At 60.4% G+C, this 230,686-nt stretch carries 193 protein-coding genes, 1 tRNA gene and 10 pseudogenes (2 of these 204 running past the window's edge); 103 read left to right on the top strand and 101 right to left on the bottom strand.

From position 1 onward, the window contains the following. From ftsW to lpxC, 8 genes are all read left to right on the top strand, one after another. Positions 1–781 carry the 3' portion of a putative lipid II flippase FtsW gene (gene ftsW / locus E3Z29_RS26235; protein WP_003228018.1) on the top strand. 437 nt of this gene lie to the left of the window's left edge, so 781 of the gene's 1,218 nt are visible here — the last part of the coding sequence; the start codon falls outside the window, past its left edge; it ends in the stop codon at positions 779–781. Beyond that, positions 771–1,841: an undecaprenyldiphospho-muramoylpentapeptide beta-N-acetylglucosaminyltransferase gene (gene murG, locus E3Z29_RS26230; protein WP_134787302.1), complete on the top strand. Its 1,071-nt coding sequence runs from the start codon at positions 771–773 to the stop codon at positions 1,839–1,841. Before ftsW ends, murG begins: the two co-directional genes overlap by 11 nt. After that, positions 1,834–3,294 carry a UDP-N-acetylmuramate--L-alanine ligase gene (gene murC / locus E3Z29_RS26225; protein WP_025109285.1) on the top strand — a complete coding sequence of 487 codons (1,461 nt, stop codon included), beginning with the start codon at positions 1,834–1,836 and terminating at the stop codon, positions 3,292–3,294. The genes murG and murC overlap by 8 nt, the downstream gene beginning before the upstream one ends. After that, complete coding sequence (locus tag E3Z29_RS26220; RefSeq protein WP_027612179.1) at positions 3,291–4,265, top strand: D-alanine--D-alanine ligase; 975 nt, start codon at positions 3,291–3,293, stop codon at positions 4,263–4,265. Before murC ends, E3Z29_RS26220 begins: the two co-directional genes overlap by 4 nt. 4 nt (positions 4,266–4,269) lie before the next feature. Beyond that, positions 4,270–5,136, top strand: a complete 867-nt coding sequence (locus tag E3Z29_RS26215) for a cell division protein FtsQ/DivIB (RefSeq protein ID WP_007961636.1) — start codon at positions 4,270–4,272, stop codon at positions 5,134–5,136. A gap of 15 nt (positions 5,137–5,151) precedes the next feature. Beyond that, on the top strand, positions 5,152–6,411 hold the full coding sequence (ftsA, locus tag E3Z29_RS26210; RefSeq protein WP_003228014.1) for a cell division protein FtsA: 1,260 nt from the start codon (positions 5,152–5,154) through the stop codon (positions 6,409–6,411). Positions 6,412–6,479: 68 nt separating this feature from the next. Further along, complete coding sequence (gene ftsZ, locus E3Z29_RS26205) at positions 6,480–7,676, top strand: cell division protein FtsZ (protein ID WP_007961637.1); 1,197 nt, start codon at positions 6,480–6,482, stop codon at positions 7,674–7,676. A gap of 112 nt (positions 7,677–7,788) precedes the next feature. Further along, a complete protein-coding gene (lpxC, locus tag E3Z29_RS26200; protein ID WP_007961638.1) occupies positions 7,789–8,700 on the top strand; it encodes a UDP-3-O-acyl-N-acetylglucosamine deacetylase in 912 nt (303 codons plus the stop codon). Positions 8,701–8,876: 176 nt separating this feature from the next. Here the strand turns inward: lpxC and E3Z29_RS26195 are convergent, their stop codons facing one another. From E3Z29_RS26195 to E3Z29_RS26165, 7 genes are all read right to left on the bottom strand, one after another. Next, positions 8,877–10,385: a sensor domain-containing diguanylate cyclase gene (locus E3Z29_RS26195; RefSeq protein ID WP_134787301.1), complete on the bottom strand. Its 1,509-nt coding sequence runs from the start codon at positions 10,383–10,385 to the stop codon at positions 8,877–8,879. Positions 10,386–10,582: 197 nt separating this feature from the next. After that, a complete protein-coding gene (locus E3Z29_RS26190) occupies positions 10,583–11,899 on the bottom strand; it encodes an OprD family porin (protein WP_098965538.1) in 1,317 nt (438 codons plus the stop codon). A 66-nt stretch (positions 11,900–11,965) separates the two neighbouring features. Beyond that, positions 11,966–12,319, bottom strand: coding sequence for a hypothetical protein (locus tag E3Z29_RS30060; RefSeq protein WP_256662048.1), 354 nt, complete (start codon positions 12,317–12,319; stop codon positions 11,966–11,968). A gap of 288 nt (positions 12,320–12,607) precedes the next feature. Then, the gene (locus E3Z29_RS26180; RefSeq protein WP_134787300.1) at positions 12,608–13,975 is read right to left on the bottom strand and encodes a heavy metal sensor histidine kinase; all 1,368 of its coding nucleotides are present in this window, start codon (positions 13,973–13,975) and stop codon (positions 12,608–12,610) included. Beyond that, complete coding sequence (locus tag E3Z29_RS26175) at positions 13,965–14,642, bottom strand: heavy metal response regulator transcription factor (protein ID WP_007916978.1); 678 nt, start codon at positions 14,640–14,642, stop codon at positions 13,965–13,967. Before E3Z29_RS26175 ends, E3Z29_RS26180 begins: the two co-directional genes overlap by 11 nt. Positions 14,643–14,651: 9 nt before the next feature. Then, positions 14,652–17,753: a multidrug efflux RND transporter permease subunit gene (locus tag E3Z29_RS26170; protein WP_134787299.1), complete on the bottom strand. Its 3,102-nt coding sequence runs from the start codon at positions 17,751–17,753 to the stop codon at positions 14,652–14,654. Then, a complete protein-coding gene (locus tag E3Z29_RS26165; protein ID WP_134787298.1) occupies positions 17,750–18,910 on the bottom strand; it encodes an efflux RND transporter periplasmic adaptor subunit in 1,161 nt (386 codons plus the stop codon). The genes E3Z29_RS26170 and E3Z29_RS26165 overlap by 4 nt, the downstream gene beginning before the upstream one ends. A 1,047-nt stretch (positions 18,911–19,957) precedes the next feature. Between E3Z29_RS26165 and E3Z29_RS26160 the strand changes: the two genes are divergently transcribed. The 4 genes and pseudogenes from E3Z29_RS26160 to E3Z29_RS26150 all read left to right on the top strand — a co-directional run bounded on the left by E3Z29_RS26160 (position 19,958) and on the right by E3Z29_RS26150 (position 22,597). Then, positions 19,958–20,320 (top strand): DUF6124 family protein, encoded by a 363-nt coding sequence (locus tag E3Z29_RS26160; RefSeq protein WP_095136865.1) that lies wholly within the window; start codon positions 19,958–19,960, stop codon positions 20,318–20,320. 298 nt (positions 20,321–20,618) lie between these two features. Then, on the top strand, positions 20,619–20,858 hold the full coding sequence (locus E3Z29_RS26155) for a hypothetical protein (protein WP_003228000.1): 240 nt from the start codon (positions 20,619–20,621) through the stop codon (positions 20,856–20,858). Positions 20,859–21,007: 149 nt separating this feature from the next. Then, positions 21,008–21,289 (top strand): annotated as a pseudogene (locus E3Z29_RS30055) (PAS domain-containing protein); the annotation flags it as partial. A gap of 204 nt (positions 21,290–21,493) precedes the next feature. Continuing rightward, positions 21,494–22,597: a methyl-accepting chemotaxis protein gene (locus E3Z29_RS26150; RefSeq protein WP_372241229.1), complete on the top strand. Its 1,104-nt coding sequence runs from the start codon at positions 21,494–21,496 to the stop codon at positions 22,595–22,597. Positions 22,598–22,737: 140 nt separating this feature from the next. Here the strand turns inward: E3Z29_RS26150 and E3Z29_RS26145 are convergent, their stop codons facing one another. From E3Z29_RS26145 to norR, 5 genes are all read right to left on the bottom strand, one after another. After that, positions 22,738–23,487, bottom strand: coding sequence for a YkgJ family cysteine cluster protein (locus tag E3Z29_RS26145; RefSeq protein ID WP_134787296.1), 750 nt, complete (start codon positions 23,485–23,487; stop codon positions 22,738–22,740). 86 nt (positions 23,488–23,573) lie between these two features. Then, positions 23,574–23,897: a hypothetical protein gene (locus E3Z29_RS26140; RefSeq protein ID WP_134787295.1), complete on the bottom strand. Its 324-nt coding sequence runs from the start codon at positions 23,895–23,897 to the stop codon at positions 23,574–23,576. A gap of 145 nt (positions 23,898–24,042) precedes the next feature. After that, positions 24,043–24,501 (bottom strand): GNAT family N-acetyltransferase, encoded by a 459-nt coding sequence (locus E3Z29_RS26130; protein WP_134787294.1) that lies wholly within the window; start codon positions 24,499–24,501, stop codon positions 24,043–24,045. Positions 24,502–24,528: 27 nt separating this feature from the next. Continuing rightward, the gene (locus E3Z29_RS26125) at positions 24,529–25,431 is read right to left on the bottom strand and encodes a chemotaxis protein CheV (protein ID WP_007968390.1); all 903 of its coding nucleotides are present in this window, start codon (positions 25,429–25,431) and stop codon (positions 24,529–24,531) included. A gap of 307 nt (positions 25,432–25,738) precedes the next feature. After that, complete coding sequence (gene norR, locus E3Z29_RS26120; RefSeq protein ID WP_134787293.1) at positions 25,739–27,298, bottom strand: nitric oxide reductase transcriptional regulator NorR; 1,560 nt, start codon at positions 27,296–27,298, stop codon at positions 25,739–25,741. A gap of 162 nt (positions 27,299–27,460) precedes the next feature. Between norR and hmpA the strand changes: the two genes are divergently transcribed. From hmpA to E3Z29_RS26065, 9 genes and pseudogenes are all read left to right on the top strand, one after another. Further along, positions 27,461–28,642, top strand: coding sequence for an NO-inducible flavohemoprotein (hmpA, locus tag E3Z29_RS26115; protein ID WP_134787292.1), 1,182 nt, complete (start codon positions 27,461–27,463; stop codon positions 28,640–28,642). 237 nt (positions 28,643–28,879) lie between these two features. Then, positions 28,880–29,440: an ester cyclase gene (locus E3Z29_RS26110; RefSeq protein ID WP_134787291.1), complete on the top strand. Its 561-nt coding sequence runs from the start codon at positions 28,880–28,882 to the stop codon at positions 29,438–29,440. Between the two features lie 25 nt (positions 29,441–29,465). Then, positions 29,466–29,976 (top strand): annotated as a pseudogene (locus tag E3Z29_RS26105) (disulfide bond formation protein B). Positions 29,977–30,801: 825 nt separating this feature from the next. Then, positions 30,802–31,743, top strand: a complete 942-nt coding sequence (cyoA, locus tag E3Z29_RS26095) for a ubiquinol oxidase subunit II (RefSeq protein WP_027612162.1) — start codon at positions 30,802–30,804, stop codon at positions 31,741–31,743. A 3-nt stretch (positions 31,744–31,746) separates the two neighbouring features. Continuing rightward, a complete protein-coding gene (gene cyoB, locus E3Z29_RS26090) occupies positions 31,747–33,774 on the top strand; it encodes a cytochrome o ubiquinol oxidase subunit I (RefSeq protein WP_007968380.1) in 2,028 nt (675 codons plus the stop codon). A 3-nt stretch (positions 33,775–33,777) separates the two neighbouring features. Further along, entirely contained in the window at positions 33,778–34,401 is a 624-nt protein-coding gene (gene cyoC / locus E3Z29_RS26085; RefSeq protein ID WP_003227982.1) for a cytochrome o ubiquinol oxidase subunit III, read from the top strand. Next, positions 34,401–34,736, top strand: coding sequence for a cytochrome o ubiquinol oxidase subunit IV (cyoD, locus tag E3Z29_RS26080; protein WP_003227981.1), 336 nt, complete (start codon positions 34,401–34,403; stop codon positions 34,734–34,736). Before cyoC ends, cyoD begins: the two co-directional genes overlap by 1 nt. Before the next feature lie 10 nt (positions 34,737–34,746). Further along, positions 34,747–35,641: pseudogene (gene cyoE / locus E3Z29_RS26075) on the top strand (heme o synthase). 311 nt (positions 35,642–35,952) lie between these two features. Then, positions 35,953–36,444: a RidA family protein gene (locus E3Z29_RS26065; protein ID WP_134787290.1), complete on the top strand. Its 492-nt coding sequence runs from the start codon at positions 35,953–35,955 to the stop codon at positions 36,442–36,444. 67 nt (positions 36,445–36,511) lie between these two features. Here E3Z29_RS26065 and E3Z29_RS26060 read toward each other — a convergent pair whose 3' ends face one another. The 3 genes from E3Z29_RS26060 to E3Z29_RS26050 form a co-directional block, all read right to left on the bottom strand. After that, positions 36,512–37,213, bottom strand: coding sequence for a hypothetical protein (locus E3Z29_RS26060; RefSeq protein WP_134787289.1), 702 nt, complete (start codon positions 37,211–37,213; stop codon positions 36,512–36,514). Between the two features lie 119 nt (positions 37,214–37,332). Then, positions 37,333–38,853, bottom strand: coding sequence for a HAMP domain-containing sensor histidine kinase (locus E3Z29_RS26055; protein WP_134787288.1), 1,521 nt, complete (start codon positions 38,851–38,853; stop codon positions 37,333–37,335). Further along, the gene (locus tag E3Z29_RS26050) at positions 38,850–39,560 is read right to left on the bottom strand and encodes a response regulator transcription factor (RefSeq protein ID WP_134787287.1); all 711 of its coding nucleotides are present in this window, start codon (positions 39,558–39,560) and stop codon (positions 38,850–38,852) included. Before E3Z29_RS26050 ends, E3Z29_RS26055 begins: the two co-directional genes overlap by 4 nt. A gap of 151 nt (positions 39,561–39,711) precedes the next feature. Here E3Z29_RS26050 and msrB point away from each other — a divergent pair, with 151 nt between their 5' ends. The 3 genes from msrB to msrA are packed head-to-tail and all read left to right on the top strand — an operon-like array spanning position 39,712 to position 42,769. Next, complete coding sequence (msrB, locus tag E3Z29_RS26045; RefSeq protein ID WP_134787286.1) at positions 39,712–40,230, top strand: peptide-methionine (R)-S-oxide reductase MsrB; 519 nt, start codon at positions 39,712–39,714, stop codon at positions 40,228–40,230. Positions 40,231–40,273: 43 nt separating this feature from the next. After that, positions 40,274–42,049, top strand: coding sequence for a cytochrome c biogenesis protein DipZ (locus E3Z29_RS26040; protein ID WP_134787285.1), 1,776 nt, complete (start codon positions 40,274–40,276; stop codon positions 42,047–42,049). Between the two features lie 15 nt (positions 42,050–42,064). After that, positions 42,065–42,769, top strand: coding sequence for a peptide-methionine (S)-S-oxide reductase MsrA (gene msrA / locus E3Z29_RS26035; protein WP_134787284.1), 705 nt, complete (start codon positions 42,065–42,067; stop codon positions 42,767–42,769). Between the two features lies 1 nt (position 42,770). Here the strand turns inward: msrA and E3Z29_RS26030 are convergent, their stop codons facing one another. The 3 genes from E3Z29_RS26030 to E3Z29_RS26020 form a co-directional block, all read right to left on the bottom strand. Beyond that, complete coding sequence (locus tag E3Z29_RS26030; RefSeq protein WP_098965502.1) at positions 42,771–43,286, bottom strand: hypothetical protein; 516 nt, start codon at positions 43,284–43,286, stop codon at positions 42,771–42,773. 61 nt (positions 43,287–43,347) lie between these two features. Continuing rightward, positions 43,348–43,752, bottom strand: a complete 405-nt coding sequence (locus E3Z29_RS26025; RefSeq protein ID WP_134787283.1) for a GNAT family N-acetyltransferase — start codon at positions 43,750–43,752, stop codon at positions 43,348–43,350. 53 nt (positions 43,753–43,805) lie between these two features. After that, a complete protein-coding gene (locus E3Z29_RS26020) occupies positions 43,806–44,711 on the bottom strand; it encodes a LysR family transcriptional regulator (protein WP_134787282.1) in 906 nt (301 codons plus the stop codon). 102 nt (positions 44,712–44,813) lie between these two features. Here E3Z29_RS26020 and E3Z29_RS26015 point away from each other — a divergent pair, with 102 nt between their 5' ends. Further along, on the top strand, positions 44,814–45,986 hold the full coding sequence (locus E3Z29_RS26015; protein WP_134787281.1) for an aspartate aminotransferase family protein: 1,173 nt from the start codon (positions 44,814–44,816) through the stop codon (positions 45,984–45,986). 123 nt (positions 45,987–46,109) lie between these two features. Here E3Z29_RS26015 and E3Z29_RS26010 read toward each other — a convergent pair whose 3' ends face one another. The 3 genes from E3Z29_RS26010 to E3Z29_RS26000 form a co-directional block, all read right to left on the bottom strand. Further along, positions 46,110–48,029 carry an alkaline phosphatase D family protein gene (locus E3Z29_RS26010; protein ID WP_134787280.1) on the bottom strand — a complete coding sequence of 640 codons (1,920 nt, stop codon included), beginning with the start codon at positions 48,027–48,029 and terminating at the stop codon, positions 46,110–46,112. Between the two features lie 72 nt (positions 48,030–48,101). After that, positions 48,102–48,833 carry a hypothetical protein gene (locus tag E3Z29_RS26005; protein ID WP_134787279.1) on the bottom strand — a complete coding sequence of 244 codons (732 nt, stop codon included), beginning with the start codon at positions 48,831–48,833 and terminating at the stop codon, positions 48,102–48,104. 110 nt (positions 48,834–48,943) lie between these two features. Continuing rightward, entirely contained in the window at positions 48,944–49,327 is a 384-nt protein-coding gene (locus tag E3Z29_RS26000; protein WP_256662047.1) for a hypothetical protein, read from the bottom strand. Positions 49,328–49,437: 110 nt separating this feature from the next. Between E3Z29_RS26000 and E3Z29_RS25995 the strand changes: the two genes are divergently transcribed. Continuing rightward, a complete protein-coding gene (locus tag E3Z29_RS25995; protein WP_134787278.1) occupies positions 49,438–50,187 on the top strand; it encodes a hypothetical protein in 750 nt (249 codons plus the stop codon). A 24-nt stretch (positions 50,188–50,211) separates the two neighbouring features. Here E3Z29_RS25995 and E3Z29_RS25990 read toward each other — a convergent pair whose 3' ends face one another. Beyond that, positions 50,212–50,541: a hypothetical protein gene (locus tag E3Z29_RS25990; RefSeq protein WP_103369541.1), complete on the bottom strand. Its 330-nt coding sequence runs from the start codon at positions 50,539–50,541 to the stop codon at positions 50,212–50,214. Between the two features lie 264 nt (positions 50,542–50,805). On the opposite strand from E3Z29_RS25990, the gene E3Z29_RS25985 reads away from it, so the two are divergent. Together E3Z29_RS25985 and E3Z29_RS25980 are read left to right on the top strand one after the other, a co-directional pair. Beyond that, on the top strand, positions 50,806–51,066 hold the full coding sequence (locus E3Z29_RS25985) for a DUF6429 family protein (RefSeq protein WP_027612145.1): 261 nt from the start codon (positions 50,806–50,808) through the stop codon (positions 51,064–51,066). A 67-nt stretch (positions 51,067–51,133) separates the two neighbouring features. Next, positions 51,134–51,490, top strand: coding sequence for a hypothetical protein (locus E3Z29_RS25980; RefSeq protein WP_027612144.1), 357 nt, complete (start codon positions 51,134–51,136; stop codon positions 51,488–51,490). A 166-nt stretch (positions 51,491–51,656) separates the two neighbouring features. On the opposite strand, the gene E3Z29_RS25975 is transcribed toward E3Z29_RS25980, so the two are convergent. After that, positions 51,657–51,741 (bottom strand) — tRNA-Leu (locus E3Z29_RS25975). Positions 51,742–51,849: 108 nt separating this feature from the next. Between E3Z29_RS25975 and queA the strand changes: the two genes are divergently transcribed. The 6 genes from queA to E3Z29_RS25945 all read left to right on the top strand — a co-directional run bounded on the left by queA (position 51,850) and on the right by E3Z29_RS25945 (position 57,953). Beyond that, positions 51,850–52,914, top strand: a complete 1,065-nt coding sequence (gene queA, locus E3Z29_RS25970; protein ID WP_134787277.1) for a tRNA preQ1(34) S-adenosylmethionine ribosyltransferase-isomerase QueA — start codon at positions 51,850–51,852, stop codon at positions 52,912–52,914. Positions 52,915–52,928: 14 nt separating this feature from the next. Beyond that, the gene (gene tgt / locus E3Z29_RS25965) at positions 52,929–54,044 is read left to right on the top strand and encodes a tRNA guanosine(34) transglycosylase Tgt (protein WP_161794909.1); all 1,116 of its coding nucleotides are present in this window, start codon (positions 52,929–52,931) and stop codon (positions 54,042–54,044) included. Between the two features lie 43 nt (positions 54,045–54,087). Further along, the gene (gene yajC, locus E3Z29_RS25960) at positions 54,088–54,426 is read left to right on the top strand and encodes a preprotein translocase subunit YajC (RefSeq protein ID WP_003227923.1); all 339 of its coding nucleotides are present in this window, start codon (positions 54,088–54,090) and stop codon (positions 54,424–54,426) included. 64 nt (positions 54,427–54,490) lie between these two features. Beyond that, positions 54,491–56,359 (top strand): protein translocase subunit SecD, encoded by a 1,869-nt coding sequence (secD, locus tag E3Z29_RS25955; protein WP_003227922.1) that lies wholly within the window; start codon positions 54,491–54,493, stop codon positions 56,357–56,359. Positions 56,360–56,368: 9 nt separating this feature from the next. Beyond that, positions 56,369–57,283 (top strand): protein translocase subunit SecF, encoded by a 915-nt coding sequence (secF, locus tag E3Z29_RS25950; protein ID WP_003227920.1) that lies wholly within the window; start codon positions 56,369–56,371, stop codon positions 57,281–57,283. A 121-nt stretch (positions 57,284–57,404) separates the two neighbouring features. Continuing rightward, positions 57,405–57,953 (top strand): glycine zipper 2TM domain-containing protein, encoded by a 549-nt coding sequence (locus E3Z29_RS25945; RefSeq protein WP_027612139.1) that lies wholly within the window; start codon positions 57,405–57,407, stop codon positions 57,951–57,953. A 244-nt stretch (positions 57,954–58,197) separates the two neighbouring features. On the opposite strand, the gene suhB is transcribed toward E3Z29_RS25945, so the two are convergent. Further along, positions 58,198–59,016, bottom strand: coding sequence for an inositol-phosphate phosphatase (gene suhB / locus E3Z29_RS25940; RefSeq protein WP_003227916.1), 819 nt, complete (start codon positions 59,014–59,016; stop codon positions 58,198–58,200). Between the two features lie 145 nt (positions 59,017–59,161). On the opposite strand from suhB, the gene trmJ reads away from it, so the two are divergent. The 19 genes and pseudogenes from trmJ (at position 59,162) to der (ending at position 75,986) form a co-directional block, all read left to right on the top strand. Beyond that, positions 59,162–59,932, top strand: coding sequence for a tRNA (cytosine(32)/uridine(32)-2'-O)-methyltransferase TrmJ (gene trmJ, locus E3Z29_RS25935; protein ID WP_027612138.1), 771 nt, complete (start codon positions 59,162–59,164; stop codon positions 59,930–59,932). A gap of 3 nt (positions 59,933–59,935) precedes the next feature. Further along, on the top strand, positions 59,936–60,712 hold the full coding sequence (cysE, locus tag E3Z29_RS25930) for a serine O-acetyltransferase (RefSeq protein WP_003227913.1): 777 nt from the start codon (positions 59,936–59,938) through the stop codon (positions 60,710–60,712). Between the two features lie 240 nt (positions 60,713–60,952). Continuing rightward, positions 60,953–61,444 carry a Fe-S cluster assembly transcriptional regulator IscR gene (gene iscR, locus E3Z29_RS25925; protein ID WP_007956690.1) on the top strand — a complete coding sequence of 164 codons (492 nt, stop codon included), beginning with the start codon at positions 60,953–60,955 and terminating at the stop codon, positions 61,442–61,444. Positions 61,445–61,494: 50 nt separating this feature from the next. Continuing rightward, a complete protein-coding gene (locus E3Z29_RS25920) occupies positions 61,495–62,709 on the top strand; it encodes an IscS subfamily cysteine desulfurase (protein ID WP_007964423.1) in 1,215 nt (404 codons plus the stop codon). Positions 62,710–62,792: 83 nt separating this feature from the next. Beyond that, the gene (iscU, locus tag E3Z29_RS25915; protein WP_003227907.1) at positions 62,793–63,179 is read left to right on the top strand and encodes a Fe-S cluster assembly scaffold IscU; all 387 of its coding nucleotides are present in this window, start codon (positions 62,793–62,795) and stop codon (positions 63,177–63,179) included. A gap of 28 nt (positions 63,180–63,207) precedes the next feature. Further along, positions 63,208–63,531: an iron-sulfur cluster assembly protein IscA gene (iscA, locus tag E3Z29_RS25910; protein WP_003227904.1), complete on the top strand. Its 324-nt coding sequence runs from the start codon at positions 63,208–63,210 to the stop codon at positions 63,529–63,531. 8 nt (positions 63,532–63,539) lie between these two features. Further along, a complete protein-coding gene (gene hscB / locus E3Z29_RS25905; RefSeq protein WP_003227901.1) occupies positions 63,540–64,061 on the top strand; it encodes a co-chaperone HscB in 522 nt (173 codons plus the stop codon). Positions 64,062–64,112: 51 nt separating this feature from the next. Then, entirely contained in the window at positions 64,113–65,978 is a 1,866-nt protein-coding gene (gene hscA / locus E3Z29_RS25900; protein ID WP_134787276.1) for a Fe-S protein assembly chaperone HscA, read from the top strand. Beyond that, positions 65,978–66,319: an ISC system 2Fe-2S type ferredoxin gene (gene fdx / locus E3Z29_RS25895; protein ID WP_007964424.1), complete on the top strand. Its 342-nt coding sequence runs from the start codon at positions 65,978–65,980 to the stop codon at positions 66,317–66,319. Before hscA ends, fdx begins: the two co-directional genes overlap by 1 nt. A gap of 14 nt (positions 66,320–66,333) precedes the next feature. Next, positions 66,334–66,534 (top strand): Fe-S cluster assembly protein IscX, encoded by a 201-nt coding sequence (gene iscX, locus E3Z29_RS25890; protein WP_008084655.1) that lies wholly within the window; start codon positions 66,334–66,336, stop codon positions 66,532–66,534. Between the two features lie 88 nt (positions 66,535–66,622). Continuing rightward, complete coding sequence (gene ndk / locus E3Z29_RS25885; RefSeq protein ID WP_007964426.1) at positions 66,623–67,048, top strand: nucleoside-diphosphate kinase; 426 nt, start codon at positions 66,623–66,625, stop codon at positions 67,046–67,048. A 28-nt stretch (positions 67,049–67,076) separates the two neighbouring features. Next, the gene (gene rlmN / locus E3Z29_RS25880) at positions 67,077–68,225 is read left to right on the top strand and encodes a 23S rRNA (adenine(2503)-C(2))-methyltransferase RlmN (protein WP_003227893.1); all 1,149 of its coding nucleotides are present in this window, start codon (positions 67,077–67,079) and stop codon (positions 68,223–68,225) included. Between the two features lie 12 nt (positions 68,226–68,237). After that, positions 68,238–68,996 carry a type IV pilus biogenesis/stability protein PilW gene (pilW, locus tag E3Z29_RS25875; protein ID WP_007964430.1) on the top strand — a complete coding sequence of 253 codons (759 nt, stop codon included), beginning with the start codon at positions 68,238–68,240 and terminating at the stop codon, positions 68,994–68,996. Then, entirely contained in the window at positions 68,996–70,033 is a 1,038-nt protein-coding gene (locus tag E3Z29_RS25870; protein ID WP_134787275.1) for a RodZ family helix-turn-helix domain-containing protein, read from the top strand. The genes pilW and E3Z29_RS25870 overlap by 1 nt, the downstream gene beginning before the upstream one ends. 3 nt (positions 70,034–70,036) lie before the next feature. Further along, on the top strand, positions 70,037–71,146 hold the full coding sequence (ispG, locus tag E3Z29_RS25865) for a flavodoxin-dependent (E)-4-hydroxy-3-methylbut-2-enyl-diphosphate synthase (RefSeq protein WP_007964434.1): 1,110 nt from the start codon (positions 70,037–70,039) through the stop codon (positions 71,144–71,146). Between the two features lie 36 nt (positions 71,147–71,182). Then, positions 71,183–72,473, top strand: a pseudogene (gene hisS, locus E3Z29_RS25860) (histidine--tRNA ligase). A gap of 41 nt (positions 72,474–72,514) precedes the next feature. Beyond that, positions 72,515–73,157: pseudogene (locus E3Z29_RS25855) on the top strand (tetratricopeptide repeat protein). Next, entirely contained in the window at positions 73,150–74,301 is a 1,152-nt protein-coding gene (bamB, locus tag E3Z29_RS25850; RefSeq protein WP_027612133.1) for an outer membrane protein assembly factor BamB, read from the top strand. The pseudogene E3Z29_RS25855 and the gene bamB overlap by 8 nt, the downstream one beginning before the upstream one ends. 212 nt (positions 74,302–74,513) lie before the next feature. Then, positions 74,514–75,986, top strand: coding sequence for a ribosome biogenesis GTPase Der (gene der, locus E3Z29_RS25845; RefSeq protein ID WP_027612132.1), 1,473 nt, complete (start codon positions 74,514–74,516; stop codon positions 75,984–75,986). 41 nt (positions 75,987–76,027) lie between these two features. Here the strand turns inward: der and E3Z29_RS25840 are convergent, their stop codons facing one another. Continuing rightward, positions 76,028–77,317: a hypothetical protein gene (locus tag E3Z29_RS25840; RefSeq protein WP_134787273.1), complete on the bottom strand. Its 1,290-nt coding sequence runs from the start codon at positions 77,315–77,317 to the stop codon at positions 76,028–76,030. A 270-nt stretch (positions 77,318–77,587) separates the two neighbouring features. On the opposite strand from E3Z29_RS25840, the gene E3Z29_RS25835 reads away from it, so the two are divergent. Further along, positions 77,588–78,736 (top strand): pyridoxal phosphate-dependent aminotransferase, encoded by a 1,149-nt coding sequence (locus E3Z29_RS25835; protein WP_096795523.1) that lies wholly within the window; start codon positions 77,588–77,590, stop codon positions 78,734–78,736. Next, positions 78,724–79,515: an amidohydrolase gene (locus E3Z29_RS25830; protein ID WP_098965474.1), complete on the top strand. Its 792-nt coding sequence runs from the start codon at positions 78,724–78,726 to the stop codon at positions 79,513–79,515. The genes E3Z29_RS25835 and E3Z29_RS25830 overlap by 13 nt, the downstream gene beginning before the upstream one ends. Before the next feature lie 167 nt (positions 79,516–79,682). Here the strand turns inward: E3Z29_RS25830 and leuA are convergent. The 4 genes and pseudogenes from leuA to E3Z29_RS25800 all read right to left on the bottom strand — a co-directional run bounded on the left by leuA (position 79,683) and on the right by E3Z29_RS25800 (position 85,066). Next, positions 79,683–81,364 (bottom strand): annotated as a pseudogene (gene leuA, locus E3Z29_RS25825) (2-isopropylmalate synthase). 464 nt (positions 81,365–81,828) lie between these two features. Continuing rightward, on the bottom strand, positions 81,829–82,653 hold the full coding sequence (locus E3Z29_RS25810) for a peptidoglycan DD-metalloendopeptidase family protein (RefSeq protein ID WP_027612128.1): 825 nt from the start codon (positions 82,651–82,653) through the stop codon (positions 81,829–81,831). A gap of 3 nt (positions 82,654–82,656) precedes the next feature. Next, positions 82,657–84,037 (bottom strand): annotated as a pseudogene (xseA, locus tag E3Z29_RS25805) (exodeoxyribonuclease VII large subunit). Positions 84,038–84,136: 99 nt separating this feature from the next. After that, positions 84,137–85,066, bottom strand: coding sequence for a LysR family transcriptional regulator (locus E3Z29_RS25800; protein WP_134787271.1), 930 nt, complete (start codon positions 85,064–85,066; stop codon positions 84,137–84,139). Between the two features lie 100 nt (positions 85,067–85,166). Here E3Z29_RS25800 and E3Z29_RS25795 point away from each other — a divergent pair. The 4 genes and pseudogenes from E3Z29_RS25795 (at position 85,167) to guaA (ending at position 89,897) form a co-directional block, all read left to right on the top strand. Beyond that, positions 85,167–85,941 (top strand): annotated as a pseudogene (locus E3Z29_RS25795) (sulfite exporter TauE/SafE family protein). A 144-nt stretch (positions 85,942–86,085) separates the two neighbouring features. Then, the gene (locus E3Z29_RS25785; RefSeq protein ID WP_027612124.1) at positions 86,086–86,634 is read left to right on the top strand and encodes a hypothetical protein; all 549 of its coding nucleotides are present in this window, start codon (positions 86,086–86,088) and stop codon (positions 86,632–86,634) included. Positions 86,635–86,750: 116 nt separating this feature from the next. After that, positions 86,751–88,220 (top strand): IMP dehydrogenase, encoded by a 1,470-nt coding sequence (guaB, locus tag E3Z29_RS25780; RefSeq protein ID WP_027612123.1) that lies wholly within the window; start codon positions 86,751–86,753, stop codon positions 88,218–88,220. Between the two features lie 99 nt (positions 88,221–88,319). After that, the gene (gene guaA, locus E3Z29_RS25775) at positions 88,320–89,897 is read left to right on the top strand and encodes a glutamine-hydrolyzing GMP synthase (protein ID WP_027612122.1); all 1,578 of its coding nucleotides are present in this window, start codon (positions 88,320–88,322) and stop codon (positions 89,895–89,897) included. A gap of 82 nt (positions 89,898–89,979) precedes the next feature. Here guaA and E3Z29_RS25770 read toward each other — a convergent pair whose 3' ends face one another. Further along, positions 89,980–92,919: a membrane-targeted effector domain-containing toxin gene (locus tag E3Z29_RS25770; RefSeq protein WP_134787269.1), complete on the bottom strand. Its 2,940-nt coding sequence runs from the start codon at positions 92,917–92,919 to the stop codon at positions 89,980–89,982. Positions 92,920–93,145: 226 nt separating this feature from the next. Between E3Z29_RS25770 and E3Z29_RS25765 the strand changes: the two genes are divergently transcribed. Both E3Z29_RS25765 and tadA read left to right on the top strand, forming a co-directional pair. Beyond that, positions 93,146–94,522: a multicopper oxidase family protein gene (locus E3Z29_RS25765; RefSeq protein WP_095136913.1), complete on the top strand. Its 1,377-nt coding sequence runs from the start codon at positions 93,146–93,148 to the stop codon at positions 94,520–94,522. Next, positions 94,522–95,022: a tRNA adenosine(34) deaminase TadA gene (gene tadA, locus E3Z29_RS25760; RefSeq protein WP_134787268.1), complete on the top strand. Its 501-nt coding sequence runs from the start codon at positions 94,522–94,524 to the stop codon at positions 95,020–95,022. The genes E3Z29_RS25765 and tadA overlap by 1 nt, the downstream gene beginning before the upstream one ends. A gap of 269 nt (positions 95,023–95,291) precedes the next feature. Here tadA and cmoB read toward each other — a convergent pair whose 3' ends face one another. From cmoB to E3Z29_RS25705, 10 genes and pseudogenes are all read right to left on the bottom strand, one after another. After that, positions 95,292–96,248, bottom strand: a complete 957-nt coding sequence (gene cmoB / locus E3Z29_RS25755; protein WP_134787267.1) for a tRNA 5-methoxyuridine(34)/uridine 5-oxyacetic acid(34) synthase CmoB — start codon at positions 96,246–96,248, stop codon at positions 95,292–95,294. Continuing rightward, positions 96,245–96,952 (bottom strand): carboxy-S-adenosyl-L-methionine synthase CmoA, encoded by a 708-nt coding sequence (gene cmoA, locus E3Z29_RS25750; protein ID WP_256662091.1) that lies wholly within the window; start codon positions 96,950–96,952, stop codon positions 96,245–96,247. Before cmoA ends, cmoB begins: the two co-directional genes overlap by 4 nt. Positions 96,953–97,197: 245 nt before the next feature. After that, entirely contained in the window at positions 97,198–97,833 is a 636-nt protein-coding gene (locus tag E3Z29_RS25745) for a lysoplasmalogenase (protein ID WP_177408920.1), read from the bottom strand. A 2-nt stretch (positions 97,834–97,835) separates the two neighbouring features. Beyond that, positions 97,836–98,228, bottom strand: coding sequence for a protease inhibitor I42 family protein (locus tag E3Z29_RS25740; RefSeq protein WP_098965453.1), 393 nt, complete (start codon positions 98,226–98,228; stop codon positions 97,836–97,838). Between the two features lie 218 nt (positions 98,229–98,446). Next, positions 98,447–98,527, bottom strand: a pseudogene (locus E3Z29_RS30050) (hypothetical protein); the annotation flags it as partial. Positions 98,528–98,570: 43 nt separating this feature from the next. Then, positions 98,571–98,999, bottom strand: a complete 429-nt coding sequence (locus E3Z29_RS25735; RefSeq protein ID WP_134787266.1) for a hypothetical protein — start codon at positions 98,997–98,999, stop codon at positions 98,571–98,573. Between the two features lie 179 nt (positions 99,000–99,178). Beyond that, positions 99,179–101,596: an endopeptidase La gene (lon, locus tag E3Z29_RS25730; RefSeq protein ID WP_027612113.1), complete on the bottom strand. Its 2,418-nt coding sequence runs from the start codon at positions 101,594–101,596 to the stop codon at positions 99,179–99,181. A 755-nt stretch (positions 101,597–102,351) separates the two neighbouring features. Beyond that, positions 102,352–102,717, bottom strand: coding sequence for a DUF6124 family protein (locus E3Z29_RS25720; RefSeq protein ID WP_134787265.1), 366 nt, complete (start codon positions 102,715–102,717; stop codon positions 102,352–102,354). A 507-nt stretch (positions 102,718–103,224) separates the two neighbouring features. Continuing rightward, positions 103,225–105,636, bottom strand: a complete 2,412-nt coding sequence (locus tag E3Z29_RS25710) for a glucose/quinate/shikimate family membrane-bound PQQ-dependent dehydrogenase (RefSeq protein ID WP_134787264.1) — start codon at positions 105,634–105,636, stop codon at positions 103,225–103,227. A 227-nt stretch (positions 105,637–105,863) separates the two neighbouring features. After that, on the bottom strand, positions 105,864–107,225 hold the full coding sequence (locus tag E3Z29_RS25705; protein ID WP_134787263.1) for a carbohydrate porin: 1,362 nt from the start codon (positions 107,223–107,225) through the stop codon (positions 105,864–105,866). 300 nt (positions 107,226–107,525) lie between these two features. On the opposite strand from E3Z29_RS25705, the gene E3Z29_RS25700 reads away from it, so the two are divergent. Together E3Z29_RS25700 and E3Z29_RS25695 are read left to right on the top strand one after the other, a co-directional pair. After that, a complete protein-coding gene (locus E3Z29_RS25700; RefSeq protein WP_003227831.1) occupies positions 107,526–107,756 on the top strand; it encodes a VF530 family DNA-binding protein in 231 nt (76 codons plus the stop codon). 1 nt (position 107,757) lies between these two features. Beyond that, positions 107,758–108,396, top strand: a complete 639-nt coding sequence (locus tag E3Z29_RS25695; RefSeq protein WP_134787262.1) for a Pr6Pr family membrane protein — start codon at positions 107,758–107,760, stop codon at positions 108,394–108,396. A gap of 106 nt (positions 108,397–108,502) precedes the next feature. Here E3Z29_RS25695 and E3Z29_RS25690 read toward each other — a convergent pair whose 3' ends face one another. Together E3Z29_RS25690 and E3Z29_RS25685 are read right to left on the bottom strand one after the other, a co-directional pair. Continuing rightward, positions 108,503–109,288, bottom strand: coding sequence for a siderophore-interacting protein (locus E3Z29_RS25690; protein WP_134787261.1), 786 nt, complete (start codon positions 109,286–109,288; stop codon positions 108,503–108,505). Next, positions 109,285–109,866, bottom strand: coding sequence for a PadR family transcriptional regulator (locus tag E3Z29_RS25685; RefSeq protein WP_134787260.1), 582 nt, complete (start codon positions 109,864–109,866; stop codon positions 109,285–109,287). Before E3Z29_RS25685 ends, E3Z29_RS25690 begins: the two co-directional genes overlap by 4 nt. A gap of 515 nt (positions 109,867–110,381) precedes the next feature. Between E3Z29_RS25685 and E3Z29_RS25680 the strand changes: the two genes are divergently transcribed. The 5 genes and pseudogenes from E3Z29_RS25680 (at position 110,382) to E3Z29_RS25660 (ending at position 116,084) form a co-directional block, all read left to right on the top strand. Next, complete coding sequence (locus E3Z29_RS25680; protein WP_177416203.1) at positions 110,382–110,858, top strand: CS1 type fimbrial major subunit; 477 nt, start codon at positions 110,382–110,384, stop codon at positions 110,856–110,858. 105 nt (positions 110,859–110,963) lie between these two features. Then, positions 110,964–113,486: a CS1-pili formation C-terminal domain-containing protein gene (locus E3Z29_RS25675; RefSeq protein ID WP_134787259.1), complete on the top strand. Its 2,523-nt coding sequence runs from the start codon at positions 110,964–110,966 to the stop codon at positions 113,484–113,486. A gap of 28 nt (positions 113,487–113,514) precedes the next feature. Continuing rightward, positions 113,515–114,771 carry a hypothetical protein gene (locus E3Z29_RS25670; RefSeq protein ID WP_134787258.1) on the top strand — a complete coding sequence of 419 codons (1,257 nt, stop codon included), beginning with the start codon at positions 113,515–113,517 and terminating at the stop codon, positions 114,769–114,771. Between the two features lie 60 nt (positions 114,772–114,831). Further along, positions 114,832–115,591, top strand: a pseudogene (locus tag E3Z29_RS25665) (molecular chaperone). Between the two features lies 1 nt (position 115,592). Beyond that, on the top strand, positions 115,593–116,084 hold the full coding sequence (locus E3Z29_RS25660) for a CS1 type fimbrial major subunit (protein ID WP_134787257.1): 492 nt from the start codon (positions 115,593–115,595) through the stop codon (positions 116,082–116,084). A 48-nt stretch (positions 116,085–116,132) separates the two neighbouring features. Here the strand turns inward: E3Z29_RS25660 and E3Z29_RS25655 are convergent, their stop codons facing one another. The 3 genes from E3Z29_RS25655 to E3Z29_RS25645 all read right to left on the bottom strand — a co-directional run bounded on the left by E3Z29_RS25655 (position 116,133) and on the right by E3Z29_RS25645 (position 124,894). Beyond that, complete coding sequence (locus E3Z29_RS25655; protein WP_134787256.1) at positions 116,133–120,815, bottom strand: NEL-type E3 ubiquitin ligase domain-containing protein; 4,683 nt, start codon at positions 120,813–120,815, stop codon at positions 116,133–116,135. Between the two features lie 165 nt (positions 120,816–120,980). Then, complete coding sequence (locus E3Z29_RS25650) at positions 120,981–124,094, bottom strand: transglycosylase domain-containing protein (RefSeq protein ID WP_134787255.1); 3,114 nt, start codon at positions 124,092–124,094, stop codon at positions 120,981–120,983. A 341-nt stretch (positions 124,095–124,435) separates the two neighbouring features. Further along, positions 124,436–124,894 carry a transposase gene (locus E3Z29_RS25645; protein WP_098965430.1) on the bottom strand — a complete coding sequence of 153 codons (459 nt, stop codon included), beginning with the start codon at positions 124,892–124,894 and terminating at the stop codon, positions 124,436–124,438. A 625-nt stretch (positions 124,895–125,519) separates the two neighbouring features. Here E3Z29_RS25645 and E3Z29_RS25640 point away from each other — a divergent pair. Together E3Z29_RS25640 and E3Z29_RS25635 are read left to right on the top strand one after the other, a co-directional pair. Beyond that, on the top strand, positions 125,520–126,938 hold the full coding sequence (locus E3Z29_RS25640) for an amino acid permease (RefSeq protein WP_027612097.1): 1,419 nt from the start codon (positions 125,520–125,522) through the stop codon (positions 126,936–126,938). Between the two features lie 166 nt (positions 126,939–127,104). After that, positions 127,105–128,592, top strand: coding sequence for a glucosyltransferase domain-containing protein (locus E3Z29_RS25635; protein ID WP_134787254.1), 1,488 nt, complete (start codon positions 127,105–127,107; stop codon positions 128,590–128,592). A gap of 6 nt (positions 128,593–128,598) precedes the next feature. On the opposite strand, the gene E3Z29_RS25630 is transcribed toward E3Z29_RS25635, so the two are convergent. Then, on the bottom strand, positions 128,599–130,218 hold the full coding sequence (locus E3Z29_RS25630) for an FMN-binding glutamate synthase family protein (RefSeq protein WP_027612095.1): 1,620 nt from the start codon (positions 130,216–130,218) through the stop codon (positions 128,599–128,601). Between the two features lie 241 nt (positions 130,219–130,459). Beyond that, positions 130,460–131,260 (bottom strand): LuxR C-terminal-related transcriptional regulator, encoded by an 801-nt coding sequence (locus tag E3Z29_RS25625; protein ID WP_098965425.1) that lies wholly within the window; start codon positions 131,258–131,260, stop codon positions 130,460–130,462. 125 nt (positions 131,261–131,385) lie between these two features. Between E3Z29_RS25625 and E3Z29_RS25620 the strand changes: the two genes are divergently transcribed. Both E3Z29_RS25620 and E3Z29_RS25615 read left to right on the top strand, forming a co-directional pair. After that, positions 131,386–132,207 (top strand): carbon-nitrogen hydrolase family protein, encoded by an 822-nt coding sequence (locus E3Z29_RS25620; protein WP_134787253.1) that lies wholly within the window; start codon positions 131,386–131,388, stop codon positions 132,205–132,207. Between the two features lie 207 nt (positions 132,208–132,414). After that, positions 132,415–133,740, top strand: coding sequence for an APC family permease (locus E3Z29_RS25615; RefSeq protein WP_134787252.1), 1,326 nt, complete (start codon positions 132,415–132,417; stop codon positions 133,738–133,740). 6 nt (positions 133,741–133,746) lie between these two features. Here E3Z29_RS25615 and E3Z29_RS25610 read toward each other — a convergent pair whose 3' ends face one another. Genes E3Z29_RS25610 through E3Z29_RS25590 form a run of 5 tightly spaced genes read right to left on the bottom strand, consistent with a single transcriptional unit; the run spans position 133,747 to position 142,087 of the window. After that, positions 133,747–135,150, bottom strand: coding sequence for an ATP-binding protein (locus E3Z29_RS25610; protein ID WP_097086081.1), 1,404 nt, complete (start codon positions 135,148–135,150; stop codon positions 133,747–133,749). Continuing rightward, complete coding sequence (locus E3Z29_RS25605; protein ID WP_134787251.1) at positions 135,147–136,961, bottom strand: DAHL domain-containing protein; 1,815 nt, start codon at positions 136,959–136,961, stop codon at positions 135,147–135,149. The genes E3Z29_RS25610 and E3Z29_RS25605 overlap by 4 nt, the downstream gene beginning before the upstream one ends. Then, the gene (locus E3Z29_RS25600; RefSeq protein WP_134787250.1) at positions 136,958–137,911 is read right to left on the bottom strand and encodes a cytochrome-c peroxidase; all 954 of its coding nucleotides are present in this window, start codon (positions 137,909–137,911) and stop codon (positions 136,958–136,960) included. The genes E3Z29_RS25605 and E3Z29_RS25600 overlap by 4 nt, the downstream gene beginning before the upstream one ends. A 40-nt stretch (positions 137,912–137,951) precedes the next feature. Next, positions 137,952–139,826, bottom strand: a complete 1,875-nt coding sequence (locus tag E3Z29_RS25595; protein ID WP_134787249.1) for a bifunctional diguanylate cyclase/phosphodiesterase — start codon at positions 139,824–139,826, stop codon at positions 137,952–137,954. Next, positions 139,823–142,087 (bottom strand): EAL domain-containing protein, encoded by a 2,265-nt coding sequence (locus tag E3Z29_RS25590; protein WP_134787248.1) that lies wholly within the window; start codon positions 142,085–142,087, stop codon positions 139,823–139,825. The genes E3Z29_RS25595 and E3Z29_RS25590 overlap by 4 nt, the downstream gene beginning before the upstream one ends. A gap of 241 nt (positions 142,088–142,328) precedes the next feature. Between E3Z29_RS25590 and E3Z29_RS25585 the strand changes: the two genes are divergently transcribed. From E3Z29_RS25585 to E3Z29_RS25570, 4 genes are all read left to right on the top strand, one after another. Then, positions 142,329–143,690, top strand: a complete 1,362-nt coding sequence (locus E3Z29_RS25585) for an HD domain-containing phosphohydrolase (protein WP_134787247.1) — start codon at positions 142,329–142,331, stop codon at positions 143,688–143,690. Between the two features lie 67 nt (positions 143,691–143,757). Next, positions 143,758–144,192 (top strand): NUDIX domain-containing protein, encoded by a 435-nt coding sequence (locus E3Z29_RS25580; RefSeq protein ID WP_134787246.1) that lies wholly within the window; start codon positions 143,758–143,760, stop codon positions 144,190–144,192. A gap of 23 nt (positions 144,193–144,215) precedes the next feature. Further along, positions 144,216–144,854, top strand: a complete 639-nt coding sequence (locus E3Z29_RS25575) for a LysE family translocator (protein ID WP_134787245.1) — start codon at positions 144,216–144,218, stop codon at positions 144,852–144,854. Positions 144,855–144,856: 2 nt separating this feature from the next. Further along, the gene (locus tag E3Z29_RS25570; protein ID WP_096795595.1) at positions 144,857–145,354 is read left to right on the top strand and encodes a GNAT family N-acetyltransferase; all 498 of its coding nucleotides are present in this window, start codon (positions 144,857–144,859) and stop codon (positions 145,352–145,354) included. A gap of 217 nt (positions 145,355–145,571) precedes the next feature. On the opposite strand, the gene metR is transcribed toward E3Z29_RS25570, so the two are convergent. Then, on the bottom strand, positions 145,572–146,489 hold the full coding sequence (metR, locus tag E3Z29_RS25565) for a transcriptional regulator MetR (protein WP_007968856.1): 918 nt from the start codon (positions 146,487–146,489) through the stop codon (positions 145,572–145,574). A 120-nt stretch (positions 146,490–146,609) separates the two neighbouring features. After that, on the bottom strand, positions 146,610–151,775 hold the full coding sequence (locus E3Z29_RS25560) for a dermonecrotic toxin domain-containing protein (protein WP_134787244.1): 5,166 nt from the start codon (positions 151,773–151,775) through the stop codon (positions 146,610–146,612). Positions 151,776–152,033: 258 nt separating this feature from the next. Here E3Z29_RS25560 and E3Z29_RS25555 point away from each other — a divergent pair, with 258 nt between their 5' ends. Beyond that, positions 152,034–153,068, top strand: coding sequence for an alpha/beta fold hydrolase (locus E3Z29_RS25555; protein ID WP_097086066.1), 1,035 nt, complete (start codon positions 152,034–152,036; stop codon positions 153,066–153,068). Positions 153,069–153,246: 178 nt separating this feature from the next. Beyond that, positions 153,247–153,912, top strand: a complete 666-nt coding sequence (locus E3Z29_RS25550; protein ID WP_134787243.1) for a DsbA family oxidoreductase — start codon at positions 153,247–153,249, stop codon at positions 153,910–153,912. A gap of 10 nt (positions 153,913–153,922) precedes the next feature. Here the strand turns inward: E3Z29_RS25550 and E3Z29_RS25545 are convergent, their stop codons facing one another. From E3Z29_RS25545 to E3Z29_RS25520, 6 genes are read right to left on the bottom strand one after another with little or no spacing between them, the layout of a single operon-like run. Beyond that, entirely contained in the window at positions 153,923–155,314 is a 1,392-nt protein-coding gene (locus tag E3Z29_RS25545) for a sigma-54 dependent transcriptional regulator (protein WP_098965400.1), read from the bottom strand. Further along, positions 155,304–157,076 (bottom strand): ATP-binding protein, encoded by a 1,773-nt coding sequence (locus E3Z29_RS25540; protein WP_134787242.1) that lies wholly within the window; start codon positions 157,074–157,076, stop codon positions 155,304–155,306. The genes E3Z29_RS25545 and E3Z29_RS25540 overlap by 11 nt, the downstream gene beginning before the upstream one ends. Continuing rightward, positions 157,073–158,200: a GNAT family N-acetyltransferase gene (locus tag E3Z29_RS25535; protein ID WP_134787241.1), complete on the bottom strand. Its 1,128-nt coding sequence runs from the start codon at positions 158,198–158,200 to the stop codon at positions 157,073–157,075. The genes E3Z29_RS25540 and E3Z29_RS25535 overlap by 4 nt, the downstream gene beginning before the upstream one ends. Before the next feature lie 37 nt (positions 158,201–158,237). After that, positions 158,238–159,116: a carboxylesterase gene (locus E3Z29_RS25530; protein WP_134787240.1), complete on the bottom strand. Its 879-nt coding sequence runs from the start codon at positions 159,114–159,116 to the stop codon at positions 158,238–158,240. Then, positions 159,113–160,507, bottom strand: a complete 1,395-nt coding sequence (locus E3Z29_RS25525; RefSeq protein WP_098965393.1) for an aspartate aminotransferase family protein — start codon at positions 160,505–160,507, stop codon at positions 159,113–159,115. Before E3Z29_RS25525 ends, E3Z29_RS25530 begins: the two co-directional genes overlap by 4 nt. Further along, positions 160,500–161,210 (bottom strand): HAD-IB family phosphatase, encoded by a 711-nt coding sequence (locus E3Z29_RS25520; protein ID WP_098965392.1) that lies wholly within the window; start codon positions 161,208–161,210, stop codon positions 160,500–160,502. Before E3Z29_RS25520 ends, E3Z29_RS25525 begins: the two co-directional genes overlap by 8 nt. A 230-nt stretch (positions 161,211–161,440) precedes the next feature. On the opposite strand from E3Z29_RS25520, the gene E3Z29_RS25515 reads away from it, so the two are divergent. Both E3Z29_RS25515 and E3Z29_RS25510 read left to right on the top strand, forming a co-directional pair. Continuing rightward, positions 161,441–162,202, top strand: coding sequence for a MipA/OmpV family protein (locus tag E3Z29_RS25515; protein ID WP_134787239.1), 762 nt, complete (start codon positions 161,441–161,443; stop codon positions 162,200–162,202). A gap of 72 nt (positions 162,203–162,274) precedes the next feature. After that, the gene (locus E3Z29_RS25510) at positions 162,275–163,147 is read left to right on the top strand and encodes a fatty acid desaturase (protein WP_134787238.1); all 873 of its coding nucleotides are present in this window, start codon (positions 162,275–162,277) and stop codon (positions 163,145–163,147) included. Between the two features lie 103 nt (positions 163,148–163,250). Here the strand turns inward: E3Z29_RS25510 and E3Z29_RS25505 are convergent, their stop codons facing one another. The 14 genes from E3Z29_RS25505 to E3Z29_RS25440 all read right to left on the bottom strand — a co-directional run bounded on the left by E3Z29_RS25505 (position 163,251) and on the right by E3Z29_RS25440 (position 177,890). Beyond that, positions 163,251–163,634 carry an EamA family transporter gene (locus tag E3Z29_RS25505; RefSeq protein ID WP_134787237.1) on the bottom strand — a complete coding sequence of 128 codons (384 nt, stop codon included), beginning with the start codon at positions 163,632–163,634 and terminating at the stop codon, positions 163,251–163,253. A 31-nt stretch (positions 163,635–163,665) separates the two neighbouring features. Further along, positions 163,666–164,040 (bottom strand): transporter, encoded by a 375-nt coding sequence (locus tag E3Z29_RS25500; RefSeq protein WP_098965385.1) that lies wholly within the window; start codon positions 164,038–164,040, stop codon positions 163,666–163,668. Beyond that, on the bottom strand, positions 164,037–164,957 hold the full coding sequence (locus tag E3Z29_RS25495; RefSeq protein WP_134787236.1) for an arginase: 921 nt from the start codon (positions 164,955–164,957) through the stop codon (positions 164,037–164,039). Before E3Z29_RS25495 ends, E3Z29_RS25500 begins: the two co-directional genes overlap by 4 nt. A gap of 110 nt (positions 164,958–165,067) precedes the next feature. Continuing rightward, positions 165,068–165,397, bottom strand: a complete 330-nt coding sequence (locus E3Z29_RS25490) for a GlpM family protein (protein ID WP_171061851.1) — start codon at positions 165,395–165,397, stop codon at positions 165,068–165,070. Between the two features lie 8 nt (positions 165,398–165,405). Then, positions 165,406–166,686, bottom strand: a complete 1,281-nt coding sequence (locus E3Z29_RS25485; RefSeq protein WP_246881771.1) for a sigma-54 dependent transcriptional regulator — start codon at positions 166,684–166,686, stop codon at positions 165,406–165,408. A gap of 44 nt (positions 166,687–166,730) precedes the next feature. Next, on the bottom strand, positions 166,731–168,632 hold the full coding sequence (locus E3Z29_RS25480; protein WP_134787234.1) for a sensor histidine kinase: 1,902 nt from the start codon (positions 168,630–168,632) through the stop codon (positions 166,731–166,733). Between the two features lie 214 nt (positions 168,633–168,846). Then, positions 168,847–169,581 carry an amino acid ABC transporter ATP-binding protein gene (locus E3Z29_RS25475; protein WP_007963947.1) on the bottom strand — a complete coding sequence of 245 codons (735 nt, stop codon included), beginning with the start codon at positions 169,579–169,581 and terminating at the stop codon, positions 168,847–168,849. Continuing rightward, entirely contained in the window at positions 169,578–170,249 is a 672-nt protein-coding gene (locus E3Z29_RS25470; protein ID WP_007963949.1) for an amino acid ABC transporter permease, read from the bottom strand. Before E3Z29_RS25470 ends, E3Z29_RS25475 begins: the two co-directional genes overlap by 4 nt. Then, complete coding sequence (locus E3Z29_RS25465; protein ID WP_027612077.1) at positions 170,249–170,995, bottom strand: amino acid ABC transporter permease; 747 nt, start codon at positions 170,993–170,995, stop codon at positions 170,249–170,251. Before E3Z29_RS25465 ends, E3Z29_RS25470 begins: the two co-directional genes overlap by 1 nt. A gap of 190 nt (positions 170,996–171,185) precedes the next feature. Beyond that, complete coding sequence (locus E3Z29_RS25460; protein ID WP_134787233.1) at positions 171,186–172,112, bottom strand: glutamate/aspartate ABC transporter substrate-binding protein; 927 nt, start codon at positions 172,110–172,112, stop codon at positions 171,186–171,188. Between the two features lie 493 nt (positions 172,113–172,605). Further along, positions 172,606–174,141 carry a glycerol-3-phosphate dehydrogenase gene (gene glpD, locus E3Z29_RS25455; protein WP_134787232.1) on the bottom strand — a complete coding sequence of 512 codons (1,536 nt, stop codon included), beginning with the start codon at positions 174,139–174,141 and terminating at the stop codon, positions 172,606–172,608. A gap of 322 nt (positions 174,142–174,463) precedes the next feature. After that, positions 174,464–175,219 carry a DeoR/GlpR family transcriptional regulator gene (locus tag E3Z29_RS25450; RefSeq protein WP_134787231.1) on the bottom strand — a complete coding sequence of 252 codons (756 nt, stop codon included), beginning with the start codon at positions 175,217–175,219 and terminating at the stop codon, positions 174,464–174,466. 238 nt (positions 175,220–175,457) lie between these two features. Beyond that, positions 175,458–176,960 carry a glycerol kinase GlpK gene (gene glpK / locus E3Z29_RS25445; protein WP_027612074.1) on the bottom strand — a complete coding sequence of 501 codons (1,503 nt, stop codon included), beginning with the start codon at positions 176,958–176,960 and terminating at the stop codon, positions 175,458–175,460. 78 nt (positions 176,961–177,038) lie between these two features. Beyond that, a complete protein-coding gene (locus E3Z29_RS25440) occupies positions 177,039–177,890 on the bottom strand; it encodes an MIP/aquaporin family protein (RefSeq protein WP_027612073.1) in 852 nt (283 codons plus the stop codon). A gap of 362 nt (positions 177,891–178,252) precedes the next feature. Here E3Z29_RS25440 and ybaK point away from each other — a divergent pair, with 362 nt between their 5' ends. Both ybaK and E3Z29_RS25430 read left to right on the top strand, forming a co-directional pair. After that, entirely contained in the window at positions 178,253–178,723 is a 471-nt protein-coding gene (gene ybaK, locus E3Z29_RS25435; protein ID WP_003227741.1) for a Cys-tRNA(Pro) deacylase, read from the top strand. 95 nt (positions 178,724–178,818) lie between these two features. Beyond that, positions 178,819–179,601, top strand: coding sequence for a PhzF family phenazine biosynthesis protein (locus tag E3Z29_RS25430; RefSeq protein WP_134787230.1), 783 nt, complete (start codon positions 178,819–178,821; stop codon positions 179,599–179,601). Between the two features lie 121 nt (positions 179,602–179,722). On the opposite strand, the gene E3Z29_RS25420 is transcribed toward E3Z29_RS25430, so the two are convergent. Both E3Z29_RS25420 and argF read right to left on the bottom strand, forming a co-directional pair. Then, positions 179,723–180,832, bottom strand: a complete 1,110-nt coding sequence (locus E3Z29_RS25420; protein WP_096795147.1) for an ABC transporter ATP-binding protein — start codon at positions 180,830–180,832, stop codon at positions 179,723–179,725. Next, entirely contained in the window at positions 180,829–181,749 is a 921-nt protein-coding gene (gene argF, locus E3Z29_RS25415) for an ornithine carbamoyltransferase (protein ID WP_047296204.1), read from the bottom strand. Before argF ends, E3Z29_RS25420 begins: the two co-directional genes overlap by 4 nt. 403 nt (positions 181,750–182,152) lie before the next feature. On the opposite strand from argF, the gene E3Z29_RS25410 reads away from it, so the two are divergent. The 3 genes from E3Z29_RS25410 to grxD all read left to right on the top strand — a co-directional run bounded on the left by E3Z29_RS25410 (position 182,153) and on the right by grxD (position 185,122). Next, positions 182,153–182,443 carry a hypothetical protein gene (locus E3Z29_RS25410; protein ID WP_027612069.1) on the top strand — a complete coding sequence of 97 codons (291 nt, stop codon included), beginning with the start codon at positions 182,153–182,155 and terminating at the stop codon, positions 182,441–182,443. 134 nt (positions 182,444–182,577) lie between these two features. After that, the gene (locus tag E3Z29_RS25405) at positions 182,578–184,683 is read left to right on the top strand and encodes a molybdopterin oxidoreductase family protein (RefSeq protein WP_134787229.1); all 2,106 of its coding nucleotides are present in this window, start codon (positions 182,578–182,580) and stop codon (positions 184,681–184,683) included. Positions 184,684–184,780: 97 nt separating this feature from the next. Next, a complete protein-coding gene (gene grxD, locus E3Z29_RS25400) occupies positions 184,781–185,122 on the top strand; it encodes a Grx4 family monothiol glutaredoxin (protein WP_003227729.1) in 342 nt (113 codons plus the stop codon). Between the two features lie 132 nt (positions 185,123–185,254). On the opposite strand, the gene bfr is transcribed toward grxD, so the two are convergent. Further along, positions 185,255–185,728 (bottom strand): bacterioferritin, encoded by a 474-nt coding sequence (gene bfr, locus E3Z29_RS25395; RefSeq protein ID WP_003227727.1) that lies wholly within the window; start codon positions 185,726–185,728, stop codon positions 185,255–185,257. Positions 185,729–185,930: 202 nt separating this feature from the next. Beyond that, positions 185,931–186,149: a bacterioferritin-associated ferredoxin gene (locus tag E3Z29_RS25390; protein ID WP_003227725.1), complete on the bottom strand. Its 219-nt coding sequence runs from the start codon at positions 186,147–186,149 to the stop codon at positions 185,931–185,933. A 313-nt stretch (positions 186,150–186,462) separates the two neighbouring features. Between E3Z29_RS25390 and E3Z29_RS25385 the strand changes: the two genes are divergently transcribed. After that, on the top strand, positions 186,463–187,065 hold the full coding sequence (locus tag E3Z29_RS25385) for a peroxiredoxin (RefSeq protein ID WP_007963972.1): 603 nt from the start codon (positions 186,463–186,465) through the stop codon (positions 187,063–187,065). 74 nt (positions 187,066–187,139) lie between these two features. Here the strand turns inward: E3Z29_RS25385 and rnt are convergent, their stop codons facing one another. Together rnt and pyrC are read right to left on the bottom strand one after the other, a co-directional pair. Then, positions 187,140–187,817, bottom strand: coding sequence for a ribonuclease T (gene rnt / locus E3Z29_RS25380; protein ID WP_007963973.1), 678 nt, complete (start codon positions 187,815–187,817; stop codon positions 187,140–187,142). Next, positions 187,814–188,860 carry a dihydroorotase gene (gene pyrC / locus E3Z29_RS25375; protein WP_095136952.1) on the bottom strand — a complete coding sequence of 349 codons (1,047 nt, stop codon included), beginning with the start codon at positions 188,858–188,860 and terminating at the stop codon, positions 187,814–187,816. Before pyrC ends, rnt begins: the two co-directional genes overlap by 4 nt. A gap of 160 nt (positions 188,861–189,020) precedes the next feature. On the opposite strand from pyrC, the gene E3Z29_RS25370 reads away from it, so the two are divergent. After that, a complete protein-coding gene (locus tag E3Z29_RS25370) occupies positions 189,021–189,929 on the top strand; it encodes an OmpA family protein (RefSeq protein WP_098965368.1) in 909 nt (302 codons plus the stop codon). A 129-nt stretch (positions 189,930–190,058) separates the two neighbouring features. After that, the gene (locus E3Z29_RS25365; RefSeq protein ID WP_027612065.1) at positions 190,059–191,276 is read left to right on the top strand and encodes an argininosuccinate synthase; all 1,218 of its coding nucleotides are present in this window, start codon (positions 190,059–190,061) and stop codon (positions 191,274–191,276) included. 150 nt (positions 191,277–191,426) lie between these two features. Here the strand turns inward: E3Z29_RS25365 and E3Z29_RS25360 are convergent, their stop codons facing one another. Then, positions 191,427–192,131, bottom strand: coding sequence for a hypothetical protein (locus E3Z29_RS25360; RefSeq protein ID WP_134787228.1), 705 nt, complete (start codon positions 192,129–192,131; stop codon positions 191,427–191,429). A gap of 505 nt (positions 192,132–192,636) precedes the next feature. Between E3Z29_RS25360 and E3Z29_RS25355 the strand changes: the two genes are divergently transcribed. Continuing rightward, positions 192,637–193,263: a response regulator transcription factor gene (locus E3Z29_RS25355; RefSeq protein WP_003227711.1), complete on the top strand. Its 627-nt coding sequence runs from the start codon at positions 192,637–192,639 to the stop codon at positions 193,261–193,263. Between the two features lie 87 nt (positions 193,264–193,350). Here E3Z29_RS25355 and E3Z29_RS25350 read toward each other — a convergent pair whose 3' ends face one another. From E3Z29_RS25350 to metG, 8 genes are all read right to left on the bottom strand, one after another. Continuing rightward, the gene (locus tag E3Z29_RS25350; protein WP_027612063.1) at positions 193,351–193,530 is read right to left on the bottom strand and encodes a PA3496 family putative envelope integrity protein; all 180 of its coding nucleotides are present in this window, start codon (positions 193,528–193,530) and stop codon (positions 193,351–193,353) included. 107 nt (positions 193,531–193,637) lie between these two features. After that, positions 193,638–194,276 (bottom strand): endonuclease III, encoded by a 639-nt coding sequence (gene nth, locus E3Z29_RS25345; protein WP_003227707.1) that lies wholly within the window; start codon positions 194,274–194,276, stop codon positions 193,638–193,640. Continuing rightward, positions 194,273–194,854 (bottom strand): Rnf-Nqr domain containing protein, encoded by a 582-nt coding sequence (locus tag E3Z29_RS25340; RefSeq protein ID WP_134787227.1) that lies wholly within the window; start codon positions 194,852–194,854, stop codon positions 194,273–194,275. Before E3Z29_RS25340 ends, nth begins: the two co-directional genes overlap by 4 nt. Continuing rightward, the gene (locus E3Z29_RS25335; RefSeq protein WP_098965363.1) at positions 194,851–195,456 is read right to left on the bottom strand and encodes an RnfABCDGE type electron transport complex subunit G; all 606 of its coding nucleotides are present in this window, start codon (positions 195,454–195,456) and stop codon (positions 194,851–194,853) included. The genes E3Z29_RS25340 and E3Z29_RS25335 overlap by 4 nt, the downstream gene beginning before the upstream one ends. Then, positions 195,453–196,436, bottom strand: a complete 984-nt coding sequence (locus E3Z29_RS25330) for an RnfABCDGE type electron transport complex subunit D (protein WP_134787226.1) — start codon at positions 196,434–196,436, stop codon at positions 195,453–195,455. The genes E3Z29_RS25335 and E3Z29_RS25330 overlap by 4 nt, the downstream gene beginning before the upstream one ends. After that, positions 196,423–197,637, bottom strand: coding sequence for an electron transport complex subunit RsxB (rsxB, locus tag E3Z29_RS25325; RefSeq protein ID WP_134787225.1), 1,215 nt, complete (start codon positions 197,635–197,637; stop codon positions 196,423–196,425). Before rsxB ends, E3Z29_RS25330 begins: the two co-directional genes overlap by 14 nt. Continuing rightward, positions 197,634–198,203, bottom strand: a complete 570-nt coding sequence (locus E3Z29_RS25320; protein WP_134787224.1) for an Rnf-Nqr domain containing protein — start codon at positions 198,201–198,203, stop codon at positions 197,634–197,636. The genes rsxB and E3Z29_RS25320 overlap by 4 nt, the downstream gene beginning before the upstream one ends. A gap of 132 nt (positions 198,204–198,335) precedes the next feature. Then, on the bottom strand, positions 198,336–200,387 hold the full coding sequence (metG, locus tag E3Z29_RS25315; RefSeq protein WP_134787223.1) for a methionine--tRNA ligase: 2,052 nt from the start codon (positions 200,385–200,387) through the stop codon (positions 198,336–198,338). A 321-nt stretch (positions 200,388–200,708) separates the two neighbouring features. Between metG and apbC the strand changes: the two genes are divergently transcribed. Then, positions 200,709–201,803, top strand: a complete 1,095-nt coding sequence (gene apbC, locus E3Z29_RS25310; RefSeq protein WP_098965355.1) for an iron-sulfur cluster carrier protein ApbC — start codon at positions 200,709–200,711, stop codon at positions 201,801–201,803. 143 nt (positions 201,804–201,946) lie between these two features. On the opposite strand, the gene E3Z29_RS25305 is transcribed toward apbC, so the two are convergent. Then, positions 201,947–202,705: an SDR family oxidoreductase gene (locus E3Z29_RS25305; protein WP_098965353.1), complete on the bottom strand. Its 759-nt coding sequence runs from the start codon at positions 202,703–202,705 to the stop codon at positions 201,947–201,949. A 164-nt stretch (positions 202,706–202,869) separates the two neighbouring features. Here E3Z29_RS25305 and E3Z29_RS25300 point away from each other — a divergent pair, with 164 nt between their 5' ends. The 4 genes from E3Z29_RS25300 to groL all read left to right on the top strand — a co-directional run bounded on the left by E3Z29_RS25300 (position 202,870) and on the right by groL (position 206,393). Beyond that, positions 202,870–203,601, top strand: a complete 732-nt coding sequence (locus E3Z29_RS25300; protein WP_134787222.1) for a HugZ family protein — start codon at positions 202,870–202,872, stop codon at positions 203,599–203,601. A gap of 65 nt (positions 203,602–203,666) precedes the next feature. Beyond that, a complete protein-coding gene (locus E3Z29_RS25295) occupies positions 203,667–204,143 on the top strand; it encodes an FxsA family protein (RefSeq protein WP_134787221.1) in 477 nt (158 codons plus the stop codon). A 258-nt stretch (positions 204,144–204,401) separates the two neighbouring features. Then, positions 204,402–204,695 carry a co-chaperone GroES gene (locus tag E3Z29_RS25290; protein WP_007916610.1) on the top strand — a complete coding sequence of 98 codons (294 nt, stop codon included), beginning with the start codon at positions 204,402–204,404 and terminating at the stop codon, positions 204,693–204,695. A gap of 51 nt (positions 204,696–204,746) precedes the next feature. Then, complete coding sequence (gene groL, locus E3Z29_RS25285; RefSeq protein WP_007964008.1) at positions 204,747–206,393, top strand: chaperonin GroEL; 1,647 nt, start codon at positions 204,747–204,749, stop codon at positions 206,391–206,393. Between the two features lie 217 nt (positions 206,394–206,610). Here groL and E3Z29_RS25280 read toward each other — a convergent pair whose 3' ends face one another. Then, positions 206,611–208,560, bottom strand: a complete 1,950-nt coding sequence (locus E3Z29_RS25280) for an LTA synthase family protein (RefSeq protein ID WP_134787220.1) — start codon at positions 208,558–208,560, stop codon at positions 206,611–206,613. A 203-nt stretch (positions 208,561–208,763) separates the two neighbouring features. On the opposite strand from E3Z29_RS25280, the gene colR reads away from it, so the two are divergent. The 5 genes from colR to E3Z29_RS25255 all read left to right on the top strand — a co-directional run bounded on the left by colR (position 208,764) and on the right by E3Z29_RS25255 (position 212,478). Continuing rightward, complete coding sequence (gene colR / locus E3Z29_RS25275) at positions 208,764–209,447, top strand: two-component system response regulator ColR (RefSeq protein WP_007964011.1); 684 nt, start codon at positions 208,764–208,766, stop codon at positions 209,445–209,447. Continuing rightward, the gene (locus tag E3Z29_RS25270; protein ID WP_098965347.1) at positions 209,437–210,720 is read left to right on the top strand and encodes a HAMP domain-containing sensor histidine kinase; all 1,284 of its coding nucleotides are present in this window, start codon (positions 209,437–209,439) and stop codon (positions 210,718–210,720) included. The genes colR and E3Z29_RS25270 overlap by 11 nt, the downstream gene beginning before the upstream one ends. A 141-nt stretch (positions 210,721–210,861) precedes the next feature. Next, positions 210,862–211,530 (top strand): class I SAM-dependent methyltransferase, encoded by a 669-nt coding sequence (locus E3Z29_RS25265; protein WP_098965345.1) that lies wholly within the window; start codon positions 210,862–210,864, stop codon positions 211,528–211,530. Positions 211,531–211,534: 4 nt separating this feature from the next. Then, positions 211,535–212,248 carry a lipopolysaccharide kinase InaA family protein gene (locus tag E3Z29_RS25260; protein WP_096795130.1) on the top strand — a complete coding sequence of 238 codons (714 nt, stop codon included), beginning with the start codon at positions 211,535–211,537 and terminating at the stop codon, positions 212,246–212,248. 2 nt (positions 212,249–212,250) lie between these two features. Then, positions 212,251–212,478, top strand: coding sequence for a hypothetical protein (locus E3Z29_RS25255; protein WP_025111684.1), 228 nt, complete (start codon positions 212,251–212,253; stop codon positions 212,476–212,478). A 638-nt stretch (positions 212,479–213,116) separates the two neighbouring features. Here E3Z29_RS25255 and E3Z29_RS25250 read toward each other — a convergent pair. The 10 genes from E3Z29_RS25250 to E3Z29_RS25205 form a co-directional block, all read right to left on the bottom strand. Next, a complete protein-coding gene (locus E3Z29_RS25250) occupies positions 213,117–216,143 on the bottom strand; it encodes a multidrug efflux RND transporter permease subunit (RefSeq protein WP_098965342.1) in 3,027 nt (1,008 codons plus the stop codon). Between the two features lie 13 nt (positions 216,144–216,156). Further along, a complete protein-coding gene (locus E3Z29_RS25245; RefSeq protein ID WP_096795128.1) occupies positions 216,157–217,305 on the bottom strand; it encodes an efflux RND transporter periplasmic adaptor subunit in 1,149 nt (382 codons plus the stop codon). 282 nt (positions 217,306–217,587) lie between these two features. Continuing rightward, complete coding sequence (locus E3Z29_RS25240; RefSeq protein WP_134787219.1) at positions 217,588–218,688, bottom strand: DUF1513 domain-containing protein; 1,101 nt, start codon at positions 218,686–218,688, stop codon at positions 217,588–217,590. Positions 218,689–218,702: 14 nt separating this feature from the next. Further along, positions 218,703–219,767 carry an imelysin family protein gene (locus E3Z29_RS25235; protein ID WP_134787218.1) on the bottom strand — a complete coding sequence of 355 codons (1,065 nt, stop codon included), beginning with the start codon at positions 219,765–219,767 and terminating at the stop codon, positions 218,703–218,705. A 26-nt stretch (positions 219,768–219,793) separates the two neighbouring features. Continuing rightward, entirely contained in the window at positions 219,794–221,221 is a 1,428-nt protein-coding gene (locus E3Z29_RS25230; protein ID WP_134787217.1) for a di-heme oxidoredictase family protein, read from the bottom strand. 276 nt (positions 221,222–221,497) lie between these two features. Beyond that, positions 221,498–222,841 carry an imelysin family protein gene (locus E3Z29_RS25225; RefSeq protein ID WP_134787216.1) on the bottom strand — a complete coding sequence of 448 codons (1,344 nt, stop codon included), beginning with the start codon at positions 222,839–222,841 and terminating at the stop codon, positions 221,498–221,500. Between the two features lie 139 nt (positions 222,842–222,980). Beyond that, positions 222,981–225,032 carry a bifunctional diguanylate cyclase/phosphodiesterase gene (locus E3Z29_RS25220; RefSeq protein ID WP_096795124.1) on the bottom strand — a complete coding sequence of 684 codons (2,052 nt, stop codon included), beginning with the start codon at positions 225,030–225,032 and terminating at the stop codon, positions 222,981–222,983. Between the two features lie 320 nt (positions 225,033–225,352). Continuing rightward, positions 225,353–225,949 carry a superoxide dismutase gene (locus E3Z29_RS25215; RefSeq protein WP_003227660.1) on the bottom strand — a complete coding sequence of 199 codons (597 nt, stop codon included), beginning with the start codon at positions 225,947–225,949 and terminating at the stop codon, positions 225,353–225,355. 176 nt (positions 225,950–226,125) lie between these two features. After that, entirely contained in the window at positions 226,126–226,728 is a 603-nt protein-coding gene (locus tag E3Z29_RS25210; protein ID WP_134787215.1) for a LysE/ArgO family amino acid transporter, read from the bottom strand. A gap of 5 nt (positions 226,729–226,733) precedes the next feature. Beyond that, positions 226,734–227,135 (bottom strand): ACT domain-containing protein, encoded by a 402-nt coding sequence (locus E3Z29_RS25205; protein ID WP_098965335.1) that lies wholly within the window; start codon positions 227,133–227,135, stop codon positions 226,734–226,736. 96 nt (positions 227,136–227,231) lie between these two features. Here E3Z29_RS25205 and E3Z29_RS25200 point away from each other — a divergent pair, with 96 nt between their 5' ends. The 4 genes from E3Z29_RS25200 to E3Z29_RS25185 form a co-directional block, all read left to right on the top strand. After that, entirely contained in the window at positions 227,232–228,125 is an 894-nt protein-coding gene (locus E3Z29_RS25200; protein WP_095136979.1) for a LysR family transcriptional regulator ArgP, read from the top strand. Positions 228,126–228,178: 53 nt separating this feature from the next. Continuing rightward, positions 228,179–229,171: an NAD(P)-dependent oxidoreductase gene (locus tag E3Z29_RS25195; RefSeq protein WP_134787214.1), complete on the top strand. Its 993-nt coding sequence runs from the start codon at positions 228,179–228,181 to the stop codon at positions 229,169–229,171. 116 nt (positions 229,172–229,287) lie between these two features. Beyond that, positions 229,288–230,142: an ATPase gene (locus E3Z29_RS25190; protein WP_097086018.1), complete on the top strand. Its 855-nt coding sequence runs from the start codon at positions 229,288–229,290 to the stop codon at positions 230,140–230,142. Between the two features lie 230 nt (positions 230,143–230,372). Further along, on the top strand, positions 230,373–230,686 hold the 5' portion of the coding sequence (locus tag E3Z29_RS25185) for a cache domain-containing protein (protein ID WP_096795121.1). It continues 535 nt past the right edge of the window; the window shows 314 of its 849 coding nt (coding positions 1–314); it begins with the start codon at positions 230,373–230,375; its stop codon lies beyond the right edge, outside the window.

Below are 230,686 nucleotides of genomic sequence, written 5' to 3'. Positions count from 1 at the left end.
TCGGCAGAAAGAAGTGCGCGAGAGCTGGATGGGCTTCTTCAAGCCGTTCATCGTGCTGCTGCCGATGGCGGGTCTGTTGCTGATGGAGCCGGACTTCGGTGCCACCGTGGTAATGATGGGGGCTGCGGCGGCGATGCTGTTCCTCGGCGGAGTCGGGCTGTTCCGCTTCTCGCTGATGGTGGTTCTCGCAGTCGGGGCCGTGGTCTTGCTGATTCAGATGCAGCCCTACCGGATGGCGCGTCTGACTAACTTCGCCGACCCGTGGGCCGACCAGTTCGGCGCGGGTTATCAGTTGTCGCAGGCGTTGATTGCCTTCGGTCGCGGTGAGTGGCTGGGCGTTGGCCTGGGCAACAGCGTGCAGAAACAGTTCTACCTGCCTGAAGCGCACACCGACTTCGTGTTCTCCGTACTTGCCGAAGAGCTGGGTGCGGTGGGTTCGCTGTGCACCGTGGCGCTGTTCGTCTTCGTCTGTATTCGCGGCATGTACATCGGTCTGTGGGCCGAGAAGGCCAAGCAGTTCTTCGCCGCTTATGTGGCTTACGGTCTGTCGTTCCTGTGGATCGGTCAGTTCCTGATCAACATCGGCGTGAATGTCGGCCTGTTGCCGACCAAGGGCCTGACCCTGCCGTTCCTCAGCTATGGCGGTAGTTCCCTGGTGATCTGCTGTGCCTGCCTCGGCTTGTTGCTGAGGATCGAGTGGGAGAGTCGAACCCACCTGGGCAGTGAGGAGATGGAATTCCATGAGAGCGACTTCGCCGAGGAGCCGAACCATGGGCGCTAACGTATTGATCATGGCCGGCGGCACCGGCGGCCATGTGTTCCCGGCGCTGTCCTGTGCCCGCGAATTCCAGGCGCGCGGCTACACCGTGCACTGGCTCGGCACGCCACGCGGAATCGAAAACGAACTGGTGCCGGCTGCAGGTCTGGAACTGCACCGCATCAATGCCACCGGGTTGCGTGGCAAGGGCAAGCTGTCGCTGCTCAAGGCACCGTTCATGTTGCTCAAGTCGGTGTGGCAGGCGCGGGCGGTGATTCGCAAGTTGCGTCCAGTCTGCGTGGTCGGCTTCGGTGGTTATGTGACCGGGCCTGGCGGGATTGCCGCGAAACTGGCCGGTGTGCCGGTGATCGTTCACGAGCAGAACGCCGTGGCCGGCACCGCCAATCGGTTGCTGGTGCCGTTCGCCGCCCGGGTGTGTGAAGCGTTCCCCGACACCTTTACTCTGTCGGACACCCGCCGTACCACCGGAAATCCGGTGCGCAGCGAGCTGTTCCTCGAAACATCGCGACCGGCTCTGGCTGGGCGCAAAGCGCGTTTGCTGATCCTCGGCGGAAGCCTGGGCGCAGAACCGTTGAACAAGTTGCTGCCTGAAGTCCTGGCGCAAGTCCCTGCCGATTTGCGTCCGGAAGTGTTTCATCAGGCCGGCAAAAACCACGATGAAGTGACTGCAGAGCGCTACCGCGCCGCCGGCGTCGATGCGCAGGTGCAGCCGTTCATCAAAGACATGGTCCAGGCCTATGGCTGGGCTGACCTGGTGGTGTGCCGCGCTGGCGCGCTGACCATCAGTGAGCTGGCTGCCGTTGGTCTGCCCTCGATGCTGGTGCCTTTGCCCCACGCGATCGACGATCACCAGACCCGCAACGCCGATTATTTGGCCCGTGAAGGCGCAGCCTTCGTGATGCCGCAAAGAACGACTGGTGCCGCGGACCTTGCCGCGCGCCTGACAGAGGTCTTGATGCAACCGCAACGACTCGAAGAAATGGCCCAAGCGGCCCGCCGTCTGGCCAAACCCGATGCCACCCGTAGCGTGGTCGATACCTGCCTGGAGGTGGCTCATGGTTGAGAATCAGAAAGCCATGCCACAACCGGAAATGCGCCGCATCCGTCGCATCCACTTCGTCGGTATCGGCGGCGTGGGCATGTGCGGCATCGCTGAAGTGTTGTTGAACCTGGGCTATGAAGTGTCCGGTTCCGACCTGAAGGCTTCGCCGGTGACCGAGCGTCTGGAATCGTTCGGTGCGCACATCTATATCGGTCACCGTGCCGAGAACGCCGCTACCGCTGACGTGTTGGTGGTGTCGAGTGCTGTCAACACTTCCAACCCGGAAGTGGCGACGGCTCTTGAGCGCCGCATTCCGGTGGTGCCACGTGCCGAAATGCTCGCCGAGCTGATGCGCTATCGCCACGGCATCGCCGTCGCCGGCACCCACGGCAAAACCACCACCACCAGCCTGATCGCTTCGGTGTTCGCCGCCGGAGGCCTGGACCCGACTTTCGTTATCGGTGGCCGTCTGAATGCCGCGGGCACCAATGCCCAGCTCGGCACCAGCCGCTACCTGATCGCCGAAGCCGATGAAAGCGATGCGAGCTTCCTGCACTTGCAACCGCTGGTGGCCGTGGTCACCAACATCGACGCCGACCACATGGCGACCTACGACGGTGACTTCAACAAACTGAAGAAAACCTTCGTCGAGTTCCTGCACAACCTGCCGTTCTACGGTTTGGCGGTGATGTGCCTGGACGATCCGGTGGTGCGTGAAATCCTGCCGCTGGTCAAGCGTCCGACCGTGACCTACGGCTTCAGCGAAGACGCCGACGTGCGTGCCATCAATGTGCGTCAGCAGGGCATGCAGACCTTCTTCACCGTGCTGCGCCCGGATCGCGAGCCGCTGGACGTGTCCGTGAACATGCCAGGCAACCACAACGTGCTCAACTCGCTGGCGACCATCTGCATCGCCAGCGACGAAGGGGTCAGCGACGAAGCCATCGTCCAGGGCCTTTCCGGGTTCCAGGGCGTTGGCCGACGCTTCCAGGTCTATGGCGAACTGCCGGTGGACGGCGGCAACGTGATGCTGGTCGACGACTACGGTCACCACCCGACCGAAGTCGCGGCCGTGATCAAAGCCGTGCGCGGTGGCTGGCCGGAGCGCCGTCTGGTGATGGTCTACCAGCCGCACCGTTACAGCCGCACCCGTGACCTGTACGACGATTTTGTCAATGTACTGGCCGATGCCAACGTGCTGCTGCTGATGGAAGTCTATCCGGCCGGCGAAGAGCCGATCCCGGGCGCGGACAGCCGCAAGCTGTGCAACAGCATCCGTCAGCGTGGTCAGCTCGACCCGATCTACATCGAGCGCGGTGTCGACCTCGCGCCGCTGGTCAAGCCGCTGCTGCGTGCCGGCGACATCCTGCTGTGCCAGGGTGCCGGGGATATCGGCGGTCTCGCGCCGAAGCTGTTGAAAAGTGAATTGTTCGCCGGCGCCGTGGCGGCGTCGGTCGAGGGGAAGTTGAAATGACTGCTGCCTACGCCAACCTGTTCTCCACCATCGCGCCGAAAGATTTCGGCCGTGTCGCCGTGCTGTTCGGTGGCATGAGTGCCGAGCGTGAGGTTTCGCTGAAATCCGGTAACGCCGTGCTCGACGCGCTGCAAAGCGCGGGCGTGGACGCGTTCGGGATCGACGTCGGCGAGGATTTTCTGCAGCGTCTGCTGAATGAAAAGATCGACCGCGCGTTCATCATTCTCCACGGTCGTGGCGGTGAAGACGGCTCGATGCAGGGCCTGCTCGAATGCGCCGGTATTCCGTACACCGGCAGCGGCATCCTCGCTTCGGCACTGGCGATGGACAAACTGCGCACCAAGCAGGTCTGGCACAGCCTCGGGATTCCGACGCCGCGTCACGCTGTGCTGTGCAGCGAAGCCGATTGTATTTCCGCGGCGACGGAACTGGGCTTCCCTTTGATCGTCAAACCGGCGCATGAAGGTTCAAGTATCGGGATGGCCAAAGTGAGTTCTGCGTCCGAGTTGATCGACGCATGGAAAGCGGCCAGTACCTACGATTCGCAAGTCTTGGTTGAACAATGGATTCAAGGTCCGGAGTTCACCATCGCCACCCTGCGTGACCAGGTGTTGCCTCCTATCGCCCTGGGTACACCGCACACGTTCTACGACTACGACGCCAAGTACATCGCCAACGATACCCAGTACCGCATTCCGTGCGGGCTGGATGCCGCCAAGGAGCAGGAACTCATGGATCTCACGGCCAAGGCCTGTGAGGCGCTGGGTATTGCCGGTTGGGGCAGGGCGGACGTGATGCAGGACGCCGACGGACAGTTCTGGTTCCTGGAAGTGAACACCGCACCGGGCATGACCGATCACAGTCTGGTGCCGATGGCGGCCCGTGCTGCCGGTCTGGACTTCCAGCAACTGGTTCTGGCCATTCTGGCCGCCAGTGTTGAAGGCTCCGGTAACACAGAGGCGCGAGGTTAAGACCATGCAAGGCGCTCATCTCAGACATCAGCCACCCGCACCCGGCCGCAAGCCGGTGCCGCGGGGTGCCAGCCGAATGGTGGCCAAAGAGCCGATGTCCGCGCGCCTGCCGAAAGCCAATTTCGGCTTTCTGAAAAGCCTGTTCTGGCCGGTGCTGCTGGTGGCGCTCGGGTTCGGTACCTACGAAGGCGCGCAGCGTTTGCTGCCTTACGCTGACAGGCCGATCACCAAGATCGCCGTGCAGGGCGACCTGAGCTACATCAGTCAGCAAGCGGTGCAGCAGCGAATCGCCCCGTACGTGGCGTCGAGCTTCTTCACCATTGATCTGGCCAGCATGCGGACCGAGCTTGAGCAGATGCCATGGATCGCCCACGCCGAAGTACGCCGGGTGTGGCCGGATCAGGTGGTGATCCGCCTCGAAGAGCAACTGCCGGTGGCCCGTTGGGGCGACGAGTCGCTGCTCAACAACCAGGGTCAGGCCTTCACGCCAAAGGAGTTGGCGAACTACGAACACCTGCCACAGCTGTTCGGCCCACAACGGGCCCAGCAGCAAGTGATGCAGCAGTATCAGGTGCTGAGCCAGATGCTCCGGCCGCTGGGCTTCTCGATCGCGCGCCTGGAACTGCGTGAACGTGGCAGCTGGTTCCTGACCACCGGTGCCGGCAGCTCCGGCCCCGGCATCGAGTTGCTGCTGGGACGCGGCAACCTGGTGGAAAAGATGCGCCGCTTCATTGCCATCTATGACAAGACGCTTAAAGACCAGATTACGAACATTGCGCGCATCGATCTGCGCTACGCCAACGGCCTCGCTGTTGGCTGGCGGGAACCAGTAGCGCCGACGACAGCCCAACCCGCTGTCGCAAAGAATTAAGAAGAGGCAGGACCCATGGCAAACGTGCAAAGCGGCAAAATGATCGTCGGTCTGGATATCGGCACCTCCAAGGTGGTGGCGCTGGTAGGCGAGGTCGCGGACGACGGCACGCTGGAAATCGTCGGTATCGGTACTCACCCGTCCCGCGGCCTGAAGAAGGGCGTGGTGGTGAACATCGAGTCCACCGTGCAATCGATCCAGCGCGCGATCGAAGAAGCCCAACTGATGGCGGGCTGCCGCATTCACTCGGCGTTCGTCGGCGTGGCCGGCAATCACATCCGCAGCCTGAACTCCCACGGCATCGTGGCGATTCGTGACCGCGAAGTGAGCTCGGCTGACCTGGAGCGCGTACTCGACGCCGCCCAGGCCGTGGCGATCCCGGCTGACCAGCGCGTGCTGCACACCCTGCCGCAGGATTACGTGATCGATAACCAGGAAGGCGTCCGCGAGCCTCTGGGCATGTCCGGCGTCCGTCTGGAAGCCAAGGTTCACGTGGTCACCTGCGCCGTCAATGCTGCCCAGAACATTGAAAAATGCGTGCGTCGCTGCGGTCTGGAAATCGACGACATCATTCTCGAGCAACTGGCCTCGGCCTACTCGGTACTGACCGACGACGAAAAAGAGCTGGGCGTGTGCCTGGTCGACATCGGCGGCGGCACCACCGACATCGCGATCTTCACCGAAGGCGCGATCCGCCACACCGCGGTGATCCCGATTGCCGGTGATCAGGTGACCAACGACATCGCCATGGCTTTGCGCACCCCGACCCAGTACGCCGAAGAGATCAAGATCCGCTACGCCTGCGCCCTGGCCAAACTGGCCGGTGCCGGCGAAACCATCAAGGTGCCGAGCGTTGGCGACCGTCCACCGCGCGAACTGTCGCGTCAGGCCCTGGCCGAAGTGGTCGAGCCGCGTTACGACGAACTGTTCACCCTGATCCAGGCCGAACTGCGTCGCAGCGGCTACGAAGACCTGATCCCGGCGGGCATCGTCCTGACCGGCGGTACGTCGAAGATGGAAGGTGCCACCGAACTGGCTGAAGAAATCTTCCACATGCCGGTGCGCCTGGGCGTGCCGCATGGCGTGAAGGGCCTGGATGACGTGGTGCGCAACCCGATTTATTCCACTGGCGTGGGCTTGTTGATGTACGGCCTGCAGAAGCAGTCCGACGGGATCTCGTTCTCGGGCATCGGCAGCCGCGACAGCTACAGCAACGATGAGCCACAGGCACCGTTGCTGGACCGATTGAAGAAGTGGGTTCAAGGCAACTTCTAACGCTTTACCGCAACACCGCTACAAAAATGCAGTAGGCGAAAAAACTAGAGAATGTAAGGAGAGGGAAAATGTTCGAACTCGTAGACAACATCCCCGCAAGCCCGGTAATCAAAGTTATCGGTGTTGGCGGTGGCGGCGGCAACGCTGTCAACCACATGGTCAAGAGCAACATCGAAGGCGTCGAATTCATCTGCGCCAACACTGATGCTCAAGCGCTGAAAAACATCGGCGCGCGCACCATCCTGCAACTGGGCACCGGCGTGACCAAAGGTCTCGGCGCTGGCGCCAACCCTGAAGTAGGTCGTCAGGCCGCTCTCGAAGACCGTGAGCGCATTGCCGAAGTCCTGCAGGGCACCAACATGGTGTTCATCACCACTGGCATGGGCGGCGGTACCGGTACCGGTGCTGCACCGATCATCGCCGAAGTGGCCAAGGAAATGGGGATCCTGACCGTTGCGGTCGTGACTCGTCCGTTCCCGTTCGAAGGCCGCAAGCGTATGCAGATCGCCGACGAAGGCATCCGCATGCTCTCCGAAAGCGTCGACTCGTTGATCACTATCCCCAACGAGAAGCTGCTGACCATCCTCGGTAAAGACGCAAGCCTCTTGTCGGCTTTCGCCAAGGCTGACGACGTACTGGCGGGTGCCGTTCGCGGTATCTCCGACATCATCAAGCGTCCGGGCATGATCAACGTCGACTTCGCCGACGTGCGTACCGTGATGAGCGAAATGGGCATGGCGATGATGGGCACTGGCTGCGCCAGCGGTCCGAACCGTGCGCGTGAAGCGACCGAAGCGGCCATCCGCAACCCGCTGCTGGAAGACGTGAACCTGCAAGGTGCACGCGGCATCCTGGTGAACATCACCGCCGGTCCTGACCTGTCCCTGGGTGAGTACTCCGACGTGGGTAGCATCATCGAAGCCTTCGCTTCCGAGCACGCAATGGTCAAGGTCGGTACCGTTATCGATCCGGACATGCGCGACGAACTGCACGTCACCGTGGTTGCCACCGGTCTGGGCGCGAAAATCGAGAAGCCTGTGAAGGTCATCGACAACACCGTTCACACCTCCATGGCTGCCGCTCAGGTTCAACAACCTGCTCCTGCGCGTCAGGAAGCTCCGGCGGTGAACTACCGTGACCTGGACCGTCCGACCGTCATGCGCAACCAGGCTCAGGCCGGTGCTGCGACTGCCGCGAAGATGAACCCGCAGGACGATCTGGATTACCTGGACATCCCGGCATTCCTGCGTCGTCAGGCCGATTGATGGAATGTATCAGGGCTATGACGGTGATTGGTGTTCAGCAAAGGCTCGGTCTGCTATTATCGCCAGCCTTTGTTGATACCAGTTCGCAATTTGCGCTGAAGCGGCCCAAGCCATGATTAAACAACGCACACTGAAAAATATTATCCGTGCCACAGGTGTAGGCCTGCATTCCGGGGAGAAGGTCTACCTGACCCTCAAGCCTGCGCCTGTCGACACTGGCATTGTGTTTTGTCGCGCTGACCTCGACCCTGTGGTGCAGATTCCTGCTCGCGCGGAAAACGTCGGTGAAACCACTATGTCGACGACGCTGATCAACGGCGACGTCAAAGTGGACACGGTAGAGCACTTGCTCTCGGCCATGGCTGGCCTGGGCATCGATAACGCCTACGTCGAGCTCTCCGCGTCCGAAGTCCCGATCATGGATGGTAGCGCTGGACCGTTCGTATTCCTGATTCAATCGGCTGGCCTGGAAGAGCAGGACGCCGCCAAGAAATTCATCCGCATCCTGCGTGAAGTGACAGTGGAAGACGGCGACAAGCGCGCCACTTTCGTCCCTTTCGAAGGGTTCAAGGTGAGCTTCGAGATCGATTTCGATCACCCGGTTTTCCGGGACCGCACCCAAAGTGCAAGCGTGGATTTTTCCAGCACTTCGTTCGTAAAAGAAGTCAGCCGCGCCCGTACTTTCGGTTTCATGAGTGATATCGAGTACCTGCGCAAGCACAACCTCGCACTCGGCGGCAGCGTTGAAAACGCGATCGTGGTTGATTCCGATGGTGTACTGAACGAAGACGGCCTTCGCTACGAAGACGAATTCGTGAAGCACAAGATCCTCGATGCGATTGGCGACCTGTACCTGCTGGGTAACAGCCTGATTGGTGAGTTCAAAGGCTTCAAGTCCGGTCATGCACTGAACAACCAGCTGCTGCGCAAGTTGATTGAGCAGACAGATGCGTGGGAAGTCGTGACGTTCGAAGACGCCAGCACTGCACCGATCTCTTACATGCGCCCGGTTGCGGCAGTGTAAGTAAAAAACCTCTCTAGTTTTTTGAAGGCCATCCTCGGATGGCCTTTTTTTATGCCTGCAATTTTTGTGTTGCCTGGGCTGGCCTCTTCGCGAGCAAGCTCGCTCCCACATTTGGAATGCGTTCCCCTGTAGGAGTGAGCCTGCTCGCGATAGGGCCGGTGAAGCCAATACACCTGTCAGCCAGCCACCACCACCCGATTGCGCCCACCTTCTTTGGCCTGATACAGCGCCTTGTCCGCCGCAAACAGCAGTTGTTCCAGCGACATCTCGACCACCGCCGTCCAGGTGCTGATACCGATACTGACGGTCATCGCCACGTCCGCGCCCTGGACCCTCGGCATCTGCTCGACCGCCTGGCGGATATGTTCGGCAATCTGTCGCGCGCCGCTGCTGTCGGTTTCAGCGAGGATCACCGAGAACTCTTCGCCGCCGTAACGGGCGACCAGATCCCCTGGTCGTCGCACGTTCGCCGTGATTACCCTGGCCAGTTCGCGCAGCGCCTGATCACCGGCCTGATGCCCATGCCGGTCGTTGAAGGCCTTGAAGTGGTCGGCATCGATCATCATCACCGACAGCGGCTTGCCCGAACGCTGGGCGCGGAACCATTCGTGGCGCAGCGACTGATCGAGCATCCGCCGGTTGGCCACGCCGGTCAGCGCATCGGTGGCGGCCAGTTGCGCCAGTTCACGTTCGGCGCGCTGGCGCAAACGCAGTTCGCGGGCAAGTAGCCAGGTCAGCCACAGCAGCCCGGCGCACAGCACGCCGGTGGCGCCGCTGATCAACAGCGCCGTGCGGCGCCAAGTGCCGAACACCTCATCACTGGACAGCGCGACCATCACCGTCAACGGCAGATTGCCGACCCGCGAGTAGGTGTAGAGCCGTTGCTGATGATCCATGCTCGAAGTGCTGGTGAAACTGCCACTGCCGTCCTTGTCGCCGAGAATCCGCACCACGTTGGGCCGGTTGCCGAAACTCTTGCCGATGGAGTCGCTTTGCAGATAAGGCTTCTGCGCCAGCAGCACGCCGTCGCTGTTGATGATGTTCAGCGTGCTGTCTTTGCCGATATCGAGGCTGTTGAACAGTTGATCGAAGTAGTCGAGTTTCATCGACGCCACCGCCACACCGGCGAATTCTCCAGTGTCCGAAGAAATCCGCCGACTGAAGCTGATGCGCCACTGATTGGCTTCGTCGCAATCGCAGCGGGTCTTGAACGGGCGGCTGATGAACATGCCCATGTCACGGTTGAAGGCATGGGCGAGGAAATAATCGCGGTCGGCGAAGTTGCCCGGTTTGGGTTCGATGCGTGATGAGTCGGCGACCACATCGCCATGCTTGTCGAGCAGCAGGATGTCGCCCTTGAAGCGCGCGGTAGTGGAGCGGTCGAACAGCGCCAGATGGCGGATCTGCGGGGTGACGTCGCGCAGATCATCACGCTGGGCGGCGGCGATCAGGCCTTGCAAGGTCAGGTCGTACAGCTCGACCGTGCGCAGGACGTCGGCGTCGATCAACTGGGCGATGGTGGTGGCACTGCGGGTGGCCGCTTCCTGAGCGTTGGCGTGCTCACGAATCAGCAGAAAAGTGACGATGCACAGAATCGCGATCACGGTCAGCGAACTGCCGCAGATCAGCAGCAATTCGGGGCGTCCGGTCTTGCCCGCCAGAGGTGGGGTACGGCTCGCGATCATGATGGGGGCTGTCGGTTGGGAGGATCTTATTAGCGTAGTTGCATCAAGTCAGTGACGGTATTCCATTGTGGGAGCGGGCTTGCTCGCGAATGCGCCGTGTCATTCAACATTGATGTCGACTGATGCAGCGCATTCGCGAGCAAGCCCGCTCCCACAGGGTACATCTCTAAATTCAAGACCGTGGTGCAGGGGGGATCTTAGAAGACGTTGATCGGGTAGTCGACAATCACCCGGTATTCATCGGTATCGGTATCAATCGCGCCGTAACCGTTGCCACCCCGGTTGGTCGCCCATTGCAGGCGTACCGCGAGGTCTTTCGCCTGACCGCTCTGCACCACGTATTTCAGATCAAGGTCGCGTTCCCAGTGCTTGGCGTTGCGACCGTCAGCGCTGTACCACGAGGCATAGCCTTTGCTGCCCGGATCGACCTTGGTCAGGTCCACGGTGCCGCGCGAATAGGAAACTGCCGAAGTCAGGCCCGGCACACCGAGACCGGCGAAGTCATAGGCGTACTTGAGCTTCCACGAGCGCTCGTTCGGGCCGTTGAAGTCCGAGTACTGTTGCGAGTTATCGAGGTAAACGCTGTCGCCCTGGCTGATGTAGTCGAACGGCGTGTTGCCGTTCACGCGCTGGTACGCAGCGGTGACGCTGTGGTTGCCGATGCCGACGGTGAAATGCAGGCTGTAGGTATTGTTGTCGATGTTACCCAGCAGCGCGTCGCCGGTGTCCTGCGTGTGATAGAAGTGCAGGCCCGGGTTGAGGCTGACCAGATCGGTCAACTGCCAGGTGTAATCCAGGTCGTAGTAGTACTGGTTCCAGATGTCCTTCAGCTCGGCGGCGTACAGGTTGCTGGTCAGCCCTTCGACGCCGCTCCAGGACACGCCGGCCCAGTTCAGGTGTCGGCTTTCGTCGCCCTCGGCGAGTTTGCCGTAGGACGTGCCGATGCGCTGGCGACCGCTCTGATTGTACGGCTTGGTAAAACTGGCCTGGCCACCTTCGAACATCCAGCCGTCGAAGCTGTGGTTGGTCAGGCTCACGCCACGAAAGGTCTGCGGCAGCATGCGCGAATCACCGCCGGCAATCACCGGGTTGGTGAGGAACAGGTCACCGGCCTTCAGCTCGGTATCGAACGCGCGCATCTTCAACGTGCCGCCCGCAGTCGAGAACGAGCCCGGCGCTTTGCCGTTGCCATCGCTGATCGGCAGGATGCTCGAACCATCGGTACCGCCACCGCCGTCGAGCTTCAGCCCGAGCATGGCGTGGGCGTCGATGCCGAAGCCGACCGTGCCTTCGGTGTAACCCGACTGGAAGATCCCGAGAAAACCCTGGCCCCACTCGATGTTGTCGTCCGTCTGCTGCAGACGGTTGCGATTCATGTAGTAGTTGCGGGCGTTGAGGTTGAGGCTCGAGCCTTCGATGAAGCCTTGTTTGGCGGCTTCGTCGGCTTGGGCTGTGGGGGCAATCGTTGCGGCAATTGCAATGAACAGCGGGGTGAAACTGACTGGGTAACGCACTTGCGACGGAGCTCCTTGGGTCAACTGACACTTCAATGTCTTGAGGTGCGGGATGTTTCTTGTTTTTTACAGACGAACCAAACGGCTTTCAGACCACAACGAAAAAAGGCCGCTGAAAGGCAGCGGCCTGGAAGGACGACGGTTGAACGGGAAGAGCCAAACAACCGCGTCGAGGGAAATGTTTCGCGGTGCGCGACTCAGCTGTCTTTCTCGGCCGCTTGAGCCCTGGGAAGTGGCGGCTTGAGGGGCTTGCGAGGCGTCCTGCGACTTGGCCATCACTTCTGCCTGATACTGTTCGAAGGCGTGAGCGCGAGCGGCATTCTGCGCTACGAACGACTGCGATTCTTCAGCCATCGCCATTGGCGACAGGATCAATGAGGACAAAACGAAAGCGCTGGCAATACCCATACTGTTGGACATCTGGAAAACCTTCTTGCTTGGCAAGTGCTGTTTGGTGCGGGCAAAGATAAGGTTGCCGGACGTTGGGAAACAGCGTGATTTTCATAAATGACTGTTACAGCAGAAGCAAAGATCAACCACGGGTGAACGCCATTCCTTGTGGCGAGGGGATTCATCCCCGATGGGCTGCGAAGCAGCCCTCAATCCTTTGTACTGGTTGTGTCAGGAAGATCGCGATCGCTGATTTTGGGGTCGCTTCGCAACCCATCGGGGATGAATCCCCTCGCCACAGGGGACTTTAATCAGCGATTAAACGGGAAGGTGGATGCCGAAGGTATTCATCCCCCGATCACTGCGCACAAACACATCGCCACCGTGCATCAGAGCAATTGCCTTGACGATCGCCAGCCCCAGCCCATGGTTGTTGCCGCTGTTGCTGCGCGAGGCATCGACCCGATAGAAGCGCTCGAACAAGCGCGGCAAGTGCTCGCTGGCAATCGGCGAGCCCGGATTGGCCACGCCGATGCTGACCTGATGCTCTTCAACTTCGATGTGCACCTCGATCACCTGGCCCGGCTCGGTGTGCTGCACGGCGTTGCTCAGCAGATTGATCAGTGCCCGGCGCAGATGCGCGATCTCGATCCGCACCTGCGCATCGCCACTGACGTGCACCTGCACTTGCGCGTCTTCGAGGATGAAATCCAGGTACTCGAGCGTGGTCGCGACTTCATCAGCCAGCGAAGTTTCGGTGAGCTTGGTCGCCTTGCTGCTGCCCTGGTCGGCGCTGGCCAGAAACAGCATGTCGTTGATGATCGAACGCAGGCGTTCCAGCTCTTCGAGGTTCGATTGCAGCACTTCGAAATAGTGTTCGGCGGAGCGCCCGCGGGTCAGCGCGACCTGGGTCTGGCCGATCAGGTTGGTCAGTGGCGAGCGCAGTTCATGGGCGACGTCGGCGTTGAACGATTCCAGGCGCGAATAGGCCTGTTCGACCCGCTCCAGGGTTGAGTTGAACGAGTCGACAAACTGCTCCAGCTCCGGCGGCAAGGGCGACATGCGCAGGCGTCCGGCCCGTAGTGGCGGTGCCAGGCGCTGGGCTTCGTGAGACAGTTTGATCAACGGCTTGAGGCCGATCCGCGCCACCCAGTAGCCCAGCGCCGAGGCCAGCAGCACGCCGACAATCGCCAGGCTGACCAAGGCGATCAGCAGGTTGTGCTGAGTCTCGTGGAAAGTCTCGGTATCGATGCCGATCATGAAGCGCAGCGGCGGGCGTTGATCCTTGGCGGGTAACTCGGTCAGCAGCACTTTCAGCGGATAAGGATGCTCGGGCAACTGCAGGTCATGCATGCCCAGCGGCCCTTTGGCGAAGGCGCGGATTTGCGCGTCCGGCGCGCCGTACTCGTAACCGGGATCACCGCTGACCACCCAGAAACGAATGCGCTTGTCTTCCTCGCCGAGCAGCTTGAGCTTGGCGTTGATCTTCACCCAATGCTCAGGCGTGCCATAACGATTGAGCGCCGACTCCAGCACGCTGTAACGCGCATCCAGCTCGGCTTCCGGCAGCAGACCCAGGCCTTTGTCGACCTGCTGATACAGCGCGCCGCCAATCAACAGAAACACCAGCAGCGCCACCAGCGTAAACATCCCGCTCAAACGCAGGGCAATCGAATTACTGGACACCACGGCTCTCCAGCACGTAACCCATGCCACGAATGGTGTGCAGCAGTTTCTCGTCGAACGGCCCGTCGAGCTTGGCCCGCAGACGCTTGATCGCGACTTCGACGACATTCGCGTCGCTGTCGAAATTGATGTCCCAGACCATCTCGGCAATCGCGGTTTTCGAGAGGATTTCACCTTGTCGGCGCGCCAGAACGCTGAGCAGCGAGAACTCTTTCGCCGTCAGATCCAGTCGGGTGCCGGCGCGGGTGGCCTTGCGGCTGATCAGATCGATCCACAGGTCGGCGATGCTTACCTGCACCGGTTCATGGCCACCGCTGCGCCGGGTCAGCGCCTGCAAGCGCGCTACCAGCTCCAGAAAGGAAAACGGCTTGCCGAGGTAATCGTCGGCGCCGTCACGCAGGCCCTTGATCCGGTCTTCGACGCGCTCGCGGGCGGTGAGCATGATCACCGGGGTCTGCTTGCGTGCACGCAATGCGCGCAGCACGCCGAAGCCATCCAGGCCCGGCAGCATGACGTCGAGGACGATCACCGCGTAGTCGCTTTCCAGCGCCAGATGCAGGCCTTCGACGCCGTCGCGGGCCAGGTCCACGGTGTAACCCTGTTCCGTCAGACCGCGGTGCAGATAATCCGCGGTTTTTTCCTCGTCTTCGATAATCAGAACGCGCATGACCCTGCCTCAGTCTGTGGTCGCCAGTGCCGTCGTGGGCATTGGTTTGGGCCTGTGGAATAGCCGCTCAAGCCACAAGTATATGACCGGCGTAGTAAACAGCGTCAGCATCTGGCTGACCAGCAAGCCGCCCACCACCGCGATCCCCAGCGGCTGGCGCAGTTCCGCGCCGGTGCCGTAACCGAGCATCAGCGGCAACGCGCCGAGCAGCGCGGCGAGGGTGGTCATGATGATCGGCCGGAACCGCGTCAGGCACGCTTCGAAAATCGCATCCTGCGGCGCCAGTCCGCGATTGCGCTGGGCTTCCAGGGCAAAGTCGATCATCAGGATGCCGTTCTTCTTGACGATACCGATCAGCAACACCAGCCCGATCAACGCCATGATCGAAAAATCCTGACCGCAGATCCACAGCATGATCACCGCCCCGAGACCGGCCGCCGGCAGCGTCGAGATGATTGTCAGCGGATGTACGAAGCTCTCATAGAGCACGCCGAGAATGATGTACACCGCCACCAGCGCCGCGAGAATCAGCCACGGCTGACTGGCCAGCGAACTCTGGAACGCCTGCGCCGCGCCCTGGAAATTGCCGCTGATCGCGATCGGCATGCCGATCTCGGCCTTGGCCTGATTGAGCAGGATCACCGCGTCGCCCAACGCCACGCCGGGCGCCAGGTTGAACGACAGGTTGGCGGCGGGGAACATGCCGTCATGGGCAATCGACAGCGGGCCGATGGTCGGCGCATCGAATTTGGCCAGCGCCGACAGCGGCACCATCTCGCCACTCAGCGGCGAGCGCAGGTAGAAATAGTTGAGGCTTTCGGCCTTGCCGCGTTGCTTGGTGTCCAGCTCCAGAATCACGTTGTACTGGTTGACCTGGGTCTGGAACTCGTTGATCTGACGCTGACCAAAGGCGTCGTACAGCGCCTCGTCGACATCACTCGCGGTCAGGCCGAAACGCGCGGCGGCGCTGCGGTCGATGCTGATGTGAGTGATGCTGCCGCCCAGTTGCAGGTCGTTGGAAATGTCGCGGAACGCCGGGTTGCTGCGCAGTTTTTCGGTCAGGCGTTGGGTCCAGGTGGCGAGGGTCGCGCCGTCATTGCTCTTGAGCACGTATTGGTACTGCGCACGGCTCGGCCCGGAGCTGAGGTTGATGTCCTGACCGGCGCGCAGGTACAGGACGATGCCCGGGACTTTCATCAGTTGCGGACGAATGCGGTCGATGAACTGGCTGGCCGAGACGTCGCGGTCACCGCGTTTTTTCAGGGCGATCCAGAAGCGCCCATTGGCGATGGTCTGGTTGCTGCCGGACACCCCCACCGAGTGCGAGAACGCCTGAACGGCCGGATCGGCGGCGACGATTTCGGCCATCGCCAAGTGTTTTTTCACCATGTCGCCGTAGGAAATATCCGCAGCGGCTTCGGTGGTGCCGAGGACGAATCCGGTGTCCTGAACCGGGAAGAATCCCTTGGGGATAAAGATGTAACCGGCGATGGCCAAAGCGAGGGACAAACCGAACACGCCGATCATCAGTTTCTGGTGGGCGAGGGCGCGGCGCAGACCTTTTTCGTACCAGCCGAGCAGGCGTTCGCTGAAGCCCGGTTTGTCGTGGGCGTGATGCACCGGTTTGCGCATGAATAGCGCTGCCAGCGTCGGCGCGAGGGTCAGCGACACCACCACCGAAATCAGAATGGTCGAGGTCGCCGTCAGGGCGAATTCCTTGAACAACCGCCCGACCACGCCGCCCATGAATAGCAGCGGAATAAACGCTGCCACCAGCGAGAAACTGATCGACACCACGGTGAAGCCGATCTCGCCGGCACCTTTGACCGCCGCTTCGCGCATGCTGTCGCCGGCCTCCAGATGCCGGTGGATGTTCTCCACCACCACAATCGCATCGTCCACGACAAACCCGACCGCGACGACGATCGCCACCAGCGTCAAGTTGTTCAGGCTGAAGCCCAACAGGTACATCAGGGCGAAACTGGCGGTCAGCGATACACCGAGCACCGCCGAGACGATCATGGTCGCCGACAACTGCCGCAGGAACAGCGCCATCACCGCCACCACCAGCAGGATCGCGATCAACAGGGTGATCTCGACTTCATGCAGCGAGGCGCGGATGGTCTGGGTGCGGTCGATCAGGGTTTTCACCTGCACCGAGGCCGGGAGCATGGCTTCGAGGCCGGGCAGGGCGGCTTGAATGCGGTCGACGGTTTCGACGATGTTCGCGCCGGGCTGGCGCGAGATCACCAGGTTCACCCCGGGTTGATCACCGGCCCAGGCTTGCACGTAGGCATCTTCCGAACCGTTGACGACTTTGGCGACATCCCGCAGGTGAACCGGGGCGCCGTCCTTGTAGGAAACGATGAGTTGGCTGTAGTCCTCGGGTTTGAACAACTGGTCGTTGGTCGACAGCGTCGAGATGCTCGATTCGCCGTACAACGCGCCTTTGGCAAGGTTGAGACTGGTCTGCTGGATCGCCAGACGAATGTCGGCCAGGGTCAGGCCGATGGCCGCCAGTTTGTCGGCCGAGGCTTGCACGCGAATCGCCGGACGTTGCTGACCGGTGATGTTGATCTGGCCTACACCGTCGATCTGACTGATCTGGCGCGAGAGCAGGGTTTCCACCAGGTCGCTGAGTTCGGTGCCGGGCATTTGCGTCGAGCTGACGCTTAAGATCAGCACCGGGCTGTCGGCCGGGTTGACCTTCTTCCAGGTCGGCAGGGTCGGCATGTCCTTGGGCAGCTTGCCGGCGGCGGTGTTGATCGCGGCCTGGACTTCCTGAGCGGCGGTGTCGATGCTCTTGTCGAGAGTGAATTGCAGGGTCAGCAGGCTGGAGCCGAGCGCACTGCTGGAGGTCATCTGGGTCATGCCGGGGATGGCGCTGAATTGCACCTCCAGCGGCGTGGCCACGGACGAGGCCATGGTGTCGGGGCTGGCGCCGGGCAACTGCGCCGAGACCTGAATTGTCGGAAATTCCGCTTCCGGCAGTGGGGCGATCGGCAGGCGCGGGAAGGCAATCACGCCGACCAGCACCAATGCGATGGTCAGCAGAATCGTCGCGACCGGGTGATTGATGCACCAGGTGGAGACGCCTTTGTGCGCCTTCATGGTTTCGGCTCCGCTTGCACCACCTGTGGCGGCTCGCTCATGACCTGCACGGTCGAGCCGGGTTTGAGCCGCGACTGGCCGTCGGTCACCAGTACGTCACCGGCCTTCACGCCTTTGATGATGTCCTGGCCGCTGCCCTGATAGACCATCTGCACTTGTACGGCTTCGACTTTGTCGCCACTCACCCGGTAAACGAAGTGTTGATCGAGACCGCGCTGTACGACAGTGGGCGGCACCACCAGCGCATTCTTATCCAGTGCCGTCTGAATTTTTACCGTCACCAGCAGGCCCGGCCAGAGCTTCTGGCTGGCATTGTCGAATTCGGCCTTGGCGCGGATGGTGCCGGTGTTGGCGTTGATCTGGTTGTCGATCAGGGTCAGGTGACCTTCGCCGAGCAGGTTGCCGGTTTCACCGTCGGTGTCGGCGCCGATGTAGGCCTTGACCTGTGCGTGCTGCGGATCGTTGATCAGGCCCTGCAGGGTCGGCAGCATTTGCTGCGGCAGCGAGAATTCCACGGCGATCGGGTCGATCTGGGTCACGGTGAACAGGCCGGCGGTGTCGGTCATGCGCAGGAAGTTGCCTTCATCGACTGTACGAATACCGACGCGGCCGGTGACCGGGGAGCGGATCTGCGTGTAGGAAAGTTGTACTTGCGCCGCGTCGATCGAGGCCTGGTTGCCTTGGGCGGTGGCTTTCAATTGGTTGACCAGTGCTTGTTGCTGGTCGTAGGTCTGTTTGGAGACGCCGTCGTCGACGCTGAGCAGTTTGTAGCGTTTGAGGTTGACCAGGGCGACTTGCAGTTGCGCCTGGCTTTCGCCCAGTTGCGCGCGGGCCTGGTCGAGGCTGGCGCGGATCGAGCGGTCGTCGATGGTGGCGAGCAGGTCGCCTGCTTTGACGAGTTGGCCTTCCTTGACGAGGATTTTGGTGAGGATGCCGTCGACTTGTGGGCGCACTACGACGCTGTGTAATGAGAGTACGGAGCCGATGCCGCTGGTGTAGCGGGGGACGTCTTTTTCGCTGACGGTGACGACGCGGACCGGGATGGCGGTTGGGGTGGCCAGTTTGGTCGGGGCGGGTTTCAGGGTGTACCACAGACCTGCGCCTGCGAGGACGATCAACAGGGTGGCGAGCAGGGCTTTGTTCTTTTGGATTCGCATGCGGGGTGGGCGCCGGACGGAGTTTGGGCAGGGTTGTTGTCTTTATAAACCTGTCTGCAGGTCAGTAGGGTGACGGCTAGCTGTCAGCGCTGTCAGTTTCGCCGGGGTGTATATCCGTTTCTGCGGGTGTGGCTGATTACGGTTCCGCCCTTACGGCGGGTCACTTTTTACAAACGCCTAAAAAGTAACCAAAAACGCTTGCTCCTGCGTTCGGCCCGCTCGCTGGGGCTCGGGGTCCCTTCGCTCCGGGATCGATCCGGGCGCAGCGCCTACGGTTTGCTTCGCTGCACCTCCTCTCGCTGTGTTTGGCTTCGCCAAACGGTCGCTGCGCTCCCACCCCCGGATCAATCCCTCCACTCAGCCTTCCGACGTCGCCCGTGGATCAAGATCAAGATCAAGAGCTGCAGCCGAGCTTGCGCTCATCCTGGAGTGGGGCGGCATGCGCCGCGTGCGGGTTGTACTTGTCTTCCCTGTAGGAGCTGCCGGAGGCTGCGATCTTTTGATCTTGCTTTTGCTCTTTCGTGGGAGCTGGCTTGCCAGCGATGGCGGCCTGATAGCCGACCAATCTCCAACTGACTCACCCAATCCCACTGTGGGAGCGGGCTTGCTCGCGAAGGCGGCCTGATAGCCGACCAATACTCAACTGAATGCACTCAATTCAACTGTGGGGAGCCAGCCTGCTGGCGATGAGGCCAGTCCATCCGCCCCATGGTCTGAGGCTGTTTAATTCTGTGCCAAATAACCAGAACCTTCCCACAAGGTTTTCAGGTTGTCCGTCGGAAGTGCGGTCTTTAGGCTTTGGTTGTCACCGCAAATCGGTGATCGGGTGTGAGAACCCGCTGAGAGGTTTTAATCAAGCGCCAGCCGCACCATAATCGCCGTCAGCTTATTTGCTGCCGACGATCTTCTATGGCGGCTGTGTGCGGGCGGACTTCGGTTCGGCCGGGTTGATCTCTTACCGGTTTCTCACTCCGCACATAGCTGCCACCTCTTCGTCGCGTGAGAACGACAGAGATGGCTTTAATCAGATGATTAGAGATCAATTCAATGTCGAAACCCGTACCCGATCCTCCCGTAGAAACCACAACCCCGCTCGCCGAAGCCATCCGCGCTGAAGACCTCGCCAAAAACCGCGAAGCCATAAAACGCGCGCTCGATTTCTACCTCAGTCCACAACCCGCCCAGCCGCGACAGCCAAGCACGATGTTTCTGGTCAACCCAGGCATCGACACCGAAACTCTGCTCGCCCACGCTTACGAATCGTTGGCCTCTGCCAGTGCCATGGCCAGCAATTTCGCCAATGAACTCGGCGGTCCGCAACGCAGCACGGCGTTGGCGATCCAGCAGATCGTCATGCTCGCCGAACTGGCGGTGAACCGGGCGCTGGATCGGGTTGATCCACGCACTTGATTCGTCCGAGCACCGCGTCATCCTTCATCGCGAGCAGGCTCACTCCCACTCACCTGTGGGAGCGAGCTTGCTCGCGAAGGCGTTTGTGCGGGCGATGCATCTCTGCCGGCTATTGGTGTCAGCCGGACCCATAAAGGGACCGATCAATCCCAATTCGGCAAACATTGCACCATCACCTACCTCTAAACCGTTCGGCGTGCGCTGCAAATCTTCAGGTGCTGTCGCAAGGCGCGCAGGTATACTGCGCGCCTTCGCGGCTCACTGTTCGGGCCCGACTTTTTTGCTTTGCGGAGCTTTTATGACTTCCCCGACCCAACCGCCGGTTGACGACGCTGTGAGCGATGTCCCGGCTGAACTGGCTGACGCCAGCGAGAGCAAACCCGAGATTGCGGCTTTCAAATTCCCGTTCAAACCGGGTGAACTGGCGGCCGCCAAGGGTTCGAATCAGCCGTGGTACAAGAACGGCGCCAAGAACGGCCACACCAAGACCCCGGGCATGGCGCCGCCGGGCACCCGTCGCTCGATGGGCAAGCGCTGAGTTTCATCCCGCCTTCAGCCATCGACTGCGATTTTCGGTCGCAGTGATGGCTAAGTGCTCAGATCCTGAGCCAGATCAATATTTGACCAATTGGTGCGCTTAGAGTCAGCAGCCCTGCCGACTCTTCCCATAAAACGAGCGCGCTTTCCATGAAGATCAATCTCCCGGTAACCGGCCGTAACGTCGATGTGGCGCCGGACGCGAACATTCTTTCGACCACTGATCTGACCAGCGCGATCACTTACGCCAACGACGATTTCATCAGGATCAGCGGCTACAGTCGCGACGAATTGCTCGGCACGCCACACAACCTGTTGCGCCATCCGGACATGCCGGCGCAGGCGTTTGCGCATATGTGGCAGACGCTGAAGGACGGACGCTCGTGGATGGGGCTGGTGAAGAATCGTTGCAAGAATGGCGATCATTATTGGGTCAGCGCGTATGTCACGCCGGTTACGCAGAGCGGCGTGGCGGTGGAGTATCAGTCGGTACGCACCCGGCCGGATGCACGGCAGGTGGCGGCGGCGGAGCGGGTGTACGCGCAGTTGCGTGGAGAGTTGAAGGGACGGCGGCCGCTGCCCACTTTAGGTCTGCGTGGCAGGATCACGGTGTTGGCCAGTGCGTTGCTGGGGCTGGTGTTGGGGATCGAGGCCTGGTTGCGTCCGGAGTCGGCATGGATCGATGGGCTGGCATTTGTTGTCGGCAGCAGTCTCTGCGCGTTGGGCGTGCGCTGGATCTTGCGGCCGCTGGAGCGGCTGAGCGAACGGGCGCGGCAGGTCGCGGACAATCCGTTGAGTCAGAGCATTTACACCGGGCGCCGCGATGAAATCGGCCAGATTGAATTCGCCCTGCAGATGCTCGAAGCCCAGGTCGGCGCGGTGGTCGGGCGCATCGGTGATGCATCGCAGCAGTTGGCCGGGCATGCGGCGCAACTGGTTGATCATTTGCAAAGCAGCCACAGCAGTTCGTTGGCGCAGCAAGCGGAAACCGATCAGGTGGCGGCGGCGATTCATCAGATGGCCGCCAGTGTCGCGCAGGTTGCCAGCCATGCGCAGCAGGCGTCGGTAGCGGCGGACATGGCCGGGACGGAAACCCGTGAAGGGCATTTGCTGGTCGGCGAGAGTCGCAGTGCGGTGTTGCGTCTGGCCGAGGAGTTGCGGCGGGCGACCGAGGTGATTCATCAGCTCGAAGGTCACAGCAGCGAGATTTCCGGGGTGATGGAGGTGATCCGCAGCATTGCCGAGCAGACCAATCTGCTGGCGCTCAACGCGGCGATCGAAGCGGCGCGCGCTGGTGATGCCGGGCGCGGTTTTGCAGTGGTGGCCGATGAGGTGCGCGGGTTGGCGCAACGCACGCAGCAATCGACCAACGAGATTCAGCGGATGATCAGCAGCCTGCAAAACGGTGCGCGCGATGCAGTGCTGGTAATGCAGCAGAGCAGCGAGCATGTGGATAACAGCGTCGAACAGGCACAGCGCGCGGCGCGGGCACTGGACGGGATCAGTGAGCGGGTTGAGCAGATCACCGAGATGAGCCTGCAGATTGCCGCGGCGGTGGAGCAGCAGAGTGCGGTGAGCGAGGACATCAATCGCAACATCGTCAGCATTCGCACGGCGTCGGAATTGACGGTGGATGAGGGGCGGCAGAGTCAGCGCAATTCGGAAGATGTGGCGGGGCTGGCGGGGGATTTGCGGTTGCTGGCGCGGGAGTTCTGGGGGCGGCGGCAGGTTCGGGATTGAGGTAGTCTGGGCCGACCTCTTCGGGAGCAAGCCCCCTCCCACAGGTTTGTGAGTTGATCATTTATTCTGTGTACAACTCAAAACCCTGTGGGAGGGGGCTTGCTCCCGAAGGGGCCATTGCAGGCAGTACAAAATCCGGATCAAGCCGCCCGCAGCGAAATGAATGCATACGTCTGCGCCGGCTCCGTCACCACCTTTGCTCCGGCGGCGAGCAACTGCCCAGCCACATCATCCCCGGACAAATGAAACAGCCATTCACTGGACGTTCCACTCAGCGGCTGTGCTGAAACCTGATCGATCACAGCCGCAAAAGCGTCCATCTGCGGCAAATACGCGGTAAACCCGTCGCCCTTGAGCGCCGTAGTGCGAATCCCCAGCGCCGCGCAGATCGCATCCTTGATGCGGATGTCATCGCGATCGGCCTGGCGCGAACGCTGGATCAACGCCAGCAGTTCCTGATCGACCAGCTCCCCGCCGACAATCAGCAGCGGCCCCTGTTGCCACGATTCTGGCGGGCAATCCTTGGCCGCCGGGTTGAGCGGGATGTGCGGATTGATTTCTGCCGGATAAATCCTGCACACCAACGGTCGACGCTCGTAGATACGGCACAGGTTTTCTTCGTCAAGATTCCGGCAGCGACCGACGTTGTAGGCGGCGAAGGTGATGGCCACGTGGGCATCCGTGTTGCCGCTGCGCACTGCCAGCGAACGCCGTTCGGCGTGTTCACGCTGCTGCGCCGGCAGGCCCAGGCCGTTGCCGAGAAAGGCCTCCACCAGCACGATCACCTGACCGCCATCCGCCGCCCACATGCGGGCTTCGGCGAGGGTCAGGGGCACATGGTGGTCGGTGCAGCATTTGCCGCAACCGACGCAGGAAAATGTCGTATTCATTGCACGATCAATCTTCAATCAGAGTGTGATACGGCGACGTAAAGTCGCCAGGCTGAGGCTGATCGAAGCAAGTTGTGCGCCAGCCCTCAGGGCTTGGCGGTCGGGCGGATCGAGTCCCATTCGGTGACGAACGCGGTTTTCGACTTTTTGCTGTACAGGCACAGCTCAGTGCCTTGCAGGCCTTTCATGTGTTTTTGCGGGTATTGGCCTTGCAACAGCACGGCGGTGTAGCCGACGCGGTCATCGAATTGCGCGGGTGTGCCGACGGGTTTGGCGTCTTTCAGGCCGCTGGCCTTGGTGCAACTGGCGAGCACGATTTTGTCGTAAGCGGCCCAGGCGTCGGGGCTGGAGGCGTGGGCCTGTGAGGCTAGGGCGGTGAGGCAGAGCAGGCTCAGGGAGAGGGTTTTCATGGTTGGGCATCCTTGGTTTGGCCAAGGTTTGAGTATGCCTGAGGGGGAGAAGTTGCCTGGGCCGGCCTCTTCGCGAGCAAGCCCGCTCCCACAATTTGGAATGCGTTCCCCCTGTGGGAGCGGGCTTGCTCGCGAAGACGGTCGATCAGTCCGGCACAAGTTCCCGGCGAACCACAATCATCCCGGCACTCTCATACAACCGCTGCGCCCGCAGATTGTCTTCCAGCACCTTCAGATCGACAAATCCTTCGCGCCTTTGCTGAAACACCTTGAATGCATTCAGCAGCAATGCCCGACCCAAACCTCGGCCCTGAGCACGTGGGTGCACCACCAGATTCTTGATGTACGAACTGGTCCAGCATTGCGCCACGCCGATCACGCCTTCGTTATCGCGGGCGATGAAGCACAATTCAGGATCGTATTCGGCATCGCTTTCAAACCGCTGCTGCCACTCCTCCAGTGCCGGCACCCGACCGCCGCCCTCACGGTAGCCGAGTTGCATCAGCTGATGCACCGCCGCCGCCAGTTCCGGGCGATAAGTGCTCAGCTCAATGCCTTCCGGCCAGTGGATCGGCGACACGCCTTGGCGAAGGTCGCGCCGCATCAAAAAGCAGTACGTCTGACCCAAAACTCAGTGACCGTTGGCGGCGACGTGTTTGGCCGCTTCGATCAGGCGCTGGGTCAGTTCCGGCGAGGAGAACTTGGTCAGCACCGCGTTGGCCCCGGCCAGACGCGCTTTCTCGCTGTTCATCGCGCTGTCGAGCGAGGTGTGCAGCAGCACGTAGAGGTGGGCGAAGTCCGGCGTCTCGCGCAGGGTGCGGGTGAAGGCGTAGCCGTCCATCTCGGACATTTCGATGTCGGAGACGATCAGGTTGATCTGTTGCGCGGTGCCTTGCAGATCCAGCAGGCAGTCGATGGCTTCCTTGGCACTGCGCGCGGTGTGACATTGCAGGCCTAGGTTGCGCAGGGTGTGCACCGATTGCTGCAACGCCACTTGGCTGTCGTCGACCACCAGAATCCGTGCGTTACCAAGGACTTCGGCGTCTTCCATGCTCAGGTCGGTCGGGGCCATTTCGATCTGCGCCGGGGCGATGCTGTGGATGACTTTCTCGATGTCCAGCACTTGTACCAGCGTGCCGTCGACTGAGGTCACGCCAGTGATGTAGGCGCGCGAACCACCGGAGCCGAACGGCGGCGGCTTGATGTCGGTGGTCAGGCAATGGACGATTTTGCTCACCGCCTGCACATGCAGGCCCTGCTTCGAACGGCTGACATCGGTGACGATCAGGCAGCCGCCGTTCGGGTCTTCCAGTGGTCGCTCGCCGATGGCGCGGCTGAGGTCGATCACCGACAGCGACGCGCCGCGCAGGGTGGCGATGCCTTTAATGTGCGGGTGCGACTCGGGCATTTTGGTCAGTGGCGGACAGGGGATGATTTCACTGACTTTCAGCAGGTTGATCGCCATCAGCTTGCCGCTGCGCAAGGTAAACAGCAGAAGCGAAAGTGAATCTGCGCGGGCTTTGGTGGAAGACATATAAACCTTCTGTGGAAAAAGGTGATGGGCGAGGGTGCAAATCGCCAGAAACTATTGATGCCGGGTTATCGGCGTTAACGGGGTGGGCTTTAGGTCGGTTATCGGCTGGCGGCAGATCCAAAGCCCCTCACCCCAGCCCTCTCCCGAAGGGAGAGGGGGCCGAACGAGGTGTCTGGCGCTGTACATCGACCTGAATGACCGAGTCGATTATGGATTCAGTACGGATCTCTCACGTCGGCGGAATTCTTGAATATCCCCCAATCAGTCCCCTCTCCCTCCGGGAGAGGGCCAGGGTGAGGGTGTGCTTTTAGCTCTTCATCCCCAACCGCTTGGCCATCCGCCCAAGATTCGCCCTATCCAGCCCCAGCTCCCGCGCCGCACTCGCCCAGTTATCCTGATTGCGTTCCAGCGCCGCACTGATCAAGCGGCGCTGATACTCCTCAGTGGCGCTGCGCAAGTCGCCATTGATCAACGGTGCCACGGTTAAAATATTGGCAGTAGGCGCGGGCGAGTTATCCACAACCTCACGCGGCAGATCCAGATCCGCCGCGCTCAAACTGAGGATCTTCGGCCGCACCTTGCAATTGCCCAGTGCCTTCAGCGCGCTACGCCCGATCAAGTGTTCCAGTTCGCGCACGTTGCCCGGCCAAGTGTAGGCGAGCAACGCGTCCTGGGCATCGCTACTCAAACGCAGGCTGTTGAGGCCCATGCGCGAGCGGTTCTGTTCCAGAAAGAAGCCGCTGAGCAGCAACACATCGCGGCCGCGATCGCGCAGCGCCGGGACGCGCAGCGGGTACACGCTCAAGCGGTGATAGAAGTCGGCGCGGTAGCGGCCGCTGCGCACTTCTTCGGCCAGATCGCGGTTGGTCGCGGCGATCAGGCGCACATCGACCTGATGTTCCTTGTCCGAGCCGAGCCGCTGCAACTGGCCGCTTTGCAGCACGCGCAGCAACTTGGCCTGTACGGTCAGCGACAGTTCGCCGACTTCATCGAGAAACAGCGTGCCGCCATTGGCCAGTTCGAACTTGCCGCGGCGGTCGCTGGTGGCGCCGGTAAAGGCGCCGCGCACATGGCCGAACAGTTCGCTCTCGACCAAGGTGTCGGGCAGGGCGGCGCAGTTGAGGCTGATGATCGGTTTGTCGGCGCGCGGCGAGGCGGCGTGGATCGCTTGCGCCACCAACTCCTTGCCGACCCCGGTTTCGCCGGTGATCAGCACGGTCAGGTCGCTGCCGCCGACCAGATTGATTTCCTCCACCAGCCGTTTGTGCGCCTTGCTCTGGCCGATCATTTCACGCTGCTGCTGACCGCTGGCCTGGCGGTAGACCTCGGCGCGATGGTGTTCGTCCTCGGCACGCAGCGCCAGGCGCTCAATGCGTTCGGCGGCGTTGACCGTGGCCGAGGCGAGACTGGCGAACGCTTGCAAGGCGTCGAGTTCGATCGGCTCGAAACGCTCCGGATCGAGCGCATCAAGGGTGATCAGGCCCCAGAGTTTTTCATCGACGAACAGCGGACAGCCGAGACAGTCATGTACCTCAAGGTGATCGCCCAGACCATCGACCAAGCCGTCGTAAGGATCGGGCAAGTCGCTGTCGGCGGCGAACCGCGTTGGCCCGGCGCCGTCCAGCAGGATCTCGAAACGGGGATGTTCGCTGACCTTGAAGCGCCGGCCGAGGGTGTCGGTACTCAAACCATCCACCGCCAGCGGCACCAGCCATTCGCCGTCCAGGCGCAGCAACGCGGCGGCATCGCACGGCAGCAGGGCGCGCATGGCTTCGAGCAGGCGCCGGTAGCGCTCGCCCTCGGGCAGTTCGCGGGACAGGTCGGAGACCAGTGGCAGTAGAGCGGTGAGCAGGGATTTGGCGGTCATGGTCTTGTAGTCAAAGAGACTCGATGTAGTCGCGATGACTATAAAACGCTTTGAGTCTAAATGACTACGTAAAAAATAAACCATTGATTTATAAAGATAATTTATCTGGCACGAAAACTGATAAGCCTAAGGCAATTCTCAAAAAGCTCAGGAGTCATTCTTATGCTTAGCGTCCAGGATCGTGCCATCGTCAAATCCACTGTGCCTCTGTTGGAAAGCGGCGGAGAAGCGCTGATCACCCACTTCTACCGCACGATGCTCTCCGAATACCCTGAGGTGCGCCCACTGTTCAACCAGGCGCATCAGGCCAGTGGCGATCAGCCGCGCGCGTTGGCCAATGGTGTGTTGATGTACGCCCGGCACATCGATCAGCTCGACCAGTTGGGCGATCTGGTGGCGAAGATCATCAACAAGCACGTCGCCCTGCAAATCCTTCCGGAGCACTACCCGATTGTCGGCACCTGCCTGCTGCGCGCCATTTCCGAAGTGCTCGGCGACGAGATCGCCACGCCGGAAGTGATGAGCGCGTGGGGCGCGGCGTACGGGCAATTGGCCGAGATTCTGATCGGCGCTGAAGCCGCAATCTACGACCAGAAAGAACAAGCGGTCGGCGGCTGGCGCGGCGCGCGGGAGTTCATCGTGGTGGACAAGGTCGAGGAGAGCGCGGAAATCATTTCGTTCTACTTCGAGCCGGCGGACAAAGGCCCGATCCTTGCCGCAGAACCGGGTCAGTACATTGGCATGAAGCTGATCCTTGATGGCGAAGAAATCCGCCGTAATTACTCACTGTCGGCACTGGCCAATAAAGGTCAGTACCGCATCAGCGTCAAACGCGAACCGGGTGGTCGTGCGTCCAACCACTTGCATGACCAATTGCACGTCGGCGCGAGCATTCAGCTGTTCCCGCCATCGGGCGAGTTCACCCTGACTGCCAGCGACAAGCCGTTGGTGCTGATCAGTGGCGGGGTCGGCATCACGCCAACTTTGGCGATGCTCGAAGCAGCGCTGCAAACCGAGCGCCCGGTGCACTTTATCCACTGCGCGCGCAACGGCAGCGTGCATGCGTTCCGCGACTGGATCGATGGGCTGGCGGCGCGTCATCCGCAGCTCAAGCGCTTCTATTGCTACGCCGAAGACGACGGCGTGAGTCCGGCGGCGGACAAGGTCGGGATCCTCAGTCAGGAACAGCTGGGTGAGTGGCTGCCGGCGCAACGCGATGTCGACGCTTACTTCTTGGGGCCGAAGGGCTTCATGGGCGCGATCAAGCGGCATCTGAAAGCGTTGGGCGTGCCGGAGCAGCAGAGCCGGTATGAGTTCTTCGGGCCGGCGGCGGCTTTGGAATAATCCTTAGGACTGAGTCGCCTTCATCGCGAGCAGGCTCACTCCTACAGGGGCGGTGGCGTACATGAAAATGGTGTACGAAGCAGACCTCTTGTAGGAGTGAGCCTGCTCGCGATGGCCGTTACACAACTTTGATTCTTAAAAAGTGTTTAAAGGTTAATCGTTTCTTAACCGGTTTATCGTTTATTCCCCGATGCTGATGATAGGCGCTCGTTCGTTTAACTGATCAGGATCGCCCCCATGTCGCACATCATCTTCTCCTCTCGTCTGAGCCTGGCAATGCTTGGCCTGTCGGCCGCTTTGCTGGCCAGTCCATTTGCTGCGGCCGAATCGGCGTTGATCGCACCACAGACCCTGGTCGTCGATCAGAGCCTGCCCAAGGCTCAGCGCGATGCAATGGAGTTGGCGGCGCGGCGTTACGGCAGTTTCTGGAACAGTGGGGAAGAGGCCCTGGCCACGGCCGCCTTGTCGCCGCAGTTTGTCGACAAGACCCCGCCCGAAGGTCGGGTGCAGGGGCCGACCGGGCCGTTGCTGGCATCGAAGTTCTTTCGTACGGCGGTGCCGGACCTGAGCTGCGAGATCGAGCAAATGATCATTGCCGGTGACCGCGTGGTGGTGCATCTGCACTTTCGCGGACACTTCAGTGGGACGTTCAAGGCTCTCAAAGGGCAGGGCCAGCGTGTAGACTTCCGGGCAACCGATATCTATCAGATCGACAACGGTCGCATCGCGGCCAATTGGCATATCGAAGACAACATCAGTCTGATGGCGCAACTGCAAGCGCAGCCGCCAGCCAGCTGAACCATGGACATACAAGGGAAACGCGATGAGCGAGGAAACGATTCGACTGGGACGTGAGCGGCGCTTTCTGGTGCTGCTGGGGCATCATCTGTCTGGCACTGATCGGCGGCGCGCTGTACATGCAGATCGTGCTGGGCGAGGCACCATGCCCGCTGTGCATCCTGCAGCGTTATGCGTTGCTGCTGATTGCGCTGTTCGCGTTTATCGGCGCGGCCATGCGCACCCGCCGCAGCATCACGGTGTTCGAAGTGCTGGTGGTGATCTGCGCGATCGCCGGCGCGGGTGTTGCCGGGCATCACGTGTACACCCAGTTCTATCCGGCGGTGAGCTGCGGCATCGATGTGTTGCAGCCGATTGTCGACGACCTGCCGCTGGCGAAGATCTTCCCGCTGGGCTTCCAGGTCGATGGTTTCTGCTCGACGCCGTACCCGCCGATCCTCGGTCTGTCGCTGGCGCAATGGGCGCTGGTGGCGTTCGTGCTGGTGGTGATTCTGGTGCCGCTGCTGACCTCGCGTAACCGAAAAGCACTGCGCTGAATCAACTCTTCGGCAGATTGGCCGATACAGAAAACGCCCCGATTTGCGGATCAGCCGATCGGGGCGTTTTGCATTTCAGAGTGTTTGTGAAATCACCGTGACGAACGGCAATGGAGAGTGCGGCAGGTGTGCGACATGTTGTCACACGCGCCATGTCGCAGGGCCTTTCGGCGACCCGGATTGGCGTAATGTTACAAAAAAGGATTGGTCTGTTTCGGCATTTTTCTGGTTTTGCACGCAGGTGCCAGATCAGGCAGTTTTAACAGGCTCTGGCAGATGGCCAGAGGCCTTTGAATATCGGGCTTTGCGCCGATTCGCTGCCGGGAAAATCCCTTCGGAGCTGTCTGAACTGAGGTGTATAGGCCTACATTTTTTGGTGTTTTTGTTGAGAATCGATTTCGATAACATGCGGAACTTTTGCAAAAACGGTGATGGATTGTTGCTCTGAGCGATAAAAATTATTTCGGGATAAGACATGGTGTATAGGGCGCTACCTATCTACAATCGCCCGCACTGAATTCCCGGCACTGTTCAGCCTTTATTAAGGAACTGGACAGGAAGTCGGGTGTCGAGCGGGCCGAAAGGCTTTTGCGACACCCAGGTGTCGGTGCCTTCCAACTTTCCGCACCAAATGGAATTGGTCTGTAACAAGGCCTTTGACCACGAATTCGAATAAGAACTGACCGCTGTCCATGGTTTTGTCGAGCGTCTGACGCGCGACGGGCGGCCCTTATTCAATCCAAAGAAAATGCCAACCCTTGGCAGGGTGAAGTGTTGGCGATCAAAACCCAACTGCATTGCGCAAGCTGCTTTAGAGGTCGTGAGATGAGTAAAAACAGGTACCCCAGATTACTAGGCCTAGTGCCGCTGCTCGGCACGTTGTTGCTGGGAGGCTGCAACATGACCCTGCTCAATCCAACGGGCCAGGTCGGCCTGGAACAGCGCAACCTGATCATCACCGCCACGCTGCTGATGCTGTTGGTCGTTGTGCCGGTTATCGTCATGACCTTCCTGTTCGCCTGGAAGTACCGCGCGTCCAACAAGGATGCCGTCTACACCCCGAAATGGTCGCACTCGACCAAAATCGAAGTGGCGGTCTGGACCATCCCGGTTCTGATCATCATCGCCCTGGGTTACATCACCTACATTTCGACCCACAAACTGGACCCGTACCGTCCGATTGAATCCGACGTCAAGCCGGTGACCATCGAAGTCGTTGCGCTGGACTGGAAGTGGCTGTTCATCTACCCGGAACAAGGCATTGCCACGGTCAACAAGATCGTGTTCCCGGCGCATACTCCGGTCAACTTCCGGATCACCTCCGACGCCGTGATGAACTCGTTCTTCATCCCGGGCCTGGGCGGCCAGATCTACGCGATGGCGGGCATGACCACCAAGCTGCACCTGATCGCTGACCGCAACGCTGAAATGGACGGTATCTCCGCCAACTACAGCGGCGCTGGTTTCACCGGTATGAAATTCAAAGCGATCGCAACTTCTCAGGAAGATTTCGACGCCTGGGTAAGTGAAGTCAAAAAGGCACCTAAACAGCTTGAACAAGCTGAATACGCAGCCCTTGCCAAGCCAAGCCAGAACAATCCAGTCGAGCTCTACTCCTCGGTCACGCCGAACCTGTTCCAGACCATCGTCGACAAGTACGAAGGCATGAAACCGGGCAAGCCGCTGAAGCACGAGAAGAAAGAGAAAGAAGTGGCGGCAACGGACATGGACTCGAATTCGCATTCAGCTGCCGGGGCAGAGGAGTAAACGATGTTTGGTAAATTAAGTTGGGAAGCGATCCCTTTCCACGAGCCGATCGTGATGGTCACCATCTCGATGATCGCGCTCGGTGGTCTGGCGTTGTTCGCTGCAATCACCTACTTCAAGAAGTGGACCTACTTGTGGACCGAGTGGCTGACGTCGGTCGACCACAAGAAAATCGGTGTGATGTACATCATCGTTGCCATGGTCATGCTGCTGCGTGGCTTTGCCGACGCCATCATGATGCGTACCCAGCTGGCCATGGCCACCGAGGGTTCGCCTGGCTACCTGCCGCCTGAACACTATGACCAGATCTTCACCGCTCACGGTGTGATCATGATCATCTTCATGGCGATGCCATTCTTCACCGGCCTGATGAACCTTGCAGTGCCGCTGCAGATCGGCGCGCGTGACGTTGCCTTCCCGTTCCTGAACTCCCTGAGCTTCTGGCTGCTGGTGTCCGGCGTTGTGCTGATCAACCTGTCGCTGGGTGTCGGCGAATTCGCCAAGACTGGTTGGGTTGCCTATCCGCCGCTGTCGGGTCTGCAGTACAGCCCTGGCGTGGGTATGGACTACTACATCTGGGCGCTACAGCTATCCGGGTTAGGCACGACGCTGACGGGGGTCAACTTCCTCGCCACCGTGCTGAAAATGCGTACCCCTGGCATGAAACTGATGGACATGCCGATCTTCACCTGGACCTGCACCTGGGCCAACGTCCTGATCGTGGCTTCGTTCCCGATCCTGACCGCTACCCTGGCACTGCTGACCCTCGACCGTTACATGGATTTCCACATTTTCACCAATGAACTTGGTGGCAATCCAATGATGTACGTCAACCTGTTCTGGGCCTGGGGCCACCCTGAGGTTTACATCCTGATCCTGCCGGCATTCGGCATCTTCTCGGAAGTGATCTCGGCGTTCACCGGCAAGAAACTGTTCGGCCACCACTCGATGATCTACGCTTCGGGCGCGATCTCGGTACTGGGCTTCATGGTTTGGCTGCACCACTTCTTCACCATGGGTTCGGGTGCCAGCGTCAACGCCTTCTTCGGTCTGGCGACGATGCTGATTTCCATCCCGACGGGTGTGAAACTGTTCAACTGGCTGTTCACCATCTACCAGGGCCGTCTGCGCTTCACCAGCCAGGTTCTGTGGACTCTGGGCTTCATGGTGACCTTCGCCATCGGCGGCATGACCGGCGTACTGCTGGCCATCCCGGGTGCTGACTTCGTTCTGCACAACAGCCTGTTCGTGATCGCGCACTTCCACAACGTGATCATCGGCGGCGCGGTATTCGGCTACATCGCAGGTTTCGGCTTCTACTTCCCGAAAGCGTTCGGCTTCAAGCTGCACGAAGGCTGGGGTAAAGCAGCGTTCTGGTTCTGGATCTCGGGCTTCTTCGTCGCGTTCATGCCGCTCTATGCACTGGGCTTCATGGGCATGACCCGTCGTCTGAACGCCACCACCAACCCTGAGTGGGTACCGTACCTGTACGTTGCCATGTTCGGTGCGGTGATGATCGCTGTCGGTATCGCCTGCCAACTGATCCAGCTGTACGTCAGTGTGCGTGACCGCAACAAGCCAGAGAACATGTGCGAACACGGTGACCCGTGGAATGCCCACACTCTGGAATGGTCGACCTCGTCGCCACCTCCGTTCTACAACTTCGCTGTGCTGCCTAAGGCTGACTGCATCGACCCGTTCACCGAAGCCAAGGAAAACGGTACTGCGTACCAGGCTCCGGCCAAGTACGAGCCGATCCACATGCCGAACAACACCGCCACTGGCGTGGTGATGGGCGCACTGCTGACCGTCTTCGGTTTCGCGATGATCTGGCACATCTGGTGGTTGGCGATCGCCAGCCTGGCCGGCACTGTCATCTACTTCGTGATCCACGCCGCACGTGACGACCAGGGCTACATGGTTCCGGTTGAAACGATCGAGCGCATCGAAGCCGAGCAGCACAAGCGTCTGGTCGCGGCAGGGAAAATCCCGGCCAATGCCACCCGTGTAACCTCGTTGGAACAGGCTTAAACCATGTCGAACTTAGTGACCAATGTTGGACACGCCCATGGTGACCATGGGCACGATGACCATCACCACGACTCGGGCGAGATGACCGTATACGGTTTCTGGCTCTACCTGATGACCGACTGCATTCTGTTTGCGTCGATCTTCGCGGTGTACGCAGTACTGGTAAACAACGTCGCCGGTGGCCCGTCGGGCCACGACATTTTCGAACTGCCATACGTGCTGGGCGAAACCGCTCTGCTGTTGTTCAGTTCGATCACCTACGGCTTCGCCATGCTGGCGTTGTACAAAGGCAAGAAGCAGCAGGTTCTGGGCTGGTTGTTCATGACCTTCCTGCTCGGCGCAGGCTTCATCGCCATGGAGATCAACGAGTTCCACCTGCTGATCTCCGAGGGCTTCGGTCCTAGCCGTTCGGGCTTCCTGTCGGCGTTCTTCACCCTGGTCGGTACCCACGGTCTGCACGTGTCCGCGGGTCTGATCTGGATGGGCATCATGATGTACCAGGTCAACAAGCACGGCCTGACGGCGACCAACAAGACCCGTCTGAGCTGCCTGAGCCTGTTCTGGCACTTCCTGGACGTGGTGTGGATCTGCGTATTCACCGTTGTTTACCTGATGGGGACTCTGTAATGGCTAATGCACACTCCCATGACAGCCATGATGCTGGCCACGGCAGCGTAAAGTCGTACGCCATCGGCTTCATCCTGTCGGTGATCCTGACTGCCATCCCGTTCGGCCTGGTGATGTTCCCGACCTTGCCGAAGTCGACCACGCTGGCAATCGTCCTGCTGTTCGCGGTAATCCAGGTGATCGTTCACCTGTATTACTTCCTGCACCTGGACCGTTCGATTGCACAACGTAACAACGTGATCGCGTTTGTCTTTACGGCCATCGTGATCCTGCTGCTGGTTGGCCTGTCGCTGTGGATCATGTTCAGCATCCACACGTACATGATGGCGAAGTGAGGTAGACCCGATGTCGCTCAAGCACTTTATCCAAATCACCAAACCGGGGATCATTTTCGGTAACGTGCTTTCTGTGGCAGGCGGGTTCTTCCTGGCCTCGAAAGGGCATGTAGATCTGGCGGTGTTCCTGGCCGCCATGATCGGCACATCCCTGGTTGTGGCCTCCGGTTGCGTGTTCAACAACTGCATCGACCGCGACATCGACCTGAAGATGGAACGCACCAAGAACCGGGTGCTGGTGCAGGGCTTGATCTCCCTGAAACTGGCCCTGGTCTACGCGACCATCCTGGGTGTTCTCGGCGTTGCCTTGTTGTACAAGGTGGCCAACCCGTTGGCCGCCCTGTTCGCGGTAATCGGCTTCATCATCTACGTCGGCTTCTACAGCCTGTACCTCAAGCGCAAGTCGGTGCACGGCACGCTGGTGGGCAGTCTGTCGGGCGCCATGCCGCCAGTGATCGGTTACGTTGCCGTAACCAACAGCTTCGACATGGCCGCACTGACCCTGCTGGTGATGTTCAGCCTGTGGCAGATGCCGCATTCCTACGCCATCGCGATCTTCCGCTTCAACGACTACCTGGCCGCATCGATTCCGGTGCTGCCCGTCAAGCGCGGAATCGAAGTGGCCAAGAAGCACATCCTGCTCTACATCCTGGCGTTCCTCGTGGCGACCTTGATGCTGACCTTCAGCGGTTACGCCGGCATGAGCTACCTCTCGCGGTCGCCGCGGCCATGGGCATGGCATGTACTGGTTGTACATGGCCTGGACCGGCTACAAGGCAGTGGATGACACGGTCTGGGCACGCAAGCTGTTCGTGTTCTCGATCTTCACTATCACCGCCCTGAGCGTCATGATGTCCCTGGACTTCAAGGTGCCGGCCGAGCTGCTGCTGACGTACGCGCCGTAAGGCTGGATGGCTTCACGAAAAACCCCGCACATTGAGAGATGTGCGGGGTTTTTTGTTGGGTAAATTATGCTGAATCGAGGTGACACCATCGCGAGCAGGCTCGCTCCCACAGGGGATTTGTGAACGACGCCAATCAAATGTGGGAGCGAGCCTGCTCGCGATGGCGTGCGCCGCCGATTTCGAAGGTTGCGCAGTACTGGCAAAACACCTAGATTTGGATCCAGTCTTCAATGATAGCGCCATGCCACTTCCTCGGCGCTCAACTGTTCCACTCCGCGATTCTTCATGCACTGACCAAAAGGCTGGGCGAAATGACTGAGAGGATGACCTGCGACGAACGCTTCATTGCCCTGGCACAAGAGCTGAACTACGACATCTATGGCGAGAACACCGCCGGCGGCAATTACGCGCCGCTGATCCGTCATCGCGATGAGTTGTACATCAGCGGCATGGTGCCGCGGGTCAATGGCAGGATTCTGTATCCCGGTCGCGTGGGGTTGGAGTTGACCCTCAAGGACGCCCAGGCCGCCGCGAGCATCAGTGCCATGCGCTGCCTGGCGCTGATTGTCGATGCGGTGGGTTCGCTGGACAAGATTCGGGCGTTGTTGCGGGTCACGGTGTATGTGAAGTCGACCCCGGACTTCGTTGACCTGAGCGAGGTGGCCAACGGTGCATCGGACGTGTTCAGCCATGTGCTCGGCGATGCCGGCCGGCACACCCGCACTACGGTCGGTGTCTATCAGTTGCCGAAGAACGCCGCGGTTGAAGTCGACATGATCGTGGCGGTGCAGCCGGAAGTCTGACCGTTACGCCGCCCAACAAAAAGCCCCGCCTGAATCTCAGAGCGGGGCTTTTTTGTCGGCGCCGGGATTACTGCGCGGCGATGCTGTAACCATCGAACGCGGTTTGCTGTTGCAGGGCGGTGATGATGTTCTTGCGGTTGATCGCGTGTTCGGTGCCGGCGTTGTCGATGAAGGTCTCGCCCTCCAACTCGGCTTCTTCGCCTTCACCGACGAAGGTGAAACCGAGGAACTCCAGCGCTTCACGGTCAACGTTCAGACGCGAACGCGGCGTGCGCAGCGGCAGGGTCACGCTGCTGCCGTCCTTGCTGATGGTGAAGATTTCCAGTTCTTTCTTCTTGGCAGCCTTGCTCTTGCCGCCGCTCGGGTTGCTGATCGCCTGGTGGGTCTGATTCAGCACTTTGAGCGCGAGGCCGTAAACGATTTCCTGGAACGCCGGATCGTCCTTGAAGCAGGACAGGATGCGGCCGATTGAAAACTTGCTGCTCAGGTCTTCGAGGGCGGCGATGTCGGCGGCCTCGGCGTCTTTCAGCGCCTTGAGCTGGCCCATCAGCTCGTAGGCCTTGTCGTCATCGAAGCTGTCGTGCGCCTGACGGATCGCGGCGCGCAGCTCGCGGATCTGGTCACTTTCGCGGGTCGACTGGAAAGCATCCAGCACCATCTCGCTGATGATTTTGGCTTGTGGAAGGTGTTGTGAAAGATTGATGGAGTTTTCGTATTCCGCTTTGGACGATTCGGTGACTACGGATTCAGCGGTGTTGAAATCGGACATTGAAATTTCACTACTTTTTTAACTTGAGTGGAAACGAGAAAGCGCGAGGTCTTTTTCAGGCCGGTTAATTTAGGGGAGCGGGGCGGCGTTGTCACGGAACAACAGTCCGGTGGTGCGGATTATTTGTCCGGCGTGTTCAGGTTCATCGAGCGCACCATCCACTGTTCAGCGGTTTGCTGATCGGTCGGCAGCGTGAAGCGGAAAGTCGCCCCGCGCCCGGCGACATCGATCAACTGAATCTCACGCCCGTGCAGTTGCAGGATGCGGTGGACGATGCGCAGACCCAGTCCACCGTCACGCCGCGCCCCACCAATATTGAACGGACGCAGGAACAGACCTTCGCGCAACTCGGGAGCGATGCCGGGGCCGGTGTCGCTGACGGTGACTTCGACCAAGGCGCCCTGGGGTTTCAAGTCGAGCTCGATTTCACCGCCCGCAGGCGTGTGGCGCAAAGCGTTATCCACCAGGTTGGTCAGCACCCGTTCGATCAACCCAAGGTCGGCGCACACCGTCGGCAGGTTCGGACCGAAGCTGGCCTTGAGTTCGACGTGGCGTGCTTCGGCGGCCAGTTCGAATTTCTGGAAGATGTCCTGCAGCAGATCGATCAGCGAGAAGCGTTCCAGTACCGGTTGCACGAAACCGTGCTCCAGACGCACCAGCTCCAGCAGCGATTGCGCCAACCCGCCGACCTTGCGGCTTTGATCGAGAGCGATACCCAGATAGCGGCGCCGCTCCTCGGCAGAGAGCGTGGCGTCCTTGAGTGACAGGGTTTCCAGATAGCCGTGCAACGAGGCCAGCGGTGTGCGCAGGTCGTGAGAAATGTTCGCCACCAGTTCGCGGCGCTCCTGATCCTGGCGGGTCAACGAGCGCCACTGATCACCCAGTCGGTTTTGCATCTGCCGGAAGGCGCCATCGAGTACGGCGATTTCATCCGGGTCAGCGCTTTTATCCACAGTCGCTGACGGTGCAGGCAGAGGTTGCGGCGCGCCATCAATGTCGAACCGGCTGACGGTTTCGGTCAATCGGCGCAGTGGCCGGGTGATCAGGTTGAACGCCGTGAGACCGGCGATCAGGCATAGCAATGCGACCAGTCCGATCGACAGCAATGCAGTGTTGAGCGCGGCACTGGTCGCGCCACGTTCGGCGAAACGATCGTGTTCTTCACTGAGCAACACTACGTACAGATAACCGGCGGGCTTGCCGTTGACCCGTAACGGCGCGGCACTGAAGACCTTGCGCCCGTCGGTACTGCGCGGGTCATCGCCGAGGATCGGCAACGGCTGGTCATCGAGCAGCCGGCGGATCGGCGCCAGATCAACCGTCTCACGGCGCAGATGTCCTTCCGGCGCCGCATTGCCGACAATCCGCCCCTCGCTGTCGAGCAGGTACACCTCGACACTCGGGTTGACCAGCATCAGCTTGCTGAACAGTTCGCGCACGGCGCCGGGCATCAGGCCATGGCTGTCCATCAGCACCGTGTCATGGGCGATGTGCTGCGCCAGATCCCGCGACAGGCCTTGCACCACTTCCAGTTCATGCATCTTGCTGGAGCGCACCTGCAGCCATGCCGAGGTGCCGCAGCACACCAGCAGCAAAACGGCGAACACCAGCGACAGGCGCTGCGACAGGGTCAGTTTCATGGTTGTTCCGTACTGAATTTATAGCCTCGGCCCCACACGGTGAGGATGCGGGTCGGTTGCGCCGGATCGCTTTCGATTTTCGCCCGCAAGCGATTGATGTGGGTGTTGACCGTGTGCTCGTAGCCTTCGTGGCTGTAACCCCATACCGCGTTGAGCAGGTCCATGCGTGAGAACACCTTGCCCGGCTGTCGGGCGAAGAAATACAGCAAGTCGAACTCTCGCGGAGTGAGGTCCAGCCGCGCACCGTTGAGGGCGACGTCGCGGGTGATCGGGTCGATGCTCAGGCCATCGAGACTGAGGCTGCCGGCGTCCATCTTCAGGTTGCGCGCCATGGCGTCGACCCGGCGCAGCAAGGCTTTGACCCGGGCCACCAGTTCCAGCATTGAAAACGGTTTGGCGAGGTAATCGTCGGCACCCAGTTCCAGACCCAGGATGCGGTGCAATTCGCTGGAACGCGCGCTGGTGATGATGATCGGCGTGTAGCGCGCCATCGCCCGGGCGCGGCGGCAGATTTCCAGGCCGTCGACCCCCGGCAGCATCAGGTCGAGGATCAGTGCATCCCATTGTCCCTGTTGCAACAGGCGCATGCCTTCGTCGCCATCGGCGCAGTGCACGACGTCGTAATGCTCATCGCGCAGGTGCAGGCAAATCAAGTCGGCGATGTGCTGGTCATCCTCGACCACGAGGATGCGTTTGGTTAATTCCATCAAGCTCAATCCTTCGGCGCAGTGAGCGCATTGTGCGGGTTTTCCTCGGGGCGAGTTATCACGAATTCGTTAACTTCCCGTGAGGATTTGGCGATCAACCCAAGCCTAGGCTGTGTTCCATGACAGGCACCTGGAGTTTTGGGAGACGGCCATGTTTTCACGGCGACAGATTCTCGTAGCGAGTGGCGGGCTGGGGGTTGCAGCTCTGGTGGCGGGTGTATTGCCAAAATTTTCCTCGGGCACCGCACTGATCGAGCAAGCCCGTGCCGATGAGGTTTTCGAGGTGAGCCACAGCGACAGTGAATGGCACTCGCTGCTCTCGGATGAGCAGTACGCCATCCTGCGCGAAGAAGGCACCGAACGGGCCTATACCAGCCCGCTCAACGACGAGCATCGCAACGGCACATTCGCCTGCGCGGGTTGTGATCTGGCGCTGTTTTCATCGGCGACCAAGTTCGACAGCCGCACGGGCTGGCCGAGTTTCTGGACACCGTTGGAACATGCGGTGGCCACGCGTCAGGACCGATCGTTCGGTATGTCACGCAATGAAGTGCACTGCCGACGCTGCGGCGGGCACTTGGGACATGTGTTCGACGACGGCCCGAAACCCACCGGCCTGCGCTATTGCATGAATGGCCTGGCGATGACGTTCAAACCCGTGGCGGCATGAGCCATGGCCATTTTTCGATGTTCACTTTCTACAGGACGACACCATGTGGCTCTTGGTTCTCGCTTATCTGGGCGGTGTGCTGACGATCGTCAGTCCGTGCATCCTGCCTGTTCTGCCTTTTGTCTTCGCTCGCACCGGGCAGCCGTTTATCAAGAGTGGCTTGCCGCTATTGGCCGGGATGGCGCTTACCTTCGCCTTAGTCGCCACGCTGGCGGCGGTGGGCGGCGGTTGGGTGGTGCAAGTCAATCAGTTCGGTCGCTGGCTCGCGTTGCTGTTCGTTGCACTGTTCGGGCTGACGCTGCTGCTGCCGCGTCTCGCCGAGCGCCTGACGCGGCCGCTGGTGTCGGCCGGCAGTCGGCTGTCCGAAGCCGCGGGCCAGGACAATCGTCCGCGTCCCGGCGCCTCGTTTCTGATTGGCGTCGCCACGGGTCTGCTCTGGGCACCGTGCGCCGGGCCCATCCTCGGTTTGATTCTGACCGGCGCCGCGCTGCAAGGGGCAAGCATCGCCACCACGCTGTTGTTGCTCGCCTACGCGGCGGGCGCCGCGACTTCACTGGCGGCGGCGCTGCTGCTGGGCAGTAAGGTCTTTGCGTTGATGAAGCGCTCGATCGGTACGGGGGAGTGGATCCGGCGCGGGTTGGGGGCGGCGATGCTCGCGGGTGTCGCAGCGATTGCGCTGGGCCTCGACACCGGGTTGCTGGCGCGGTTGTCGACGGCGTCCACGGGCGGGATTGAACAGGCACTGGTGGGCAAGCTGACCAGCAAATCGCCGACGGGCAACGGAACCATGATGGCGCAGATTCCTGCTGCCGGCGGGGCGATGAAAGTTGCCGACAAGGCACCGGGAACACTACCGGTCGAAGGCCAGTTGCCGCCGCTCAATGGCGCCGTGCAATGGCTCAATTCGCCACCGCTCGATGCCCAGGCATTGAAGGGCAAAGTGGTGCTGGTGGATTTCTGGACCTACTCCTGCATCAACTGCCTGCGCACCTTGCCATACGTCAAAGCCTGGGCGGAAAAGTACCGCGATCAAGGCCTGGTAGTGATTGGCGTGCACGCCCCGGAATTCGCTTTCGAGCGCGATGTCGGCAATGTCACTAAAGCCATGAAGGAGCTGGGTATCAACTATCCGGTCGCCATCGATAACGACTACAAAATCTGGCGTGCTTTCAACAACGAATACTGGCCGGCGCATTATTTTGCCGATGCTCAAGGACGGATTCGTTACCACCATTTTGGCGAAGGGGATTACGCCGAATCGGAACGGGTCATACAGCAGTTGCTGCGTGAGGCCGGGGCGAAAACCGTCGCCGACGGCTTGATCAACGCCGATGCCCAAGGCGTGCAACAGGCGCCGGACATGAATCAGGTGCTGTCACCGGAAACCTACGTCGGCTACCAGCGTGCGGAACATTTCGTACCGGAAACCGGGCTGGTGCCTGACAAGGTCGCGACCTATAACCCACCCGCCAACCTGGCTTTGAATGACTGGAGCCTTGGCGGCCAGTGGGCCGTCGGTGCCGAGCAGGCCACCGCCAGCGCGCCGGCCAGTCGCATCGTCTACCGCTTCCACGCCCGCGATCTGCATCTGGTGCTGGGCCCGGGTGCGGATGGCAAACCGGTGCGTTTCAACGTGTCGATTGACGGGCAGGCGCCGGGTGACGCCCACGGTGTCGATGTCGCCGCGGATGGCAGCGGCCGCGTGACCGAACAGCGCTTGTACCAATTGGTGCGGCAAACCGACGAGGTGAAGGACCGGACCTTCACCATCGAATTTCTTGACCCGGGCGTATCGGCTTACGCCTTCACCTTCGGCTGATCGGGAGTGCGCAACATGAAAGCTCAAAACAACTGGCGCCGTGCATTGCTCGGCGTCGCCATGGCCGGTGTGATCGGTCAGTGCTCGGCGTTCTCTTTCGGCGCCGAGGACGCGGTGGTCATCCCGCCGCCAGCCCTCGACGAAACCACTCAGGCGCACAGTGAAACGGCGGTATTCGCCGGTGGTTGTTTCTGGGGCGTGCAAGGGGTTTTCCAACACGTCAAAGGTGTGCAGAAAGCCGTTTCCGGTTATGCCGGCGGTGCGGCGAACACGGCGGAATATGAGCGGGTCAGCGAGGGCGACACCGGTCATGCCGAGTCAGTACAAGTCACCTTCGATCCGACGCAAGTCAGCTACGGCAGCCTGCTGCAGATCTACTTTTCGGTGGCCCACAACCCGACCGAACTCAACCGCCAGGGGCCCGACAGCGGCACGCAATATCGTTCGGCGCTGTTCCCGGTCAACGCCGACCAGCAACGCGTGGCCCAGGCCTACATCGCCCAACTCGACGCCGAGCATGCCTACAGCAAACCGATCGTCACCCAACTGGAAACCTACAACGGCTTCTACCCGGCGGAGGACTATCATCAGGATTTCCTCACCGAACACCCAAGCTATCCGTACATCGTGATCAACGACATGCCCAAGGTCGCGCAGTTGAAGCAGTTGTTCGCGCAGCGTTATCAGGAGAAGCCGGTGTTGGTGAAAAACGGCTCCTGATTTATTGCGCGGTCAAGCCCGGGCGTTGCGCCTGAAGCAAGCGCAGCAACCGGTAGTACTTCAGCGAACGAGTGCCAATCAACCCACAGACGAAACCTGACGCTGCAGCTTTGAACAGCAGCGTATCCAGAGCAGAGGCTTGCTCCGGATGCACGTCATCCTGATAACCGAAGTAGTAATTCACGGCAAAAAACAGCAGGTACAACATCAACACTTTCCAAGTGCCGGGCAAGATCAGTCCTGTTTGCGAATCATCAAGCGTCACGTATTGCGCCGAAAACATTAGCCATGCCGTAACGCCGCCCAGCAAGAGGGCGCCAATCCAGCAGCTGAGGGACAGGACTGGGTTAAGCGTCAGATTTATTGAGAAGAGAGACCAGGCTATTAACACTGGTGGCGTGACCAGCATTGCTAAACGGCTCTTGGGGCTGGGCGTGCGAGCCTTGATCCCGAAATAAACGAGTACCAGGAAAACCGCATAAACCCACAGAGGGGTGTTTTGCAGAGTGATCAGCATCAATTGGCGTCCGTGCTTGAAAGAGAAGATGAATCATAGCGGTTGCCATGTTCGGCGGCGGTTATTTCAAGCGCGGTCGCTCCATGGCAATTACCGATGTTTCAAACCCCAAACTGGCAAAAAACGCCTCCGCACCTTCGCGCCCGGCGCGTAGTACCCAAGTGATCTCGGGGTTGTCCCCCATGACATGCTCGACCAGTGCGCGCCCGACGCCGGCGCGCCGATGCTGGCCATCAACTACGACCATCGACAGATAACCGTTGGACAAACCATCGGTGATGCCTCGGGCAAAACCGATGATTTTTTCGCCGCTCAGTGCGATGGCAGTGCGTTGCGAGTTTTCGATCAGTTGAGTGAAGTAGTCGCTGGAGCCTGTTCGGTGTCCCCAGCCATGTAGGCCGAGAAACAGCCGAACTGGCTCCACTTCGTCGGGCAACAGATCGCGTACGGTAAGGTCGTTTCTCATCGATAACAGCATCCTTGTCGGCAATCACCGGAGCGTAGTCGATAGCAATTGAGTCAGGATCTGCCCCAGGTTTGCATTGCGAATTCGACGAAGCGCCGCAGCTTGGGCAAACGATAACGATCCGGGGCATAGAGCAAATGCAAAGGGCGGCTCGGTGGCTGGTAATCGGGTATCACCGTCACCAGTTTGCCGTCGCGCAGATCCTGTTCCACCAGCGCATCCGGCAGCATGACGATGCCCATGCCGGTGCGTGCTGCCTGATGAAGGCCGGCGGAGGTGTTCATCAGCATCGGGCCGCTGACGTCGACCAGAATCTCGCCGTCCGGGCCGCTGAGGCGCCAGCGTTTTTCCACCGATTGCCAGTCGTCGCCGGCAGGGTAGGCGAACGACAGGCAGTCGTGTTGTTGCAGGTCTTCCGGGGTGATCGGCATGCCGCGTCGGGCGACGTAAGCCGGCGAAGCGCACACGGTCAGGGTGTAGTCGATCAGCGGCCGGGCGATCAGGTTCGACTGCTCGAAATGTCCCAGCCGAAACGCTACGTCGAGGCCGCTTTCCAGCAGATCCGGGCGGCGGTTGGTCAGCACCACATCCATTTTCACCTGCGGGTATTGCAGGGAAAATTCACTGAGCGCTGGGGCCAGGCGTTCGACACCAAAGGTCAGCGGCGCGGTGATGCGCAACAGGCCGCGTGGCTCGTCTAGGGCCTGTTCGGCCAAGCGTTCGGAGTCGGCCACCAGACCCAGAACGTCCAGACAGCGCTGGTAGTACACGTTGCCGAACTCGGTAAGCCGCTGCCGGCGGGTGGTGCGCTGCAACAATTGCACGCCGAGCCGTTGCTCCAGTGCGCGCAGGTGATTTCCGACCATGGTCGTGGACATTTCGCACTGCAACGCGGCCGCCGTCATGCTCCCGGCTTCTACAACCTTCACGTAGACGCTCATTGCCTGCAACAGGTCCATTATCAAGCTCTGCTTTTAAATGATTGAAGTTTTACCGAGTTTATCCAGTTCTGGTGGCTAACCATACTGCAAACACACCGACCTTCACTGGAGTTTGAAGTCATGACCGCCGCCCTGATGAACACCTACCAATCGCTGGCCCTGAGTTTCACCAGAGGTCTGGGCACTCGCCTGTGGGATCAGGCCGGTCGTGAATACCTGGATGCCGTCGCCGGGGTTGCGGTGACCAACGTAGGGCACTCGCACCCACGGATCGTCGCTGCTATTAGCGAACAGGCGGGGCTGCTGTTGCACACCTCCAACCTGTACAGCATCGACTGGCAGCAGCAACTGGCCAAACGGCTGACTGAGCTGTCGGGCATGGATCGCGCGTTCTTCAATAACTCGGGTGCTGAGGCTAACGAGACTGCACTGAAACTTGCGCGCTTGTACGGCTGGAGCAAAGGTATCGAACAGCCGCTGGTGGTGGTCATGGCCAACGCATTTCATGGCCGCACGCTCGGTACGTTGTCGGCGAGTGATGGCCCGGCGGTGCGCCTGGGCTTCAATGATCTGCCGGGGGATTTCGTCAAAGTGCCTTTCGGTGATCTGGCGGCGCTGGGTCAGCTGCAGCACAAGCATGGCGCGCGCATCGTGGCGATTCTGGTCGAGCCGATCCAGGGCGAAAGCGGCGTGCAACTGGCGCCGCCCGGCTACCTCAAAGCCCTGCGGGAAGTGTGCAATCGGCGCGCCTGGCTGTTGATGCTCGACGAAATCCAGACCGGTATCGGCCGCACTGGCCAGTGGTTTGCGTTCCAGCATGAAGGTATCGTGCCGGACGTCATGACCCTGGCCAAAGGCCTCGGCAACGGTGTGCCGATCGGCGCCTGTCTGGCGCGGGGCAGAGCGGCGGACCTGTTCACGCCCGGCAGCCATGGCAGCACCTTCGGCGGCAACCCGCTGGCCTGCCGGGTCGGCTGCACGGTGCTGGACATCATCGAAGAACAGGGGCTGCTGGAGAACGTCAGAGTGCAGGGTGAGCGCCTGTTGACCCGCCTGCGCGCCGAACTGGCAGACAACCCCAATGTGTTGGCGATTCGCGGGCAGGGCTTGATGATCGGCATCGAGTTGAAACAGCCGATTCGCGATCTGACGCTGATTGCGGCGCGGGATCATGGATTGCTGATCAACGTGACGCGTGGCAAGACGATACGGCTGCTGCCGCCGCTGACGATTGATGAGCGGGAGGTGGGGATGATTGTCAGAGGGGTGGGGCGTGCCGTGATCGCGCACTGACGCGCAAACGAACCCCCTGTAGGAGTGAGCCTGCTCGCGATAGCGGTGTATCAGGCGATATACATTTTGAATGGCCTACCGCAATCGCGAGCAGGCTCACTCCTACATTGGAATAGGTGCACGTCAGTCCGGATAATCCCCCAACTCCGGCGCCAGCATCCGCGTCTTCAGCGCCCCGTTCGAATTGTGCTGAATGATCTCGCTCGGCTGCCCCAGCGCATTGAAAAACACCTGGCCGATCCCGGCTGAATTCCACAGCCGTTCACCCGCTTCGGCATGTTCCGGGGTGTACGGCACGATGCGCATGCGTCGGCGTTTGGTGAACCAGTTCAACGGCGAGCGCGGCGAATAGAGCCAGCGGTTGAGGCGGTCGAACCATTCCAGCAGGGTTTTCGGGAACTCGTTCTTGATCCCGCTGCTGGTGATCTGCCAGATCCGTGGCCCGGCCTTGCGGTGTCGGATAAGCACTTCGTAGACGAAGGAATAATGCACATCGCCGGACAGCACCACGTAGTTTCCGGGTGTGCGGGTGTGTCGGAAAATGTTCAGGATCACCTGCGCCGCACCGCGATGAGCCATCCAGTTTTCGGCGTCGACCAGCAGTGGATAACCGCACCAGCTGAAAACCTTCTGAACGGTTTCAATCAGCTTCACGCCGAAGATCGGCGCCGGTGAAACGATGATCGCTGACGGATGATCAAGCAGCTCCTGCTGCAGTTCGCTCAGCGCTTCCCAGTCCAGTAAACCGGAGGGTTGCTTGAGTGCCATCTCGCTGCGCCAGCGCCGGGTGCGGGTGTCGAGCACCACCAGCGCCGGGCTGCTCGGCAGCACGAAATGCCAATGCTGAAAGCGCAGCAAGTCATCGATCAGCGCGTCCTGCACCGGGCTGTCGAGATATTGATCGTCACCACTGGCGCTCAGGCGGCGAGTGTTCTCCAGCACATCCTTGAACGCGTCCGGATTATTGCCCCAGCCCTGACACAACATGTACGCGATCAAGGCGTTGCCGATGATGCGTTTGGAGAACGGATGACCGTAGGCGGTTTCTTCCCATTGCGCGGAAAGGTTCCAGTCATCGGTGATGTCGTGGTCATCGAAAATCATCAGGCTCGGCAGGTGCGCCAGCGCCCGGGCAACGTTGGCCAACCCGGCCTTGAAACCATCGATTCGGGTCTGCTCCAGGGTGTAGCGCTTCAAGCGTTCAGGCGTCAGCGCTGGAGCAGCAGGATTGATCAACCCCCAGGCAATCGGCGACCACACCAGCAAATACATCGCCATCACTTCGGCGAAGGTCACCAGGTGATTGTCAGCACTGCTGCTGGTGAAAATCGGCTTACGCGCACCGCCGAAAAATCGCTCGCGCAAGGTCTCGTTGCTCTCCAGCGCCGGTAACAGATCCGCACGGTGGTAGTAACTGGCCGGGTGTTGGTAGAGCTTGGCGCTGTCGCTGACCACGGCACCTTCGAGGTGTTCGTCGAACAGGCCGAGGCGCTCGATCAACGCATGAATCGCCCGCAGCATCGGGCCGGCGACGTCGTCGGCGTAGATTTGGTCGCCGCTCATCATCAACAGGGAGGGGCGTTGTTGTGGATCGGTTTCTATCGCCAGCAACTGATCGACACAGAGCAGACCGTCTGCCGCCGGATGATGCGGCTTGCGGCAGGAGCCGTGGAGCAATTGATCGATCCGTGAGCGCACGACGAAGTTCGGGCAAGTAGCATCGCCATACACCAGATGTGGTGCCCAGTCGGCAATTCGCTGCTGGCCATCGATCAGCAAGTCGTAACCCACAACGGTCTCACAGGGCAGGGCGCTGTCCAGCACAACGTCAATCAAATGAACGAACGCATGACGGCCTACAGGAATGACCGTGCACCTCCCGGCATCGAGAGGGATGTCTCCTACGCCTTGCAGGCGCAACGTCAGCGACAGTTGACGCGTACCGACCAGCCACAGCACCACGCGCGTGGTTTCCAGCCGGCGCAGCAGTGGGCCGGCCAAGACGGGAGGCAGCGGATTCAGGTCAGCAGGTATCGGGGACATTCAGGGGCAAAGCTCAAGACGCACAGGCTGGCGATGATAGCGCAGCCGGCGCCTTGAACCCTTAAACGAGGCTTAAGAATCGGCCTTCTGCAGCTTCAGCGCCAGCAGTCGCCATTCGGCGGACGCGGATTGCTCCTGCACCGAGCAGTCGAAGCGATAAGTGACGTCATCGCCGTTCATGTTGCGCGCGGTGACCTTGTTGCTGAGGGTGTAGACCTGATCCTTGAAGCGCTTGGTGACAATGGCAGAGCTGTCGGCGAAGCGCTCCGACGCCGGGAAGCGTAGTGTGCTGGTGACCACCGTGCCGCACATGACATACGCGAGCATCGATTTATCGCTGTCGGCATTTTGCCCAAGCTTGTCGCGCAGCGCGGTGAGCGCTTTACGGCCCTGCGCGTCGCTCTGATCCAGGACGGCTTTTTCCGATATCGATTTCGGTGCCCGGCTGGCGTAATTCGGCAGCAGTGCGGAATCCGGCGGAGAAGGTTGGTTATCCGGCTCGATCGCGGCAAAGCCCGGCGCGTTTTCCAGTACCGCGGACGTCGAGTCCGACTCGGCTTCGGGCAACAGACTGGTGGTGACATCGTTCTGTGCGATCACGTCTTCGACTGGCGCCTTTTCGGCTTTATGCGCCGACGGGAACAACGACAGGAAGATCGACAGCACCACCATGCCGACGATAAAACCGCCCGCCGCGCCAACGATGTTGCCGTAAAACAGATTCCAGCTGCCGCGGTTTTTCACCACCCAGCGCCACATCAAACCCCAGGCGGCGATAAATGCCAGAAAACTCAGAAACTCCATTCGATCCTTTCCTTAACCCTTCAATAGCCTGCAAAACAGCACCCACTGGCGGTGAGTGCTGAAGATGGACGGCAAGATATCAAAATAGAGGTCTGACGCCACGAAGACATTCACATGCCGAGATTGGGCGGATTGATCTGAACAAAAAACATGATCGCCGTTATGCCGGCCACAACGCCGCAAAGGCCGGCCAGTAGCTGACGCGCGACAGGGTGTTCGACCTGCGAGCGACGGGCCACCAGCATCCATACGCCGGTCAGCGCCGCGGCAGTCGCCAGCATTTCCAGAAGCGATCCCATGACCCCCGGGACCGGTGGCCGGCTAGAGCCGAACAGACCGACACAAAGCTGCGAAACCACCACGCCGACAATCATGCCGCTGGTCGCACCCAACACATTGGCGAGTAGCAGATTCCACGCACCACGCTGCCTGACGACCCAGACCCACATGCCTATCCAGGCGATAAAGAAAAACCCAACATCCATCGTATCCATCCTTCGAAACCCGTCACGGTACAAGCACTCGGCACCTTGCCGACAGTGGACGGCACGATAGCAAAATAGTAGCGTCGCGCCACTTTCTTGATTCCTGTAATGGACTACTCATGCTAAAAGCCGCTTCTGTTCTGCGCTTGCTCTGTGCAATCACGTGCGCCGCTGTCATTACCCCGGCATTCGCCGAGTGGAAAGAGCCCCCGGAAAGCAGCTGGCAGTATTACCTCGCTAACTGCCAGCGAATGCAGGAAAAAATCGCCGACGTCCAGAGCGGTCGCGTACCTGGCGCCTTTGAGGTGGCAGGTGATCTGGAAGGCAGCCTGCGGATCATCAATGAGCGCCGCTTGAACCTGACGCCCCAATACCTCGGCTCCCGCGAATTCGCGCAATGCGAAAACGTCGCCGCCCAGGCCGAGGCAACGATTGCCCAAGGCAAGGCCGAGTTCGCCACCAGAATGAATCAGGCGGCTGAGCAAGGGCGCATCGCCCACCAGAACTCCCCCAAATACAAACGCGCCCGTTCACTCGGCTACAGCGACGTCGGCGACATCTCCTTCCTGAAACTGCACGAAGACATGGACGGCGAAGCTCGCCTGAAAACCATGCTGATCACCGTCGACGAAGTCTGCGGCCAATACTTCCGCGCCACGCAATATGTGAAGCCGTATGTGATTTATACCGTTCGCCCATCGGATGGCGGTTGTGGCGAGGAAAAACGCGTGGCGATCGTCGGTGGCCGGTCGGTGGAGAAGGGCGATTACATCGATGAGCGGGGCGAGTTTCAGTATGTGGGCTGGAAGAAGCTTGTGGGGGCGGATGGATTTCCCACGGATATTCGGGTGTTGAAGGCTCGACGCTGAAAGGTCAGCGCGTGAAGCAACTGATCAAAGAATATCTTTCAGATAACCCTTGAGCGCGAGGAGCGGCTGATCAAGCTGCTCCAGCGACTGCGCCTGACGGAAATCGGCTGACAGCTTGTGCAGCTCCCGCCCCAACGGTTTCTCGACCCCGCCCAACGCATCCATCGCCAAGCCCAGGCACTCGTTCATCTTGAACTGAATCGTCTCGACATCACCCCGGCGCACCAGCAGTTCGAAAACGTCTTTCTGATAGTCACCCATAACCATGTCATCCCGCAGAATCGGGCTCAGGCCTTCCTCCTCGTAAGCGAGTTTGAGGGAGAACAGGGCGACGGTTTCCAGTGACGTTTCCATGGTTGGCCTTGGAGGTCCTTAAGCATGAGTCTTGAAAGTCGGAACGACCAACGAAAGCCGCTACGGGCGGCAGACCGCGTGCGGGCGTGCGTGATTATACTGAGTGGACGCATCAGGTGCAGTCCCTAGGCAAAACAGGTTGCACGGACAGCGCCGAGACATTCAATGACCTAAGCAACAGAACGAGTTTCTCAGGATGGCCAGCGAGTATGAGCTGCCAGACAAACTCAACGATAGTTCAGGCATATGAGCGGAGCGACGATCATGGAATACGACGAAAAGTTGATTGAAGAGGCTGTGCTTGCCCTGTTGGCCGCTTTCAGTTCCGACGACGGCAATGCATGGAAAGGCTTCGATTTTGAAGTCATGAACCGATTGCATGAACAGGGTCTCATCAGTAATCCGGTAAACAGGAACAAATCGATCTGGTTGACGGAGGAGGGCCAGGAACGAGGTCGTCAGATAGCTGAGCGTTTGTTTGGGGGAGTTGTTCAAGCCCCGCGTGCGCCTGATCCAGATATCTGAGTTCCTGTCTCGGCTCGTCGTTTGAACTGCGCCGCGCCAGTGGAACGCAAATGGAGGGGTTTTCCCGTTGGAGCATTTTCTGAATGAACCACAACTGACAAACGTTAGAGCTGCACTGTCCGAACCGTTCAACCATTTTCCCACTGATTACGATTACATCGCATGCCAGCTAAAAGGCGTCGATCCAGCGGTGCTCTACGAGATTTTTTATTCAGAAGTAGCGCCGGTGTGCTTTATGAACATTGCAGCGGTCTTGCCGACTGTCTGGACAGGTTTTGACCCTGATTGGCTCAGGGGCGAGATAGAGGAAAGGCTTGTGGCGCGGCAGCGTAATTGGTTTCGCAGGTTGTTCGACAAGTTGCTGATTCGTTGGTTGAAATACAACTACGACCATATGTGGCAAGAAATCGCCAGCAGGCTTTGAGCTTGTGGCAAGCGTCTGAAGTTCTTCGCTTTTAGCGATCAATACTTCGCCAAGTTTATCGCGCAACCGGTCTCATCGCGGGTGAGCAGGTGGCCATTGAGTGGAGAGGGGGCACTTTCCGACAGACGAAAAAAAAGGCCTTGCTAAGCAAGACCTTTCTTAATTTTGGTGCCCCGAGGGAGACTCGAACTCCCACTCCTTTCGAAAACGGATTTTGAATCCGCCGCGTCTACCAATTCCGCCATCAGGGCTCAATGGCGGCGAAGTATAGAGAGGTGATTACCGTTGGTCAATCACGTTTCATGGTCAATTTTTGATAATTCCGCTAGACTTTCCGGCCCTGCTAGACGAACCCCATCATGCGCGTTGCTGACTTTACCTTCGAGCTTCCTGATTCGCTGATCGCCCGCCACCCGTTGGCCGAGCGTCGCGGTAGTCGCCTGCTGACCCTTGATGGGCCGAGCGGCGCCCTTGCACACCGTCAATTCACTGATTTGCTTGAGCATTTGCGCCCGGGCGATTTGATGGTATTCAACAATACCCGGGTGATTCCGGCGCGGTTGTTCGGGCAGAAAGCCTCGGGCGGCAAGCTGGAAATCCTCATCGAACGCGTGCTCGATTCGCACCGCGTGCTGGCCCATGTGCGCTCCAGCAAGTCGCCGAAGCCGGGTTCGAAGATCCTCATCGACGGCGGTGGCGAAGCCGAGATGCTCGCGCGTCACGATGCGCTGTTCGAGCTGGGCTTTGCTGAAGAAGTGCTGCCGCTGCTCGATCGCGTCGGGCACATGCCGTTGCCTCCTTATATAGACCGCCCGGACGAAGGTTCGGATCGCGAGCGCTATCAGACCGTGTACGCCCAGCGCCTGGGTGCGGTAGCGGCGCCGACGGCGGGGCTGCATTTCGATCAGCCGCTGATGGAGGCGATTGCCGCCAAGGGCGTCGAGACCGCGTTCGTCACGCTGCACGTCGGTGCGGGGACGTTCCAGCCGGTGCGCGTCGACAAGATCGAAGATCACCACATGCACAGTGAGTGGCTGGAAGTCGGCCAGGACGTGGTCGACGCCGTTGCCGCGTGCCGTGAGCGTGGCGGGCGGGTGATTGCCGTGGGCACCACCAGCGTGCGTTCGCTGGAAAGTGCCGCGCGCGATGGCGTGCTCAAGCCGTTCAGTGGCGACACCGACATCTTTATCTATCCGGGCCGGCCGTTCCATGTGGTCGACGCCCTGGTCACAAACTTCCATTTGCCGGAATCCACGCTGTTGATGCTGGTTTCGGCGTTCGCCGGTTATCCCGAAACCATGGCCGCCTATAAAGCCGCCGTCGACAACGGCTACCGCTTTTTCAGCTACGGTGATGCGATGTTCATCACCCGTAATCCCGCCCCGACTGCCCCTGAAAACACAGGCCCAGAGGAAACAGAATGAGTCGCGAATGTCGCATGTCCTTTGAACTGCTTGCCACCGATGGCAAGGCTCGTCGTGGTCGGCTGACCTTTCCGCGTGGCACCGTCGAGACCCCGGCGTTCATGCCGGTGGGCACCTACGGCACGGTCAAAGGCATGTTGCCGCGTGACATCGTCGCCACTGGCGCGGAAATCATTCTGGGCAACACCTTCCACCTGTGGCTGCGTCCGGGCACCGAGGTGATCAAGGAGCACGGCGACCTGCACGACTTCATGCAGTGGAAAGGCCCGATCCTTACCGACTCCGGCGGCTTCCAGGTGTTCAGCCTGGGCGCGATGCGCAAGATCAAGGAGGAGGGCGTGACCTTCGCCTCCCCGGTTGACGGCTCGAAAGTGTTCATGGGCCCGGAAGAATCGATGCAGGTGCAACGCGATCTCGGTTCCGACATCGTGATGATCTTCGACGAATGCACGCCGTACCCGGCTGACGAAGATGTCGCTCGCGTTTCGATGGAGCTGTCGCTGCGTTGGGCCCAGCGCTCGAAAAACGCGCATGGCGACAACACCGCAGCGCTGTTCGGCATCGTTCAGGGCGGCATGCACCAGGATCTGCGCATGCGCTCGCTGGAAGGCCTCGACAAGATCGGCTTCGATGGCCTGGCCATTGGCGGTCTGTCGGTGGGCGAGCCGAAGCACGAGATGATCAAGGTGCTGGATTATCTGCCGGGCATGATGCCGGCTGACAAACCTCGTTACCTTATGGGCGTTGGCAAACCGGAAGATCTGGTTGAGGGTGTGCGCCGCGGTGTGGACATGTTCGATTGCGTGATGCCAACCCGTAATGCCCGCAATGGGCATCTGTTCATTGATACAGGCGTGCTGAAGATCCGTAACGCGTTCCATCGCCATGATGATTCGCCGCTGGATCCGACCTGCGATTGCTATACCTGCCAGAACTTCTCCCGCGCTTATCTGCATCACCTGGACAAGTGCGGCGAAATGCTCGGCAGCATGCTCAATACCATCCATAACTTGCGCCATTATCAGGTGCTGATGGCTGGTTTGCGCGAGGCTATTCAACAGGGTACATTGGCCGCCTTTGTCGATGCCTTCTACGCCAAACGCGGGCTCCCCGTTCCGCCTTTGGACTGAGTTTTCTGACCCCAAGATTCAACATTTGCAACTGGAGTGCTAAATGAGCTTTTTTATCTCTAACGCCATGGCTGACGCAGCTGCACCGGCTGCTGCAGGCCCAATGGGCGGCGGCTTCGAGTGGATTTTCCTGGTCGGCTTCCTGGTCATCTTCTACCTGATGATCTGGCGTCCACAGGCCAAGCGCGCCAAAGAGCAGAAGAACCTGCTGAGCAGCCTTGCGAAGGGTGACGAAGTGGTCACCACCGGCGGCATCGCCGGCAAGATCACCAAAGTGGCCGATGACTTCGTGGTTCTGGAAGTTTCCGACACCGTGGAAATGAAGTTCCAGAAGGGCGCCATCGCCGCCACGCTGCCAAAAGGCACGCTGAAAGCGATCTAAGGTTCCAACTTCTACTCAATCGACGGGGCGCGCAAGGCGCCCCGCGTTCATAACGGGCGGCGTGATGCTGAACAAATATCCTCTGTGGAAATACATTCTGATCCTGGCGGTGCTGGCGGTCGGTCTGATTTATTCCGCTCCCAATCTATACCCTGATGACCCGGCCATTCAGATCAGCGGCGCCAGCACGGCACTGCAGGTCAATCAGGCCGATCTGGATCGCGTCAGCACCGCGCTGCGTGAGTCCGGGATCAACGTCAAGGCAGCTTCGCTGGCCGCCAACGGCAAGGGCGGTCTGATCCGTCTGACCAAGGCTGAAGACCAGCTGCCGGCCAAAGATGTTGTGCGCAAGGCATTGGGTGATGACTACGTCGTCGCACTGAACCTGGCACAGACCACCCCGCAATGGCTGCGCAACCTCGGCGCGCACCCGATGAAGCTGGGTCTGGACTTGTCCGGTGGTGTGCACTTCCTGCTGGAAGTGGACATGGACAAAGCCCTCGACGCCCGCCTGAAAGTCTACGAAGGCGACGTCAAGAGTCTGCTGCGTAAAGAGAAGCTGCGCTATCGCAGTCTGCCGCAACTGGGCGGCGCCATTCAGTTGGGCTTCAGCGATGCTGACTCCCGCGAACAGGCCCGTGCGCTGATCCGCAAGAACTTCAACGATTTCGACATTGTTCCGGCCGACCTCAACGGTCAACCGGTGCTGCGTCTGGCGATGACCCCGGCCAAGCTGGCGGAAATCCGTGAATACTCCATCAAGCAGAACTTGACCACGGTACGTAACCGCGTCAACGAGCTGGGTGTTGCCGAACCGATCGTTCAGCGTCAGGGCGCCAACCGCATCGTGGTTGAGCTGCCGGGCGTGCAGGACACTGCCGAAGCCAAGCGTATTCTCGGCAAGACGGCCAACCTTGAGTTCCGTCTGGCTGCAGAGCCGGGTGCTTCGAAAGCCACTTCCGAGACCTTCGAGTTCCGTGAAGGCAAGCGTCCTCCTGCGCAGATCGAGCGTGGCCTGATCATCACCGGTGACCAGGTGACCGATGCCAAGGCCGGTTTCGGCGAGCACGGCACACCTGAAGTGAACATCCGTCTGGACGGTCACGGTGGCGAGCTGATGAGCCGCGCGACCCGTTCGAACGTCGGCCGCAGCATGGCGGTGATCTTCATCGAACAGCGTCCGGTGACCACCTACGTTAAGCAGGTTGTTGATGGCGTCGAGAAAGACGTGCCGGTGCAGACCTTCAAGGAAGAGAAGAAGATCATCAGCCTGGCGACCATTCAGTCGCCGCTGGGCGCGCAGTTCCGCATCACCGGCCTGAACGGCCAGGGTGAATCGTCCGAGCTGGCGCTGCTGCTGCGTGCCGGTGGTCTGGCCGCGCCGATGTACTTCGCTGAAGAGCGCACAATCGGTCCGAGCCTGGGTGCTGACAACATCACCAAAGGTATTGATGCATCGCTGTGGGGCATGCTGTTCGTCTCGCTGTTCATCATCGCCATCTACCGCTTCTTCGGTTTGATCGCCACGGTCGCGCTGGCGGTGAACATGGTGCTGCTGCTGGCGCTGATGTCGCTGCTGGGTGCAACGCTGACCCTGCCGGGTATCGCCGGTATCGTCCTGACCATGGGTATGGCGGTCGACGCCAACGTGCTGATCTTCTCGCGGATCCGTGAAGAGATCGCAGCCGGCATGACCGTGCAGCGTGCAATCAACGAAGGCTTCGGCCGGGCTTTCACCGCGATTCTCGACGCCAACCTGACCACTCTGCTGGTTGGCGGCATCCTCTTCGCCATGGGCACCGGCCCGGTGAAGGGCTTCGCAGTGACCATGTCCCTCGGGATCTTTACCTCGATGTTCACGGCCATCATGGTGACCCGCGCAATGGTCAACCTGATCTTCGGCGGACGTGACTTCAAGAAGTTGTGGATTTAAGGGGCTGCCATGTTACGTACAATCAACTTCATGGGCGTTCGCAACTTCGCGTTCGGCGTCACAGTGTTTCTCACGTTGCTGGCTATTTTCAGCGTCGTCCACAAGGGCATGAACTGGGGCCTGGACTTCACCGGCGGTACGCTCATCGAGCTGACCTACGAGCGTCCGGCCGACGTCACCAAAGTGCGTGAAGAGCTGGTGACTTCCGGTTACCACGAAGCCATCGTGCAGAGCTTTGGTGCAACCACTGACCTGCTGGTGCGCATGCCGGGTGAAGACCCGCAGTTGGGTCACCAGGTGGCCGAGGCTTTGCAGAAAGTCGGCGGCGACAACCCGGCGACGGTCAAGCGTGTCGAGTTCGTCGGCCCGCAGGTCGGTGAAGAGCTGCGCGACCAGGGCGGCCTCGGCATGCTGCTGGCGCTCGGCGGCATCCTGATCTACCTGGCTTTCCGCTTTCAGTGGAAATTCGCGGTCGGCGCCATCGTTTCGCTGATTCACGACGTGATCGTGACTGTCGGTATCCTGTCGTTCTTCCAGATCACCTTCGACCTGACGGTGCTGGCGGCGGTACTGGCGATCATCGGTTACTCGCTGAACGACACCATCGTGGTGTTCGACCGGGTTCGTGAGAACTTCCGTGTGCTGCGCAAGGCTTCGCTGATCGAGAACATCAACATCTCGACCACTCAGACCCTGCTGCGGACTATGGCAACGTCGATCTCCACCTTGCTGGCGATCGCTGCGCTGCTGTTCTTCGGTGGCGACAACCTGTTCGGTTTCTCCATTGCCCTGTTCATCGGTGTTCTGGCGGGTACCTACTCGTCGATCTACATCGCGAACGTGGTGCTGATCTGGCTGAACCTGAGCACCGAGGATCTGATTCCTCCGGCCAACACCGAGAAGGAAGTCGACGACCGTCCATAACGGCCATCGTTTCTCCGGCTGTCAGCCCGAAAAAGGCGCGAGTTGAACTCGCGCCTTTTTTTATGCTCCAAGGCTGGGAGAAGCGCGGGCGCGTCCCGTATGTGATGGTCAGGAGGTTCATGTGAACAAGTCGTTGCTGGTTGGTGCGGTATTGGGTGCTGTCGGTGTGACTGCCGGGGGTGCTGTTGCCACCTACAGCCTGGTTAAAAGCGGCCCTGAGTATGCGCAAGTGCTGGCCGTTGAGCCGGTCAAAACACAGATCAAGACTCCACGTGAAGTGTGCAAGGATGTTGCTGTAACCCGCCAGGCGCCGGTCAAGGATCAACACCAGATCCTCGGTACCGCGATTGGTGCGGTAGCGGGTGGTTTGCTGGGTAACCAGATCGGCGGCGGTACCGGCAAGAAGATTGCCACGGTCGCTGGCGCGGTCGGTGGCGGTTATGCCGGTAACAAGGTGCAGGAAGGCATGCAGAACCGCGATACCTACACCACCACCCAGACTCGCTGTAACACCGTGAATGACATCAGCGACAAGGTTGTCGGTTACGACGTGCGTTATTCGCTGGATGGCAAGGAAGGCAAAGTGCGGATGGACCGTGATCCGGGCAACCAGATTCCGGTGGACAAGGAAGGTAAGTTGATTCTGTCGCAGAATCAGCCGGCTCAATAACCGTCTGATCGTTTAAAAAAGAGCACCCTGCGGGGTGCTTTTTTGTGCCTGCCATTCAAGCCTCACCACAAAGACCCTGTGGGAGCGGGCTTGCTCGCGAATGCGGTCTACCATCCAGAATTAATGTTGGCTGACGCGCCGCCTTCGCGAGTAAGCCCGCTCCCACAGTGGATTCGAGTGGAGGCTGAAATCGCAGGCATAAAAAAAGCACCCCGAAGGGTGCTTTTTGCTTTTCGCGGGAAGCTTAACGCTTCAGCGAAGCCGGCAGGTGCGGCTGGATCGCCGTCAGGACTGCCTTGAAGCATTTGGTGTTGCCGGCAACGATGTGGCCTTTCTCAAGGAAATCGTGACCGCCGGTGAAGTCGCTCACCAGGCCGCCAGCTTCTTGAATCAGCAGGGCGCCGGCAGCCATGTCCCACTCGGACAGGCCCGACTCCCAGAACGCGTCGAAACGACCGGCAGCCACGTAGGCCAGGTCCAGGCTGGCGGAGCCGGCGCGGCGGATGCCGGCAGTCTGGCCAACCAGGGCGCGGAACATGCCCAGGTAGTTGTCGAGGTTGTCCATCTGGTCGTCACGGAACGGGAAGCCAGTACCCAGCAGAGCGCCGTCGAGGCTGGTGCGACCGCTGACGCGCAGACGACGACCGTTCAGTTGAGCGCCGCGACCACGGCTGGCGGTGAATTCTTCCTGGCGAACCGGGTCCAGAACCACAGCGTGTTCCAGGCGACCACGGTATTTGCAGGCAATGCTGACGGCAAAGTGAGGAATGCCACGCAGGAAGTTGGTGGTGCCGTCCAGTGGATCGATGATCCACAGGTACTCTTCGCCTTCGATGCCGTTACCGACATGCATGCCGGTCTCTTCACCCTGGATCGAGTGATTCGGGTAAGCCTTGCGCAGAGCATCGATGATTTTCTGTTCGGCGGCGCGATCGACCTCGGATACATAATCCTTGGCGTCTTTTTCGTCGACCTTGATGGTATCCAGGCGCTCGATGGAGCGGAAGATCAGTTCACTGGCGCTGCGGGCGGCGCGCAGCGCGATATTCAGCATGGGCTGCATGGATGTGTCACCTAAGGTTGTTAAAGAAAGCCGCGCATTCTATCAGAACTTTTCTTCAGGTGAAGGTCGCTGTTCGCTTTCATAGCTTAACGGTAGGCTGTTCTGTAAGATTTGCACCCCTTTCCTGTGTCCGAGAGCGCCTCCCTTGCTGCAGAACATTCGTGTCGTCCTGGTCAATACCAGCCACCCCGGCAACATCGGCGGGGCCGCGCGCGCCATGAAAAACATGGGTCTGTCGCGGCTGGTGCTGGTCGAACCGCGGTTGTTTCCGCACCACGAAGCCGATGCGCGTGCTTCCGGTGCCGGTGACATTCTTGAAAACGCCCAAGTCGTCGCCACTCTGGAAGACGCTTTGGTCGGCTGCAATCTGGTGCTCGGCACCAGCGCCCGTGACCGGCGCATTCCCTGGCCGCTGCTCGATCCCCGCGAATGCGGGAGCAAAGTGGTCGAGGAAGCGGGGCAGGGCGCACAAATCGCGTTGGTGTTCGGTCGTGAAGACTCCGGCCTGACCAACGAGGAGCTGCAGCGATGTCACTTTCACGTGCACATCCCCTCCGATCCTGAGTTCAGCTCGTTGAACCTCGGGGCGGCGGTGCAGGTGTTGAGCTACGAAGTGCGCATGGCCTGGCTGGCCGCTCAAGGGCAGCCGACCAAGATCGAGAAAGAAGAAGTGGCCTCGGTGAAAAGCGCCGAACTCGCGACCATGGATGAGCTGGAGCGCTTTTACGAGCATCTGGAGCAGACGCTGGTCGCCATCGAATTTCTTGATCCGGAAAAGCCACGGCACTTGATGGCGCGCCTGCGCCGATTGTACGGACGCAGCTCGGTCAGCCGGGCGGAAATGAATATTTTGCGTGGCATCCTCACGGAAACCCAAAAAGCGGCCCGTGGTGAGCTTCTTAAGCGGAAGGACTGAATGATGTTTGAGCGTTTGCGTGAAGATATCCAGAGCGTATTCCATCGAGACCCGGCGGCGCGTAACGCTTTTGAAGTCCTGACCTGCTACCCCGGTATGCACGCGATCTGGATTCATCGGTTGGCCGGGATGCTGTGGCGCAACGAGCTGAAATGGCTGGCGCGACTGGTGTCGAACTTCGGTCGTTGGTTGACCGGGATCGAGATTCATCCGGGTGCCAAAGTTGGTCGGCGCTTTTTCATTGACCACGGCATGGGCATCGTCATTGGTGAAACCGCCGAGATTGGCGATGACGTGACCATTTATCAGGGCGTAACCCTCGGCGGCACCAGTTGGAACAAGGGTAAGCGCCACCCGACGCTGGGTGATGGGGTTGTCGTGGGTGCTGGTGCCAAAGTGCTCGGGCCATTCACGGTGGGGGCTGGCGCGAAAGTCGGCTCCAACGCCGTAGTGACCAAGGAAGTGCCGCCGGGCGCTACAGTAGTGGGGATTCCGGGGCGGATCATCGTCAAAACCGATGAAGAGCAGGACGCCAAGCGCAAGGCGATGGCCGAGAAGATTGGTTTCGACGCCTATGGCGTCAGCGAAGACATGCCCGACCCGGTGGCTCGTGCCATCGGTCAGTTGCTCGATCACCTGCAAGCGGTGGACGGGCGGCTGGAGGGGATGTGCGGCGCGCTGAAGGATCTGGGCAGTAATTACTGTGCGAAAGATCTGCCTGAGCTGCGCGAAGAAGATTTCGCTTGCGTGAAGGGCAAGGATCAGAGCCAGGCCAGCTAAACCGGGGCGCTGTGTTTCGCGAGCAAGCCCGCTCCCACATTGGAATGCATCCCCCCTGTGGGAGCGGGCTTGCTCGCGAAGAACGATAACGCGGTACCGCTGGCTGTACGCCGCCAGCCTTTGCTATGATGCGCGCGCTCTTTTGCGGGTAAACCCGACTAAAGCACTAGGTCTTATAGTTGACTTAAATGCTCGGGAATTGCATACTCCCGCCCATTCCGAACTCCGTGGTAATTGTCCATGCGACTGACTACAAAAGGCCGATACGCCGTGACCGCCATGCTTGACCTGGCGTTGCACGCGCAGCACGGGCCGGTGTCCCTGGCCGATATCTCCGAGCGCCAAGGCATCTCCCTGTCCTATCTCGAACAGCTTTTCGCCAAGCTGCGCCGCAGTAACCTGGTTTCCAGTGTTCGCGGTCCAGGCGGTGGTTACCAGCTGTCGCGCGACATGCAGGGCATCCAGGTGGCTCAGGTGATCGATGCGGTCAACGAATCGGTCGATGCTACAAAGTGCCAGGGCCAGGGCGACTGCCATTCCGGCGACACCTGCCTGACTCATCACCTGTGGTGCGACCTGAGCCTGCAGATTCACGAATTTCTCAGCGGTATCAGCTTGGCCGACCTCGTAACTCGCCGTGAGGTGCAGGAAGTGGCCCAGCGTCAGGATCAGCGTCGTTGCAATGGCAAGGCGCCGCGCCTGGACAAGATTGAAGCGTCCGCCGTCGAATGACAGCCAAAGAGCTAGCGGCACGCCAGCCAGCCTGATTTAGGAGATAGTCCATGAAATTGCCGATTTACCTTGATTACTCTGCGACCACCCCGGTCGATCCGCGCGTTGCGCAAAAGATGAGTGAATGCCTGCTGGTCGACGGAAACTTCGGTAACCCGGCGTCCCGTTCCCACGTGTTCGGCTGGAAAGCTGAAGAGTCCGTCGAAAACGCCCGTCGTCAGGTGGCCGACCTGGTCAACGCCGACCCGCGTGAAATCGTCTGGACGTCCGGCGCCACCGAATCCGACAACCTGGCGATCAAGGGTGCGGCGCATTTCTATGGTTCCAAAGGCAAGCACCTGATCACCAGCAAGATCGAACACAAGGCCGTTCTCGACACCATGCGCCAACTGGAGCGTGAAGGTTTCGAAGTGACCTACCTCGAGCCGACCGAAGACGGTCTGATCACCCCGGCGATGATCGAAGCGGCACTGCGCGAAGACACCATTCTGGTGTCGGTGATGCACGTGAACAACGAGATCGGCACCATCAACGACATCGCTGCCATCGGCGAACTGACCCGCTCCAAGGGCGTTCTGCTGCATGTTGACGCGGCTCAGTCCACTGGCAAGGTCGACATTGACCTGCAGAAGCTGAAAGTCGACATGATGTCGTTCTCCGCCCACAAAACCTACGGCCCTAAAGGCATCGGCGCGCTGTACGTCAGCCGCAAGCCGCGTGTGCGCATCGAAGCGACCATGCACGGTGGCGGTCACGAACGTGGCATGCGTTCCGGCACCTTGGCGACCCACCAGATCGTCGGCATGGGCGAAGCGTTCCGTGTAGCCAAGGAAGACATGGCTGCCGAAAACGTGCGCATCAAAGCCCTGAGCGACCGCTTCTACAAGCAGGTCGAGCATCTGGAAGAGCTGTACGTCAACGGCAGCCTGACCGCCCGCGTTCCGCACAACCTGAACCTGAGCTTCAACTACGTTGAAGGCGAGTCGCTGATCATGGCGCTCAAGGATCTGGCGGTATCGTCCGGTTCGGCCTGCACCTCGGCGTCCCTGGAGCCTTCGTACGTTCTGCGCGCCCTCGGCCGCAACGACGAACTGGCACACAGCTCGATCCGTTTCACCTTCGGCCGTTTCACCACCGAAGAAGAAATCGACTACGCCGCGCAGAAAGTCTGCGAGGCCGTTACCAAGCTGCGCGCTCTGTCGCCGCTGTGGGACATGTACAAAGACGGTGTCGACATTTCGAAAATCGAGTGGGCGGCACACTGATTTCAAGTCGCCGCGAACCGGCCCTGCGACCCCAGGTTGCAGGGCTTAAAGAGCGACTCTCTGATGAGTGAGGATTAAGCACCATGGCTTACAGCGAAAAGGTCATCGACCACTACGAAAACCCGCGCAACGTCGGCAAGATGAACGCGGAAGACCCGGATGTCGGCACCGGCATGGTCGGCGCTCCGGCGTGCGGCGACGTGATGCGTCTGCAGATCAAGGTCAACGATCAAGGCGTTATCGAAGACGCCAAGTTCAAGACCTATGGCTGCGGTTCGGCAATCGCTTCCAGCTCCCTGGCCACCGAGTGGATGAAGGGCAAGACGCTGGACGAAGCCGAGACCATCAAGAACACTCAGCTGGCCGAAGAACTGGCTCTGCCGCCAGTGAAAATCCACTGCTCGGTACTCGCTGAAGACGCTATCAAAGCGGCTGTTCGCGACTACAAGCAGAAGAAAGGCTTGATCTAAGCATTGCGCGACGAGTAAGGAGTCAACGATGGCTATCAGCATGACAGAAGCGGCTGCTCGACACGTGCGACGCTCCCTCGACGGGCGCGGCAAAGGTGAAGGGATTCGTCTGGGTGTTCGCACCACGGGCTGTTCCGGCCTTGCCTACGTGCTGGAGTTTGTCGACGAGGTGGTTGCCGAGGATCAGGTGTTCGAAAGTCACGGCGAGAAAGTGATCATCGACCCGAAAAGCCTGGCTTACCTGGACGGCACCGAGCTCGATTTCGTCAAGGAAGGGTTGAACGAAGGCTTCAAGTTCAACAACCCCAACGTACGCGGTGAATGTGGCTGCGGCGAAAGCTTCAACATCTGAGGCTTGTCGTGGGTATTCCTTGTCATTTCGCTTTATTCGAGCTGCAACCGAGCTTTCGCCTGGATCTCGAGCAGTTGGCCACGCGCTACCGTGAGTTGGCGCGCGGTGTTCATCCTGACCGCTTTGCCGACGCTTCCGAGCGCGAGCAGCGCTCAGCGCTCGAGCAGTCTGCGCGGCTTAACGACGCGTATCAGACGCTCAAGAGTCCTGCCCAGCGTGCACGCTACCTGCTGACCATCAGCGGGCATGAAGTGCCGATGGAAGTCACGGTCCATGATCCCGAGTTTCTTTTGCAGCAGATGCAATGGCGCGAAGAGCTCGAAGACCTCCAGGACAGCGCCGATCTCGACGGTGTCGCGGTATTCAAGCGTCGCCTGAAGGTGGCTCAGGAACAGTTGAACGAAAGCTTCGCAGCCTGTTGGGATGATGCGGCGCAACGCGAACAGGCCGAACGCCTGATGCGGCGCATGCAGTTCCTCGACAAGCTCACCTACGAAGTGCGCCAGTTAGAAGAGCGCCTCGACGATTAACCCAGTGCCGCTCCGGTCGCACGCCTGATATACAGATAAGTCCTGATCACGATGGCCCTACTGCAGATCGCCGAACCCGGCCAAAGTCCTCAACCGCACCAGCGTCGTCTGGCTGTGGGGATCGACTTGGGCACTACCAATTCGCTGGTCGCTGCGTTGCGCAGTGGTCTTTCCGAGCCACTGGCCGACGCTGACGGGCAGGTCATCCTGCCGTCCGCCGTGCGTTATCACGCCGACCGCGTCGAGGTTGGCGAATCGGCCAAACTGGCCGCGTCCTCCGATCCCTTGAATACTGTGCTGTCGGTCAAGCGCCTGATGGGGCGTGGTTTGTCCGACGTCAAGCAATTGGGCGAGCAACTGCCATACCGCTTTGTCGGCGGCGAATCGCACATGCCGTTCATCGACACCGTACAAGGTCCGAAAAGCCCGGTCGAAGTCTCTGCCGATATCCTCAAGGTTTTGCGTCAGCGTGCTGAAGCGACCCTGGGTGGCGAGCTGGTCGGTGCGGTGATCACCGTTCCGGCGTATTTCGACGATGCGCAGCGCCAGGCCACCAAGGATGCGGCGAAACTCGCCGGTCTGAATGTGCTGCGTCTGCTCAACGAGCCGACTGCTGCTGCCGTGGCGTATGGCCTGGATCAACACGCCGAAGGTCTGGTCGCAATCTATGACCTGGGCGGCGGAACTTTCGATATTTCGATTCTGCGTCTGACTGGCGGTGTTTTCGAAGTGCTGGCCACCGGCGGCGACAGCGCCTTGGGCGGCGATGACTTCGATCACGCGATTGCTGGCTGGATCATCGAGAACGCCGGCTTGTCTGCCGATCTCGACCCGGGCGCACAACGCAATCTGCTGCAAACCGCCTGTGCGGCCAAAGAAGCCCTGACCGATGCGGCCAGCGTTGAAGTCGCCTACGGTGACTGGAAAGCGCAGCTGACCCGCGAAGCCTTCGATGCGCTGATCGAGCCGATGGTCGCCCGCAGCCTGAAAGCCTGCCGCCGCGCCGTGCGTGATTCCGGTATCGAGCTGGAAGACGTGCATGCCGTGGTCATGGTCGGTGGTTCGACTCGTGTGCCGCGCGTTCGTGAAGCCGTCGCCGAAGCCTTCGGTCGTCAGCCACTGACCGAAATCGACCCGGATCAAGTGGTGGCCATCGGGGCCGCGATCCAGGCGGATACGCTGGCTGGCAACAAGCGCGATGGCGGCGAACTGCTGCTGCTCGACGTGATTCCACTGTCCCTTGGGCTGGAAACCATGGGCGGGCTGATGGAAAAGGTGATTCCGCGCAACACCACCATCCCGGTCGCCCGTGCGCAGGACTTCACTACTTATAAAGACGGCCAGTCGGCCATGGCGATCCATGTGCTGCAGGGTGAGCGCGAGCTGATCAGCGACTGCCGCTCCCTGGCTCGCTTCGAATTGCGCGGCATTCCGGCGATGGTGGCTGGTGCGGCGAAGATTCGCGTGACCTTCCAGGTCGATGCCGACGGCCTGCTCAGCGTGTCTGCCCGCGAACTGGGTTCGGGCGTCGAGGCGAGCATTCAGGTCAAGCCGTCCTACGGTCTGACCGACGGTGAAATCGCCAAGATGCTCAAGGACTCGTTCCAGCACGCCAATGACGACAAGGTCGCCCGCGTCCTGCGCGAGCAGCAAGTCGATGCCCAACGCCTGATCGAAGCGGTGCAGGGTGCTCTGGAAGCCGATGGCGAGCGTTTGCTCGACGCCGAGGAGCGCATGGTCATCGAGCTGCAGATGCAAGAACTGGCCGAACTGATGAAAGGCACCGATGGTTACGCCATCGAGCAGCAGACCAAGCGTCTGTCGCAAGTGACCGATGCTTTTGCTGCCCGCCGCATGGATCTGACGGTGAAAGCCGCTCTGTCGGGGCGCAATCTGAATGAAATCGAGGATATCTGATGCCGCAGGTCATTTTTCTGCCCCACGAGAAGTTCTGCCCTGAAGGCATGGTCGTCGAGGCCGAGCCCGGCACTTCGATTCTCGAGCTGGCTCACGAACACCACATCGAGATGGAAAGCGCCTGCGGCGGCGTCTGCGCCTGCACCACTTGCCACTGCATCATCCGCGAGGGTTTCGACTCGCTGGAAGAGGCGGACGAGCTGGAAGAAGACTTCCTCGATCGCGCCTGGGGTCTGGAAGCGCAATCGCGTCTGGCCTGTCAGGCTATCGTTGGTGAAGAAGACATCACCGTCGAGATTCCGAAATATTCGCTTAACCATGCGGCCGAAGCGCCGCACTGACTGGTAAGACTGTCATGAGCTACGGTTGGAATGATGTTCAACGCATTGCAGAAGAATTGGCCGAAGCCAAGCCGGGTGTAGACCCGTTCTCTGTCAATTTCGTCGATCTGCAGCAATGGATCAAAGAGCTGCCGGATTTTGACAATACCTCTGGCCGGGTCGGCGAGAAAGTGTTGGAAGCGGTTCAGACGCTCTGGGCTGAAGAATTGGACTGATCGTCCTCGCAGGTTAGGCAATACCCAAGAACCCGCGTATAATTCGCGGGTTTAATTTTTCGCAAATTACTGTTTCTGGAGTTACACCATGGCTGTTCAACGTACTTTCTCCATCATCAAGCCTGACGCTGTTGCAAAAAACGTCATCGGCGAGATCACCACTCGTTTCGAAAAAGCAGGCCTGCGCGTTGTAGCTTCGAAACTGAAGCAGCTGTCCAAAGCTGAAGCTGAAGGCTTCTACGCTGAGCACAAAGAGCGCGGTTTCTTCGGCGACCTGGTTGCTTTCATGATCTCCGGTCCTGTTGTTGTTCAGGTTCTGGAAGGCGAAAACGCTATCGCTCTGAACCGTGAGCTGATGGGCGCTACCAACCCTAAAGAAGCTGCTGCCGGCACCATCCGTGCTGACTTCGCTGAGTCGATCGACGCCAACGCCGTTCACGGTTCGGACTCCGAAGCCGCTGCTGCTCGCGAAATCTCGTACTTCTTCGCAGCTACTGAAGTAACCACTCGCTAAGCATTGCTTAAAGAGTGAAGGTGAATCCATGACTACATCGACTGTTAAAACAAACCTGCTGGGTCTGACCCAGCCGGAAATGGAAAAATTCTTCGACTCAATCGGGGAGAAGCGTTTCCGTGCCGGTCAGGTAATGAAATGGATTCACCACTTTGGCGTCGATGATTTCGACGCCATGACGAACGTCAGCAAGGCCTTGCGTGACAAGCTCAAGGCTATTGCTGAGGTCCGTGGTCCCGAAGTGGTCAGCGAGGACATTTCCAGCGACGGCACCCGCAAGTGGGTGGTGCGCGTGGCGTCCGGCAGCTGTGTCGAGACCGTCTACATTCCCCAGGGCAAACGCGGCACTCTGTGCGTTTCGTCCCAGGCAGGCTGTGCCCTGGACTGCAGTTTCTGCTCCACCGGCAAGCAAGGCTTCAACAGCAACCTCACCGCCGCCGAAGTCATCGGTCAGGTGTGGATTGCCAACAAATCCTTCGGCAGTGTTCCCGCCACCATCGACCGCGCCATCACCAACGTGGTGATGATGGGCATGGGCGAACCGCTGCTGAACTTCGACAACGTCGTGGCCGCCATGCATCTGATGATGGATGACCTCGGTTACGGGATCTCCAAGCGCCGCGTGACCCTGTCCACTTCGGGCGTGGTGCCGATGATCGATGAGCTGGCCAAGCACATCGACGTCTCCCTGGCGTTGTCCCTGCACGCACCGAATGACGCATTGCGTAACCAATTGGTGCCGATCAACAAGAAATATCCGCTTAAGATGCTGCTCGAGTCGTGCCAGCGCTACATGTCCGCCCTGGGCGAGAAACGCGTGCTGACCATCGAGTACACCTTGCTCAAGGACGTCAACGACAAGCTTGAGCACGCCGTGGAAATGATCGAGCTGCTCAAAGACATTCCATGCAAGATCAACCTGATTCCGTTCAACCCGTTCCCGCATTCCGGTTACGAACGGCCGAGCAACAACGCCATTCGTCGGTTCCAGGATCAGTTGCATCAGGCCGGCTTTAACGTCACTGTCCGCACCACCCGTGGTGAAGACATCGACGCTGCGTGTGGTCAATTGGTAGGGCAGGTGCTGGATCGCACCCGTCGCAGTGAACGTTACATCGCCGTGCGCGAGTTGAGCGCCGACAGCGATCTGGCACAGAACGCCGCGAACACTAACTAAGAGAGGATCTCTATGTCCCTGCGCTTTGCGCTGCTGTTGCTGATGGCCAGCCTGTGTGCTGGTTGTGTCCTGTCGGGTGACTACAACCCGATGAAGACCAGCAAGGGCCGCGACGAGGCGCGTGCCGCCTACGTGCAGCTGGGACTGGGATACTTGCAGCAAGGGATGACCGAGCGCGCCAAGGTGCCGCTGAAGAAGGCGCTGGAGCTGGACGGCTCCGATCCTGATGCCAACGCTGCCCTCGGCCTGGTGTTCCAGGCCGAAATGGAGCCGAAGCTGGCCGACGAACATTTCCGCAAAGCCCTGTCCTCGCGTCCCACCGATGCACGAATCCTCAATAACTACGGCAGTTTTCTCTACGAAGAACAGCGTTACAAGGAAGCCTACGAGCGTTTTGAGCAGGCAGCCGCCGATACCCTGTATCCTGAGCGTTCGCGAGTCTTCGAGAACCTCGGCATGACCGCCTCGAAACTCGGTCAGCGGGATCTGGCACAGCAGCAACTGGAAAAAGCCCTGCGGCTGAACCGTCAACAACCGCGCGCTTTGCTGGAAATGGCTGAGTTGTCCTTCGAAGACAGGCATTATGTGCCCGCGCGTGACTATTACGACCGTTTCAGCCTGCTAACCGAGCAAAATGCACGTAGTCTATTGCTCGGCGTTCGGCTGGCAAAAGTGTTTGAAGATCGCGACAAGGCCGCCAGTTATGGCCTGCAATTAAAACGACTCTATCCCGGTACGCCGGAATATCAGCAATACCTGTCGGAGCAATGATGAAAGCGGCGCATCCCGAAGTTGTAGCAGCGACTCGCGTTAATCCCGGTGAGACTTTGCGCCAGGCCCGCGAAAGCAATGGCTGGTCGCTGGCCGAAGTGGCCCTCAAGCTCAACCTCACCGTGACTTCCCTGAGCAATCTTGAAGCTGGCGCTTTCGACAAGCTGCCGGGGCATACCTTCGCTCGCGGTTACATTCGCGCTTATGCCAAATTGCTCGGGATGGATCAGACTGTTCTGGTTCAGCAATTCGACCAGTCCACCGGCACCGACTCACAGGGCAGCAACGTGCATGCGCTGGGTCGTATCGAAGAGCCGGTGCGGGTTTCACACACTATTTTGCGTATTGTCAGCCTGCTGTTGCTGGTCGCGGTCATCGGCGGCGGTTTCGTCTGGTGGCAGGATCAGACCTCGCAGCGCAGCAAGGACGTGACCAGCCTGGCCCCGGAGCACGTTGAAGTCGAAGGCGCCGACGGCACCACACAGATTCACCCGATCGACGAGCCGGAAGACCAGGCCGTTGCCGAAGGTCAGGCCGAAGGCGCAACCGCGCTGGCCCTGCCGCAATCGGAAACCACCGCTGAATCGACCGGTGCCGAGCCGGTTGCTCCGGCAACCGCACCAGCCGCCCCGGCTGCAACCACGCCAGCCGCACCGGTTCATACACCGGCCCCGGCTGTGGCGGCTCCGGCGACTCCGGCACCGAATGCCCCGGCCACACCAGCGCCGACGGTCACCGCACCAGTGGTAGCGGCTACCTCTGCGCCGACCGCAGAAGCAGCTGTCCCAGCGGCTGGCGACGGCCAGGTGCAACTGCAGTTCACCGCCGATTGCTGGGCACAGGTAACCGATGGTCGCGGCAAAGTGCTGTTCAGCGGTCTGAAACATAAAGGCGACAGCGTTTCGGTTTCCGGCAAGCCGCCACTGGCGGTGCGTCTGGGTGTGGCTCGCGCCGCACAGGTCAGCTACAACGGCCAACCGGTCGATATCGCTCCGTTCACCAGTGGCGAGACTGCTCGCCTGAAGTTGGGTCAATAAGTCATGCACGGCGAATCTCCAATCAAACGTCGCGTTTCGCGCAAGATCTGGGTCGGTAACGTACCTGTTGGCGGCGATGCGCCCATCGCTGTGCAGAGCATGACCAACAGCGACACCAATGATGTGGCTGCCACCGTCGCCCAGATCAATCGTCTGGAAGCCGCCGGCGTCGACATCGTCCGCGTTTCGGTACCGGACATGGACGCCGCCGAGGCGTTCGGCAGGATCAAGCAACTGGTCAAGGTGCCGCTGGTTGCCGACATCCACTTCGACTACAAGATCGCGCTGCGCGTCGCCGAACTGGGTGTGGACTGCCTGCGCATCAACCCGGGCAACATCGGTCGTGAAGACCGGGTGCGTGCCGTGGTCGATGCCGCCCGTGATCGCGGGATTCCGATTCGTATCGGCGTCAACGCCGGCTCGCTGGAAAAAGACCTGCAGAAGAAATACGGCGAACCGACCCCGGCTGCACTGGTCGAGTCCGCGCTGCGTCACGTCGAGCACCTCGAGCGCCTGAATTTCCAGGACTTCAAGGTCAGCGTGAAAGCCTCCGACGTGTTCATGGCCGTTGAAGCCTACCGTCTGCTGGCGAAAGAAATCGTCCAGCCGCTGCACCTGGGCATCACCGAAGCCGGTGGTTTGCGTTCGGGCACAGTGAAATCCGCCGTGGGCCTAGGTATGCTGCTCGCCGAGGGGATTGGCGATACTATCCGCATCTCGCTGGCGGCCGATCCGGTCGAGGAAGTGAAGGTCGGTTACGACATTCTCAAGTCTTTGCATCTGCGTTCCCGTGGCATCAACTTCATCGCCTGCCCGAGCTGCTCGCGGCAGAACTTCGATGTGGTCAAGACCATGAACGAGCTGGAAGGGCGCCTTGAAGACCTGCTGGTGCCGCTGGATGTCGCGGTGATCGGTTGCGTGGTCAACGGCCCCGGCGAAGCCAAGGAAGCCCATATCGGCTTGACCGGCGGCACGCCAAACCTGATTTACATCGACGGCAAGCCGTCGCAGAAACTGACGAATGACAATCTGGTGGACGAGCTGGAAAAGCTGATCCGCGAGAAAGCGGCCGAGAAGGTCGAAGCTGACGCAGCGGTCATCGCGCGCGGCTGAGCCTGACTGAAAGCCGAATGAATTTAAGGATTTAAAGTGAGCAAGTCTCTGCAAGCCATTCGTGGCATGAACGACATCCTGCCCGAACAGACCCCGCTGTGGCGTTATTTCGAGGGCACTGTCGCGCGTCTGCTGGATAACTACGGTTACAAGCAGATCCGCATGCCAATCGTCGAATTCACCGAGCTGTTCAAACGCTCGATCGGTGAAGTGACCGACATCGTCGAAAAAGAGATGTACACCTTCGAAGACCGCAACGGCGACTCCCTGACCCTGCGTCCGGAAGGCACCGCGGCGTGCGTGCGTGCAGTGCTCGAGCACGGCATCACCGGCGGTGGCCAGGTGCAGAAACTCTGGTACATCGGCCCGATGTTCCGCCACGAGCGTCCGCAGAAAGGCCGTTATCGCCAGTTCCACCAGATCGGTCTGGAGGTGTTCAACCTCGACGGTCCGGACATCGATGCCGAGCTGATCATCATGACCTGGCGCCTGTGGGGCGAGTTGGGCATCCGTGATGCGGTCAAGCTCGAACTCAACAGCCTGGGCACCAGCGAGTCCCGTGGTCGCTATCGTGAAGCGCTGGTCGAGTACCTCTCGGCGCACCACGACAAGCTCGACGAAGACAGCCAGCGTCGCCTGAAAACCAACCCGCTGCGCGTGCTCGACACCAAAAATGCCGACACGCAGGCGGTACTGGTCGATGCGCCGAAGATGGCCGACTACCTGGACGACGAATCCCGTGCGCACTTCGAAGGTCTGAAGGCGCGTCTGGACGCGGTTGGCATCCCGTACGTGCTCAACCCGAAACTGGTGCGCGGCCTCGATTACTACAGCAAAACCGTATTCGAATGGGTCACCGACAAGCTCGGCGCTCAGGGCACGGTCTGCGCGGGCGGTCGTTACGACGGTCTGGTCGAGCAGATGGGCGGCAAGCCGACTACAGGCGTGGGTTTCGCCATGGGCATCGAGCGTCTGGTGTTGATGCTCGAAACCCTGGAGCAGATCCCGGAAGAAATCTCCCGTCAGGTCGACGTTTACCTCTGCGCCTTTGGCGAGGAGGCCGAACTGGCCGGTCTGGCCCTGGCCGAGCGTGTGCGTGACCAGCTTCCAAACCTGCGTCTGCAAGTCAATGCCGGCGCCGGCAGCTTCAAAAGCCAGTTCAAGAAAGCCGACAAGAGCGGTGCGCTGTATGCACTGATCCTGGGTGACGACGAAATGGCCCAGCAAGTGGTAGGTTTCAAACCCCTGCGTGGCCAGGGCGAACAACAAAGCATTGCCTGGGATGCGCTTGCCGCTCACCCTGGCCACCTGCGTCGTGCAGGGTTGAAGCTGTCTAAACAGCCGATTTAGCGATTAAGGAGTATTGGGGTGTCGAGTACCGAAGACGAACAGTTGGCGGATTTGAAGGACTGGTGGACACGCAACGGCAAACCTCTGGTCACCGGCGGCCTGTTGGCGCTGGTCATCGTGTTCGGCTGGCAGGCTTTTCACAAGTATCAGAGCAACCAGTCGCAAGGCGCCTCGGTGCTCTATCAGCAACTGCTGGAAACCACGCTGACCCCGGACGGCAAGCCTGACGCTGCCCGCGTTGCGGATCTGGCCGGCAAACTCAACAGCGAATTCGGCGGCACCGCGTACGCGCAGTACGGCAGCCTGTTCGTGGCCAAAGTAGCGGTCGACAGCGGCAAGCTGGACGACGCTGCGACTGAACTCAAAGCCATCGTTGCCAAACCGGGCCAACCCGGCGCTGGGCGAAATCGCCCGTCAGCGTCTGGCGCAGGTGCTGGGTGCGCAGAACAAGGCCGATGAAGCCCTGAAGCTGCTCGACGGCGATGCCGACAAGGCGTTCCTGGCCACTCGCGAAGAACTCAAGGGTGATCTGCTGGTTCAGCTGGGTCGTACCGACGAGGCGAACACCGCGTATCAAAAAGCCAAGGCGGCACTGTCGGATGAAGCGGCAGTCGGTGGCCTTCAAATCAAGCTTGACGACCTGGCCAAAGGGGATGCGTGACGTGATCCGTTGGAAGCATGCAGCATTGCTGGCTCTGGCCATTCTGGCCGCGGGTTGCAGCAGCAACAGCAAAAAAGAACTGCCACCGGCCGAGCTGACCGACTTCAAAGAAGAAGTGGTGCTGCAAAAGCAGTGGAGCCGTTCGATCGGTGACGGTCAGGGCGAAACCTACAACATGCTGGTGCCGGCGATCGATGGTGACACCATCTACGCCGCCGACGTGACCGGCGTGTTGATGGCCATGGATCGCAGCAATGGCGACGTGAAGTGGAAAAAGGATCTTGAACTGCCTGTCTCCGGCGCCGTTGGCGTAGGTTACGGCCTGGTCACGATCGGTACCCTGAAGGGTGAAATCGTTGCCCTCGACGCCATCAACGGCGAAGAGAAGTGGCGCGCCCGGGTATCCAGCGAAGTCCTCGCGCCACCGGCCAACAACGGTGACGTTGTCGTGGTGCAGACTCAGGACGATCGCCTGATCGGCCTGGACGCTGCTACCGGCGACCGTCGCTGGACTTACGACAGCACCCCTGCGGTACTGACCCTGCGCGGCACCAGCGCCCCCGTCGTGACCAACCGCCTCGCGGTGGCTGGCCTGTCGACCGGTAAAGTGGTCGCCCTGGACATTTCCAACGGTGTGCCGGTCTGGGAGCAGCGCGTTGCGATTCCAACCGGTCGTTCGGAACTGGAGCGCGTGGTCGACATCGATGGCGGTCTGCTGCTGTCCGGTGAAACGCTGTACGTAGCCAGCTATCAGGGCCGCGTCGCGGCACTCGATCTGCAAAGCGGTCGCCAGCTCTGGCAGCGCGATGCGTCGAGCTATGCCGGTGTCGCCCAAGGTTTCGGCAACGTCTACGTGAGCCTGTCTTCGGGCACCGTTGAAGGCGTTGACGAGCGTTCGACTACTGCACTGTGGAGCAACGACTCGCTGGCTCGCCGCCAACTGTCGGCTCCGGAAGTGTTCTCCAGCTACGTAGCCGTCGGTGACCTGGAAGGTTACCTGCACCTGTTGAGCCAGGTGGACGGTCGTTTTGTGGGTCGTGAGCGTATCGACAGTGACGGCCTGCGTGCCCGTCCGCTGGTGGTGGGCAACACGATCTATGTGTATGGCAACAGCGGCAAACTGGAAGCCCTGACCATCAAGTAACAACTATGCTTGGGGTTAACGCCCCAGGCAGCTTCATTTGTGGGAGCGGGCTTGCTCGCGAAGGGCGTCAACGAAGACGCGTACAGCCTGATTAAACGCGGTGCTGCTACGGTCTTTCGCGAGCAAGCCCGCTCCCACAGTGTTGCCCCGAGCACCAGCCGCTGCCTCGCAGCGGCTTTTGTATTTTCTGAAATAACGAAGTGGAGAGCCGCATGGTTCCCGTAATCGCCCTGGTGGGCCGACCGAACGTCGGCAAATCCACCTTGTTCAACCGCCTGACCAGGACGCGTGACGCCATCGTTGGCGACTTGTCCGGTCTGACCCGTGATCGCCAGTACGGTGAGGCCAAGTGGCAAGGGCGTTCCTACATTCTGATCGACACCGGCGGTATCTCCGGTGACGAACACGGTATGGACGAAAAAATGGCCGAGCAGTCGCTGCTGGCCATTGAAGAAGCGGATGTTGTGCTGTTCCTGGTAGATGCCAAGGCCGGTTTCACCGCCGCCGACCAGATGATCGCCGAACACTTGCGCAAGCGTAACAAGCGTTCCCACGTGGTTGCCAACAAGGTCGACAACATCGACCCGGAAATGGCCCGCGCCGAATTCGCCCCGCTGGGCATGGGCCACGCGATCCCGATCGCCGGTGCTCACGGCCGTGGTATCACTCAGCTGCTGGAAGCGGCGCTGAGCGATTTCCCGCGTGATGATGACGAACCGGCGGAAGGCGAAGAAGAAGAGATCGTCGCCGAGGGTGAGGAAGCCAAGCGCATTCCTGGCCCGAGCGAAAAAGACGGGATCAAGATCGCCATCATCGGCCGTCCGAACGTCGGCAAGTCGACTCTGGTCAACCGCATGCTCGGTGAAGACCGGGTCATCGTCTACGACCAGCCAGGCACCACCCGCGACAGTATCTACATCCCGTTCGAGCGTAACGACGAGAAGTACACGCTGATCGACACCGCCGGTGTGCGCAAGCGCGGCAAGATCCACGAAGAAGTCGAAAAATTCTCCGTGGTCAAAACCCTGCAGGCGATCAAAGACGCCAACGTGGTGATCTTCGTGATGGACGCCCGCGAAGGTGTGGTCGATCACGACCTCAACCTGCTGGGCTTTGCCCTCGAAGCCGGCCGTGCGCTGGTGATCGCAATCAACAAATGGGACGGCATGACCCCGAGCGAGCGCGACTTTGTGAAGGTCGAGCTGCAACGTCGGCTGTTCTTCGTCGACTTCGCCGACATTCACTTCATCTCGGCGCTGCATGGTACTGGCGTGGGCAACCTCTACGCCTCGGTGCAGAACTCGTTCAAGTCTGCGGTTACCCGCTGGCCGACCAGCCGCCTGACGCAGATTCTCGAAGACGCGGTCAGCGAGCACCAGCCGCCGATGGTCAACAGCCGCCGGATCAAGCTGCGTTACGCTCACCTGGGTGGTGCGAACCCGCCGATCATCGTGATCCACGGTAACCAGATCGAGAAAGTGCCGAAGTCGTATGTGCGCTATCTGGAGAACACTTACCGCCGTGTGCTGAAGCTGGTCGGTACGCCGATCCGCATCGAGTTCAAAGGTGGCGAGAACCCGTACGAAGGCAACAAGAACACGCTGACCGACCGCCAGGTCAACAAGAAGCGTCGCTTGATGTCGCACAACAAGAAAGCCAGCAAGAAGCGCCGCGACAAGAAGTGATTCAGGTCTTCACCCGAAAGGCGCCGCTTGCGGCGCCTTTTTTATGGGCTGATGGTTGTCATTGAGCGCTCTTTGGCGTTACTACCCTGGTAGCGCAGCAGGAAGAAGTCCGCATACGGAGACAAGCCTTGCGATTTTCCCAGCACCAGAATTCGGCCAATGTCGTCCACCGCGAGATCGATGGCACGCTCAAGCATGTTTCCCATGCCGTCACTTACCCAGCCCTGGCCTTCGCCAAAGTTCGGGTCCAATTCAGCATTGTCCAGAAAACGCGCCAATAACGGGACAACGTTCAGGTTTTTCTCGGCGTAACCCACAACCAGCGTCGTGTTGTCGGGTTGTTGCAAAGCCTTCAGCCACGCGCAACGATCGTGAATCTTCACCTCGCTTCTAAAGGTGTCGTCACTGCCGTCAGCCTTCAGGCGAGCGAGCAGCGCTTGATCGCCCCGTGACCCAGCGCACAACAAACGATCGCCGGGAAGTGCGACGATGCTGGTGATGTTCCAGTCGGGCTTTCGCAGTTCGCCCTCTCTTCCGAATGACGGATCAATCTCGCCGTCAGCCGTGAATCGGTAGATGACCGCATCACTGCTCTCTCCCGAAAGTTCTCCAAATACCAGAATACGGTCATCGTTCTGGATGATCAGGCCCTTCTTGCGAAAGTTGTGTCCAGGTGCTGGTTTGATCGTGAGATGTCCGTTGCCCCGGGCAAAGTTATTGTCCAGCTTTGCGTCTTGGGAGATTCTGGCCAGTACTGCGGTCGAGTTAAGTGCATGCGGTGTGACGAGGTCATGCCAGACATGCTCAAAGGCGAAGACAAAATGACCGGTTGATTGCCTGTCTATGCTGGTGGGTGAGGCGCCCACTGAACTGCTCGGGTCACAGGGTAACTTGTAGACATATCTTCCTCCCCTGCCGAATGGCTCGTCGTAACGGCCGTTCATGTTCAGTCTGGCAAAAGCGGGGACATCCGTTGGCCGGTCATTAGTAAAGACACCTGCTAGAACTACCTTCGACCCGGTTATGAAGATTCGTTGACAGGCAGAGGCCAGTCGAGCGTCATCGGGGTTGAAGCGGTCGGCCATATAACCGTTATTGAAAGGCAAGTAAGGCTCACCTTTCTGGTTGAGGCACGTTATGGCGAAATTTTGCTGCAAGTCATCGCCCGATGGCTGTTCCACGTCGCCGGCAATAAAGATCCTGCCCTCGCTGGCGAGTGTAAGACTATTGGCGTGATAGGCACTCCCGAAATTGAATTTGAGTTTTTTCTTGCCGCCTTTGCCAAACGTGGTATCCAGATTACCTGCCTTAATGATCATTCGTTTTGTCATCACTGCGATTCCTTGAGATAACGAGGTTGTGCCGTGGACCCAGTTAAAAGCTTGCTGCAACTTACCGCTACTGTCAGAAGTTACAGGGGAGGGCGTATTGCGCGACCACTCATCCGTTTTCCTCCGGCGCGAGTAGGTTCAAGGTGCCTTTTTGTGATTTCGTATTGCCGCGCATCGTAGGGAACGACTTTTTTTATCGTATTCGAATGGGCTATTCTCGGGCTCTCCCGCGCCGTCGTCAGAGCCGGGTGTAGAGCAGGGAACCCCTCGATGATCACCAGTAAGCTGCCGAATGTCGGCATCACTATTTTCACGCAGATGTCTCAGCTCGCGGCGCAGACCGGAGCGATCAACCTGTCCCAGGGTTTTCCTGACTTCGACGGCCCGCAGTCCCTGCGTGACGCGGTCGGTCGGCATATCGCCAGCGGCCATAACCAGTATTCACCGATGACCGGCCTGCCGGCGCTGCGCGAGCAAATCGCGGCGAAAATCGCGCGCAGCTATGGCGTGAAAGTCGATGCCGACAGCGAAGTGACCGTAACGCCGGGCGCGACCCAGGCGATCTTCTGTGCGATTCAGGCAGTTATCCACAGCGGTGACGAAGTCATCGTGTTCGACCCGTGCTACGACAGCTATGAACCGGCGACGCAGTTGGCGGGCGGCCGCTGCGTGCATGTGCAACTGAACCCGCACGATTTCTCCATCGATTTCGACAAGCTCGCCGCGGCCCTCAGCCCGCGCACGAAAATGATCGTCATCAACACGCCGCACAACCCGAGCGGTGCACTGATCAGCCGTGCCGAACTGGATCAACTGGCGGAGTTGATCCGTGGTCGCGACATCTATCTGATCAGCGACGAGGTGTACGAACACCTGGTGTTCGACGGTGTGCCGCATGTCAGCGTGTTGGCTCACGAAGAGCTGTACCAGCGCGCATTTGTGGTCAGCTCGTTCGGCAAGACCTACCACGTGACGGGCTGGAAAACCGGTTACGTGGTTGCACCGCCGGCGCTGACCGCCGAGCTGCGCAAGGTGCACCAGTACGTCAGTTTCTGCGGTGTCACCCCGCTGCAATACGCCCTGGCCGATTACATGGCCGAGCACCCGGAACACGTCGAAGAGCTTCCGGGTTTCTATCAGGCCAAGCGCGACCTGTTCTGCGATTTGCTGGCGCCGTCGCGCTTCACCTTCACCCGCGTCACCGGCACGTATTTCCAGTTGGTCGATTACTCGCAGATTCGTCCTGACTTGAACGACGTCGACATGGCGATCTGGATGACCCGTGAACACGGCGTGGCGAGCATTCCGGTGTCGGTGTTCTATCAGAATCCACCGCAAGGCCAGCGCCTGGTGCGCCTGTGCTTCGCCAAACGCGAGGAGACGCTGCGCGAAGCAGCGGCAAAACTATGCGTGATCTGAGTGCATTGCCCGATCTCAATCTGGCGCTGATCCAGACCAGCCTGGCCTGGCATGACCGTCAAGCCAACCTTGAGCACTTCGAGGTGCTGCTGGAGCAGGCCCGAGGCGCCGACCTGATCATCCTGCCGGAGATGTTCACCACCGGTTTCTCCATGGAGTCGGAAACCCTCGCCGAAGCCGAGCATGGCCCGACCAGCAAGTGGATGAAGGCGCAGGCCGCGAAACTGAATGCGGTGATCACCGGCAGCGTGATCATTCAGGCGGCGGACGGCAGCCATCGCAATCGCCTGCTGTGGGCACGCCCGGACGGCGAAGTCTGGCATTACGACAAGCGCCACCTGTTCCGCATGGCCGGCGAGCACAACCACTACACCCCCGGCGAGCGTCAGGTGCAGTTCGAACTCAAGGGTTGGCGGATCCGGCCGCTGATTTGCTACGACCTGCGCTTCCCGGTGTGGAGTCGCGACGCGCAGGATACCGATCTGCTGCTGTACACCGCCAACTGGCCGGGTGCCCGGCGTCTGCACTGGAACCGCTTGTTGCCGGCGCGGGCGATTGAAAACCTGTGCTACGTGGCGGCAGTGAACCGGATCGGCACCGACGGCAAGGGCTTTGCCTATACCGGCGACAGTCAGGTGCTGGATTTCCAGGGCGAGACGTTGCTGGCGGCGGGGGAGGCGGACGGCGTGTTCAAGGTTGTGCTGGAGGCCGCGCCATTGGCTGCGTATCGCGAGCGCTTTCCGGCGAATCTGGATGCGGATACCTTCGAACTCACTTGATATTCGCGACCGCTTTCGCGAGCAAGCCCGCTCCCACAGGTAGAGCGCAATACCCTGTGGGAGCGGGCTTGCTCGCGAAGAGGTCAGATCAGGCAATACAAAACCAGCAGGCATAAAAAAGGCCCCGGAGTTCACACTCCGGGGCCTTTTGGCATTTCAGCGAAGGCTTAAGCCGCTTTCGCTTCCGGCTGGCTCAACGAGCGGTTCAGCGCACTGAACAGCGCCTTGAAGCTGGCGGTGGTGATGTTTTCATCGATACCCACGCCGTGCACTGCACGCTCGCCATTCACGCGCAGCTCGATATACGCGGCGGCCTTGGCGTTGGTGCCCGCGCCGATCGCATGTTCGTTGTAGTCCATGATCTCCACCGGAATCGGCAGGCCGGCCACCAGTGCTTCCAGCGCACCGTTGCCCTTGCCGCGCCAGTGCAGGTTGGTTTCGCCCTGACCCTTGCTCGCCACTTCCACTTCGACGGCACTGTTGCCGTTTTCCTTCCTGCAGACGATGGCTGACCAGCGCGTACGGGGTGTTGGCTTGCAGGTATTCGCTGATCAACAGCGAGTGGATCTGCTTGGCGGTCATCTCAAGGCCGAGGCGATCGGTTTCACGCTGCACCACCTGGCTGAACTCGATCTGCATGCGACGCGGCAGGCTGATGCCGTATTCCTGCTCCAGCAAGTAGGCAATACCGCCCTTGCCCGACTGGCTGTTCACACGAATCACCGCCTCGTAGCTGCGACCGATGTCGGCCGGGTCGATCGGCAGATACGGCACTTCCCACAGGGTGTCCGGTTTCTGCTGGGCGAAGCCCTTGCGGATCGCGTCCTGGTGCGAGCCGGAGAATGCGGTGTGGGACCAGGTCGCCGACGTACGGGTGGCGCGGGTGCACCTGGATCTGGTTGCACTCTTCGACGACTTTGCGCACGCCGTCGATGTCGGAGAAGTCCAGCTCAGGGTCAACGCCCTGGGTGTACATGTTCAGTGCCACAGTGACGAGGTCAACGTTACCGGTGCGCTCGCCGTTGCCGAACAGGCAGCCTTCGACACGATCCGCGCCGGCCATCAGACCCAGCTCGGTGGCGGCGACGCCGGTGCCACGATCGTTGTGGGTGTGCAGGCTGATGATCACGCTGTCACGACGGTTGATGTTGCGGCCGAACCATTCGATCTGGTCGGCGTAGACGTTCGGCGTTGCGCATTCGACGGTGGCCGGCAAGTTGAGGATCATCTTGTGCTCAGGCGTCGGGTTCCAGACCTCGATCACCGCGTCACAGACTTCCTTGGCAAACTCCAGCTCGGTGGCGCTGAAGGTTTCCGGCGAGTATTCGAAGGTCCACTCGGTGTCCGGCTGCATCGCCGCGTACTTGACGAACAGCTTGGCGGCGTTGACCGCGATGGCCTTGATGCCGTCCTTGTCCTGGTTGAAGACGATGCGACGGAAGGAAGGCGAGGTGGCGTTGTACAGGTGGACGATGGCTTTCTTCGCCCCGCGCAGGGATTCGAAGGTGCGCTCGATCAAGTCTTCACGGCCCTGGGTCAGCACCTGAATGGTGGTGTCGTCCGGGATGTGGCCTTCTTCGATCAGGGTACGCACGAAGTCGAAGTCGGTTTGCGAAGCGGCCGGGAACGAGGCTTCGATTTCCTTCACACCCACCTGAACGAGGGTTTTCCAGAAGCGCAGCTTCTTCACCGCGTCCATCGGCTCGATGAGCGACTGGTTGCCGTCACGCAGATCGGAGCTGCACCAGATCGGCGCGGCGTCGATGGTTTTCGACGGCCAGGTGCGATCCGGCAGATTGATGACGGGGAACGCGCGGTATTTCGAAGACGGGTCTTTGAGCATGCTCATCGGGAAATTCCTTATTGTCTGGGCCGAAAAGAGGCGGCCTGCCGGTGGAACGAATGTTCGGGAAAACGCTTGGGACGAGGCGCAGCGATTCAGCCCGGCAGTCGTGCGCTGACGAGGCACAAACTACGGTGCTGGCGAAGCTGAATAAGGGTGTGAGAGGTTTTCATGCCTTCAACCCTAACCGCGAGGGGAGAGGATGGCAAGCAGTCGAAAAAAATTGAGAGGAATACTCGAAAAGCTGCGATCGGCGCGATTTTATTGTGCTTCAGGCGGATGATCTTATTGATGTTTGCGCGGGGTTGGATTGGGGCGCAATTGAAACTGGTGGGGTGTGAGCAGTATTTGCGGTGTGGGATGGGCCGCCTTCGCGAGCAAGCCCGCTCCCACAGTTGATCGTGTTCACAACACAAATCCAGTGTGGGAGGGGGCTTGCTCCCGAAGGGGCCGGTAGCCTCAATCAGGAATTACGGTTGGAACGCACCAATGAAAATCGCCGGATCCACCCGCGCATCGTTCAAGCTGATGTTCCAGTGCATGTGCGGCCCGGTCGCCCGGCCGGTCGAACCGACCTTGCCCACCACCGCGCCACGGGCCAGTTGATCGCCGACCTTCACGTCGATTTTCGACATGTGGCAGAACATGCTGATAAAGCCCTGTCCGTGGTCGACAAACACCGTGTTGCCGTTGAAGAAGTAGTTGCCGGTCAGAATCACTTTGCCCGCCGCCGGAGTCTTGATCGGCGTGCCGGCCGGCACCGCAAAGTCGAGGCCGGCATGGGGGTTGCGCTCTTCGCCATTGAAGAAACGGCGCACACCGAACTTGCTCGACAGCGGCCCGTTGACCGGTTTGTCCAGCAGCAGGTTGCTCGGGGTGTTCGGGCTGAAGCTGCGGTAAGCCTTGATCTGCTCGGCCAGTTCACCCTCGATGCGCTTGAGGTTGGCCGGGTTCGGATTGACCTGTTGAGTGTTCTTCAGGGTGATGTGCTGTTCCGGGTATTTCTTGTTGCCAACCGTGAACGGCAGATTGCGCCCACCGCTGCTGATCTGCTGGCTGCCGGGTTTGACCGTCAGCGGCACACCGACAATCGCCAGCCAGTTGTTCTGTTCTTTCACCACCAGCACCGGTTTGCCCTGATAGGTGGCTTTTGGTGCCTGCGCAGCGCTGCCCAGATCGACCACCGCGACGCCGCCCGGCACCGGTTTGTTCAGCAAACGGGTGATGTAGCTGTCGGCGTGGGCGTTGAAGGAGGTCAGGCACAGCAACAATAACGGAGCAAAAAAACGCGGCATGGATCAGTCCAGTAGAGAAAGGGTGACAGGCGTCAGGTGGTTGTCCTCGACGCGCACTTGCAGTTCGCCTTCGCCCAGTTTTGCTTTCAGGCGCTGGCCGGTGTGGGTCTGCGCGGCATTACGGGATCGCGTGCCCGCGTTCATCGAGCAGAATGCTGTAACCCCTGCCGAGGGTCGCCAGCGGACTGACCACATGCAGCGTCTGCATCTGGCTGTGCAGTTGCAGGCGACGGCTTTTCAGACCTTCGCGCATGGCTCGCGGCAGGCGCTCGGCGAGGCTGTCGAGGCGCTGGCGCAGCATCGCCAGTTGGCGTCCCGGGTGTTGCCCGGCGAGGCGGGTTTCCAGACGGATCAGGCGCTCGCGGCGGGTATTCAGTTGGCGTTCGAACGCCCGGCGCATGCGCATGTCCAGGTCATCCAAGCGTTGCGCTTGCTGACGCAGGCGTTCGCCGGGGTGGCGCAGACGGCGGGCCATGCCTTCCAGGCGCAAACGATCGCGCATCAGCCGGTCGCGCATGCGCATCACCAGACGCCGGTGCAGACTTTCGACCTGACGGATCAGGTGGCTCGAATCCGGGGCCAGCAGTTCGGCGGCGGCGGAGGGCGTTGGGGCGCGCACGTCAGCCACGAAGTCACTGATCGACACGTCGGTTTCATGCCCGACGGCGCTGACAATCGGCGTCACGCAGGCATCGACCGCCCGGGCCACGGCTTCTTCGTTGAAGCACCAGAGGTCTTCCAGCGAACCACCGCCCCGGGCGAGGATCAGCGCGTCAAAACCACGGGCGTCGGCCAGTTTCAGGGCGCGGACGATTTGCGCGGTGGCTTCACGGCCCTGCACGGCAGTCGGGATCAGCGTCAGTTGCACCTGCGGCGCCCGGCGGCGGAACACGCTGATGATGTCGCGAATCACCGCGCCGGTCGGCGAACTGATGATGCCGATGCGTTGCGGATGCGCCGGCAACGGCACTTTGCGTTCGGCACTGAACAGGCCTTCGGCGCTGAGCTTTTCCTTCAGTGCATCGAAGGCCAGGCGCAGCGCGCCGTCACCGGCCGGCTCCACGGTATCGAGAATCAGCTGATAGTCGCCACGTCCTTCGAACAGCGAGACCTTGCCGCGTACCTTCACGGCCAGACCGTCCTTCAGCGCCTGACGCACCCGCGCCGCATTATTGCGGAACAGCGCGCAACGCACCTGCGCACCGCTGTCCTTGAGGGTGAAATACACGTGACCGGACGCGGGGCGGGCGAGGTTGGAGATTTCGCCTTCGACCCAGATGTTGCTGAACACGTCTTCGAGCAACACCCGCGCGCGGCCGTTGAGCTGGCTGACGGTCAGGACTTCACGGTCCAGGCCAAGTCTTGCAAAGGGATCTTTAATCATGGGGCGCAGTTTAAGGGCATTCGCCTACCGATCACCATGACCCAACACAAAACCCCTTGTGGGAGCGGGCTTGCTCGCGAAAGCGGTGTGGCAGGCAAATCAAGTTTCGACTGACACGCCGCTTTCGCGAGCAAGCCCGCTCCCACAGGGTTTTGTGAACATATTGATGAAGTGTTGAACCAGTGGCGTGGGGTTCTGGCGATAGGCGAGGGCCACGGTGCTTTGGCAATCGGGATCGCTCAGCGGCAGAAATCGTACACCGCCGGGGGCGATGTCCTGCATTGATTCGGGCAGCAGGGCGATGCCGAATCCAGCCTGGATCAACTGCAACTGCGTAGTTTTGCGCGACATCACCCGCGCCGCTTTGGGAAAAAAGCCCTGACGCATACACAGGTCGGCACACAAATAGCTGAGCCCGCCACGCTGCGGATGCGGGATCGAGATAAACGGCTCGTCCTTCAGTTGCGCCAATTCGACAGCGGCTGAATCGGCCAGGCGATGATCGTTCGGCACCGCCAGAAGCAAGCGTTCGGTGAACAATGGCACAACCTGAATACCTTCACGCTGACGCAGCACCGGCAGGCGCAACAGGCCAATGTCGAGGCGTCCTTCCGCGAGTTCCTCAAGCTGCGCCTCGGAGGACAGCTTGCCGATGTCCAGCGACACGCCCTGCTGCTGATCGAGATAAGTGCTGATCCGACGTAATAAATGCCCGTTGATCGATACGGTGCTGGAATGACTCAGACGCAGCGTGCCCAGTTGTCCGTTACCGACTTCGGTCGCCATCGTGCTGGCTTTGCTCAGTTCGTTGAGCAGGTTTCTGGCCCGGGGCAGAAACGCCTCACCCGCCGCTGTGAGCCGGGGCTGGCGTGCGGTGCGTTCGAACAGCGCGGTTTGCAGGCGGGTTTCCATGTCCTTGATCTGCCGGCTCAGCGCCGACTGCGCGATGAACAGGCGTTCAGCCGCGGCGCTGAAACTGCCGCATTCGGCGATTTCCACGAAGTAGCGCAGTTGTCGGGTAGAAAGCACCAGGTATGCCTTTTCGAGATGGGTGAGCGACTTTGATCATATTAGTCGCAAGGCCTGGTGCTGGCTAAAGTCATCACAGGCTTATAAAGGAAGCGAACCGATGAGCGTGGCGGGGTTATTGAGCGAGTGGACGTGGGGCGCGGGCGGCTGGGTGGTGATCGGCCTGGGAATCGCGTTGGCCTATATCGTCTTCGGGATTGCCGGGTTCGGTACCGCACTGGTCGCGGGGCCGATTCTGATTCTGTTCATGCCGTTGTCGAAAATCGTGCCGCTGCTGGTGCTGCTGGATTTCGTCGCGGCGTTCGGCAATCTGCTGCCCTCGCGCCGGGATGTGGCGAAGCCTGAGTTGTTACGGCTGCTGCCGTGCATGGCGGTGGGGTGCACGTTGGGGGTGATTTTCCTGCTTAACCTCAAATCCGATCTGTTGTTGCTGTTGATGGGGTTATTCATCAGCACTTATGCGGTTTACAGCCTGTGGGTGAAAACCCGGCCGACGCAGTTGTCTGCCGCATGGGCGCTACCGATGGGCACGGTAGGCGGGGCTGTTTGGCGCGCTGTTTGGCAGTGGCGGCTTTCTATATGCGATCTATCTCAACAGCCGCCTGCCCAAGGACGCGGCGCGGGCCACGCAAAGTGCGCTGATCAGTTGCAGCACGGTGGTACGTTTGAGCCTGTTCGCCATCGCCGGGGTGTATGCCGAGCTACCCTTGTTGATGCTGGCGCTGTGTCTGTTGCCGGCCATGGTGCTGGGCCTGTGGATCGGGCGGCGGTTGACGATGCGCTTGTCGCGCGAGGCGTTTGTCCGATTGGTGACCTGGCTGGTGCTGGCGAGCGGGATTGCGTTGATCGGGCGCTACATTATTAGTATGGCGTGAGCACTTGACCGGATTTCGTCAGGGATTAAGCTGCCGGCCTTTAGGGCCCCTTCGCGGGCAAGCCCGCTCCCACATTGGAATGCATATCCCTGTGGGAGCGGGCTTGCCCGCGAAGGCGTCAGAAGCCATACCGCAGGACTTTCCATGAATTCGCAAAGCATCATCGTCCCGAAAATCTCCACCCTGCCGGTCCACGAACCCCGGGCGCGGGCGATCGTGCGCTGGCTGGTGCGCAAGAACATCATCGAAGAACAGTTGACCACTTGCGGCCGCACCGGCAATCGCATGGCCCATGCGATTGCCGACGGCGCGCGTGCGGTGGTGCTGCACCCCGAGGCGCTGCCCTTCGGTGAGCCGATCAACGGCCTGGAGATCATCGTCAAGCGCTGCATCTACACGCCGGCCAAGGGCTTTCTCGAAGAAGCCGGGTGCGCCGAGTGCCGCCGCGAAGTCGGCGAAGCGCTGTTCGAAAGCCTGGAAGACTGGTTTCCAGGCCGCACCGACAACTTCACCTGCCCGGAATGCGGGCATGAAGACGACATCAACGGCTTTCTGTTCTTGCAGGAATGTGCGTTTTCCAACCTCGGCTTCATCTTCAACAACTGGCTGGAAGCCGGGTTCAAGCAGAGCTTTATCGATGAGTTCGCCGATTGGCTCGATCAACCTGTCTCTTGGGTCAAGGTGGAGCTGTAGCAGCGGGGGTCTCCGTATATCAGCAACATTGATATTAAGCTGAGTTTTACATTGAACAGCAGGGGGTGTCTGACTATAATGGCGCGCTTCCATTTTCCCGCTCGGGAGCCCCCGCGATGCTGCGTATCAGCCAAGAAGCTCTGACATTCGACGACATTCTCCTAGTGCCTGGTTATTCCGAGGTGCTTCCTAACGAAGTCAGTCTCAAGACCCGCCTTACCCGTGGCATCGAGCTGAATATTCCTCTGGTTTCTGCCGCCATGGACACCGTTACTGAAGCCCGTCTGGCAATCGCCATGGCTCAGGAAGGTGGTATCGGTATCATCCACAAGAACATGACCATCGAGCAGCAAGCTGCCGAAGTGCGTAAGGTCAAGAAGTTCGAAGCCGGCGTCGTGAAAGATCCGATCACCATCGAGGCTGATGCCACGGTGCGTGACCTGTTCGAACTGACCCGCATGCACAACATTTCCGGCGTTCCGGTGCTGCACGATGGCGACCTGGTCGGCATCGTCACCTCCCGTGACGTCCGCTTCGAAACCCGTCTGGAAGCCACCGTACGTGAAGTGATGACGCCTAAAGAGCGTCTGGTCACCGTGCGTGAAGGCGCCGACAAGAACGAAGTCCGCGAGTTGCTGCACAAGCACCGCCTGGAAAAAGTCCTGATCGTCGACGACAAGTTTGCCCTCAAAGGCATGATGACCGTCAAAGACATCGAAAAAGCCAAAGCCTACCCGCTGGCCAGCAAGGACGATCAAGGTCGTCTGCGCGTTGGCGCTGCCGTCGGTACCGGTAAAGACACCGGTGACCGCGTTGCCGCGCTGGTCAACGCCGGTGTGGACGTGGTGGTGGTCGACACCGCACACGGTCACTCCAAGGGTGTGATCGACCGCGTTCGCTGGGTCAAAGAGAATTTCCCTGAAGTGCAGGTGATCGGCGGCAACATCGCCACCGGCGCAGCCGCCAAGGCCCTGGCCGAAGCGGGTGCCGATGCGGTCAAGGTCGGTATCGGCCCTGGCTCGATCTGCACCACCCGTATCGTCGCCGGTGTCGGCGTGCCGCAAATCAGTGCCATCGCCAACGTCGCCGCTGCCCTTGAAGGCACTGGCGTACCGTTGATCGCCGACGGCGGCATCCGGTTCTCCGGTGACCTGTCCAAGGCCATCGTCGCTGGGGCGTCCTGCGTGATGATGGGTTCGATGTTCGCCGGTACTGAAGAAGCGCCGGGCGAGATCGAACTGTTCCAGGGCCGTTCGTACAAGGCTTATCGCGGTATGGGTTCGCTGGGCGCCATGTCTCAGGCGCAAGGTTCTTCCGACCGTTACTTCCAGGACTCCTCGGCAGGCGCCGAGAAACTGGTTCCGGAAGGGATCGAAGGCCGTGTGCCGTACAAAGGCACCCTGACGGCGATCATCCACCAGTTGATGGGCGGTCTGCGTTCCTCGATGGGTTACACCGGCAGCGCCAACATCGAAGAAATGCGCACCAAGCCTGAGTTCGTGCGGATCACCGGTGCCGGTATGGCCGAATCCCACGTTCACGACGTGCAGATCACCAAAGAAGCGCCAAACTACCGCGTAGGTTGATGCTTCAAGCAAATCGTTAAGCAACCGGGGCTGTTTTATTCAGCCCCGAGTTGTTTCTGAATCACGACTGTTTCTGAATTACTTAGACGAGACTGAATCATGGCCCTCGACATTCACGCTCACCGCATCCTGATCCTCGACTTCGGTTCGCAATACACCCAACTGATTGCCCGCCGCGTGCGCGAGATCGGTGTGTATTGCGAGCTGCACCCGTTCGACATGGACGAAGAGGCGATCCGCGAATTCGCACCTAAAGGCGTCATCCTCGCCGGCGGCCCCGAGTCCGTGCACGAAGCCAACAGCCCGCGCTGCCCACAGGCAGTCTTCGATCTGGGCGTGCCGGTCTTCGGTATCTGCTACGGCATGCAGACCATGGCCGAGCAACTGGGCGGCAAGGTTGAAGGTTCCGAGCTGCGTGAGTTCGGTTACGCCCGCGTTGACGTAGTCGGCAAGAGCCGCCTGCTCGACGGCATCGAAGACCACATCGACGCCGATGGCCTGTTCGGTCTCGACGTGTGGATGAGCCACGGTGACAAGGTCACCAAGATGCCGGAAGACTTCCACATCCTCGCCAGCACCCCAAGCTGCCCGATCGCCGGCATGTTCAATGACGAACGCGCTTACTACGGCGTGCAGTTCCACCCGGAAGTGACCCACACCAAGCAGGGCGGCCGCATCCTCTCGCGCTTCGTGCTCGACATCTGCGGCTGTGAAGCCCTGTGGACTCCGTCGAAGATCGCTGAAGACGCCATCGCCAACATCCGCGCACAGGTCGGCACCGACAACGTGCTGCTGGGTCTGTCCGGCGGCGTTGACTCCTCGGTGGTTGCGGCGCTGCTGCACAAAGCCATCGGCGATCAACTGACCTGCGTCTTCGTCGACAACGGCCTGCTGCGTCTGCACGAAGGCGAGCAAGTGATGGCCATGTTCGCCGAGAACATGGGCGTCAAGGTGATCCGCGCCAACGCGGAAGACCAGTTCCTGAACAACCTGGCCGGCGAAGCTGATCCAGAGAAGAAGCGCAAGATCATCGGCCGTACCTTCATCGACGTGTTCGATGCCGAATCCTGCAAGCTGGACAACATCAAGTACCTGGCGCAAGGCACCATCTACCCGGACGTGATCGAGTCGGCTGGCGCGAAAAGCGGCAAGGCCCACGTGATCAAGTCGCACCACAACGTGGGCGGCCTGCCGGAAGAAATGAACCTGAAACTGGTCGAGCCACTGCGCGAACTGTTCAAGGACGAAGTCCGTCGTCTGGGTCTGGAACTGGGCCTGCCGTACGACATGGTCTACCGTCACCCGTTCCCGGGCCCGGGTCTGGGCGTGCGTATCCTCGGTGAAGTGAAGAAGGAATACGCCGACCTGCTGCGTCGCGCCGACCACATCTTCATCGAAGAACTGCGCAAAGCCGACTGGTACCACAAAGTCAGCCAGGCATTCGTGGTGTTCCAGCCAGTGAAATCGGTTGGCGTGGTCGGTGACGGCCGTCGTTACGCCTGGGTCGTGGCCCTGCGTGCCGTGGAAACCATCGACTTCATGACCGCACGTTGGGCACACCTGCCTTACGAACTGCTGGAAACCGTCTCCGGCCGCATCATCAATGAAATCGAAGGTATTTCGCGCGTCACTTACGACGTGTCGAGCAAGCCGCCGGCGACCATTGAGTGGGAGTGATCCCGCGCAAGCCGTAAAGGCTTGATCGCCGCAACCGAAAAGCCGTGTGAAATCCGTTTCACACGGCTTTTCTGTTTTTGCGTTACAGCGGTTTTGACCAGCCACCCAGTTGCATGCCCAAATCGTCCAGCGCTTGCAGCAGCGCTTTCATGCTCGGGTAGCGTTTACCGCTCACCGAAGGCCAGCCGGGGCGTTCGATGTAGAAGTGCTTGCCGTCTGTGTCGATGACGGTCCGTACCAGTTCTCGGGTGCGGCTGCGATGGACAATGAACGTCAGGTTGGGTTGCTGCTTCAGGGAGTACATGCCGTAGCGAGGCAGCAGGGTTTCGAATTCGGTCATCGTGTGCGCGGTCCAGGGTGTTTCGATTTGCAGGCGCAAGTCGCCTCTGACCAGCGCGGAACGATCGTGCGCCGTACCGCCCAAGGGCAGGATTCTCCCGGGATCGACTTCAATGCCCCGTGAAGTCCCTTCGGCGACATCCTCGACGCGAATGCCGATCGCCTCTTCCAGTTCGCTGACGCCGGCAACCCCATCAAAAGTGTTGGAGTGAGAGTTGCCCATCAGCGCCACCCATTTGTGCGCGCCGCGTGCGGACTGATCGGCACGGATCATCAGACGCGCGAAGTAATTCATCATTTTCTGCCGCGCGGTGTTGTTGCCCAATGGCAAGTCCATGCCGTTGAGTCGGTAACTCGCCATGCAATCGATGGCTTGTACATGGATCCCCTGCTTTCTGGCTTCCTTGACCAATTCCAGGAATGTGTAGCGCTCCAGCGGATCGGTCATGTTGCCGAGGTCGAGTGCCTTGAGATAGGCCTCGAGTTTTTGCGGCATGTTGCCGGTTCGGAAGAATTCATCCAGCGCGGCTTGATGGAAGTCGGTCAGCAGGTGCTCCATGTACAGGCTCTTCACCTGTTTGCTGGCGAGCAATTGCATGTTCTCGATCAGCCATTGCTTGCTGCCGATGGCCGTGTGGCTCTCGCCGAGCACCAGGCCCCGGGCATGTTCGAGGATTTTCTCGATAATTTCTTCGGCGGTCGCGTCTGCCGCCAGGGCGGGCACCGGAGGACGAACGGGCAGGCGCAGCGTGCTGAAAAAATCCAGTGCATCGTGATACAGGCGTTTGCGGATGACCTTGAAGTCGCGGTAGGCATCGAACTCGTTCAGGCTGTCGTAGAAATCGCGCAAGGCCTCGTCATTCAGCCCGGCCGCGCCTTCCTCCAGATGCGCCTTGAGCGGTGCGGGTACGTCGTATTGCGAGGCGGGCAGGGCGGTCAGCGGGCTGCGGCTGCTTGATCCGGCCAGTGCCGAAGGTTTGCCACCGCCGGCGAGTCCTGCGCGGGGCATGGCTTCCCATTCACCCTCAGGGTTCAGGCGTACCGGGATCGAGCGAGTAAAACCGTGGGGGTGCTCAGGATCGATGACCGCCCAGTGTCCGCTGCCGTTGATGTCGGCTTCGTAGCGGACGTAATAGGCGGTGTCGTCCATCATGATGGCGGTCGACGGGTTCGAATCGAGCAGATAAATGCCTTGGAATTTTCCGGGTTCGCTCACCGGCGTAACGCCGTCGAGCAACTCATTGGCTTGCCAGCTCGGCGGAATGACCGGTCGCGGGGTGTCTTCAATCAGTGTTGTGGCAATCGGCTCAGGCCCACCCATCGGCGTCCCGCCTTTATCGGTCAGGTCGCTCATCTCCGCCGCTTCGGCGGCATCCACCTCGGGTCCGACCTCGGCCAATGATCCCGGGCCCTTGAGTGCCAGCAGGTTGAACAGCATGTCGATGCCGCTGAGCACCGCACCGACAATCCCGGCCTTGCGCTCGGCGGCGGTTTTGCCATTGACCGCCTGATCGATGTTCAGCCCCATGTTGGCAATGCTGGCGCCGATCACCGGCAATGCGACTGGCCAGCCGACCACCGCCATTGGCCCGAACACCTTGACCCCGGCGCTGAGGTAGCCGATCCACAGCTTCTTGCGCAGGTCACCGTTGGAGGTCAGGGACAGGCTGGCTTCGGCAAACATCGCCGTGCGGGTCGAGTCACTCAGCCAGGTGAAGGCGTCGCCACTGACCGCGCGGTTGTCCTGATTGATCATCGAGTGATCGTAGCGGCCCCACGTAGCCACCAGGCGATTCATCAGGTCACCAAGATTGGCGTTGATCTGCTGCCGGTCGGCCAGCGAGAAATGCGCAAGGAATGTCTCGCGCGCCGCAGGCGTGTTCATCCGCTGCAGGATCCAGAAGTGCAGGTCGGTGCTGCTTTCCAATACCTGGAAGGCATCGCTGTCGCCGGGCAGGTAGAGGATCTGCCGACCCTGGGGCATGACGAAACGCAGGACGTTGGTAGCGGCGTAACCGGCAATGTCCAGCGTGCGCGCACTGTCCGGGCAAGGGTGGCTGGTCTGCAGCATTGGCAGGCTGACTGGCCACGTCAGCGGGCCGATCGCCGCTTGCGTGACGAACTGGAAATCCTCGCCACTCAGCTGACGTTTGTCCCGCGCCTGTAGCGCTTTGATCAGGAAGTTGCACTTGGCCAGGGTACGAAAGTCGCTGCCGCTGGTGTTCCAGAATGCGTTCAGTTGAGCGTCGTACAGCGCGCTGAAGTCGATGCTCCAGAAGTCCTTGAGCACATCGTTGCTATGCAGGCGCACTTCATTGCGTTCATCGAAGGTACGGGCGTCGGGACCGGCAGTATAGAAACCGCCATAGACATCGAGCAGGTCGGCGTTGTCCTGATCGGCGACGCGAAAGCGGTGAATCACCAACTGGGTCAGGGTCATGCTTGACGTGGGCGTGGCGTGCACGTGCTCCCAGCCGGTGAAGGCATTCGAACTGCTTTGCGAGGCGTCGAAGCGGTGGAAATACATCTGATCCGGGTCGAGGCCGTGGACCTGGTATTTGATCAACAAGTCGCTGGCGACCTGTCGAGCAGCGTCCTGCAGGCTCGGGCAGGTCTGGATGACGGTGGCGGCAATCGCCTTGAGCGCGGCCTTGTCGGCGGCGTTGGGCATCGGGTTGGGCATGTGTTTGGGCTCTCTGTCCTTGAGTAACGGGTGGCACAGGATGGCGCGGCTGTTCGATGCATGTGCACTACATAGTTATGTCACCTGAGCAGTTGAAATCGTGTACGCGCGAGGCGCAACTGCGTCCATCCGCCGCGCTGCCCTTACTGTTTCGCAATTGCAGGTGTATCGTATTTGCCTTTTGCGGGCCCGGTGCCCGACGCAGATACGTGAGGTAGTTGAGTTCATGTCCTTTACCCGTCGCCAAATCCTCGGTGGCCTGGCCGGTCTTGTTGTCGTTGGTGTCGGAGCGGGAGGCGCGTCGCGCTACTGGCTGGGCAAGATGGCCGATGCTGACGCGGGCCACGACTACGAGCTGATCGCGGCGCCACTGGACGTTGAATTGGTGCCAGGGCACAAGACCGAGGCCTGGGCGTTCGGCCCGTCGGCGCCGGGCACTGAATTGCGCGTGCGTCAGGGCGAGTGGCTGCGGGTGCGTTTCATCAACCACCTGCCGGTGGCGACCACCATTCACTGGCACGGCATCCGTTTGCCGCTGGAGATGGACGGTGTGCCGTACGTCTCGCAATTGCCGGTGCTGCCCGGTGAATACTTCGATTACAAATTCCGCGTGCCGGACGCGGGCAGCTACTGGTATCACCCGCACGTCAGCAGCAGCGAAGAGCTGGGGCGCGGGCTGGTCGGGCCGTTGATTGTCGAAGAGCGCGAGCCGACCGGTTTCAAGTACGAAAAGACCCTGAGTCTGAAGAACTGGCACATCGACGAGCAAGGCAATTTCGTCGAGTTCAGCATCCCCCGTGAAGCGGCGCGTGGCGGTACGGCGGGGCGCTTGTCGACCATCAACGGTGTGCCAACGCCGGTGATCGAGTTACCGGCGGGGCAGATCACCCGGGTGCGTTTGCTCAACCTCGACAACACCCTGACCTATCGCATCAACATCCCCGGCGTCGAAGCGCAGATCTATGCGCTGGACGGCAACCCGATCGAGCCGCGGCCGCTGGGCAAGGAATACTGGCTCGGCCCCGGCATGCGCATTTGCCTGGCGATCAAGGCGCCGCCGGCCGGAGAAGAGTTGTCGCTGCGCAACGGCCCGGTGCGACTGGGAACCTTGCGCTCGGTGGCCAATAACGATGCGCCGACCGAGTGGCCGAAAGCCTTGCCCGCCAACCCGGTGGCCGAGCCGGATCTGGCGAATGCCGAGAAACTCAACTTCAATTTCGAATGGGTCGGTTCGGTGTCGGTGAATGTCGACAACGGCAAGCCACCGAGCCTGTGGCAGATCAACGGCAAGGCCTGGGACATCACGGACAAGACCTGCGCCGATCGGCCGATTGCCAGCCTGAAACTGGGCCAGAGCTACATCTTCGAACTGAAGAACATGACTCAGTATCAGCACCCGATTCACCTGCACGGCATGAGCTTCAAGGTGATTGCGTCGAACCGGCACAAGATCACGCCGTACTTCACCGACACCTATCTGCTGGGCAAGAACGAGCGTGCGCAAGTGGCGCTGGTGGCGGATAACCCGGGGGTATGGATGTTCCATTGCCACGTGATCGACCACATGGAAACCGGCCTGATGGCCGCCATCGAGGTGAAGTGATGCGCCAGATTCGCCCCGCCGCGATCATCGACCGCAGCCGTGACCGCGATTTCATGCGTGAAGCGCTGGAGCTTGCTGCCCAAGGCGCAGCCCTCGGCGAAGTGCCGGTGGGCGCGGTGCTGGTGCAGGACGGTGAAATCATCGGGCGTGGCTACAACTGCCCGATCACCACCAGCGACCCGAGTGCCCACGCGGAAATGGTCGCGATCCGCGCTGCTGCGCAAGCTGTCAGCAACTATCGCCTGCCCGGCAGCACGCTGTACGTGACGCTGGAACCGTGCAGCATGTGCGCCGGGCTGATCGTGCATTCACGCATTGCCCGGGTGGTGTATGGCGCGCTGGAGCCGAAGGCCGGGGTTGTGCAGAGTCAGGGACAGTTCTTTACCCAGGGCTTTTTGAATCACCGGGTGTTGTATGAGGGTGGGGTGCTGGCGGAGGAGTGTGGGGCGGTGCTGACCGAGTTCTTCCGCGCCCGCCGAGCAAAAAGCCCCTCACCCTAACCCTCTTCCAGAGGGAGAGGGGACTGACCGGGTTGGATGGGCGAGATCCGCCGACCTGAGTTATCGAGTCGAACTCAAGTTTCGAAGAACCCCAAGATCGGCCTCCTCTCCCAGAGGGAGCGGTGGCTGACCGGGTTGGATGGGCGAGATCCGCCGACCTGAGTTATCGAGTCGAACTCAGGTTTCGAAGAGCCCCAAGATCGGCTCCCTCTCCTTGGGGAGAGGGCTGGGGTGAGGGGGGAGTTCACCGCGGTGTTTGAAAGGTTGGATTACTTCTTCGCGACAATCACCGCGCGCATCGGCGCCGGCAGCCCTTCGATGGTCTTGCTGTGATCCTCGGGATCAAGAAAGTCGCTCAACGATTGATACTTCATCCACTCGGTACCGCGTTGTTCTTCAACGGTGGTGGTGCTGATGTCCACGCATTTCACATCGGTGAAACCTGCCCGACGCAGCCACAATTCCAGCGCCGGTACCGACGGCAGGAACCACACGTTGCGCATCTGCGCGTAGCGATCTTCCGGCACCAGCACTTGATGCTTGTCGCCTTCAACCACCAGCGTTTCCAGCACTAGTTCGCCGCCCTTGACCAGGCAATCCTTCAGCGCCAGCAAATGCTCGATCGGCGAACGTCGGTGGTAGAACACACCCATCGAAAACACTGTGTCGAAGCCTTCAAGGTTCGGCGGCAGGTCTTCGAACGGGAACGGCAGGTGCCAGGCATTCGGCTCGGACAGATAACGCTGCACGGCCTGGAACTGGCAGAAGAACAGCCAGTTCGGATCGACGCCGATCACGCTGTCGGCACCGGCGCCGAGCATGCGCCACATGTAATAGCCGTTGCCGCAACCGACGTCGAGGATGCGTTTGCCCTTCAGGTCCAGATGCGGGGCGACCCGCGACCACTTCCAGTCCGAGCGCCATTCGGTGTCGACGTGTACGCCGAACAGGTCGAACGGCCCCTTGCGCCACGGCGAAAGGCCCATCAGCGCGGTGCGCATTTGTGCGCGGGTTTCGTCGTCGCAGTCGGTGTCGAGTTTCAGGCCGTTGAGCAGATCGACTTCAGTCGGCTGGAGTTTCGGCAATGCGTCCAGCGCGCTCTGCCAGCGCTCCAGATCGCCGTGACCTTTCTCCATTTTCTTGTCGAGTTGCCCTTGCAGGGTGTTGGCCCAGTCGGCCAGCGGGGTGCCGGCCAGACGGCGGGCGAGGGGGGACAGATCAATCATGGCAAGGCAATCAACGAGGCAAAGTTAAGACACTGGAACCACGGCACGACTTTCGAGAACCCGGCGGCCAACAGGCGTTCGCGGTGTTCTTCGAGGCTGTCGGGCTTCATGACGTTTTCGATGGCGCTGCGCTTCTGGGCAATTTCCAGTTCGCTGTAGCCGTTGGCGCGTTTGAACGCGACGTGCAGGTCGGTGAGCAGCGCGTGCTCTTGCGCATCGTTGAAACGCAGTTTTTCCGACAAGATCAACGCACCGCCGGGCAGTAGCGACTGGCGGATACGCGAGAGCAACGCGGTGCGCTGATCCGGGGCGATGAATTGCAGGGTGAAGTTCAGCGCTACCACCGAGGCAGGTTTGAATTCGAGCGCGAGAATGTCGCCTTCGATCACTTCGACCGGGAGCAGCTCCTGGAACATCGAATCCTGACCGTTCAGGTACTCGCGGCAGCGTTCGACCATCGCCGCCGAGTTATCCACCGCGATCACCCGGCAACCGTCGGTGCGCACGTGACGGCGCAAGGCTTGAGTCACGGCGCCGAGCGAAGCACCGAGGTCGTACAGAACGCTGTTCGGTTGAGCGAATTGCGCCGCGAGTACGCCGAGGTTTTCGACGATGGTCGGGTAACCCGGCACCGAGCGCTTGATCATGTCCGGGAACACCCGCACCACGTCCTCGTTGAAGGCGAAGTCAGGCACCTGGGCCATCGGCTGGGCGAAAATGCGATCGGGTTCTTTGCTCACGGCGGTTCCGGCGGTGTTGATGAAAAGGCCGGCATTTTAGCCAAAGTGGCGTCGGGATGCTTGGGTTGTCCGACGTGGCGAGGGGATTTATCCCCGATGGGCTGCTAAGCAGCCCCAAGATCTGTGCCTGCGGTCTGTCTGACATACCTGATTGACCGGTTTCAGGGCCGCTGCGCAGCCCATCGGGGATAAATCCCCTCACTACAAAGTTAGCGGTGTTTCACGGAAAACGCCGAAGCGGCAATCCCCCACTGCCCCAGCCAGTAACTGAGGATGATCACGTACGGCGCGGCGTGGAATGGCGATACGAAGCGATCAATGCCGATCACACTGTCGGAGAACACGAACGCCAGCGCACCCGCCGCCGCCAGCAGCGCCGATCGCTTGGGCACATCGGTGCCGAGGCGGGCGAGGGCGCGCCAGAGCATGGCGCTGATCGCGGTGCCATAGACGACCACTGGCACTAGCAACGGCCCGAGGCCACTGGAAATCAAAATCCCCAGCAGCACCGCGCCGACGCCGAGCGCGAGCACCAGCGGCAAAAGCGCCAAACGCTTGCAATCGCTGAGGTAAGCCTTGAGGTACGCCAGGTGCGCAACCAGAAACGCACCCAGACCAAACACAAACAAATCCCCCGGCCACGCCAGCAACACGTCACCGAGCACAGAGAAAATCAGCCCCAGACTGATCCAGCGTCGATAGTCGCTGGGTGGCGCATCGTGCAGCCAGCCGAGCAGCGCCAGCACCGGTAACGGTTTGACCAGCAGGCAGAGCAGCGCCGCATGCGTGCTCACACCGTAGAGAAACGTCACCGCGCCCATCAGCGCCAGAATCAGCCAGCCCACGATCAGTTCACCGAAATGGCGCAGTCGAAGGTTTCTGCCGGTTCAACTTCCGGTTCCCAGGGCTGCTGCGAGGTCAGGCGCAAGCGGCCGTTGCCGGTGGCAAAGGCCTGGAAGCGCCAGGTGGAAAAACCGCCCGCGCCGACCATGCCGGAATCTTTCGGACTGCTGTAAACCTCAGGGCTGAGTGCATGTAGCACGCCGCCGGCGGAATCCTGAATTGCCCAGCGATAGCCCGTGGTCGGGTTGCTCGGCAGCATCACGATCAGGTTTTGTCCGTTGGTCAACTGCACGGGGCATTCGCTCTGGTTTTCCACGGTCACGTTCTGTTTTGGCTGCGTGGCGCAGGCGGCCAGCAAAGAGAGGGCGAGAGGGACAAACAGGCGAGTGGCGGACATAGGCTCAGTGGCTCCGGCGTTGACGACGAACGGCGAGCATAACTGAAGATGAGACAAAGTGTGACGGTGAGGCGGTTCTGTGGTGTTGCCACAGACGCCTTCGCGAGCAAGCCCGCTCCCACAGTAGTTGTGTGGTGACCACAAATGCTGTGTTCACTACAGAACCCTGTGGGAGCGGGCTTGCTCGCGAAGGCGGCGTGTCAGGCTCTGGATAACTGTCAGAACAACACTTTCGCCACATCCGCAAAGCGCTTGGCGAAGTGCACGGTAATGCCCTCCTTCAGATAATCCGGCAACTTAGCGTCGGCCGATGCAAAAATGCTGACTTTGATCAGCAGCAGACTATTGATGGATCATGGTAAATGAGCAAATAACAGGAAAACTTTCGTCACTGCCCTCTTTTGTGAAACTTATATCCATCGCACAGGAGTAGCGATGGGTGACAGGGTCAAGGTTGAGAAAAATAACGCCTTCTCCCGGAATGGTCCTAAAAAAATCGGCGTTAAAATTTCCGTCATATTCGACTCTGATATTTTCTGCAGGAAAGTCATGCCTGCCATTGTCCGGATACTTCTGGTTTTTTTTTGTCAGGAAAACCCTGACGTTTCTTGAAAAATTCGGTTGGTCAGGACGGCGGTAGATTCCTTCCAGGGCTAGGGTTTCTTTATGAGTACTTATGATTAGTTTATCGGTCGAGAAGTTGACGTCCTCTGGGATGTAGGCTGTCAAAATACCGCGAGCAAACGTCCTTGCATCTTTTGAGTTATTCATCTTGAAGCTCCTGTGTCTAACCTGGGGGGAGAAACAAGGTAGAGCTTATTCAAGATAGAAAACTTCGGAACTGTCAGAAATGTCAGTTTTTTATATCGCTTGGCAATTATGAAGTGCTCGGCTATGCGAAGAAGTATTGGTCGTTATCGTTGTTTGATTGATAACGACCAATGTATGAATCAGAACAAAACTTTCGCTACATCCGCAAAGCGCTTGGCGAAGTGCACGGTAATGCCTTCCTTCAGATAATCCGGCAACTCCTCAAAGTTGCCCCGGTTCGGCTCCGGCAGGATCAGTTCGAAGATCTTCTGCCGCCGCGCCGCGATCACCTTCTCACGCACCCCGCCAATCGGCAGTACATGCCCGGTCAGGGTCAGTTCGCCGGTCATCGCCACGCCTTTTTTCGGCGGCTGATTGCGGGCGAGCGAGAGCAGGGCGCTGGCCATGGTCACGCCGGCGCTCGGGCCGTCTTTCGGTGTGGCGCCTTCCGGCACGTGCAGGTGGACGAAGGCCTCGTCGAAGAATTTCGCATCGCCGCCAAACTGTTTCAGGTGTGAGCTGACGTAGCTGTAGGCGATCTCCGCCGACTCTTTCATCACGTCACCCAGTTGCCCGGTGAGTTTGAAACCACGGTTGAGCGTGTGAATTCGCGTGGCTTCGATCGGCAGGGTCGCGCCGCCCATGCTGGTCCAGGCCAGACCGGTAATGACGCCGGTGCCGGACAGCACTTGTTCATTGCGGAACACCGGATGGCCCAGCGAGGCTTCGAGGTCTTTCGGCCCGAGCTTGATCACTGCTTTCGGGTCGTCGATCAGCTTCATCACCGCTTTGCGCACCAGTTTGCCCATCTGTTTTTCCAGTTGGCGCACCCCGGCTTCGCGGGCGTAACCGTCGATCAAGGCCTTGAGTGCGCTGTCGCTGATGCTCAGGCTGCCCTTGGACACGCCAGCCTTTTCCAGCAGTTTCGGCCACAGGTGACGCTTGGCGATGGCGACTTTTTCTTCGGTGATGTAGCCCGACAGGCGAATCACTTCCATCCGGTCCAGCAACGGCCCGGGAATCGAATCCAGGGTGTTGGCGGTGCACACGAACAGCACTTTCGACAGGTCCATGCGCAGGTCGAGGTAATGGTCGAGGAATTCGACGTTCTGCTCCGGGTCGAGGGTTTCCAGCAGCGCCGAGGCCGGGTCGCCCTGGTAGCTCTGGCCCATTTTGTCGATCTCGTCGAGCATGATCACCGGGTTCATCACTTCGACGTCTTTCAGCGCCTGCACCAGTTTGCCCGGCTGCGCGCCGATGTAGGTGCGGCGGTGGCCCTTGATCTCGGCTTCGTCACGCATGCCGCCGAGGCTGAAGCGGTAGAACGGTCGGCCAAGGGATTCGGCGATGGATTTGCCGACGCTGGTTTTACCCACGCCCGGCGGGCCGACCAGCAGCACGATCGAGCCGCTGATCTCGCCTTTGTAGGCACCGACCGCGAGGAATTCGAGGATGCGATCCTTGATGTCGTCGAGGCCAGCGTGGTGTTTGTCGAGTACCTTGCGCGCGTACTTGAGGTCGAGTTTGTCCTCGCCGTACACGCCCCACGGCACCGAGGTCGCCCAGTCGAGGTAGTTGCGGGTGACCGCGTACTCCGGCGAGCCGGTCTCGAGGATCGACAGTTTGTTCATTTCCTCTTCGAGGCGTTTCTGCACCTGTGCCGGCAGGACTTTGCCTTCCAGGCGTTGTTCGAACTGTTCGAGATCGGCGCTGCGGTCGTCCTTGGTCAGGCCGAGTTCCTGCTGGATCACCTTGAGTTGTTCCTTGAGGAAGAACTCACGCTGATGCTCGCCGATCTTGCGATTGACCTCGGCGGAGATCTCTTTCTGCAGGCGCGCGACTTCGACTTCCTTGCGCAGCATCGGCAGGACTTTTTCCATGCGCTTGAGCATCGGCACGCAGTCGAGCACTTCTTGCAGCTCATTACCTGTCGCCGACGTGAGGGCGGCGGCGAAGTCGGTCAGCGGCGACGGATCGTTGGGGCTGAAGCGGTTGAGGTAGTTCTTCAGCTCTTCGCTGTACAACGGGTTCAGCGGCAGCAGTTCCTTGATCGCGTTGATCAGCGCCATGCCGTAGGCCTTGACCTCATCGGTCGGCTCGGTCGGCTGGTGCGGGTATTCGACTTCGACCAGGTACGGTGGACGGTGGTGCTTGAGCCAGGTCTTGATGCGCACGCGGCTCAGGCCTTGGGCGACAAATTGCAGTTTGCCGTTTTCGCGGCTGGCGTGATGGACTTTGACCAGGGTGCCGTATTCGGGGAGGGCGCCGGTGTTGAAGTGGCGCGGGTCTTCCTGGGGCGTGTCCATGAAGAACAGGGCCAGGGAGTGGTGGTCGGATTTGCTCACCAGGTCGAGGGTTTCGGCCCAGGGTTCTTCGTTGACGATGACTGGCAGCACTTGGGCCGGGAAGAACGGGCGGTTGTGGATCGGGATGACGTAGACCTTGTCCGGCAGGTTCTGGCCGGGCAGGGCCAGGCCTTTGCCGGATGAGGTGTGTTCGATGTGTTCTGCTTCGGTGTAGTCGTCGGGGTTGTCCGGGAATTCTTGCTGGTCGCTCATGGGGCACCTGCGCAATGGGGTATGGGTCTTAGATGGGGCAGGCTTTGGGTGGTTTCAATGGGGGGCGGTGTTTCTGCTTGGGTGTTCAGGGTTTTGACAGGCGTCACGCTTTGGACTTGGCGGCCTTTGGGCCGACCAGGTTCTTGGGGTTTTGGGGGTATATCCGTTTTTTTGGGTGTGGCGGCTGGCGGTTTCGCCCTTACGGCGAGTCACCTTTTCCAGACGCCGAAAAGGTAACCGAAAAGGCTTGCTCCTGCGTTCGGCCCGCTCGCTGGGGCTCGGGGTTCCTTCGCTCCGGGACTGATCCGTGGGGCAGCGCCTCCGGTTTGCTTCGCTGCACCTCCTCTCGCTGTGTTTGGCTGCGCCAAACGGTCGCTGCGCTCCCACCCCCGGATCAATCCCTCCACTCAGCCTTCCGACGTCGCCCGTGGATCAAGATCAAAAGCGGTACTCGAGCTTGCGCTCATTGTTTTGAGTGGGGCGGCTGCGCCGCATGGGGCATACACAAATCAAAGCTGTGGGAGCTGGCTTGCCAGCGATGGCGGCCTGACAGCCGACCAAGCTCTACCTGAATGCACCGGGTTCAAACTGTAGGAGTGAGCCTGCTCGCGATGGCGGCCTACGAGCCGACCCATCTCCACCTGACTCACCCAATTCCACTGTGGGAGCGAGCTTGCTCGCGAAAGCGGTGTGTCAGTCACCGCAAGTGTTGGATGTGCTGACGCTTTCGCGAGCAAGCCCGCTCCCACTATGGCTCAGCTGTGTGCCGCAGATTGGGTGATTTCCACATTATCCAGCACCCGATTCACCGCCAGTTCGGCGAGCATGATGATTTGCTGAATGGCCAGTATCGTCCGGCGCTGCGGGATGTCGATGTACGCGGCGATGTCGCTGGTCCTGAGGCTGGCTTGGGCCAGTGATTCGCAGGCGTGGACCAGCAGGCTTTCGTTGTCCATGTCCGGGGCGACCTGGAACATGCTGCTGGGTTTGTGGAATCTCACCGCGGCGGCGGAGGGCTTCAGGTAGTGATCCAGCGCACGCTCGGCGGCGTCGTGGAGTTTTCTGGAATCGAGGGATTCGTAGGGCGAGGTTTCTGGGGGATTGGGTGTGGGTTTGATCATGATGAATTCTCAGTTGGTGAAGTGGAGCTACCTTCAATTGCCGCGACGCAATCTGAGGTGGCAGCTGTACGCGGGTTCGCGGACCGATAACTGAGGAATCGGCATACCCCCAAAGAAGGTATCCCGCGCACAGCCGCCATGACACAACCAACAGGCATCCGAGGTGCTGTCAGGTTGGCGATTATGCATCAGTTATCAGGCCGCGACGCCCGGCCGCTGAATTTCCAGCGACCACCAGAGCCTATCCAGCCAACTTCCGAGGCACAACCGACGCGACTTGTCGGAAAACTCCCGCGTATAACGCGCTTCTGTAGGACGGGCACCGTCCATTGTGGGAGCGGGCTTGCTCGCGAAGGCAATGTGTCAGCCGGCAAACTCATTGGTTGATACACCGCTTTCGCGAGCAAGCCCGCTCCCACAGGTTTGTCCGGTGGACTCAGAAAGTGTGGGCACAAAAAAGGCGATGCCCCTCACGGAGCATCGCCTTTCCTTTACCGCCGCTAAAACTTATTCCGGCAGTTTGTACGCAATCACATAGTCACCCATCTTGGTGCCCAGCGAGCCGTGACCACCCACAACGAGCAGCACGTATTGCTTGCCGTCCTTGCCGGTGTAGGTCATCGGAGTCGCTTGGCCGCCCGCAGGCAGACGCGATTTCCACAGTTCTTTACCGGTGTTCACGTCGTAGGCGCGCAGGTACTGATCGAGGGTGCCGCTGAGGAAGCCGACGCCGCCCGCAGTCACCATCGAGCCGCCCATGCTTGGTACGCCCAGGGTGAAGCCGATCGGGATCGGCGAGCTGTCGCGGCTGGTACCGTTTTTGCGTTTCCACACAACTTTACCGGTGGTCAGGTCGATACCGGCGACGTAGCCCCAGGCCGGGGCCTGGCACGGTACGCCCAGTGGCGACATGAACGGGTGCATGATCACCGCGTATGGCGCGCCGGTGTTTGGCTGCACGCCAGCGGTTTCGCTCTCGCGTTTGCTGCCGGCAGCGACTTTCTCGCGTGGCACCATTTTCGAAACGAAGGCCATGTAGTTCGGGCTGGTGAACAGCATCTGGCGAACCGGGTCGACCGAGACGCCGCCCCAGTTGAACACGCCGACGTTACCCGGATAGATCAGGCTGCCCTGTTCCGACGGAGGCGTGTATTGGCCTTCGTAGCGCAGTTCCTTGAACTGGATGCGGCACAGCATCTGGTCGAACGGGCTGGCGCCCCACATGGCTTTTTCGGTCAGTTCCGGGGCCAGCAGGTTGAGGTCCGAACGGGCCTGGGTCGGTGCGGTGTGGTCGCCTTTCACGGCGCCTTGCGGAACCGGGATTTCCTTGATCGGGATGATCGGCGTGCCGTCACGACGGTCGAGGACGTACAGGCTGCCCTGTTTGGTCGGGGCGATCAGCGCCGGTTTCACGCCGTCGGCGGTTTTCATGTCGAGCAGGGTTGGCTGGCTGCCAACGTCCATGTCCCACAGGTCGTGGTGGGTGAACTGGTAGTTCCAGCGCACTTTACCGGTGGCCAGGTCGAGGGCAACGATGCCGGCGCTGAATTTCTCGGCGCCTGGGGTGCGGTCTGCGCCCCACTGGTCTGGAGTCTGGTTGCCCAGTGGCAGGTAAACCATGCCGAGTTTTTCATCGACGCTGGCCAGCGACCACATGTTGGCCGAGTTGCGGCTGTAGGTTTCGCCTGGGGCCAATGGCTCGGTGGCGTCCGGCTTGTCGCTGTCCCAGTTCCACACGAGGTGGCCGTCGCGCACGTCGAAAGCGCGGATCACGCCCGATGGCTCGTTGGTCGACTCGTTGTCAGTGACGTGACCGCCCATGATCACCAGATCACGGGTAATCGCCGCTGGCGAGGTGGAGTAGTAGCCACCGGCGGTGAACGGGCCGATGCCTTGGGTCAGGTCGACCACGCCGTTTTTGCCGAAGCCCTCGCAGATCTTGCCGGTGTCGGCGTTCAGGGCGATCAGGCGTGCATCGGCAGTTGGCAGGTACAGACGACGCGGGCAGGCCTGGGCAACGGCTTTGCCGGCTTCGGAGATAACGGCCGAGGCGGCGTTATCAGCTTTCGCGTAAGCGGCTTCGTCGTAGTACGACACGCCACGGCAGGTCATGTGGGCGAAGCCCTTGAAGCCCACCGGGCTTTTGATCTGTGGGTCGAAGCGCCAGATTTCCTTGCCGGTGTCCGGGTCCAGTGCCAGCACTTTGCTGTGCGCGGTGCAGGCATAGAGCATGCCGTTGACTTTGAGCGGGGTGTTTTCGTTGGTCAGCTCGACCGGGTCATCGGCGGTTGGCAGGTCGCCGGTCTGGATGCGCCAGGCTTCTTGCAGCTTGCCGACGTTGGCCGGAGTGATCTGCTTCAGCGGCGAATAGCGGTCGCCGAACTCGGTGCGGCCATAGGCCTGCCAGTCGCCTTCAGGCATTTGCGGTGCGGTGCTGGTCATGTCCGCGGTGTCGCGGCCCAGTTCACCAAAGGTTTCGCCCGGGTGGGTGAACAGGCTGGCCAGGGCAGTGACGCCGGCCAGCACCACGGCCACGGTCAGGCCACCCGTGCCCATCGGCGCCGGGCCATTGAGCAGCAACGGACGACGGAACCACGGCAGCAACATCACGATGCCGAGAACGAACCACAGGGCCAGACGCGGCACCAGTTGCCACCAGTCCAGACCGACTTCCCACAAGGCCCAGACCGTGCTGGCGAACAGCACGATGGCGTACAGGCCCAGCGCTGCACGACGACGCAGCAGCAACAGAATGCCGCTCAGCGCAATGCCGATACCGGCCAGCAGGTAGTACAGCGAGCCGCCGAGCATGCTCAGCTTGACTCCCCCGGCCAACATGGCCAGGCCCATCAGTAGAAGCAGAATGCCGAGCAGGCTCGGTAACAGACGGCCCCGACTCGAAGCACTTTCGGTGCTCATAGTGTGATTCTCCGTGACGTTTATTTAGTCCCGCGCTTTAGTCACTCTAGATGACGATTGGGCGCAGGTATGGTTCAGATAAAAACTTGTCTAGCTAACGAATTTCATCAATCCCCCTGTGGTAGCGGGCTTGCTCGCGAAAGCGGTGTGTCAGAAGGCTGATGCATCGACTGACACGCCGCTTTCGCGAGCAAGCCCGCTCCCACCTTGGGGATTTGCGTAAATCTTTAGAACGAGGACTGGATCTTGATCCCCGCGATCAGTGCGTCATCGACCTCGTTCACGCCGCCCGGATGGCGGATGTATTGCAGGTTCGGGCGCACGGTCAGCCAGTTGGCAACGTGCACGCCGTAATACAGTTCGGCGCTGTATTCGGTGTCCTGCGGCGGCAGGAAGGACGGGTCGTCATAGTCGTAGACCGCGTGCGCCTGATTGCTCGCTTCGGCGTTTTTGCGGAAGGCCGGGTTGACGTGGACGCGGGCCAGGGCGAAACCGATGTCGTCTTTGGCGCGGGCATCGAACGGGCCTTTGTAGACCACGCCGGCCTGCACGTAGTTGTCGATCGCGTTGGTTTTCTTGTCGTGCATCGTCGCGTTGGCAAACACGCTCAAGCCGCGCGAGTGATCGCTGGCGAGGCTGGTGACTTGCTGCTGCGCACCGAACCACACGCCGTGCTTGCTCGACGCGCTGCGATAGGCTTCGCCGCTCAGTGCGGCGGGCTGGCCGTTCTGGTCTTTATAGACGTCAGAGGCCTTGGCGCTGCTGTAGTAGTAACCGGCGCGGTATTCGCCCGGCAGGCCATTGAGCTTCGGCGTCCACACCAGCTCCACCGGCAGCACGGCGCCCTGGGTCCCGCTGCCGCTGAGTTTGAAGCCGTTGCCGCGATCAAGGTTTGACGGGTTCTGCTCGTAAGCGCCGACCTGCGCGTACAACTCTGGGGTCAGGTGATATTTGACCCGCAGCGCCCATTGGCTGACCGGCCAGTTGTACCAGATGCCGCCGACCCAGTTGCCGACCTGCGAGCCGCAGAACGCCAGGTTCTGAAAGTCGCACGGGAAGCTGTTGAAGTCTTCGCCTTCGCCGAAGCGGCCGACCTTGATGTCGAGCTTCTGGTCGAAGAATTTCTGCTGGTACCACATCTGCGTCAGGCGCGTGGTCTGGCCACGGCCCCAGACTTCCTGGGCCGAGGTGAAGCCGCCAACGCGTGGATCGTTGATCCGGTCGTTGCTGATGTTGTTGCCACTGCGCTTGGTGATGGTCAGCTGAAACTCGGCGTCGTCCCAGCCAAGGATTTTTTGCAGGTCCAGGTGCGTGCCCAGACCGAACTGGTCGCTGTAACGCGCGGTGCGATCGTGGTCGTGGCCGCCGTGCAGGTTGCTGCCCATTTCGCCGGTGTAGTCGAGTTTGAAGTCGTAGCCTTTTTCCGCCAGTTCGGTACGCGTGCCGTTCCAGTCACCGAGCATCCACGGTGAGTCGCTGTCGAAGGCGGGGGCCGCCTGGGCGTAGGTGGCGAAGCCGAGCGCGGTGCAGCCGCCGAGCAGGCGCAGGGCTGAGATAGCGCTGTCTCGGGAGAAGGAAAAATCAGGCATGGGTCAGTCTTTTTTTGGTGTTTTACGGGGGTAAACCGAGCGCTTCAATTTGACGCAGGCAGTGAAGCGATTCAGCTGAAGGGCGGCAGGATAATGATCTGTAACAAAAAGACAAAGGGCTTTTGCAGACATGCAGCATTTCTGATTCGGTAACAGTGCGGCAAACGGGCGCATTGTGGCGATGGCTGCAGGCTGCGATCTTCTCGGGTTGGCCTACATTTGATGCAAGGCCTTCCACCTGACCGGCCCCTCGGCTAAGGTGCGCGGCTTGTGCATTTTCCCTCCGTCCAAAGGCCTGGCATGAACGACCACACTCCCGATCCGCTGCATGGCGTAACCCTCGAACAGATCCTCAATGCGCTGGTGGCGCATTACGAGTGGTCGGGGTTGGCCGAGCGCATCGATATCCGCTGCTTCAAGAGCGATCCGAGCATCAAGTCGAGCCTGACCTTCCTGCGCAAAACCCCGTGGGCGCGGGAGAAGGTCGAGCGCTTGTACGTGAAACTGATGCGCACCAAGCGTCCGCTCTGAGATGGACGCCGTTACGCGGCGACGCCTGATCACGCTCATCGCCACGCTCGGTTGGGCCGGGCTGAGTATCCAGCTGTACCTGATTTTCCTCGCGCGATTGAGTGTCGATGCCAGCCTGTTGGGCGGGCTGGTGAGTTTCTTCAGTTACTTCACGGTGTTGACTAACACGCTGGTGGCGACGGTGCTGACCTGCGCGGTCACCCGGCGTGAATCCGCTGCGCAACGCTGGTTTCTCCAGCCATGGGTGAGCAGCGGGATTGCGGTCAGCATTGCGGTGGTCGGTCTGGCTTACAGCATTCTGCTGCGGCATTTGTGGCACCCGCAGGGCTGGCAGTTTATCGCTGACGAACTGCTGCACGACGTGATGCCGCTGCTGTTTCTCGGTTACTGGTGGTTTTGCGTACCCAAAGGCACGTTGCGCCTTTGGCACCTGCCGCTGTGGCTGATTTACCCGTTGGTGTATTTCATTTACGCGTTGCTGCGCGGGCATCTGCTTGGCGCGTATGCGTATCCGTTCATCGATGTGGCGCTGCTGGGTTATGCACAGGTGTTCGTCAATGCTGGAGGGATATTGGTGGGGTTTGTGCTGATTGGCTTGCTGGTGATCGGCATCGACCGCTGGCAGTCAGGACGAAGTTAAAAGGTCATTGTGGGAGCGGGCTTGCTCGCGAAGGCGTCAGGTCAGTCAACATCATGGTTGAATGATCGACCGCATTCGCGAGCAAGCCCGCTCCCACAAGGGCAAATCACTCTTCTGCCGAACCCTCGGCGCGCCAGTAGCCGACGGCTTTGACGAATTGTTCATTGAGCCCATGCTCATCCAGCAGCACCCGACGGATCTGCCGCGAGACCTTGGTCTCGGTCGCTACCCATGCATACAGATTGCCCTTGGGCGCCTGCAACTGTTTGACGGTGGTCAGCAGGTTGTCCTTGCCGCCCTCGCGCAACACCCAGATCACATTGACCTGCGCCGCACTCTCCAGCACTTGTTGCTCGGCACCGTTCTCCACTTCGATCACCACCAGCGCCTTGCGATTGGCCGCCAGGCCTTCAAGGCGGCGGGCGATGGCGGGGAGGGCGGTTTCGTCGCCGATCAGCAGGTAGCTGTCGAAGATGTCCGGCACGATCATCGAACCGCGTGGCCCGCCGATGTGCAGGAATTGCCCGGGTCTGGCCTGTTCAGCCCAGGTCGAGGCAGGGCCGTCGCCGTGCAGGACGAAGTCGATGTCCAGCTCGAGTTTTTCCAGGTCGTAGCGGCGCGGGGTGTAGTCGCGCATCTCGGGCAGCGAGCCGTTGTCCTTGCCGGCGCCAAGCACCATGGTTTCCAGCGCCGCAGCCTGTTCGGCATTCTGCGGAAACAGCAGTTTCACGTGATCGTCGGTGCCCAGGCTGATGAATCCGGCCAGCTCCGGGCCGCCGAGGGTGATGCGGCGCATGCGCGGGGTCAGGTCGACCACGCGCAGCACTTCGAGTTTGCGGCGTTTGATTTCGTGCATCACGCGGTGAATGGTTTGCGTATCGACTGCAGTCATTCGGCTTTCTCCGGGGCAGTTTGAACGGCGGGGCCGTCGACGATGGCTTTGGCGGTGTCGTTGAGCAGCGCGGCAACCCGCTGGATTTCTTCCGTGCTCCAGCGTCCATGGTGCAGTTGCAAGGCGTGGCGCAGGTTGTGCACCGCCTCGTGGATTTCCGGAGGCCGGTCATGGCCGCGCAACGAGCGTTTGCTGACGTCGATGCGCATGCGCACGCCGTCCAGCGCTACCGCTTGCTCGCTTAAAGACAAACGACCGGCGTCGGTCACGCTGTAGCGTTTTTTGCCGGCCTCGGCGTCGCCGCTGATCAGGTCGCTTTCTTCAAGGAAGGTCAGGGTCGGGTAGATCACGCCGGGGCTTGGGCTGTAGGCGCCGTCGAACATGCCTTCGATCTGGCGGATCAGGTCATAGCCGTGGCACGGCTGCTCGGCGATCAGCGCCAGCAGCAACAATTTCAGATCACCGGGGGCGAAGACCCGTGGGCCGCGTCCACCGCGTTCGCGGCCGGGGCGTTTTTCGAAGCCGTCACGGCCGTCGCCGTGTTCGCGGTGATGATGGGGGGAATGATGGTCTCTCATTTTCCTGCTCTCTCGTCGTGTTTAGATACAACTTAAGATATATCTTTGCGCGTTGACAAGGGTTCCTGACCAACGGCGCACACCTGACTGATCGAATCTGCGGTCGAAAAAACCGGAAAATGATCAAGAAAACGCAGTATTAAATCCCCCGGCAAAGGCGCAGATTAGTGCTGATTCTCTAATATTCCGTTTCGCCCTTTGTTTCCGGGAAAGTGTGGTACATGTCTTACGGAAGTTGCTACCAAGTTGTGGCGCATGCAGTCATTCGGCTGGCGCGCTGTAGCCTGCTTCTTACAGTTGGACTGGAACTTTCCTGAATTTCGCGGTTTTTTCTTTCTCATCTAATAGCGTCCAGGCTACAAGGTCGCAGGACGTTGCCTGCTTACTTTGAAGATAAATTGGTTGAACATTCTTCGGCGTTGAAAGTTAACGGTGGGTACTGACTGCTCGTGACTGTTCAGTTCACCTTGACTGCTCGACGACTCAACTAATTTATATAAGACAGGTATTCAATGATGCTCAAGAAACTCGCCTTTGCCGCCCCTCTGACTGTCCTGGCCATGAGCGCCTCGATGGCGTTTGCCGCCACTGAAGCCAAGCACTCCATCAGTCTCGTGGCGCACGTGCCGGCTGACGACTTCTATGCGGTGCCGGTGGATGCCGATCTGGTCAACAAGGATCAGGACATGAGCTACAACCCGGCCACCAATTCGATGCGCGAAGTCAACGGGCACTTCGACGTGCTGCACACGGCCGGCAAGGTTCATGCACGTCTGGAAGGTGTGCCGAAGCTGATTGGCGGTAACAACACCATCGACCTGAAAGTCGAACTCAACGGCAAGACGCTGACCACCACTTCGCAGGAAGTGGTCGGTGATACCGAGTCCAATACGCGTTATCGCGCGCCCTTCAAGATCAGCGCTACCGGTGCCAAACCGGCCGCTGGCGATTACACCGGTGTGGTCATGCTGGTCGTCGAACCTTCGGTTTGAGTCATAACGGCAATACCTGACGTTACTTGTCCAGTAACGTAACCGGCCGGCAACTTTGAAGTTGCCCGGCCGGGCTTTTACTTCCGGTAATCAGAGTATTAATCCATGTATCCGATGACGCCCATCGCGGCTGCGCTTGCATTGCTTTTGAGCAGCAGCGTACTGGCGGCGCCGCCTCCAGTCGATAATACCCCGCGAAGTTTGCTGGCTCAGGCGAAAGGTCTTCCGGCGGACTTTGAAGAGCATTTCTTTGATGTGCCTTTGGCGGTTCGTGTCGAACTTGATCAACAACCGCTGGGCGAGGCAATGATTATATTGTCGCGCGATGACCGCATTACCTTGCTCGACTTCACCGACACCAGTGACAGCCGTATCAGTGCCGCCGAGCGTGAAACCTGGGCCAGTCTCCTCAAATCCGGCGTAGCGCTTGGCAACTGCAGCGGGCAATGCCCGGAGCAACTGCTGGCGGTGCATTACAACCTGGAAAATTCACTGCTCTCGATCGCCACCGAAAACGCCGAGCGCGATCTGCAGACGCAACGCTTCCATGAGCAGCCCGAGGGGGGCAGCAGCGGTCTGATGCTGCGTAATCAGCTGAACCTCAATGGCGGCCAGAACCAGGATCTGGGCGGACGTTTCGGTCTGGAAGCCAGTGCCAGTCTCGGCAACTGGAGCCAGTCCTTCAATATGCAACTGGCGCGCCTCGGCGGGCCGGACACCAAGACCTATCATGCGGTACACGAGCTCTACACCCAGCGCGAACTGCAGGGCAGTTTTTTCCGCCTGGGCTATTTCACCCCCAATTCCGAAGGCCTGACCCGCCAACCCCGGTCGTTCGGCACCAGCCCCGATACGGCGGTGGGCGTGATGTATGGCAGCTCCGACAGCCTGGCGGTCGACAGCCCGCGACCCAGCGTCTACCCGATTTTCGTCACGGCCAATCGCCAGGCGTCGGTGGAGATCTATCGCGATGGCCTGCTGATCAATACGCAAGCCGTGCCGGCCGGGTTGCAGACGCTGGATACCCGGCCCTTGCCCGGTGGCATCTACGAAGTCGAAGTGCGCCTGGTCGAGGATGGCCAGACCACCGCGACCACACAGGAGCTGGTCTACAAACCGGTGAACTGGCAAAACCTCGACCAGCGCTGGCGCTATAACGTGTTCGCCGGGCAGGAAAGCAAACTGCTGAGCAATTGGGAGGAACAGCAAAGCGGCGATCTCGCCGCCGGCGCTGCGCTCAACTACCTGCTGCACCCGCGCGTGATCCTTGGCCTGTCGGCGCGTCAGGTACGCGACACCTTGCAGTACGGCACCTCGATCGACTGGAGCCTGGCCGACAGCATCAGCCTCTTCGCCAATCTCTATCAGACCGAAGACCACGGCACCGGCGCCGATGTGCAGGGCCTGTACAACTATGGCGCCGGCAGTCTGGTGGTCAGCCACAACCGCAGCTGGCTCGATACCCGTAACAGTTACGACACGCTGCCCGACGGTACCCGGGTGCGGCAGCGCAATGTGTTCACCGGCGAAACCAGTAACTCGTCGCTGGCGCTCAACCACCGTATCAGCCGCAAGGATTCGCTGAGTGCGCGGGTCTCGCACAGTACAGGCAACGTCGAAGGCGTGGGCATGGACCTGGGCTGGACGCAGCGCACCGAGCTGTTTGGCAGCGATGCCAACTGGCGGCTGTCGCTGTTCGACCGGCCGGGCAGCTACAGCAGTGGCGAGGCGCGTAATCGCGGGATCGACCTGAGCATCAACATGGCGCTGGGAGGGCCGGGGCAGCAGATTTCCGGCAGCATCGGCAGCCGCACCGCCCGCGATGGCGGGCGCGACAACAATGGCTCGATCGGCTATCGCAAGGATCTGCAGAATCACATTCTGCAAAGCGTTTCGGTCACGGCGCTGACCGACACCTACGGCGTCGGTCTTTCGAGCCTGGCCAACTTCCGTACCGACTGGGTCAATGGCGACGGCTTCGTGCAGCGCTCGTCCTACAACGGCAACTTCACCGGTGGCGTTAACCTCGACAGCAGCGTGATCGTCGGCGGTCAGCAACTGGTCATGACCAGCCAGCATCAGGGCCGTGGCGCCGGAATGATCGTCGATGTCGAGTCGGATATCGCCGACATCACCCTGCGCGCCGACGACCTCAGCGGCGGCAGTTCAGCGCTGCGGCCGGGGCGCAATTTCATCCCGCTCACGGCGTACCGCAACAGCTCGGTGGGCTTTGATTTCGAAGGCAATCACGTTCCGGCCGCCAACATCGAACCGTCTCGCGCCCGCTATCACCTGAACAAGGGCGGCGTGGAGTACCGCAAGGTGCGGGTGATGAAAACCGTCACCGTACTCGGACGCCTGCTCGACCCCCAGGGCCAGCCGCTCAAAGGCCATCACGTGATCAATCACGCCAGTCGCGGGGTCAGCGAAGTCGACGGGTTTTTCTCGATGGAAATGCACGCCGGCTCCCCGACCCTCGAAGTGCGCTACGCCGATCAACTGCTGTGCCAGTTCCGGCTCGACCCCGACCAACACCGTAGCGAAAACAACGTGCTGATGATCGGCGATTTGCGCTGCTCGCCGGACACGTTGGCCGACGTCACCCAAAAGGCTCACACCGCGGGTTGATCCGGCCTGCTTCAGGAGATTTGCAGACATGAACGTCTCACCCTTGGCTACATACCTGCGTCGCGGGCTGGCCGCTGTTGTGCTGGTCGCCGGCACGGTATCTGCGGCTCACGCCGAACAGGTGTCGATCACCGCCGAGTTCAAGCCGGACTCGTCTTATCCGCACCGCAACAAGTTCCACAACACCACGCCTTCCAGTGGTTACTGCACCTACGATCCGGCGCAGTGCGAGCAGCACGAAATATTCAGCTTGCAGGTGCCGATTCAGTTCAATGCTCGTGCGCCGATTGCGGCGAATCATCCTTCGCCGCGGCAAGGGGCAACGTTTCAGGTACCCGTGCAGTGGCGTGAGCTGACGGTCTATCACGAGACCACCCGCGAGCCAAAAATCGTCAAGGTGCGGATCGTCGGTATCGGTTCGCGCTATGTGACCGAGAATGTGATGAAACTGGTGGAGGGCGCCGAAGACGATCGCAGCGCCCACAACCTGTTGTGGGGCTTGAGTTGGGTCTATGCACCCGCGCCCTGTCAGTACAGCGGTGTAGGGTGGTACTCCCCCGATTCATACTCGTTTTTCTGGAAAACGCCAGCGGCCGCTGCCTGTACCAAACAGGCGAAGTTCGATGTGCCGTGGTTGCGTCTGGAACACCTCGATTTTGCCTATGAACTGGTCACCCCCGACCCGCTTGGGATGTCGTCGGGGGACTACAGCGGTTCGCTGACCTACAGCGTCGGGCCGAATGCGGATTTCGATTTTGGCGATGTGATGTTGCCGTCGAGTTCGTCTCTGACCTTGAATTTCAATCTGAATGTGCAGCACACCCTCAAAGTCGACATCCCGCCCGGTGGCGAAAAAGTCCGCCTGGTTCCCAACGGTGGCTGGCAGAGCTGGCTGCAGGCCGGACGGCGGCCGGTCGGGCTGTTCCGCGACCAGACCTTCAACATTTCGGCGTCATCGCGTTTCAAGATGCTGATCAATTGCGGTCCCGGAGTAGGTGCCGAGTGCGGATTGCAGGACAGTAATAATTACCGTCGAGTCGAGCTGTACGTCAGCGTCAGCATGCCCAATGGCATAACCGATCTTGCCGGCCAGCCGGTGCGGCGCATGCCATTGAAGCCCAGCGCCGGGAATGCCCTGTATTTCAAGCCCGGTTTTTATGTGGATCGAGCACCGGGAACCCTGCATTTCGAAGTTCGGCCGCATTCGATGGCAGAGATGCTGCAGCCCGGTGTGAGCGACAGCTATTCCGGCACTGTCATTGTGATCTGGGATTCGGATATCTGATGGGCCATTCAGCGATGAGTCGAGTCGGCATTGTGTTCAACGACCAAAGGAATCAAGGTGATGAAGCGTCTGGTGTTAGCAATGGTTTTGAGCGGGCTGCCCTTTGCCCTGCAGGCCGGCCCGCAGATCAATGTCGGGACGGTCTACGACTATCTCGACGGTGACAAGAGCACGTACCTGAAACGGGTATTCAACAGCGGCGACAGCACTGCATTCGTCAAGGTCAAACATTCTCGAAATCCTCTATGACGCCGACGGCACCTCGCGGGAAATCGAGGTCAGGAGCCAGGCTGACATGAGCAGTCGTGACGGCCTGATGGCCAGCCCCGCGCGGCTGATCGTGCCGGCCAACGGCATGCAGGGTACGCGTCTGTTGATGATGGGTGAGCGTGACCGGGAGCGCTATTTCCGCGTGCGGTTCATCCCCGTTGTCCCGGAAAAGGAAGACGAATTCGCCGTGTCCGCCGAGGAGCGTGAGCAATACAAAACCACCTTGTCGGCCGGGGTCAACGTCATGTCCGGTTTCGGTACGGTGTTCTTTGTGCGCCCGAAAAACAGCCGTTTCGACAGCGTGATCGAAGACACCCCGACAAGCTATCGAGTGCGCAATAACGGCAACACCGTGGTGCTGATCGACGAGTTCCGCAATTGTGCGCTGAAAGACGAAACCGCCTGCGAGCCAACCACCAAACACCACATCCGCGCAGGCAACAGTTTCGAGTTCGACAAGCAGGCCGGACGCGAATACCGCTTCAATCTGGTGGAAGGCGAGAGCAAGAAGTCCCTGCGTGTAGCCGGCCAATCATCAGGGGGGGCCTGAAATGATCAAGCCATCGTTGATGATCCTGTGCGCGGGCGTTCTGACCCTGTTCAGCGCGGAATCGTTTGCGGCACGCGAAGAGCACCGGTTCGAGGTGTCGGTGGATATTCCGACGCTGGGTTTTTATGTGATACCGGCCGAAACGGACTGGATTCATCGTGAACAGATTCTGCCGTGGAATATCAGCACCAAGAGCCTCGGCGGAATGCGCAAACACTTCGACCTCAGGCACGACACCAGTGCCATCGAGGCCCGCCTTGAGAACGCCGCGTTTCTGTCCAATGGTCGCGAGGAGCAGAACATTTATCTGCGCATCAGCTTCGCCGATACCGTGCTGACTCACGAGACGCCGCGTCAGGTGGTTTCTGCAGAGCAGGCCAGGGCCGGCGGGCGTTACGCGCTGGAGATCCAGCCGATCACGCCCGCCGGCGGCTACAAGCCGGGGAATTACTATGGCAACGTGCACCTGATCTTTAATGCGGCGGCGCCCTGAGGTGGCCCGGCCTGCCCGATGTGCAACGGGCAGACCGACGCGCCGTCATCAAAGCCCGGCGCGGGTCAGGGCTTCACGGGTCAGGCGACGCGCGAGCTCTTTTTCGTCATCCGCCAGATCGACCAGCAGCCGCTCGAACAGCGTGTCGCTGATCGGTTCTTCATTGAACACCACGGTTGCCGGCGCCGGCAGATCGTTCATCAACGTCTTGAGCTGTTCGCGTAAGGCTGCGCGTTCCTCGGCCACGGTCGATTGCACCCACTGGCGCTGGATCTCGCGCAGCGATTCAAGGGCTTCGTAGCGGTGCTGGAACAGACGCTTGTTGCTTTCCAGGCGCACGGGATAGCGCTCGCTCAAATACTCTTTCCAGAAGTCGAGCTCAAGCATCTGGTTGACCAGGCCATCACCTTCACCCAGCGCCAGTACCGTGTCGTAGGCCTGATCGATCATCGCGTCAGTGACGCCGGACACCGCCCGGTACAGCATGCCCTCGGACTGCCAGGGCAAGCCGAGACGTTTGGCCAGGCCGGTCTGGTAGGCCAGATAAACTTCCACGTCGTCGGGATTGCCGCCACGGCTGGCGACATCGGCCCGGGCGATTTCGTTGACCTGTTCCAGGCGCGCCGCGCCTTTGGCCAGCGTCACCAGCTTCAGTTCCAGTTCCTTCGGCTCGACCGAATAGGCATGCGCCTCGTAGGCCAGCACGTTCACCCCCATGTGGTTGAACAGCTGCGTACCGGCATCGGCGCAGTCCACCGGCGCCACCACCATGGTGAACAGTTTTTCGCGCAAGCGACTGTCGACGTGCACGGCGTCGAGCATGCGCCAGACGCGTTGCATCAACTGCTCGCGCGCCGTTCCGCCAGCGCGGAAAGCGGCAAACTCACGCACGCTGAGCAACGTCGCCATGAACGGTGCGGCCATGGGATCTTCCACCAGCTCTGTCCACGGTGTTTCGCGATCAATGCCCCAGCCCGGCACGTCGGACCAGTAGTCGGCGCCATAGTTGGAGATGATCGAGGTGCCCGTGATGGCGACCGGCATGATCGGCTCCGGTGGCAGTGCCATCGAACGGCGACTGTCCTGGTAACGCAACTGGTTGAGATCAGACAGGGCCGCGACGTCCAGACGTGTGCGCGCCACCAGCCATTGCCCATCGGAACCGCTCGGCACGTCGGGGATTACCGTCAGCGGGTTGCCGCGCAGATCGAGCAGCAGACCGCGTGGCCGAGGCTTGGCCAGAATGCCGTCCGGCCAGGTGGTCAGGCCGGTGTTCTTCAGCGCCACCACTTTGAGGCGCGGCATGCGTGACAGATCAGGCGACAGCCCCAGCGGGTTGTCGTCCATTCTCAGCACTTCGAGGTAGGTCAGGTTGCCTAGCCGTTCCACGGCGGCACGGTCCAGCACAATGTGGTTGTTGTTCAGACGCAGACGTTCGAGGCGGGGCATCGTGCTCCCGATGCGGTCCGGCAAGCGCGTCAGCTCGCAGTATTTGGCACTCAGCTCGACCACGTTCGGAAAGTCTTTGAGCAGGCCGTTGGCGTCGGGGGAAAACCGCGCGTTGTCGAGGTTGAGCAGCGTGACCTTGTCGAGAAACTTCTTCAGCGGTGGACGCTTCGCCCACCAGGTTTCCAGATTCGTGGAGAGCAGTTCCCGCGAGAGGTCCAGCGCATAGGCCGACGGATCGGTGCGGTTGCCCAGGTGCGCGTTCTTGCGTTCGAAGCAGTTCAGCAGACTTTCGTAGATATGCAGCCCGCCACCGTCACGGAACCCCTGACTGCCCGGCCCCCAGCTCTCCGGTTGCTGGTAGCGCCAGCGATGGACGATGACCCGCAGTTCATCGAGTTCATCTTCATGTGCCTCGATGGCCTTGAGCGGCTCGCCGCGTTCGGTCAGGGCATTGGCAAACGCTTCGACCTCGCTCGGGCTGAAATGCGGATGCAGATCCTGGATGCGTTGCTCCAGCGTGGCGGCATTGCGGCTCAGGCCCGGGCCGCGCACCAGAAACAGGGTGTTGTATTCAGCGATCGGGCGGATCGGCGGACTGGCGAGTAGCGTGCGCCGCTCGCTGGGGGCCTGGGTTCTGGCGATGATCCACTGCTTGAACGGTTCGATGTCGTCGGTTCGATACCCCAGGGCACTGCGGCCATCGTGATTGATTGCCTGCAGGATTGCCTCGTACAGGCCACTGGCAGGGTGGATCGGCAGGTCCGCGCCATCGCGCACTTGATAGCGATCGGCAGCGACCCGCACCAGCACCCGGACGCGCTCGGCGACCGCAGCACCGGCTTCGCAGCGCAACTCGCCATCGAACGTGCCTTCACGGATTTCAATCCGCAGCGCCCCGAAGGTATCGCTGTAATGCCGCAGCGCGCCGAGGATCAGCCGTTCGCTGTCGATATTGCTCAGGGCTTCCTGCTGCAAACCCTGGGCGGCGCGCACGGACTGCAATTCAAACTGCACCTCGCGGGCGATCGTGCGCAAACGCAAGGGCAAACGACGTTGCGCCGTGGCTTGCTGCTGTTCCAGCGGCCGGGCATGGGACACCACCCGTTCGGCGAGAACCGGCGTCAACTGTGGACAATCCACCAGCACCTGGCTGGCCGCCGGCGACAGTGGCGCGTCGGGCTGCACTGGCCGCGCCGGGCCAAGTCGATCCAGCGTATCGCTGAGCAATGGCGGCGGCGGGGTGTTGTCGACGTGCATGCGGCGCAGCATGTCGTCGTCGGTGCCGGTCAGCAGGCGCATGTGCTCCAGTTGCGCGTCGCTGAAACCATCGGTGCGATGGCCGATGCGTCGCATCAGTTTTGGTCCGTCCCACAGACGCGGGCTTTCCGTTTCACAGACCCAGGCCCCGTCGGCGTTGTGTGCAAGCGTCGGTGCGTAGGCCCGGGGACGTCGCGGATGGCGCAGGCGGTGTTTCCCGGAAGCCGGATCCTTGGTCACCTCGAACAGGTGTTGATCCAGGCGCAACAGGTGTTTGTCCCCCAGCGTATGAACGCCGTGCGCATCGGGGCGGGCCGGGCTCGGCAGGGTCTGTTCCGGCAGGCGATAGGGCGCCAGATCCGGATTCCACAGGCGGGTCTGGCCATCGGCCAACTGCACCGGTTTCAGGCCTTCGACAAACGACGACAGCTTGACCCGTGCGACGCGTCCCAGGCTGGCGCCTGCGGCGAAGGCACCGAGCTGGACGATGCTTTGCAGCACGCCGATGGCTTGCTCACCCGCTTCGGCCAGGTGCCCTTCGGCCATGTCGACGATGCCTTCAAAGACGCCGTCGAGCAGTTGATACGTGGTGTAGGCCAGCATCAATTCGCCGAGCCCCGGCACCAGCGGGGTCACCACCAGCAGCGCCACGTTGAAGATATCCGAGAGGATTTTCCCCAGATTGTCCCACCAGGCCCAGCGGGCCATGCGGTCGGCGTACTCGGTGGAAATGGCGATCTCCCGGGCGTCATTGAAAATCTTGTTGAGCTTCTGCTGGTGGAAGTAAGCCCAGAGACTGCCGGTGTAACGGGTATCGCGGTCGTCTTGGACTTTTGTCAGGCGAAAGCGCAGGTCGGGGTGATCCACAGGCGTTTCGCGCCAACTGGGTAGGTGGGTTCCCGGCGGTACGGCGTGCCATTTCACGGTGCTCAGGCGAGCGTTCAACCCTGCAAAAAAATGCCCGCGTTGCTGATGGTTGACGAACTGGCTGAAAAACCGCTGATAGCTGCCGGCAGCGTCGCGGTCGCGCAGTTGCCGCGTCAGTTCCGCCATGAAGTCCAGCGCCGAGGGGTATTGTTTGAGCGGGTGTTCCGGGTCATGGGGCACATAGACAATCACCGGGACCGGGGCGTTGGCGGTGTCCACGTCAGGGGCGATGAGGGTGATACCGGTCAGCGCCGTATCCATCATGGCGAGGTTGTAGTAGTTGATGGCACGCCCGCGCCAGCGCAGGTTGCGCCGATCATCGAGCATGCCCTGGATGACCTCGTAGGCGTCGCGGTCAATGTCCTTTTTCGCCAGGGCCAGCTGGGCACAGACGCTCAATGTACTTTTCTGGCTGAAGATGACCCGGTATTGCAAAACCTGGCGGGCGACACGGTTGCCCGAGCGCAGAAAATCGTTGAGATGCTGCTCGTATCGGGCGCCGATATTCAGCTCGCGGCACAGTGACTTGAACTGCTCGATACTCACTTTGTGCTTGAGCGGCCTGACCGTGAAGTGGCCGTTGGCATCGGGGCGGGTAATGAACTCCGAGGCCGGGCTGAACGCTTCATCACGGGAAAAATTATGCAATGCAGCGTCGAGCAGCGAGACGGTCCGGCTGGTGGTTGCACCGGCAAAGTCATGGGCCCACCACGCGCTGTTGACGGGGGCGTACAGGCGCAGCCAGGTGTTCTCGACGTCGTCCTCGACGCCGAAGCGCTGTCGCAACGCCTGCTGTAATAACGGTTTGGCGAAGGCGTAGACGTCTTGCAGGCTGCTCAAGGCCTTGTCCACTTCGTTTTGTGCTTTCCAGGCATTTTGCATCTGCTGTTGCAGACGCCGATGTTCGGCGTCCGATACCTCTTGGTACCAGGCCGGCAGTTTCAGTCGGTGCAGCTGCAATTCATTGACCCGCTTTGCTGAGCTTGCGCGCAGCCAGGCCGGGATGGCTTTTTCGATCGTCTGATAATGAACACTGACATCCGGTGAGGCGAGGTGCGCCGTGCGTGGCGGTTGCCCCTGCGGGGAAAGGGTGGGCATTGCTGGATCGTCCTTGATCAAAAATGGAACGATCAGCCTAGGCAAGGACAGTGGGTGAAAAAAGCGCAAATACCCGGTTGAAAGCGCCGGGGTTACGCGCGGAGGCTTCGAAAAACACGGAGTGAAAAATACACAGTTACCACCACGCCACGCTGCTTTCGTGGCTTACCGGGCGGCGGTGACCTCCGGCGCCTGGCACATCGTGTGCGTGCCCGGTTGCAGGTATGGCGAAAGGATCGGCGCCATGCCCTTGAGCACTTGCACCGGCAGTGCCGAGGTGAACTTGAAGTTCTCCGCCGAGCGTCCGGGGACGAACGCGGTGAGCGTGCCGAAGTGGTTGTTGCCGATGTAGAACACGAAGGTCGCGGTACGGTTGATCGACTTCGAACTGAGGATGCGCCCGCCGGAGCCGATGGCTTCTATGCGGTTGTCGCCGGTGCCGGTCTTGCCGCCCATCACCAGCGGGGTGCCGTCGGCGGTTTTGAAACTGCCGGACACCCGTTTCGCCGTGCCCGAGTCCACCACTTGCGACAACGCTTCGCGCATCGCTGTGGCGACCTCCGATGGCATCACCCGTTTGCCCACATGCGGGTCGTTGGTCAGACGCGTTTCATACGGGGTGTCTGCAGCAAAGTGCAGGCTGTCGATGCGCAGGGTCGGCATGCGCACGCCGTCGTTGAGGATGGTGCCGATCAGTTCGGCGAGCGCCGCCGGGCGGTCGCCGGAGCTGCCGATGGCGGTGGCCAGCGACGGCACCAGATGGTCGAACGGATAGCCGACTTTCTGCCAGCGCTGGTGGATTTCCAGGAACGCTTCGATCTCGAGCATGGTGCGGATGCGGCTGTCACGGGCGCCCTTGTGCTTGCTCTTGAACAGCCAGCTATAGACTTCCTGACGCTCGAACTGGCTGGCCTTGACCACCTGGCTGAAGGTGGCGTCCGGGTTGTGCAGCAGATAGCCCATCAACCACAGATCCAGCGGATGGACCTTGGCAATGAAGCCCTGATCCGGCAGATCGTAGGTGCCCGGGCCGTAGGCGTCGTACAACCGGATCAGGCGATCGTCGGTGAGTTTCTCGGTGAGCTTGGCGCCTTTGAGGTGGGCGCGCACGAAGCTGTTGAAGTCTTCCTGACTGGCATTGGGCAGCAGATAACGATGCACCGCGGCCATGCGGATCGGGGTCGGGCGCATGCTGTCGAGGAAGGTGTCGAGGCGCGCCTGGGTGTCCTTGTTCTTGTACTTCTTCCAGAACTTGAGCAGGAACGAGGTGCCTTCGCGGTCAGCGAAATTGGCCAGGTATTCCTGACGTCGCGGATCGCGGTCGTCTTTGAGCAGTTCGGCGCTGCTGTTGGGGCCGGAGTAGGTGACGTAGCGCACCACGTCGCGCATCAGGCGAATGAATGGCAGGTTGATCGACTCGCGCAGCGCATCGCGCAGAGTCGGCAGGCGGCCGTTGTCTTCCTTGCGAAAGTTGTGGAACACATGCAGGCCGCCACCGGTGAAAAACGCCTCGCCGGGGCTGGCCGAATATTTGCGGTCGAGCGCGGCGCCGAGCATTTTCGACAGGTCGTGGTCCTTGTTCTGGATCAGGTAGTCGATCACCCACTGGCTGAGGCGGTCCTGATCCGGCACCTCGACTTTCTTCAGTTCCGGCACCGTCATGGCGCCGTACTTGTCATGCAGCTCGGAGATGATCTGCAGGTACGTGGTAAGCACGCGCATCTTTGCCGTCGAGCCGAGCTCCAGCTTGCTGCCTTCGTTGATGTCGAACGGCTGGTCGGTGCTGTCGGTCTGTACGCGCACCCGCGAGCCGTCCGGGGTCAGTTCGAACAGGGTGAAGCTGTAGCGCACCTGGGTGGTGCTGGTGGGGGTGAGCAGGCGTTCGCCAATCAGGCCGATCTGCCCGGCAAACGTGGGGTCGGCGAGTTTTTTCAGGTAATCGGTGGCCTGGGTCTGCAACTCGCCCTGCAAGGTGCTGGTGGCTGAGAGGTCGAGGCGATCAAGGTCGTACAGCGGACGGTTGAGCATACTCGCCAGACGGCTGCGGGCGACGCTGATGCCCTTGTTGGTTTCGATCGGCTGAAGGGTCGGCTGGGTCTGCCAGTCGCGGTAAGTGACCTTGCTCGCCAGTGCGGCATCGGCCAGCGCGCTGTCGATCACGCCGCCCTGTTTGAGCAGGCGCAAGTGGCTGTCGGTGAGGTCGGCGAGTTCTTCGCGGCCTTTGGTCAGGTAATGCGAAGGGCGGCGCTGGGCGATCATCAGCGAGAGCATTTCGCGCAGGGCCAGGCCTTTGTCGGCCATGGTTTTCGCATCGGTGGCCGGGCTGTTCAGCTGTGCATTGGCCTGGTTGAAATCGCTGCCGTACCAAACCCGCAAACCTTCGGCCATGCCGTGTACTTCACCGTGCCCCGGCACAGCGGAAAGCGGCACGCTGTTGAGGTAGTCGCGGATAATGTTCTGCCGCGCGCCGAGGGTTTCCGGGCCGGGCTGATAGGCGCGCACGCTGGCGGAAATCATCTGGCGGATCTTCTCGGCGCCAGACACCGTCAGGCCATCGGGCGAATGCCGGTACTTTTCCAGCTGTGTCGCCAGGGTGCTGCCGCCCGCCGATTGCCCCGGCAGGTGCAGCAACTTCGCTACCTGCGACCACGCGGCCATGCCGAAACGCGGCCAGTCCACCGCCGGGTTGGCCAGCGGTTGTTTGGGGTCGAGCAGAAAGCGGTTTTCGATGAACAGCAAACTGCTGACCACCACCGGCGGAATCGCCGCAAAACTCGAATACAGCTGCTGCGGGTACTTGTACTGATACAACGGCGCAGCGCGGCAATCGGTGATCGACAGCCCGGCCTGGATCTTTTCCGAATAGGGCACGAACAGGCCCTTGTCGGTGTAGCTCAGCAGCGCGGGTGAAAATCGCGTCTGCTCGGTGATCACGTAATTGCGCTTGAGCAGGCGTGGCAGGAATTCATCGAGAGAGCTGTAGCCCAGACGCAGATCGAACGGCCCGTTGCCCGGATAGCGGATCGCTTCGCTGGGGCCGGGCTCCAACTGATATTTGAGCGAGGCGGCGTACTGGCTCAGCTCCCGGGACTGGAAACGCGAGGTACGCATCTCCTTACTCGCGGCCAGACCCACCACGATGGCGATAATCAGCAGCAATAACCAGAACGCCTTCCAGCCATGCCGGCTGCGGCGTTTTTTGGGGGGGACAGGCGCTTCATCCACACGTTCAGTCGGAACCACGGCTTTACTCGAATCGGTTTGCCACAAAGCGCCCATAGTCGATTGATCCATTCACGCAGATTGATCGGACTTGACTGAAGCTTAGACGGTGGTTGGTGATGGGGAAAAAAAAGTGCGGGGAAGCCATCTGAATAAAACTGGAGTCGCTGGCTATTTTGAGTGGAGGTTAACTGTGGTGAGGGGATTTATCTGTGGTGAGGGGATTTATCCCCGATGGGGCGCGAAGCGGCCCCTGAACAAGGGGCTACGCATTTTAATAGCTGGGCCTGCTGCGCAGTCCATCGGGGATAAATCCCCTCGCCACAGATAAGTCCCCTCACCACATTCAAATCTCCTGACCACAGATGAATTGACATGATTGAGTTTAGGTAATGGACCTAGAGCCAGCAGGCGTCCCAAAGCGGGTAGTCGCCAATCCGCTCTACCAATCCCGCCCGTAGCGGATTGGCGATGATGTACCGGGCGAATGGTTTCAAGTCCTCACCATCACGGATAGCGCGGTCGTGGAAACCGGTTTGCCACAATCGACCGCGCCGACCGGTTTTCCTGTTAACGGCTTGGGTGCAGCGCGCCTTTACCGCGCCAATGACTGTGCCAAGGTTGTCGCTTTTCAACTGCATCAACCAATGAAAGTGATCAGGCATGACCACCCAGGCGATGGACTCCACTAAGCCTTGTTCATGGGCGTGGCGGAACTCTGTAACCAATAATCGGCCTGTGCGCCAGTCGGAAAATACGGGTTGGCGGTCATATACAACTGAAGTAACGAAATAGGCTCGGTCTGTTTCGGAATGTCGGCCTAAACGAAGACGGTAAGTATTTGGTTTGACTGGCATGTTCGCTCCCTGCGTTCAGTCATCAAGGCCTGAAGGCTAGTGGCGGATTACTTGAGCCGGGTCTGTAAATGCCGTAGGAATTTTCGTTTTTCAGGCGGGGCGGGGAATATTGACGTCACGTGTGGCGAGGGGATTTATCCCCGATGGGGCGCGAAGCGGCCCTGACCAAGGGTGATCACATTTTAAGAGCTTGGGCCTGCTGCGCAGTCCATCGGGGATAAATCCCCTCACCACAGAAAGCTTTCAACGCAATAGGCCATATGAACTGAGGAGTACCGGTTTAGAGCTCTTTAATCTTCAATACCACCAAAGCAGGGCCATGACGGTGCACCATCATCGTGCAATACTCGCCGGGATTTTTTGTGGTGAATATTCCTACGCATATCAGGTAATATCTCTCCGCAAAGCGGCTTTTTGCCGAGACTTCTAGCTGAATGTTGTCACTTATAGAGTGAAAAGCCCTGTGACAAGCTTTCTATACTGCACGCCCCGCTGATCTTGCAGGCAGGGTCCTGCATGACGTGTCTGCCCACGAAGCAGGCGCGGTGTCGGGAAGCTGAGGCCTATCGGTCGAGGCTTCGACACACGGTGGTAATATCCAATAACAAGACGAGGTTGTATCCCTATGCCAGTCGGCAATCACCTGCCCCATGGCGAGACCGCTCACGGCGGCCCGCTTAAACGCGAACTCGGCGAACGGCATATTCGCCTGATGGCACTCGGTGCCTGTATCGGCGTCGGCCTGTTTCTCGGCTCGGCCAAGGCCATTGAAATGGCCGGCCCGGCGATCATGCTTTCCTACATTCTCGGCGGTCTGGCGATCCTGGTGATCATGCGCGCCCTCGGCGAAATGGCCGTACACAACCCGGTGGCCGGCTCGTTCAGCCGCTATGCCCAGGACTACCTCGGCCCGCTGGCGGGCTTTCTCACCGGCTGGAACTACTGGTTCCTGTGGCTGGTGACCTGCGTCGCGGAAATCACCGCCGTTGCCGTGTACATGGGCATCTGGTTCCCCGATGTACCGCGCTGGATCTGGGCCCTCGCGGCGCTGATCAGCATGGGCTCGATCAACCTCATCGCGGTAAAAGCCTTCGGTGAATTCGAGTTCTGGTTCGCCCTGATCAAGATCGTCACCATCATCGCCATGGTCATCGGCGGCGTCGGCATCATTGCTTTCGGTTTCGGCAACGACGGCGTGGCGCTGGGGATTTCCAACCTGTGGGCCCACGGCGGCTTCATGCCCAACGGCGTGACCGGTGTGCTGATGTCCCTGCAAATGGTCATGTTCGCCTACCTCGGTGTCGAGATGATCGGCCTCACCGCCGGTGAAGCGAAGAACCCGCAGAAGACCATTCCCGATGCGATCGGCTCGGTGTTCTGGCGCATTCTGCTGTTCTACGTCGGCGCGCTGTTCGTGATCCTGTCGATCTACCCGTGGAACGAAATCGGCACTCAGGGCAGCCCGTTCGTGATGACCTTCGAGCGTCTGGGCATCAAGACCGCCGCCGGCATCATCAACTTCGTGGTGATCACTGCGGCGCTGTCGTCGTGCAACGGCGGCATCTTCAGCACCGGGCGCATGCTCTACAGCCTGGCGCAGAACGGCCAGGCCCCGGCCGGTTTCGCCAAGACCTCCAACGGCGTGCCGCGTCGGGCATTGCTCTTGTCGATTTTCGCGCTGCTGATCGGCGTGCTGCTCAACTACCTGGTGCCGGAGAAAGTCTTCGTCTGGGTCACCTCGATCGCCACCTTCGGCGCGATCTGGACCTGGGTGATGATCCTGCTGGCGCAACTGAAATTCCGCAAAGGCCTGAGCGCCAGCGAACGTGCCGGCCTGAAATACAAGATGTGGTTGTACCCGGTCAGCTCGTACTTCGCGCTGGCGTTTCTGGTGCTGGTGGTCGGCCTGATGGCGTACTTCCCGGACACCCGCGTGGCGCTGTATGTGGGGCCGGTGTTCCTGGTGCTGCTGACTGTGTTGTTCTACGTGTTCAAGCTGCAGCCGACCGGTGAAACGCAGGGTGCGGTGCGTTCGGTTTCGTAAGTCGACAGTACGGTGATACACAAGCCCCGGCCCATTGGTCGGGGCTTTTTTCATGGGCGCTTCAGAAGCTGTAACCGCCGGTCTGAAAGCGCGATACAAACCCAGAAGCAAGGCTCAAACCTGTATCACTCAGCAATCCCGCGCGGCAGTGAACCGAGGCGCGCACATGAGAACGAGCGCATTTCTCCAACGAGAACTCAGTCAGCGTCAGGTCGCGCTGTTCTTCCTGCTGGCTACCGCGTTGTACGTCCTGCCCCTGATCCTCGCCGACTTCCCCTACATCGACGACAACTGGCGCACGCTGGCCGCCGGCAATGCCTGGGCCGGGCAGGGGCGATTGTTTGCCGACTGGTTTTATCAAGCGCTGACGTTCACCGGCGCCGCGCCGAACATCTTTCCGTTGCCGCTGTTGCTCGCCGTCGTAGCGATGAGCCTGGCCCTGACGCGCCTGACCTTTCACTACTTTGCAGAACCGACGCTGGCCTGCTGTCTGGTGCCGTTGCCGCTCTGGTACAACCCGTTCCTGTTGCAGAATCTGTCCTATCAATACGACGGCCCGATCATGGCCCTGAGCATGGTCGCGGCGATCTACGCCATCACGTTCGAAGGTTCATCGCGGGTGCAGCGCTGGCTGGTGCCGGCGGCGTTGCTGGCGCTGGCAATCGGTCTTTATCAGATCAGCTTCAATGTGTTTCTCGGGCTGTGTTGTGTCGAGTTGATCAGGGCTGTTCAGCGGCGAACTCAGTGGCCGGAGATTCTGCGGATGCTGGGCTGGAAACTCGCACAAGCGGGCCTGGGCATCCTGATCTACAGCGCCACGGCGTACCCATTCATGGAAACGTTGCGAAAAACGGATCTGTTGAACCTGGACGCCGATCCGCTGTTGCAGATCGGCATCAATTTCGCTCGGATCCTGGATAAAGTTGCGCTGTTGTTTCACGGCGGCTACCCGTGGGTTTTCGCTGCGCTGGTGTTGTGTGCGATCGCCGGCTGTGTGCGCCTGATTCAGTACCGCCAGAACCGTTGGTCAACCCTGTTGCTGTGCTTGCTGACGCTGCCAGTGCTGGTCTTGCTGGTGCCGGGGATCACGCTGCTGTTCCGTGACTTCAATGAGGGCGCGCGCACCCTGATGGGGTTCGGCGTGTTGTTGCTGGGGTTGTTCTATCTGTCTCACGTTGCGTTGGCATCCGCGCACCGTCGCTTGCCCTTGCTGCTGATCATTGCGCTGCTGGCGACTCTCTCGCTGTCCTTCGCGTATGGCCGGGTGCTGAGCCTGCAGAAAACCTTCGCCAACAGCGCGCTGTACAGCCTGAGCCACGACATCGCCGCCCATCGCGAGTTGCGTGAAGCCAAGCGGATCTATCTCTCGGTGAGCTACTCCGAGCGCTGGCTGGCCAGTGCGACCGGTTCATTCAAACGGCTACCGGTTCTGAAGTATTTGCTCAACGTCGACTACTTCATGCTCGCGGAAAATCTGCCGTCAGCAGGCATTACCAACGTGGTCGCCGAACGCGAACGGCGCAACGCCACCCGCGTCGGCTATCAGGGGTTTCCAGCGCTGGTGGACAGCCTGTATTACCGGATTTACCTGATTGGCGATTACGGTTTCATCGTCATGAAAGAGCCGCCGCCCCACCGCCTGCTCAGTTGGTGACGAGGCTCAGGCTGCCGCCACTTCCTGCGGCTCAAAGCTGTCTGCTCGCGCCATCTGCCACATCCGCGAATAGAACTCGCCATTCACCTCACCCGTGAGCAATTCCCCCGGTTTCAGAAACACATGCAGCTGCGAAAACAGTTTGATCTCGGTTGCCGACATGCGGCGCACCAGGTGCTTGGCCGACAGTTGCGACGGATGCTCAAGACCAGCTGCCGCCAACATTTCCGCCAGCGCCTTGAGCGTGTTGCGGTGGAAGTTGTAGACGCGCTGAGCCTTGTCCGGGACGACGAGGGCGCGTTGGCGCAGAGCGTCCTGGGTGGCGACGCCGGTCGGGCATTTGTTGGTGTGGCAGCTTTGCGACTGGATGCAGCCGATGGCGAACATGAAGCCGCGCGCCGAGTTGGCCCAGTCGGCGCCGATGGCCAGCACGCTGGCGATGTCGAAGGCACTGACGATCTTGCCGCTGGCGCCGAGTTTGATCTTGTCGCGCAGGTTCAGGCCGACCAGGGTGTTGTGCACGAACAGCAGGCCTTCGCGCATCGGCACGCCGATGTGGTCGGTGAATTCGACCGGTGCGGCACCGGTGCCGCCTTCCTTGCCGTCGACTACGATGAAGTCCGGCAGGATGCCGGTTTCCAGCATGGCCTTGGCGATGCCCATGAACTCCCACGGATGTCCGAGACAGAACTTGAAACCCACCGGTTTACCGCCGGACAGTTCGCGCAGTTGCTGGATGAAATGCATCATTTCGATCGGCGTGGAAAACGCGCTGTGGCGTGACGGCGAGATGCAGTCTTCGCCCATCATGATGCCGCGGGTGTCGGCGATTTCCTGGGTGACCTTGTGCTTGGGCAGGATCCCGCCGTGACCGGGTTTGGCGCCTTGGCTCATCTTGATTTCGATCATCCGCACCTGCGGATTCTGCGCCTGGGTGGCAAAGCGCTCCGGGTCGAATCGGCCATCGCTGGTGCGGCAGCCGAAGTAGCCGCTGCCCAGTTCCCAAGTCAGGTCGCCGCCGTGTTCCCGGTGATACGGGCTGATGCTGCCTTCGCCGGTGTCGTGGGCGAAGTTGCCGAGCTTGGCGCCCTGATTCAGCGCGCGGATCGCGTTAGCGCTGAGCGAGCCGAAGCTCATCGCCGAGATGTTGAACACCGAGGCCGAATACGGCTGGGTGCACTGCGGGCCGCCGACGGTGACGCGGAAACCGCTCGGGTCGCTCAACGGCGCCGGGCGCATCGAGTGGCCGATGAATTCGAAGCCCGATTGATACACGTCGATCAGCGTGCCGAAGGGTTTGTCGGCGCTTTCATTTTTCGCCCGCGAGTACACCAGCGAACGCTGGGCGCGGGAGAAGGGCAGGGCGTCGCTGTCGGATTCCAGCAGGTACTGGCGGATCTCCGGGCGGATGCCTTCGACCAGATAGCGGATGTTGCCCAGGATCGGGTAGTTGCGGCGCACCGCGTGCGGGCTCTGCAGCAGGTCGAACAGACCGAGCAGGCTCAGTACGCCGGTGACGGCGGTGATCGGCCACAGCCAGTCGTGTTCGAGAAAGGGCAGGCTGGCGAGGGTGAAAATCACGCAGACGGCAAAGAAGGCGTAGCGGCTCAGGAGTGACAGGCTCATACGGTTTCCTTGGTTCGGACTCAATGGTTTGCAAACCTGTGGCAGCAGGCGGGCCTGTTGATGAGATTTATTGTGGTGAGGGGATTTATCCCCGATGGGTGGCGAAGCCGCCCCAAAACCATTCACTGCGGTTTAACTGAAAGACCGCATGCGTAGACTTGGGGCTGCTGCGCAGCCCATCGGGGATGAATCCCCTCACCACAGAGAATCTGTCGACACAGGAAAGCATTTCCACGCGTTATCAGGCGTTCTGCGCCTGGAGAAAAATCGAAAACAGCTCCGACTGGGATTTGATCCCCAGCTTGCTGTACATGTGTTTCTTATGGACTTTCACGGTTTCTACGGAGATTTCCAGCTTACGGGCGATTTCTTTACTCGAGCAACCGCTGAGCATCAAACGCCCGACATCCAGCTCCCGGGCGGTCAGTTGCGCACCCTTGAGTTGTTGCACCGAGGCTTCCAGTTGCACTCGCCAGTCGGCCGCAGCTGGCGCGGCAGCGAGGGCCACGGTCTGGTTGATCTCGTACGGCAGGCGCTGACGCAACAGGCCCAGCACCCACGGCTGGATCAAAGACAGCAAAGCGATCTGTTCGCCAGTGAAACGTTTTTCACTGCCCAGCGACAGGCACAACGTGCGCTCGCCTTCGAGTTGGCAATTGAACTGGATTTCGTCGGCGACCACATTCAGACGAAAGTATCGCTGGTAATACTCGGTCAGCTCGAAATGCTCCGGCGCCACCTCGGACAGGCGGTACAACCCGGTGCGCGACTGTTCGCGGCAGGCGATGTAGAACGGGTCGAGCAGGTACAACCCGCGCAGATAATCCTGAAACAGCGGGTCGGGACTGCCGTCCTCGCCGGGGCATTCGGCGAAGACCTGCGGGTGCTGATCGGCACTGAACAGCAGCACCACCCAACTATCGAACGCCACGTACTGGTCGAGCAGGCGCACCAGTTGCGCCCAGAAATTCGGCTTGTCCAGCGCGTCGATCAGTTGCCCGACGGCGCGGTGCCAGGTGATGTCATCAAACGAAACGGTCATGGATCTACCCCTATCGGGTTACCCCGGCCGCGTGATTCCCTGGCCGGTTGCTTGCTGCGCATACTGGCCCACAGACAGCCACCGGGCAATCTTTCAGCGCCCGGCCATGACCATAAGGACTCGCGATGAAAGTCGAACTCGCCCAACTGGCGGGCCGTGACAAAGACACGGCGTACAACCTCGAACGTGCCCTCGCGGCGATTGCCGCATGCGCCGTCGACACGCAATTGATCGTGTTCCCGGAAACCCACCTGATGGGCTTTCCGAGCGCCGACACTGTGGCGCAGATCGCCGAGCCGCTGGATGGCCCGACCGTCCGCGCGGTGCTGGCCGCCGCCCGCGAGCGCAACATCGCTGTGGTGATCGGCATGGCCGAAAACGACAACGGTCGCTTCTACAACACCACCCTGCTGATCACCCCCGAAGGCATCGCCCTCAAGTACCGCAAGACCCACCTCTGGGCTTCGGATCGCGGCGTGTTCGAACCCGGCGACCGCTATGCCACTTGCGAGTGGAACGGTGTGCGCGTCGGCCTGCTGATCTGCTACGACATCGAGTTCCCCGAATCCGCCCGCGCACTGGCGCAACTGGGTGCCGAATTGCTGATCGTGACCAACGGCAACATGGACCCGTACGCCCCGACTCACCGCACCGCAATCATGGCCCGCGCCCAGGAAAACCAGGCGTTTGCGCTGATGGTCAACCGCGTCGAGGCCGGGGATGACGGTTTGATGTTTGCCGGCGGCAGTGCGCTGGTGGATCCGTTGGGGGAATTGCTGTTCGAAGCGGGGCGGGAAGAGGGGCAGTTCAGCGTCGAGCTGGATTTCGACCGGTTGGTGATTGCGCGCAAGGATTACCGCTACCTGGATGATCAGCGTTTGAAACTGCCGGGGGAGGTGGTGGAGCACGCTTCTGGATTGCGTGAGTTGCTGATTCCTGCGCGCTGATCCGGGTTCTGTGTCGGTCGGGCTGACGCCTTCGCGAGCAAGCTCGCTCCCACAGGGGAGCGCGGTCACTGTGGGAGCGAGCTTGCTCGCGAAGAGACCAGTCCAGACAACACACCTGCTTGATCCAAAAAACAACAAAGCCACACCCGAAATATTCGCCGAACTCGGCTCTGCCATAAATCCAATAACATTCGGAGTAAGTCGCTCATGGCTCGTTTGCAACGCACCCTGTCATTAGGGTCGGTGGTGCTGTTCGGCATCGCCTACATGACGCCGATCATTGTCCTCGGCACTTTCGGCATCCTCGCGCAATCCACCGCCGGCATGGTCCCGGCCGCGTATCTGGCGGCACTGGTGGCGATGTTCTTCACCGCCCTGAGCTACGGGCGCATGGCCGCCGCGTTCCCGGTCGCCGGTTCCGCCTACAGCTACGTGCGCAAGGCGATCAGCCCCAAGCTCGGCTTCATCGCCGGTTGGGCGGTGCTGCTCGATTACCTGTTTTTGCCGATGGCGATCTGGCTGATCGGCGCGGCGTACCTCGCTTCGGCCTTCCCGTCGATCCCGCAGTGGATCTGGGTACTGGCGTTCATCGGCATCACCAGCGCGATCAACATCATCGGTCTGAAACTGGCCAACGGCATCAACGCCTTGCTGATGCTGGTGCAATTTCTGGTGCTGATCGCTTTCGTCGCGTTGTGCGTGCACTACGTCGGCGGCGATGCGCGCACGCCGTTGTGGTCGATCAAACCGTTCTTCAATGGCGACATGCAGATGCCGCTGATCATGAGTGGCGCGGCCATCGCCTGTTATTCGTTCCTCGGTTTCGACGCGGTCAGTACGCTGACCGAAGAGACCCGCGACCCACGCCGCACCATTCCACGGGCGATCATGTTGATTACGCTGATTGGCGGGCTGATCTTCGTCGGGGTGTCGTACTTTGTGCAGATCGCCCACCCGTCATTCCAGTTCGACAGCGTCGACTCGGCGGCCTATGAAATTGCGCGCAACATCGGCGGCGATCTGTTCGTCTCGATCTTCCTCATTGGCTTGATCGTCGGCCAGTTCGCCTCGGGATTGTCGGCCCAGGCCAGCGGTTCGCGTCTGCTGTTTGCGATGGGCCGCGACGGCGTGTTGCCCAAGTCATTTTTCGGCACCTTGCATGCGCGCTTTGGCACACCGGTCAACAGTATCCTGCTGTGTGCAGTGGTGGCGTTGCTGGCGCTGAAACTCGACGTGACCACGTCCACTTCGTTCATCAACTTCGGCGCGTTCCTGGCGTTCAGTCTGGTCAACCTGTCGGTGATCTTTCACTACTGGATCGGCGGCGAGAAAAAGGGCCCGCGTGAGCTGGTGCTGTTTCTGATCTTCCCGTTCATCGGGTTGGTGGCGGACTTGTGGCTGATGGTCAGCCTGGATCACCTGGCGGTGTATCTGGGCCTGAGCTGGCTGGCGATTGGCGTGGTGTATCTGGCGGTGCTCACGGGCGGCTTTCGTCGTCAGCCGCCGGAGATGGATTTTCAGGAAGCGACCTGAGGCACCTCAGGCTGCGGGTCGGCTCTGGCGCATCGGTAACTCGACGCGAAAGGTTGTGCCCACGCCCGGTTCGCTGCGGACCGAAATGTCGCCACCGTGTTTTTTCACGATGCCGTAGGACAGGGACAGGCCCAGCCCGGTGCCCTGACCGACCGGTTTGGTGGTGAAAAACGGATCGAAGATTTTCTGCAGGATGTCCGGCGCGATTCCCGCGCCGGTATCCGCGACTTCCACCCAGGCCGTGTCCTGCTGCTGCCCGGTACGCAGAGTGATGGTACCGCGCTCGGGCCCCATGGCCTGCGCCGCGTTGACCACCAGGTTCATGATCACCTGATTGATTTGCGAGGGCAGGCACTCGATGTCCGGCAGTGGCTGATATTCCTTGATCACATCGGCCTTGTACTTGAGTTCGCTGGCGACGATGTTCAGCGTCGAGTCGATGCCTTGTTGCAGATTGGCCCACTGCCATTGCTGATGGGTATCGACCCGGGAGAAATCCTTCAGATCCTTGACGATCTGTCCGACCCGGCCAATGCCTTCCTTGGATTCGCGGATCAGCACCGGGATGTCTTCGAGCAGAAAATCAAGATCGGCGTCTTTGCGCAGTTGCTCAAGCCGGGCCACGGATTCGCTGTCCGGCGTGGGGCCCAGCGTCTGCCAGGCATCGAGTACGCTCAACAATTGGTTGAAGTAGCCGTCGAGGGTGCCGAGGTTGGAGGAGATGAAGCCGATCGGGTTATTGATTTCATGGGCCACTCCGGCCGCCATTTGCCCCAGTGACGCAAGCTTTTCCGACTGCACCAACTGACTTTCCAGTTGCTTGCGTTCATCTATTTCGCGCTGCAGTTCTTCGCTGGCCTGCTTGAACTGCGCGGTACGCTGGTCGACCAGATGTTCCAGATGATGCATCTGCAACGAGGCGCGTTCGGTCATCTGCCATTTGGTCAGCAGGGTGTTGGCCATCTGCTGCACTTCGATGTTGTCGAACGGCTTTTTCAGAATCAGTAACCGGTCATGCGCCTGCAGACGTTCGAGCAGTTCATCCCAGGAATAATCCGAGTAGGCGGTACACACCACCACCTGCAACTGCGGATCCTGCTGCCACAGGTGTTCGATGGTCTTCGCGCCGTCCCAGCCGTCGGGCATGCGCATGTCGACGAAGGCCAGCGCGTAAGGGCGTTGTTCCTGCAAGGCCTGCATCAGTTTGCCCAGACCTTCCTCGCCGCCGTAGGCCGAGTCCAGCTCGAACGGCGGACGTTCGGCGCGAATCTGAGCGCCAAACAGTGCAGCTTCCATCTCGTCCAGTTCCACTGACTGAGCTGCCGGTGGCGCGAGGATCTTGCGGAAGTCTTCATGAATCGACGGCATATCGTCGATCAGCAGAATGCGGCGGTTCGACAACTCGCTCATGCGTTCTCCGTGACGCTGATCAGGGGGATCTGCAAGGTGAACAGCGCGCCTTTGCCCGGTCCGTCGCTGTGCGCGGTGAGGTGCCCGTTCATCTCGATGGCCGCCAGCGCGCAGCTGTGCAGACCGAAGCCATGACCTTCCTTGCGGGTGGTGAAACCGTGGGCAAAGATCCGCGTCATGTTTTCCGGCGCGATGCCTTCGCCGTCGTCCCTGACGCTGATTTCGAGGAAGTTGTCATCGACGATCCTTACCGCCAGGGTCATGGTGCGGGGGCGGTTGCTGAGGTCAGACATCGCGTATTTGGCGTTGCTGATGAGGTTGATCAGGATCAACAGCAAACGGTGTTTGTCGCCCATCACCTGCGGCACCTCGGCGTACTCCTTGACCACCGTGACGTGATGCCGGGTCAGGGCCCCGGCGTTCATGCGCAGCGCATCTTCGAGCAGCTCGTTGATAAACAGCGGCTCGGTCATGCTGTTGGCGCCGGCATAGGATTGCTGGGTGGCGACGATGTCCTTGATGTGATCGACGCTTTTGTTCATCTGGTTCAGTTCGTCGACCATTTCCTGCTGTTCCTGGGCAATCGCGCCGACCAGCTGGTTGAGATAACCGGGGAGCAATTTGCCCTTGGCGTCTTCGCTGAGAAAGGCGCCGAGGTCGTGCGGGTGCTCGTTGATCAGTTGCATCGCCTTGCCCAGGCCCTGGGTCTTGCTGCTGCGCAGCTTGCGCGCGATCAGATCGCTGGAAATGTTCACGCTGTTGAGCACGTTGCCGACGTTGTGCAGCACGTTGGTGGCGATTTCCGCCATGCCGGCCTGACGTGCAGCGTCGAGCAGCTCGCTCTGGGCGTTCTTGAGTTCCCGGGTGCGCTCCTCGACGCGTTGCTCCAGTGCATCGTTGGCGGTTTGCAGGGCCGTATTGACCCGATTGATCTCGGCGAAACTGCCGATCAGGCGGATGGCCAGCCACACCAGCGACAACATCAGCAGCACCGAGAACAGCAGCAGGTAGAAATGGTATTGGCGGTCGACCTGATCGACACGCTGTTGATCGCGATCGAGCATGGTGGTGATGTTGTCGAGGCGTTCGGCGACGGGAATGTTTTCGATGCTTTCGAGCAACTGATTGACCAGTGGCTGCTCGCGAGCGATCAGGCTGATGTGGTTGCTGAGGATTTTGACCGGGGTTTGAAACGCCTGCGGCAGGCGCTGTGCGTTGACGGTCAGTTTGTTCAGACCCACCTCGATGTCGGCGGCCCGGTCATCGGAGGTGACCTGGGCAAACTCCAGCGCACTGAGCAGCAGGTCGTAGGTATCGGTGGTGATGTTCTCCAACTGGGATTTATCGAAGTCCGACAGGTTGGCCAGTTGTTGCTGAATGTCGTCTTCGGCGGTGGGCAAAAACGCCAGAGAGTTGCGCAGCAAGGCGTTGTGCGATTTGAACTGTTCGACCAGCCGGGTTTTTTCCTGCATCGCTTGCAGGAAACTCTCATAGGCCTCGTTCCACTGCGTCGAATCGTTTCGACCATGCCCCGATTCTATGGCGTCGAAGCGCTCCCAGAGCCGGTTCATCTCGTTCATCGGCGACACCAGCGGATCATAGTTGTGGGTCAGCGCCACCCGCGCCTTGAGGATCTCGTTTTCCCACAGCGAATTCTGCTGTTTGATCTGCCGGATCAGATCCCGCGACTCGGTGTATGTCATGGTCTGGTCGGAGCTGGACTTGAAGTACAGAAACAGCAGGATCGAGGCCAACGCGAGGACGACCAGTGTGAGCAACAACAGACTACGGCGACGGGAAATGTTGATCATGGCTTGCCTTCCCTTTGGCCGGTCAGGGTCTTGAGAAACAGAACGATCTGCATTTTGTCGTCTTCGGTCGGCTTGCGTCCCAACTGATACTGGAACATCACATCCACGGCTCGTTCGAGGGTAGGCGCTGACCCGTCGTGAAAATACGGTGCGGTCAGCGCGACGTTGCGCAGGCTCGGCACTTTGAAAAATTCACGATCCGCTTCGTCTCGAGTGACGTTGAAGCGGCCCTGATCGGCCACGGTCGGGTTGCCGCGATCGGCAATGTAATCACCGAACACGCCAAACTTCTGGAACATGTTGCCGCCGATGTTCACCCCTTGGTGACAGGAGATACAGCCGTACTCCTTGAAGCGCTGATAACCGTATTTTTCGTCCAGCGTGAGGATGTCGGTATTGCCCAGCAGGTACTGATCGAAGCGTGAGTTGGGGGTCAGCAAGGTACGTTCGAAACTGGCCAGCGCCTGCTGGATGTTGGTCTTGGTCACGCCGTCCGGGTAGGTGGCGGCGAAATCGCGGCGGTAATCGGCGTCGTTGGCGATCCGCTCGACGACCGTGCTCCAGTCGCTGCCCATTTCATGGGGGCTGGTGATGACGACATTGCTCTGTTCTTCCAGCGTCTCGACGCGGCCGTCCCAGAACTGGCGGAAATTCAGGCTGGCGTTGAACACGGTCGGTGTGTTGACCGCCACCGGTTTGCCGTCGAACCCCAGCGAGAGCGCCCGGCTGTCGGCACCGTTCTTGTCCAGTTGGTGGCAACTGGCACAGGACAGTGTGTTGTTGATCGACAAGCGTGGCTCGTGGAATAAACGACGTCCCAGTTCCACGCGCCGGGCGTCCTGCTGTGGCACGGCGGGCAACGGTTTGAGCGGCTCGTCCAGCGGGTCGGCACTGGCCCCGGCGCAGAGTCCGCACAGCAGCAGCGTCATGGCGGGACGGAACAGGTTCATCGGCAATCGTCTCCTTGACTCAAGGCCGGTATCGAGGCGTTCATCGCGCCGTCCACGGTGGCGGGGCTGCGCTGGCCAGCCAGTGCGCAAAGTCGTCAGCCGGCAATGCCTTGCTGAAAAAGTAGCCCTGACCTTCTTCGCAGTCGTGGGCCTTGAGGAACGCCAGTTGCTCGGCGGTTTCGATGCCTTCGGCGATGACGTTGAGCCCCAGACTCCTGCCCAGGCTGATGATGGCGCTGACCAGTGCGGCATCATTGCTGTCATTGCACAGGCCGCGAATGAACGACTGGTCGATCTTCAGCACATCAATCGGAAACCGGCGCAGGTAACTCAGGCTGGAATAGCCGGTGCCGAAGTCATCGATGGCCAGGCGGGTGCCCAGCGCCTTCAAACGATTGAGCGCTACCATCGTTGTTTCGACGTTCTGCATCAGCACACCTTCGGTGATCTCGATCTCCAGCCAGTCAGGGGCCAGGCCTGTCTGCTCAAGCACGCGTTCGACGCCCGCAACGAAGTCACGCTGGCGAAAATCGATGGGTGACATGTTCACCGACATGCGGATCGGCGGCAGACCGGCTGTTTGCCAGGCACGGGTCTGGCGACAGGCTTCGCCCAGTACCCATTTGCTCAAGGGCACGATCAGTCCACTGTCTTCGGCCACCGGAATGAACTCCGCCGGGTAGATCCAGCCGTGTCCCGGTTTCTGCCAGCGTATCAGCGCTTCGGCGCCGACCACGGTGCCGCTGCGCAGGTCGATTTTCGGCTGATAGTGCAGGACAAACTCGTGCTCGTGCAGAGCGCGGCGAATGCCCGACTCGATGCTGTGCTGCTCGCGGGCGTGCTGGTTCATGGCTTCGATGAAGAAGCCAACGCTGTCAGGGCCGTGTTCCTTGACGTTGCGCATCGCCGTCTCGGCTTTCTTGATCAGCTCGGTGGCTTCGAGGCCGTCATCGGGGTAGACGCTGATGCCGACGCTGGCGGTGACGCTGACGTCATGCCCGGCTATCGTCTGCGGCAGGCGAATGGCGGCCAGCAGTTTTTCCGCGACGCCGTGGGTTTGCTGGGGATGGTTGATGTCGCCGAGGATCACCACGAACTCGTCCGAGCCATAGCGAAACACCGAGTCGGAATCACGCACGCATGACAGCAGTTGGCGGGCGGTGCGTTTGAGCATTTCATCGCCCGCTGGATGGCCCAACGCGTTGTTGATGCGCTTGAAGCGATCCAGACCGAGAAACATCACCACCAGTTGCTTGTCATGGCGCCGGCAGACAGCCATGGCCTGGCTCAGGCGATCACCCAGCAGGGTGCTGTTGGGCAGCTCCGTGAGGCTGTCGTATTGCAACAGATGCGAGACCTTGAGCAATTCGTGAACCCGCGCCTCGATGGTCTGCTCAAGGCTGAGCATCTTCAGCGCCGCGTCCTGCGCCAGTTGCCATTTCCAGGTCAGGGCGTTGGCCATCTGACGGATTTCCAGACTGTCGAACGGCTTTTTCAGTATCAGCAACTGGTCGCCGAATTCCAGCCGTTCGGCCATCGCTTCCCAGCTGTAGTCGCTGTACGCGGTGCACAGGGCAACCTGCAGATTTGGATCGACACGCCATAGCTGCTCGATGGTTTCCAGGCCATCCCAGCCCGGTGGCATGCGCATGTCGATGAACGCCAGAGCATACGGGTTGCCGCTGGCCAGCGCGTGTTTGACCAGGGCCAGGGCTTCCTGGCCCTGATAGGCGGAATCGAGCTGGAAGGTCAGGTGCGGCGATTGGCGGGTACCGAACAGCGTCTGTTCCAACTGATGCAAGTCGACGTCGTCCTGCGCCTGCGGGGCCAGAATCTTGCGAAAGTCTTCATGAATCGCTGGCGTGTCATCGATGATCAGGATGCGCCGGTTGGTCTGGGGGAAGGCCGTTTTCATGCCTCATCCTCCTTGGGGGAGGGCGCCGCGCGGGGCACGTCCCGGAGCAGCCGGCCCGCCTGTTCGGCGCTGACCGCTTCGCTGAAATACAACCCCTGTGCGCTGGGCAGCGGTGCTTCGGCACGGGGTACATCGGGTCGATTCAGGGGTGTCTGGGCTTCGGCGATGATGCCGATGTCCAGATCCCGGGCGAAATTGACGATCGCTCGCAGGGCGTTGGCTCCGGCCACATCCTGGGACGCGCTGGCGATAAAGCTCTGGGCCAGTTTGAGGTGATTGACCCGGTAGGTTTTCAGGTAATCGAACGAGGAATATTCGGTGCCGAAATCATCGATGGCAATCGCCACGCCCAGCTCACGCAGGCGCGGCAATGCATCGTTGTGGGTCCACTTGGTCTGGGCCAGCGTGGCTTCGGTGACATCGAATCGCAGGTCCCAGGGGGCGAGCTCCCAGCGTGCGGTGGTGCGCAGAACGTCGTAGATTAGTTCGGGGCCACTTTTGAGCTGTGCCAGGGAAATCTTGATCGCCATCACCGGCGGGGCGACCCCGTCATTTCGCCACAGGTGCATCTGGTGGCAGGCGTGATTCAGTACCCAGCGTCCGAGCGGAATGATCGCGCCGGTTTTCTCCGCTATCGGTACGAAGGCGGAGGCAGGCAGCAGGCCGAGGCGCGGATGTTGCCAGAGGATTTGCGCCTCCATGCCCAGAATCCTGCCGCTGTGCAGGTCAATCTCCGGTGCGTAATGCAGCAACAGTTGATTGCCCTGAAGGGCGCTGGTCAATTCGTCGACGAGGGTCATGCGTTCGGCCACTTCCCGCGAGATGTCCTCGGAGTGGAAGTGATACTGATTGCGCCCCATTTCCTTGGCGCGGTACAGCGCCATGTCGGCCTGGCCCAGCAGGCTGTCGGCGTCGAGACTGAGCTCGCTGTAACTGCTGATGCCGATGCTCACCGAAATGTGCAACGCATTGCCGGCCAGGTTGTAGGGCGCCAGCAGCGTGTCGCGGATATTGGCCGCCATGGCGGCTGATTGGGTCGGATCGCTGACGTCCAGTTGCAGGATCGCGAATTCATCGCCGCCCAGGCGCGCCACCACGTCGCTTTCGCGCACGCCTGATTTGATGCGGCGGGCGACTTCCTGCAGCAGCAGATCGCCCACCGGGTGGCCCAAGGTGTCGTTGATCCGTTTGAAGTGGTCAAGATCCAGATAAAACACCGCAAACGGCGCGGCCCCCCGACGAGCGGCGGCGAAGGCCTGATGCAGGCGTTCGATCAGCGTGGCGCGATTGGCCAGGCCTGTGAGGCCGTCGGAGCGCGCCAGCAACGCCAGTTTTTCCTCGGCCACGCGGCGCTCGGTGATGTCGAGGATGATGCCTTCGACTTCCAGCAGACGGCCGTCATCATCGCGTACCGGGATGTAGCGGTTTTCCACCCAGCGCCAGGTGCCCTGGCCGGTTCTCAGGCGAAATTCGATCGACGCGCCTGACGCATGCCGATCCAGCACCCGGGCCATGGCGGCATCGACGCTGGCCTGATCGTCCGGATGAATCAGTTCCTGCGCCCAGTTGGGCGAGCGCAGCAGGTCGGCGGCGACATGGCCGTAGCGGGTGATGTTGTGGGAGATGTACATCAGGGCAAATGACGGATCGCCGCGCAGCCGGTACAGGATGGTCGGGCTGTTCTGCACAATCATGTTGGCGTCGGACAGCTCGCGGGTGCGCTCCTGAACCGCCTGTTCCAGCTGGTTCATTTTCAGCTCGGCGTCTTCGGTCATCTGCCATTTGACCGTGAGCGCGCTGGCCATCTGCCGGATCTCGATCGCGTCGAACGGCTTTTTCAGAATCAGCAAGCGGTCATTCAGTGCCAGACGCTGGTCGATGTCTTCCCAGGAATAGTCGGAATACGCCGTGCACAGCGCGACTTGCAGCTTGGGGTCGACTTGCCACAACCGTTCGATGGTCTCCAGGCCATCCCAGCCTGGCGGCATGCGCATGTCGATGAACGCCATGGCGTAGGGGCGGTTTTCAGCCAGCGCGGCTTCGAGTTTTTCCAGCGCTTCGCGGCCCTGAAAGGCCGAGTCCAGCTCGAAATGCTGGGACGGTGTCGCGGACGGGGTGCCAAACAACAGATTCTCGGTTTCGCCCAGGCCGTCATCAGCGGGGACGAGCGGGCAGAGAATCTTGGCGAAATCGCCATGGATCGACGGGCTGTCGTCGACGATGAGCACTCGGCGATTGATCTGCGCTGTTGGCTGGTTCATGCCGCGCCGCCCATGAGGCCGCTGGCGGGTGTCATCCGGGGCATCCTTTTCCCTCGCAACTTGTCGGTTCGACCGATGGAGTATTGCGCCGTGTTCAGCATAGTCGTCCCGGCGCGACGCCGTGGCCTGTGAGCGAAGATTTGCGTGAATGCAGTCAAAAATCATCTAGCCTTGGACTCAGGCGCGGGCCAGTGAGGCGGTCGGTCGATGTGTCTTTAACCCTGTTTCTTGAGGCCAAGCCATGGAAGAGCAATCCGCCCCTTTGCCGATACATCGACCCAAGGTGTTGCTGGTCGATGACGAGGAATCGATCCTCAACAGCCTGCGTCGTCTGCTGCGGGGACAACCCTATGACGTCCTGTTGGCGACCAGCGGTGCCCAGGCGCTGGAGATGCTGGAGCAGCAGCCCGTGGACCTGGTGATGAGCGATGCGCGCATGCCGAACATGGATGGCGCCTCGTTACTGGCGCATGTCCGCCAACGCTATCCGGCGACCGTGCGCATCATGCTCACCGGTTATGCCGACCCGTCGGCAATCATCAAGGCGATCAACGACGGGCAGATTCACCGCTACATCAGCAAACCGTGGAATGACGAGGAGTTGCTGCTGATCCTGCGCCAAGCCCTCGAACATCAGCATTCCGAGCAGGAGCGCCTACGTCTGGAGCGCTTGACCCAGGTGCAGAACGACCAGCTCAAGCTGCTCAACAGCACCCTGGAAAAGCACGTCGCGGCGCGCACTGCCGAACTGCAGCAGACCGCCGACATGCTTGACCTGGCCTACGAAGAACTCAAACACAGCTATGTCACCGGCACCGAAGTGTTCTCGCTGCTGGCCAATCTGCGTCTGCCACCTGCGAAGCAGACCAATCGGCAGATCATCGAACTGGTGCGCAGCTACTGCAAACAGCACGGTCTGGACGAGGCCTCAAGCCGCGATCTGACCATGGCCGCCGCGCTGTATAACATCGGCAAACTGAGCTGGACCGACGGCATGATGACCACGCCTTCGGACTTGCTGCGCCATACCGATCGCGAGCGTTATCGCAGCTATCCGAAGCAGAGCGAATCGCTGTTGATGACGCTTGACCCGATGAAGGACGCGGCGCGCCTGATCCTGCATCACCAGGAGCGCTGGGACGGCAGCGGTTTTCCTGACCGGCTCAAGGGCGAGGCGATTCCGTTGGGGGCGCGGTTGCTGAAACTGGCAGTGGATTTCGTCGAGTTGCAACGCGGCCTGATCCTCGAACGGCATTTGAACAGCGACGAAGCCCTGCTCTACCTGCGCCAGTACGCAGGGCGTTTGTATGATCCCGAGCTGGTCGAAGATTTCATTCAGGTGTGCGCGGCATTTCTGGGCGACGTCACCCTCGCCGACCCGTCGGTCAAGGTGCTGACCACCCGGGACCTGGCGGCGGGGATGATTCTGGCGCGTAATCTCAATGCCGATAACGGCATGCTGCTGCTCAACGCCGGCAAGGTGCTCAGCGCGCTGCTGGTGGAAAAGCTGATTGCCTTCGAAGCCATGGAGGGCGGCAAATACAAGATTTTCGTCAAGCTGCCCGACGAGGATGAAACCGCGCTCAAGGCTCAGGGGGAGTGACCTGTGAGGTGACTGAATCAGGCCGGGCATGGGATCCTTGCGGTTTTTCCAGGCCGGTGGCTGACCCATGACCTCTGCATCCGTTGTCGCTCCAAACCTCATCCGTATCGCCGCTGCGCTGTTGCTCAACGCCGAAGGCCAGACTCTGCTGGTGCGCAAGCGCGGCACCACGGCGTTCATGCAACCGGGCGGCAAGATCGAAGCGCATGAGTTGCCGGTGCACGCACTGGCCCGCGAGCTGGAAGAAGAGCTGGGCCTGGAAATCGACCCGGCTCAGGCCTGCTTCCTTGGCCAGTTCTCGGCGCCGGCCGCCAACGAGCCGGGATTCGTCGTGCAAGCGGAGATTTTTCAGCTGACCATCGACGCCGATGTGACGCCCGCTGCCGAAATCGAGGAAGTGATCTGGATCGATCCGGCCACTGACGCGGGTCTGGTTCTGGCGCCATTGACACGCGACCTGATCCTGCCGTTTTATCGCAGCTCACTGACGGCGCTCGCCTGATCATTCACGCAAAGGACATTGCCATGATCCCGCTTCAAGACCTGCTGATCTTCGCCGCCGCCGCGCTGTTGATGGTACTGACGCCGGGGCCGAACATGATCTACCTGATCTCGCGTTCGATCTGTCAGGGACGCAAGGCCGGAGTCACCTCGTTGCTCGGTGTGGTCGCGGGATTTTTCGTGCATATGTTTGCCGCGGCCGCCGGTTTGACCGCGGTGTTTCTGGCGGTGCCGCTGGCTTATGAAGTGCTGAAGTGGGCCGGTGCGCTGTATCTGCTGTGGCTGGCCTGGCAAGCGGTCAAACCCGGTGCGCGCTCGCCGTTCGAAGCCCAGCAACTGCCGGCGGATTCGTCGCGCAAACTGATCACCATGGGCTTTCTTACCAGCGCCCTGAACCCGAAAATCGCCGTGTTTTACCTCTCGGTGTTTCCGCAATTCATCAGCCCCGAACACGGTTCTGTGTTCACCCAGAGCATCATTCTTGGCCTGACCCAGATCAGCGTCAGTTTCAGCGTCAATCTGCTGATCGCGCTGTTCGCGGCGGGCATCGCGTCGTGGTTCGTGCGCAATCCGACATGGCTGGCGCTGCAGCGTTACTTCATGGGATTTGTACTCGCCGGTCTGGCGGTGCGTCTGATGCTTGAACAACGCAGGACGGCCTGAACATGTGGATCGAACGCCTCGACGCCAGTCATGCCCTGGCTTATCGCGAGCTGATGCTCGAAGCCTACGACCGCCATCCGCAGGCCTTCACCTCCAGCGTGCGCGAGCGCGCGGTGATGCCGCTGAGCTGGTGGGAAGCGCGGCTGACCAGCAAGCTCGACGTGGTGCTCGGTGCGTTCGAGGAAGGCACACTGGCCGGCATCGTCGGCCTGGCATTCGAGCCGCGAGAAAAGGCCCGCCATAAGTCGACCCTGTTCGGCATGTACGTCTCAGCCGATTTTCGCCAGCACGGCCTGGGCCATGCATTGGTGCAGGCCGCCATCGCCGAAGCACACACCCATCCTGCACTGAAACTGATCCAACTGACCGTCACCGCCGGCAACGACGCCGCGTTCTCCCTGTACCAACGCTGCGGCTTCATCCAGTTCGGACTTGAGCCGCTGGCGGTGCGGGTCGGCGAAGACTACTTCGACAAGATTCACATGTGGCGACAACTCTGATCGTCCCCCTAAGTGAGAGGTTTTTGTGGCGAGGGGATTTATCCCCGATGGGCGGCGAAGCAGCCCCAAATCCTACAAACGCGGGCTATCTGAAACACCGAGTGCACAGGTCTCAGGGCTGCTGCGCAGCCCATCGGGGATAAATCCCCTCACCACAATGAATCTTTTTGTCTCGCAAATGTTCTCGGTTTACCGTCAGTCATGAGGCACCTTGGTGTCAGCGAACCGCGCTGACCCCATCCAGCGTCGAGAATGATGTGTCCTTGGCGGTCAGCAGGAAATCGCGCATGTAAGGCGCATCGAGCATGTCCGCACGAATCGCCGCGTACAGCGTGGCAAACAGACCTTTCTCACCCAGGCGCTTGGCCTTTACGTAGCCGCGTGAGCTGTATTCGTGCAGCGCCCAGTGCGGCATGCCGCAGACGCCACGGCCGCTGGCGACCAGTTGCATCATCATCACCGACAGCTCCGAGGTGCGCACTTGCGCCGGTTCGATGTCGGCCGGTTCGAGGAAGCGGGTGAAGATGTCCAGCCGATCGCGTTCTACCGGGTAGGTGATCAGGGTTTCAGTCAGCAGGTCTTCGGGGACGATGTACGGTTTGCTCGCCAGCGGGTGCTGGTTGGCCACCGCGAGCATCGCTTCGTAGGTGAACAGCGGCACGTAAGTGATGCCGGCGATGTCCAGCGGATCGGAGGTCACCACCAGATCCAGATCGCCGCGGGCCAGCGCCGGCAGCGGGGCGAAGGCGAAGCCCGAGGCGAGGTCGAGTTCGACTTCCGGCCAGGCGTCGCGGAATTGGTCGATGGTCGGCATCAGCCACTGGAAACAGCTGTGGCATTCGATCGCCATGTGCAAACGCCCGGCGGTACCCCCGGCCAGACGACTGATGTCGCGTTCGGCAGCGCGCAGCAGCGGCAGAGTCGCGTCAGCCAGTTGCAGCAGGCGCAGGCCGGCGCTGGTGAAACGCACCGGTTTGGTCTTGCGCACGAACAACGGCATGCCCAGGCGTTCCTCCAGTTCCTTGAACTGGTGCGACAGCGCCGATTGGGTCAGGTGCAGACGGTCGGCGGCATCGACCAGGCTGTCGGCCTCGCGCAGGGCGTGCAGGGTTTTCAGATGACGGATTTCAAGCACTGCTGGCCCCATGAAGAAAATTTGTGATCATGACGAAAGCGGTGAGTTTGTCTCATGTTGACGGCGCTGTCGACCGCTCAAACAGCAGCGGGGCACAGTCCGTGCCCCGCTGGTTTTGCTCTAGAGATCAGCGAAATGCCGAATGCCCAGCGGTTTGCCGATATCGCCACGCCAGATCGCTTCGACCTGCACACCGCCGGCGGCCTGGGCCTGCTGCCATTGCATGCCGAGATTGCGTTGCTCCGGCAATTTCAGGTGGGCTTTGACGAAGTCGGCGAACGGCACCTTGTCCGAGGTGTAGTGAAAGTGGGCGAACCACAGCGTGCGCGGTGGGGTGCTGGTGAGGTCGCGCACTTGGTATTCCTGAAGGAAATCCTTGCGTCCGTCAGCGCGCTTGCCCAGTGCCCGCAATGAACCTTCGCGGCGGATATCCACCACTTGCTGTTGCAGCAAATAGTCCAGATAGCCTTCGGTGGGTGTCTTGCTGCGCAGTGACTGATCAATGCGCAGGGTACGACCGGTACGTCGCAGCTCACCGGCCTTGGCGCGCAATTGCACCACCAGTGGTTCGGTCGGCGATAACCGTTCGATGGCCTGGGCGCGGATGCTCAGCTCGGTCGCTTCGCTGCTGAACATGTGTTCCAGATCCACCGGCAACATGTCCTGACGGGTGTAGCCCTGCACCTTGGCGCTGTAGGCCGCAACCGCCTCCAGACGTTTTCGCGCTTCCGCGAGCAATGGTTGAACATCGGTTGGCAGCGGTGTTGTGGCAGGTGCGGGGCGGGCTTGCAGATGATATTTGCCGCTGGAGCGCGGCAGCCAGGTTTCGCGGAAACCGTCGATGCCTTCGACGGTAAAGCGTTTTTCCCGGGTGCCGGGGTCAATGCTTTCGGTACCGATCAGCAACTGGTTGTCCTCGGTTTCGAACAGTTGCCTGCCGCCCGGCTCTCGCGGTTTGATCGGCGGGCGCTGTTTGATCGAGTGCCGTGCGTGTGCTTCGACCTTGGTCAGCCCATCGAGGAATGGCCCGACCTGTTCCAGATCCAGATGCTGCGCATAACCCAGCGTCCAGGCGTTGAGCTGACGACGGAAACCGGCATAGATCTGCAGGCAATCCTCGATCACCTGTTTGCGCTCGACCAGGCTGGCGCTGACTTCTGGCAGGTGATGCTGGGTCAGCAGTGCGCGCCCGACCTTGACCCGTGCGTCTTTGAGCTGGGTATGAAAATACACCCAGGACAGGTCGCTGACCGCATCGTAGCGAGTAATGATTTCCAGCAGATGTGCAGTTCTCAGGTAGTGGTGCGTGTTGTCGCCCAGGTTGCGGTTGAGCGCGGTCATGTCTTTCGCCATCTGGGTTTTCTGCGCGCGATTGCTGATGCGGTTGTTCCACAGGTTGGCCTGCTCGGTGATTGCGTGCAGTTGATCGAACTCCTTGAGGAAGTCCTTGCGTACCTGCTTGCGCCGGGCCATGAGTTTTATATGGGCCGCTGTATTGCCGAAAGGGGTGGCATCGGATTCGGCGACCAGTGCGTCGATCCGGTTCAGGTGTTCCAGCAAGCGGTCGCGGGCAACAGTGACGCGCTGCACGGCGCGGTCGGCCACGATCCAGGCACAGCGGCTGCGGATGTCTTCGATCTGCAGACGCTTGCGGCCATGGCTCAAGGGCAACAGTTCGGCAAGGTTGTCGTATTGGGCGATCGCGAGGTCGATGTCATTCAGGCATGCTGCGTCGACTGCTGTGTGTAGTGGCTTGCGCTGGGCAACGTCGAGTTTCTGGTAGTTCTCCAGCAACTGGTTGGAAGCGCGTGTCTGGGTATCAAGGCGCCGGGTATAGGCGTCGGCGGTGTTGGTCAGGGTCAATTGCCTGCGCAGTTGCCGATCGGTCCACCAGCGCGGTAACCACTGGCGAATTGGCGCGGGCCAGAGCGGGTCCATGCCGTCGGCCAGATGTCCAAGCACGGCGCCGCCGCCAGCACCGCCGCCGTCCATAACGGTGCCGTACACCGCGTAATGGGTGTTCCACTGGCCGTATTCGTCGAGGGCGATCGGTTGTTTGTAGCTGCGCAGCCGTGAGCCGTAAAGCCTCCAGCCACGTGGCGCGTCGCTGAGCTGAACCCGATAGATGCGGCCCTGACGAATGATGAAGTCACCATCGGCGTGGCGGTAGACGTTGCGATAGACACCGTGGGTGGCCGGGTGCAGGCCGGCGAGGGAGATGTCGAATTCGTACTCGTATCCCGTGAAGCGCTCGATCGACTGCCTGGCATATTGCCAGGATGTTGGTATCGCGGCGGATCTGCCCAATGCCGCGCGTTGCCGCTGGCGGCTGGCCAGACGAGCGGCTGCGGGTGCCGAAACGGTTCCGGGAAGCACATCCATTGCCGCGTCGATCAGCGACAGCAGCACCGCTTCCACCTCCGCCAGACCATGTCCGAGCTCGCCGCGCAAGAACGCCGCGACCGCCAGATTGGCACTGTTCCAGGCGTCATACAGGGCCACGGCCGCGCCCACGAACGGCAACATGCCGATAGCCATTTTCAGATAGTTGAACAACGCCCCGGACTTCAGTGCACAGCGTTCGAGATACAACGCATCGTTGGAACGTGAACTGCTGCGATGGGCCTCCAGCAACCGGCCCATGTGCACGTTCAGTAAATGAATGGCCAGTGATGTGGTCGCCGGCCAGGCCATCCCGACGCCGATCAGCGCATCGAAATTGCGCAGCTGTGCCTGGTTGATCCGGCTGACATGGCTGGCAAACTCGCCGCTTACCGCGCGTCCCGCCAAGTAGCTGACCATTTTGCTGTCCACACAACGCTTGAACAGATCCACCCGCGCCTGTTCCAGCGTTTCGTATTGACGGAGGAAGATCGCGTCGGGGCTGTCGGGCAGGTACAGCAGCGTCAGGCCACTGGTTTGCTCGACAATCAATGTGACACCCGCGAGCGTGCTCGGTCCTTGATGCACGGTGTCCTCTCCACCGACGGTCAGGTGCACCGGCAGCAGCGCGATGCGTTGTCCATTCACGGCATACGCCTGAGGTGTATTCGCCTCGATGGCGACTTTCAGCACGGCATGGCCGGCATTGTCGATGTGCCGTTGCAGCAGCGCGAACTCACCTTGCAACCTGAGCATCAGCCGCCACGGTTCGCTCAGGCATTCACGGCGCCAGGCCTGCTGAAACGCCGGTTCTCCCGGCGCGCCGAAAAATGCCTGGCGAATCAGTTCTTCGTAACGTCCGGGCAGATCCAGCTCCGTTACCAGTTTGCGCAAATAGACCGGGGTGATCCCGGCTTCGAGGCGCTGTCGATCAGTGGCGATCTCGGCGCTGATCCTGACCTGCATGAAGGACAGGCGCCACTGCACCTCCTGATCGATGTTTTCCTGTGCCAGTTGTTCAAGGGTGAGGTCGCCGCGCTTGTCGCTCGCGGTCAGGACAATGCGTTGCGGTGTGCCAGGCGCGGCGCCTTCCATCACGGTTTTTTGCCAGAAGGTCGAGTCGGGCAGGTCGAGGCTCACGCTCACGCTTTGTTTGAGCGCGAAGTCTGCGCGCAAGCGGGCGTCGATGCGTTGTTCGGCGAAGGCCTGACGCGGCGGTAATTCCCGTTCGAGCAACGCATGAGCGCGTTGCATGGCGCCGAGGTACTGGCTGATCAGCGTTTTGATCCGTGCTCGTGGCGCGTCGTCCAGCTTTTCAAACCATGCAGGCAGGTGGCCGGCCAGCGCCGCGCTGCGGTCTTGCGCCTGACGTTCGGTAAATGCCCGTTCACGGGCTTGCGCGACCGCTACGGTCAGGCGTGGCAGATATTGTTCGCGCAGCTTTTCCATCTCGGCCCGGCGCTCGTCGGCACGGCCGGGCAGCGGGTTGTCACGCAGGATCTGCGCGGCCTGCTGTTCGCATTGATAGAGCTGTCGATCAAGGGACCAGGCCAGAGGGTCCCCCGTGAGCGGCGTCAGGTGCAGGGTCAGCCCGCCGTCGTTCGGCGAATGTTTGAACAGGTCCTGTGCCAGCGCTGTACGTGAAGTAAAACGTTGCAGCCCGCCGAACTCGCCCGGCCAGTAAAGCAGCAGGCTGTCGCTCGAGTCAGGCTCCAGTGCGGCGGTCGTCGCTATGATCAGTACGCCATGCAGCTCCTCGACGGCGGTCATGTTCTGATCTGCCGCCGCCATCGATAGGCGGGCGATAACCCCGTCCGCTGTCGGCAGATGGCGCGCCGGTGCGTCCAGCATCGCGATGATTCGCCGATGCTCCTCGACGGTCAGATGATCCAGCGCCCTTTGCAGTTCGACCTCGGCGCGCAGCCCTGCGATACGGGCCTGAAGCAGGGCGTGGTGATGGACATTCGTGGCATGACGCAGCTCGAGCATTTTCAGCGGATCGCGACTCTCAAGCAGTGCTGAAGCGGCAGCGTGGCTGGCTTGCCGGGCTTCACTCAGTGCGTCGAAATGCTGCGCCAGTTGTTGGCGTTGCGGGTTGTTCAGCTCTGCTGCAGCGGCTTCGCCGAGCAAGCGCTCGAGGGCCCGCTGCTCAACATCAAGCGCCCGACTGCGCTGGTTGAAGGGAATGTCCGGACTCAGCAGACCGAACAGCGCGACGTCATCGGAGGCAGGCAACGCGTCGATCGCAAGTTCGGACGGTGCGCCGATCAGCTCGTGGAAGTCACTCGTCGACGCTGAACCCGTGAACAGCATTTGCAGGTTGAGGCGCAGCGGATCCTGACCGAGCACCGGCTCGACCAGTGTCACCGCCTCCAGCCGTGAGTATTGCCCGCTCTGCCGGCAATGACTGATCAGCCAGTCCTGCAGATCGGCGTGTTGCCGGAACAGCTGCAGTGCCGGGTCGTGCGAGGGCAGATACAGTAAATGTCGCGTCGGGTCGAGACGAATCAGCAGCGCACCGGGCAACGTGACCTGGCTGTCATCGCGGCGTGCGAGTCGTGGCTGGCGGATGGCAACGTCGCTGTGTGTGGTCTGCGGGTCAACGCTTGTCAGCAGCCTCTGCAGGGGCGCGGCCTGCAGCGTCCCTTGTGCATGGGCATTCAGGCAGCTCGCCTCGAAGTGCTGGCGATAGATAAGCAGCGCCTGATCCCGACGCGAAAACGGCGTGCCGGTTGCGCGCTGATCCCAATCGTCGCGCGCGGCTTGCGCCATCAATGCCCGCCACTGCCGATGACAATCGCGCAAACACGCGCTGGACTGCTGGTGGAGGTTCTGATCGAGATTTTTCGGCAACGAATGGGGCAGGCCGAAATCGACCGTGGCGGGGGTGGGGAGGTCGAACATGATGAAAGGATTCCAATGGCTTGAAAGACCGGGCTGAGCCGGATTTCAAGCCATTAGAGGTCAGACGTCGGAGGTGGGTGTGGTACTGGGGTATCGCTTTGCGCTGGTCTGTTTTGCAGAGTGTGTCCGCCTGCTCAACGGCCTGCACAAATGACCGCTCGGCAATCTTCATTAAACTGTCACGCAACTGTGGCAGCGCGCTTGAACAAACTTCATCAGACTCGCGCTCTACTGGGGTTCTGCGTTTCGGTGTTTTTCATGAGCAAGGGATTTTTTTCGCTCGCGGCCGTTTTGGTCGCGTTTTTATTCGGTACGTCAGCGTTCGCGGCGGCGCGTTGCGATGTGAATGTGCCGACCGCGCATGTCGATCTGCAACAAGTGAGCATTGCCTACCAGAGCATCGGCCGTGCCTCGGATCCGGCGCTGTTGCTGGTCATGGGCCTGGGTGGTCAGTTGATCCACTGGCCGGACGAAGTGGTGGTTGCGCTGTGTCAGCAAGGCTTTCGGGTGATCCGGTACGACAACCGTGATGTCGGCCTGTCGACCTGGCGGCAGGCCCCGGTCGAGGCCAACCTGACCTTTGAAGTGCTGCGCTACAAGCTCGGCTTGCCGGTGTCGGCGCCCTATTCGCTGACGGACATGGCCGACGATGCGCTGGGCTTGATGGACGCGTTGCACATCGACCAGTTTCACGTATTGGGCGCGAGCATGGGCGGGATGATCGCCCAGCATCTGGCGGCGATGGCACCGCAGCGGGTAGAGAGTCTGACGCTGATCATGACCAGTTCCGGCGCCGAAGGTTTGCCGGCGCCCAGTGCGGCGCTGGTGCAACTGCTGGCGCGGCGTGGCGCACCGAATCGCGAAGTGGCGCTGGAGCAGCAGGCCGATCTGCTGGCGGCGCTCGGTAGCCCGGCGGTCACCGATGACCGGCAAGCATTGTTGCATCAGGCGGCGGTAGCCTACGACCGGGCGTTCAACCCTGAGGGCGTGAAGCGCCAGATCATGGCGATACTTGCCGAGCCGAGCCGGGTGGCCTTGCTCAATCAACTGCGGGTGCCGACCCTGGTGGTGCACGGCACGGCCGATCCGCTGTTGCCGGTGATGCACGGCGTGCACCTGGCGGCGCACATCCGTGGCAGTCAGTTGAAGCTGATTCCGGGGCTGGCTCATCGCTTTCAGGAGGCGTTCAAGGCGCCGTTGCTGGCGGCGGTTTTGCCGTATTTGCAAGAGCACCGTGAAGACACCTCGCATTGGGCGCAGATTGAGCCGGTGGCAAGCGGCAACCTGCTGTAGCTGAGGTTTTGGCGGTGTTGATTCGGGCCTCTTCGCGAGCAAGCCCGCTCCCACAAGGGGAACCGTATTCCGAATGTGGGAGCGGGCTTGCTCGCGAAGGGGCCATCACTGTCATCGCAAGAGCAGGCAGGTGTATCGTGCAAACTTTCCCGCACGATTTCCGCCCGCGAGGTGTGTGATGAGTTCCGCTTTGAAAATCGATTTTGTCAGCGACGTTTCCTGCCCGTGGTGTGTCGTCGGCCTGAATGGCCTGCTGCAGGCGCTGGAGATTCTGCGCGATGAAGTGCAGGCCGAGATTCATTTCCAGCCGTTCGAACTGAACCCGAAGATGGGCCCGGACGGGCAGAACATCACCGAACACATCAGCGAAAAATACGGCTCGACTCCGGAGCAGTCACAGAAGAACCGCGAGGCGATTCGTGCCCGTGGCGCCGAGGTCGGATTTGCCTTTCGCACCGATGGCAACAGCCGCATCTACAACACCTTTGATGCTCATCGTCTGTTGCATTGGGCCGGGCTTGAGGGGGGGCAGTTGCCGTTGAAGCAGGCGCTGTTCAAAGCCTATTTCACTGATGGCGGTAATCCGTCCGATCACGCGCAACTGGCGCAGATTGCCGAAAGTGTGGGTCTGGATCGGCAGCGTGCCGAGGCGATTCTGGCTTCTGACGAGTTTGCCGATGACGTGCGTGCAGAAGAGCAGCTGTGGCTGCAACGCGGCGTAAGTTCGGTACCGACCGTGGTGTTCAACGGTCAGTACGCGGTCACGGGCGGGCAACCGGTGGACACCTTTGTCGGGGCGATTCGGCAGATCATCAGTGAAGCCCGCGGCGGCACCGTCAACTGACCTTGCGGGGTCAGCGCACGATCTTGTCGACGTGAATCCCGAGCTTCTTCAGGCGATACCAGAAGCTGCGCTCGGAGATCCCGATCAACTGCGCGGCGGCAGCCTGCACGCCATTGCTCTGTTGCAGGGCCGCCAGAATGTAGGCCTTCTCGACTTCGGCGAGTGCTGCGTCCAGATCCGCCGGGACACCGTTGATTTCGCTCAGCGGGCCGCTGCTGTCCGAGGCCTGTGCGGCGAACAGGTAAGCCGGCAGATCGTGCTCCTCGATGATGTTGGCGGAGGCGACGATGGTCGCGCGCTCCACGCAGTTCTGCAGTTCGCGGATGTTGCCCGGCCATGAATAGCGGGTCATGGCCTGCAAGGCCTGCGCGCTGAAGCCGCTGATGCGTTTGCCGGCAGCGGCCCCCAGCGTGTGGGCGAAGTGGCGGGCCAGCGGCGCGATGTCCTCGACCCGTTCGCGCAATGCCGGCAGCGGAATGGGAAAGACATTGAGGCGGTAGTAGAGATCCTCGCGAAACTCCTTATTCGCCACCGCTTGCAGCAGGTCTTTGTTGGTGGCGGCGATCACCCGCACATCGACCTTGCGCTCCTTGGTATCGCCCACCGGCTCGATCACCCGCTCCTGCAGGGCACGGAGGATCTTGGCCTGCAGTGCCAGCGGCATTTCGCCGATTTCATCGAGAAACAACGTGCCCTTGTCGGCCTGCTGAAAGCGCCCGATGCGATCGGCCACGGCGCCGGTGAACGCGCCTTTGCGGTGACCGAACATTTCGCTTTCCAGCAGCCCTTCAGGGATGGCCGCGCAGTTCACCGCCACGAACGGTTTGTCGGCGCGGTTGCCATGCTTGTGGATGGCCCGGGCGACCATTTCCTTGCCGGTGCCGCTTTCGCCGCTGAGCAGCACGGTGGCGGCGCTTTCGCGTACCGAGTCCACCGCTTGCAGCACGCTGCGAAAACTCGGGCTGTCACCGATCAGGCTGTCGATCTGCTGATGCTCGTCGAGCTCGGCGCGCATGCGCTGGTTGTCTTTGAGGATGTCGCGAAACTGCAGGGCCTTGCTGACGGTGATGTCCAGCTCGTCGATGTCGAACGGCTTGGCGATGTAGTCGAACGCGCCGTTGCGCATCGATTCCACGGCGTTTTTCACCGTGCTGTAGGCGGTCATGACGATCACCGGCAACTGCGGATAGCGGGTCTTCACCTCAGCCAGCAACTGCGGGCCGTCCATGCCGGGCATGCGCCAGTCGCTGATCAGCAGATCGATGTCTTCACTTTCCAGCACTTTGAGTGCGTGCAGGCCATTGCCGGCGGTGAACACGCTGATGCCGTTCTGCCCGAGGGCCGAGGCCAGCAGGTCGCAGAGTTTCGGTTCGTCGTCCACTACCAGAATGTTATGCGTCATCGTCGCTCTCGTCGAAGTCTTCGCCATTGGCCGGAATGTACAGGCTGAAGGTGGCGCCGGCATCTTTTTCGCTGACGCATTCTACGCGCCCGTTATGACTTTCCATGACCGAAAACACCTTGGCCAGGCCCAGCCCGGTGCCCGAGGCCTTGGTGGTGACGAACGGGGTGAAGATGCGTTCGAGCATGTCGGCTTCGATCCCCTGACCAGTGTCCGCGACGCCGATGATGGTGAATTTTCCAGCGTTGGCGATGCTCAGGGTCAGGCGACCGCCGTCGGGCATTGCGTCGATGGCGTTGACGATCAGGTTCAGGCCCACCTGTTTGAGTTGCTTGGCATCGGCGTAGATCGTCGCCCCCGGCGCGTGATCGGCGATGTGCAGATCGATGTTGTGGCTGGCCAGTTCCGGCTCGCAGAATCCGGCCAGTTCGTCGACCAGGGTGCGTGCTGATTGCGTAGCGCGGATCGGCGCGCTGGGTTTGGCGAAGTCGAGAAACTCGGTGATCAGGTCGTTGATACGGCTGACTTCCTTGACCACGTATTCCAGGTGACGCTTGTCGGTTTCCGGCAGATCGGCACGGCGATGCAGCAGTTGCGTGGCGGTTTTGATGATGCCCAGCGGATTGCGGATTTCATGGGCCAGACCCATGGCGACTTCGCCCAGCGCGTGCAGGCGATCACGGCGGCGCAGTTGCGACTCCAGATGCTGCAACTCTTCCAGACGTTCGCTCATGTGGTTGAACGTGCTGCTCAGTTCTGCCAGTTCGTCGCCGCCATTCACGCTCAGGCGCTGATGATAATCGCCGGCGATCACCGCCTGTACGCCACGGGCCAGACCGCGCAATGGTTTGGTCAGGCGTTGCGAGACCAGCCAGCCAACCGCCAGCGACGCTGCCGAGCTGAGCAGGAAAATCAGAATGAACAGGTTGCTCTGATTGACCAGGCCGACCAGGCTGGTGTGGCGCAGCAGACCGCTGAAGATGACGCCTTGCAGTTGGCCGTTTTCATTGAAGATCGGCCGGTAGATGCCGCTGTAGTTATTGGTGAATTGTTCGTAGGGGCCTTTGGTCTCGCGCAGGATCTGCTCGATGTCTTCCGGCACTTGCAGGGGATGATCCTGGAAACGCTGGGTGGAGAAAATCTCCGAGAAATCATCGCCCTTGGCCAGGTACAGGCGCAGGTCCAGCGAATGCACATCGGCAACGCTGGTCAGGAAGCTGTTGTCCAGATAAGTGCCGACGATCATTTTGTAGTCGACGCCGTCCTGAGCGGTTTCGAACGTCGAAATCACCGTGCCGGTGGCCACACCGCCTACCTGCAGGGTTTGCAGTACCGCTTTCGGGGCGGTGCTGATCTGGCTGACGATGTCGTCGGCGGCGGTGCTGTACACCACTTTGTGATCGCTGTTGCGTACCAGGGCCACGACGTCGATGCCCATGGAGTCGGCGACGTCGGCGGTCAGCTTGTTGTGCTTGGCCGATTGACGATCGGTGGGAGGGCGCGTGTAACGCAGAAACAGCTGAGCGGCGCGGGCGTTGTCGCGCAGGATTTCGCTGATTTCGTCCTCGACGATCTTCGACGATTCCTGCAGCCAGATGCGCACGTTGCTGTCGAAGATCTGCGACAGCGTGGTGGCCGCCAGTTCCGCAGCGATCATGGTTGGAATCACGCTGACCAGCCAGAAGGCCAGCACCAGTTTGCGTTGCAGGCTCCAGCCGGAGAGGGCGAAAGGGCGGGGCGTGGCGCGTCGGTCATTGATCATTGGATTTCGCTTATTGCAGCGGCCAGGGCCGGATCGCTGCGATCCGGGCGGACGAATATTTTCACCAGACGCAACAGTTGGTCGAGCAGTGGATTGCGATGGCGGAAGAACACGGTGTTACCGACAAACGAGCAACCCAGACGCAGCTTACTGGCATAGCCGGCCTGCCCGCACACATAGATCGCCAGTTTGTGTTCAATACAGTAGTCGACATTTTCCAGCCAGCTACGAGTGTAAAGGTTGTACTGGCGGGTGCGGGCCAGATCATGGGCGAAAAACTTGTCGACCATCCGTTGCCCGTCGAGCAACAGCAGGTTGAACGCCACCAGTTCATCCTCGACCCAATAGAGCACACAGGCTGCGCGGTCATCGAGGTGATTGAGCACTTCGCGAAAATACGCCGCAGGCAGGCATTCGAAGGCCAGATCACTGCGGGCCAGAGTGGCTTCGTAGAGTTCCATCATGCGCGGCAGCAGGTCGTGCACCGAGCGCCGCCATTCCGTGCGCGGGCCCTGATTGCGCAGGGTGCGACGCAGGTCCTTGCGCGTGGATTTGCCGAGGCTGCCCAGATACGCGTCCACCGAGGCGAAGTTGATCGGCAATTCGGCGCCGGGCAGACCGGGCATGCTTTGCAGGCCGGCCTGGCGGCAGACGTCGAGCCATTGTCGATCGCGATGCGAGGCGTCCTTGACCGCGAGCAGGCCGATCCCGGCCTGCTCGGCATCTTGCCGGGCCAGCTCGAGCAATTGCCTGAGCAGTGCCGGGCGCTGTGTCGAGGCAATGTGCGAAGCGCTGCCGACATGGCATTGCTCCGCCACCGGCGAGCCGAGGGCGTACAGGCGGATATCGAACAGTCCGGGCAGACGCCGGCGCAGCCATTGGCTGACCCGTTTGCCCGCACCTTGCAGGGTGGTGTCCAGCGAATAGGCGGTGGTGAACGCCACGGTGGCCGCAATCAGGCGGCCATCCTCGTGCAGCGTCAGATAGCGCCAGTGAAAGCCGTCGATGCCGGCCCGTTCCACGGCGCGGTAGTAATCCCAGTCCTCCAGCTCATCGACGAAGCAGTCATTCCAGGCGCAGCGGTCGATCGCTTCGATCGTTGAAAAGGCTTGAGCGGTGATCACGTCGGTTCCTTGTGTCGGCGAGTCGGACTGCAACTGCTCAAGCCAGTTGCCGGGTTTCCAGTGATGGCGTATCGGCTATGGCGACCGGTTGCGTGACGCCGCGCTCGATGAAATCGGCGCTCAACTCCACGACCCGGCGGTACTGCAAATCCACGGTGATCATGTGATAGCAGTCGTCGAGCAGCACCTTGGTCACCGGCCCGCCGAGTGTGCGTTCGACGTAATCGGCATTCCAGCGGCTGGTGATGTCGTCCTCGATGGAGTGCAGCACCAGCGCCGGCGTGGTGATCGACGGCATGCGTTTTTTCACCACGGCGTTAAGCCGGTGCAGTTCGCGCACGGTGACGCCTTCCATGGTCAGCAACCCGGCCTGGCTGCTCTGACCTTCTTTCATCTGGCGTTCGACGATGGCGCGCAGGCGCTCGTTCTTGATCCCGTAGGGCGGCTTTTCTTCGAAACTGCACAGGTGCACGCCGAACGGGATTTTCATCAGCAACGGGGTGAGGAACGCGAGTTTGTTGATGCTCCAGCCGTCGTAGCGCAGGGTGGTCGAATACAGCAGCAAACCTTCGATCTGTCCCGGGTGTTCGGCGGCCAGGTACATCGACAGCACGGCGCCCATGGACAGGCCGCCGACATACACTTTGCGGTGTTTGCGGCGTACGCCGACGAAGGTGTTGCGTGCGCTTTCGTACCAGTCGCGCCAGCCGGTGGCTTGCAGGTCGGCATTGCCGCCGCAGTGCCCGGCCAGGGTCGGCACATAGACCGTGTGTCCGGCTTTCGCCAAGCCCACGGCCACCCGACGCAGCTCCGTCGGGGTGCCGGTGAGGCCGTGGATCAACAGCACCGCGACCTCCCCGTCACCGAGAACGAAACCGGCGTTGCCTTCGCCCATGTCGATCTCAGCGTCGATCATCGTTTCATCGCCCGATGCAGGAGTCGGTCGAGCAGGGCCAGGCCCAGATCGATTTCCGGATAGCTGATTTCCAGCGACGGTGCCAGGGTGATGACGTTCTTGTAGTAGCCGCCCACGTCGAGGATCAGGCCGAGACGACGACCGTCGATTTCGATGTCGCCCTTCATGCCTTCTTCAACCATGAAGTCGAGGGTGGCCTTGTCCGGGGTGAAACCGTCTGCGGTGCAGATCTCGCAGCGCAGCGCCAGACCGAGGCCGTCGACATCGCCGATGATCGGGTAGCGTTTTTGCAGATCCTGCAGGCCTTCAAGGAAGTATTTGCCCTTGGCCATGACCATTGCGCCGTAATCGACTTCGCTGGTCATCTTGAACATTTCCAGACCCACCGCAGTGCCCAGCGGGTTGGAGGCGAACGTGGAGTGGGTCGAGCCTGGCGGAAAGACTTTCGGGTTGATCAGCTCTTCACGGGCCCAGATGCCGCCCAGCGGGTTGAGGCCGTTGGTCAGCGCCTTGCCGAAGACGATCACGTCGGGTTTGACGTCGAAGTGTTCAATCGACCACAGCTTGCCGGTGCGGTAGAAACCCATCTGGATTTCGTCGACCACCATCAGGATGCCGTGCTGATCCAGGACGTGCTTGAGTTCGCTGTAGAAGTTCATCGGCGGGATCACGTAACCGCCGGTGCCCTGGATCGGCTCAACGTAGAACGCGGCGTATTCGCTCTGCCCGACTTTCGGGTCCCAGACACCGTTGTATTCAGTCTCGAACAACCGCGCGAATTGCTGCACGCAGTGGCTGCCGTACTCTTCCTTGGTCATGCCTTTGGGGCCGCGGAAGTGATACGGGAACGGGATGAATTGCGCGCGCTCACCGAAGTGACCGTAGCGGCGGCGATAGCGGTAGCTGGAGGTGATCGACGAAGCACCAAGGGTGCGCCCGTGGTAGCCGCCCTCGAAGGCGAACATCAGGCTCTTGCCGTTGCTGGCGTTGCGCACGACTTTCAGCGAGTCCTCGATCGACTGCGAACCGCCGACGTTGAAGTGCACTCGGCCGTCGAGACCGAATTTTTTCTTGGCGTCGACCGCGATCATCTCCGACAGCTCGATCTTGCCCTTGTGCAGGTACTGGCTGGCGATTTGCGGCAGGGTGTCGATCTGTTGTTTCAGCGCATTGTTCAGACGCGGGTTGGCGTAACCGAAGTTGACCGCCGAGTACCACATTTGCAGGTCGAGGTAGGCCTGATCTTCGGTGTCCCAGACGTAGGAGCCTTCGCAGCGGCTGAAGATGCGCGGCGGTTCGATGTAGTGAACGGTGTCGCCGTAGGAGCAGTATCTGGCTTCTTTTTCCAGAAGGACCTGGTCTTCGGCTGTCGCGATGCGGATATCAGACATGGTGCAGGGTTTCCTGTGCTTCAGAAGTGGATTCGGTGCTGAACGTGACGGCGTTGGCGGCCGGGGCCAGCGGCAGGCGGGCCAGCAGTTGTGGCAGTTCGGCGAAGCTGTCGAAGCGCGCGTAGGCGATGCCGTTGCGCTCGCAGTGCTCGGCCAGGCGATCCTTGGCGAAGACGAAATCGGCGGTTGAGGCCACGCACATGTCGGACTGGCCGTCACCGATCACCAGCACGCGTTTGCTGCCGGGGGTGGATTTGCATTTGCAGTTGCCGGAGGCCGCGCGGCAGGCGTCACTGGCGTAAGGAAAATCGATGCGCCATTTGTCGTGATCGATCTGGCGCAGGCGGTTGGCGAGGATCGGCAGCAGCGTCACGTAGTTGCGCGCCAGAATCCGCGCGATGCCTTGTTCGATGCCGTCGCTGACCACTTCCAGCGAAGCGCCGAGGCCGATCACGTGGTCGACGAAATCGGGGAAGTCCGGGTCGATGTCGATGCTGTCGAAGAATTCCAGCAGTTGTGCCGGCGTGGCCTTGATCAGCGCCAGTTGACGGCTGAGGCATTCACGGGAACCGATCTTGCCCTCCAGCCATTCATTTTCGATGGCTTCCCAGCTCGGGTCGGCGAAGCGTTCAAGGATGCTGTCGATTACGTCGGTACGGGTGATCGTCCCGTCGAAATCACACACGATATGCCAGTCAATCATCTGCAGTACCTGTTGGGTCGAGGCAGTTGTCAGGGTGCGCGGTCTGCGCCTGGCAAGGGTGGGAGCAGGGACTGTGCCAATTGGCCAAAGCCCCGTGCTGGCGGGGGCGATGCGCGGTTTTCGAAAAGTGGAGCTACAATTTTTGTAGCTTGCTACAAACAACATGAGTGCTTGCGCCAAGGGCGGTATCCGGGGATTGATGCGCGCAAGTTCAGAAAAGGAATGACCTCATGCAGAGGAAGACACTGGCGTTATTGGCCGCACTGGCCTGCTTTTCCGGGCCCGCCCTGGCGGATGGCATTACAGGTGAAGCAGGAATCGGGGTGGGGTACCAACCGCACGATCCGAGCGGCAGCCGCTACGAAACCCGACCGATCCCGTATCTGGATCTGGACTGGGGCGATGTCAGCCTCGGTACCGACGATGGCCTGACCTGGAGCGCCTTGAAAAGCAACGGTTTCAGCGCCGGGCCGTACGTCAATTACCTCTCCGGGCGCACCGCCAACGGCGAGTTGCGCGGCCTGCGTGATGTGCCCGACATGGCCGAGGCTGGCGGCTTCGTGCAATACGCTCCGGCCGATTTCTGGCGCGTATTCGCCTTCGTTGGCCAGGCCGTCGGCGGTGGCAGCGGGCAGGGCGGCGTGTTTGGCAAAGTGGGCGGTGAAATTGGCTATCCACTGGGCGGCGGGGTGATCGGCAGCAGCAACCTGACCGCGCATTTTGCCGATGCGCAGGGCACCCAGACCTTCTTCGGTGTCAGTGATCGCGAGGCGCAGGCCTCGGGCATCCGCGCGTACAACGCCGGCGGCGGTTTGCAGAACGTGGCGCTGACCCAGAGCTTCGAGTTCCCTCTGGCGCCACACTGGTCGCTGGTCACCAGCGCGAGCTGGATTCACCTGACTCGCTCGGCGGCGGACAGCAGCATCGTCAAAGCGGTGGGCGATACCAATCAGGGCGAAGTGCAGGCGGCCATCGCCTACAAATTCGACTGATTACGCGCGCGGGCAAATTGGTCTGCGGTTTGCAGACAGCCATGTCGAATCCATTCCTTCAGGATGTTCTTCATGGCTCGCCCTGCTAACCGTCTGCTGGCTCATTCATTGTGGGACCTGATCCCCGTCGCTTTGGGCCTGGCCCATTTCGCTTTCGTCCTGTGGCTGGTTGCGGCCTTTCACGACCTGTCCTGGTGGACTTATGTGCCGCTGGCGCTGGGCTACGCAATCAGCCTGTCGTGGAGCATCAACAGCATTTCCCACAACCAGATTCACAACGCCTACTTCACCCCGGCGTGGCTGAACCGGGCATTCGATCTGTTGTTGTCGGTGACCATCGGTTTTTCGCAAACCCTCTATCGCGATATCCACAACCGCCATCACCGCGGCAACTCGGATCTGCCGGGGCCGGACGGCAAGACCATTGATCCGCTGTCGATCTATCTGCGCGGCAAGAACGGTCAGCCGGAGAATCCCTGGGCCTACACCTTCCTGAGTTTTTTCCGCGACGACCCCAAGCCGATCTACAACGAAATGCGCCGCAAACGCCCGAAGGATGCGCGTTGGGTTCAGGTCGAGATCTATGTGACGGTGGCGTTTTATCTGCTGCTGGCGGTGTATGACTGGCAGGCGGTGCTGGTGTTGTTGCCGTTCTGGTATCTGGGCCAGGCGCTGTCATCGCTCAACGGTTACTACGAGCATTTTGGCGGCAACCCGGATTTGCCGATTGCCTGGGGCGTGAGTGCCTACAGCCCGCTGTACAACCTGTTGTGGATGAACAACGGCTATCACGCCGAGCACCACTACCGGCCGAAAATGCACTGGACTCAGGTCAAGGCCTATCACCGGCAGATCGCCCGGCAACAGCAGGAAGCGGGGGTGAAGGATATTCCGCTGGCGCACGGTTTGGGCTTCCTGCTGAACCACCAAAAGCCTGACGCCTGACCGATTTGTGTAGGAGCTGACGAAGGCTGCGATCTTTTGATCTTGAAAAGCAAAGATCGTCCGATCGCGGCCCGAGCCTGCGGCAGCTCCTACACGGAGCATTTCAGTGCTCTTCGCCTTCGGCGAGCAAGGCTATCCCGCCCATGATCACCGCCACGCCGAGCCAGTGCAGCAGACTGATCTGCTCGCCCAGTCCCAGCCACGACCCCAGCAGCACCCCGACAAACACCAGCGAACTCAGGGGAAACGCCAGTGACAGGCTGCTGCGTCGCAGAATCAGCATCCAGACAAAAAACGCGCCGATGTAGCAGGCAACCGCCACCCACACCCCGGGCGTCATGACGATGCCTTGCAGCCATTGCAGGCTGAGGTCCATCTGCCCCAGTTGATCACCACCGACCTTGCTCGCGATCTGTCCGCCACTTTCCAGAATAATCAACAGCGCCCAGAGCACGATGGTGCCCACGCGCCCGTGTAGCCAATGCATTGCGTCGTTCCTTTGCAGTTCCAGGCGAGCTTCAGACATGGCCGGCACACACAAGCATCACGCCCGCCGTAATCACCAGCGTGCCCAGCCAGCGCCGCCGGCTGACGGTTTCGCCAAGCACCAGTTTGCCCGCCAGCACCACGCCGCAATAGGCCAGCGCGGCTGCCGGAAACAACAGACTCAGCGGTGCCCGCGACAGAGCGCCGAGCCAGACGAAAAACTCGATCGCGTAAGCGCCTATCCCGCACCACAATAGCGGTGCGTTGAACACCTGGCCCCAAAACACCTGAAGCCGAAAACCACCCTCCAGCTCCGGTAATCGATCCAGGCCCAGTTTGAAACACAGCTGGCCGATCACATCCAGAACGATGGACAGGGCCACCAGCACAATCACGGTGAAAGTCATGGAAACAGTTCCTCGAACAGGTCGATCAAGGCTTGATTGGTGGTGGAGTTGCGCAGGATATCGGTGTCGCTCCAGCGCTCGGCCGGCGGCTGATCGGTCTTCGCCTCCCAGCGTTTGAATACGTTGCTGAAGGCCGGACGGGCGTATTCGCCGCAGATGTCGATGCCGATGATTCGCTTGCTCGCCGCCAGCGCGCGCAGGGCCTGAAGCATATGGCTCAGGCGCATGCCGCCCTGATCCCAGTTGGTGGCGGCGTCTTCGCTGGCGAGCACGTCCTTGTCGATGGTGATCCACACCGCATCGGTCGGCAGGCTGGCGATCATTTTGTCGAGGAACAGCGTCCAGTCGACTTCGGACAAATTGCGCCAGTGCAGCATGTTTTCCTGCTGTTCATGGCCGGCGCCATCACCGACTCGCCCCCAGACTCGGGAGGGTGCGTGCTGCCACGGAAACAGCTGCAGAACCCCGCGTTTGAGCGCTGCGAGGTTGCCGCCCTTCAGTTGTGGATTTTGCAGATCATCGCTGCACGGGCCGAGGGTGACGATGCGGCGGATGTCCGGCAGTTTCAGGGCCTGATTGACCCAGGAACCGCAATGCCGACGCGGCGCAAACCGCACCCAGTCAGGGTGATTGTCGAAATGGATCAGGCTGACCGGCTCGGGCAGGTCGGTGAGAAACGCCGGGGTCAGGTGGTGATAGTCACCGGAGCCGACGAAGAAGATTTCCGGTGCCGGGCCGCTGTGCCGTGGCCGTTGCTGCAAGCGTTCGGCGAAGCGTCGCCAAGTGCGTTCGCTGGACCAGAGCCGGAGTTTCGGGCCGAGGTCGAGCAGGTCCAGGCGTTTGGCGCGGCCACTGTCGAGCAGTCGCGCAATCGGCGCCTGGGCGGTCAGGCTGTGGTCGAGATCTAAAATATTCAAGGTCGCTATTTACCCTTGGCAGACCCTGCCAGACACCGGCCTCATCGAGCATGAGCGCCAGCCGGGCAGGGCTTTCGGGGGTAAATGCAAGGGACGGGCCAGCCGTTGTCTCAGGCGTGCAGACGCACCCACACCGAAACCAGCACGCTGGCGGCGATCAACCACGCGACAACCGCAACCGCCAGTGACGCCTCCAGGCGCATGCGGTCAACCATCACGTACAGCGTCGCCAGATAGATGAAATACGGAATGATCGACCACATGCCAAATACGATGGTCGCCTTCAAGTCGTCAATCGAACGGCCCTTGCCAACGATGTAGTGGGCGATCAGGGCGAAGGTCGGAAACAGCGGCACCAGTCCGGCGATGTAATAGTTTTTGGTCTTCGACAGCGCGGCGAGGATCAGCACCACCGCCGCGCCGAGTGCCGCTTTGAGTATCAGATCCATCAGTGGCTCAACCCGTACTTTTTCACTTTGTCGAACAGCGTGGTCTTGGCCATGCCCAGTTCTTGACTGGCCTGGGTCAGGTTGCCGCCACTGCGTTGTAAGGCGTCATTGAGCAGGTTGCGCTCGAAGGCTTCCACCGCTTCGGCGAACGCCAGCCCCTGACCGCCGCTGCTGGCGCCGGACTTCTTGAACGCCGGCAGGCCGAGGGCAAAGCGCTCGGCGACGTTACGCAGCTCACGCACGTTGCCCGGCCAGTCGTGGCTCATCAGGTTCGACAGGGTCTGGTTGTCCAGCTCGGGCAATACCCGGTCGAAACGCAGCGCCGACTGCTGGGTGAAGTGTTCGAACAGTTGCAGGATGTCTTCACGGCGCTCGCGCAGCGGCGGCAATTCCAGGGTCACCACATTGAGGCGGTAGTACAAGTCGCTGCGAAATTCGCCGGCCTTGCTCGCTTCGTCGAGGTCGGATTTGGTTGCGGCAATCACCCGGCAATCCACCGCCACGCTCTGGTTCGAGCCGAGGCGTTCGAGCGTGCGTTCCTGCAACACCCGCAGCAGTTTGATTTGCAAGGGCAGGGGCATGCTTTCCACTTCGTCGAGGAACAACGTGCCGCCGTCGGCGTGTTCGATCTTGCCGATGCGCCGTTTGCCGGCGCCGGTGAAGGCGTTGGCCTCGTGGCCGAAGATCTCGCTTTCGAAGAGGTTTTCCGGCAGGCCGCCGCAGTTCAGCGCAACGAACTGCTTGGCATGCCGGCGACTGAAGTCGTGCAGGCAGCGGGCGACCAGTTCCTTGCCGGTGCCGGTCTCGCCTTCGATCAATACGTTGGCCGAGGTGTCGGCGACGTTGGCGATCAGTTCGCGCAGGTTCTGCATGGCTGGCGAGCGCCCGATGATCCGGCCTTCGAGGGAATCGCGTTCGGCCAGTTGCCGACGCAGCGAAGACACTTCCCGAGCGAGGCTGCGTTGCTCCAGCGCGCGACGAGCGACGTCCACCAGGCGCTCCGGCGAGAACGGTTTCTCCATGAAGTCGTAGGCGCCTTTCTGCATCGCGCCGACCGCCATGGAGATATCGCCATGACCGGTGATCAGCACCACCGGCAGACTGCGGTCGCGCGCCTTGAGGCGGGTCAGCAGTTCCAGGCCATCGATGCCGGGCAGGCGAATGTCGCTGATGACGATCCCGGCAAAGTTGTCGCCGACCCGCTCCAGCGCTTCTTCGGCACTGCCGACGCCGATGCAGGGAATGTCTTCCAGGGTCAGCGCCTGCTGGCAGCCGAGCAGCACATGGGGGTCGTCTTCGACGATCAGCACACTAAGGTCGTGGTTCATATTGGCTCGGCAGGAGTAGGGCTTACCAACGGTAAACTGAGGACGAAGGTGGTGCCACCGCTGACCGGGTGTTCGACACCCAGGTGTCCGCCGGTGGCGGCAGCGAGGCTGGCGGAGAGGGTCAGGCCGAGGCCCAGACCCTGTTCGCCGGGTTTGGTGGTGAAGAACGGCTCGAACAGATGCTTGCGTGCTTCGGCGTCGACCCCGTGGCCGTTGTCGCGCACCCGCAGGCGATATTTGCCGTTGAACTCTTCGCCTTCCAGCCACAGCTGCGGTGAAGGTTGCGTCTGCATGGCGTCGAGGGCGTTGCCGATCAGGTTGACCAGAATCTGTTCGAGGCGGGTCTGGTCGATCTGCACCTGTACGTCGCTGAACTGACGATGCAGTTGCAGCGTTATGCTCTCGACCCGCGCGCCGAGCAGTTGCAGGGCGGCGTCCACGGCTTTGCCGAGACTGGCCTGGCCTTCATTGTCGCCGCGCCGGGCGAACGAGCGCAGGCTGGCGGTGATCCGGCCCATGCGGTCGATCAGGTCGTTGATGGTCTTGAGGTTGGTGCTGGCGACATCGAGCTGGCCGCGTTCCAGAAAGCGAATGGTGTTGCCGGACAGGGTGCGCATCGCCGCCAGCGGCTGGTTCAGTTCGTGGGCGATGCTGGTCGACATCTGGCCGATGGCCGCGAGTTTGCCAGCCTGCACCAGTTCGTCCTGAGCGCGGCGCAAGGTCTCTTCGGCCTGGCGCCGTTCGCGGATCTGGCTCTTCAGCCGTTCGTTGCTGGCGCGCAGATCGCCGGTGCGTTCGGTAATCCGACGCTCCAGTTGATTGTTGGCTTCCTGCAAGGCTTCGCGGGCGGCGAGGCGGTTGGCGATGACCTTGCGCCGCTCGTTCCAGGCGATCAGCAGGAACGCCACCAGGGCGAAGGCCACGGCCACCAGGATTCCCTGATTGATCGCTTCACGACGCAAGTCCTGCAACGGCGTGAGCAGGGTGAAATTCCATGGTGTGTCGCTCAGCGGCCGGGTCTGCGCCAGATAGCTGATGCTGTCGTCATCGGCGCTCAGTTCGCTGTTGGCCGGGAAGGTCAGTTTCTCCACACCGTCGGCCAGGGTTTCGCGGGCCAGCGGTTGCAGTTCGTTGAGCGGGAACCAGTAGTACTGCAGGCTGCGCGCGAGTTTTTCTTTGGTTTCATCGCTCAGCGGCACCACCGATTTCAGGCGCCGCGCCGGATCGCTGGAAAGAATGATGATGCCGTTCTCGTCGCTGACGAAGGCCTCCAGGCGGGCGCGTTGCCAGCGCTCTTCCAGCGCTTCGAGGCGCACCTTGACCACGGCGACGCCGATGATCTTGCCGTGTTCTTCCAGGCCATGGGCGAGGTAGTAACCGGGCTCGCCGCTGGTGCTGCCGATGCCGTAGAAACGTCCGGGCTCGCCGCGCACGGCGTTCTGGAAATAGGCGCGAAAAGACAGGTCTTCGCCGAGGTAACTGTCGACGTCGCGCCAGTTGCTGGTAGCCATCACCCGGCCGGTGGTGTCCATGACGTAGATAGCCCGACTGCGGCTGCGCCGGTTCAGGCCTTCAAGGTAAGCATTGACCGTTTGCCGGTGTTCCGGAGTCGGGTCGGCCAGCAGTTGCGGGACACTGGTTTCCAGTTCCAGCAGGCTGGGCAGGTAGGTGTATTTGCTGATCTCGCTTTCGACCGTGCGCGCGTGCAGTTCGAGCTGACGCTGGCCGTTTTCGCTGAGGCTGCGGATGCCGAAATGTTCACTGGTCCAGAAGCCGATGTAACCCAGTCCGATCATCAGGATGATGATCAGCGGCGGCAGGAACAGATGGCGAATCAGACGGGGCTTCACGGCAAGTGATGGCGGCGCTGCGCGATAGAGATTGGGGTCGCATTTCATCACAGTTGCCTTGGGTCAACCAGCATGGCTAACAGCATCCTGGTTTGTTCGCGCGGAACCTGTGGCGAGGGATTTATCCCCGATCGGCTGCAAAGCAGTCGTCAAACCGGCAGATGCGGTTTGATTTTGAAATGCTGGGGGTCGCTTCGCGGCCCATCGGGGATAAATCCCCTCGCCACAAAGCGCCCTCGCCACAGAGTTCGGTGTGTTGCTTTTAGTGCTGCAGGATTTTCTCGAGGAAGTGCTGCGCGCGTTCGGAGCGGGCGCTGATGTCGCCGAAGAATTCCTCTTTAGGGCAGTCTTCGATGATCTTGCCGGCGTCCATGAAGATCACGCGATCAGCCACTTTGCGCGCGAAGCCCATTTCGTGGGTCACGCACATCATGGTCATGCCTTCGTGGGCCAGTTGCACCATCACGTCGAGCACTTCGTTGACCATTTCCGGGTCGAGCGCCGAGGTCGGTTCGTCGAACAGCATGACGATCGGGTCCATGGCCAGTGCACGGGCAATCGCCACACGCTGCTGCTGACCGCCGGACAGTTGCCCCGGGTGCTTGTGCGCATGCGCAGACAAGCCGACGCGTTCCAGCAGTTGCAGACCTTTCTTGGTCGCCTCTTCCTTGCTGCGGCCCAGCACCTTGATCTGCGCGATGGTCAGGTTTTCGGTGATGGTCAGGTGCGGGAACAGCTCGAAATGCTGGAACACCATGCCGACGCGCGAGCGCAGTTTCGGCAGGTTGGTCTTGGAGTCGGCAATCGAAGTGCCGTCGACGACGATGTCGCCTTTCTGGAACGGCTCCAGCGCGTTGACGCACTTGATCAGGGTCGACTTGCCCGAGCCCGACGGGCCGCAGACCACGATCACTTCGCCTTTCTTGACCTCGGTGCTGCAATCAGTCAGCACCTGGAAGTCGCCATACCACTTGTTGATGTTCTTGATGGAGATCATACGGCAAACCTTTTTTGCAGACGCTTGACCAGCAGCGAGGCGGAAAAGCTGATGATGAAGTAGACGACACCGGCAAAGATCAGGAACTCGTTGGAACGACCGATGATGTCGCCGCTGGAACGGGCGGAGTTGAGGAAGTCCACCAGGCCCACGGTGTAGACCAGCGAGGTGTCCTGGAACAGGATGATCGACTGTTGCAGCAGCAACGGGGTCATCTTGCGGAACGCCTGGGGCAGGATGATCAGCCGCATGGTCTGACCATAGGTCATGCCCATCGCTTGCGCGGCGGCCATCTGGCCTTTGGGGATCGACTGCACGCCAGCCCGGACGATCTCACAGAAGTACGCGGCTTCGAACATCATGAAAGCCACGACGCAGGAGGTGAACGCGCCGATCGGGGTGTCTTCGCCGGTGATCCAGCGCAGCACGAACGGCACCGCCAGGTAGAACCAGGTGATCACCAGGAGCAGCGGGATCGAGCGGAAGTAGTTCACGTAGGCGCCGGCGACGCGCGACAGCAGTTTGCTCGACGACAGGCGCATCAGCGCGAGGATCGTCCCCAGCACGATGCCGCCGATCACGCCCATGACCATCAGTTGCAAGGTCATGACCATGCCGTTCCACAGGCCGGGGATTGCGGGGATGATGCCGCTGAAATCGAAGTCCATTATTTACCCCCCACGGAGATCAGGCCGGGCACTGCAACTTTCTTCTCGACCATGCGCATCAGCAACATCAGGCTCATGTTCAGGGTGAAGTAGATCAGCGTGGCCAGGGTGAAGGCTTCAAACAGGTTGGCCGAGAACTCGGCGGTCTGTTTGGTTTGCGCCAGCAGTTCCATCAGGCCGATCAAGGACGCCACGGAGGAGTTCTTGAACACGTTGAGGAATTCCGAGGTCAGCGGTGGAATGATGATGCGGTAGGCCTGGGGCAGCAGCACGTTCCAGTAGATCTGCGGCAGCTTGAAACCCATGGCGCGGGCGGCGGATTCCTGGCCGCGTGGCAGCGCCTGGATGCCGGTGCGCACTTGCTCGCAGACCCGGGCGGCGGTGAACAGGCCCAGGCACACGACCACGCTCAGGTAGGCCGAGGTGGTCGGGTTCAGATCCTGCTTGTACCAGTCCTGCAGGTTTTGCGGCAGCAGATCGGGCACCAGGAAGTACCAGATGAACAGCTGCACCAGCAGCGGCACGTTGCGAAACAGTTCGACGTAGCAGGTCGCGATGCCCGATACGAGGCGATTCGGCACCGTGCGCATGACCCCCAGAATGGAGCCCAGCAGCAAGGCGATGATCCATGCCACGATGGCGATGGCAATGGTCCAGCCCAGGCCGGCGATGTACCAGTCGAGATAAGTCTCGCTGCCCACGCCGGTGGACTTGAAGAACACGCCCCAGTCCCAGTTGTAATTCATTAGGGTCTCCCCTCGAAATCGATCGATGTACAAGCACCCGCTTGGGGAAGATCCTTTCCCGTCCGACGTTGAACGCCGGGCACACGCGATCGGCTCGAAAACCGCCAGGTCGAGTGTTCCACTGTAAAACCAGCAGGTAACAGACGCCTGAGGGAGGGTGGCTCCCTCAGGGGATAAGGTTAGTCAGGAATCAGATTTTTACGTCAGGCGCCGGCTTGTCGCTCGGGTTGGCGATCAGTTCCTTGACCTTGTCGCTCATCGGGAAGTTGAGGTTCAGGCCCTTTGGCGGAATCGCGGTTTCGAACCACTTCTTGTAGATCTCGTTGATCTTGCCCGACTTGTACAGGCCGACGATGGCGTCATCCACAGCCTTCTTGAAGGCCGGGTCGTCTTTGCGAACCATGCACGCGTAGGCTTCGAAGGATTGCGGAGTACCGGTGATGACCCAGTCGTCCGGCTTCTTGGCCTTGGCTTCTTCGCCGGCCAGCAGGGCGTCGTCCATCATGAAGGCAACGGCGCGGCCGCTTTCCAGCATGTTGAAGGATTCGCCGTGGTCCTTGGCGGAGATGATGTTCATGCCCATCTGCTTGTCGGCGTTCATCGCTTTGATGATGCGCTCGGACGTGGTGCCGGCGGTGGTCACGACGTTTTTGCCTTTGAGGTCGGCAAAGTCTTTGTAGGACGGCTTGCCATCCTTGTCTTTCTTGACCAGCAGACGGGTACCGATTTCGAAGATGTTGACGGTGAAGTCGACTTGCTGAGCGCGTTCGGCGTTGTTGGTGGTGGAACCACACTCGATATCCGCGGTGCCGTTCTGGATCAGCGGGATACGGGTTTGCGAGGTCACCAGGTTGTATTTGACCTGCAGGTCTGGCTTGTTCAGGTCTTTTTTCAGGGCTTCAACGATGGCCACTTGAATGTCGTGGGAGTAGCCCACTGGCTTGCCGGAAGCATCCGCGATGTAGGAAAACGGAATGGAACTGTCGCGGTGAGCGAGGGTGATGGTGCCGGAATCGTTGATTTTCTTCAGGGTGCCGGTGAGTTCGGCGGCGAAAACTGGAGTGCTGATCAGAGCGGCCGCAATGGCTGCGCCCAGGATATGGGGAACGATGCGCATCAAATTTTCCTCGAATTGTTTTTTTTATGGGGCCAGTTCGTCGGCCCTTTTGTGCTTCGAATGCCTGACGGCTCCTGAAGTGTTGGCACGCCAGGCATTCGTCGAGAGAGTGTAGAGCATGAGTCGTGCCAGAGCAGTCGATAGTGGCTAATGGCTTGATTAATAAGGTGATTAAAGTTTTGTGTCGGTGTTTTTCGATGAAACTGATCCGGTTATCCGAATCGACCGGGAGGTCGCGTTCGGAAAACCGAACGATCTTTTAATCGCTGCCCTTATATTGATGATCGTTCGAGCCCACATTCCCTTGTGGCGAGGGGATTTATCCCCGATAGGTCGCGAAGCGGCCTTCTTTCAGCGCAAAGGCGAGGACCGCTTCGCAGTCCATCGGGGATAAATCCCCTCGCCACAGGGTTAGTGGCAGGCAAAGTAAGTCACGCAGCAAAAAGCCCCTGAATCTCTCAATTCAGGGGCTTTCGTTTAAGCGATGTTCAAATCACGCCGCTTCAATCTTGCGGTTCTGCTCGACCTTGCCCAGGTAGGCCGCCAGTTTCTCTTGCTCGGCCGGGGTAGTGAACAGGCCCAGTTTGCTGCGACGCCACAGGATGTCGTGCGCCGTGGTGGCCCATTCTTCGCTGCACAGGTAATCGACTTCACGGGTGTAGAGCCCGCCACCCATGTGTTCGCCCATGTCGGCGAGGGTTTCCACGCCTTCGAGCATGCGCCAGGTGCGGCTGCCGTAGGTGGTGGCCCAGCGGCGGGCGATCTCGGTCGGGACGAAGTCGAACTTGTCGCGGATCTGCGCGCTCAAGGCTTGCGGCGTAGTCATGTCTTCGCCGCCGGGCAGGGTCGCGGTGGCGGTCCAGCTCGGGCGCATCTGGGTGAAGTACGGCATCAACTGGGCCATCGCTGACTCGGCGAGTTTGCGGTAGGTGGTCAGTTTGCCGCCGAACACCGACAGCAGCGGTGCTTCTTCGCCACCGCCAGACAATGCCAGGGTGTAATCGCGGGTCACGGCGGACGGGTTGTCGGATTCGTCGTTGCACAGTGGACGCACGCCCGAGTAGCTGTGCTGAATGTCGTCGCGGCTGATCTGCTTCTTGAAGTGCGCGTTGACCACTTTCAGCAGGTAATCGGTTTCGCCGTCGGTGATTGCCACTTTCGCCGGATCGCCGGTGTATTCACGGTCGGTGGTGCCGATCAGGGTGAAGTGGTTCAGGTATGGAATGGTGAAGACGATGCGCTGATCTTCGTTTTGCAGGATATGCGCGTGATCGCCTTCGTACAGCTTCGGCACGATGATGTGGCTGCCCTGAATCAGGCGGATGCCGTACGGCGATTCCATTTTCAGGTCGTCACGAATGAACTTGGCGACCCACGGGCCGGCGGCGTTCACCAAGGCTTTGGCAGTGATCGAAAACAGGCTGCCGTCGGCGCGTTCCAGATTCAGGTGCCACAGGCCCTTGGCGCGGCGGGCGCTGACGCAACGGGTCTGGGTGTGTACGTGGGCACCTTTTTCCCGGGCGGCCATGGCGTTCAGAACGACGAGGCGGGCGTCATCGACCCAGCAATCGGAGTATTCGAAGCCCTTGGTGATTTCGCTTTTCAGCGCGCTGTCGGCACCGAACTTCAGGCTTTTCGAACCTGGCAGTTTTTCGCGCTTGCCGAGGTTGTCATAAAGGAACAGGCCGGCGCGGATCATCCACGCCGGACGCAGGTGCGGGCGGTGCGGCAGCACAAAACGCATCGGCTTGACGATGTGCGGCGCCTTGGCCAGCAGCACTTCGCGCTCGGCCAGCGCTTCACGCACCAGACGGAATTCGTAATGTTCGAGGTAGCGCAGGCCGCCGTGGATCAGCTTGCTGCTGGCCGACGAGGTGTGGCTGGCCAGGTCATCCTTTTCGCAAAGGAACACCGAGAGACCGCGACCGGCGGCATCCGCTGCGATCCCCACGCCATTGATCCCGCCGCCAATTACGGCAACGTCGTAGATCTCGGAGATAGGGGGCGTACGCAAGGTAGATGTGGACATCGGCTGGCCTCGGGCTCTTTTGATTTTCTGTCTTGGAAATCGAACATAAATGTTCATTTGCGAAAATGGTAGCCCATAAAGACGCGCGCAGCCAGTCGCGTTCGATTGAAAAAACTCATCGAAGGGCGGCTAAAAGAAAATTTTCGAACATTATTGAGGCGGAGATGATCTTTGTGGCGAGGGGATTTATCCCCGATGGGCCGCGTAGCGGCCCCTCAATCAACTACCGTGGAGTCTCAGGCACACCGCATTGGGTGGTTTTAGGACTGCTTCGCAGCCCATCGGGGATAAATCCCCTCGCCACAGGGGATGTTGAACGGGTTTAAACGACTTCCAGACGAATTTTGTGCTGGCTCAGCAGTTGCGCCAGTGCCGGCACTGGCTGCTGATCGGTCACCAGGCAGTCGATCAGGCTGATCGGACCCAATCGAATCATCGCATTGCGCCCGAACTTGCTCGAGTCCGCCGCCAGAATCACCTGCCGCGCATTGGCAATGATCGCCTGCGACACGCGCACTTCCTGATAATCGAAGTCGAGCAGGCTGCCGTCTTCGTCGATGCCGCTGATACCCACCAGTGCGAAATCGACCTTGAACTGGTTGATGAAGTCCACGCTCGCCTGACCCACCACACCGCCGTCACGGCGCACGTTGCCGCCGGTCAGCAGCACATCGAAATCATCCTTGGCACTGAGCATCGAGGCGACGTGCAGGTTGTTGGTGATGATCTTCAGATGGTTGTGATTGAGCAGGGCGCGGGCAATCGATTCGGTGGTGGTGCCGATGTTGATGAACAGCGAGGCGTGATCGGGGATCTGCGCGGCGATGGATTCGCCAATGCGTTGTTTTTCGTCGCGCATCTGGTCGGCGCGCATCGCATAGGCGGTGTTTTCGACGCTGGAGTCATAGGCCGCGCCGCCATGGTAGCGACGCAACAGATTGGCTTCCGCGAGCTGATTGATATCGCGGCGGATGGTTTGCGGGGTAACAACGAACAGCGTGGCCATTTCCTCGATGCTCACATAGCCGCGTTCGCGGACCAGCTCGAGGATTTGCTGCTGACGGGGAGGCAGATTCATGGGGCTTCCTTTGGGCTGCCGTGCAAAATTTGCCCATGATGACGCAGGAATCTCCTCCCGACCAGTTTCCAAACAACGTGAAAGCTACTGCGCTCGGCAATCCTGCGTTAAAAACAGGCTCGGACTGCTCATTTACAAACCCGTAAACTCCGCGTCCTCGCCTGTTTTTGCCTTGTCTTGCCTTCGCTCGCTACGCTTTCACGCTGTTTGGACAGCTTAAGTCAGTCTTCAGACTGGCTTATTCAGCGTCTTCACGTGCCCAGTCACGGGTGCGGCTGACGGCTTTTTTCCAGCCTTTGTACAGCTTCTCTTTCTCGGCTTCGTCCAGGCTCGGTTCGAACTCACGCTCGATCACGGCCTTGCCGCGCAGTTCGTCGAGGCTGCCCCAGAAACCACACGCCAGACCGGCCAGATACGCTGCGCCCAGCGCGGTGGTTTCGCGCATTTGCGGACGCTCGACTTGGGTGCCGAGGATGTCGGCCTGGAACTGCATGAGGAAGTTGTTCGCGACCGCGCCGCCGTCCACGCGCAGGGCCTTGAGGCGTTCGCCGGAGTCCTGTTGCATGGCGTCGAGTACGTCGCGGGTCTGGTAGGCGATCGATTCCAGCGCGGCGCGGATGATGTGATCCACGCGCACGCCGCGCGTCAGGCCGAACAGTGCGCCACGGGCATACGGGTCCCAGTACGGAGCGCCCAGACCGGTGAAGGCCGGTACCAGGTACACGCCGTTGCTGTCCTTCACTTTATTGGCGAAGTATTCGGTGTCGTGAGCGTCGTTGACGATCTTCAGTTCATCGCGCAGCCACTGCACGGTCGAACCGCCGTTGAACACCGCGCCTTCCAGGGCGTAAGCCACTTCGCCACGCGGGCCGCAAGCGATGGTGGTGAGCATGCCGTGTTGCGATTTCACCGCTTTGTCGCCGGTGTTCATCAGCAGGAAGCAGCCGGTGCCGTAGGTGTTTTTCGCCTGGCCCGGCTCGACGCACATCTGGCCGAACAGTGCCGCTTGCTGGTCACCGGCGATACCGCCGATGGCGATGCCGCTCTTGGTGCGACCGTAGATTTCCGAAGAGGCTTTGACTTCCGGGAGCATCTCGCGCGGGATGTCGAGGATTTCCAGCATCTTCGAATCCCACTCCAGCGAATGGATGTTGAAGAGCATGGTGCGCGAGGCGTTGGTGTAGTCGGTGACGTGTACCTTGCCGCCGGTGAATTTCCAGATCAGCCAGCTATCGACGGTGCCGAACAGCAGTTCGCCATTGCGCGCACGCTCGCGGCTGCCTTCGACGTTGTCGAGGATCCACTTCAGCTTGGTGCCGGAGAAGTACGGGTCGGTAACCAGACCGGTGTTGTCGCGGATGTACTCTTCGTGGCCATCGCGCTTGAGCTGCTGGCAGATCTCGGTGCTGCGGCGGCACTGCCAGACGATGGCGTTGTACACCGGACGACCGGTGGTCTTGTCCCAGACCACCGTAGTTTCACGCTGGTTGGTGATACCGATGGCGGCGACCTGATCGTGATGCAGACCGGCCTGGGCCAGTGCTTCGACCATCACCGCGCTCTGGGTCGCAAAGATTTCCATTGGATCGTGTTCGACCCAACCGGCTTGCGGGTAGTGCTGGGCGAATTCGCGCTGGGCGGTGCAGACCACGTTCGCATCGCGGTCGAAAATGATCGCGCGGGAGCTGGTCGTACCCTGATCGAGGGCAATGATGTAGTTCTTATTCTGAATGTCGGTCATGTCGATTGCCTTGGACGAAATAAGGGAGAGTGGGCCGGGGCGCGGGCTCTAAATGGGCAGGAACCCGCGCCGACTGTTTCAAGAAGTTCTTGGTTTGCCGTCAATGGCCGGTTCTGCATCCTTTGTAGCAGGTGTGGCGCCGGTCAGGTGACGGGCGATGAGCCCGCGATACCCGGCAGCGCCGAGGCAGGCACCGACAATCGGTGCAAAAATCGGAATCAGGAAGTACGGAATATCGCGACCGCCAGTGAACGAAATTTCACCCCAGCCAGCGAAGAAAGTCATCAGTTTCGGACCGAAGTCGCGGGCCGGATTCATCGCAAAACCGGTCAGCGGGCCCATCGAGCTGCCGATCACGGCGATCAGCAAACCGATCAGCAGCGGAGCCATCGGGCCTTTCGGCAGACCGTTGTTGTCATCGGTCAGGGCCATGATCACGCCCATCAGGATCGCGGTGATGATCATCTCGACCAGGAATGCCTGAGCGGTGGACAGTACCGGATTGGGGAAGGTCGAGAACACCGAGGCCAACTCAAGGCTGGCGGCGGTGCCACGCACCATGTGGTGAGTTTGTTCGTAATCGAAGAATAGATTGCTGTACAGCGTGTACACCAACAGCGCACCGCAAAACGCGCCGGCGATCTGCGACAGGATATAGAACGGCAGTTTACGCTTTTCGAAGTCGGCGAAAATGCTCAGGGCAATGCTCACGGCGGGGTTCAGATGCGCGCCGGAAACCCCGGCGGTCAAGTAGATCGCCATGCTCACGCCGACGCCCCAGATAATGCTGATTTCCCACAGACCGAAGCTGGCGCCCGCGACTTTGAGCGCGGCGACACAGCCAGTGCCGAAAAAGATCAGAAGTGCAGTCCCCAGAAACTCGGCCAGGCATTGGCCGGAAAGCGATGGTTGCTGTAAAGCAGTTGTCATTGAAAACCTCGATTTTTGTTGTTGTCTGGCGCGTTTGCCGTCAGGGCAAGGCGCGATTTTCCCCGGGGCAGGATCCCCATCCTGTTCCTGGTTTACTGCTGGGTACTGCGGTGATGATAATTCTTACATTATTCAGATTCGAAAAAATATAGACAAGAAACAAACCTGTCAAAGGTCGAAAGTGAACCATCGGTCACAATTAAACTATCAGCCTGCTGAATGATCCTGCGGAAGACGGCGGCGATAGTCCGGCGATTCGCCTGCAACGCCCGGAAAACGGGGCTCGCGCTAGAGCCTTTTGCGATGTGATGGCCTAGAATCCGGCGCAGGATTTTTCTGTTGATGCCGAACCTGGAGCTGCCATGACCCCTGCGTTGGACTTGTTGAAAAAAGTTCGTGCCGAACATCGCGTGCACAGTTACGAACATGACCCCAAGGCCGCGTCCTATGGGCTGGAGGCCGCCGAGAAACTGGCGCTGGAGCCGGCGCAGGTGTTCAAGACGCTGCTCGCTGCCAGCGAAAAAGGTGAATTGCTGGTGGCGGTGGTGCCGGTCGTCGGAAGTCTTGATCTCAAAGGTCTGGCACACGCGGCGGGCGTCAAGAAAGTCGAAATGGCTGACCCGGCTGCGGCACAGCGTTCCACCGGTTACCTGTTGGGCGGCATCAGTCCGCTGGGGCAGAAGAAGCGTCTGCGCACCTTCATCGATAACTCGGCCCAGGGCTTTGCGACTATTTATGTCAGTGCTGGCCGACGTGGCCTGGAAGTCGAATTGGCGCCGGCGGTTCTGGCTGAACACACCCAAGCCAAATTTGCCGACATCGGTCGTGCATGAACTTGCGTTCTGTATGAAGAAAATTGCCCGGTTCTGTCACTGGCGCTGAGCGCAGCGTGGCTGCATGCTCTGCCGATTCACTTAGGGAGAAGGTTATGCAGCTCGAATTTCATCAGGTTGATGCGTTCAGTGATCGGCCGTTCAGTGGCAACCCGGCGATGGTGTATCGGCTCGATGCATGGCTCGCGGACGATTTGATGCAGAAGATCGCCGCCGAACACAATCTGGCAGAAACCGCGTTCGTGGTGCGCGAAGGCGCGGCGTGGCACATCCGCTGGTTCACCCCGACCACCGAGGTGCCATTGTGCGGGCACGCAACACTGGCCAGTGCCTATGTGTTGTTCGAGGTCTACAAGGAAACTACCGAGCGGCTAGACTTCACCTGCAAGTCCGGGCCGCTTAGCGTCAGCCGCGAGGGCGATTGCCTGTGGCTGGACTTCCCGTCGATTGTGCCGTCAGAAATTGGCGTGACGCTGGATGTCGAGCGTGCGCTGGGCGTCGAGGCGGTGGATGTGCTCGGTTCCAACGAATTGTTTGTGGTGCTGGAGTCGGAGCAGGCAGTGCTCGACTGCAAGCCGGACATGGTAGCGCTGGCGAAACTGCCGTGGCTCGGCGCGATCGTGACGGCGCGCGGCAATCAGCACGATTTCGTCTCGCGTTATTTCGCCCCGGCAATCGGCATCAACGAAGATCCGGTGACCGGCTCGACGCATTGCAGCCTGATTCCGTATTGGTCGAAACGTTTGGGCAAATCCAGTTTGACCGCGTGCCAGCGTTCGGCGCGGGGCGGGGAGTTGTTCTGTCGGCTGGAGGGGGAGCGGGTGAAGATCGGCGGGAATGCGACGCTGGTGGCAAGCGGCACGCTGATCCTGGGTTGAACCCAAAACCAACTGTGGGAGCGGGCTTGCTCGCGAATGCGGGGTGTCAGACGACCTCTTCGTTGACTGACCCAGCGCATTCGCGAGCAAGCCCGCTCCCACAGTTTTGATCCGGGGCGGATCAGAGTGCAGCGCTGTAGCGGCGGACGCCGTTTTCCACCGCCGGGATTTGTGCCGCGGTACTGCCGCTGGCCTGGAACAGGACAAGGTGTTCGGCGGCGACGCGAATCCCCACCTCCGCCCCCACCTGATGGTCGGCATGGCTCGGGAAGATCGATTCCAGCTGCGCACCGGTCGGCAGTTGCAGGCGATACAGGGTCGAGGCGCCAAGGAACGTCTTGCCGACGATCCGCGCTTTCAACCCGCTGTCCGGCGCATAAACGATGTCATCCGGACGCAGCAATACATCCACCGCACCGCCCACCGGCCAGGTGTAGGCGCGGTTGCCGCGCAGTTCGCCGAGTTCGGTCTGCACCGATTCCGGGCTGCCGAGCTGGCCGCGAATGAAATAGCCCTGACCGATGAAACTGGCAACAAACGGTGTCGCCGGTTCGTGGTAGAGGTTGTAGGGCGTGTCCCACTGCTCCAGACGACCTTCCTTGAACACGCCAACGTGATCGCTGACGGCGAAGGCTTCCTCCTGGTCGTGGGTCACCAGAATCGCACTGGTGCCACGGGCCTTGAGGATGTCGCGCACTTCGTGGCTGAGCTTGCGCCGCAGTTCGCCATCGAGGTTGGAGAATGGCTCGTCGAGCAGCAGCAATTGCGGCTCCGGCGCCAGTGCCCGGGCTAGGGCAACACGCTGTTGCTGGCCACCCGATAACTCGTGGGGAAAGCGCTTGCCTAGATTCTTCAGATTGACCAGTTCCAGCAGCTCCTCGGTGACGCGCTCCTTGTTCGGGTGCTTGCGGATACCGAAGGCGATGTTGTCTGCAACACTCAGGTGCGGGAACAGCGCGTAATCCTGAAACACCATGCCGATCCGGCGTTTCTCTGGTGCCAGGGTGAAACCGGCGCTGGAAATGGTTTCGCCACCCAGCGTGATTTCCCCTTCATGCACCGGTTCGAAACCGGCAATCGCGCGCAGGGTGGTGGTCTTGCCGCAGCCGGACGAGCCGAGCAGGCAGCCGATGTCACCGGCGTTGAGGTGCAGATTGAGGTTCTGCACCACGCGTTGATCTTGATAGCCGCAAGCGAGGTTGCGCAGGTTCAGCAGTAATTCATGGCTCATGCGTGGTGATATGCCGGTTCGACGAGGAACTCGAGCAGGGCCTTCTGTGCGTGGAGACGGTTTTCTGCCTGATCCCAAGCGACGGAGCGCGGGTCATCAAGCAGGTCGAGGCTGATTTCTTCACCGCGGTGCGCCGGCAGGCAGTGCATGAACAGCACATCTTCGGCCGCCAGATCGAGCAGGGCGCGGGTCACCTGAAACGGAGCGAACAACTTCAGGCGCTTGGCAGTTTCCTCTTCCTGACCCATCGAAGTCCAGACATCGGTGCTCACCAGATGCGCACCGCGCACGGCATCCTGCGGATCACGGACGATAGTCACGCGATCGCCGGCGCGGGCGACAAATTCCGGATTAGGCTCGTAGCCCTGCGGGCAGGCAACGCGCAACTGGAAGTCGAACTGGATCGCCGCTTCTATATAGCTGTTGCACATGTTGTTGCCGTCGCCGATCCAGGCCACGGTCTTGCCCTGGATCGAGCCACGGTGCTCAAGGAAGGTCTGCATGTCGGCCAGCAACTGGCACGGGTGCAGGTCATCGGACAGGCCGTTGATCACCGGCACGCGCGAGTTGGCGGCGAATTCGGTCAGGGTGCTGTGGGCAAAGGTACGGATCATCACCGCGTCGAGCATGCTCGACATGACGATGGCGCAGTCGCCGATCGGCTCGCCACGGCCCAGCTGGGTGTCGCGTGGCGACAGGAAGATCGCCTGGCCACCGAGCTGGATCATGCCGGCCTCGAAGGAAATCCGGGTACGGGTCGAGGACTTCTCGAAGATCATCCCCAGGACGCGGTTTTTCAGCGGCTCGAACAGTACGCCGCGGTTACGCAGGTCCTTGAGCTCAACGCCTCGACGGATCACGCTGACCAGCTCTTCGGGCGTGCAATCCATCAGGGAGAGAAAGTGCCTTGCGCTCATCATTGACTACCTTTTTGCTACAGACCGCAGATGCTCAAAGCCTTGTTTAACGGAACAACGGGCGAGACCTGCGGCGTAAGCCGCACGGGGCGACGAAATTGGGGGAGGCGCGATATTGACACTAAATGTCGCGTTACGCCAATAGGCTACGGTTTTTGCGGGATTCGGAGGGCGCACGGGATGTTGCAGTGCGCATTTGAAGCCGGGTTCAGGACAACAGCGAGCCTCTTTGTACACCGGCCTCGCCGGGCTTGGCAATGCGGCGTGGCGGGGATCACGTCGACCAGGTCGGTTTACGAGCGTGGCGCCATGCCATCACTTGGTCGGATGCTCAGACTGAAACATTTGCTAAAGCAAAGTGCTGGGTTATAAATAAGTTTCGAGCGACGCAGGAAGCTTCCGCATGGAATCGAAAGAAAAACTGTTAATGGAACTGTTGGGCCACACAGCTCGCTCACTGACCCATCTCACCGCGTCGGTCACTTCGATGTCTTTCGAGCTGCTGCGCAGCGAGGACGAAGTGGTCAAGACCGCCGGCCGCCACATGATCGATCGCATGGCGACCATCAGTGCCGGGCTCGACGAGCACTGGCGGTTGATCGGCGAACTCACCGGCGTGCACGTTGCCCACGAGCAGATCGAAACCATTCAGGAAATTCAGTTGGCCGCGCCGCCGCAGCTGCCGTCGAACTGAGCATGGCGGTGTATCGGCTCGCCTGATAACCGTCGATTCACAAGACGAACGTCGCTGGCGCAGGATCTGCGCCGGGGCCATAGTTTTGTTCCCGCGGGCCTGATTGCCTGCCCAGAACAAGACAGAGACTGGCCATGACCAAGACTCTCCATCACCGTGCCTGCCACCTGTGCGAAGCCATCTGCGGCCTGACCATCGAGACCACCGAAACCGATGGCAACGTCGCGATCACCTCGATCAAGGGCGACGCGCTCGACACGTTCAGTCGCGGGCACATCTGCCCCAAGGCCGTAGCCCTGCAAGACATCCAGAACGATCCCGACCGCCTGCGCCAGCCGATGCGCCGGGTCGGCAGCGAATGGCTGCCGATCGAGTGGGACGAGGCCTTTGCGCTGGTGGCCGAGCGTCTGGCGGCGATTCAAGAGCGTCACGGGCAGAATGCGGTGGCGGTCTACCAGGGCAACCCGAGCGTGCACAACTATGGGCTGATGACCCACAGCAACTACTTTCTCGGCCTGCTGAAGACGCGCAATCGCTTCTCGGCGACTTCGGTCGATCAGTTGCCGCATCACCTGAGCAGTTACCTGATGTACGGCCATGGCTTGCTGCTGCCGATCCCGGACATCGATCACACCGATTTCATGCTGATCCTCGGCGGCAACCCGCTGGCATCCAACGGCAGCATCATGACCGTGCCGGATGTCGAGAAACGCCTGAAGGCGATTCAGGCGCGCGGCGGCAAAGTGGTGGTGGTCGATCCCCGGCGCAGCGAAACGGCAGCTATCGCCGATCAGCACTTGTTTGTGCGGCCGGGTGGCGACGCGGCGCTGTTGTTTGGCTTACTCAATACGCTTTTCAGCGAAGGGCTGACCCGTGACAGCCACTTGCCGGTTGATGGCCTTGATGAAGTGCGCGCAGCCGTCGCAACCTTCACTGCCGAAGCCATGAGCCCGCTGTGCGCCGTTCCCGCTGAACAGATCCGCCAACTGGCCCGGAACTTCGCCGCTGCACCAAGCGCTGTTTGCTACGGCCGGATGGGCGTTTCCACTCAGGCCTTCGGCACGCTATGCCATTGGGTCGTGCAGTTGATCAATCTGGTGACTGGCAATCTCGATCGCGTCGGCGGTGCCTTGTGCACAGAGCCAGCGGTGGATCTGGTGGCATCGACCTCGGGCGGGCATTTCAACAAATGGCAAAGCCGGGTCTCCGGGCGACCCGAGTACGGCGGCGAGTTGCCGGTGTCGGCGCTGGCCGAAGAGATGCTCACCGAAGGCGAAGGGCAGATTCGCGCACTGATCACCGTGGCCGGCAATCCGGTGTTGTCGACGCCGAACGGCCGGCAACTGGAGCAGGCGCTCGATGGTCTGGAGTTCATGCTCAGCATCGACCTGTACATTAACGAAACCACGCGCTACGCCGATCTGATTCTGCCGTCGACCTCGGCGCTGGAGAACGATCATTACGACACTACTTTCAATCTATTCGCGGTACGCAACGTCACCCGCTTCAACCGGGCGATTCTCGCCAAGCCCGAGGGCGCATTACACGACTGGGAGATCTTTGTCGGTCTAGCCAAGGCGTTTGCCGAGAAGACCGGCAAGGAGCTGAAACCGACGATGCCGCCGGCGAAGATGATCGACATGGGGCTGCGCATGGGCCTGTATGGCGATGCGTCCGAGCAAAAGCTGTCATTGGCGACATTGTTCGATCATCCGCACGGGATTGATCTAGGGGCGTTGAAACCGAATCTTGCAGCTCGCCTCAAGACGCCAAATCAACGGGTGCAGGCTGCGCCGCCGGAAATTCTCGCCGATCTCGCACGCTTTGCGGCCTTGCAGGCGCCGGCGGCCGATGAGCTGCTGATGATCGGCCGGCGCCATGTGCGCAGCAACAATTCGTGGATGCATAACTATCATCGTCTGGTGAAGGGCAAGCCACGGCATCAATTGCTGATGCACCCGGATGACCTCGCCAGCCGTGGGCTCAACGATGGTCAGTTAGTTCGCGTCAGCTCGCGGGTAGGGCAGATCGAGGTCGAGGTGCTCGGCAGTCTGGACATGATGAAGGGCGTGGTCAGCCTGCCGCACGGTTGGGGACATGCTCGGCCGGGCGTGCAAATGGCAATCGCCAGTGGGCAGCCGGGATCGAGTGCCAACGACCTGACCGATGAATGCCAGCTCGACGAGTTGTCGGGTAACGCCGCGCTCAATGGCGTGCCGGTGACGGTGGCAGCGGCCTGAACGAGACCGTCGGGGAGACCGAGCATGGCGCTCGGGATTCCGTTACAATGCGTCACCGTGCCGACCCATGAGTCGGAAAGTTCAGCCGAGGTGCTCCATGGATATCATCGAAACGATTAAAGAGCAGATTGCCAACAACACCATTCTGCTTTACATGAAAGGCTCGCCGAATGCCCCGCAGTGTGGCTTCTCCGCGAAAGCTGCGCAGGCTGTAATGGGCTGTGGCGAGAAGTTCGCCTACGTCGACATCCTGCAGAACCCGGAAATCCGCGCCAACCTGCCAAAGTACGCCAACTGGCCGACTTTCCCGCAACTGTGGGTCGGCGGTGAGCTGGTCGGCGGTAGCGACATCATGGCTGAAATGTTCGCCAACGGTGAGCTGCAGACTCTGGTCAAGGAAGCATCGGCCAAGGCTGCTGCGGCCAAGTCCGAAGCCTGATCCGGCTTTTGTGGGAGCGAGCAAGCTCGCTCCCACAGGGATCTGCATCTGATCCGGGATTTGCCAATAAAAAGCCCCGCATCTCGAAAGAGGGCGGGGCTTTTTAGTGTCGCGAATTCAGCGGGCGCTTATTTACTCTTCGCCCATCTGCGATTGCAGATAGTTCTCAAGACCGACTTTATCGATCAGGCCCAGTTGGGTTTCCAGCCAGTCGATATGCTCTTCTTCGGATTCGAGAATGTCTTCGAGCAGTTCACGGCTGCCAAAGTCGCCAACCGATTCGCAATGGGCGATGGCGGCTTTCAGATCGGCGTGGCCGGTCTTCTCGATACGCAGGTCACATTCCAGCATCTCCTGGGTGTGCTCGCCGATGTGCAGCTTGCCCAGATCCTGCACGTTCGGCAGGCCTTCGAGGAACAGAATGCGCTTGATCAGCTTGTCCGCGTGCTTCATCTCGTCGATGGATTCGTGATACTCGTGCTTGCCCAGCTTGTTCAGGCCCCAATCTTCATACATGCGCGCATGCAGGAAGTACTGATTGATCGCGACCAGTTCATTGGCAAGGATCTTGTTGAGATGCTGGATGACTGTAATGTCGCCTTTCATGATGGGAGTCCTGCCCTGTATTAGCTGTATATAAGGCGGAGTTTGAGCTTGGTACTTATAAGTGTCAAACCTAAGTTATTGAATAATAAATGAAATTAAATCTGAATAAGAATGTTTGTGTTCCGCGTCTAACGCCTAAGCGCTTGATTTGCGGGCATAAAAAAACCGGACATATGCCCGGTTTTTTGAAATGGGGGGGTAATTATGCCGCCGTAAATTCTACAGGGTAGGGGATCGCAGCCTGAGCGGTTTGCAGCTTGGTCAGGGTTTCGCGAACCACTTCCTTGGCAAGGCACGCACATTTGCCGCATTGGCTGGCGACGCCGGTGGCCTGGCGGACTTCTTTGTAGCTGCAGCAACCTTCATAGATCGCTTCGCGGATTTGTCCGTCGGTGACGCCAGTGCAGAGACAAACATACATAAGTGAGAACCGTCGCTGGTTGTGACTCAATTGCGATGGATCTTAATGTTAACGAGAATGATTGTCAAAGTGCTTTCTGAATGGTTTTCGATCGAAAGGCCGGTCACTGACGAACGGTGATTAATGGCGAATTGCCTGGCCCCGAAAATGCTGGTCCGTTATCCGCCTTGGGCAAAAAACCGTTAAGGACAGGCGAAAAACGCAGTGTATGATGGTCGGCCCTTGCGAAGAGGGTTCGTGTCACAGGGCTGTCGCCTCAAGGTGGCAGGCTGGCCCGGGCCCTGAACTTCAAGTTATTCACCAGGAGATATCCATGAGCGTACTCGTAGGCAAACAAGCCCCAGACTTCACCGTCCCGGCCGTACTCGGCAATGGCGAGATCGTTGACAGCTTCACCCTGTCCTCGGCCATCAAAGGCAAATACGGCCTGGTGTTCTTCTACCCACTGGACTTCACCTTCGTCTGCCCGTCCGAGCTGATCGCTCTGGACAACCGCATGGCCGACTTCAAGGCGCGCAACGTGGAAGTGGTTGCCGTGTCGATCGACTCGCACTTCACCCACAACGCCTGGCGCAACACTCCGGTCAACAATGGCGGCATCGGCCAGGTGAAATACACCATGGCTGCCGACATGAAGCACGAAATCGCCAAGGCCTACGACGTTGAGTCCGAAGGCGGCGTGGCTTTCCGTGGCGCGTTCCTGATCGACGACAAGGGCGTTGTCCGCTCGCAGATCATCAACGACCTGCCGCTGGGCCGTAACATGGAAGAGCTGATCCGTCTGGTCGACGCTCTGCAATTCCACGAAGAGCACGGCGAAGTCTGCCCTGCCAACTGGAAAAAAGGCGACAAAGGCATGAACGCTTCGCCAGAAGGCGTTGCGGCTTACCTGACCGAGAACGCTGCTGCCCTGTAAGGCGCAACGTCGCGGTACAAAAAAACCGGCCCATGTGGCCGGTTTTTTTATGCGCGGGAAATACCCGACGAGGATCAGTCGTCGAAGTCTTCCCAGCCGCCCATCTGTTTCCAGCGGTTGACGATGCCGCAGAACAGCTCGGCAGTCTTCTCGGTGTCGTAACGCGCCGAATGCGCTTCACGGCCGTCGAAGTCGATGTCCGCTGCCTGACAGGCTTTGGCCAGCACGGTTTGACCGTAAGCCAGACCGGCCAGTGTCGCGGTGTCGAAGCTGGAGAACGGGTGGAACGGATTGCGCTTCATGTCCAGACGCGCAACCGCAGCATTCAGGAAGCCGAGGTCGAAGCTGCTGTTGTGGCCGACCAAAATCGCGCGCTTGCAGCCGTTGGCCTTCAGCGCCTTGCGGATGCCACGGAAGATGTCGGTCAGCGCAGTTTCTTCGCTGACGGCCATGCGCAGCGGGTGATCGAGCTTGATGCCGGTGAATTCCAGCGCTGCCGCTTCGATGTTGGCACCTTCGAACGGTTCGACGCGGAAGAAGTAGGTGTGATCCGGGTAGACGAAACCCTTTTCATCCATGGCGATGGTGGTCGCGGCAATCTCCAGCAGAGCGTCGGTGGCCGAGTTGAAGCCACCGGTCTCTACGTCGACGACAACCGGCAGGTAACCGCGAAAACGTGCTGCCATTGGGTGACGGGAACCGCCGCCGCCACCTTGACCGTCCAGTTCGTCGTCGAAATGGTCTTCACTCACGCGTGTTCCTCCAGCAGGCGCCAGCGCAGTTTTTCACCGGCGCGCAGCGGGATAACGTTCAGCTCGCCAAACGGCAGGCTGGTCGGGGCGGTCCACTCTTCGCGAACCAGGGTGATGCGATCGGTGTTGGTCGGTAGACCATAGAAGCGCGGACCGTTGAGGCTGGCGAACGCTTCGAGCTTGTCCAACGCGTTGCGCTGTTCGAACGCTTCGGCGTACAGCTCGATGGCGGCGTACGCGGTGTAGCAGCCGGCGCAGCCGCAGGCGGCTTCCTTGGCATGCTGGGCGTGCGGCGCCGAGTCGGTGCCGAGGAAGAACTTCGCGCTGCCGCTGGTGGCGGCGTCGAGCAGGGCTTCCTGATGGGTATTACGCTTGAGGATCGGAAGGCAATAGAAGTGCGGCCGAATCCCGCCCACCAGCATGTGGTTGCGGTTGTACAGCAGGTGATGCGCGGTGATGGTGGCGCCGACGTTGGCCGAAGCCTCGTTGACGAACTGCACCGCGTCGCCGGTGGTGATGTGTTCGAACACCACTTTGAGCGTCGGGAAACGCTCGACCACACGGCGCATGTGCTCATCGATGAAAATCTTTTCGCGGTCGAAGACATCGACATCGCCACGGGTGACTTCGCCGTGGATCAGCAGCGGCATGCCGACTTCGGCCATGGCTTCCAGCGCCGGGAAGATCTTGTCGATGCTGGTCACGCCGGAATCGGAGTTGGTGGTGGCGCCGGCCGGGTACAGTTTGGCGGCGTGCACGAAACCGCTGGCCTTGGCCTCACGAATTTCTTCGGGCTGGGTGCGGTCGGTGAGGTACAGCACCATCAGCGGTTCGAAGCGACTGCCGGCCGGGCGGGCAGCGAGAATCCGCTGGCGATAGCCGTCGGCTTCAGCGGCGTTGCGCACCGGTGGTACCAGGTTGGGCATGATGATGGCGCGGCCAAAGGTGCGCGCAACATCGGCAACGGTATTGGTCAACACGGCACCATCGCGAAGATGAATGTGCCAGTCGTCGGGACGCAGCAGGGTCAGGCGGTCGGACATGAGGGGATTCCAGGCGGGTCAAACTGAGGGGAATGCTACCGGAAAAGACTCTTGCAGGCACCCGCTATCAAGTTTTGCAGGAACCTTCCGATATCCCGTAGGTATGCCGTAAACATAGTGTGAATCGGTCTTTGTGTTACAGAAGCCAATGGAGCCTCCCGTGCGCCAGCGATATTTAGCCTTGCTCAGTGTGTTTGCCAGCCTCCCCGCGATGGCGCTGACCTACCAGACGCGTCTGGAGAACATTGAGTGGACGGTCGAGGGCGACAAGTTCGAGTGCCGCCTGACCCAGCCGATCACCGATTTCGGCTCGGGCCAGTTCGTGCGCAAAGCCGGCGAGCAGGCGATATTCCGCCTCAATGCCTACAACGCCATGCTCGGCGGCGGTTCGGCGACGTTGCTTGCCGCGGCAGCGCCATGGCAGCCGGGGCGCAACGACATCAATCTGGGCAGCGTCAGGATCGGTACCGGCAACGTGCTGTTCAACAGTTCGCAATCCCAGGCCGGCGGGCTGATCAGCGGTTTGCTGGACGGTCGCAGTCCGGTGGTGCGCCGTGCGTCCGGCGATGGCCGGGTTTCGGAAGTGCGTCTGCTGCCGGTGAAGTTCAGCAAAGCGTTCAATGATTACCAGACGTGTGTGGCGAAGTTGCTGCCGCAGAATTTCGATCAGGTGAAGCAATCGCAGATCGGCTTCCCTGGCGAAGGCACCGATCTGGATGCCGCCGCCAAGGCCAGGCTGCAGGTGATGCTCGAGTTCATGAAGGCCGATCCGACGGTCAATCACATCGAACTGGATGGCTATTCCGACAACAGCGGCAACCGTCTGACCAACCGTGAGCTGTCGCGTCGTCGCGCGCTGGCGGTGGTCGACTTTTTCAAGGCCAACGGCATCGCCGAATCGCAGATCACCGTGCGTTTCCACGGCGAGCAATACCCGCTGGTGCCGAACAACAATGCGGCCAACCGGGCGAAGAATCGCCGGGTCAGCGTGAAGCTTGCACGAGTGGCGCCGACTACCGCGCCAGCACCGCAAGCCAGCACACCTGCCAACGCTGCGGCGACTTCCTGACCCTCCGGTCATCGTCGCGCTGTCGACAGATTCTGTCGCTTTGTCGTCTTAAGCTGTCGCGCCTCTGTAAATTATCGGATTTGAGCGGTAGACTCCTCGGCTTTCCGTAGAACCCCGTGGAGTGATGGCATGGCGGACGTAAACAAGGTCGTTCTGGCGTATTCCGGCGGCCTGGACACTTCGGTGATCCTCAAGTGGCTGCAGGATACTTATAACTGTGAAGTGGTGACCTTCACCGCTGACCTGGGTCAGGGCGAAGAGGTCGAGCCGGCTCGCGCCAAGGCTCAGGCCATGGGCGTCAAAGAAATCTACATCGACGATCTGCGCGAAGAATTCGTGCGTGATTTCGTGTTCCCGATGTTCCGCGCCAACACCGTTTACGAAGGCGAGTACCTGCTGGGTACTTCCATCGCACGTCCGCTGATCGCCAAACGCCTGATCGAAATCGCCAACGAAACCGGCGCCGACGCCATTTCCCATGGTGCCACCGGCAAGGGCAACGACCAGGTGCGTTTCGAACTGGGTGCCTACGCACTCAAGCCTGGCGTGAAAGTGATTGCGCCATGGCGCGAGTGGGACCTGCTGTCCCGCGAGAAGCTGATGGACTACGCCGAGAAGCACGCGATCCCGATCGAGCGTCATGGCAAGAAGAAGTCCCCTTACTCGATGGACGCCAACCTGCTGCACATCTCCTATGAAGGCGGCGTGCTGGAAGACACCTGGACCGAGCACGAAGAAGACATGTGGCGCTGGACCGTCTCCCCGGAGAAGGCTCCCGACACCCCACAATACCTGGAACTGACCTACCGCAACGGCGACATCGTCGCGCTGGACGGCGTCGAAATGACTCCGGCCACCGTACTGGCAACGCTGAACAAGATCGGTGGCGCTCACGGTATCGGTCGTCTGGACATCGTTGAAAACCGTTACGTGGGCATGAAGTCCCGTGGCTGCTACGAAACCCCGGGCGGCACGATCATGCTGCGCGCGCACCGCGCCATTGAATCGATCACCCTGGACCGCGAAGTCGCTCACCTCAAAGACGAGCTGATGCCGAAATACGCCAGCCTGATCTACACCGGTTACTGGTGGAGCCCGGAGCGTCTGATGCTGCAACAGATGATCGATGCTTCGCAGGTCAACGTGAACGGTGTGGTTCGCCTGAAACTGTACAAGGGCAACGTGATCGTTACCGGCCGCAAGTCCGACGATTCGCTGTTCGACGCCAATATCGCGACCTTCGAAGAAGACGGCGGCGCCTACAACCAGGCCGACGCGGCGGGCTTCATCAAGCTCAACGCGCTGCGCATGCGCATTGCTGCCAACAAAGGCCGCAAGCTGTTCTAAGCCTTGCAGGGCTGTAAAAATGGCGGCTTGTCTCAATGACAATGCCGCCATTTTCTATTCTGTGTTTGTCTGACGTTAATCCAGAGCTTTGGTCATTGCCGCCAACTCCAGCATTTTCTTGAATGTCCACTTCAGGCATCTACTCTGCGCTCATGCTCCTCTCAAAACCGTGGTGCTTTGTGTGCTCACGTTGTAAGCAACGAGAAGTTTGGCGCCTCCGTTTTTTTTCGACTGTTTGATAAGGCTCGGGATAATTTGCTTGAGCAAAACGTCGCACGCAGAGTCGGTCAAAAATACCACTGCCTTGGCTGAGTGTTTGCCAAGATGCGGAAAGTGTTCTGCCAGTGCATTGAACGCCTGTGGGCTACTCAACCGACGTACGTCTATGGCGCACAATGTGCCGATGGATTTAGGCAACTGAATGTTGTGCTCAATCCACGGTCGCTCCGGGCAGGATTTGTCAGCGCTGCAAGGAGGGAGTTGCCTGAGGTCAACGCTATGTACAGACAACGTCCACTCCAATCCGTTGGCAGTTGATACTTCGCCTACCACAGACGCTCTTGCTGGAGGCGAACAGGAGTGGAGCTCGGGCTGTTTCAACTCCTCGAAACTTTTTAGAAAACTGTCGTCCTTATCGAAGTCCGAGGGCGCATAGAGCGAACGGTAGTTGAAGTTCAGCGTTAAAAAGAATAGCAATAGCAAGTAAAACGGAAAGCTGATCAGGAACCAGATGTAGACTTCTCTTTCGGCGTTATCAAGAAAGGGTAAGGAAATGGCAGCCGATGATTCGGAAATAAATGCAAATATCGCAATTACAGTCATGGGGTTGGTTATTTTTCTTCTGATTTTTATCATGGGATGTGCTCATTAGTTATGTATTTCCAATACGTATGTTGAGTTGTTTTGTATGGGGTGTTGCAACTTGCTGGTCGAGATAATTTTTATATTAAATGATAACGCTTGGATAGAAGTATCTTGTTTCAGATGTTGATTTATCAAAGTATTTTTGATTGGTTTTACGTTGTTTTTTTCAACTTATAAGCTGCCGGGGCTGGCGCTGTGTAGCGATGTGCAGTCAATGGATTATCGCGTTTTTTCAGCCGCTCGCTGAGCCGTCTGCCTCGAAAGTAGAGTTTGCGTGGCTTTCAGGACGACATGTTTTTTGCGTCGATGTGAAGGCCAGAAGATACGTCATCCCATTTGAAAGTCGGCCGTATGGGTTTTTTTGTAGGAATAATCTTTATTTGCTGTAGGGAATGTCTTTTGCTGGGATTGCAATGAAACTCTCTTGTGCCATGTCAGAAGTGACTGGGCTATTGTGCGTGCTCTAAAAATTCGAACAGCGAAACTGGACTTGCCCATGAATAAAGTGCTGATCGTGGATGATCATCCCGTCATTCGTCTTGCTGTGCGTATGCTGATGGAGCGTCATGGCTACGAAGTCATTGCAGAAACGGATAATGGTGTGGATGCTTTGCAACTTGCGCGTGAACAGATGCCGGATATCGTTATTCTGGATATTGGAATACCGAAACTCGACGGTCTTGAAGTTATTGCGCGTCTGAACTCGACACCCATGCCGTTGAAAGTACTGGTGTTGACCTCCCAGGCACCGGGTCATTTTTCAATGCGCTGCATGCAGTCAGGTGCTGCGGGTTATGTATGTAAGCAACAGGATTTGACTGAGTTGCTCAGTGCGATCAAAGCGGTACTGTCCGGCTACAGCTATTTTCCAAACCAGGCTCTGCACACCGTGCGTACCAGTCTTGGTAATGCCAGTGAGGCCGATATGGTGGATCGCCTCTCCGGGCGGGAAATGATGGTGTTGCAGCAATTGGCGCGTGGCAAGACCAACAAGGAAATCGCCGACGGCATGTTTCTCAGCAACAAGACGGTCAGCACTTACAAGACGCGTCTGTTATTGAAGCTCAATGCCCGCTCGCTGGTGGACCTGATTGAATTGGCACAACGCAACGGACTGGTCTGATGATCAGAAATACCGATGGGGCATGGGCCGCTCAGTGTCGGATTCAGCAGAAAGTAAAAAGCCTCCGGTTCGGGAGGCTTTCAAGTGTCACAGATCAAAATCGTAATCGGCCAATTGCTTTTGCAGTCGGCGCTCCTCAAGCAGGTTATCGATGGTGCGACGTTTACTCAGATTGGTCTTGGCGACCTCGACCACCGGTTCGGCGTCGTCGGTATCCACAACGGTAAAATCTTCATCTACGTCCAGTTGTTCTTTGCTGTCAGTCATAAGGTGAACTCCAGGCTAAGACTGCCTTTGGCGCCCCTTATATCGATATTCCTGCTGCGGGTAAAAAAGATTTTTTCAATCGAAGAATCAATTATTCCAATAGCCAATCAATCGTCCGAGGTTTTGTGTTTGTACTCACACAAATCTTCGATGCGGCAGCTGCCACAGCGTGGCTTGCGCGCCAGGCACACATAGCGACCGTGCAGAATCAGCCAGTGGTGGGAGTCCAGCAGGTAGTCTTTTGGCACAAACTTCATCAGCTTCTTTTCCACTTCAACCACATTTTTACCCGGGGCAATGCCGGTGCGGTTGCTCACGCGAAAAATGTGCGTGTCGACCGCCATGGTCAACTGGCGAAAAGCGGTATTGAGGACCACGTTGGCCGTCTTGCGACCGACGCCGGGCAGCGCTTCCAGTTCTTCACGCGTCTGCGGGACTTCGCCATTGTGCAACTCGACCAGCATGCGACAGGTCTCGATCACGTTTTTCGCTTTGCTGTTATAGAGGCCGATGGTCTTGATGTATTCGGACAGCCCTTCGACGCCCAGCGCGTGGATCGCCGCCGGGGTATTGGCCACCGGGAACAGTTTGGCCGTAGCCTTGTTGACGCCGACGTCAGTTGACTGCGCCGAAAGAATGACCGCGATCAACAACTCGAACGGTGAGGAATAGGCCAGCTCGGTCTTCGGCTCGGGATTGTCTTCATGAAGTCTGCGGAAAATTTCCAGACGTTTGGCGGCATTCATGGGTGATGTGTTTCCTTGGAGAGAGCGGTCGAGCGGGTCCAGGCCTGGCGGGCGGCGAGCAGTAGTCCGAGCACGATGAAGGCGCCGGGAACCAGGGTGAGCAAGTGCAGCCCTTGGTTGAACACAACCAGGCCTTGCCAGTGCTCGGCCAGGCCACGGCCGATGCAGCCCTGACCGAACAGTTCACGCAATGCAGCCAGCGCGAGAAGAAGCCCGCTCGACAGGCCAAAAAACTGCAGGCGCTGGGCAAGCGCCTGACGAAAGAATCCATTGTATTCCAGCACTACGCATTGCAAGGCGATCAGCCCGGCATAGATTCCGACTGACTGTTGCCACTGCAACGCCCAGCGCTGCGCGAGGATATTGGCGCAACTGGTCAGGGTGGCGGCCAGCAGCAGACTGGCCAGCATCAGGTTGTTGCCAGACAACCGCGAGCGCAGCGGGCCGATGCATGCGCCGTAAACCGCCACCACAACGCTCGACATCAACAGCATGCCCAGCGCGCCAGCCAATGTCGCGCTGGTGCCAAGCAGCAGCATCAGCATCAACGTGTTTGTCAGATTCGTTGGCCGGATCATGATCCGCTCCCCAGCAAGGTTGCGCGGTGCTCATCAAAGTAACGCAGGGCGTCATGAATGGCATTGACGGTGGCCCGGGAAGTGACGGTTGCCCCGGCCAGTTGATCGAACTGTCCCTGATCTTTTTTCAGCGCCCAGCCTGCGTCGTCAGGTGCGTTGCGTGATTTACCGGTAAAAGTCGCCAGCCAGTGGTTCGGCCAGTCGCCGATAAGTCCGCCGAGCGCCGGGGTTTCGTTGTGCCGCAGGGTTTTTACCCCCAGCAGTCTGCCGTTGGCATCGATGGCGATCAGCAGTTCGATAGCGCCGGCATAGCCCTCGGTCTGGGTACGCAACAACACTGCCACTGGCTGACCGGATTTGCTTGCGCGGTAACCCGCCAGCAGCGTGCTGTGGCTCAACGTTGTATCAGTCAGCGCCAGCGGCTGCTCCAGCGGCTGATTGTCGTAGGCATCGGTCGCGAGTAGATCCAGCAACTTGCGGCTGTCGAGCAGGCGTTGCTCGCTGGCAATCTGCGGCGCACTGGCGCGCTGCACGACATAGGTCAGGCCGAGACCGGCACCGGCCAGCAGCACAAGCGCCACGAAAGCAGCTGCGCGGCTCATGATTGCACCTGCGTCTGGCGGGCAGCGGCAAAACGTTCCAGAGCCGGTACACACAGATTCATCAGCAACACGGCAAACGCGACACCGTCCGGGTAGCCGCCCCAAGTTCGGATCAGGTAAGTGAGCAAGCCGACACCCACGCCGAACAGCAGCCGGGCCAGAGAACTTTTGGCGCCCGACACCGGTTCGGTAATGATGAAAAAGGCACCGAGCATGGTTGCACCGCTCAGCAGATGAAACAGCGGTGAGCCGTGGGAATCGGAACCCGAACCGTTCCAGCAGAGCAGGCTGACGACAAACAGGCTGGTCAGCATGCCAACTGGCGCTTGCCAGGCAATCACCCGGCGCTGCAATAAAAACAGTCCACCGGCGAGAAACGCCAGATTGATCCACTCCACGTCGCGTCCACCGAAACGGCCGAATGCCGGGTTGGCAGCGAACAATTCATCCATGGTCAGACTTTTGTTGATGCGCAGGCTGTCCAGCGCGGTGGCCTGAACCCAGGCATCCGGAGCCTGGCCCAGATTCAGGACCTGTGCAAAAGTGGCCTGCAGACTCATGCCATGCGCCGGCCAGTGGGTCATTGGCTGCGGGAACAGCAGCATCGCCAGGGCGAAACCGAGCATGGCCGGATTGAACGGATTCTTGCCGATGCCACCGTATAAATGTTTGCCGAACAGCAGGCCCGAAGCCACCGCCGTAACTGTCAGCCACCATGGGCAATAAGGTGGCATGGCGGCGGCCAGCAGTGTCGCGCTGACCAGTGCGCTGCCATCGCTGAGCGTTGGTTGCAGTGGCTGTCGGCGCAGGCGGGCGACACCAGCCTCGACCAGCAGCGCGGTGCTCGCCGCCAGGATCAGGTTGATCAACACGCCCCAGCCGTAGAACCAGAACAACGCCAACAGCCCCGGCAGCGTGGCCAGCAGCACCCGCTTCATCGCCTGTTGCAGGCGATCATCCGGTGCCTCACGGGGCGACATGATCTTGCACCTGACGCTCGGCGGCCTGCAGGCGAGCGCGGGCCTTGTCGAGGACTTCGCCCGGCGTGTCGGCGCGGCGTTCGAGTTTGTTCAGGTCGGCGCGGGCGTAGGCCAGTTCGGTTTTCAACTGGCGGAGCTGATTGTCGATCGGGCGCTTTTCCACCCGCAGCAGGTCAGGCGCAGGCTGCTCGCTCGCCGTCTCGGCGGCGTGGAGGGCTTGCTCGGCATCACGCAGTGCCTGTTCCAGCGTGGCAATTTGCTCGGCTGGCGCTTCGGCGGTCTGAGCCTTTTTCAATTCGGCGCGCCGCATGGCCAGCTGGATTTTCGCCCGTTTCAGGTCGGCGTCTTTCGCCGGAACCGGGGCCGCAGCGGCTGGAGCGGTGGCGGCGCTGCTTTCGAGTTTCGCCAACGCCTGTTCGGCGGCTTCAAACTGCTGTTGCAACACGATCAGTTGCGATTGCTGTTCGAAGGTCGGCGGATGGCCGAAGGCTTTCAGCGATTTGTGCAATTGCGCGCGGCTCATGGCGACATCGATCTTGGCTTTTTTCAATGCCGCGTCGGCGGTTGCGGCTTTCTGCGCGCGCACCCGTTCCAGAGCGGCCTGCACCGGATCGAGAGTAACCACCGCCGGTTGCGCTGCACGCTGCGCCCGGGCTTGGCGCTCAGCCTGTTTCTGCTGTTCTTCGCGCTGCAGGCGGGCGTTGCGGCGTTCAAAACGCTGGCGCGCATGATCGCGTTTGGCCGCGCGTGCGCGCAGTTCTTCAAGGCTGGAAGCCAGGCCACCGACCACCGGCAAGGTGCCGAGCGGCAGCGGATGCATTTCGATGCAGTCCACCGGGCACGGCGCCACGCACAGGTCGCAACCGGTGCATTCGTCGATCAGTACGGTGTGCATCAGTTTCGCCGCGCCGACGATGGCGTCGATCGGGCAGGCCTGGATGCACTTGGTGCAGCCGATGCACTCGGCCTCGCGGATGTACGCCACTTGTGGCGGTGCCGAGCCACGGCTGACGTCCAGTTCCAGCACCGGCACGTTCAACAGTTCAGCCAGGGCGGCGACGGTTTCGTCACCGCCGGGCGGGCACTTGTTGATCGGTTCGCCATCGACAATGCCTTGCGCATAGGGCTTACAACCGGGGTGGCCGCATTTGCCGCATTGGGTCTGCGGCAGGAGGGCATCGATGAGTTGAATCAGACTCATGTTTTGATCAGTCCACTGAATCCGAGAAAAATCACTGCGATCAGTCCGGCGCCGATCAGGTCGATCGGCAAGCCGCGAAAGGGCAGGGGAATGTCGTTGTCCGCCGTGCGTTCACGCAAGTCGCTGAACAGGCTCAGCACCAGCCAGAAACCCAGCCCGGCGCCGATGCTCAGCGCTGTTGCTTGCAGCAGGCCGCGATCATTTTGCGCGTTGATCAAGGACAGCCCCAGTACGCCGGCATTACCCAGCAATAGCGGCCACAGTCCGTCGAACGGCCAGTCTGGCAGCGCACGAGCCAACAGCTTCAGCAGCGGCGCGATCAGCAGCACGCTGAGCGGCAAGAATACAAACAGCTGCAGTGCCTGCAATTGCAGCGGCACCAGTAGCCAGTGCCAGAGCACGTACCCGATGAAGCCGACGCTCAGCATCAGGCACGCCGTCGCCAACCCCAGCGCATGCACCTGGCGCCGACTGCCGGCCAGCAGCGGATCGACACCCAGCGGCCAGTGCAACACGAAGTTGTTGAGCAGGGCGGCACTGATCAGCGTAAGTGCAAGTTCGGTCATGGTTCTGCCGGCAGCAACGGGCGAGTGTCACTTAAGGTTAGGCATTATCCGGCACCCGCGATGGGTGGGCCAGATATGAAAAATCCCACAGGCCTGCAGAACATGCCTGTGGGATCGTTTCAGCGCTGGGTCTTACTTGATGCGTTGACCCGGCTTGGCGCCGCTGTCCGGGCTCAGCAGGTAGATTTCTTCACCGCCAGGGCCGGCGGCCATCACCATGCCTTCGGAGATGCCGAACTTCATTTTCCGTGGCTTGAGGTTGGCGATCATCATGGTCAGGCGACCGTCGAGTTTCGACGGGTCCGGGTAAGCGCTCTTGATCCCGGAGAACACGTTGCGCTGCTCGTCACCGATGTCCAGCGTCAGGCGCAGCAGCTTGTCCGCACCTTCCACGTGTTCAGCCTTGACGATCAAAGCCACGCGCAGGTCGACGGCAGCAAAGGTGTCGAAGTCGATTTCCGGCGACAGCGGATCCTTGGCCAGTTCGCCGTTGCCCGCAGGCGCGGCAGCGCCAGTGTCGGTCTGGCTGGCGGTCAGGTCTTCTTTCGAGGCGTCGGTCATGGCTTGCACTTTTACCGGGTCGATGCGAGTCATCAACGGCTTGAATTCATTGAGCTGATGGTTGGCCAGCAGCGTGGTGTGGTCGTTCCAGGTCAGCGGGGCGACGTTGAGGAATGCCTCGGCGTCGGCGGCCAGCAGTGGCAGCACCGGTTTGAGGAAGATCACCAGCTGGCGGAACAGGTTGATGCCGGTGGCGCAGATCGCCTGGACTTCATCCTGCTTGCCCTCCTGCTTGTTCAACGACCATGGGGCCTTGTCGGCGATCCAGGCGTTGGCGCGGTCGGCCAGGGCCATGGTTTCACGCATGGCGCGGGCAAAGTCGCGCGCTTCATAGGCGTCGGCAATGCTTGGCGCCGCAGCGAGGAACGCTTCGGTCAGCTCTGGCGCAGCGTTGTTGTCGACCAGCAGGCCGCCGTTGCCCTTGTGGATGAAACCGGCGCAACGGCTGGCGATGTTGACCACTTTGCCGACCAGGTCGGAGTTGACCTTCTGCACGAAGTCTTCGAGGTTCAGATCGAGGTCATCGACGCCACGGCCCAGTTTGGCCGCGTAGTAGTAGCGCAGGTATTCCGGCGACAGGTGATCCAGGTAGGTACGGGCCTTGATGAAAGTGCCACGGGACTTGGACATCTTCTGGCCGTTGACGGTCAGGTAGCCGTGCACGTTGATCCCGGTCGGCTTGCGGAAACCGGCGCCTTCGAGCATGGCGGGCCAGAACAGGGCGTGGAAGTTGACGATGTCCTTGCCGATGAAGTGGTACAGCTCGGCGGTGGAGTCCTTGCCCCAGAACGCGTCGAAGTCCAGCTCCGGCGTGCGGTTGCAGAGGTTCTTGAAGCTGGCCATGTAGCCGATCGGCGCGTCCAGCCATACATAGAAATACTTGCCCGGCTCGCCCGGGATCTCGAAACCGAAGTACGGCGCATCGCGGGAGATGTCCCACTGCTGCAGGCCGGCGTCCAGCCACTCGGCGATCTTGTTGGCCACGGCGTCCTGCAAGGTGCCGCTGCGGGTCCAGGTCTGCAGCATCTGCTGGAAGTCTGGCAGTTTGAAGAAGAAATGCTGGGAATCCTTGAGCACCGGAGTGGCGCCGGAGATCGCCGACTTCGGATCCTTCAGATCGGTTGGCGCGTAGGTCGCACCGCATTTTTCGCAGTTGTCGCCGTATTGGTCTTCGGTGCCGCATTTCGGGCAGGTGCCCTTGATGAAGCGGTCGGCCAGGAACATTTTCTTTTCCGGATCGAAATACTGGGTGATCGAGCGCTGGGCAATGTGCCCGGAGTCACGCAGCTTCAGATAGATCTGGCTCGACAGCTCACGGTTTTCTTCGGCGTGAGTGGAGTGGAAGTTGTCGAAGTCGACCAGGAACTCGGCAAAGTCGGCGCTGTGTTCAGCCTGCACGTTGGCGATCAGTTGTTCCGGGGTGATGCCTTCCTTTTCCGCGCGCAGCATGATCGCCGAACCGTGGGCGTCGTCGGCACAGACATAGATGCATTGATTGCCGCGATGCTTCTGGAAGCGCACCCACATATCGGTCTGGATGTATTCCAGCATATGGCCAAGGTGAATCGAACCGTTGGCGTAGGGCAGGGCGCTGGTGACGAGGATCTTGCGTGGTTCGGACATGTGGGGCTTCGCTACTTGATGAAACGGAGGTCGGCCACTATAAAGCGCTGGCGCATATTTTTCACCCTGTGCCGCTGGGTACTTTGAGAGCATTTGTAGCGAGGGGATTCATCCCCGATGGGTGGCGAAGCCGCCCCCAAACCCGATATCAGGGCCTATCAGGTACACCGCGGGTGATGGTTCTGCGACTGCTGCGCAGCCGATCGGGGATAAATCCCCTCGCCACAGGTGCTGACTTGCTCAAGTAATCAGTTCGCCACAAATCTGCGTCCAGCGTACGATACCCGCCATCTTTTCCCAGTCTTGTTATCGGAGTTGCCCATGAGTGCCGTCACTCGCGCAGCGGTGGAAGCCGTCCTCAGCCAATACACCGACCCCTACCTGAACCAGGACCCGGTCAGCGCCGGTTGCGTGAAGCACATCGAGATCGATGGCGACCGCGTGAAGGTTCAGATGGAAATCGGCTACGCCGCCGGTCTGTTCAAGAGCGGCTGGGCACAGTTGCTGCAGCTGGCCATCGAAAATCTTGATGGGGTGACGATCGCCAAGGTCGAGGTCAACAGCGTGATCGCCGCGCACAAGGCCCAGGCGCAGATCCCGGGCCTGGCCAACGTCAAGAACGTGGTCGCCGTGGCTTCGGGCAAGGGTGGTGTGGGCAAGTCGACCACGGCGGCCAACCTCGCGCTGGCGCTGGCCCGTGAAGGCGCCAAGGTGGGGATTCTCGACGCCGACATCTATGGCCCGAGCCAGGGCATCATGTTCGGCATCCCCGAGCGCACCCGCCCCGAGGTCAAGGATCAGAAGTGGTTCGTGCCGCTCAAGGCCCACGGTGTCGAAGTCATGTCGATGGCGTTCCTGACCGACGACAACACGCCGATGGTCTGGCGCGGGCCGATGGTCTCCGGCGCACTGCTGCAACTGGTCACGCAAACCGCGTGGGGTGACCTGGATTATCTGGTGATCGACATGCCCCCAGGTACCGGCGACATCCAGTTGACCCTGGCGCAGAAAGTCCCGGTGGCCGGTGCGGTGATCGTCACTACTCCGCAGGATCTGGCGTTGCTGGACGCGCGCAAAGGCGTGGAAATGTTCCGCAAGGTCAACATTCCGGTGCTGGGCGTGGTGGAAAACATGGCGGTGCACATCTGCTCGAACTGCGGACATGCCGAACATCTGTTCGGTGAGGGCGGTGGCGAAAAGCTGGCGACCCAATATGGCGTCGAACTGCTGGCCTCGCTGCCGCTGTCGATGCTGATCCGCGAGCAGGCCGATGGCGGCAAGCCAACGGTGATCGCCGAGCCGGACAGCCAGATTGCCATGGTCTACCAGGAACTGGCTCGCCACGTCGGCGCGCGCATTGTGCTGCAGGAAGCGGCGACACCGGCGATGCCAAATATCAGCATCAGCGACGATTGATAGCCTGAAACACAATCAACTGTGGGAGCGGGCTTGCTCCGGGCGGCGTTCCGACGAAGGCGGTGTGTCAGTCGACGAAAATGTTGTCTGACCCACCGCCTTCGCGAGCAGGCTCGCTCCCACATTGGTTTCTGTGTTGGCAGTCAGATCCGCAACCCGCCATCCATCTCCAGAATCCGCCCGGTGTAGTAGTCGTTCTCGAAGATGTACGCCGCCGAATGGGCGATCTCTTCCGGTTTGCCCATGCGCTTGAGCGGGATTCCCGAGGTCATCTTCTCCAACGCTTCCGGCTTCATGCCCAGGGTCATCTCGGTTTCGATGAAGCCCGGCGCAATGCCTGCCACGCGAATGCCATAACGCGCCAGTTCCTTGGCCCAGGTCACAGTGGCTGCGGCCACGCCAGCCTTGGCGGCAGAGTAGTTGGTCTGGCCGACGTTACCGGCTCGGGAGATCGAAGAAATATTGATGATCGCGCCGCTGTTCTTCAGCTCGACCATTTTCGCCGCCACTTCACGGGTGCACAGGAACACGCCGGTCAGGTTGACGTCGATTACCGCCTGCCACTGGGCCAGACTCATCTTGGTCATTTCGCCGTCCTTGACCTTGAGCAGCAGACCATCCCGCAGGATCCCGGCGTTGTTGATCAGGCCATGGATCGCGCCGAAATCTTCGGCAACCTGCGCGACCATGTGCTCAACCTGTTCTTCATTGGCCACGTTGCACAGATAGCTGCGCGCCTCGACGCCTTTGGCCTTGCAGGCTGCGACCGCGTCGTCGAGTTTTTCCTGATTGAGATCCACCAAGGCCAGCTTCGCGCCTTTGCCGGCGAAATACTCGGCCATGGAACGGCCCAAACCCTGGCAACCGCCGGTGATAATGATTATTTTGTCGTTGAGTTGCATTCGCATGCCCCGATAGCCGGTCTGAGTGGTTTTTGTTATTGGCGACGCTCGATCCGTACCGGTTATGGCCAGACTGCACATGAGCATTGCCCGATGGCGTGACCGGGACCTATCCCCAGGCGCCTGTCCGTTTTTTCGACGGATTCTATTTAAGGAGTCATAAATTGAGCGTTGAAGCGGCCAAGAATGCCCGAGAATTGCTTCTCAAGGAATACCGTGGCGTATTGTCCACCCACTCCAAATCGATGCCCGGTTTCCCGTTTGGCTCGGTGGTGCCGTATTGCCTGGATGAGCAGGGTCGCCCGCTGATCCTGATCAGCCGCATCGCCCAGCACACCCACAACCTGCAGAAGGACCCGAAATGTTCGCTGCTGGTGGGCGAGCGCGAGGCCGACGACGTGCAGGCCGTTGGTCGCCTGACCTGTCTGGCCGAAGCGCAGAAGCTCGAAGACCCGGCTGCCATCGAAGCCGCCGCCGAACGTTACTACCGGTATTTCCCCGACTCGCAGAACTATCACAAGGCCCACGATTTTGATTTCTGGGTGCTCAACCCGGTGCGTCATCGCTACATCGGCGGTTTCGGCGCGATTCACTGGATCGATCAGCTGACCCTGGCCAACCCGTTTGCCGGCAAGGCGGAAATCAGCATGGTCGAGCACATGAACAGCGATCACGCCAAAGCCATCGCCCACTACGTGGAGCTCAGCGGGTTGCCGAAAACCGTACCGGCGCAACTGGCCGGAATCGACAGCGAAGGCATGCACTTGCGCATCGGTCAGGCACTGTATTGGCTGCCGTTTCCAGCGCTTTGTCATACGCCGATACAAGTGCGCGAAGCCTTGGTTTCTCTGGCTCACGCCGAGGTCTGGCCAAAAAATGCGGTGGCCGACGCTTGAATTCACGAAAGGGCGACGTCATCTAAGGCTTACTGCAAGGCATTTCTTGCGTTGAGGAATCTTTGATGCGCCCTTTTTTGTTGCTCTTTCTGCTGTTTCCGGTGCTGGAGCTGTTCGTATTCGTCAAAGTGGCAGGGGCGATCGGGTTTTTCCCGGCCCTGCTGCTGATCATTCTCGGCTCGATGTTTGGTGTGTTCGTACTGCGCGTCGCCGGTCTGGCCACGGCACTGCGTGCCCGTGAAAGCCTGAATCGCGGTGAGTTGCCCGCACAGACCATGCTTGAAGGCTTGATGCTCGCCTTGGCCGGTGGCCTGTTGATCCTGCCGGGCTTCATCAGCGACATGGTCGGTCTGGTGATGCTGCTGCCGTTCACCCGTCGTCTGCTGGCCAATAAAATGCGTCAGCGCGCCGAAGAACAGGCGATCCGTCAGCGGGCCTTCGCCGACGACCTGCAACCCCGTGGCGGTCCTGCACCGCGCCAGCCTCTGGGCCGCGAGGGTGATGTGATCGAAGGCGAGTTCGAACATCGCGACAGCAAGTAACCCCTGCTTCGACACGGCACCTTCGGGTGCCGTTTGTTTATGCGCGGCATTCAAGGGGCAATTGATGAAAAATTTTCTGCCCCCGCCCTTGTAATAAGCTTATGCGCCCTTATGTATCGGTCACCGAAAGGTTTCCGGCATTTGAGTCGGACAGACTTCCGCGGTTCGCTCGACGAACCGCAACCGGCGCAGGCCGGATTTGTTAAACCCGCCGGGACTACACCGGCCGATGAAAACCACAATTAGGAGAGATCGACAATGAAGCTTCGTCCTCTGCATGACCGCGTCGTCATCCGTCGCAGCGAAGAAGAAAAGAAAACCGCTGGCGGTATCGTCCTGCCAGGTTCGGCTGCTGAAAAAGCCAACCACGGTGTGATTCTCGCTGTAGGCCCGGGCAAGGCTCTGGAAAACGGTGAAGTGCGTGCACTGTCCGTGAAGGAAGGCGACAAGGTTGTGTTCGGTCCTTACTCCGGCAGCAACACTGTGAAAGTCGACGGCGAAGACCTGCTGGTAATGAGCGAGAACGAAATCCTCGCTGTTATCGAAGGCTGATACCCCCCGTTCATTTTCCCGTTACTACAAAGTATTTAAGGAATATCGATCATGGCTGCTAAAGAAGTTAAGTTCGGCGATGCCGCTCGCTCCAAGATGCTCAAAGGCGTCAACGTTCTGGCTGACGCGGTAAAAGCGACCCTGGGCCCGAAAGGCCGTAACGTGATTCTCGAGAAGAGCTTCGGCGCTCCGACCATCACCAAGGACGGCGTTTCCGTCGCCAAGGAAATCGAACTCGAAGATCGCTTCGAAAACATGGGCGCGCAGCTGGTCAAAGACGTTGCCTCCCGTGCCAACGATGACGCTGGTGACGGTACTACCACCGCTACCGTTCTGGCTCAATCGATCGTCAACGAAGGCCTGAAAGCCGTCGCTGCCGGCATGAACCCGATGGACCTGAAGCGCGGTATCGACAAAGCGACCATCGCGATCGTCAAAGAGCTGAAAGCCCTGTCCAAGCCATGCGCTGACACCAAGGCTATCGCTCAGGTAGGTACCATCTCCGCCAACTCCGACAACTCCATCGGCGACATCATTGCCGAAGCCATGGAAAAAGTCGGTAAAGAAGGCGTGATCACCGTTGAAGAAGGCTCGGGCCTGGAAAACGAACTGTCGGTTGTAGAAGGCATGCAGTTCGACCGTGGCTACCTGTCCCCGTACTTCGTCAACAAGCCGGACACCATGGTTGCCGAGCTCGACGGCCCGCTGATCCTGCTGGTCGACAAAAAGATCTCGAACATCCGCGAAATGCTGCCAGTGCTGGAAGCCGTTGCCAAAGCCGGCCGTCCACTGCTGATCGTTGCCGAAGACGTTGAAGGCGAAGCCCTGGCGACTCTGGTCGTGAACAACATGCGTGGCATCGTCAAGGTTGCAGCCGTCAAGGCTCCAGGCTTCGGCGACCGTCGCAAGGCCATGCTGCAGGACATCGCCGTTCTGACCGGCGGTACCGTGATCTCCGAAGAGATCGGCCTGAGCCTGGAAAGCACCACCCTGGAGCACCTGGGTAACGCCAAGCGCGTGACCCTGTCCAAGGAAAACACCATCATCGTTGACGGTGCTGGCGTACAAGGCGACATCGAAGCCCGTATCGCTCAGATCCGCGCCCAGGTTGCCGAGACTTCCTCGGACTACGACCGTGAAAAACTGCAAGAGCGTCTGGCCAAGCTGTCCGGCGGCGTTGCAGTGATCAAGGTTGGCGCTGGTTCCGAAGTTGAAATGAAAGAGAAGAAGGCCCGCGTTGAAGACGCCCTGCACGCAACCCGTGCAGCCGTTGAAGAAGGCGTGGTACCTGGCGGTGGCGTTGCGCTGATCCGTGCTCTGGAAGCCCTGACCGAACTGACCGGCGACAACGCTGACCAGAACGTCGGTATCGCTGTGCTGCGTCGCGCTGTTGAAGCGCCGCTGCGCCAGATCGCTGCCAACTCCGGCGACGAGCCAAGCGTAGTCGTCAACGAAGTGAAGAACGGCAAAGGTAACTTCGGTTACAACGCTGCTTCGGGCGAATACGGCGACATGATCGAAATGGGCATCCTGGACCCAACCAAGGTAACCCGTTCGGCTCTGCAAGCTGCAGCCTCGATCGGCGGTCTGATCCTGACCACCGAAGCGGCTGTTGCTGATGCACCGAAGAAAGAAGGCTCGGCTGGCGGCGGTATGCCAGACATGGGCGGCATGGGTGGCATGGGCGGCATGATGTAAGCCAGCCTTACCCCTGTAACGAAAAACCCCGCCTGCGCTGAGCAGGCGGGGTTTTTTATTGCCTTCGATTTGTTGTTGGCGCTATACCGAGGTGGGGCCATCGCTGGCAAGCCAGCTCCCACAGGTTTAGCGCAATCCTTGTGGGAGCTGGCTTGCCAGCGATGGCGTCAGAGCAGTCGACACAAAGCTTGACTGACCTGACCTGAACCACCGTCGGTTACTGCTCGCTGACCTGGACAGTGCTGTCCTTCGCCGGCTTCCAGCTCAACAACTGCTGTTTGAAGCCATAACTGGCCGCCTGGTAATACGCAATCGCCCGGCTGACCAGCGGATCGTCGCTGGTAACTCGCGATTCACGGCTCTCGGTCAATGCATCATCATGCCGACGCAAGCCCTGGCGTGGGCTGAGGATCGCCAGATCCTTGCCGTCGAACAGGCCCAGATGCTGGTAGTTGCCGACCACCACGCGCGGTGGCAGCGGGTTGTCCTGCAACAGGTTGCGACCGAAGAACGTAGAGGTGTAATCCAGGTTGAGCAAGCCCAGCAGAGTTGGCGCCAGATCGATCTGACTGGCCAGTTGCGCGCTCTCGCGAGCTTCGATCATTTTCGGCGCGTAGATGAACAGCGGAATCTGATAGTTGCTGATCGGCAAGTCTTCCTTGCCGGCGCTGCCCGCGGTGTGGTCGGCGACGAAGATGAAGATCGTGTTGTCGAACCACGGTTTCTGCCGCGCCTGCTCCAGGAACTGACCAATCGCGTAGTCGGTGTACTTCACCGCGCCATCACGACCGTTGCCGGACTTGATGTCGATCCGGTTGTCCGGGTAGGTGTAAGGACGATGGTTGGAGGTGGTCATCAGTTGCAGCAGGAACGGTTGCTGTTTGGCGTAGTCGGCATCCGCCAGTTTCAGAGTCTGGCGGTACAGATCTTCGTCGGCCATGCCCCAGGCGTTCTTGAAGTGGATCTCGGCTTCATCGACGCTGCTCTGATCGACGACGCGATAGCCGTTGCCGCTGAAGAACGCGTTCATGTTGTCGAAGTAGCCGCGTCCGCCGTAGACGAACACGCTGTCGTAACCCACCGCGCTCAGTTGCTGGCCAAGGCTGGCGAAACCGCTTTCACGGCCGATGCGCTTGACGATCGAGCGGCCTGGCGTCGGCGGGATGGCCAGGGTGATCGCTTCCAGACCGCGATCGGTGCGGGTGCCGGTGGCGTAGAAGTTATTGAAGTACAGGCTCTGCTTGCGCAACGCGTCGAGGTTTGGCGTCAGGTTGCGACCGTCGCCATTGCTGCCCAGGTACTTGGCGCTCAGGCTTTCGATGGTCACCAGCACAATGTTCGGCTTGCGCGGGGTGCCCGGGTTGTCGATCACCCGGCGAATGTCCTGTGGATCCTTGCCGATGAAACGCGCGTCGCTTTCGCTCAGCTCGGCGCGGATCTGGCTGGCGACTTTTTCCGCCGGCAGGCTCTTGTAGAACTGGGTGTAGTCGAGTTCATTGTTACGGAACGCGGCGAAGAACTGATACGGGCCGTTGCTGGCCAGTTCGTTCTGGTAGGCGTTGCCGCCCTGGGCACGTGGGGCGTCCTGGCTGAGCAGTTGCAGGCTCAGACCCGCGACGATCAACAGGCCCAAGGCACTGAGCAGACGCCCGCGCAGCGCTGGCAGCGGGGCATTCATGGCAGCATTGAACGGCTTGCCCAAGGCAAAGCTGATCACCACCGCCAGTACCGCGAGGAGGCTCAGCAGTTTGCCGATCGGGTACGACTCGAGGACGTTGTTCAGCACTTCGTCGGAATACACCAGGTAATCGACGGCGATGAAGTTGAAACGCACGCCGAACTCGTCCCAGAACAGCCATTCGGCCACCGCCACGAACAGCATGGCGAACAGGCTGATGGTTAGCAGAGCGCGCAGGAACCCGCGATGCCCACGACGACGCCACAGGCCCGGCGGGCAGAGCAGCAGGTACAAGCCCATCGGCAATGCCGCATAGGCCAGGAAACCCAGGTCGTAGAGCGCGCCGATGCCGAACACCGACAGGGCGAAGCCGCCGGCCTCATCCAGGTGAGTCAGCAGCAGTACCGCTCGAGTCAGAAGAAAGATGACCAGCCAGGCGCCGGTGATGAGCAGCAGAAAGCGCATGGGCGCAGTCTTGAAAGGGTCCATTGTCTCGTTTTCCTTATATCAATGGCGCGCGAGTGTCACGGCGCCACTGTAATCAGGTTGTGAATCCATAGTGAAAACTTTGTTAAATATTTAATTTGGTTAGGCAAATGGATCGGCGTGCCTGCCGGCCCTAGCCCTGAAACGGCGTTGGCCTTAAGCTGCGCGGGCCATGACGGCCGTAACTGTGTACGGAGGAGATGCCAATGCGAATTCTATTGGTCGAAGACAACCGCGATATCCTGGCCAACCTGGCCGATTACCTGGGGCTCAAAGGCTATACCGTCGATTGCGCCCAGGACGGCTTGTCGGGCCTGCATCTGGCTGCCACCGAGCATTACGACCTGATCGTGCTCGATATCATGCTGCCGGGGATCGACGGCTACACCCTGTGCAAGCGCCTGCGTGAAGACGCCCGACGCGATACGCCGGTGATCATGCTCACCGCCCGCGATCAACTGGACGACCGCCTGCAGGGCTTCAAGTCCGGGGCTGATGATTACCTGGTCAAACCGTTTGCCCTGTCGGAACTGGCGGCACGCATCGAAGCCGTGATGCGTCGCACCCAGGGCGGCGGCCGTCGCGCGCTGCAGGTCGGTGACCTGACCTACGACCTCGACACGCTGGAAGTGACCCGCGAGGGCAAGCTGCTCAAGCTCAACCCGGTCGGGCTGAAGCTGCTGGCAGTCTTGATGCAGAAGAGTCCGCACGTCCTGCGTCGGGAAATTCTCGAAGAAGCGCTGTGGGGCGATGACTGCCCGGACAGCGACAGCCTGCGCAGCCACGTCCACCAATTGCGTCAGGTGATCGACAAGCCATTCGCCAAGCCGTTGCTGCAAACCGTGCACGGCGTGGGTTACCGCCTGGCCGAGGGGCGTGATGGAGTTTAAGCAAAGCCTTTCCCAGCGGATCATCATCGCCTTTGCGCTGATGAGTGCGCTGGTGGCCGGGGCCTTCGCCATGGGCATCGTGGCGACCGTGCACCTGGTGGAGGAGAAACTGATTTCGGCGGGGCTGGGCGGCGACCTGCAACGTCTGCTGCTGATGGACAACGTCTCGGACTGGAGCCATCGCCCGGAACCGGACCAGTTGTTCTATTTCAGCGGCGGACCGGGTGATTTCGAGCTGCCCAAGGATCTGCGTCACCTCGATGCGGGGTTCCACGAAGTGTTCCGCGAGCAGCTGTCGTATCACGCGATGGTCGAGATCGTCGACGGTCGCCGCTACGTGCTGCTGCAGGATCAAAGCGATTTCGAAGAGCGTGAACGCGTGCTGTTTGCCGTGGTGCTGGTGGGCTTTGTGCTCAGTCTGGCGCTGGCCGTATTCCTCGGCTGGGTGCTGGCGCGCAAGGTCATGGCGCCGGTGGTGCGCCTGGCACGGCAAGTACGGCATCGCGATCAGTTGCTCGGTCTGGCGCCGCCACTGGCGCCGGACTATGCGGCTGACGAAGTCGGCGAACTGGCGGTGGCGTTCGATGCAACGCTTGGTCGTCTGCGTCAGGCGCTGACCCGCGAGCGGCTGTTCACCAGTGACGTCAGCCACGAACTGCGCACGCCGTTAATGGTGCTGGCCAGTTCCTGCGAACTGCTGCTGGAAAATCCGGGGCTGGATCAACGCGGTCGTGCCCAGGTCGAGCGCATCGCCCGCGCCAGCGAAGAAATGCGTGAACTGGTGCAGACCTTCCTGATGCTCGCCCGCGCCCAGCGTGAAGACGCCGGTTCAGCGCCGCAGCAGAACATCAGTCAGGTGGCCGATGGCTTGTTGAGTATCTGGCGTGAACCGATCGAATCGAAAGGGCTGCGGCTGATGTTCGAGCCGGGCAATCCGCCGGACACTCGCTTCAACGCGACTCTGCTCAGCGCGGTCATGGGCAATTTGTTGCGCAACGCCTGCCACTACACCGAGCAGGGCTTCATCCGCCTGACGCTCAACGACAACGGCTTCGTCGTCGAAGACTCGGGCGTCGGCATTCCCGAGGAAAAACGTGAGGCCATGTTCCAGCCCTTCGTGCGCGGCAATGAGAAGCGCGGCGAAGGCCTGGGTCTGGGTTTGTCGCTGGTGCAGCGGATCTGTGAAAACCAGGGCTGGGAGGTGACGTTGAGCACCATGCAGCCCAATGGCTGCCGCTTTGAGGTGACGCTGGGCCGTGCTGACGGTCGCTGATGGCCCCGCGCTATTGCTTTCTCCCTGTAAAACCCTGTAATAGTTTGCCGGTTTACCTGACGTAATTTTCACAAAGGGACGACCTGACGCTGACATGCCACTACCTATGGTAGGGGCATCAGTTATTCAGGAGTCCTGAAAATGAGCAGACCGATCAAGCTCGATTTTTCCGAAAAGTATGATGACCAGCATGCACAAAAATATTTGCGCAAGCATCAGGACGGTCTCGGTCGTCGGTTGTCACATTGGCGGGACGAGCAACTGGCCCGCAAGGCGTTGACGCTGGCGGGCGAGCCGGGGCTGGTTCTGGATCTGCCGTGTGGTGCAGGGCGTTTCTGGCCGTTGCTGGCGGAAAAACCCAATCGGGTGATCATTGGCGCGGACAATTCCGAGTCTATGATCAAGACCGCGATGCAGGCGCAGCCGGCTGATGTGGTGAAACGGGTACAACCTTTGCACACGTCAGCGTTCGACATTGCCTTGCCGGATAACGCCGTCGACAGCATTTTCTGCATGCGTTTGCTGCATCACATCGGTGAAGCCGAACATCGGCGGACGATTTTGCGCGAATTCGAGCGTGTCACCCGTGACAGCGTAATCATTTCGTTGTGGGTGGACGGTAATTTCAAGGCCTGGAAACGCAAACGCGCTGAACAGCGGCGCGGGCAGGAAGGTTACCAAAACCGGTTTGTGTTACCGGCTGTGACAGTAGAAAAAGAGTTCGAAGAGGCAGGTTTTCGCATTCAGGAACAACTGGACTTCATTCCGCTCTATGCCATGTGGCGGGTTTACGTATTACGCAAGAGGTAACAGGATGGCGGTGCAAATAGCAGCAGAAACGGAAGTCGCTCCCCAAGATCGCTTCGACTACTACTGGAACCAGCGCGGTGAATGGGTGGAAGAACCCAACGTGCGCCGTGGCGGGGAAAGTGGTGTGCAACGAGTCGTGGGCCGTGACGGCCAGTTACTGTATGCCAAGCGCCAGACCGGACATATCTATCGCAGTTGGCTGCATCCCTTCGGCCGGCCGACAGTCTTGCGAGAGCTGGATGCCCTGACCGGTGTCAGCCGCCTCGGCGTACGCGTCCCGCAAATCGTCTTCTGCGGTGCGCAGCCCGATCCGCAACACAAGTGGCGTGCGCTGCTGGTGACCAAGTCGCTGGACGGTTTCGACGAACTCGAGAAGTGGGAAGCCGCCGGTGGCCGTGCCCAATATGGCGAAGCGGTTTACGAGCGCGTCCTCAAAGACCTGGCCGAAAACCTCGCGCGCATGCACAAGGGCCGTTGGCAGCACAGCTGTATCTACATCAAACACGTTTTTGTACGGGTGACCGGCGAAGGTGATTCGGCTCAGGTCGAAGTGGCATTGATCGATCTGGAGAAATGCCGTCAGCGTCTGACCGCTTATCGCGCGGCCTCCCATGACATGAAGCAATTGCGTCGCCATTCGTCGTTCAGCGACACGGACTGGAAAAAACTCGTCTACTTTTATGAGACGGCGTTTGGCAGCGCTATCAAAGGTTTATAGCGATGAAACTCGAAATTGCACGAGGTTTGTTTTTGGTTGGAGCCTTGGCAGTTGCTTCATTGGCGGTGGCGGCCTGGGAGCAGCCCCGCATGCAGGTGATCGGTGCTACCACAGGCGATGCTCACTGCGCAGTACCACGGGTGGCGAAAGCCTCCGTGGCCACTAAACCTGACCATGATCTGTTGTTGTTCATGTTCGGACTTTCTCAAGGGATGAGGCCACAGAGTTGAACCGATTGAAGCCAAAATGAAAGGCCTCGCAGATGCGAGGCCTTTTTTATTGCGCGTGTTCCAGGGATCACACCATTCCCCTGTGGGATCGGCGATGGATGGCAGGTTTGTGGCTGGCCGCGATCAAGGGTGGGAGTGGGCTTGCTCACGAAGGGGCCGGCACATTCAGCATTGCTGTTGACTGACCTGGCGCTTTCGCGAGCAAGCCCGCTCCCACAGGGGACTGTGGTGGATGAAGGATTGGGGGGCTTGCCGCGATCAAGGGTGGGAGTGGGCTTGCTCACGAAGGGGCCGGCACATTCAGCATTGCTGTTGACTGACCCGACGCTTTCGCGAGCAAGCCCGCTCCCACAGGGGACTGTGGTGGATGAAGGATTGGGGGGCTTGCCGCGATCAAGGGTGGGAGTGGGCTTGCTCACGAAGAGGCCGGCACATTCAGCATGGCTGTTGACTGACCTGACGCTTTCGCGAGCAAGCCCGCTGCCACAGGGGACTGTGGTGGATGAAGGATTGGGGGGGCTGGCCGCGATCAAGGGTGGGAGTGGGCTTGCTCACGAAGGGGCCGGCACATTCAGCATTGCTGTTGACTGACCTGACGCTTTCGCGAGCAAGCCCGCTCCCACAAGGGTAAATCGCTGTTATTTCGGATCGGGTTTCGCCAATAGGGTGTAGATGCACGGCAGCACAAACAGCGTAAACAGGGTGCCGATCGACATCCCCGTTGCAATCACGGTGCCGATATCGAACCGGCTCACGGCGCCCGCACCGGTCGCCAGAATCAACGGCACCATGCCGAACACCATCGCCGCCGTGGTCATCAACACCGGGCGCAAGCGGATTGCCGCCGCTTCCTCGACCGCTTCGCGCGCGGTCAGGCCCTTGTCCTTGCGCAGTTGGTTGGCGAACTCGACGATCAGGATCCCGTGCTTGCTGATCAGCCCGATCAGGGTCACCAGTCCGACCTGGGTGTAGATGTTCATGCTCGACCAGCCAAGGAACAGCGGAATCAACGCACCACAGATCGACAGCGGCACCGTCACCAGAATCACCAGCGGATCACGGAAGCTCTCGAACTGCGCCGCCAGCACCAGGAAAATGATCGCCAGCGCCAGGGCGAAGGTGACCCACAGAGCGCTGCCTTCCTGCACGTACTGGCGCGAGGCGCCGCCATAGTCGAAGGCAAACCCGGCAGGCGCTTCTTCCCGGGCGATCTGCAGCACGGTGTCGATGGCCTCGCCCATGCTGACCAACGGGAATCCGGAAATCTTCGCCGCGTTGAGTTGCTGGAACTGGTTGAGCTGGCGCGGTCGCGCCCGGTCGCTGACCTTGATCAGCGTCGACAGCGGCAGCAGCTCGCCCTGGGTGTTCTTCACGTAGTAGTTGTTCAGCCAGCCAGGGTTTTCGCGGTACGGTCGTTCGACCTGGGCAATCACTTTGTAACTGCGGCCTTCGATGGTGAAACGGTTGATTTCCGCCTCACCCAGCAGCGTCGCCAGGGTGCCGCCCAGATCCTGCATCGACACGCCCATCTGCGCGGCTTTGGCACGGTCGATATCGACGACCACTTCCGGCTTGTCGAACGCCAGATCGAGGTCGACGAAGGCGAACTTGCCCGACTCCATCGCACGTTTCTTGATCCGGTCGGCCACTTGCAGCAGCAATTCGTAGTCGTTGGCGGTATTGACCACGAATTCGAACGGCAAACCTTCACCGGTGCCAGGCAGGGAGGGCAGGTTGAAGCCGAAAATCTGCAGGCCGGGGATACTCGCCAGTTTGCCTTGGACCTCGGGCAGGATCTGCATCTGCGTGCGGCTGCGCTCGTTCCATGGCTTGAGCAGGAAGCCGCCGATGCCCGCTTGCACACCGTTGTAGCCGTTGATCTGAAACGAGGAGTAGTACTCCGGAAACTCCTTGAAGATCTTGATGAATTCGTCGGTGTAAGTGCTCAGGTAATCGAGGTTGGTCGGCTGGGGGGCCGTGGCCATCATGAAGATGATGCCCTGATCCTCGTCCGGCGCCAGTTCCGACTTGGTGAACTTGAGAAACACCGGGATCAGGCACAACACGATCACCGCGAACACCAGCACCACCGGCCGTGTGTTCAATGTGCCGTGGAGCATGCTCTGGTAGCGGCGCTTGAGACCGTCGAAAATGCGGTCGAGGCGGTGCGCCAGGCCACTGGGGTTTTCTTCGTGGCGCAACAGCAGGGCGCACATCATCGGCGACAGGGTCAGGGCAACGATCCCGGAGATCACCACGGCGCCGGCCAGGGTCAGGGCGAACTCCTTGAACAAGGCCCCGGTCAGCCCGGTGAGGAAGCCGATCGGCGCATACACCGCCGCCAGGGTGATGGTCATCGACACCACCGGCATGGCGATTTCCCGCGCACCTTCCAGCGCGGCCTCCAGCGGCGTCTTGCCTTCCTCGATATGCCGGTGGATGTTCTCCACCACCACAATCGCGTCATCCACCACCAGACCGATGGCCAGCACCATCGCCAGCAGGGTCAGGAGGTTGATCGAGTAGCCCATCATCTGCATGAAGAACATCACGCCGATCATCGACAGCGGGATGGTCACCACCGGGATCACCACCGAGCGCAACGCGCCGAGGAACAGGAACACCACCACGATCACGATCAGCACCGCTTCGAACAGGGTTTTCACCACTTCGTCGATCGAGGCCTGGATGAACTGGGTGGCATCGTAGGCAATCTCGCTCTTGAGGTTGGGCGGCAATTGCGCTTCCAGCTCCGGCATCAGCTTGCGCACTTCCCGGATCACGTCCAGCGGGTTGGCGCCCGGCGTGGCCTTGATGCCGATGTACACCGACGGCGTGCCGCCGAACGAGCTGATCGAGTCGTAGTTTTCCGCGCCCATCTCGACCCGCGCGACATCACTGAGCAGTACGCGGCTGTCGCCACTGACCTTGAGCGGGATCGTAGCGAAGGCTTCAGCGGATTTCAGTTCGGTGTTGGCGTTGATGCTGGTGACCACGTACTCGCCCTTCACCTCGCCGGCGGCGGAGAGGAAGTTGTACTGGCGCACCGCGTTGGTCACGTCGCTGGCGCTGAGGCCGAAACCGGCGAGCTTCACCGGGTCGAGCCACAGGCGCATGGCGAATACCTGATTACCGAGAATCTCCGCCTCGGCCATGCCCGGCAGGGTCGCCAGTTTCGGCTGGATCACCCGCGACAGGTAGTCGGTGATCTGCGGGTTGCTCAAGTCCTTGCTGAAGAAACTGATGTACATCAGCGCCGAGGCGTCGGCCGATTCCTTGCTCAGCACCGGGTCTTCGGCGTCCTGCGGCAGTTTGTTCTTCACCTCATTGGCCTTGGCCAGCAGTTCGGTGAACAAACGGTCGGTGTTGGACCCGATGCGTGCGTAGATCGAAATCACCGAGAAGTTCTGGCGGCTGACCGAGGTCATGTAGTCGATGCCCTCGGCACTGGCCAGGCTTTGCTGCATCGGCTGGGTGATGTAGCCCTGAATGGTCTCGGCGTTGGCCCCGGGGTAGGCGGTGGTCACCGTGATCAGGGCGTTTTCCATTTGCGGATACTGGCGCAGCGGCAGCTTGCTCCAGGCCTGGAAACCCAGCAGCACAATCAGCAGGCTGACCACGGTGGCGAGCACCGGGCGGCGGATGAACGGATCGGTAAAAGCCATGGGGATTCCTTGATCAGTCGGCGCGAGGCGGACTGTTCTGCTCGCCGAGGGTCTTGTCGTCGCTGATGGCAATGTGTGCACCGTTGTCCAGTTTGATCTGGCCGGCGGTTACCACTTGTTCGCCGCTCTGCACGCCCTTGTTGATCATCACCAGGCCATCGCGGCGCTCACCGGTCTCGATGAAGCGGCGTTCGGCGATCAGTACCGGTTGGCCCTTGTCGTCTTTTTCGACGCTGCCGTCCTCGGCCTTCTTTTGCCCGACCACGTACAGCGAGTTGCCGTAGAGGGTGTAGGTGATCGCGCTTTCCGGCACCACGATGTGTTTCTGCGGATCGGGCAGCAACACGTTGAGGCTGGCGAACATCCCCGGCAGCAATTTGCCGTCGGGGTTGGCCAGGGTCGCGCGCACCAGAATATTGCGTGTGGTGCTCTCGACAATCGGGTTGATCGCACTGATGGCGCCGGGGAAGTTCTGCCCGGGATAGGCCGCGACACCAATCTGCACCGGTTGCCCGATGGCCAGTTTTGGCACCGATTGCTCGGGCACATAGAAGTCGGCGTAGAGGCTGCTCAGATCCTGCAGGGTGGCGATTTTGCTGCCGCTGGCGAGGTAGTCGCCGACATCCACCTGACGGATGCCGATGGTGCCGCTGAATGGCGCAAGGATGCGTTTTTTCGCCAGCGAAGCGTTGAGCTGATTGACCGTGGCCTTGTTCTTTTGCAACACGGCGGAGAGACGGTCGTACTCGCCTTTGGAGATCGCGCGGCTGTCGACCAGTTGGCTGCCGCGACCGAAATCCAGTTGCGCCAGTCCCAGGTCAGCCTTAGCGGTTTCCAGCAGGGCGGTCTCGACCGCGCTGTCGAGCTGCAGCAGCGGTTGCCCGGCCTTGACCTTCTGTCCGGATTCGAACTTGAGTTCGGTGACGGTGCCGGCGACTTCCAGACTCAGCTCGACGCCTTGCAAGGCCTTCAGCGAGCCGACGGTGGGCAAACGCATCTGCCACGGCTGTTCGCTGGCGCGGGCCACGGCGACGCTGATCGGCGGTTTTGGTTTGGAGAAGCCCTGGATCATGGTGTAGATCGAAAAGGCTTTGTACCCGCCCAATACCAGGACGACCAGCAAGACAACACCCAACATGATCAGCATGCGGCGACGCAGCATATTTCCAGTTCCTTGGATAAATCAGGTGAGACAGGCGGGCACATTACTCCGAGTCAGGTGGGGATTCCAACTGGCAGTTATTACAGTGAGGACGGAGTGAGGAAGTCTAAACACTGAACCTGTGGTGAGGGGATTCATCCCCGATGGGTGGCGAAGCCGCCCCAAAACCTGAAACCGCGGTCTGTCAATTGAACCGTGTGCGATGGTTTTGCGACTGCTGCGCAGCCGATCGGGGATAAATCCCCTCGCCACAGGTTATGAGTCGTACTCAGAACAGGTGGGTTATGCGATCAAGTGCAGATGGTTGTCCCAGAGCCCCGCCGGCAATTCCAGCGGTTTGGCCAGCAGCTCATCCTGGCGGCAATCGTAGTAGCGGCAACGGCCCTGACCCGAGGTCACGACGAAGCCGCCCTTCACCGCACCAACACCGGCGCAATCGGGCAGCGGCGCGTCGAGACGCACTTCGCCGCTGTCCAGGTCCCAGATGAAGAAGCGATTGCCACGCGGCGCGGTCAGCGCCACCAGCCGCAGATCGCTGTGCACTGCGACGCTGGCGGTGTAATGCCCCATCGACTGCAACTGATGCTCTGGCACCGGGAATGCCACGAAGGGCTGGCCCGGACGCTTGATCGCCAACAGCTCGGAACGCTCATGCGAGGCGCCCATGAACTGCTGGCCGGCGACGATGGTGCCGTCGCTGGCAATGCCCAGGTGACGCACGCTGTTCATCTGCTGGGAAAGGGTTTCCTTGCTCAGCAGGGTGCCATCGCGCTGCATCAGCACCAGGCTCGGTTCCATGGCGTTGAGGTTCATGTCCACGCGGCTTTCGGCCTCGGTGCGGATCCCGCCGTTGGCCACCACCAGGGTTTCGCCATCGGGCATCCACGACACCTGATGCGGGCCGAGGCCATGGGTGGAAATCTCGCCGCTGTGCACCAGCCGCTCGCCTTGGAACTTGTACACCCCGAGCAGGCCACGCCCCGGATCCGTGGTGTCGTTCTCGGTGGCGTACAGGTATTCGCCGTCCTTGTGCACCACGGCGTGACCGTAGAAATGCCGGTTCGGCTGCGAGGTCACGGTTTGCAGCAACGTCCCGTCGCGCAGATCGATCAGGTAGCTCTCGGTGCCCGGGCGGCGGGCGACGAACAGCGCGATCGGCAGCGTCGGGTGGTTGATGATGTCGTGGCAGCGCTGGCCGACCTCGGTGGCGAACACCCGAGTACCGTCCAGCCGATAACCGACGGCGTAATGCTTGCCGTCGGTGTCGTCGCGCGCCGAGAGCAACAACGGGCTCTGATCCTTGCGCTTGAACAGCGTCCAGCCGCCCAGTGTCACTGCTCCCAGCAGCAAACTACCTAAAGTCAGAGCCTGGCGTCGCAGCATGGCACTTGCCCTCATCAGTCACCGTCGTTGGCGTTGAAGCCCAGTTGGATGCCCAGCGCCTTGGCCAGTTCGCCTTCGTGCAGGCGATGGACGACGTTGAGGCTGTCGTAGAGATCGTTGAGTTGTTGACGACCTGCGTCGTCCTGAAGCATTTCGGTCAGCGAGCGCTGGCTGCTGTCGAACAGTTTCAGCGACGCGGCGTAGGCGGCGTCGATCTTGTCCGCCAGGGGCTTCTGCTCGGCCGGCAGCAGACCGCGCAGGCCTTTGTTGTCGACGCCTTCCCAGACGGTTTTGGCTGCAGCCAGACTGGCTTCCAGCGCGGTCAGCGACGACTGGCTGCGCCACGCATCGGCCTGGAACGGCTGCGGCACGCCCTTGCTCTGACGGCCCATCGGCGTACCGAGTTTTTTCTTCAGGGTGTCGAGGGCGGTGACCTGCACACGCAGCAGATCGGCGATCGCTTCGTGAGAGTCGGCGTAGCGCTGGTTAGGGAATTTGCTCATCTGCGCGAGCATGCCGTCGGTGTTGTTCCAGCTCTGCAGAATCTCTTCGGCCAGTTGCTTCTGACGCTCGCCGATGGCGATCAGCAGCGGGCAGTATTTGGCCTTCTGATCAGCATTGGCGACGTCTGGCTTTTCGTCGAACAGGATGTATTCGTAAGCCGACAGACCCTGCACCACGACGCTGGATTTGGCCAGGGCGGCGGCGTCGATTTGCGGCTGGGCGACGACCAGTTGCTCGACCTGACGGCCGACGAGGTTTTTCTTGTCCGGCCAGAACTGCACCTGCCACGAACGGTTGCCCTCGGCCAATGGGCCGATCAGCAGCGGTTGCAGCTCGGCCCAGGCTTTCTGCGCGTGCAGGAAGTCGGCGCGAGCGGTTTCCAGGGTTTCCTTGCCCTGGCAGTAGGCGAGGGCGCTGACGGCCAGTTGCTTGTCGGCTTCGACCCAACGGGTGTAGGTCGGCAGGATCACCGATTTGGCGATGGCCGCCGACGTGACTGCTTGCGGGTCCTGCGGCGAGCAGGCGCCGAGGGCGAGTGCGGCAAGGCTGGTGAACAACAACTTGGGACGGAACATGTCGGGCTCCCGATTCTTTTAAGTGTTTAAAGTGAGTTCAAGAACGCCAGCAGCGCAGCACGCTGCTCGGCGTTGAAAGACAAAACCTGTTGCTGCGCCTGCTGCGCTTCGCCGCCATGCCAGAGCACGGCTTCGAGCAGGTTGCGGGCGCGGCCGTCATGCAGAAACTGGGTGTGACCACTGACTGCCTGCGTCAGGCCAATGCCCCACAACGGCGGGGTGCGCCAGTCGCGGCCGGAGGCCTGGAATTCAGTGCGGTTGTCGGCCAGACCGTCGCCCATGTCATGCAGCAGCAGATCGCTGTACGGGCGAATCACTTGATTGGCCAGTTCAGGTTCGGCGGCGTTGGCGGCGGTGGTGTATTTCGGCGTGTGGCAGGACTGGCAACCGGCCTGGAAGAACAGATTCTTGCCAGCCAGCACTTGTTGGTCGTTGACGCCACGACGTGCCGGCACTGCGAGGTTGCGTGTGTAGAACAGCACCAGACGCAGGATGTTGTCGCTGACTTCCGGCTCGCCGTCCGGGCCATTGCCGTTCGGCGCCTGCTTGCACGCGGTTTGCGCGTCGGTGCAGTCATCGAAGGGTCTCAGGCTGGTGGTGAGGCCCATGTCTCCGGAAAACGCGTGGACATTCTGCTGATTGAGATTCGGTTGCCCGGCTTTCCAGCCAAAACGGCCGGCCACGGTTTTCTGTAACTCATCGTCCCAGACCCGATTTACGCGACCCTTAATGCCGTTGTTCTCTTTGGCTTGCGCCGCAGCGTTGGCGAGGATCGCTGCTTCGGGGATCGCTTCGAGCAGGCCGAGGCCGATCATCGGCGGTGCGACGCGGGCCGAGAAACGCGTGTCCGGGTGCATCGGGCCGTAGCCCAACTGAGTGAATTGCAGAACCGGTTTGCGCAGCTCGACTTCGGTGCCGTCCTTGAAACGGATCGGCACCGGGGTGTACTCGACGCGCACCTTGCCTTCCGGGGTGACCCCGGGCACGGCCATGTCCTGGAACTGGCCGCCGTAGACCGGCTCGGGCACCACGCCGACTTGCTCGATGACTTTGGCATAGGCCGGCGAATCGGGAATCGACAGACGCACCAGCATCGACACCGCGTTCGCCGCATCCGGCGTTGGCGGGTGTCCACGACCATCCTTGATGTGGCAGTTCTGGCAGGCGTTGGTGTTGAACAGCGGGCCGAGGCCATCGCGCGCGGTGGTGGTCGACGGGGCGATCACCCACGGACTGCGGAAGAAGCTGTTGCCGACACTGAAGTCGACCCGGCGCGACGGCGGCAGATTGGCCGAAGGCAGGGAGAACGCATTCTGATCGGTCTTGCGCACAGTCGCCGCTCCGCCCGAACGCGCTTCACCCGGCTCAGCCTTGGTAAAACGCGGGGCGTCATCGCAGGCACTCAGGCCCAGGGCCAGAAACAGTGCGGACAAGCGAAGCGGCGGCGAGGGCATCAGACATCCTGCGGACGGGCGAAAACAAAGGCGCAAAGTCTAACAGGGCGAGTGAGTTTGAATAAGAGGAATTATCGTTTGCTTGATATGGCGCAGTGATTTGGAGAAACGCAGTCCCCCTGTGGGAGCGGGCTTGCTCGCGAAAGCGGTGTGTCAGTCAATTCATCTGTGTCTGCCCCAGCGCTTTCGCGAGCAAGCCCGCTCCCACAGGGTTTTGTGTACGGCAGGCATGAAAAAGGCGACCCGCAGGTCGCCTTCTTGTGCAGCCAGCGTTGATCAGAACTCGTGATCAGCGTTGTCCGGGTTCAGGTCGCTGATGCCCAGTTTGCCGGCAGCGGCTTCGATCGAACCGGTCTGCTTGACCAGCGCAGCGATGGCGTCACGCACGATCTGGTTGCCGGCGGTGTTGCCCGCAGCGATCAACTGGTCGTAGTGCTCACCCTTGTTGGCGTGATCGACCATGACCTGGATTTTCGCTTCGGTAGCGGCCAGATCGGCTTTCAGCGCGGTGTCGGCAGCCGGGTCGGCCTTGGCCACCAGCGACGACAGGCTGGCACCGGTCATTTTGGTGCCGTCGGTGCGGGTGTATTCACCCAGGTACACGTTACGAATGCCTTTGGCATCGTAGAAGTGCGAGTTGTGGGTGTTGTCGCTGAAGCAATCCTGTTCGTCTTCCGGGGAGTTGGCCTCCAGGGAAACCTTCATGCGCTCGCCCGCCAGTTCGCCCAGGGACAGGCTGCCCATGCCGAACAGCATTTTGCGCAGGCCGCTTTCAGCCGGCTCGGCTTCCAGAGTGGCGCGGTAGTTGTCAGCCACGTTCGGCTTCCAGTTGCCGACCATTTCTTCCAGGTCGCTGACCAGCAGTTGGGTCACGGCTTTGAGATAGGCACGGCGACGATCATTGTGACCGCCGGTGGCGCCAGCGCCTTCCAGGTAGTCCGACGCCGGACGGTTGCCGGCGCCCGGGCCGGTGCCGTTCAGATCCTGGCCCCAGAGCAGGAATTCGATCGCGTGGTAGCCGGTGGCGACGTTGGCTTCGGAACCGCCCAGCTCGTTGAGGCTGGCGAGTTTTTCCGGGGTGATGTCTTTCACATCGACCTTGTCTTCGCCGACCTGCACTTCAGTGTTGGCGATGATGTTGGCGGTGGCGCCCGGGTTGCCCAGCGCATGCTCGTAGGATTTGTCGACATAGTCGATCAGGCCTTCGTCCAGCGGCCAGGCGTTCACCTGACCTTCCCAGTCGTCGATGATGGTGTTGCCGAAGCGGAACACTTCGCTCTGCAGGTAAGGCACGCGCGCAGCGACCCAGGCAGCCTTGGCGGCTTTCAGGGTATCGGCGTTCGGCTTGGCGAGGAACGCGTCGACGGCAGTTTGCAGGGTTTTCGCAGTGGATTCGGCATCGCTGTAAACGGCGAAGACCATGTCGGCGTAGTGCGCGACCACAGCCTTGGCGGCGGCTTCATCGACTTTACCGGCAGCGGCAGGTGCTGGAGCGGCGGCGGTGCTGGCGGCCGGCGTCGGCGCGGCCGGGGCGGCAGCCTTGTCTTTGCCTTCGCCGCAACCGGCGAGAGAAATAGCGATGGCCAGCAGACTGGCGGTAGCCAGAGGCATACGAATCATGGCGAACATCCTGCTTCGGTAATGGAATGGACAGGGCGCGGGGGTGCGCAAAGCTGCGACATAATGCAAATCTTTCGCATTATGTGTAAAGGGCTGTGGCTGGAAATATTTCTTATTTAGCCGGTTGTTATGCGCGGCATCAAAGGATCGCCGCGTTGCTACGCTGCGCCTGTTTGAGGTAGGCAGTCAGCTCCCGGGCAGGCAGCGGCTTGCTGTAGTGGTAGCCCTGACCTTCGTGGCAGCCTTCGGAGATGATGTAGGACTCCTGCTCGGCGGTTTCCACGCCTTCGGCGATCACCTGCATGCCCAGGCTCTTGCCCAGCTGGATGATCGCGCGAACGATGGTCGCATCATCGTCGTCATCCAGCAGATCCTGGACGAAGCTCTTGTCGATCTTGATCTTGTCCAGCGGCAGGCTTTTCAGGTAACTCAGCGATGAGTAGCCGGTGCCGAAGTCGTCGATGGCGATCAGCGCGCCGGAGCGGCGCAGGCTCAGCAGATGCTGGGCGGCGGTGCTGATGTCTTCCATCAGGCCGGTTTCGGTGACTTCCAGCTCCAGGCTGCGCGGCGGCAGGCGGTAGATCTGCAGCAGGTTGTTGACCACCCGCGGCAACTCGGCGTGGTGCAGTTGCACGGTGGACAGGTTGACCGCCATGCGCAGATCGACGAAGCCCTGATCGTGCCATTCGCGCAATTGCTTGCAGGCCTGATCCAGCACCCATTCGCCGATGGCGATGATCGTGCCGTTCTGTTCGGCCAGCGGAATGAACAGGTCCGGCGGCACCAGACCGTGTTCCGGATGCTGCCAGCGAATCAGCGCTTCTACCCCGACCACGCGGTGATCGCGGTAGCTGATCTGCGGCTGATAGACGAGGTAGAACTGGTCGCGAATCAGTGCGTCGCGCAGGTCTTTTTCCAGTTCGCGACGCCGGCGCATCTCGCTGTCGACACTGGCGATGTAGAACTGATAGCGGTTGCGCGAGCGGGTCTTGGCCAGCGTCATGGTCTGCTCGGCCTTCTGCAACAGCTTCTCGGTGCTGTCGCCGTCCTCGGGGAACAGGGTGATGCCGATGGTCGCGCGCAGGCGGATTTCCTGATGGTCGAGGGCGAACGCCGCTTCCAGATCATCGAGGATGCTCTGCGCCAGCTCTGCCGCTTCATAAGGTTGTTCGATATCGGCCTGCACCAGCGCGAACTGGTCGCCACCCAGACGGGCGAGGGCGCCGAGGCGACCGCTGTGGGCGCGCAGGCGGTCGGCCAGCGCCAGCAGCAACTGGTCGCCGGTCTGGTAGCTGAACTGCTCGTTGATCCCTTTGAAATCATCCAGCCCCACGCACAACACTGCGACCCGGCGTTGCAGCTTGCCGGCGTCGACCAGAATCTTGTCCAGTTGCTGCTGCAATTGCTGGCGGTTCGGCAGGCCGGTGAGGAAGTCGTACTGGGCCATGCGCAACAGGCTGTTTTCCGCTTCGTGGCGCAGGTGCGTGTTGCGTTCTATCGATTCGAGCAACTGGTTGGCGGTGTTGATCCAGATGCCGAGTTCATTCTTTTCGTGACCCTTGAGCTGCGGAATCTTGTGCTCGCTGGGGCGATCGGGATTGATTTCGGTCAGGTGCTCGATGATCCGCGACAGCGGCTTGGTCAGCAGCCAGTGATAGACCAGATACAGCACCAGGCCCATGGCCAGGGCGCGCAAGACGCCGGAAATGAAAATAATCACCGAACTGACGATGAAACTCTCGCCATAGGTGGCCGTGTCGAGGGTGATGCTCAGGTCGCCGTAATACTCGCTATAGGGACCGCGACCGACCAATTGGGTGGTGAAGGTGCGTTCCTGACCGAGAATCAGGTCAGTCAGCCAGCGGCTGTTGGAGTGCTGCAACTCACGGGACTTCTGCGCGAGCATCGCTTCGTTGGGATGGCCGATGGAGGCCTGGCGCACCGCGTCGTCCTGGAACAGGCCTTCGATCACCTGCATGCCCATTTCCCGGTCCAGGCTGTAGACCGCCTGAGTCGAGGGATCACGGAACATGTCGAGGATGCGCTGAGCGTCGCCGGCCACCGCCTGGCGGGTTTTATAGGCATCGAAAACAATCTGGGCGCAGCTCAAGACCACGCCGACGATCAATGCCGAAAGGAGCACGACCCGGAGCAACTTCACCGACAAGCTGTTCTTGAGTTCCAGCTTCAAAGGGTTATTCCTTGTTCCGTGCGGGTAGCGTCAAGTTGCCATGAGTATTGGCAATCCCGTGTTGGCAGTCAAAGGGACAATCAAGCCTCGGAACATTTGCCCGTGGCCTTGGCCGAAATACTGCTGTCTGGAGTCTCAGCTCTATTTGTACTGTGTCGGTAGTTTCGGCCCTCAACTTGAGCAGTCTGGAACAAATTTTCGCTGATTTGATGGTAGCCCGCTGTGCTGCACCGGCAAGCGGCCGGAGCCATCGTTCATCGTGAAAAAAAGCAGGCATAAAAAAACCCGGCCGTAGCCGGGTTTTTTATCTGGCGCGTAGCTTAAGCGGTGAAGGTTTTGCCTTCGAACTGCTCAGCGACGAACTTCCAGTTGACCAGGTTCCAGAACGCTTCAACGTACTTCGGACGCAGGTTGCGGTAGTCGATGTAGTAAGCGTGTTCCCAGACGTCGCAGGTCAGCAGCGGGGTGTCGCCGCTGGTCAGCGGGTTGCCGGCGCCGATGGTGCTGGCCAGAGCCAGGGAACCGTCAGCCTTTTTCACCAGCCAGCCCCAGCCGGAACCGAAGGTGCCGATCGAGGTTTTGCTGAACTCTTCCTTGAACTTGTCGAACGAACCGAAAGCTGCGTTGATGGCTTCAGCCAGTGCGCCGGTTGGTTGACCGCCGGCGTTTGGCGCCAGGCAGTTCCAGTAGAAAGTGTGGTTCCAGACCTGAGCGGCGTTGTTGAAGATGCCGCCCGAGGAAGTCTTGACGATCTCTTCCAGGGTCTTGCCTTCGAACTCGGTGCCTGGCACCAGGTTGTTCAGGTTCACGACATAGGTGTTGTGGTGCTTGTCGTGGTGAAATTCCAGGGTTTCCTTGGAAATGTGCGGCTGCAGGGCATCGTGTGCGTAAGGCAGCGGCGGCAATTCGAAAGCCATGATGATTCTCCTAATCAGGTCTGTTGCGGTGAGCGCAAGGCCGATCACGGGCGGCCAGAAATGCACCGACGAGTTTTTACTCTTTGCGGCGCAGGGTTCGGATCATAGCACCGGGGTCAAGGCTTAACCACGCAACAACTGTGTGGGATAGAGGTTCCAGAGCTGTTTGGAATAAATCACTGCGCCAATATCAATTGCCCTGCCACCGTGAACATCATCACTGCCACTAGAAGATCGAGAATTCGCCAGGTACTCGGCCGAGCCAGCCACGGCGCGAGCCATGCGGCACCGAGGGCGAGGGTGAAAAACCACAGCAGCGACGCGCTCGCGGCGCCCACGACATAAGCGCCCGGCACCGACTGCTGCGCCCCCAGCGAGCCGATCAGCAACACCGTGTCCAGATAAACGTGCGGGTTGAGCAGTGTCACTGCCAGTGCGCTGAGCATCACCGCGCGCAACGAGCGTACGGTGTGGTTTTCACCCTGATCCAGACTCTGTTTCGAGAACGCCCGGCGCAGCGCCTGGCTGCCGTACCAGATCAGAAAAATTGCGCCGCCCCAGCGTGCCACCGCGAGCAATGTCGGGTTCTGTGCCAGCACGGTGGCTAGACCAAACACCCCGGCCGCCACCAGGAGCGCATCGCACGCCACACACAACGCCGCCACCGGCAGGTGATGTTCGCGGCGCAGACTCTGCGCCAGCACAAAAGCGTTCTGGGTGCCGATCGCCATGATCAGCCCCAAGGCCACCAGCAGGCCGTTCACATAGCTTTGCCACATAAGATTTACTCCGCGTTGGCTGCCAGATCGCGCAGCACGTGCATGGCGCGCTCGGCGTCGGCCTGACCGACAAACAAATGGTCGTGGTAATAACCGGCGATCACGTTGCAACTGATTCCGGCCTTGCCCAGCGCGCTGGCGAACGCGGCGGTGAGGCCAACGGCTTCGAGCGCCGAATGCACATTGAGGGTGATCCACGCCGCCACATAATCAAAAGCGAACCCGGCGTGTTCAGCCTGAGAGCGTTCGAGGATCACGGTCAGGCCTTCCTGCTCGCGGAAGCTGCCGACAATCTCCACACCGCTCGGCAACTGGCCGTCACGCAGGGTGCAGAACACGTATTCGCCGGCATTGAGCTGCGGGCTCATGCTGCGCAGCAGAGTTGTGAGTGAGGTTTCGCCAGCCATTGCCGTGTTCCTTGATAAAGAGTGCTTGCTGGCTATTCTCCGGTCGAAAGCGGTATAAGAAAAACCAATAGTGCTGATCGCTCATTAGGAAAACTGATGTTCGACTACAAATTGCTTTCCGCTCTGGCCGCTGTGGTCGAGCAGGCCGGATTCGAACGCGCCGCGCAGGTGCTGGGCTTGTCGCAATCGGCGATCTCCCAGCGGATCAAATTGCTGGAAGCGCGGGTCGGCCAACCGGTGCTGGTACGCGGCACGCCGCCATCGCCGACCGAGATTGGCCGGCGGCTGCTCAACCATGTGCAGCAGGTGCGCCTGCTCGAGCGTGACTTGCAGACCCTGGTGCCAGCGCTCGACGAAGAAGGCCTGCCGGAGCGTTTGCGCATCGCCATCAACGCCGACAGCCTCGCCACCTGGTGGGCCGAGGCCGTGGGCGATTTCTGCGCCGAGCAGCATTTATTGCTGGATCTGGTGGTGGAAGATCAGACCGTCGGCCTCAAGCGCATGCGTGCCGGGGAAGTGGCGGCGTGTGTCTGCGCCAGCGAGCGCCCGGTGGCCGGTGCGCGTAGCGTGTTGCTCGGGGCGATGCGCTATCGGGCGCTGGCCAGTCCGGCGTTTATCGAGCGGCATTTCCCCGACGGGGTGCGCGCCGAGCAGCTGCCGCGCACCCCGGCGCTGGTGTTCGGCCCGGACGATTTTCTCCAGCATCGCTACCTCGCATCGCTTGGTGTCGACGGTGGTTTCGAGCACCACTTGTGCCCGTCCTCCGAAGGTTTTGTGCGTCTGACCGAAGCCGGGTTCGGTTGGGGCCTGGTGCCGGAACTGCAAGTGCGTGATCAGCTGCAACGCGGCGTATTGCGCGAACTGTTGCCAGATAAACCGATCGATGTGCCGTTGTACTGGCATCATTGGCGCAATGGCGGTCAGCTGCTGGCCTTGCTGACCGAGCAATTGCTACGTTCTTCACCGCGCTGGCTGGTGCCCTTGGGCTGATGGTCAGCGTCAAGACAGACGTATCAGGTAAACGAAAGACATCGGAGCGTTACATGAAAATTCTGGTCACCGGCGCAAGCGGCTTCATTGGCGGACGCTTTGCGCGTTTCGCTTTGGAGCAGGGCCTGGACGTGCGGGTCAACGGTCGCCGGGCCGAAAGCGTCGAGCATCTGGTGCGCCGTGGCGCCGAGTTCGTCCCGGGCGATCTCACCGATGCGGATCTGGTGCGCGAACTCTGTGCCGACGTCGAAGCCGTGGTGCACTGCGCCGGCGCCGTCGGTTTGTGGGGGCGCTATCAGGACTTTCATCAGGGCAACGTGCAGGTCACCGAAAACGTCGTCGAAGCCTGCCTCAAGCAGCGCGTGCGGCGGCTGGTGCATCTGTCGTCGCCGTCGATCTACTTCGATGGCCGCGATCACCTCGGCCTGACCGAAGAGCAAGTGCCCAAGCGCTTCAAACATCACTACGCGGCGACCAAATACCTGGCCGAGCAGAAGGTCTTCGGCGCCCAGGAGTTCGGCCTCGAAACCATCGCCCTGCGCCCGCGTTTCGTCACCGGTGCCGGCGACATGAGCATCTTCCCGCGCCTGCTGAACATGCAGCGCAAGGGGCGTCTGGCGATCATCGGCGACGGCCTGAACAAGGTCGACTTCACCAGTGTGCAGAACCTCAACGAAGCGCTGCTCAACAGCTTGCTGGCGGCCGGTTCCGCGCTGGGCAAGGCCTACAACATCAGCAATGGCGCGCCGGTGCCTTTGTGGGATGTGGTCAATTATGTGATGCGCAAAATGGAAGTGCCGCAGGTCAGCAAATACCGTTCGTACGGTCTGGCCTACAGCGTTGCTGCGCTCAACGAAGGCGTGTGCAAACTCTGGCCGGGCCGCCCGGAGCCGACCCTGTCGCGGTTGGGCATGCAAGTCATGAAGAAAAATTTCACCCTCGACATCAGCCGCGCCCGGCATTATCTGGACTACGATCCGAAAGTCAGCCTGTGGTCGGCCCTCGACGAGTTCTGTGGCTGGTGGAAAGCTCAGGACATCCGTTGATACAAGTCGCCCGGCCGGCAATGAACCGCACTGCCGCTTGAGGGTCAATCCCTGCGGCTGCGGCGGTTATACTTCGCAGCATTTAGCCATCACCGCGTTCCACAAAGGTTGCCTCAATGTCCATGCGTAACGATGCCAACGACGATTTCGACGATGTACCGAGCCTGCGGGCCGACACCTTTGACGACGATGACATTCCGCCCAGCGCCCGCACCTCGGTGCACTCGCGCACGCCGCCGGTGGTCAAGGTCAAGGCTGCGAGCACCGGGCCGCTGTGGGCACTGGTCGGCGCGTTGTTCTTCGCCTTTATCGGTCTGGCCTGGTGGAGCTTTCAGCAGATTTCGCTGATGGAGCAGCAATTGGTCGCGACCCAGGAAAGCTTTGCACGCATCAGCGAGGAAGCGGCAGGGCGCCTGCAGGACATTTCCGGCAAAGTCGTCGCCAGCCAGAGCAACGTCAACAGTGACAGCGAAGCCTTGAAGTTGCAGATCAAACAGCTGGAAACCCAGTTGCTGGATCAGAGCAAACAGCAGCAAGGCGTGGTCGGTCAGGCCAGCGATCTGGACAAGCGTCTGGCGCAGATGACCGCGCAGACCACCGAACAACAGAACGCCAATAGCCAGTTGCAGGCTCAGGTCAAAGCCTTGAGCGCCGAACTGGCGACCCTGAAAAGCGCCCCGGCCGACACCGGCAAGGTCGATGCGCAGCTCAAGAGTTATGACGCGCAGCTGAAAAGCCTCGGCGCTGATATCACCGCGCTGAAAAAGCAAGGCAATCCGAGCGCGGCGATCGAGCGTCTGGAGCAGGAAATCGTCGTTCTCAAGAGTGAGCAGGACAACCGTCCGGCCGCTGCGCAGGGTGGCGGCAATACCGCCGAGTTCGACGCATTCCGCGGGCAGATGACCCGCAACCTCAACACCCTGCAGGCGCAGATCCAGAACCTGCAGCAGCAGATCAATGCCCGGCCATAGGGCCTGATGAACTGTAGCCAGGGACCTTTGTGGTGAGGGGATTCATCCCCGATGGGGCTGCGCAGCAGCTCCCAAACCATCAGCTCGGTGTGTCAGAAAATATGTGTTCTCTCCATCAGGGCTGCTGCGCAGCCCATCGGGGATAAATCCCCTCGCTACAGGATTCGGCGCTCCGTCCGACCCCAAGCCGTCTACGCTCTTGAAACACCAACAAGAACGAGGGATGCGTTATGGGGTTTTTGCATAAAGTGGCGTGGCTCGGGGTGATGCTTTTTGTGGGGGCAGGGCAGGTCAACGCCGCCACCGCGCAGAAGGACGACAGCAAGGCCGCCATTGCGCTGCTGGAAAAGGCGCTGGCCTATTACCACGACAATGGCGACAAGGCCTTCGCCGCGTTCAGCCGTCAGGGCGAGTTCGTCGACAAGGATCGCTACGTGTTCGTGGTCGACACCAAAGGCGTGATGCTCGCCAGCGGCGGGCCGTCCTCAGCCTTGATCGGCCGTGACGTCAGCGAAGTGCTTGCGCCGGATTTGCAGAAAGCCTT

This window comes from Pseudomonas sp. S150 (genome assembly GCF_004526365.1).
In the GTDB taxonomy this organism is placed as follows: Bacteria; Pseudomonadota; Gammaproteobacteria; order Pseudomonadales; family Pseudomonadaceae; genus Aquipseudomonas; species Aquipseudomonas putida_A.
The sequence above is the reverse complement of the archived record's forward strand: the minus strand, read 5'-3'. Positions and strand labels throughout refer to the sequence as shown.

Bases quoted from the DNA above. Each gene is read 5' to 3' on its own strand.
- murG (WP_134787302.1), top strand. From the start codon at position 771: ATGGGCGCTAACGTATTGATCATGGCCGGCGGCACCGGCGGCCATGTG.
- murC (WP_025109285.1), top strand. From the start codon at position 1,834: ATGGTTGAGAATCAGAAAGCCATGCCACAACCGGAAATGCGCCGCATC.
- E3Z29_RS26220 (WP_027612179.1), top strand. From the start codon at position 3,291: ATGACTGCTGCCTACGCCAACCTGTTCTCCACCATCGCGCCGAAAGAT.
- E3Z29_RS26215 (WP_007961636.1), top strand. From the start codon at position 4,270: ATGCAAGGCGCTCATCTCAGACATCAGCCACCCGCACCCGGCCGCAAG.
- ftsA (WP_003228014.1), top strand. From the start codon at position 5,152: ATGGCAAACGTGCAAAGCGGCAAAATGATCGTCGGTCTGGATATCGGC.
- ftsZ (WP_007961637.1), top strand. From the start codon at position 6,480: ATGTTCGAACTCGTAGACAACATCCCCGCAAGCCCGGTAATCAAAGTT.
- lpxC (WP_007961638.1), top strand. From the start codon at position 7,789: ATGATTAAACAACGCACACTGAAAAATATTATCCGTGCCACAGGTGTA.
- E3Z29_RS26195 (WP_134787301.1), bottom strand. From the start codon at position 10,385: ATGATCGCGAGCCGTACCCCACCTCTGGCGGGCAAGACCGGACGCCCC.
- E3Z29_RS30060 (WP_256662048.1), bottom strand. From the start codon at position 12,319: ATGTCCAACAGTATGGGTATTGCCAGCGCTTTCGTTTTGTCCTCATTG.
- E3Z29_RS26175 (WP_007916978.1), bottom strand. From the start codon at position 14,642: ATGCGCGTTCTGATTATCGAAGACGAGGAAAAAACCGCGGATTATCTG.
- E3Z29_RS26170 (WP_134787299.1), bottom strand. From the start codon at position 17,753: ATGAAGGCGCACAAAGGCGTCTCCACCTGGTGCATCAATCACCCGGTC.
- E3Z29_RS26165 (WP_134787298.1), bottom strand. From the start codon at position 18,910: ATGCGAATCCAAAAGAACAAAGCCCTGCTCGCCACCCTGTTGATCGTC.
- E3Z29_RS26160 (WP_095136865.1), top strand. From the start codon at position 19,958: ATGTCGAAACCCGTACCCGATCCTCCCGTAGAAACCACAACCCCGCTC.
- E3Z29_RS26155 (WP_003228000.1), top strand. From the start codon at position 20,619: ATGACTTCCCCGACCCAACCGCCGGTTGACGACGCTGTGAGCGATGTC.
- E3Z29_RS26145 (WP_134787296.1), bottom strand. From the start codon at position 23,487: ATGAATACGACATTTTCCTGCGTCGGTTGCGGCAAATGCTGCACCGAC.
- E3Z29_RS26140 (WP_134787295.1), bottom strand. From the start codon at position 23,897: ATGAAAACCCTCTCCCTGAGCCTGCTCTGCCTCACCGCCCTAGCCTCA.
- E3Z29_RS26130 (WP_134787294.1), bottom strand. From the start codon at position 24,501: ATGCGGCGCGACCTTCGCCAAGGCGTGTCGCCGATCCACTGGCCGGAA.
- E3Z29_RS26125 (WP_007968390.1), bottom strand. From the start codon at position 25,431: ATGTCTTCCACCAAAGCCCGCGCAGATTCACTTTCGCTTCTGCTGTTT.
- norR (WP_134787293.1), bottom strand. From the start codon at position 27,298: ATGACCGCCAAATCCCTGCTCACCGCTCTACTGCCACTGGTCTCCGAC.
- hmpA (WP_134787292.1), top strand. From the start codon at position 27,461: ATGCTTAGCGTCCAGGATCGTGCCATCGTCAAATCCACTGTGCCTCTG.
- E3Z29_RS26110 (WP_134787291.1), top strand. From the start codon at position 28,880: ATGTCGCACATCATCTTCTCCTCTCGTCTGAGCCTGGCAATGCTTGGC.
- cyoA (WP_027612162.1), top strand. From the start codon at position 30,802: ATGAGTAAAAACAGGTACCCCAGATTACTAGGCCTAGTGCCGCTGCTC.
- cyoB (WP_007968380.1), top strand. From the start codon at position 31,747: ATGTTTGGTAAATTAAGTTGGGAAGCGATCCCTTTCCACGAGCCGATC.
- cyoC (WP_003227982.1), top strand. From the start codon at position 33,778: ATGTCGAACTTAGTGACCAATGTTGGACACGCCCATGGTGACCATGGG.
- cyoD (WP_003227981.1), top strand. From the start codon at position 34,401: ATGGCTAATGCACACTCCCATGACAGCCATGATGCTGGCCACGGCAGC.
- E3Z29_RS26065 (WP_134787290.1), top strand. From the start codon at position 35,953: ATGACTGAGAGGATGACCTGCGACGAACGCTTCATTGCCCTGGCACAA.
- E3Z29_RS26060 (WP_134787289.1), bottom strand. From the start codon at position 37,213: ATGTCCGATTTCAACACCGCTGAATCCGTAGTCACCGAATCGTCCAAA.
- E3Z29_RS26055 (WP_134787288.1), bottom strand. From the start codon at position 38,853: ATGAAACTGACCCTGTCGCAGCGCCTGTCGCTGGTGTTCGCCGTTTTG.
- E3Z29_RS26050 (WP_134787287.1), bottom strand. From the start codon at position 39,560: ATGGAATTAACCAAACGCATCCTCGTGGTCGAGGATGACCAGCACATC.
- msrB (WP_134787286.1), top strand. From the start codon at position 39,712: ATGTTTTCACGGCGACAGATTCTCGTAGCGAGTGGCGGGCTGGGGGTT.
- E3Z29_RS26040 (WP_134787285.1), top strand. From the start codon at position 40,274: ATGTGGCTCTTGGTTCTCGCTTATCTGGGCGGTGTGCTGACGATCGTC.
- msrA (WP_134787284.1), top strand. From the start codon at position 42,065: ATGAAAGCTCAAAACAACTGGCGCCGTGCATTGCTCGGCGTCGCCATG.
- E3Z29_RS26030 (WP_098965502.1), bottom strand. From the start codon at position 43,286: ATGCTGATCACTCTGCAAAACACCCCTCTGTGGGTTTATGCGGTTTTC.
- E3Z29_RS26025 (WP_134787283.1), bottom strand. From the start codon at position 43,752: ATGAGAAACGACCTTACCGTACGCGATCTGTTGCCCGACGAAGTGGAG.
- E3Z29_RS26020 (WP_134787282.1), bottom strand. From the start codon at position 44,711: ATGGACCTGTTGCAGGCAATGAGCGTCTACGTGAAGGTTGTAGAAGCC.
- E3Z29_RS26015 (WP_134787281.1), top strand. From the start codon at position 44,814: ATGACCGCCGCCCTGATGAACACCTACCAATCGCTGGCCCTGAGTTTC.
- E3Z29_RS26010 (WP_134787280.1), bottom strand. From the start codon at position 48,029: ATGTCCCCGATACCTGCTGACCTGAATCCGCTGCCTCCCGTCTTGGCC.
- E3Z29_RS26005 (WP_134787279.1), bottom strand. From the start codon at position 48,833: ATGGAGTTTCTGAGTTTTCTGGCATTTATCGCCGCCTGGGGTTTGATG.
- E3Z29_RS26000 (WP_256662047.1), bottom strand. From the start codon at position 49,327: ATGGATACGATGGATGTTGGGTTTTTCTTTATCGCCTGGATAGGCATG.
- E3Z29_RS25995 (WP_134787278.1), top strand. From the start codon at position 49,438: ATGCTAAAAGCCGCTTCTGTTCTGCGCTTGCTCTGTGCAATCACGTGC.
- E3Z29_RS25990 (WP_103369541.1), bottom strand. From the start codon at position 50,541: ATGGAAACGTCACTGGAAACCGTCGCCCTGTTCTCCCTCAAACTCGCT.
- E3Z29_RS25985 (WP_027612145.1), top strand. From the start codon at position 50,806: ATGGAATACGACGAAAAGTTGATTGAAGAGGCTGTGCTTGCCCTGTTG.
- queA (WP_134787277.1), top strand. From the start codon at position 51,850: ATGCGCGTTGCTGACTTTACCTTCGAGCTTCCTGATTCGCTGATCGCC.
- tgt (WP_161794909.1), top strand. From the start codon at position 52,929: ATGTCCTTTGAACTGCTTGCCACCGATGGCAAGGCTCGTCGTGGTCGG.
- yajC (WP_003227923.1), top strand. From the start codon at position 54,088: ATGAGCTTTTTTATCTCTAACGCCATGGCTGACGCAGCTGCACCGGCT.
- secD (WP_003227922.1), top strand. From the start codon at position 54,491: ATGCTGAACAAATATCCTCTGTGGAAATACATTCTGATCCTGGCGGTG.
- secF (WP_003227920.1), top strand. From the start codon at position 56,369: ATGTTACGTACAATCAACTTCATGGGCGTTCGCAACTTCGCGTTCGGC.
- suhB (WP_003227916.1), bottom strand. From the start codon at position 59,016: ATGCAGCCCATGCTGAATATCGCGCTGCGCGCCGCCCGCAGCGCCAGT.
- cysE (WP_003227913.1), top strand. From the start codon at position 59,936: ATGTTTGAGCGTTTGCGTGAAGATATCCAGAGCGTATTCCATCGAGAC.
- iscR (WP_007956690.1), top strand. From the start codon at position 60,953: ATGCGACTGACTACAAAAGGCCGATACGCCGTGACCGCCATGCTTGAC.
- E3Z29_RS25920 (WP_007964423.1), top strand. From the start codon at position 61,495: ATGAAATTGCCGATTTACCTTGATTACTCTGCGACCACCCCGGTCGAT.
- iscU (WP_003227907.1), top strand. From the start codon at position 62,793: ATGGCTTACAGCGAAAAGGTCATCGACCACTACGAAAACCCGCGCAAC.
- iscA (WP_003227904.1), top strand. From the start codon at position 63,208: ATGGCTATCAGCATGACAGAAGCGGCTGCTCGACACGTGCGACGCTCC.
- hscA (WP_134787276.1), top strand. From the start codon at position 64,113: ATGGCCCTACTGCAGATCGCCGAACCCGGCCAAAGTCCTCAACCGCAC.
- fdx (WP_007964424.1), top strand. From the start codon at position 65,978: ATGCCGCAGGTCATTTTTCTGCCCCACGAGAAGTTCTGCCCTGAAGGC.
- iscX (WP_008084655.1), top strand. From the start codon at position 66,334: ATGAGCTACGGTTGGAATGATGTTCAACGCATTGCAGAAGAATTGGCC.
- ndk (WP_007964426.1), top strand. From the start codon at position 66,623: ATGGCTGTTCAACGTACTTTCTCCATCATCAAGCCTGACGCTGTTGCA.
- rlmN (WP_003227893.1), top strand. From the start codon at position 67,077: ATGACTACATCGACTGTTAAAACAAACCTGCTGGGTCTGACCCAGCCG.
- pilW (WP_007964430.1), top strand. From the start codon at position 68,238: ATGTCCCTGCGCTTTGCGCTGCTGTTGCTGATGGCCAGCCTGTGTGCT.
- E3Z29_RS25870 (WP_134787275.1), top strand. From the start codon at position 68,996: ATGAAAGCGGCGCATCCCGAAGTTGTAGCAGCGACTCGCGTTAATCCC.
- ispG (WP_007964434.1), top strand. From the start codon at position 70,037: ATGCACGGCGAATCTCCAATCAAACGTCGCGTTTCGCGCAAGATCTGG.
- bamB (WP_027612133.1), top strand. From the start codon at position 73,150: ATGCGTGACGTGATCCGTTGGAAGCATGCAGCATTGCTGGCTCTGGCC.
- der (WP_027612132.1), top strand. From the start codon at position 74,514: ATGGTTCCCGTAATCGCCCTGGTGGGCCGACCGAACGTCGGCAAATCC.
- E3Z29_RS25840 (WP_134787273.1), bottom strand. From the start codon at position 77,317: ATGACAAAACGAATGATCATTAAGGCAGGTAATCTGGATACCACGTTT.
- E3Z29_RS25835 (WP_096795523.1), top strand. From the start codon at position 77,588: ATGATCACCAGTAAGCTGCCGAATGTCGGCATCACTATTTTCACGCAG.
- E3Z29_RS25830 (WP_098965474.1), top strand. From the start codon at position 78,724: ATGCGTGATCTGAGTGCATTGCCCGATCTCAATCTGGCGCTGATCCAG.
- E3Z29_RS25810 (WP_027612128.1), bottom strand. From the start codon at position 82,653: ATGCCGCGTTTTTTTGCTCCGTTATTGTTGCTGTGCCTGACCTCCTTC.
- E3Z29_RS25785 (WP_027612124.1), top strand. From the start codon at position 86,086: ATGAATTCGCAAAGCATCATCGTCCCGAAAATCTCCACCCTGCCGGTC.
- guaB (WP_027612123.1), top strand. From the start codon at position 86,751: ATGCTGCGTATCAGCCAAGAAGCTCTGACATTCGACGACATTCTCCTA.
- guaA (WP_027612122.1), top strand. From the start codon at position 88,320: ATGGCCCTCGACATTCACGCTCACCGCATCCTGATCCTCGACTTCGGT.
- E3Z29_RS25770 (WP_134787269.1), bottom strand. From the start codon at position 92,919: ATGCCCAACCCGATGCCCAACGCCGCCGACAAGGCCGCGCTCAAGGCG.
- E3Z29_RS25765 (WP_095136913.1), top strand. From the start codon at position 93,146: ATGTCCTTTACCCGTCGCCAAATCCTCGGTGGCCTGGCCGGTCTTGTT.
- tadA (WP_134787268.1), top strand. From the start codon at position 94,522: ATGCGCCAGATTCGCCCCGCCGCGATCATCGACCGCAGCCGTGACCGC.
- cmoB (WP_134787267.1), bottom strand. From the start codon at position 96,248: ATGATTGATCTGTCCCCCCTCGCCCGCCGTCTGGCCGGCACCCCGCTG.
- cmoA (WP_256662091.1), bottom strand. From the start codon at position 96,952: ATGGCCCAGGTGCCTGACTTCGCCTTCAACGAGGACGTGGTGCGGGTG.
- E3Z29_RS25740 (WP_098965453.1), bottom strand. From the start codon at position 98,228: ATGTCCGCCACTCGCCTGTTTGTCCCTCTCGCCCTCTCTTTGCTGGCC.
- E3Z29_RS25735 (WP_134787266.1), bottom strand. From the start codon at position 98,999: ATGAATAACTCAAAAGATGCAAGGACGTTTGCTCGCGGTATTTTGACA.
- lon (WP_027612113.1), bottom strand. From the start codon at position 101,596: ATGAGCGACCAGCAAGAATTCCCGGACAACCCCGACGACTACACCGAA.
- E3Z29_RS25720 (WP_134787265.1), bottom strand. From the start codon at position 102,717: ATGATCAAACCCACACCCAATCCCCCAGAAACCTCGCCCTACGAATCC.
- E3Z29_RS25710 (WP_134787264.1), bottom strand. From the start codon at position 105,636: ATGAGCACCGAAAGTGCTTCGAGTCGGGGCCGTCTGTTACCGAGCCTG.
- E3Z29_RS25705 (WP_134787263.1), bottom strand. From the start codon at position 107,225: ATGCCTGATTTTTCCTTCTCCCGAGACAGCGCTATCTCAGCCCTGCGC.
- E3Z29_RS25700 (WP_003227831.1), top strand. From the start codon at position 107,526: ATGAACGACCACACTCCCGATCCGCTGCATGGCGTAACCCTCGAACAG.
- E3Z29_RS25695 (WP_134787262.1), top strand. From the start codon at position 107,758: ATGGACGCCGTTACGCGGCGACGCCTGATCACGCTCATCGCCACGCTC.
- E3Z29_RS25690 (WP_134787261.1), bottom strand. From the start codon at position 109,288: ATGACTGCAGTCGATACGCAAACCATTCACCGCGTGATGCACGAAATC.
- E3Z29_RS25685 (WP_134787260.1), bottom strand. From the start codon at position 109,866: ATGAGAGACCATCATTCCCCCCATCATCACCGCGAACACGGCGACGGC.
- E3Z29_RS25680 (WP_177416203.1), top strand. From the start codon at position 110,382: ATGCTCAAGAAACTCGCCTTTGCCGCCCCTCTGACTGTCCTGGCCATG.
- E3Z29_RS25675 (WP_134787259.1), top strand. From the start codon at position 110,964: ATGTATCCGATGACGCCCATCGCGGCTGCGCTTGCATTGCTTTTGAGC.
- E3Z29_RS25670 (WP_134787258.1), top strand. From the start codon at position 113,515: ATGAACGTCTCACCCTTGGCTACATACCTGCGTCGCGGGCTGGCCGCT.
- E3Z29_RS25660 (WP_134787257.1), top strand. From the start codon at position 115,593: ATGATCAAGCCATCGTTGATGATCCTGTGCGCGGGCGTTCTGACCCTG.
- E3Z29_RS25655 (WP_134787256.1), bottom strand. From the start codon at position 120,815: ATGCCCACCCTTTCCCCGCAGGGGCAACCGCCACGCACGGCGCACCTC.
- E3Z29_RS25650 (WP_134787255.1), bottom strand. From the start codon at position 124,094: ATGGGCGCTTTGTGGCAAACCGATTCGAGTAAAGCCGTGGTTCCGACT.
- E3Z29_RS25645 (WP_098965430.1), bottom strand. From the start codon at position 124,894: ATGCCAGTCAAACCAAATACTTACCGTCTTCGTTTAGGCCGACATTCC.
- E3Z29_RS25640 (WP_027612097.1), top strand. From the start codon at position 125,520: ATGCCAGTCGGCAATCACCTGCCCCATGGCGAGACCGCTCACGGCGGC.
- E3Z29_RS25635 (WP_134787254.1), top strand. From the start codon at position 127,105: ATGAGAACGAGCGCATTTCTCCAACGAGAACTCAGTCAGCGTCAGGTC.
- E3Z29_RS25630 (WP_027612095.1), bottom strand. From the start codon at position 130,218: ATGAGCCTGTCACTCCTGAGCCGCTACGCCTTCTTTGCCGTCTGCGTG.
- E3Z29_RS25625 (WP_098965425.1), bottom strand. From the start codon at position 131,260: ATGACCGTTTCGTTTGATGACATCACCTGGCACCGCGCCGTCGGGCAA.
- E3Z29_RS25620 (WP_134787253.1), top strand. From the start codon at position 131,386: ATGAAAGTCGAACTCGCCCAACTGGCGGGCCGTGACAAAGACACGGCG.
- E3Z29_RS25615 (WP_134787252.1), top strand. From the start codon at position 132,415: ATGGCTCGTTTGCAACGCACCCTGTCATTAGGGTCGGTGGTGCTGTTC.
- E3Z29_RS25610 (WP_097086081.1), bottom strand. From the start codon at position 135,150: ATGAGCGAGTTGTCGAACCGCCGCATTCTGCTGATCGACGATATGCCG.
- E3Z29_RS25605 (WP_134787251.1), bottom strand. From the start codon at position 136,961: ATGATCAACATTTCCCGTCGCCGTAGTCTGTTGTTGCTCACACTGGTC.
- E3Z29_RS25600 (WP_134787250.1), bottom strand. From the start codon at position 137,911: ATGAACCTGTTCCGTCCCGCCATGACGCTGCTGCTGTGCGGACTCTGC.
- E3Z29_RS25595 (WP_134787249.1), bottom strand. From the start codon at position 139,826: ATGAAAACGGCCTTCCCCCAGACCAACCGGCGCATCCTGATCATCGAT.
- E3Z29_RS25590 (WP_134787248.1), bottom strand. From the start codon at position 142,087: ATGAACCAGCCAACAGCGCAGATCAATCGCCGAGTGCTCATCGTCGAC.
- E3Z29_RS25585 (WP_134787247.1), top strand. From the start codon at position 142,329: ATGGAAGAGCAATCCGCCCCTTTGCCGATACATCGACCCAAGGTGTTG.
- E3Z29_RS25580 (WP_134787246.1), top strand. From the start codon at position 143,758: ATGACCTCTGCATCCGTTGTCGCTCCAAACCTCATCCGTATCGCCGCT.
- E3Z29_RS25575 (WP_134787245.1), top strand. From the start codon at position 144,216: ATGATCCCGCTTCAAGACCTGCTGATCTTCGCCGCCGCCGCGCTGTTG.
- E3Z29_RS25570 (WP_096795595.1), top strand. From the start codon at position 144,857: ATGTGGATCGAACGCCTCGACGCCAGTCATGCCCTGGCTTATCGCGAG.
- E3Z29_RS25560 (WP_134787244.1), bottom strand. From the start codon at position 151,775: ATGTTCGACCTCCCCACCCCCGCCACGGTCGATTTCGGCCTGCCCCAT.
- E3Z29_RS25555 (WP_097086066.1), top strand. From the start codon at position 152,034: ATGAGCAAGGGATTTTTTTCGCTCGCGGCCGTTTTGGTCGCGTTTTTA.
- E3Z29_RS25550 (WP_134787243.1), top strand. From the start codon at position 153,247: ATGAGTTCCGCTTTGAAAATCGATTTTGTCAGCGACGTTTCCTGCCCG.
- E3Z29_RS25545 (WP_098965400.1), bottom strand. From the start codon at position 155,314: ATGACGCATAACATTCTGGTAGTGGACGACGAACCGAAACTCTGCGAC.
- E3Z29_RS25540 (WP_134787242.1), bottom strand. From the start codon at position 157,076: ATGATCAATGACCGACGCGCCACGCCCCGCCCTTTCGCCCTCTCCGGC.
- E3Z29_RS25530 (WP_134787240.1), bottom strand. From the start codon at position 159,116: ATGATCGACGCTGAGATCGACATGGGCGAAGGCAACGCCGGTTTCGTT.
- E3Z29_RS25525 (WP_098965393.1), bottom strand. From the start codon at position 160,507: ATGTCTGATATCCGCATCGCGACAGCCGAAGACCAGGTCCTTCTGGAA.
- E3Z29_RS25520 (WP_098965392.1), bottom strand. From the start codon at position 161,210: ATGATTGACTGGCATATCGTGTGTGATTTCGACGGGACGATCACCCGT.
- E3Z29_RS25515 (WP_134787239.1), top strand. From the start codon at position 161,441: ATGCAGAGGAAGACACTGGCGTTATTGGCCGCACTGGCCTGCTTTTCC.
- E3Z29_RS25510 (WP_134787238.1), top strand. From the start codon at position 162,275: ATGGCTCGCCCTGCTAACCGTCTGCTGGCTCATTCATTGTGGGACCTG.
- E3Z29_RS25505 (WP_134787237.1), bottom strand. From the start codon at position 163,634: ATGCATTGGCTACACGGGCGCGTGGGCACCATCGTGCTCTGGGCGCTG.
- E3Z29_RS25500 (WP_098965385.1), bottom strand. From the start codon at position 164,040: ATGACTTTCACCGTGATTGTGCTGGTGGCCCTGTCCATCGTTCTGGAT.
- E3Z29_RS25480 (WP_134787234.1), bottom strand. From the start codon at position 168,632: ATGAAATGCGACCCCAATCTCTATCGCGCAGCGCCGCCATCACTTGCC.
- E3Z29_RS25475 (WP_007963947.1), bottom strand. From the start codon at position 169,581: ATGATCTCCATCAAGAACATCAACAAGTGGTATGGCGACTTCCAGGTG.
- E3Z29_RS25470 (WP_007963949.1), bottom strand. From the start codon at position 170,249: ATGGACTTCGATTTCAGCGGCATCATCCCCGCAATCCCCGGCCTGTGG.
- E3Z29_RS25465 (WP_027612077.1), bottom strand. From the start codon at position 170,995: ATGAATTACAACTGGGACTGGGGCGTGTTCTTCAAGTCCACCGGCGTG.
- E3Z29_RS25460 (WP_134787233.1), bottom strand. From the start codon at position 172,112: ATGCGCATCGTTCCCCATATCCTGGGCGCAGCCATTGCGGCCGCTCTG.
- glpD (WP_134787232.1), bottom strand. From the start codon at position 174,141: ATGTCCACATCTACCTTGCGTACGCCCCCTATCTCCGAGATCTACGAC.
- E3Z29_RS25450 (WP_134787231.1), bottom strand. From the start codon at position 175,219: ATGAATCTGCCTCCCCGTCAGCAGCAAATCCTCGAGCTGGTCCGCGAA.
- glpK (WP_027612074.1), bottom strand. From the start codon at position 176,960: ATGACCGACATTCAGAATAAGAACTACATCATTGCCCTCGATCAGGGT.
- E3Z29_RS25440 (WP_027612073.1), bottom strand. From the start codon at position 177,890: ATGACAACTGCTTTACAGCAACCATCGCTTTCCGGCCAATGCCTGGCC.
- ybaK (WP_003227741.1), top strand. From the start codon at position 178,253: ATGACCCCTGCGTTGGACTTGTTGAAAAAAGTTCGTGCCGAACATCGC.
- E3Z29_RS25430 (WP_134787230.1), top strand. From the start codon at position 178,819: ATGCAGCTCGAATTTCATCAGGTTGATGCGTTCAGTGATCGGCCGTTC.
- E3Z29_RS25420 (WP_096795147.1), bottom strand. From the start codon at position 180,832: ATGAGCCATGAATTACTGCTGAACCTGCGCAACCTCGCTTGCGGCTAT.
- argF (WP_047296204.1), bottom strand. From the start codon at position 181,749: ATGAGCGCAAGGCACTTTCTCTCCCTGATGGATTGCACGCCCGAAGAG.
- E3Z29_RS25410 (WP_027612069.1), top strand. From the start codon at position 182,153: ATGGAATCGAAAGAAAAACTGTTAATGGAACTGTTGGGCCACACAGCT.
- E3Z29_RS25405 (WP_134787229.1), top strand. From the start codon at position 182,578: ATGACCAAGACTCTCCATCACCGTGCCTGCCACCTGTGCGAAGCCATC.
- grxD (WP_003227729.1), top strand. From the start codon at position 184,781: ATGGATATCATCGAAACGATTAAAGAGCAGATTGCCAACAACACCATT.
- bfr (WP_003227727.1), bottom strand. From the start codon at position 185,728: ATGAAAGGCGACATTACAGTCATCCAGCATCTCAACAAGATCCTTGCC.
- E3Z29_RS25390 (WP_003227725.1), bottom strand. From the start codon at position 186,149: ATGTATGTTTGTCTCTGCACTGGCGTCACCGACGGACAAATCCGCGAA.
- E3Z29_RS25385 (WP_007963972.1), top strand. From the start codon at position 186,463: ATGAGCGTACTCGTAGGCAAACAAGCCCCAGACTTCACCGTCCCGGCC.
- pyrC (WP_095136952.1), bottom strand. From the start codon at position 188,860: ATGTCCGACCGCCTGACCCTGCTGCGTCCCGACGACTGGCACATTCAT.
- E3Z29_RS25365 (WP_027612065.1), top strand. From the start codon at position 190,059: ATGGCGGACGTAAACAAGGTCGTTCTGGCGTATTCCGGCGGCCTGGAC.
- E3Z29_RS25360 (WP_134787228.1), bottom strand. From the start codon at position 192,131: ATGATAAAAATCAGAAGAAAAATAACCAACCCCATGACTGTAATTGCG.
- E3Z29_RS25355 (WP_003227711.1), top strand. From the start codon at position 192,637: ATGAATAAAGTGCTGATCGTGGATGATCATCCCGTCATTCGTCTTGCT.
- E3Z29_RS25350 (WP_027612063.1), bottom strand. From the start codon at position 193,530: ATGACTGACAGCAAAGAACAACTGGACGTAGATGAAGATTTTACCGTT.
- nth (WP_003227707.1), bottom strand. From the start codon at position 194,276: ATGAATGCCGCCAAACGTCTGGAAATTTTCCGCAGACTTCATGAAGAC.
- E3Z29_RS25340 (WP_134787227.1), bottom strand. From the start codon at position 194,854: ATGATCCGGCCAACGAATCTGACAAACACGTTGATGCTGATGCTGCTG.
- E3Z29_RS25335 (WP_098965363.1), bottom strand. From the start codon at position 195,456: ATGAGCCGCGCAGCTGCTTTCGTGGCGCTTGTGCTGCTGGCCGGTGCC.
- E3Z29_RS25330 (WP_134787226.1), bottom strand. From the start codon at position 196,436: ATGTCGCCCCGTGAGGCACCGGATGATCGCCTGCAACAGGCGATGAAG.
- rsxB (WP_134787225.1), bottom strand. From the start codon at position 197,637: ATGAGTCTGATTCAACTCATCGATGCCCTCCTGCCGCAGACCCAATGC.
- E3Z29_RS25320 (WP_134787224.1), bottom strand. From the start codon at position 198,203: ATGACCGAACTTGCACTTACGCTGATCAGTGCCGCCCTGCTCAACAAC.
- metG (WP_134787223.1), bottom strand. From the start codon at position 200,387: ATGTCCGAACCACGCAAGATCCTCGTCACCAGCGCCCTGCCCTACGCC.
- apbC (WP_098965355.1), top strand. From the start codon at position 200,709: ATGAGTGCCGTCACTCGCGCAGCGGTGGAAGCCGTCCTCAGCCAATAC.
- E3Z29_RS25305 (WP_098965353.1), bottom strand. From the start codon at position 202,705: ATGCAACTCAACGACAAAATAATCATTATCACCGGCGGTTGCCAGGGT.
- E3Z29_RS25295 (WP_134787221.1), top strand. From the start codon at position 203,667: ATGCGCCCTTTTTTGTTGCTCTTTCTGCTGTTTCCGGTGCTGGAGCTG.
- E3Z29_RS25290 (WP_007916610.1), top strand. From the start codon at position 204,402: ATGAAGCTTCGTCCTCTGCATGACCGCGTCGTCATCCGTCGCAGCGAA.
- groL (WP_007964008.1), top strand. From the start codon at position 204,747: ATGGCTGCTAAAGAAGTTAAGTTCGGCGATGCCGCTCGCTCCAAGATG.
- E3Z29_RS25280 (WP_134787220.1), bottom strand. From the start codon at position 208,560: ATGGACCCTTTCAAGACTGCGCCCATGCGCTTTCTGCTGCTCATCACC.
- colR (WP_007964011.1), top strand. From the start codon at position 208,764: ATGCGAATTCTATTGGTCGAAGACAACCGCGATATCCTGGCCAACCTG.
- E3Z29_RS25270 (WP_098965347.1), top strand. From the start codon at position 209,437: ATGGAGTTTAAGCAAAGCCTTTCCCAGCGGATCATCATCGCCTTTGCG.
- E3Z29_RS25265 (WP_098965345.1), top strand. From the start codon at position 210,862: ATGAGCAGACCGATCAAGCTCGATTTTTCCGAAAAGTATGATGACCAG.
- E3Z29_RS25260 (WP_096795130.1), top strand. From the start codon at position 211,535: ATGGCGGTGCAAATAGCAGCAGAAACGGAAGTCGCTCCCCAAGATCGC.
- E3Z29_RS25255 (WP_025111684.1), top strand. From the start codon at position 212,251: ATGAAACTCGAAATTGCACGAGGTTTGTTTTTGGTTGGAGCCTTGGCA.
- E3Z29_RS25250 (WP_098965342.1), bottom strand. From the start codon at position 216,143: ATGGCTTTTACCGATCCGTTCATCCGCCGCCCGGTGCTCGCCACCGTG.
- E3Z29_RS25245 (WP_096795128.1), bottom strand. From the start codon at position 217,305: ATGCTGCGTCGCCGCATGCTGATCATGTTGGGTGTTGTCTTGCTGGTC.
- E3Z29_RS25240 (WP_134787219.1), bottom strand. From the start codon at position 218,688: ATGCTGCGACGCCAGGCTCTGACTTTAGGTAGTTTGCTGCTGGGAGCA.
- E3Z29_RS25235 (WP_134787218.1), bottom strand. From the start codon at position 219,767: ATGTTCCGTCCCAAGTTGTTGTTCACCAGCCTTGCCGCACTCGCCCTC.
- E3Z29_RS25230 (WP_134787217.1), bottom strand. From the start codon at position 221,221: ATGCCCTCGCCGCCGCTTCGCTTGTCCGCACTGTTTCTGGCCCTGGGC.
- E3Z29_RS25225 (WP_134787216.1), bottom strand. From the start codon at position 222,841: ATGATTCGTATGCCTCTGGCTACCGCCAGTCTGCTGGCCATCGCTATT.
- E3Z29_RS25215 (WP_003227660.1), bottom strand. From the start codon at position 225,949: ATGGCTTTCGAATTGCCGCCGCTGCCTTACGCACACGATGCCCTGCAG.
- E3Z29_RS25210 (WP_134787215.1), bottom strand. From the start codon at position 226,728: ATGTGGCAAAGCTATGTGAACGGCCTGCTGGTGGCCTTGGGGCTGATC.
- E3Z29_RS25205 (WP_098965335.1), bottom strand. From the start codon at position 227,135: ATGGCTGGCGAAACCTCACTCACAACTCTGCTGCGCAGCATGAGCCCG.
- E3Z29_RS25200 (WP_095136979.1), top strand. From the start codon at position 227,232: ATGTTCGACTACAAATTGCTTTCCGCTCTGGCCGCTGTGGTCGAGCAG.
- E3Z29_RS25195 (WP_134787214.1), top strand. From the start codon at position 228,179: ATGAAAATTCTGGTCACCGGCGCAAGCGGCTTCATTGGCGGACGCTTT.
- E3Z29_RS25190 (WP_097086018.1), top strand. From the start codon at position 229,288: ATGTCCATGCGTAACGATGCCAACGACGATTTCGACGATGTACCGAGC.